Below are 225,714 nucleotides of genomic sequence, written 5' to 3' on the forward strand. Positions count from 1 at the left end.
GGCCAGCCGCGGTCGCCGACGAGCGTCATCCAGGCTTGCGGGCCCAGGTGGAACCAGAGCAGATCGATGGCCTCCGCGCGAGGGACGTCGGCACGAAGTGCGCCGAGCACCTCGAGGCGGTCGGTCGCACGGGTCAGGGCCTGGAGGTAAATGTCGGCTCCCCTGTCCAACACCTCTTTGACGGCGGGTTCCCCTGGCGGCTTGCGGTACAGGAGCCCGTACAGGAGGTCCCAATGGCGTTCATGGACAAGGCGGGTGCCCTCGGCGATCAGGTCGATCACGGTGTGAGGGTCGTCGCTGGCCTCGGGGGCGACGACGGCGTCGGCGATGCTCGGCCCGGCGAGTATCGGCTCCAGCAGGGCCGTCAGGATGCTCGGCTTGTTCCCCACGCTGCTGTACACCGTCGGTACGGCGTCCGTCGCCGCCTCGGCGATCTCCCCGATGGTGACCCCGGTGTACCCACGGGTGAGGAAGAGCTTTTGCGCGCTGCCGAGGATGGTCTCACGGGTGGCGGCAGCCGAGTGGGTGCGGCGAGGGGAGTCGTACTTGCGAGTAGTCACCGGCTCACGATACCTCGTGATCCATGTCACTATATTGACTATATGGGCATTGAATGAATATGGTTCTTTCCATGTCCAGAGATGCCCTCGAGCACGTCCCGGCGGTCCTAGAGACTCGGCTTGCTCATGAGGTCCACCGTGTCGCCACCACCCTTCTGGCCGAGGCCGCCCAGCGCCCCTCGGTACCGCTGAACGCGCTGGCACAGCTGCGCGACTTCCTCGTCGCGAACCTGCGTCATCACCACGAGACCGAGGACAACGACCTGTGGCCGCGGATCGTTGCCACGGCACCGGACACGGCTCATGCCCTCGGCGCGCTGAGCGAGGAGCACGACCGCCTGGAGGAGGCGCTCGACCAGCTGGCCGCAGTGGACCTGCACGACAACGATGTCCCCGCCGAGACAGGCCCGGTCGGGCATGTAGGCCCCGGTGGCGGCGTCGCGGCGGGCCAGGCCCGCGACGCACTGCGAAAGGCGGCCGCCGAAGTGCGCGACACGGTGCACGACCACCTGGCCCATGAAGAACCCCTCTTGCTTCCGGCGCTGCGCGACCACATCAGCGCCGCCGAATGGCAGGACTTCGCACAGCGAGTGATCGCGACCACACCGCCCGTAGAAGGGCATTTGATGGTCGGCTTCCTCGATGAGGTGGGGACGGCCGAGGAGGTGGAACTGGTACTCGCCGGCCTGCCGGAGCCGGTGCGTCCGCTGCTTCCCGTCATGCGTCTGCGGGCGACGGAAGACCTGCGAATCCTGCGCGGCGCAAGCGGCTGACGTCCGCACGCCCCGTACTCAGCGCAGAAATCGGCGGCCCCGCTGAAGCGGCCGCCATACCGCCCTGTCGATGAACGCCTGACCTCACCGGCGCCTCGCTGCCCATGAGTGACGGGCTTCACCGACTCGGCGCCCGATGCGGGAGAGCGCGCTCCGCGCCAGCGGCGGCACGACGCCAACACCGACTCCGTCAGCCGGCGCCCATCGGGCCGTTTTAGACTCATGTACCTGGAGAGGACCTCAATGATGGCCACCGTGCTTGACCAGTATTTCGAGATCTTGGACTGGGCCGAACACGGCCCCTCTGCTCTTGAGGGCCTTCGGGACATCTTCGCCGAGGACGTGCTGCTGATGCACGCCGGGGAAATGGTCCAGGGCCGGGAGCACGCCATCGACTTCCACCGCGATCAGGCGGCCAGGTGGAAGGAGTCCCATCACCATTGGACGAGCTCCATCCAGGCCGACGGTTCCCTCACCGGCAAGTGGAGCCAGGCCGGGCTGGACCTGAAGAGCAATGGATGCTCCGGCACCGGCCTTGTCACCGCGACCCTGAACTCCGACGGGCGGATCTCCCGACTGCACCTGACGCTGACCGGCGGGTCGGACCGCGCCCGGCTGCTCATCGCCAAGCACCTCGAGGTCTGGATGACCCCGGACGCGACCGCCCGGGCCAAGGCGATGGAGGACATCTACACCGAGGACATCACGATCATGGAGCCGGAGGACGTCTTCGTGGGCCGAGAGGTGATCAGCGACTACATCGACGTCGTCCAGCGCAAGGCTCCGCCCCTGAGCGCGCTGCTCGTCAGCCACGCTCAGAACAAGGAATTCATCCACTGGAGCTGGAGCTTCGGCTTCCCCGGCAACAAGACCGCACTGGGATCTGAAGTCCTCCACCTCAGGGGCGATCTGATCGAAAAGGTCGTCATCTTCAGCGATGACACAGACGTTTTCACCGAGGGCACACGGTAGGTACCGCAGTGGACGGTGTCGAGTCGGCCTGTCCGACCTGACACCGTTCCCTGGTAAAGACGTCCTGGCGTCGACGCCTCGTGACGGTCCACCGGTTCTTCTGGGTGGGCCGTTTCGGTCTTCGCATGCAAGCAGACAGCAGGCAGGTCCGGCATCGCGCAGCGCCCGGGCGGCGGCGAGGACGCCTCCGTGTGCGCTTGTGTGCCGGTGATGTGCCGCAGCGGCAGGCCCGGCCGCCATCGGCCCGAGCAGCTGTGCGGTACGCACCGTGGAAGGCGTCGTCACCAGGGAGACGAGGCAGTCCCGCCGAACGCGACGGCTCAGGCAGAGGGAAGTTTCTCCGGGTTGAGCACCCGGCGGTACGCCGTGATCAGGCCGTCCGCGATGTGCGCCGTATCGATGGAGTGGACGCGACCCGACTGGCGGAACACCAGCGCGAGTTCGCCGCCCACCTCGACGACGTCGATGCGTTCCGGGCGCCGCTGACGCACCAGGCGCACCATCACCCCCGCGATCCGCTCACCGCCGTGAATGGGCTTGCGTGCAGCGGGGACCTCGCCCCCGCCGTCGGTGATGAAGACGGCGTCCGGGTGCAGGAGCCTGACCAGACCGGCGAGATCTCCGGCCTCGTAGGCCGCGCGGAACGCGGTCAGCACGCGCTCGCGCTCCGCCTTCGACGCCTGCGGCGCGGACTCCTTCGCCTGGGTGACTCGCCGCCGCGCCCGCGAGGCCAGTTGGCGGGCGCCCGGCGTGGAGGCGTCCAGCACCTCGGCGATCCGGGCGAAGTCCAGGCCGAAGACGTCGTGCAGGACGAAGGCCACGCGCTCCCGAGGGCTCAGCTTCTCCATGATCAGCAGCATCGCCGAGCCGACGGACTCGTCGACGAGGACCGGCTCGGCCGCGTCCGGCCCCGTCAACAGCGGCTCGGGCAGCCAGGGCCCGACATACAGCTCCCGCCGCCGTCGCGCGCTCCCGAGGATGTCGTACGACCGCCGCGCGGCGACGGTCACCAGCCAAGCTCGCAGGTTGTCGACTTCGCGAAGATCCGCTCCGGCCGCCCGCAGCCAGACGTCCTGGGTGACGTCCTCGGCATCGGCCACGCTGCCCAGCAGCCGGTAGGCGACGCCGAAGACCGCGGGGCGATGCGTCTCCCACTCGATGCCGAGCGAATCCTCTCGCTGGAGCCGTTCCGGCGCCCGCCCGTCACCCATCCGAATCGCACATCCTTCTCGGCCGACGGTTCCAGCCTAGCCCTCGGGGTGGACGACGGAGACCCGGTCGCAGCCGACGACGGTCAGCGCCCGCGGCGTGTTGGCGGGCACGGCGTACCCGGCACCGGGGCGTACGGCGGTGACCGCACGTGGCCGGCCATGCCGCGTGGGGACCGCTTGAGTCTGCGAAGCGCGGCGACCCATAGCACCGTGGAAGGAGGCGAAAGCGGCCGGGAACCGGTGGCCGGAAAATGTGCCCGCATACCGACCAGGGGAGTCATGATGGCGTACGACAACCTGGTCATCGTGCTCGTGGTGGCTGCCGGTGTCCCGTTCCTCCTTGCCCTTGTACCTCGAGTCCCGCTCCCGGGTCCGGTCCTGGAGATCCTGGCCGGCATCGTCCTCGGCCCCGCGCTGCTCAACCTCGTGCGGCCGGACGCCACCGTTCAGGCACTGTCCGTCATCGGACTGAGCTTCCTGCTGTTCCTCGCCGGCCTGGAGATCGACTTCCAGCAGTTGCGCGGACCACTGGCCAACCTCGTCGCCGTCGGCCTGCTGGCCTCGATAGCGCTGGCCGCGATCGTCGGCTGGGGACTGGGCACCGCCGGGCTGGTCGAGAACCCCCTGCTGATCGGCACTGCACTCGTGGCCACATCCCTGGGCCTGCTGGTCCCGATCCTCAAGGACGCCGGCGCCGTCGCCCGACCGGTCGGCCAACTGACCATCTGTGGGGCCTCCGCAGGTGATATCAGCGCCGTCGTGCTGCTGTCGCTGTTCTTCTCCGAGCATGCTTCGAGCCCGGGCTCCAGAGTCGTCCTGCTGATCGGACTCGCCTGCCTGACGGCGCTCATCGTGGTCACGTCGATACGCGCCGGGCACTCCATGTGGCTGTCCCGGACCCTGGTGAATCTCGCTGACACCAGCGCCCAAATCCGCATCCGCCTCACGATGGTTCTGATCGTCGGGCTGTCGGCCGTCGCCATGCATCTGGGATTCGAGGCCGTTCTGGGCGCGTTCATCGCCGGAGCTGTACTGCGGCTGGTCGCACCCGACGCCGACCGCAAGCACCCTCAATTCCACGTCAAACTCCAGGGCATCGGCTACGGATTCCTCGTCCCGGTCTTCTTCGTCACCAGCGGCATCCAGTTCGACCTCGGAGCGCTGCTCGCGGACACCGGCACCATCCTGCGCGTGCCGATGTTCCTCGCCGCGCTCCTCCTCGTACGCGGCCTGCCCGCTCTGGTCTACCGCAGGGCAGGCTTGTCTCCCACGGAAGTGATCGCCAGCGGCCTCCTGCAGGCCACCTCTTTGCCCTTCATCGTGGTGACAACCACGATCGGTCTGAAGCTCGACGCCATCCAGCCCGCCAACGCGGCAGCGCTGGTGGCCGCGGGGCTTCTGTCCGTGATCGTGTTTCCCCTGACAGCACTTCCCCTGCTGAACCGTTCACGGGAACACATGAAGCCGGGATCCCAGGAGAGACCCTCATGACGTCGAGGTGTACCCCGTCTCAACGGCCAGGAGCCCGCATGGTGACCTCCTGGATCACCCAGCCGTTCCCGTCCGGATCGCTGAAGGTGGCGTAGGAGCCGTAGGAGGCACGGTCCGGGTGTGGGCCGGCCTCGCGTGCCTGGCCCTCATCGTCATGGACTACGCCGCCGTTGTCGTGGCCGTGGAAGAAGATGCCACCGGCGTCATGGAAGACCTCACTGACGTCGACTCCACGGGCCGCGAACTCCGCGCGGGCCGCCTCGACGTCGGGAACGATGAGGTAAAGGCCCTGGATCGCGCCCGGCGGGGTCGAGGTCAGTCCCTCACCGAAGATGATGGAGCACTCCGAGCCGGGCGGCGTGAGGTGTACGGCGCGCCACTTGGCGCTGACGGTGGCGTCGAGGTCCAGCCGGAATCCGGCAGCCTCGTAGAAGGCCTTGGCCCTGTCGACATCGGAGACGGGCAGGACTATGAGCTCCAGCTTCACATCCATGTCAGTGTCCTTCTCTCGGCGGCCGCCGGTGGTCCGGAGGCCGCGGAAGCGCCGGACGTCGTCGAGCGGATCATGCACAGCCGGAAGCGCCGACGTACCGCGCAGCCGTAGCTGCTCCGACCCACCCCGGACGTGGACGTCTCGTAGCCCGGCCGCACTCCGGCCTCAGCTTGGAGAGGGGCGTGGGGCACGCAAATGCGCCCGTTCGTTCAGCTCATCCTGGTCGACCACTGTGAGCATGGGTTGACCGGGTGCACACACCATGGTCACGACGAAGCTGGTCGGTTCGTCCGCCTTGGCGTTTCCGTCCTGGTAGTGGATCACGTCACCGCCCGGTTCCCAGAACGTCTCACCGGCCTCGATCACGCGCTCCGGCTCACCCTCGAGTTCGAAACGGAGCGCGCCCTCCATCACGTAGCCGAACGCCGGCCCAGAGTGGCGATGAGGCGGGAGGCCAGGATGCCCTGGAGGCCATGCGACAAGGATCGTCATGGCCGATCCGCTGTCGGGGAAAAAGGGCGGAGTGACCTGCTGCAGTAGTTGGACCTCAGAAGGCAGCGAGATCTCCAGCGCCTCATTCTTCTCGGCCATGGACCACACCTCCGTCAGCAGGCCCTGGAGCGGGTGATCGGCATCAGCATGGATCTTCGACTCGTCGGATCCCGATACCACCCTCCCTCACCTCGAGGACGCCCACAATCCGGAGCAACTACCGCGAGCGGAATCGCGGCGCCGAGGCAGGCGCACGTTGAGTCGCTACCGTGACGCCGCTGATTGCTCGGACCTGCGAGCCGGAGCAGCAGCCAACCGGGCGTGCACAAAAAGAGGGAAGGGGACTCCTGCCGCCGAGTGTCGGAGCTTTGTCAGGTGCGCGAAACGATTGATCGTGCGTGAGGCACCCGGCGCCTCGAAGCGACATCCCTGGACGCCATACCGAGAATGCCTTGTCGCACGAACGAGATGGGCACCTTAAAGGTTTTGGTGGCAACTCACCCTGTACGCCCGAGAGCAGCCGCTGAGGGCTGAGGTAGTGCTGGGTTTCGTCAATACGCACCCCCGCGGGACCTCATCGTTCGCCATTACGCTTCGAAGCGCGCAGGACCTGTACGCGTGGCTGCTGGAGCGTTCCATGGGCTCGGAGTCGACGCACGTCACAGGGGCGGACGCGGCCGGCGCCCGCGAGTTGCGAGGCACCCCGATCGCCGTGCTTCCTGTCCCACTCCGACCAGGGCGGCACGCCCGATGGGCGCGGAGGCCTTCTGCACCACTCGGCGTCCCGATGACCGCTGGTGACGGTCGTCACCGAGCCGGCGAAGCCACCGACCTTCTTCGCTCGGACGCGGAACAAGAATGCCGTCCACTGCGGCCCGCGGTGCGGCTTCCGCGTGCTGCCCGGACTCCTCATGATCCCGCGGGGCGATCGCGGGCGGGAGGGAATGAGGTGTGACGTTCCCCTCCCTGGTACAACTTGGTCGTTAGAGTCTAATTGGTTACGGTCATAACCAACGCAAGGAGTTGCGCCAAGCCGCCCGGACGGTGGCGGTTTCCCGCCAAGGCTCCACCACAGTCATCAGTCGACAGGCGCCGCGCCATGGGCCCACCGCCTTTGACCACGGAAGAAGTAGGAAACCCCTGAGATGTACATGAAGCTGGAACTCACCGTGCTGCCCGTCTCCGACGTCGACCGGGCCAAGGCCTTCTACGAAGCGCTGGGATTCCGTCTGGACGTCGACAAGCCGGCCAGCGACGAATGGCGCGCCGTGCACCTGACCCCGCCGGGATCCGAGTGCTCGATCATGTTCGGCACCGGGCTCACATCCGCCGAGCCGGGCTCGGCCCAGGGTCTGTACCTCGCCGTCCCTGACATCGAGGAGGCTCGTGCGGAACTCATCGGCCGCGGCGTCGAGGTGAGCGAGATCTTCCACGACAATGGCGGCATCATCTACCACGGCCACGAGGGCGGCGACATCACCCACCGTCTCCCGGGCCAGGAGCGGAAGCCGGGTCTGCACCCCGAGCGTGCTTCCTACGGTTCCTTCGCCACCTTCAGCGACCCCGACGGAAACGGCTGGGTGCTTCAGGAGATCAAGCAGCGCTTCCCGGGCCGCTGACAGCGGTGACCCGAGCGTGCGCCTGACCCGCCCGACGCCTGACGGTAGGCCCGCAACCGCTCGGGCTCGTCAGGCGCCCCGCTCGCCCGCCGCGCACCGCCGGCGTTTCGGCCACCCCTGAAGAAAGCAACGAAAGAAGCCCATGAACCCGTTCTCCGCACAGCCTGAGCACCAGGACGGCTCCGGCCGAGAGTTGGTGTCGCACCGAGCCCGGCGCGGGCTGACGCGACGCCTCTTCGTCGGTGGTGCGGCAGCTTCCGCGGCCGCTGGCATCTCGGTGGCCGCCGGACTGACCTCGCCGGCCACGGCCACCTCCGCAGACGCGTCCTCAGCCCGCAGGCCGAAGGGCTTCGGCTCGGTCGCCACAGCACCGCGGTTGTCGGCAGAGTTCAAGCGGATGTTCTCCAGCCGGTTCATCCACGCAGGTGGAGTGCGTCAGCACGTGGTCATCGGAGGTGAAGGGCCGCCCGTCCTGCTGGTGCACGGCTGGCCGGAGAACTGGTACGCGTGGCGCATGGTGATGCCCGCGCTGGCCCGGGACTTCACGGTCATCGCGGTGGACCAGCGCGGTATGGGGCTGACCGAGAAGGCCAAGAGCGGCTACGACACAGCCACCCTAGCCAACGACCTGGTCGCGTTGATGGACGCGCTCGGCCACGAGCGGTTCGCCGTGGTCGGCCACGACACCGGAATGATCATCGGCTACGCGCTCGCCGCGGACCACCCGGACCGGGTCGAGTACCTGGCCGTCGCCGACGTGCCTGGGCCGCCCAGCACACAGGCCTCGCCGAAGCTGTTCGAGAAGGAGCCACTCAACAACAGGCTCTGGCACATCCCCTTCAACCGGGTCAACCACGAACTGATCGAGAAGCTCGTCAGGGGCCGGGAGGAGGCCTTCTTCACCTACGAGTTCGACATCCAGGGCGGGCAGCGGCTACCGGAGTACGCCCGGGAGTACTACATCCGGCTCTTCTCGGACCCGGAGTCGCTGCGCGGCAGCTTCGGCTTCTACCGCGCGTGGGACGCCACGGTCGCGCAGAACGACGATCGCGCCAAGACGAAACTGGCGATGCCCGTCCTCGCGATCGGCGGAGAAAAGAGCTGGGGCCCCTATGTCGAGGGTGGCATGAAGCCGCTCGCCGAGAACGTGCGTGGCCTGGTCATCCCGGGCGCCGGTCACTGGGTGGCGGAGCAGGCACCCCAGCAGGTGCTGACCTCGCTGAGCGAGTTCCTCGCTCCATACCGCTCCAGGGCGTCCCACACGGCTCGCCAGCGAAAAGCGCCCGCCGTGGAGACTTCCCCTGACCCGCGTTCCACGGCTGGGTAGGTCCTGTTCGTAGAGGAGGGTCTGGGCGTGGCAGGTACCACCGGACGGGGTGCCGCCAACGTCCCGTGTTGTCTCGTGTCACGTCGACGCCGATCTCCACGACCACCCCCGGTCCTTTATGCGTGACGCGTGGGGTTTCGTGGGTGCCCCATCCCGCGAAGAACGTCAAGCCCATCCAGGAATGCTTGTCTCCCGCCGGGGTGAGCAGCCCGCCGACAGCGCGTCCTGCAGTTTCGGGGAGTGTGGCGCTGTACTGCACGTCCGTCAGCGTCGTATCGCCCCACGAGCAGCGTGCGCGGAGCTGAGGGAGACGCTCGGCGGACACGCCCGGCCGGTAGGCAGAGCCACCTCTCTCTTCACCCACGACGCTGAGGCCTTCACCGGCCAAGGGACGGGCGACTGCGGAACATGCCGATTGCCATGCCAGTCCGGAGCCTCCCGTCCCCGCTCAACCACCGGAATCAGGCGGCCGGCACCGAACACTGGCGCGGCCCCGGCGTCAGCGGACACACCCGCTCCGGGTCACCAGTCCAACGCACCGTCGGTGCCTCAGGGCTGCCGCCTCGGTCGGTTACGAGCCGGTCATTTCCCGACGCCGTGGGCGAGGAGGCTCTCGGCGGTCTCCGCGATGGTGTCCTCGATGGGACGGGCCCGCCAGCCGAGAAGCCGCTCCGCCCTGGCGCTTGTGGCGTCGAGATCCCGGCCGAGCTGGTGCCTGAGCAGTCGCAGTTCCGGGTTCACGGTGCCCAGCGCTCGTGCGAGCCACACGGGCAGTTCGCGGTCCGTGACCTTGGCGGCGCGTTCTCCCAGGCGGTCGCGGAGAATGCGCGCGATCTCTACAACCCGCAGGCTGCTCCCGGCGGTTGCGAGGAAGCGCTCGCCGGCGGCCGCCGGATCGGCCATCGCACGCAGGTGCAGATCCGCGACGTCGCGCACGTCGACGAAGCCCATCCCGAACGGAGGGCAGACAGGAACCCGTCCCTCGATCATTCTGCGCACCACGCGCAGGGAGGGCGGGTCGTCGGGGCCGAGCAGTGGTCCGAGGACCCCCACGGGATGCACCACTGCCAGTTCCAGCCCACCGCCTTCGTCCGCCACGAACTGCCAGGCGGCGCGCTCGGCGAGCGTCTTGGAGCGCTGGTAGGGCGGGATATCGCTGTCGACGTCGGTCCAGTCCTCCTCGGTGAACGGAGTCGAGCGCGGTGGATGCCCGATCCCGATGGCGCCGAAAGCGCTCGTCAGGACGACCCGACGCACGCCGGCGTCGCGGGCGGCGCGCAGCACCCGCAGGACGCCTTCTCGTGCCGGGACCACCAGTTCGTCGTCGGTCGCCGGGGTGCGGCGTAGGGTCGGCGAGGCGACGTGGAGGACGAAGTCGCAGCCGGCGACGGCGTCGTCCCAGCACTCGGCGTGTTCGAGTTCGGCGCGTACGACCGTCAGACGGTCGTCGTCGAACGGTGTGGCCGCGTGGAGCCACGAGCGCAGAGCCGGTGCGCGGCGCAGGTTGCGGACGGTGGTGCGGACGGTGTGCCCGGCGTCGAGCAGGGTCAGGACGCACCAGCTCCCGATGAATCCTGTCCCTCCGGTGACCAGTACCTGTGCCCTCTGTGGGCCCTCAGCTCGGGATCCGAATAGCAAGGGATGCCTCTCGGTATGGCGGTTCATATGAGCGCCATGCCGGGAACGCGCTTGCGGATGGCCTCCATCTCGGCCTCGTCGGATACGCCCTGCCAGTCATGGCGAGGGGTGTACGGGGCCTCCAGGGCGCGCACGTCCTCGTCGGTCAGCGCGATGTCGAGAGAGGCCACGGCCTCGTCGATCTGCCCGATCGAGCCGATGCCGACCAGGGGTGCGGTGACGACCCGCTGGCGGCGCAGCCAGGCGAGCGCGACCTGTGCGCGGCTGACGCCGTGCGCGTCCGCGACCTGTCCGACCGCGTCGATGATGGCGTGATTGGACGCCTCCTGCTCGGGCGAGTAGAGGGTGTCCGCGTACGCGCCGTCCGTCTCGGAGCGCGCCGTCGAGCGGGCATCGTCCCACGCGCGGGCGAGACGGCCGCGGGCCAGCGGCGACCAGATGATCGTGCCGACGCCCTCGTCCAGGCACAGCGGGATCATCTCCCGCTCCTCCTCGCGGGCGAGCAGGTTGTAGTGGTCCTGCATCGACACGAACCGTGCCCAGCCGTGCTGCCTCTGCAGGTGCAGCGCCTTCGCGAACTCCCAGGCGTGCATGGACGAGGCGCCGAGGTAGCGGACCTTGCCGGCCTTCACGAGGTCGCTGAGTGCCGCCAGCGTCTCTTCCCACGGGGTGGCGCGGTCGTTTCGGTGGATCTGGTAGAGGTCGATGTAGTCCGTGCCGAGGCGGCGCAGCGAGTGGTCGACCTCGGTCATGATCGCCTTGCGCGACAGGCCGCGTCCGTTCGGTCCCAGCCGCATCGGGTGGCGCAGCTTCGTGGCGATCACCACGGCATCGCGGTCGGCGAAGTCCTTGAGCGCGCGGCCGAGGATCTCCTCGCTGGAGCCGTTGGAGTAAATGTTCGCGGTGTCGAAGAAGTTGATCCCCGCCTCCAGTGCGTGCCTGATGAGGGGGCGCGCGTCCGCCTCGCTCTTCGACCAGACGGGATGCCCGCGGTTGGGTTCGCCGTAGGTCATCGCACCGATCGCGATCGGGGACACGTCGAGGCCGGTCATGCCGAGCTTGATATAACGCATGACGCTCCTTAAAGTATGTGGAGAGCTCTCCACTTAGCAACGTGAGGTCCCGTGGTCCGTTCAGACGCCCGTGAGAACAGGGCACGCATCCTCGCCGCCGCCCGCGAGGCGCTCACCGCGGACGGCAGCACGTCGATGAACCAGATCGCCCAGCGCGCCGGAGTCGGCGCGGGCACCCTTTACCGCGACTTCCCCACACGCGAGGCACTCGTCCTGGCCGTCAACCAGGACGAGGTGGCACGCATCACCGGCACCGTGCCCGACCTACTGGCCCAGATGCCGCCGCTGGAAGCCCTCCGACACTGGACGATGGACCTCGTCGACGCCATGCGGCGAAAACATGGCCTCGGCGACGCACTCACCCCGGGCATGCACCAGGCGATCAGCGAGCAGAGCTACGGGCCGGTCATCGCCGCGATCACAGAACTTCTGGACGCCGGCAAGGAGGACGGAAGCATCCGTGTGGACGCCGCACCTGAGGACTTCCTCCAGCTGACCGGCGCGTTGTGGCGCGCCGCGTCCAGCTCCGTGGACCGGGCCCCCCACATGCTCGCGCTTATCCTCGACGGACTCCGCACGCACCGGTAGCGGAGGGCCTCGCGGCTGCGGGAGTGCGCTGCCGTACTGGCCGGCGATACCGCGGAGGTCGGGACGCCGCGGTCCACAGCGGTGCTGCGGCGGGCTTGTTCGGCATCCAATTGGGCGAGCTTGTCCTGGGCCCGCAGGGCTGACTTCGAGTCCTTCAGCTTGGCCAGGGTCTCGGCACGTATCGTCAAGTGACGACTTCCACGGAAGCGGGTCGGGGGAACGGCATCATGTCCCATCCCAAGGGCCAGTCCGGATCTCGTTGCTCTGCGGCCTCGATCTCAAGGCGCCGGGGAACACGCCATGCCCACCAGCGAGCACCCTCCTCGGGGCGATCGGGCCATGGAATCGTCGCGCGGCGATAGCGAACGCCGATGCCATCGAGTTCTGATTGCCTGATCGCGCGAACACGTGAGGGCAGCAGCGGCCAGACTCCCGCGAGCGCGTCCCGGCACCAGAGGTCGTGGCTGAGATCAGGCCCGCACCACGAGTAGCCCTCTTCCACCTCATCCACCAAAGCGCTCCACTGCGCGAGGAGGAAGTTGAGGGAATGTGCTCCAGCACCGGTCCTGGTGACACCGGCGGAGGCTGCGCTGAAGGCGACGTACTCTTCAGCGCTCAATACGATTTCGTCCGTGCAGCCGCGCCTCTTGTCGCCACCGTTGTAGCCGCTGCGCCCCCGGGGACACCAACCCCGAGAGCCGCTTTACACTCTGCTTCGCCCTGGCCGGCACCGCGTTTGGCCTCGTAGCGCTCTTCGCCCGCTTCGGCGTGACCACGCCCGGCAGCGCCGTCATCACGCGCCACGCCACACAGACGACGAGCGGGGCCAGACCCTCCCTTCCCCCACCGAACGGCACCGCCGGTGCACCTGGGCCGAAGGGTGAACGACGTGGCCACCCCGTACATCAGCGTCTCTGGCGGACCCGGACCCGCTCTCGCTGTGCACCTCGCCGGACAGGTGGCACACACCCTGCTGGTGCACGTCTCACTGGAACACCAGCGGCCCGCCCCTAACCGAGTTCCTCGTGCACTACGAGGACCAGTGCGCCCGCAGCGAGGAGATCGCCACCGTGCGCCGCGAACTCCGCCGTTCCCAGGCCGGCATCCCTGGGGCCGCGGCGGCAGCGGATCGCCCGCCGGGAACACAAACACTTGGCACACGGTTATAAAAGTCAGGACACGTCGCACCTTGCCGAGGCGATGGTTATGCCAGCAGAAAACCACCTTCTGACATCGAACGCAGACATCGCCTTCTGGGACGAGGGCGACGGCGAAGCCGTGCTGCTGGTCCACGCCTCCTTCGGCGCCGACTGGTTCGCGCCGCTGGCTCGGCTCCTGCCTGGCTTCCGGGTCGTACGCACTCACCGCGCCGGCTACGGGCGCAGCCGGGACCTCAGCGGTCGGCTGAGCGTCGCCGACCACGCAGTGCATCTCGCGGAAGTCCTGCAGGCCCTGGAGATCGAACAGGCCCACGTCGTCGGCCACTCCAGCGGTGCGGTCCTCGCTCTGCAGTTGGCCGCTGCCCGTCCCAGGCTCGTAAATTCAATGGTGCTGCTGGAATCCGCGAGGCCGTACGCTCCCGGCGAGCAGATGAGCGATGCCATGCGCCAAGCGGTGACCGCTGCAGAGGTCGGCGATCTCGAACGGGCTTTCGATTTCTTCCCGGGAAGTGTCTGCACACCCGGTTACCAGGACGTCATGATGCGCACTCTCGGTGCGGAGGGCTTCCAGGCGTCGGTGCGCAGCGGCCGGTACTTCTTCGAGCACGAAAGAGCCGCGTTCGCCGCGTGGGACGCCGACGCCGTCGGGCTTGAGGCGCTGCGACAGCCGACGCTGCTGGTGGCGGGCGGCGAAGGGGAGCGCCTCAACAGCCCCTTCCAGGCACGGAACCGCGCATTGGCCGGGCGGCTCGCCCGTGCCGAGCGCGTGACTTTGCCAGGTGTCAGCCACGCGATGCCGTTGGAGAACCCCGCCCTCGTCGCCCGGACCGTCCTCGACTTCGTCCGACGGCATCCGGTCGACTTCGCGCACATGTGACGCGACTTGACCACCGATTGTGCGAGTCGCATGGGCTAGGTCGTGATGGCGGGGCTTCATCAGCACATGGGTACCGCATGCATCACTCTGAGACCTGCACCGGGAGGGTGAGGGGATCCAATTCTTGCCGACGCGGGGCTTCAGTCGGCAGCAAGTTCTCGTGCAAGGCGGCCGGAACATCGCGCACGCCCATTCGCAGGGCTGCAGACCTGGTCTCCAGCCGTTCCAAGGTCGACCAGGACCGCCGCCGACCAAGACGCTCGCCCAGTGATTGGCCCCGCACGAGGCGCACCACTCGCAGTACCTCACCGACTGGGCCGCCACCGAGGTGCTGAGAAGCCACCAAGATGACCGCTGAGCCGAATACGTGAAGCTGCGCACCGCGATCGTGATGCGTGGCCAGCTCGAACTCCCGGGTCCGCGGCCTGGCCGAGGAGCGCTCCGCCGTCGGGCAAAGACGCTCGCTGTGCCACCCGACTGCTCGCTGGTTTGCTTCTTGAAGCTCAAGGACATGAGCGGCTCCCATCCTCCGAAGTGGTCGGGGGTCGGTACCTCTTGCGGCGTCCGCGGCCCACTTGCCGCTACCCATCGGACAGTTCGTCTCAAGGGCCGCGCCTCTGTCCATGAAGGCGCGCATGCACACATCCACGCGGATCCCCGCTGGCACGCGCGGCGAGCACGGAGTCGTGCAGCCTGTCTTCTCACCGTCTACCGCACTTTGCCGGTCCAGGCTCGCTTGGCCATCGGGTTCCACCACGCGTCCGCGCCTCGGCTGCCTACCGGCGGCAGGTGCGTGCTGCACTCGCCGCGTCTGGGGACCTTCCTGGCGGGGCTGGCGTCGTCGTGCCTGCCTTGGGTTGAGGGCTGGAGCTGCTCGGAGCTGCCTCTCAATTCACCGCCCGTCGCCGTAAACGCCTGGGAGCCGGGCACTCCAGGAGAGGTGCTGGATTGACCGGTCCGACACGCCGGATCCGTCAGCTGGATGAGCGTGCCGGGCCGGTGCCGTTAGGGGATGTTGGTGCCGCACAAGACCTGTCTGGGCAGCTTGCTACGTTTCGAGGGACTTCATGACAGCAGAAGCAGAAGTGTCGACGCTGGTGCCGGTAGAAGGGCGACGGCCGAAAGGCCGGGTGATCGTGGACTGGCTGACGACGACGGATCATAAGAAGATCGGGCATCTGTACCTGATCACCTCCTTCGCCTTCTTCCTCATCGCGGGTGCGCTCGCGCTGGCGCTGCGGGCGGAGTTGGCGCGGCCTGGTATTCAGATCCTCTCGAATGAGCAGTACAACCAGACGTTCACGCTGCACGGCACGATCATGTTGCTGCTGTTCGCGACCCCGACGTTCGCCGGGTTCGCCAACGCGATCATGCCGTTGCAGATCGGTTCCCCGGACGTCGCCTTCCCGCGGCTGAACATGTTCTCGTACTGGCTGTTCCTGTTCGGCGGTCTGATCGTTCTCGCCAGCTTCCTCACTCCCGAAGGTGCCGCGGACTTCGGCTGGACCGCCTACACCCCCCTCAGCGGGGGCGAGCGCACCGCGCAGCTCGGCGGCGATCTGTGGGTCATGGGTTTGGCGCTGTCCGGGTTCGGGACGATCCTCGGCGCGGTCAACTTCATGACGACGATCATCTGCATGCGGGGTCCCGGCATGACCATGTTCCGCATGCCGATCTTCACCTGGAACGTGCTGCTCACGTCGGTGCTCGTCCTGCTCGCCTTCCCGGTTCTGGCCGCGGCGCTGCTCGTGCTGGAGGCCGACCGTAAATTCGGCGCACAGGTCTTCGATCCGGAAAACGGTGGAGCAATTCTGTGGCAGCACCTGTTCTGGTTCTTCGGTCATCCCGAGGTGTACATCATCGCGCTGCCGTTCTTCGGGATTGTTACGGAGATCATTCCGGTGTTCAGCCGGAAACCGGTCTTCGGCTATTCCGGACTGGTCGCCGCCACCATCTCCATCACCGGTTTGTCCCTGACCGTGTGGGCTCACCACATGTTCGCCACCGGCGCGGTGCTGCTGCCGTTCTTCTCCTTCCTGAGCTTCCTGATCGCAGTGCCCACGGGGGTGAAGTTCTTCAACTGGATCGGCACCATGTGGAATGGCTCGCTGTCTTTCGAAACGCCGATGCTGTGGTCGGCCGGCTTCCTGGTGACCTTCCTGTTCGGGGGATTGTCCGGGGTGATCCTCGCCTCGCCGCCCATGGACTTCCACGTCACCGACTCGTACTTCGTGGTCGCGCACTTCCACTACGTCGTGTTCGGCACCGTGGTCTTCGCGACGTTCGCCGGCTTCTATTTCTGGTGGCCGAAGATGACCGGCACGATGCTCGATGAACGACTCGGGAAGATCCATTTCTGGACGCTGTTCGTCGGCTTCCACACCACCTTCCTCGTGCAGCACTGGCTGGGCGCCGAGGGCATGCCTCGTCGTTACGCCGACTACCTCGCCGCCGACGGCTTCACGGCACTCAACATGGTCTCCTCGATCGGAGCGTTCCTGCTGGGCCTGTCGACGCTGCCGTTCCTGTACAACATCTGGAAGACCGCCAAGTACGGCAGGAAGGTCGAGGTCGACGACCCGTGGGGATTTGGACGGTCCCTGGAGTGGGCGACCTCCTGCCCCCCGCCCCGCCACAACTTCAACGCCCTCCCGCGCATCCGCTCCGAATCCCCGGCCTTCGACCTGCACCACCCCGACATCGCGCAGTTGGAGCAGCAGCAGTACACCGGCAAACGCGACGCCGTCGAGCCCGGGCCGGGACAGGGCTGAAGCGGTGAAACCGGCACCAGAGGAGCCCTCACTTCCCGAAGCGGCCGCGGCGCTGGCCAACGAGGCCGAGGGCTATCTCCTGGCCTGCGCGGAACGGGACGGCGCACGACGCGAGGCAGCGGAACTCTGCGCGCGCCTGCCCTGGCTGACCACCGGACAGGCCGAGGACCTGACACGCCACTACGTCGACCAGCGCCTTGAAGTGACGCGCGGTCTGCTGCGACGTTCGGCACGCCGGGCCGAACAGATGCGTGAGGCCTACGAGGCGCGCTACGCACAGCTGCGACTTGCCTTGCTGAAGGGGCATGCCGCGGCGGCGTGCGCCCTGCTCGCCGGTGCCAGCGGCATCGCAACAGTGCTGCGAGCCGTGGGGAGGTGAGACACCACTATGGGGACCGACGGGGCTTGCACTCGGGAGCAGGATGCAAGCGCGCGACGCGGCACTCATCCGGATGCGTCATAAGCCAAGGGTGTTGTCACATGGGATGGCCCAGCAGGGGGAATCATGCCCCGCACAGGCGGAAGCAGTGGCTGAAAACCGTCCATAACGGACAGACTGCGAGGGTAGGGCGTGCCCACCATCCGTGCCCGGATACTCGCGCCGACGCCATCTCCACCTCTCCGAGAGGCCCCCTTCCCATGACCTTCAATCCGCTCGAGCAGCGGGGTATCCCGCTGGACCGGCAGTTGCGCAACTGGCGTGAGCTGAACGTGCAGCCGATCGACCCGGACCGCTGCGACCCCTACACCCGCTGCCGGATCATCACGATGAACGGCATCGAGGTGGAGGCCATCCTCTTCAGTCACCAGCTCGCCCGCAACACCATCGACCCGGAGGTCAAGCGGCAGCTCGCCGCCACCCGCTACATCGAGGCCCAGCAGCAGAAGGTCGTCAACTGGCTGCTCCCGGGGGTCTCCTCGGTTCTGGAGACGACGATCGCCTACGAGCAGGTCGCGGTGGACCTGACGGCGTGGGTCGCGCGCATGGAGCCGGATCCGTACCTGAAGCAGGCCTACCAGTTCGGTGTCCTGGAGGACTTCGACCACCTGTACCGGTACGCGAACCTGTACGAGATGATCGAGCACCGTAAGGCCGAGTCGATCGTCGACAACCTCACCGAGGTCATGCCCGGGCGGCCCACGAAGTACCACCACCGCAACCCGGTCGACAACGTCCGCGACCCCTACGACAAGAACACGGTCGACCCCTTGTCGAGGCTGCACGCGCTGACGATCATGTCCGCCGAGCAGCAGACGATGAACTTCTACATGAACACAGGCCCCACCTACATGGAGCCCATCGCCCGTCAGCTCTACCAGGAGATCGGGCTGATCGAGGAGGAGCACGTCACGCACTACGAGTCGCTGGTCGACCCGGGTGAGACGTGGTGGGAGCAGCTCGTCAACCACGAGTACAACGAGTGCTACCTCTACTACTCCTTCATGGAGCAGGAGAGCGACCCGAAGGTCAAGGCGATCTGGGAACTCCACCTGAACATGGAGCTCGAGCACCTGCACACCGCCTGCGACCTGATGCGCCGCATCGACGGCCGCGACCCGCAGGAGATTTTGGCGCCGGAACTGCCCGACGTGCTGACCTTCGAACCGAACAAGCAGTACCTGCGTGAGCTGCTCGACACCCAGATGGACCTCACCACCCTGGGGGCCGGCTACGTCCGCGAGGCACACGAGCGGTTCGAGAAGCTGCAGGAGCAGATCCATGGCGGCGAGGAGCCGCCGAGTGAGCGGGTCATGGCCCAGCACGACGACATGTTCGGCCGGGAGTACCGCGTGCAGACCGAGGGCGAACACCCCGACCCCGCCATGCGCGAGAAGTGAGGCGAGCGCAGATGTCCGAGCTGCACACCCCCCAGGCCGGCGACGACCAGGCCCAGGACGACGACGTCGTCGCGCTGCTGATCCGTCAGCACGGCGACATCCGCAATCTCTTCGACGAGGTCGAATCCACCACCGGCGAGAATCGCCGTGACGCCTTCCACCGCCTGGTGCGGTTGCTGGCCGTCCACGAGACCGCCGAGGAAGAGATCGTCCACCCCTTCGCCCGACGCTCCGTCTCCGGTGGCGAGCAGGTCGTCGAAGACCGACTCGCCGAGGAACGCGCCGCCAAGGAGCTCCTGGCCAAACTCGACGACATGGACACCGACGACCCCAAGTTCATGCCCCAGCTGATGAAGCTGCGCAAGGAGGTCCAGGAGCACGCCCGGGCCGAAGAGCGCTACGAGTTCACCCACATCCGCCGCAGCACCGACGTATCCGGCCTCGCCGCGATGGCCAAAGCCGTCAAAGCCGCGGAAGCGATGGCCCCTACCCGGCCCCACCCCGGGGTCGAATCCGCGACCGCGAACATCGCCCTCGGCCCGGTGGCCGCCGTGATGGACCGCGCCCGCGACGCGATCCGCAAAAGCATGGGCAAAGACGGCTGACGGGTGGCGCCGTCCGGAACTCCCTCAGCCACCTCGCTCTTCCAGCGATGCTGAGGGAGCGCCAGGCCGGTCGACCCCCGGGGTGGCGCACCGCCGTTCTCCCTTGCTGCGAACGTCAGGCCTTGCCACTCCGATCAGGCCCACCTCGCGTTCGGCGTCCAAGGCGGAAGCCGCCCCTGACCGTGACCGGCACCAGCGGGTGGTGCCTCCTCAGGTGTCGTCCTGCTCCGCCTCCTCTTCGGTGCGGTCTCCTTCAGCCTGCGACGGTGTCGTACGGGGCACGTCACGATGATTGCGGTCTGTCGCGGTCTCCTCCTGCCGCTCGCCCTCTGCCTGGGACGGGGTCGGCTCACTCATCGGTGTCTCCTCACTGTGAGCGCCTTGCAACGCGGGAGGCAGGCTTGCGCGGGCGCACAGAAGTCGGCTCGTAGCCCTTAACGGCCTGCTCGCTCGTTCGTTCGTTCAGGGTCATGACCGGGCTTGCGACGGCACCGGCAACGAGTCCCTGCCACACCGCGCTCGTGATCATGTCTGGCGAGTAGCCGCCCACGGCGCCATCACCCGCCTGCCGCGACCGGCCCCGCGGGAGCCGATACCGCTGGTGGCGACTGAGAGCGGAAGACCGCATGGGCCAGTTCAAGCAGACGGCGGGGCTGCTCCTGCCAGCCGCAAAACCGGACCGCCATTCCTCTGGCACGGGCCGCCGCGAAGAGCCTGCTGGTCAGCCGCAGCCCGGCCACGTCCATGAACAGGACCTTCCGAACGTCGACCACCAGGAGCCTGGTGGCATCAGGCAGCCCGGCTACTGCCCCTTCCAACAACGTTCCGACCTGAGCATCCAGATCGCCGTACAAGAACAACCGGCAGCTTTGACCAGTACGGACGGATGTGAAAGAAAACGCACTCATACTGCTGTGCCTCCCAGCGACGGGGAGTGACGGAACGGTCGCCCAGGCCGGGAGGCCGAGCCCGCGAAACCTTGTGCGGGGCAACTGCCGTTCCGTGTCGCACCGTACTGAACCACCGACTACCCGATGCCGCGCTCTCTCACGCGTCTCCAGTTGCGCCGCTCGACGGCCGTCGGCCGGCTCACGCGTAGGACTCGGTGGGTTGCAGACCGCGCAGCCCTGATGTAGCCCTTCGGTCGCACGGCGAGGACCGGAACTGCGGGTTCTCCTCCTACACGGAGAAGTTGATCGCGGTCTGCGCCACAGCGCCAAGCTGAAATATGGCGATGTTTGTCGTGTCAACGGGCAGAAGTGTCCCAGACCAGGGAGGCTGATGTGTTGCGTGACCGGATGGGACTGGCGGACGTACTGGTGGCGGCAGAGCACGCGGCCCCAGTGGACTCGCTCGATGTGGTGGCGCGCAATCTGCGCGACCGCTTCGGCGCGCGGTACGTGTCGTTCCTGTTCGTGGACATCGTCGGCCGGCGCATGCTGCGGGTCAACGAGAAGGGGGATGTCCAGGAGCACCGTGCCGAGCATGTGCCCCTCGCCGACAGCAGCATCTACGACGAGGTGCTGCGCACTCAGAAGCTGGTGCGGGCGCCGGAAGGCGGCCAAGGACTGCGGGTGCTGGCCCCGGTCACCAACAGGGGCGACGCCATCGGTGTGCTGGAGCTGTTCCTTACGCAGGTCACGCAGGACGTGCTGGAGCAGGTTGAGGAGGCCGCACATGCGCTGGCGTACATCATCGTCACCGACCGCCGGTTCACGGACCTCTACCACTGGGGGAATCGCACCACCTCGGTGAGCCTGGCCGCGGAAATCCAGCGCCAGCTGTTGCCCTCGGCCGCGTCCTGCGAGGCAGCCGAATTCGATCTGGCCGGCGCGCTGGTCCCGGCCTCCGACATTGCCGGTGACACCTACGACTACTCCCTCGACCAGAACACTCTGCATCTGTCCGTCACCGACGCCATGGGCCACGACGTGGACGCCTCGCTCATGGCGACGCTCCTGGTCAACGCCTCGCGCGGGGCCCGCCGCGCGGGGGCGGACCTGGCCGAGCAGGCGCGGCAGACTCACCTGGCGCTCGTCGACCACGGGCGGCGGACCTTCGCCACAGGGCAGCTGGTGCGCATCGCGCTGGACGGGAGCAGCGCCCAGCTCGTCAACGCCGGACACCCCTGGCCGCTGCGGCTGCGCGACGGCGAGGTCGAGGAGTTGCGACTTGCGGTGAACCTGCCCTTCGGCGTCGCCTGGCAAGGCGCCTACCGGGTGCAGGACCTGGATCTCCGCGCCGGCGACCGCCTTGTGCTGCACACCGACGGCATGCAGGAGCGGCAAGCGCAGACCGTTGACCTGCCCGCACTGCTGCGTGCTACCGCCGACGAGCACCCCCGTGAAGTCGTGCGCGCGCTGGTCGGCGCGGTCGCCGACGCCTACCGCGGCCGCCAGCCGAGAGACGACGCCACCGTCCTGTGCCTGGACTGGCACGGACCCCTTGGGAAATCCTCGTTCGCACGCCGATGACCCATGCCTGACGCAACCGATTGCGCAGTGTGTCGGCCCCGTCGGCCACGTCGGACTTCGTGGGGCGCAGGCGGGCTATGCCGCGTAGCGCCCCGATCTCGGGTCGGTCAGGTGCGGGGGTCGTATCCCTCAGAGGACGTGCGACTTCCATACCCGGACGACGGCCCCCGCATCTCACGGTCGGACCGCGTCCCGGCGCTGGCAGCGGCGCCCAGGGCCAACAGAAGGGCGATCACGCCGACGATGACATTGTTGGTGATCGTCCTTGTCGTGTCGACGTTGCCGGCTACGACCCACGGTGCGATGACGGTCCACGCACCGAGGGCGGCGGCGGCCCAGGCCATGCTGTGGGTGCGCTCGTAGGCATGGCCGAAGCCACCCATGAGCAGCGCGTACGCCACACCCGTGATCAAGTTGTTGACGGTCAGGGTGGAGAAGCCGTTGAAGCCCGCTATCCAGGGCGAGGCGGCCAGGTAGAGACCGGTGATCACACCGATGGCTTCGATCGCCTGTGCACGTGGTGTGGTGGCGGCCCGTTCATGGCGGGCACGCATCTCCAGGATGTCGGGGTGCGACTCTATGGTGGGGCGGGTGTGAGCCATGATGGCCTCCTGCGTCAGGCAGTCTGTCGCGTACCCGGTACCCATGAGTCGACGCTAAAACCGAAATACCGCTCAAATCGGTCATAGCGTCTCTCCGTCCCAACCGAACCAAGTGGCAGTCGCGGCGCTCAAGCGTTGTCCGTGCGAAGCCGCAGTCGCACGCCAGGAAGCGGCTGTGAGCGCCAGCGTTTCCCCAGCAGCGTGTAGCTCAGGTACCACTTCGCCCGCCCCCACCCTTGCGCCGAGCGGTGATCGGCGTTACTCCGCCACTTCGCGAGAGCGTCGGCATCACGGAAGTACCCGACGGTGATACCCGGTCCGCAGGGACTCTGCGCATAGTCCCAGGCTTTCCCTGCGTGCGTTGGTCTCCGCGTAACCGCTCTGGCCCTCGGTGTGCACCGTGGTGAAGACAGCCACGCAGTACGGCGGTTCATGGGCCTGGACAGGCGCGACAAGTGCTTCCGGATGATCGCTCGTGGCAGCCACTTGAATCATGCGCCAAAGGATCCAGCGTCATTCATGACCGGGATGGATGGCGGATCGGCTCACCATCGAGCGGTTCACCGGCCACTTCGGTCTCGGCTACGAGAGCATCCGCTTGGCGGCTCCCGGAACTACCAGGGGCTCCCACCCGCGCGGAACGTGCTCTGCCCAAGGGAGCCGGGGCCTATGCCCCAGCAGGCAACGCGGGGGAGCCGGTAGCGGTCCCGGCGAAACCGCCGTTCAGCTCCCGACCCCCGCGCGCTCCGGTCACGCGGCGCACATCGACGCCGCGAACTCTTTTCGTGCTGGTCGGCTTCCGGGGATCAGACCTCGCCGCGCCACGCACCGGTCTCGGTGCCCCCGCGGGACTCGATGAACCCCTTGAACCGCTTCAGGTCACCGGTGGCCTGCCGCTTGACGAAGCCGAGCTTGTCCCCGACGGTCTCGGCAAGGCCTTCCGGCTCGTAATCGAGCTGCAGCATGACTTTGGTCGTCTGGTCGTCGATGTAGTGGAAGGTGACGACACCGGCCTGGTGGGCCTCCCCGCCGACCGAGCTCCAGGCCACCCGCTCGTCCGGGATCTGCTCGGTGATCTCCGCGTCGAACTCCCGCTCCACCCCGCCGATCTTCGTCTTCCAGTGCGTGAGTGTGTCCGTGCGCTGCTCGATCCGCTCGACACCGTCCATGAACTGCGGGAAGTCCTCGAACTGCGTCCACTGGTTGTACGCCGCGCTGACGGGGACGTGGACCTCGATGGATTCCTCAATCTGGGACATGACTGACCCTTTCTACGAACCATGACGGCTCTCGCCAAGGGCCGGGTTTCCAGCTTCGCTGACAGTCATGCGTGCGATCATCCGGGTCGGTCTCCATGCCGCCCAGTCGAGCCCGAGCGCGGCGAGTGCGGTGGGTCTGCCGGAGGTGAATTCGACCTACGGTTCCCAAGAGCCGCTCCGGCGTGAGGATCCACCTGGTCGGCCGGTGGCGGTTCCGGCCGGCCCAGGGTGCCGCCTTCGCCCGGACGTCCACGGAGTAGTAGCGGGACGCCGTCGCCAGCTCAGCCGAAACCACCACGGATGCCCGGAAGGCTGCCGCAGCGGTTGCCGGAACGGTTCATCCGGGAGTGCGCGCCGGAGCCCGGGGGGCCGGAGCTTGGCGAGGGCTGTTACGGGACGGGTGTGTCTCACCGGGAGCACTCGTAGAGCCGTCTGAGCGCGGGTGACGAGCTGGCGTGCCGGGCTACCGGGCGGTCCCGACCCCCTGTGCTGGGGATGACCCGATCAGCTTGAACCGATTCATTGATCTCTCGCAATCAATCCATCAACTCTGTCAAAACCGTTGCCACGATGAGCACCCGCCTCCAGAGTGTGTGATTGAAGCGATTCATTACGCCGATCCATTACGCCTCCTGAGGAGCGCTCGTGCCCGTGCGTCAGCAGATCGCCGCCGCGGTCGCTGCATCAGTCCTCGTCGTGGTGGCAACCGCGACGCAGACCGCAGCGAGTCCACCCGCCGGCCCCACCGCCCCAGCCGCCGTCGCAACGAGCGTCGGCGGCCTGACGGTCAACGCCCTTGACGACCCGCTCGGTATTCCCTTGACGGCGCCCACCCTGGGCTGGCAACTCGACTCAGAGCGCCGTGGCGTCGCGCAGCGGGCATACGAGATACACGTCGCCTCTTCGGCGGACCGCCTCGACGACCCCGACGTCTGGGACAGCGGCAAGGTCTCCTCCTCTCGGTCTGTCGGCGTCCGCTACGGCGGCCCCGCGCTGAAGCCGCAGACCGACTACGTCTGGGCGGTCCGGGTGTGGGACGACCGGGGCATCGCCTCCCGGTGGAGCGCGCCTGCCGAGTTCGGCACCGCACGGGGCGATCGGCCGTGGACCGCCGAGTGGATCGGGGCGCGGACACCGACGCTGGGCGCCAAGTGGACCGACTACACGATCAAGTTCACCGCCTCCGACATCAGCGGGGCCCTCGGCGTCTACTTCCGCGGTCAGAACACCGAGAACGCCTACATGTGGCAGATCAGCGACACCGACGACGCACTGCGCCCGCACGTGAAACGCAACAGTGGCTACTCGGTCCTCAAGGCGACACCGTTCCCCGCCGGGTTCGACTTCGCGGCCGAGCACGACTACGCGATCGCCGTCGACGGCGACACGATCACCACCACCGTCGACGGCAAGCAGCTGGATCAGCGCACGGATGCGACCTTCGGCGCCCCCGGCACCATGGGCTTCCGCACCAGCGGCGCCGAGCGCGGCATCGTCCGCGACGTCACGGTCACCGGCGCCGACGGCACCGTCCTCGTCGACACCGCCTTCCCAGCCGGCGACCGCACCTTCACGTCCGGCACTGTGACCGCCGCCGGCCTGCGCGTCGACAGCGACGGCGGCGAGGCCTGGCTGCGCCGCGACGAGCCGGTCCCGCTGCTGCGCAAGGAGTTCGACCTCGGCGGCAAGGAGGTCGCCCGGGCGCGCGTCCACGCCTCGGCGCGCGGCGTGTACGAACTGCGGCTCAACGGCGCGCGGGTGGGCGACGCCGAACTCGCGCCCGGCTGGACGGCGTACGACAAACGCATCGACTACCAGACCTACGACGTGACCCGGCAGGTACGCGACGGCGCGAACGTGATCGGCGCCGAGGTCGCTCCGGGCTGGTACAGCGGCAAGGTCGCCATGTTCGGCACCGACGTCTACGGGCAGGACAACTCGGTGATCGCCGAGATGCTGGTCGAGTTCACCGACGGCACCAGCACCACCGTCCGCACCGACGGCACCTGGACCACCACCGGCGGCCCGACCCGCGAGGCCGACCTGCTCGACGGCGAGTCCTATGACGCACGGGTGGCGCAGCAGGTCGACGGCTGGGACGAGCCCGGCTTCGACGACACGAAGTGGGCCCCGGCCGACGTCCGCGACGAGCCGACGAACGTACTCGAACCGCAGACCGCGGTCGACGTGCGGGTCACCCAGGAGCTGCGGACCGCGCAGCGGATCGACTCGCCGACAGAGGGCACGTACCTCTACGACCTCGGGCAGAACATGGTCGGCCACGTGCGCGTCACCCTCAAGGGCGAGCCGGGCCGGACGGTGAAGATCCGGCACGGCGAAGTACTCAACCCGGACGGCACGCTCTACACCGCGAACCTGCGCAGTGCGAAGGCGAACGACCACTACACCTTCGCCACCGACCAACCGGAGACGTTCGAGCCGTCGTTCACCTTCCACGGCTTCCGATACGTCGAGATATCCGGCGTCGATCAGGCCCCCGCGGCGAACGACCTGATCGGCGTCGTCGTCGGCACCGACGGCGACCTCACCAGCACACTCGACACCAACTCCGACCTGGTCGACCAACTGCACAGCAACATCGTCTGGGGCATGCGCGGCAACTTCCTGTCCATCCCCACGGACACCCCGGCGCGCGACGAGCGGATGGGCTGGACAGGCGACATCAACGTCTTCGCCCGCACCGCCGTCTACAACATGGACGCGCAGTCCTTCCTCACCAAGTGGCTGCAGGACCTGCGGGACACCCAGCGGCCCAACGGTTCGCTGCCCGGCGTCGCCCCCGTGGTCCCCGGACGCTTCGACGGCGGCTACGAGTCGGCCGGCTGGATGGACGCCGGAGTGCATGTGCCGTGGACGCTGTGGCAGGCCTACGGCGACACCGACGTCATCCGCGACAACTACGACATGATGAAGCGCTATGTCGACTTCCTCGACGCCGACTCCACCGGCCACATCCGCTCCGCCGGCGGCTACCTCGACTGGCTCAACCTCGACGACGCGACCCCGGCCGACGTGCTCGACACCGCGTTCGTCGCCAAGAGCACACGTGAGTTCGCGCAGATGGCGGCCGCCATCGGCCGGGACGGCGACGCGGCGGCGTACCAGCAGCGCTACGAGGCGATCAGGTCGGCGTACCAGGCGGCGTTCATCGGCGCCGACGGCACCGTCAAGGGCGACAGCCAGACCTCGTACATCCTGACGCTGACCAACGACCTCGCCCCGGCCGACCGGCGCGACGCGGTCGTCGCCAAGTTCGTGGGGACCCTCGAGCGCCGCGACTACCACCTGTCGACCGGCTTCCTCGGCGTCGACGGACTGCTGCCGGCACTCACCCAGGCGGGCCGCTCCGACATCGCCTACCGGCTGTTGCAGCACGAGGACTACCCGTCCTGGGGCTACGAGATCGGGAAGGGCGCGACCACGGTCTGGGAGCGGTGGAACTCCATCAACCCCGACGGCACCTTCAACGACGTGGGGATGAACTCGTTCAACCACTACGCCTACGGCGCGGTCGGCGAGTGGATGTACCGCACCATGGCGGGCGTCTCGGCGGCCGAACCGGGCTACCGCAAGGTGCTCATCGCCCCGGAGCCCGGTGAGGGCATCGACCACGTCGACTTCCGCCACGAGACGCCGTACGGCACGGTGCGCAGCGCGTGGGACATGACCGACGGGGCGATGAGTCTCGACGTCGACGTGCCGGCGAACACCACCGCCCAGGTGCGCATCCCGGCCCCGAACCGCTGGGCGGTCACCGAGGGCGGCAAGCCGATCGGCGAGGTCGACGACGTGACGTACGTCGAGCAGGCCGACGGGGACGTGGTGCTGGAGGTCGGCTCGGGGCACTACGCGTTCGCAGTCGACCCGGTCCTCGGGGATGTGGGGGCGGCCCGGGCGCAGGCAGCGTCGTTCGCCGATGACCTCGACGCGCTTCAGGTACGCGGCCCCGGCAAGATTGCCAAGGGTCACCTCCAGGTGCGCACCGCCCTGGTGCGGACCGAACTCGCCGCTGCGTGGCGGTTGCAGGGCCATGGCGCGGACGAGCGGATGACCGCCGCCGCGGTGCACCGCGCGCTCGCCGGCGTCGCCGACCTCGACCGATGGACGCAGACGTACGCCGAGCAGGGCACGATCGGCAAGACGGCGGCCACGGCGCTGCGTGACTCGTTGACCGGCATCGAGCGGCCCCTGTCCCGGGCGTCCTCGCGCCTGGTCGGTGCGGTAGCCACGCTGAACGTGCCGCCCGGCGAGATCCTCCCTGGCGACGTCGTCCGCGTGACGGTGGAGTTGAAGAACACCGGCAAGCGGCCGCTGACCGGCGTCGACTCGTCACTACGGGCACCCAGCGGCTGGACGGTGAAGCCGGTGGGCCGGCACGTGTCCATCACGGGTGCGGGCAGCACGCTCCAGCACGCCTACGACGTCAAGGTCGCGAACGACGCGCGGGCGTCCGCGGCCGACCTCACCGGCTCGGTGGCGTACCGGTACGCGGGAGGAACGGCGACGCTACCGGTGTCGGCGGGTCTGGTGGTCGCCCCCGGCGTCGCCGTCGCCAGGGTGTCCAGCACGCCGAATCCGGCCGCCCCGGGCGATTCGGCCACCGTCGCCGCCGTGCTGACCAACCGCACCGAGGTGGAGCAGTCCGGCAAGCTCACGTTCGACCTCCCCGACGGCTGGCCGACACCGAACCCCGTCGGCTACCACCTGGATCCGGGTGCGGAGACAACGGTCGAAGCCGTCGTGACGGTGCCGCTCACCGTCGTCGAGCGGGCGGCCACGGTCACGGTGGCGACCGGATCGACGACGGCGGAACAGGCGACCGGCACGATCACGGTCTCGCTGCCCACGCCTCCCGCGAATGCGAGCGACCACATCGACCTCGGTGACGGGCCGTCGGAGTCCGCCCACCGACTGACGGCGTCGGAGCACTCGGGGACGAACACCGAGGCCGGGCTGACACGGCGCTACACGCATTCCTCCTACCCGGGCGGCTGGTTCGAGATCGACGCCGCCGTACCTTCCGGCCGTCGCTTCGCGGTCCGCGTCGTCGAGACCTTCGACGGTGCCCGGCGCAAGACCTACGACGTCCAGGTCGACGGCGAGGTGGTGCACAGCGTCGACTTGAGGCGGGGCGAGGGCGGCCAAGGCACCGTCACACACCAGTTCGTGGTCGAACCCTCCGGCACGCCGGACGGCACCGTGCGACTCCGCTTCCAGGACACCGGCACCGACTACGACCCCTCGATCGCCGACGTGTGGGTGATGCCGATCGACTGACCTCGCCGACGACCTTCGTGGGCCTGAACACCCCGAGTTGAGGGTGCTCAGGCCCACCCACACGACCTGTGGCAACAGTGACCTCTGCGCCGGGTCGCAACGACTGCCGAGGAGTGGGCAGGCCTGCGGCAAACCGCCGTCGAGGACCGCCGCACCGATCCGACCAGAGCCGAGGGAACCGGACGAGACCGCCGGGGCGCCGCACTCGGTCAGCGTCCCCGACGCCGACCTCCTCGATTAGGGGATCGATCGATTTGGGGACCGTCAACGAGATCACGGTTGCCCTGGAAGACGGGTCCCCTGGACCTCACGGCAAGGGGACACGCTCGCCGTTGTGCCATGAAACCTCAGCCACCGCTGCCTCGATGCACCGCGCGTCGCCGAGTCCCGTGAGCCGCACCGGGTAGCAGGAGCGGGACTCGGCCGACGCGCGTGGTGCCCATCGCCTGCGGCACCATAGGTGTGCTTCAGAGGCTCGTCAGGGCCTTCACCAGGTCGGCGGCAATCTGCCGGTCGATGGGCTCGGGGACGGGCTGCGTGCCGTTGCGGAGTGACATGCCGCCGTCGGTGGCGATCGCGCAGAGGCTGCGGGCTTGGAGGGTCAAGCCCAGATCCATGGCCTGGATGGGGTTTCCCTTGGCGGCTGTCAGGTTGATCATCTTGGTGTCGGCGAGGATGGTGATCTCCCGGCCGTCACGCAGCCGGTGGATCGCGCGTTCCTGGCCGCTGGGGCCGGAGCGGTGCAAGGCTGTGGTCTGCTCACGGAGCGCCTGGGCGTCCAGTTCCCACGGCATGTGGCCCACGCCCGTGACGAGGGTGCCGTCACGGAGGTTCTCGATCTCCGCCGGGCCGATGACGTTCGGGTGTCCGGTGGCGAGGAAGAGGAACTGGGTCTGGGGGAGGAGGTCAAGCAGGTCGCCCACGCGGTGGCCCGCCATCACTGCTTCCAGCGCACGGTAGGGGTCGGTGTCGGCGACGCTGACGCGCGCACCGAGACCTGCCAGGGTGTCCGCGACGCCGCGGCCGCAGGGGCCGTAGCCCACGACGGTGGCGTGTGCGCCCGGGAGCATGAGGTTGGTGGCGTTCATGAAGCCTTGGACGACGCTTTGCCCGACGCCGAACTCGTTCTCGACCAGCAGCTTGAGCCGACTGTCGTTGATGACGATGACCGGAAAGGGCGGAGGGGTGTCCCAGGAACGGATGCGCAGACCTCCGGTCGTGGTCTCCTCCGTAGCTCCTATGAGTGAGGGCAGACCGCCGCGCGCGATGACCGCCTCGATCAGGTCGGCACCGTTGTCGAGGATGAGGTCCGGCTGGGACTCGATGACCTGCTGGATGTTCGCGCGGTGCTGGTCGAGTGTGTCGGAGCGGTGACCCACGACCGTGACGCCTGCATCGCGCAGAGCGTCGGCTGTGTCCTCCTGCGTGGTGCCGGGGGATCCGGTGAGCACCACGTCGGCGCCCGCATGGGCCAGATAGGACACCAGGACGGCGGTCTTGGGCTCGATGTGGAGGCAGATCCCGATGCGGCGGCCGGCGAACACCGATGCCTGCTTCTGCATGGTTGCCTTGAGGAGCGGCATGTGTCGAGCCGCCCACAGGGTGCCGTCGTGGGCAATGGTGGGGAGAGCAGGGGTGGGCTGTGACATGGCGAGATTCCTTGGCTGGGGGAGTGGGGAGCGCAGTCGGCAGGGCAGACGTGTGCCCTGGTGGCCGGGACGAGGGCACACGTGTGCCCTCGTGTCGGGTGACTGGTCAGCCGTAGAACTCGCTGCGGTAGGAATGGTCGCCGAAGAGGTGACGGCTTCCTTGGCGGGTTTTCATGCCGGAAGCCTCCTCACCGATGACAGGGATCGCGCATCACACCGCTCTGCTGAGGTTATACGCATAACCTCTGGGGTCACAAGATACCGGACCTGGGGACCGCATCTCTGCAGCACACCGATGGCGGAGGCCCACTAGGAGCAGGGTTCGTGAGTCCGGCAGAGAGAGACCGCCGACTTCATCATTCGTACTAGCCGACGGCCCCACCGCTTCGGCAGCGGCTCAATGCCCTTCGTCCGGGTTCGCTGCACCACCTCGACGTCGCTGCCTTGTCCGGCGCCATGATGGAAGATGCTGTTCTGGCAGCCGCCGTCGGCCCAGACCTTGGTGACACGGGAATCGTGCGCCGCCAGGTCGTCGAGCAGACGCTCTCCGCCGACGGTGTCATGTACGTTCGCTGCGGTCAGGAAGGCCAGGAGCAGGCCGAGGGTGTGGGTGATCAGATGCCGTTTGCCGACCTTGATCTTCTTGCCGGCGTCGATGCCCTGACTGCTCTCGGCCACGTTTGCCGAGGTCTTCACGCTCTGCGCGTCGATCAGGGCCGCCGTGGGCTCCGTGCTGCGGCCCTGCGCGCGACGGGCGTTGTCGCGTAACAGGTCGTGGATCTGCTGGGTCGTGCCGTCGGCTTCCCACTTCGCCCAGTAGTCATAGACGGTCTTGTAGGGCGGGTAGTCGTGCGGCAGGTACTCCCAAGGAATCCCGGTCCGGTTGACATGCAGGATCGCGTTGACGATCTCCCGCAGATCATGCACCCGGGCCGCCGTGCCCGGCCCGGTCCGTCTCGCCGCCCAAGCGGTGAAGAGCGGCTCGACCGGAGCCCACCGGGCATCAGACACATCACCTCGGCAAGAACGACCCGCACTCACGCCCGTGCTGACGACCGCTCACACCAGCCGTCACAAATCATCCCTTGATACCAACTGCCGAGATCAGATGTTCTCCAAGGGCGTTCCAGCGCAGCTCGATTCCCTTGACAAAACCTGAAGAGCTGATGCTGCCTGCGACTCCAGCACGACCGCCCCACGACTGCCTGGATCGCACTCATCCGTCTTCCGGTTGGGCAGCCCTCTCACCGATGCTGGAAGGAACAGAGATGTCGAGCCGAGCAGGAGAACGGATCTTGTGGGTCAAAGTGTACGACAGCGAGGCTCTGGCGGTTCGGGACCGGGTGGAAGCCTGGCAGGCCGTCACGATGGACTCCTTCACACCGAACCTAATCAGTGTTGACCGCGCGAAGGACTTCCGCGCCTCGCTACAGGCAACGGAACTTGGTGCCTCCCAACTGACCGTGATCACCTACTCCTCGCTGCGATGCCAGCGCACACCCCGGCTCATACGACGCTCTGACCCCGAGTTGTACTCGGTAGGCCTCATCCAGCGCGGAGGGCATCGCATTTCCCAAGCCCGACAAGAGGCAATCGTCGGCGTGGGTGACCTGGTGTTCTACTCGACGTTCAGGCCGTTCGACGCACACGTGCACGCCGATGAAGAAGTCGCTGAGTCAGTCATCGTCCAGTTTCCACGGGCGCTGCTGCCACTGCCCGTGCGTGCAGTTGACGGTCTGCTCGCGAGCCGTTTCCCCGGGCGAGAGGGGATCGGCGCCCTGCTCGCCCAGTTCCTCACCCAGTTGACCATAGACAAGGGCGCTTACACGCCCGCTGACGGCGCCCGGCTGGGCACGGTCTTACTCGACCTTGTTACCGCCCTGTTGGCCCAGCACGTCGAAAGAGCCGGTGAAGCGCCCTCGGAGTCCAGCCGGCGCGCCTTGATCCTGCGCGTTCGCACCTTCGTCGAGCAGCATCTCGGTGACGGCGACCTCACCCCTACCGCCATCGCCGCCGCCCACCACATCTCCACGCGCAGTCTCCACCGCCTCTTCCAGCATCACGGAGAGACGGTCGCCGCATACATCCGCCACCGGCGCCTGGAGCGTGCCCGTCACGACCTGACCGACCCCGCTCTGGCGACGCGGCCCGTCAATGCCATCGCCGCGCAGCGAGGGTTCCCTCACCCCGAAACCTTCAGCCGCGCTTTCCACTCCGCCTACGGCCTCACTCCGCGTGACTACCGCCAGGCCCAACTCGGCTCCAGCACGCCTTCCCGCGCCCCTGGCTCCCAGCATCAAGGACCACCCGATGGACTCACACCCGGCTCCTCCCGTCAGTGAGAAGCCGCGGCCGGCCCACCCGGTGGCTCTCCCGGCGAGTCTGTCGATCGAGTTGGCTATCTGGGGTGGTGGGGGTTACTGACGGGTGCGTGGAGCCGGCCGTTGACGATGTCGAAGGCGTAGACAGCGGTCTTCCGGCGCAGGTCCCAACGGGGTTGTCTCTTGCCGGTGGGGTCGCACGGTCGCGGTCGCGGGGCACGCCGTTCTCGACGGCCCGAACGTCGGGCAGCACGGTCTTCCCGCGCATGCCGTTGCGGGAGTTGCCGCCGTCCTTCCCGGCAGGGTCGTATTTGTCATAGCCGAGGCGGTCGTTGATCTCACCCTCCCAAGCGGACTCCAGCAGCCGCTTCGTCAAGTGCTGGACTACCGCCCTCGCCGGTCACCTGCAGTCCCCCGCCCTTAGCCCGGGATACCACGCGTCGATCAGCCAGTCGTCCACCGCCTTCGCCGTCTGCGGATCCAAGAGCTCGACGTTCTCGGTCTCCGTCACGTTCTCACTGTTCGTCGGCGCACCGTCCATGATCGGAAAGTGCACCGAACGAACAGTCCAGACCGGTCGGACTGGTGCTCCGCCGACGGCACCTCCCCCAGCGGCCCCCAGCGAGCGGGCTGGGCTCAGTCACCCGAAGGCGGATCAGTAGCCGTAGTAGTCGGCGTAATATTCGCCGTAGCGCGCGAAGGCGGCCCGGGTACCAGGCCCGGCGTCACCGTCGATACTGCCGGTGTAGCCCCACTGCGACTTCAGGGCCCGCTGCAACGCCTTGATCGTGTCGGTCCCTACGATCCCGTCGATACTGTCCGTGTATCCCCAGAAGTCCCGCAGTCCCCTCTGGATGGCTTTCCAGCTGTTCGTGCCCAGCTGGCCGTCAATGCCCCTGGGGTCGTAGCCCAGATCCTGGTGTCGGCGCTGAACTCCCTTGGCCTGCCGAACGCTCAGCCCGAGGTTCTGAATCGCCAGCGGGGCGAACTCAGTAGTGATAGCCGGTGTGGTGTCCGCCGGGGCTGCGACGGCAGCGGTGCCCGTGCCGGCGAGGGTACCTGCGGCAATTGCTGTGGCGGCGATAGCTGTGACGAGTGTGCGCTTCCAGCCAGCGAGTCTCATGATGTGTCTTTCTACTCGGATGGGAAGTAGCTAGTACCAGGACCCTGCGAAGCTGATTCACAGGCCGCTGTCCGGACGGCCATCTATCTGTTCGCAGGTGACTTGAGGGTGGAGCTCCTTAGCCGCGGACGTGTGTGACTGTCAGGCCCCGGAGTAGGCAACGCCAGGAAGTTGAAGACGTGGTCCAACGAACCTCTGCCCGCGACCAAGTCTGAGTCGGTTGGGCAGGGTCGTCATTGACGCCCAGAGCCAAGCCCTTGACGATGCACGTCAGCCCGGGAATAGGTACGGGGATAGTCACGAAGAGTAGGACTTAAAGAACATTTGATCTGCGTTCTCGTGATGCGAGTGGGATGTCTGGTTCGATTCGCCAGGGTGGTGCGGATTCTCCCGTCAGTTCGCGGGACGTTAGCCATCGCCACGTGGATCATCGTGCGGGATCGCTGGGGCAGGACTTCGTAGTCCCGCGCGAGCCGGCAGTGCTGCATCAGCCAGCCGAGGGTCCGTTCGATCACCCACCGCTTCGGCAGCGGCTCGATGCCCTTCGTCCGGGTTCGCTGCACCACCTCGACGTCGCTGCCTTGTCCGGCGCCATGATGGAAGATGCTGTTCTGGCAGCCGCCGTCGGCCCAGACCTTGGTGACACGGGGATGGTGCGCCGCCAGGTCGTCGAGCAGACGCTCTCCGCCGGGCGCGTCATGGAAGTTCGCGGCGGTCACCGACGGCGGGACGATCGCACCCGACAGCCACGAGGGACACAACTACTGGTTCGACAACGACGACCTGAGCTCTTCTCTGTACTCGGTTCCGCTGGAACCGGGATCGAGTGCTGGACCAGGGGCCCGCGACGCCTACGGTGATCTCATGGTCGGAAAGGTCGCGAGTTCGGAGCTGGCGGAACGGATCTACGCCGGGCTGACCGTGTCGGACTAACTGATCGTTTCAGAATGAGGATGACGAGGAGTCTGCTGTCGTGATCGGCTCGTCCGTAAGATCACTCCATGCCTGCTGACGAACCTGTAACTCGGTCCATGGGTCGCGTCCAGCCGATATCAGATCCTCGGTCGATGCCGGAGCTGCCTCAGCGGATCTGGTCAGATGAGGACTGGGAGCGGATACAGCGTGGCTACGCGTCACGGGACATGGATGAGAAGTGGGACGTCTTCACAGAGGGTGAAGTTGTCTTCCTGCATCGAAGCTGGACCGGTTACGGAGTATTCACGGCGACCTTTGCGCCGGTTGATGGCGATGGATGGCGGATCGTCAGTGCAGTGGTAGAGCGTGATGGCGAGCGCTTCGGAGGCACGGACGATGCCTACAACTGCGTCATGCTTGAGTTGGTCATCACCGCCATCGTGCTTGGTGAACCAGCGCCTGAGCTCCACTCGAAGCTGGTGGAGCTGACCCGTCGAAGGTCACGTTCCGCTGATGCCCCGGCCAGCGTGATCCAGCACAGCGCCCTGGGACTGCGCTCAGACTCCTAATCGATCACTTGGAGCCACCAGACAGACGCCGGATGCAGGTCAGGCTGCGGGTCAGTTCGAGCAGGCCCTGGTGGAGATCGGCGCGTCGTTCGTAGCGGGTGCGGAGCCGTTTGAGCTGGTGGAGCCAGGCAAAGGTTCGCTCGACCACCCAGCGCACTTTTTCTAGTCCGGAGCCGTGGGCGACGCCGCGTCGCGCGATCAACGGCTTGATGCCCCGTTTCCAGAGCAGGCGGCGGTACTTGTCGAAGTCGTAGCCCCGGTCGGCATATAGAGGCCTGGGCTTGCGGCGGGGACGCCCCCGTAGTCCCCGGATTGACGGGACAGCGTCGAGTAGCGGCAAGAGCTGCGTGACGTCGTGCCGGTTGCCGCCGGTGAGGCTGACAGCGAGCGGGGTTCCGTGGCGGTCGACGATCAGGTGGTGCTTGGAGCCGGGGCGGCCACGGTCGACGGGCGAGGGGCCAATGTGGGGCTCGGACGTGTGACCCGTCCATGGAGCAGTCATCCAGGTCAAGCAGATCGGCACGGCGCAACTCGGTCAGCAGGGTCGCGTGCAGGCGTGACCAGATACCGGCCTCGGTCCAGTCCCGCAGCCGGCGCCAGGCCGTCACCCCAGAGCAGCCAACGGTTTCCGCGGGGACGTCACGCCATGCGGCACCGGTCCGGAGCACGTACATGATGCCGGCGAGCGCCACTCGGTCGGGAACTCGCAGCCGCCCGGGGTGGTGATGGCGCCGCTCGGGGGGGGTAGGGGGGCCACCCTCTCCCATAGGTCATCAGGAACAAGATCAGCACGCACTCGGACACCTTGCCGATCAAGATCGTCGGACATAAGCGCAGCTCAACTCATTCTGGAACGATCAGCAACTCGTGGTGTGTTCGCGCACAACGGCATGCCGATCGCTGGCAACTTCCACGCAGAAACCGTCACGTGTGCTCGGTGCCCGCCTCAGCGCCGGCGAGGACCGCAGCGCTGGTGGCAGCGAACATTCCCACAGGCAGCGGCCCGGCCCATCGAGGGAGGTTGGCCGAAGCGCGAGAGTACCGCCTGACGGATCGTACGAACCTCGCCCAGGGACCGTGGTCTGCTGGTGCTGCCGCGCCTGTCTGCTGCGCCGTGGCCTGGCCCAGCAGCGCTGTTTTCCTGGGCCTCGGCTGCTTTCGGTAGCAGACCATGCCACGGTCGATGTTGTCGCTCCGGCGGTGGAGCACAGCGGCGCGGACGCGTGAGACACGCGCTGGGCGCGGCCAAAACTGATCGTGTTCGATGATGCCTTCTTCGCCGAGGGCGGGGTCTCAGAGCGTGGCAGGTGCGGCTACCAGGCCTCTCACCATGTGTAATGCCGCAGGTCCCCAGCCAACCGATTGCCGAGCCGGGCAGTGAAGCGTGGCTTGTTCAGGCTGGGTTCATGCTGCTGGTGATCTTCGGGAGTGTGGAGGGCACGGTCGGGACACGAGTGATCCCTATGTTGTGGGGGTTGCGACTCTTGGAGGTTTGATGATCACCCGTGCCCGCCTGGGCGTCGTACTTGCCGCTGTGTTGACGGCGGTCTTCACGAGCGTTGTCGCGCCGAGTGCTGTTTCGGCGCAGCAGCCGGATTCGGCCGTCGCGAGCGCTGCAGCGCATTCCGGCATCCGGATGAACGAGATTCAGTTCATGGGCGCCCACAATGCTTTCCACCGGGAGATGCAGGGCGTTGAGCTGGCCGAGTCGGTCAAGATCGATCCTGGCTACCCGTCCTGGGGTTATTACTCGCATGCGTCCGTGTCCGACCTGCTGGGTCGGCAGAACGTGCGTGCGCTCGAGTTCGATCTGCTGCCCGACCCCGAGGGCGGCCTGTATCAGCATCCGCTGGCCCGCGAGCGTGCCGGTCTCGGCCCGATCGACGACCCGGCCATGGCTGCACCCGGCATGAAGGTCATCCATGTCGCCGACCAGGACTACAACTCGACTTGCCGCACCCTCGTGGTGTGCATGCAGCAGGTGAAGACCTGGTCGAAGGCCAACCCGCAGCACGTGCCGATCATTCTGCAGCTGGAGCTGAAGCAGACCGATGACCGCTGGGAGAAGTTGGGTGGCGCTGTCAGCCCGGCGTGGAGCGGTGCGCTGCTCGACGACGTCGACAAGGAGATCCGTTCGGTCTTCTCCGAGTCGCAGCTGATCACCGCTGACGACCTGCGCCGCCCTGGCCTGACGCTGGAGCAGTCGATCCTGAAGAACGGCTGGCCGAGTCTGGACTGGGCGCGCGGCAAGGTGATGTTCTTCTTCGACAACGGCGGTCCGGGCGCCATCCGTGACATGTATCTGGACGGGCACCCCAGCCTGCAAGGCCGTGCGGTGTTCACCCGTGGCAATCCCGGCGACGCGGATGCGGCGATCACGATGGTGAACGACCCGCGTGGCGCCAACGAAGCCACTATCCGTGACCTTGTGCAGAGGGGATACATCGTCCGCACGCGTTCGGACGAGCCGCTGAAGACGGTCATCAACAACGAGTTCAGCCGTGTCCAGACCGCTTTGGCCAGTGGCGCGCAGATGGTCACGACGGACTTTCCGAGCGTCGGCATGGCCGCCCGCTACAACAGCGACTTCGTCGCAGAACTGCCCGGCAACGAGCCGGTCCGCTGCAACCCGGTGACCGCGCCGCACAACTGCCGTGACGGCAGGCTGGAGCCCTCGTCCACCCGGTGAGCGCGTCCTGACAGGCGGCCGGCCGTACCTCGGACGGCCGCCTCGTTCTTTCCGAATCGACGGGGCGCCGTGCCGACGGCCGTGATGCCGCGAGATGCACGTTGCTGGTCCACGGATGTCGGCATGCCCGGTGCGACGGGAGCGAGGTTGCGGGTCCGGGTGAGCCGGTAGGGGGCGAGCTTGCTGCGGGCACCCTCGCGATTGACGTTCAGCCTTTGCACTTCGCCGAGCCGGCGTCGAGGCGAGTCGTCCGGCCGGTCGCCGGCGGCATCGCGCGCACCGACGCCGCGTGTAAGAGTCCCGGCCGGCCTCTTCGACGTGGTCGAGCTTGCGGATGACTTCTTTTCCAGATGCCGGCGCTGCTGCGGGTAACGCGCAGCATGGGCGTGGATGCAGGCTGTTCTGAGCTTGCGCTGGTGAGTTGTTGGAGTCAGCAGCACCCGTGTTGGCGGCCGCGTTCGTGGTAGTCGCGGAAGTCGAAGAAGCCCAATCCGTCGATCACCGCTCCAGACAGGATTTCCGGCAGGGTCCAGGGGTGCGTGGTGTAGTCGTCCGTTGCCACGCCCCCGTGCTCAAGGAGCAGAGCGATGATGTGGTGAACCTCCGCGGTGCCGTCGATCCGCTCGGAGATGTCGATCTGCACCGCCAACATGGGGTGATGTCCGCTGGTTGCTTCGAGGGTCGCCACGTCCTCAGGATCCCAGTCGCAGAAGAGGTGACCGGTCTGCTCATCGTCGATGTCGATGCAGAGGTTGCCGTCCACAGTCCACGGATCGCGTTGCCCGGGCGGATGCCGATCGAGCGAGGCGACGGTCTCACCTCGCTCACCTGCGGGAAACACGAAGACAGTGCGCATGGGTGGGAGCGTAAGCAGTTCAGGTTCGTGGCGGCCATGGATTTAAGGGACAGTGCCAGCTGGTCGACGTCGTGAGGGTGTGGATGGCGATGTCGGCAAGCCCGGCATGCCGGTGATGTTCCCAGCGCGGAACTCGAGCACGTTGTCCGCAGTGAGCTCGGCGAGTTCTGTGCCGGTGTGCAGCTCGATCCGGAGCATATCGGTCAGTACTTCCGCGACCTGCATCCGGTCTCTCCGGACCTCCAGGGCGAGGCGAGAGTCGAAAGAGTCGAGAACCGCGAGCCGGGTGTACGCCGCTGCCCGGGCCAACCGCGCGATCGGCTGTGCCCGCAGCTACGCCGTTCCCGCCGCGGGCGGTGACCGGCTACGGCGCGAGGCCCTGCCGGGCGGCGACCGTCCCGCGTGACAGTACGGCGCCGCTCAGGAGCACAGTGCGCAGCCTACGGCCTGGTCGAACGCGCAAGTGCTTGTAGTCCCCGAGTGTTGGAGGGCGGAGCGCGGTGGACGGGCAGGTACTGGCGCCGGGGCGACGCTGTGCTTCCGAGATCCGGAGTCGAGTTACTCTCCTGGCCTTTCGTTCCGGGCCGCTCCCCGTGTGCCGCTGTGGTGGTCTTGGTGAGGGCGGGGCCGCATCGGCAAGGCCTGGGCGGCGTCGACCACGAGGACCAGGTGCCCGCCGTCCGCGGTCGCCTACCTATCTGCCCCCCGTATCTGGGATCCCTACGACGCCACGGACGGCGACGGAGCAGGAACGGTGGCCTCCACGGACGGGCTGCAATGTGTCCCGCATGTGGGCCCGGCCCGCCATCAGGGGACGCAGGCTACGCCAGTCCGCGGACCGTGATCGATGTCGACCGTCGCGAGCGAATCCCGCACCGCGTTCCGGACCACTCCCTCCCGGTCCTGCGGTCGCGTGAATGCGGTGTCCAGAACCGGGCTCGTGGGCCGCGCCTTTGCCCGTGTCCGCCATCCGGCCGGCCTGAAGTCGGCTGCCCCGTTTCCCCACGCGTCACCCTTCGAACGATCGTCCGGACCTCAGTTTGATGTTCTCGTCATAGATGGTGCAGCTGGTCGACAGGCGTACGCAAAGGCATAACGGCGCTCTACCCAGACCCTCATCGGAGACGGTGCACGACGGACAAAGAAGCCTGCACGTATGACCAAGGCCGGGTCCCACGCGGCCGCTAGTGTCCATGGCCGAGCCCCGGGACAGCACCGCGAGCCGTCCTCGGGCAGTCACGGGCACGACGGTGCTTCTCGTACGGAGAGGAACGACGGGCATGCGCAGGATGGGCAGGAGCAGAGCACTTCTGGCGACCGGGACTTTGCTGGGGGCCTTGATGGGAGTGGCATCCGCTGCCGTCCCGGCCCACGCGGCGGACGGGGTGTGCACGGGAGCGTCGTCGGTGCAGAACGGATCGACGGGCCGGCACTTTGTGTACCCGATCAACGTCGCGAACAACACCCTTTACTGCTACCTGCAGTCCAGGCACACCGGTCGGGGAGTCAGGGCCCTGCAGAAGAACATGAACAGCTGTTACGGCAAGAAGCTTGAACTCGATGGCATCTTCGGGTCGGACACCAGGACTGCTCTGCGTGACGTGCAGGGCAGGATCGGTGCGGTGGTCGACGGCGTCTACGGCCGGGAGACCCTGGCCAAGATGAAGTGGGCCCGCTACAGCAACGAAACCGGCGCCAAGTACGACTGCGTCTGAGCCGGACGTAAAACCCTGCAGGTCACCGACCTGCTGATCTCATAGCGTGATCAAGAATCTCACGCCTGCCGGATGCCTTCCTTTAGGAGCATGATGTCTTTCCATACGTCCCGCAGCAAGCCGCGCGCCCTTGCTGCTTTGGGTGCCCTGGCGGCCGTACTCGCCTGTGGTGTCGCTGTCTCCCCCTCCGTGAGTGCGGCCGGCGTGTACCCGACCTGCAACACCACCAAAGTTGTCTCCATCACCTCGGGTCACTCCGTCACGGTTCCTGCCTACGGCAGCTCCAAGGCGTTGACCTGCAAGTTGGTGCTCGACCGGGACACGGAGAACCCGGCCGTGAAGGCGCTGCAGCGGAGCCTGAAGAATTGCGAGGGTTACTCCTACCTTGCCATCGACGGCTTCTACGGCCCGCAGACGTTCCTCGCCGTTGAGGCCCTCCAGAAGAGCTATGGGCTGTCCCAGGACGGCATCTACGGCCCGGACACCCGAGACAGCATGAAGCACTACAGCTCTACGCTCGGCTGCGCCCGCCTCTGACGGCCAGCACCGTCAGGCGGTGCATCGCGGTCCCTCGCCGACGTGGGACCTGGGCAGCGCGAAGGTTCACGGCCTCCGCCACCAGGACGGACGTGGTCCTGGCGAACCAACCGGCGGCAACGCGGAAAGGCGGCGGCAGACCGCCGGCTTCGACCGCGAGGCAGACAAGCAGCGCAACACCGTCGAGCGGTGCATCAACCCCTGAAGCGGTGGCGCGGCATCGCCATCCGTTACGAGCAGACCGCCACCGTCTACCTCGCCGGACTTCACATCTCAGGCACCGTCCTCCGGTCCGCCCGGTGATCCGCGACTGCCTGGCACTCAAGCGTGCTTGCCGGGTCAGCGACGCTTTTCCGCGTCGATCAGAGCTGCAACAAGGGTCTCGAAAGCCGCAACGTTCTTCGGGAGCTTGATGCCGAGCCGCTGCGCGGCGAGCTGCGCGGTCAGTGCACGATCTTGCGGCTGTGTTCCACCTTCCAGCACTTCCGGCTGCCCTGAGTAGATCCTTCTGCGGTACGTCCAAGGCATCCGCCAAGGGCTTGAGCGGATCGGCAGGTATCTCGTAGTCCCCTATAAGGATCTTGGCCATGCCGGCCTCGGACATGCCGGCCCTCTTGGCGAGCCTGGCTGCGCCGTCGGCTGACGTGGAGTTGACGGCGTACCCGGCTCGGGTGGCTGCATATCTCACAAAACGGGCAAACTTCTTCGCTGCAGGATCCGGGCGCGTTGCCACTCACTGCCCCTTCCGTCGCACGAGGAAGCAGGATGCCGTCCTTCATGCCGTTTTCGGTAGGGTGCGTGCATTCGAGAGTGCCCAGGTCAACATCCAACGCATGCGCGGCAGGACCTCGGTGCACCAACTGCTGACTGAGCTGGAAGCCAAGGCCGTGATCGTGCGTGAACCGGGACGGTGGAGGGGGTCCGCCTCGTGTGAACAGCCGTGGCTGCTAACCACGTACTGGTCACCGCTGGTGGTCGGCCGGCGCAGCACGGCTGGTGGGGGAGCGAGGAGACGGGGCGCGACCAGTTCCGGCGGTGGGTTGGCAAGTACGGCAGCAGGCCTGGCCCCCGCCTACGTGGGATCGACGTCGGCGTACACCAGATGGTGGTCCGAGTAGCGGGTGGGGCGTACCCCGTGGTCGAGCGAGACGATGCCCCGTAGGAAGATGTAGTCGAACCTGCTCTGCCAGTCCGTAGTCGGCTCGCACTGGTCGTTCAGGCCGGGGTGGCACCGAGTGTCTGCGCCCGCGGCGAGGTCCCACATCCTGGCGAGTTCGGGTGCGTCCGGCACCGAGTTGAAGTCTCCCAGGATGATGGCGCGGTCGTGCCGGGCGACCTCCGCGGCAAGCACACGGATCTGGGCCGCCCGGACGGGCTCCTGCCGCCGTTCGGCAAGGTGGGTGTTGAAGACCCGCACGGACCGGCCGCCCAGGGTGGTGGTGACCGCCATGTAACCGCGGTCCTCGGAGCCGCCGTTCGGGTACTCCAGGTTGACGGCGTCGGTCATCGGGGCCATGGACAGCACCGCCTGCCCGTAGGCCCCCGGGCTCCAGGGCAGCCCTCCGCACCTGCTCCAGTTGCGCAGCACGGGACCGTACTCGACCTGGTACACGAGCCCGTGACGACTGGCCAGATAGCTCCGGATCCTCTCGACGTCCCGTACGCATGCCTCCTGCACACCTATGACCTGCGGGGCGTACGCGGCGATCTCCGCCGCCCGGTCGACGTTGTCCTCCTCGCACGGGTTGCACATGTTCCACGTCATGACACGGTTCGGTACGACGTCCGCGGCGGCCTTGCCGGACGGGAGACCGGCGAAGGGGACGCCGCTGGGCGCGCTGGGGCCGGCGAGTGCGAGGAGGGAGGCGACCGACGCGGCCGCGAGTAGACGCGTGGGCCTGGGGAACATCATTGCCTCCTCACAGCGGACACCCGCGGTGTCCGACGTCCTCTGCATGAGGCTAACTGGCCCTGCTATGCCAACGGTGAACCGGCGCCGTGCGGGAGGAGACCCCCCACTTCTCGACAGCGCCTTGGCCCCACGCCAGGGGAGGCGTGGTGCTCAACGATCAGCGGGGGAGAAGGTCGCCGCGGTGGAGCAGGCACAACAATTACGTGCGGCTGGCACCTCGTGGGCACCGTACCGATGCCTATCGCCAACCTGACGATGGGTGGTTGTCCACCGGCACGGTCTGGCGCCCGCACACCCCGGGCGAGGGGTTGGCAGGCGGCACTCACGCGGCTGTGGTCAGCTCAGCTCGAAGGAACTGGCCCTGTCATTGCAGCCGAAGGGCACCTGGGTGAGGTCCCAGTGCTTGTCGATCCACTGATTTCCGCACTCACCCTCCCAGAAGACATCACTGGAGAACCACACGTCGCAGTGTGAGCCGTTACCCAGCTGCGTGCTCACCGAGCTGACTGAGTTGTCCCAACCGTTGGGGAAGTGCGACCGGCCGTAGTCCTTGTCACCAAGTGTGGAGGTGCAGTCTCTGGAAACGGAAAAGGTGAAGGTGGGGCCGTTGGAGTTGTAGTTGACCCAGTCGTAGAACACGGCTACCGAGACGCCGGCTGCGTCCCCGGCTCGGATCGCCGCCTGCAAGCTGGTGAAGGTGCCGTAGCTGCCGTCCGGATACTCCAACAGGTGGCCGCCAGACGTGGCTTGTGTCGGGGTCGTCCTCGGCTCTTGCGCTGTGGAGGGGTTACCGGACAGAAGGGCTACGCTCAGGGCCAGCGCCAATGCCGCGAGGGCCTTGAAGGCAGGGCTGAGACTTCTCATCACGCACTCCGTCCGCTGACGCCCGCCCTATTCCGGCAGTACGCAGCAAGTTGACAAGCTGTAGCGCGACAATGACAGCTGGTATGGTTCATGACAACACCACATAACGTAACTGGCTTGAACCCCCCGCCTGTCCTGCCCTGACAAGCGTGGCATGTCTGCCGGTTGAAACGCCGTGAAATGCACTCCTGTCTGATCGCTTACTCATCGTAGCGCTGTGCCACTGCCTCTTCGTAGGAGCGGATGGGCTGTTCTGCCGACTGCGGAGACGCAAGCCAGTAGCCTGATGCGACGGAGTCCGTGAGGCATGGGGGTGGGAGTGCAGGCGCCTGCGACCGTCGTGCAGCTCGCTCTGCTCTTCCTTCTGGTGCTGCCTGGGGTCACCTATCAGTTCGTCCGGGAACGCCGTCGTGGGCCGGTGCCCGGTGAGCGTGATCTGGGTGAGCGGGTGTTGCGGGCGATCGTCGCGTCGATCGCGTTGGACGCTTTGTACGCTGTGGTGGCGGGGCCGGCGCTGGTTCGCCTGGCTCGGGGCACCGGCGGCGGCTGGGACGGCTTCGTGGAACGGCCGCGAGTGGTCGGCTTCGTCGCCGTGGTGCTGTTCCTCGTCGTGCCGGCCGTGGCGGCGGTTGCCGTGTCCCTGGTGGATCGGCGGCGGCGCAAGGCTCGGTTCCTGCGCACGCCCACCGCCTGGGACCACGCGTTCCGCGACCGCGAACCGTGCTTCGTGCGTGTGCGGCTCAAGGACGGCAACTGGGCGGGAGGTTGGTACGGCGACCGGTCGTACGCCTCCTCGTACCCCCACCCGGCCGAGCTGTACCTTGAATCGGCGCGCATGATGGGTGCCGACGGGGCGTTCGGCGGGCGGGTGCGCGGGACGGCGGGCCTGCGGCTGCGGGCGGAAGACTTCGACGTGCTGGAGTTTGTCGAGGCCGGAGAACCGGCGACCGTGCCGGGGGAGGAGCGATAGTGGCGCAGGAACCCGAACTCACACCCGATCCCCAGCTGTCGCCCGAAGAGGCGGCGCTGCTGGAGGAGGCCGTGGAACGCGGCTACACCCCGAAACGTAAGGTCGCCGAGCCGGACGAGGCGCCCGGCGGCCCGGCCGGCACCTCGAACGGCAACGAGGACTGACGCATGGGCGGCGGGCCCGAGAACGGCCTGGCCGAACGGTTCTGGGATGCGTTCCACGTGGCCCGGCACAGCGCGGATGCCGCGTCCGTCGAGAAGGCGATCGACCTCGGCCGTGCCGTCCTGGCCGCCGAGGACGTGGCCGAGCGCCGCACGATCCTCTCCAATCTCGGGGGCCTGCTGCAGACCCGGTTCCACCAGAGCGGCGACTTCGAGTTCCTGCAGGAAGCCGTCCGCACAGTCACGGAGGCTTACCTCCTGGCGTACGAAAGCCCGGAGGACTCGGCCAGTTACGCCAACAACATCGGCATGCTGCTGCACACCGCGTTTCAGCAGAACCAGGACCGCGGCACCCTGGCGGACGCGCTGGACTGGAGCCGGACGGCCGTCGACGAGGAACCGTCCACGAAGAAGGCGTTCTACCTGGGTAACCTCGTTGTCGCGCTGCGGACGGCGTTCACTGTGACGGAGGACCTTGACCTCCTGGCCGAAGCCGTCGAGCACGCGCGGGCCGCCGTCGAATGCTCCCCCGACGACGTGCTCGCCGCGAGGAGCCTGCACTTCCTCGCCGTCGTCCTGCGTGACTGGTCCCGTGGCACCGGGGAGACAGGTGTCACGGAGGAAGCGGTGGACGCCGCGCGGCGGGCGGTGGAGCTCACGCCGGCCGGGTCGTCCGACGTGCTCGACCGGTTGAAGATCCTCGCGTACCTTCTCGACGACCGCTACCGGGCTCGCGGAGCGCGGGATGATCTGGCCGAACTGCTGTGGGTCCGGCAGACGCTGGCGGCCCACACCCCGGTCACCGATCCGCGCCACTCGCAGAACCTCGGCGAGTTGACGGCCACGGAACGAGACTGGGCCGCGCTCACCGGCGAGCGCCCGGAATCGACCGGCGGCTGGGAACGCGCCGACACCGAAGCCGAAGTGTGCGGCCGATACGCTGCCGAGTTCGAGCAGACCCGGGACTCAGCCCTGCTTGAGCGGGCGATCGAGCTCGGGCGCTCGGTGGCGGCGGTGACTCCCGCCGGGCACCCCCGCCGCGGCATTCGGTTGGACCACTTCGCCGCGGCGCTGGCCACCCGCGGTGAAGCGTTCGGGGACCAAGCCGCGCTCGTGGAGGCGGTGACCATCGAGCGGGAGGCGGTCGCGTGCACGTCGGCGGACCCTCTGCTGCGGGTCCGGTTCATGGGCAACCTTGCCGTCAACCTGAACGCGTTGTTCTACGCGACCGGAGACCTGGCCCACGTCAGAGAAGCGATCGACGTCGCTCGCCGTGCCGCCGAGGCCACCGCCGGGCGCGGCGAGCACCCGCGTTCGCTCGGGATCCTCGCCGTCGTGCTGCACAACCGGTTCCGGGTGACCGGTGAGCTGCAGGTGTTGTCGGAGGCGGTCGAACGCGCGCGGGAGTCCGTCCGGCTTGGCGCGAGCCTGGTCGCCGGGCAGGCACAGCGGCTCTCCAATCTTGGCGCCATGCTGTCCGACTGGTTCACCAGGACAGGCGAGGCGAGCGTGCTCGACGAGGCGGTCGACGCGCACCGCGCGGCCGCGGATGTGACGGCGGACGACGACCCGGACCGGGCAGTGCGGCTGGCCAATCTCGGCGGTGTGCTGGGGATGGCGTACGAGAAGTTCGGCGACCTCAACGCGTTGCGGGACGCGATCGTGGCGCGTCGCGCGTCCGTGGCCGCGACTCCGGAGGACAGCCCGCACTGGCCCGGGTATACCGCGAGTCTGGCCGCCGCGCTCGGCGACTGGAGCACGAAGCCGGTCGCATCAGCCGTCGCGCGACGGGAGCCGCCGGATCCGCAGGTCCTCGCCGAGGCGGTCGGCCTGGCCCGGAGTGCGGCGCGCAGACCCGAGCAGGACGCATATTCCCGGGCGGGTTTGCTGACCACCGTCGCAGGCGTGCTGGCGCTCGGCTTCCGGCACCTCGGCGACGCCGACGCGCTGACCGAGGCACTCGCCTGCTACCGAGAGGCCGCAGCCTCTGCCGGATCGCCGGCGGAAAGCCGGGCGGAAGCGGCGGACCGGTGGGGTGGCCTGGCCGCCGAAGCCGGGCAGTTCGACGTGGCCGCCGAGGGGTACGCCGCCGCGGTCCGGCTGCTGCCCCGGCTCGCCGGGCGCCGCCTGGGCCGACAGGACGCCCAGTACTGGCTTGGCCGGTTCGCCGGGGTCGCCGCCGACGCCGCCGCGTGCGCGCTGGCCGCCGGCGACGAGGTGAGCGCGGTGACCCTGCTCGAATCCGGGCGCTGCGTGCTCGCCGCCCAGGCACTCGACAGCCGTGGCGATCTTTCCGACCTGCGCGAGCGGGCACCCGAGCTGGCCGAGCGCTTCCGGACGCTTACCGCGGAGTTCGAAACCGACACCACGAACGACCGCGTGGCCCTCGCCGACGAACTCGACGCGGTGACCGACCGGATCCGCGCGCTGCCCGGGATGATGCGGTTCCTACGGCCCCCGCTGCTCACTGACCTCACCGCGCAGGCACACGAGGGGCCGATCGTGTACGTCAACGTCAGCCGGCACCGGTGCGACGCGCTGATCATCACTCCCGACGGGATCCGGTCACGCGCGCTGGACGGGCTGAGCGAAGAGACGGTGAGTCACCGCGTACGAGCGCTGCACACCGCGTTCACGAAGGGGCGGCTGGCCGCCGAACAGACGATCCATGACACGCTCGAGTGGCTGTGGGACACCGTCGCGGGCCCTGTGCTCGGCGAACTGGGGCTGACGGCGGAACCGGCTGCGGATGGTCCGTGGCCAAGGATCTGGTGGGCCCCGGTAGGGTCGCTCAGCCTGCTCCCGTTGCACGCAGCGGGCCACCATCGCGACGGCGGACCTGTGCTCATCGACCGCGTCGTCTCCTCAACAACTCCGACGATCCGCGCTCTGGGCCACGCCCGGGCGGGCCGCCGCGACGACCGGAACGAGCCGCGGCTGCTGGTGGTCGCCATGCCGCACACTCCGGACGCCCCGGACCTGCCCGGCGCACAGGCAGAGGCCGACCATCTTGCCGCTCTCATTCCCGGCGCCACGGTTCTGGTCGGCGCGGACGCGACTCGTGACGCCGTTCTCGACGCCTTGCCGGCCAGTAGCTGGGCACACTTCGCCTGCCACGGGTACAGCGACCCGGACAACCCCTCGGACAGTCACCTCGCGCTGCACGACCACGACCGTGCGTCGTTTCGGGTGCTGGACCTTTCCCGGCTGCGCCTGCAAAGCGCGGAGTTCGCGTTCCTCTCGGCCTGCGACACGGCCCGCACCACCGCCCGCCTGTCCGACGAGGCGATCCACCCGATGGCGGCTTTTCAGATCGCCGGGTTCTCTCAGGTGGTCGGCACGCTCTGGCGCGTCGACGACGCCGTGGCACCAGCCTTCAGCCAGCAGATCTACGGCGAGTTGACCGCGGATCGATCCGGTGCGTTGTGCGCGTCGGCGGCGGTCCATCGCACGGTCAGGGAGCTCAGGACGAAGTATCCGAATCTGCCGTCGGTGTGGGCCGCACACGTCCACGCGGGCGCTTGATCACGCGCACTCCGTCGCGTCGGAGTTTGATCCGCGGCCGATTGCGGCCACCACGTACGAGGCCGGTGCTTCGCATCTGACGGAGTCGCAGGCCAACCGGACCACTACCCACAGATCCACCGACGTGTACGCCGAGTCCGCCCCAGCCTCGCGCCGCTCCGCGTCGACGCAGTCGCGCTGGTCGACGTGGTGGTCAGCGGCGTCGAGAAGACCTTCACCTGGGAGACGTCCCGTTGGGTGGCATCACGCCACAGGGGCCAAGATCGCGAAACGGAATGCCGGTGAGCGGGGGGTGGTACCGCTCGGCACAAGCGGGCGGGCCGGTGCGCTGCGCCGTCCTGGGATCGTCGGGCGCGTGGTGCGACCGCAGAGCACAGACGCGCAGCTCGCTGTCTTCGACGCGGCCCGGCCACGCTTGCGAGGTGGACCTCCCCTCCTCGCCGGGGTGCGGATTCCTGACCACAAGGCCAGTCACCCACTCCGTAGGCGCTGCCGGCATGCGCCTCCTCGAGCTCCAGGCAGCTGTGCGTAACGACGTAGCCGACGACCTGCAGCAAAAGGCCGGCTCCGAGAGGCGATACCGCATGACGGCGGGACTTCTGAGGGGACGGAAGTAGCTGAACGCGGCCCGCGACGGTTTGCCGAGCAGGTGCCGGTTCGGCTGGAGATCCACGGGACGGGCAAGCAGTTGGAACGAGAGACGACAGTCGCTTCTTCCCGGCAGGCAGCGCCTCGACGAACTCCCGGGCCTCGACGCCGTGTCAGTTCGCGCCGGACGGTGTGACCGGTCGTCGCGGCGCTCGTGCTGGTCACGGGCGACTGTCTGAGTAGGAGATCGTCCGTAAGCGCGGTCGGCGCCTGAGCCGAAAGGCGGTCAACGGGGCCATCTCGTGCAGGGGATCATGCGTAGGTGTCGCCGATCGAACTCGCAACCGATGACTCGCAAAGACCTCGCTGTCCTCTGGAGTATCGGTGAGGCCCATGCTCACGATGTCGTCGAGGCTGCCTGCGCGGCGCTCGCTGCCGGACTCGACAGTCCGGCACTGCGCATTCTGGCCGGATACACGCGTGCGGACGCGGGGTGCGACGTTCCCGACCTGCTTCCCGTCGTACTCGATGAGCTGGAGCTTGTGTTCTACGCGCGCGACAGCGAGGCCGGGCAGGACGCTGCAGTGCGGGCGCTCGCGCACCGGATGCTGGCGGGCCGGCTGACGCCGCGAGAGCTTGTTATGCGCATCCACCAACGGTTCGGCCACCGGCTCCCCCTGGCCGAGCGCCTTGCTGAGCTTGATGACGAGTACGACATCGTCGAGTATGAAAACAGGGCGTTGGCCCAGCTCGATGCCGAGGTCACGGCCGAAGCTCAGCGTCTGGCGTATGGTCGGCCCGACCTGAACCGACGTTCGTAGCGATCGAGCCCTGAGCAAGTGGTCGTCAGCAGAAGCAGGTAACTGAACTGTCCGGTTCTTGCTCGCCGTAGTCCGGCGTCGGCTGCCGAGCCTGCAGGTCGATCCACACAGCATCCTCAATGACGCCCACTGCATCGACGCCCAGCCCCTCGGCATCGGGCCACACCATGTCCCAGAAACGTTCGTCCCCCACGCACACCATGCTGGGGAACGGACATCGAGGACTACACGGGATGTTGAGAACTGGCCGTCACGAAATATCCGCCACAGCCGTTCTCGAAGATCCCATCACAGTGCGTCTGTCACCGGCGGAGCGGGCGCAGGCCGGTGCGAACTTCGTCGACAAGGTAGTCGGGCTGCTCCCATGCGGCGAAGTGGCCGCCTTTGGGGGAGTTTGTTGTAGTGGATGAGGTTGGGGTAAGCCCGCTCGACCCAACTTCTTGGAGGCCTGTACATCTCGGTGGGGAAGACGCTGACGGCGACGGGAAGCTTGACTCCCTTGGCACCGAAGAATGAGATCCCGGCATTGGCGTTCTCCCAGTACAGACGTGCCGCGGAGACCGCCGATTTCGTCAGCCAGAACAGCGTGATGTTGTCGAGCACGTCGTCAGGTGTCAAGCCTTCGGCCTCACCGGCAACCGACCGGGAGATCATCTCCAGACTCTGCCAGTCGTGGTCGAGCATGAAGGCGGCGAGGCCGACGGGCGAGTCGACCAGACCGGCCAGTGATTGGGGAGCGGTGCCCATCTCATAGGCGTAGGGGACGTCCGCGTAGGCAGATCGCAGCTGCTGGACAGCCTCGCTCTCCTCTGGGCTGAGAGACACATCGTCGGGCAGCGGGGCTCCGCCCTCGATTGCGCCCATGATGTCCGGGGGTACCGCGTTGGCCATGTTGGTGTGGAAGCCGATCAGGCCCTCGGGCTTCTGGAGCCCCATTTGTTCTGTGACGATTGCGCCCCAGTCGCCACCCTGCGCCGCGTACCTCGTGTATCCGAGGCGTGTCATGAGCTCTGCCCACGCTGTTGCCATCCGCTTGGGATTCCAGCCGGGTGCTGTCGGTTTGGCAGAGAAGCCGTAGCCAGGCATTGACGGCACCACGAGGTGGAATGCGTCGGAGGCGTCCCCGCCATGGGATGTGGGATCGACGAGCGGATCGATGATCTTCAGCTGCTCGATGATCGATCCGGGCCAGCCATGTGTCACGAGAAGAGGCAGGGCGTCCTCATGCTGGGAGCGGACGTGGATGAAGTGGATGTCCAGTCCGTCGATCTCGGTGATGAAGTGCGGAAAGGCCTTCAGCCTCGCCTCGATCTTGCGCCAGTCGTACTCCTCGGCCCAGTAGCGGGCGAGTTCCTTCAGCGTGGCGAGGGGCGTGCCCTGTGACTGGTCGGCGACGGTCTCCTTCTCAGGCCAGCGCGTCTCCCTGATACGCCGACGCAGCTCCTCGAGTTCCACGTCGGAAAAGTCGAACGTGAAAGGGCGGACTGCCCCAGGGCCGGATGCTTCAGACATCTGACTCTCCTCTTGCGGAGTAGTCCACGCGTGCGCCATCACACACCGCGCGGAACACGGAGTTGGGTCCAGCGCCTCCGGAGGCCGATTCGCCCACCTTGGTGTGAAAAGTATCATTTTTGATAAATCGCCTCAAATGAGACACGGTGGAGTTGTGTGCCGGCAAAGAGGCGCCACGTGCGTCCTGGGCCGCTGAGGGGATGAGGCGGGCACGGACCACCATGTGCGCGATGCATGCTTCAAGCCCGGGGCGTACCTCCAGTGGTCGGCGAGCCCGAAGCTTCCAATTCCGGCCCTGTCGTGAGTACCTGCGGCGTCGGGTCTCCGGCACACCATCCCGGAGAAGACCGACAGCCAGGCCGCCCGCCTGCGCAAAGGCTCACGCGGCGGACGACCACCCGGCTTCGACGAAGACGGGTACAAGAAACGCAACACCGTGGAACGGGCCATCAACCGACTGAAGCAGCATTGGGCTGTGGCGACTCGCTACGACAAGCGCGGCTACGCCTTCCTCGGACCGAGTCGACGCTGGCCACCGCCCTGCGGGGGGAGCCCAGGCTGGTGCCAGTGGTCAAGGTGTGCACGCTGGTGGTGCTGGGCATCGGCAACATAGCGCACGCCGCAGACTCCGTACCGGAGGTCCTGCCGTACGAGCCGGATTCCGGTGTGCAGTACGTACAGGATCCCGCAGAGCAGCTCCCGGTCCGGCAGCGGCTTGCGGCCGGGATACCGGAAGCGCCGTTCGCGCTGCGGCAGCAACGGCTCCAAGCGGACACACAGCTCATCCGACACGATCCACGGGACGTCCACACACGGGGCGCAACGCTCAACCCCTGCCCTGGGCAGGGCAGGCACCGCCTACCCACCCCATGTGTCAGCTGCTGTGAGTGTCGTCATGTGACCAGTTGCTGACTACGGCGAGACAGCCGGAGTCGGCACCAGCGAGCGCTGCGTACGGCTGCATGGAGTGAGGAACTCTGTGAGGTCTTTCAGATCGCCGGTGCTGGCGGCGGTGTGGAACGCCGTGACGAGTCGCCGGTGTGACTCGTTGTGGATCGGCCAGTCGCGGTCACCTTCGATGCGGGCCTGCGCGCGGCGGACCAATTGCCGGGTGTTCGCCACGCTGGTTCCGAGGAATTTGGCAAGATCGGCGTACGCGTAGTCGAAGCACTTGCGTAGTACGTAGGCTGCCAGCCCGTCTGGCGTGAGCCTTGCCATGAGTAGGGCCAAGGCCTCACCGGCCCGGTCGAGTTGCTCAGCATGCATCACGGGATCAGGGGCGATCCCTTCGACGAGGTCGACCAAGTCCGTCTCGGTTGGTATTTCCTGGCGGTGCCGCGCGGACTTGATGACGTTGATCGCAAGGCGAGTAGTGGCTGTGCTCAGGAATGCCGCAGGGTTCTTGACCTTCGCGCGGTCGGTGTGCTGCCAGCGCAGCCACATCTCCTGGACCACGTCTTCGGCCCCAGAGACGTCGCCGAGAATCTTGTAAGCGATGCCGATCAGCCGTTTTCGCTGGATCAGGAAGACGTCGAGCGCGAGGTCGAGATCATCCTTGGCTGTGTCGACGGCCATGGTCTCGGTCGGGTTCGTCTCCAGGCATGGCGCGGCCATCAGGGTCTCCTTTGACGGTGAAACCGCCCATGAAGGGCGATGGATCCACACTCGCTCCGCGGCACCGCTTACCGCGCCCTGGAAGTCCGGGGGGAACCCCGTAGGCCCACGGCGGACCCCGTGGTATCCCACGCCATGCGCCCCCGCGAGCATCGGGGTCGTTTGAAAGATCATCGCGATGGTTGGATCATGGCTGGGTAATACGCCGTCACAGAATCGGCGATCGCGAGTGGCAGTTACTCGGCTTCATTGAGATCGCTGGCCGCTACGGGCGGCCGCGGGTGGACCCAGCAGGTGATAACGGGGGATGGTCTCCAAGATCCGGACCGAAATCCTCTGGCGTGACCTGCTGGAACCTCATGGGCCATGGAAACCGGTCTACACCCGCTTTCGCCGTTGCGCGCTGTGCGGCGTTTTCACCCGAGCTCTCCGGATCGTCCGGGTTCGTTCGGGAGAGGTCGGCGACATCGACTGGCTCGTCCAGATCGACTCAGCTTTCGCCTGCGCCCACCAGCTCGCCGCTACCACCGTCAGACACGGAGGGATCTACCGGCCGTAGCAACCGGATAATCACTCCTTGGACCGATCCCGGGAAGTGCTGTCCACCGAATTCCATCTTGCATGCGACGCCAAGGGGCGCCCGCCCGGGATCTGACATCCGGCCAATGGCGACAGCGTCTGCGCCTGCCCACTTTTGGACGCATCTGCGTTCAGCGCACCGGCCCAGGCCGGCGCCGGTGTAAACCTGACCAGGGCGTCGCCGACAAGGGATATGGCCTTCGCGGTTCCGTGCCTACCTGCGCAAATAGGTCATCGCGCGCGTCAGTCCGGAGAGAGCCGACCAACGGCAGCACCGCTACCACCGTGTTACCCCAGTGGGTGCTCGACCGCCAGGTCCGCAGCCGACGCAACGTCGTTGAGCGCTGCTTCAAGCGACTACGCCCGCGGTATCACTTCTGGATTTGACGAGGCCGCAACCTCGTGCCACGTGGCGGTCAGACTCGTGTGCAAGATCAGTTTGGGGACGGGCTTCAGCCGGATTGCTCAGGGCTTGCCCTCTTGGTGTCCGAGGCCGGAGCGATCGAGAGAGCACCCGGCAGCGAGCGACGTGAGCTGATCCCGAGTTTCGTGAACACTTTCCGTAGATGCCACTCCACGGTGTGAGCGCTGATAAACAGTTCCGCACCGATCTTCGCGTTTGTCATGCCGTCGGCGGCCAGAGTCGCGATCTGTGATTCTTGTGGGGTCAGGGCGCTCGTCGGGTTGGCTTTACGAACCCTGACGTGCTCGCCGGTGGCGAGCAACTCGCGGCGAGCGCGCTCGGCGAACGCGTTGGCCCCCATTCCGTCGAACATCTCGTGTGCCGTGCGAAGGTGCTCGCGGGCGCGCGCACGGCGACGGGACCGACGTAGCCGCTCTCCGTAGAGGAGATGGGTACGTGCTGCTTCCACGACAACGCCGCCGCGAGTGAATTCCTCGATAGCGGTCTGGTAGAGGTGGTCGGCGTCGTCATCCTCGACGGTGAGGAGGGCTTGGCTGCGGGCGCTGGCGCCACAAGCCCATCCGGACTTGGCCGCCCGGGCGAGTTCGACCAGATGTGCAAGCGAGGCGCGAGCTTCTTCGATCTTGCCGCATCGGGTGGCGGCTTCGATGTGTTCGACTCGCGACAGTCCGGCGAAGTTGAAACCGTCGTGTTCGATTCCGGAGCGAGCGGCTTCCAGGGCCCGGTCATAGCGTGCCATGCCGTTGAAAAGGACGCTTTGGATGTAGCCCGTGACGCCCAGGAGGGATACCTCGCCCCGTTGTGCGGCGCTTGCCTTGGCGTTTTCGATGATGCCGGCGGCAGCGTCTTCGTCGCCTCGCCATGCGGCCAGGACGAGCCCCGCGTACTGATGCGGGGCGTGCCCGGTCGCAGCGGCGATGGCGTCGGCTTCGTCGATCATTCGGGTTGCTTCGGTGAAATTGCCGGAGTGGATGTGGACCCCGCTGAGGTAGACCAGCGCCGGCGGCAGTGCGCCGAGTGCTCCGATGTCGCGAGCCAGGCGCACAGCACGAGTTGCCAGCGTGTCCCAGGCGTGTAGGTCCCAAGCGTGGTGAATAAACGCTTCCAGCGCGACCGGGGCCAAGAGGAGCCAACGCATCGTCGCCTCCCGGGTGCCGACTTCCTCGTGTGCCAGAGGGTCCAGCGCTCGTCGCAGAGCAGGGACGCCGGTCTCGTAGCCCTCTGCGAGGAGCGTGGAGACACCGTCCAGGAGCAGGTCGGCGGCAATGGAACCGGAAGGGGGCGCCCCGGATGCGCGGGCCGCGGTCGCTGCGGCGCGGGCACCTGTCGGACCGTGGACCGTGCTGGCGAAGATGGTCGCGCTGATCGCCTCGAGGTAGGTTTCTCGTGCCAGTGACGACTCGGCGGCGGCAAACTGCGCGGCGGCATCGAGGAGCAGAGGTGCTGCCTCGTCGCTGCGGCTACGGGCGAAGAGGATCCTGGCACGCAAGCGTGTCACGCGTGCGCGGTCCATAGGACTGAGGGGGCAGAGTTCGGCCCGCGTCGCCAATTCCGTGGCGCTGTCGTGGGAAGCGGCCGAGAGGTGCGCCTCGGCGGCCGCGAGGGCCCGGCGCCCCCGCGCCCAGGAATCCGGTGTCACATCGGCTGCGCGCTCCAGCAGAACCGCCTCAGCGGCCATGCCGCCCCGCTGCCGGGCACGGCCGGCGGCCTGCTCCAGGCCTGCGGCCGCTTCCTCGTCCGGCCCTTCGGCGGCCTGCGCGGCATGCCAGGCGCGCCGGTCGGGGTCCAATACCGGGTCCGTTGCCGCGGCCAGAGCCCGGTGCACCGCCCGGCGCTCTTCCGGGTCGGCCTGTTGGTAGACCGCGGAACGCACCAGCGGGTGCCGAAACCGAACAGATTCACCGAACTCGATCAGGCCGGCCGCCTTGGCCGGTGCGCCATTGTGAGGGATCTTCATGTGGGTGGCCGCGCGTACCAGCAGATGCCCGTCACCGACCGGCTCCGCTGCGGCGATCAGTAGCAGCGTTCGAGTTTGCTCCGGCAGCGCAGCAAGCCGACTGGCGAAGTCCTGCTGGACGCGGCTCGACACGGTCCCTCGGAGAGCAGTGGAACTGGAGGCCATACCGTATGCCAGCTGGGCCGCGCTACGCCCCCGGGAAAACTCGAGTAGCGCAAGTGGATTGCCGTCCATCTCAGCCACGAACCGGTCCCGGACCCGCTTCTCCAGCCGCCCGCCGACGGCAGTCTCGAGGAGCTCTCCGCCCGCGGCAGTATCGAGACCGCCGATGCGCAACTCCGGCAGACCGACGAGTGCAGCCTGACCCTCAGGGTCCCGTACCGCAAAGACCATGGCGACGGCCTCGGCGAACAGTCGCCGAGCCACGAACTCCAGTGTCTGCAAAGAAACCTGATCAAACCACTGGGCGTCGTCCACCAAGACGAGTACCGGTCGGCTCTCTGAAGCTCGGGTGAGGAGGGTCAGCACGGCGAGGCCGACCAGAAAGCGGTCAGGCGGATCGCCCGCCGCCATCCCGAACGCCACCCAAAGAGCATCGCGCTGGGGCTCCGGCAACGCTTCGACGCCGGCCACAAATGGCGCACACAGCTGGTGCAGGCTCGCGTAGGGCAGCTCCATGTCGGCCTCAATGCCATGCGCCCGGGTCACCGTCACCCGGGACGCCTGGGCAGCTGCGTACTCCAGAAGCACCGACTTCCCGATACCTGCTTCGCCGCGGATCACCAACACACGGGACCCACCCTCACGCAAGGTAACCAGCATGTCATCGAGCGCTGTGCACTCGGAATGCCGGCCCACCAGGGCGGGAAGCGGGCTTGTGGCCATGCGACTCGACTCCTAGAGGATGCCCGGGACGGCGCCCAGGATCATTGTCCGCTTTGCAAGAACAATACCTGGGACGCCTCGCATCACATGGCGGCATGACGTCGAGCTACTGTGACAGTCTCCACACCTTGTGATCGCGCGATTGTCACAGACGTCGCCGCCATCCGGTCGACAGATACGGTCCGTCCGCCGTCACAGGAGGCCTCATGTCATCGCTCGGCCACCATCTCGCCACGTCCGTCCTTGTGGTGGGAACCGGAGAAGCAGGTCTTCGAGCAGCTATCGAGGTCGCAGAAGCGGGTGTGTCCGTCATAGCAGTCGGCAGGCGCGTGGCCGAAGACGCGTACGGTGTCATGGCGGATGGTGGGATCGGCGCGGCGTCGGCCGTCGTCGGCACTGGAGATACGTGGGGGCAGCATGCGGCTGACACGTTGCAGGAGGGTGGCTTGCTCGCCGACCCACGCACCGTGCTGGTCCTGGCCCGCAATGCCGCGCTGCGACTTCACGACCTGGAACGCTACGGCATGCGTTTCGATCATCAAGGCGACAGGCGGAACGCCCAGCGTCGAAGCGGCGCTCAGTCATACTCCAGCACCGCGTTCGGGGGCGAGTTCACAGCCCCGCAGGTACAGCGAGTGCTATGGCAACGCGCGAATCAGCTCGCCGTTCCCATCCTGACGAGCCTGTTCATCACCCGGCTGCTGGTCGACAACGGCACGGTGTTCGGCGCCTATGGTTTCGACCTCGTTGACGGCTCGCGCTACCTCGTGCACGCCGACGCCGTAGTCCTGGCGACAGGGGGACACACCCGGATCTGGCGGCATACGTCCTCGCGCCGCAACGAGAACACCGGCGACTCCTTCCGCCTCGCCACCGCGGCCGGTGCCCGGTTGCGCGACCCCGAACTGGTTCAGTTCCACCCCTCCGGGCTGATCAAGCCGGACAACGCGGCCGGCACGCTGGTCAGCGAGGCCGCACGTGACCAGGGCGGAATCCTCCTCAACAACCTCGGCGAGCGGTTCATGACGCGCTACGATCCCCAATGCATGGAGCTGTCCAGCCGGGACAAGGTCGCGGCGGCTTCCTACACGGAGATCAAAGAAGGCCGCGGAACTCAGGCCGGCGGCGTGTGGCTCGATTTGTCCCATCTGCCGAGAGAGACGGTCCTGACCCGACTCCCGGCGGTGCATCAGAGCCTCCTGGAGCTGCAAACGCTCGATGTCACCCACGACCCGATCGAGGTCACACCGACCGCCCACCACTCCCTGGGCGGTATCTGGGTCAGACCTGAGGATCACAGCACCGATGTCAACGGGCTCTTCGCGGTCGGGGAGGCCGCCAGCGGTCTGCACGGCGCAAACCAGTTGGAGGGCAACTCACTGATCGAACTACTCGTCTACGGTCCGATCGTCGGCCGGGCCGCAGCGGAGTACTCGGCCAAGCTCACCGGCCAACAACGGTCACTCGGAGCAGTTCGCGACGCCGAGTCGGACGTGAACCGCCTCCTTGCCGCTGACGGCGCCCAGAACGTTCGCGCGCTGCAGCGGTCAGTACGCCACCTGATGACGGAACACGCCGGCGTAGTGCGAAACGAAGCTGGCCTCGCTGCCGGCCTCAGTGGCCTTGCGGAGATCGAAAACCGGATGCTGGACGTGGGCGTCCACGTCGATATCAGCGGCTTTGAGGATCTTGCACACGCCTTCGACCTCAGATCCGCCGTCCTGGCCGCACGAGCGACACTCGAGTGCGCAGTGGAGCGGCGCGAGACCCGAGGCTGTCACCACCGCTCCGACTTCTTCGATCTCAACCCGGACCTGAGAGTCAACCTGGCGTGGTCACCGCAGACAGGGGTGAGGCACGAACCCCTCCCTCCCATCCCGACCGACATCGCTGGATTGATGCACGACGTCCCGTAGCCGCCTGGCCCACTCGCGCCTAGGACCGCCCAGCCGTTGGCTGCGAGCAGATCTCCACTGCTTCGGTGCAGAGATCACCCAACGGTTGTAACGGCTGGGGGGCGCGGCGCCCGGGCGGGGCACTCCCTCCTGGATGCCGTCCCGAGAAGCGATCAGCCCACCCGTCTCAAAAGGGCGATCAGACAGCCCTCTGACTGTCCCGGTCCCTCGGATAGCGCGACTTCAGATACCGGAGACGCTATAACCGGCTCCCTCAGTGGCTGAGCGAGTCGTTTCGCGCTTTCTCCTTTGTGGCGCGGACAGCCTCAGCCTGCCGCCCGACCGGAGTGCTGTCCGGCGACACGTGTCACGTTCCGCCCTCCGACTTGGTCAGAAGTACGTGTCGGTGGCACCCCTAGCCGCACGACTGTGACAGGAAGGCTGCCATGAGTGACCCGGTTTCCGCCGTAGAGGTAACTGCGACGAGCCAGCTCGACCAGCTGCCGGACCGTGACGCCGAGGAGACCGCGGAATGGCGGGCCTCGCTGGACGCGGTGATGAGGAACGCGGGCCCGGAACGGGCCGGCTACCTGCTGCGGCGCGTCCACGAGCACGCGGCCCGGTCCGGCGTCGCCCTGCCCGGACTCCTCTCCTCGGACTACATCAACACGATCCCGGCCTCGGCACAGCCGGCGTTTCCGGGAGACCTCGCCATGGAGTCCCGGATCACCGCGTGGAACAGATGGAACGCGGCGGTGATGGTGTCCCGCGGATCCCACTTGGGCCTGGGCGGCCACATCGCCACCTACGCCTCGGCGGCATGGCTCTACGAGATCGGGTTCAACCACTTCTTCCGGGGCAAGGACGACGACGGCTCCGGAGACCAGCTGTTCGTGCAGGGGCACGCGTCGCCCGGCATCTACGCCCGTGTCTTTCTGGAAGGACGGCTGAGCGAGGACCAGCTCGACGGTTTCCGGCGCGAGAGCGGTGGCAACGGACTGCCGTCCTACCCACACCCGCGGCGCCTGCCGTGGCTGTGGGAGTTCCCGACGGTCTCCATGGGCCTCGGCCCCCTGGGGGCGATCTACCAGGCCCGGTTCAACCGCTACCTGCACGACCGGGGCATCAAGGACACCTCGCGTTCACGGGTCTGGGCGTTCCTCGGTGACGGGGAGACGGACGAGCCCGAGGCGACGGCCGCACTGACGCTCGCCGCCCGCGAGGGCCTCGACAACCTGACCTTCGTCATCAACTGCAACCTGCAGCGCCTGGACGGCCCTGTGCGTTCCAACTCCAAGATCGTCCAGGAACTCGAGGCGCGCTTCCGCGGGGCCGGCTGGAACGTGGTCAAGTCTCTCTGGGGCGAGGCCTGGGACTCCGTGCTGCGCCAGGACACCGACGGCGCGCTCGTGCGCCGTCTCGGCACGGTGCCCGACGCCCAGATGCAGACCTACGCCACGCGGGACGCCGCCTATGTGCGCGAGCACTTCTTCGCCGGCGACGCGCTCGGCGGTCTCGCTTCGGGGCTGAGCGACGCCCGGCTCATCGAGATGTTCCGGCACTCGCGCGGTGGCCACGAGCCGCTCAAGGTGTACTCCGCGTATCGGGCCGCGGTCGAGCACCGGGGGGCGCCGACCGTCGTCCTCGTCCAGACGGTCAAGGGGCACACGCTCGGGCCGGACTTCGAGTCGCGCAACGCCAACCACCAGATGAAGAAGCTCACGACACGCCAGTTCGTTGAGCTGCGGGACGCGCTGGAGCTCCCCATCCCCGACAGCGCGCTCAGCGGGGACGTCGTGCCCTTCGGCCACCCGGGGGCGCAGTCCCCGGAAGTGCGGTACTTGCGGGAGCGCCGCGCAGCCCTGGGCGGCCCCGCGCCGGTGCGCAGGGTCGTGGCCAGGCCGCTTCCGCAGCCGCCGTCCCAGCCCTTCGAGGCGCTCCGCAAGGGCTTCGGTAAGCAGGAGGTGGCCACGACGATGGCACTGGTCCGCCTCGTCAAGGACCTTATGCGCGACCCGGAGACCGGGCGCCGCTGGGTGCCGATCATCCCTGATGAGGCCCGTACGTTCGGGATGGAGTCGCTGTTCCCGACGGCCGGGATCTACTCACCGGACGGCCAGACCTACGATCCGGTCGACGCGGACCAACTCCTGCACTACCGGGAGGCCAGGAACGGGCAGCTCATCGACGAGGGCATAACCGAGGCCGGTTCGACGGCCGAGTTCACCGCCGCGGCGACGTCGTACGCGACCCACGGCGAACCCATGATCCCGTTCTACATCTTCTACGCGATGTTCGGGTTCCAGCGCACCGGCGACCAGTTCTGGGCACTCGCGGACCAGTTGGGGCGCGGGTTCGTCATCGGCGCGACCGCCGGCCGCACGACCATGACCGGGGAGGGGCTTCAGCACGCCGACGGCCACTCCCACCTGCTGTCGTCCACCAACCCTGCCGCGGTGAGCTACGACCCGGCTTTCGCATACGAGATCGCCGTGATCGTCAAGGAAGGGCTGCGGCGAATGTACGGCGAACGGCCGGAGGACGTCTTCTACTACCTGACGGTGTACAACGAGTCCAAGCCGCAGCCGCCCATGCCGGCCGAACCGTCGATCGAGGAGGGGATCCTGCGCGGCGTCTACCGCTACCGGCGGGCAGACTCCTCCGGCACCGGGCCGCGGATCCAGCTGCTGGCCTCCGGAACAGCCATCCACTGGGCCCTGGAGGCCCAGGAACTCCTGGGGTCCCAGTGGGGCGTCCGGGCCGACGTCTGGTCGGTGACCTCGTGGACGGAGCTTCGCCGCGACGCGCTGGCCGCCGACAGGGCACGACTGCGCGGAGAGCGGCGCGAGCCATACGTGACCCGCGCGCTCGCGGGGGCACAGGGTCCGGTCCTGGCCGTCAGCGACTGGATGCGGCAGGTGCCGGACCAGATCAGTCAGTGGGTGGAGCAGGACTACTCGTCACTCGGTACGGACGGGTTCGGGCTTTCGGACACCAGGGAGGCAGTGCGCCGCCACTTCCACGTGGACCCCGAATCCATCGTCGTGGCCGCTCTGGACCGCCTGGCCGCAGCCGGCGCCGTCGACCCTGAGACGGTCACGAAGGCTCGCGACCGCTACGGCTGGCAGGGCTGACCGCCGTCCGGAGAACCAGCACCCGGCGTTGATGCAGGGCACCTCCGTGGAGGAGGCCCTGGGCAGGCGTCCGACGGAGGTGTGGTCCGGCTTCGGGGTGCAGTCGGTGGAGCGGGTCATGGTGGAGGTGCTCGCCACCGGTGAGCCGGCGGTCGGCGTCGAGAAGCGGGTGTACCCCCCGGGCGATCCCGAGCACGAGCACGTCTACTCCGCCTCCGTCTTCCGGATGGAGGACGCCGACGGCAGGGTCCTCGGCATCGCGGACGCCACCGTGGACGTCACCGACCGCCACCTCGCCCACCAGCGGCTGACGGTGCTGGCGCAGGCCAGCACCCGGATCGGTGCCACGCTCGACGCGCTGGACACGGCCCGGGGCCTGGCGGAGGTGTCGGTGCCGGTCGCGGCCGACAGCGTCACCGTCGAGTTGCTGGAGAGGGTCCTCGCCGGCGAGGACCTGGAGGCGGGGCCCCTGCGGCCGGGCACCGTACTGCGCCGGGCGGCCGCCCGCTCCCGCGACGACGACCCCTCCGGGGCGGCCGGTGTGGGTGGACCAGAGCACCGACGGACCGAGCGGACGAGGGGCCAGGGCGAGGCCGGTGCCAGCGGACCTAGGGCCGGCCCGGCGGGGCCCAGGCGGTGCGGTGCTGTCGGCTGGGCGTCGAACGGGTGGGCGGTCACGTCGCGCGGACGGCCGGCAGGTAGTCGCTTCCCGGTCTGCCAGGCTGGTCCGAAGGTGAGGGCTGGTGCCGTAGGCCGCGTCGGCCATACGACCGGCAGTCTCAGGCCCCCAGTCGGCCAGCGGTCGAGTATGTCCAGCGCGGGGCGCCGCTTCTCGCCGTGCTCGGCCTGGGGTGGAATGCGGGTAACGGTCCCGCGGTCGGTGGCGCCCACTCCGTAGGAACAGCCGCGGCGGGATGCGGTGTCACTGGCGGCGTGGACACTGACCACGACACCTGGCAGTTGGCGCGTTTTGGCGGCAACGGTGCGGTCGCGGGTGGGCACCAGCATGGGCGTCCCCCCGGCGGCTGCCAAACGTCGCGGCCACAGTCCTGGCGCTGACCGACAAGAACCTGACTCGCCTCCACACCCGCCGCTGAGCGCCGGGGTCTGCGGAACTCCGCGCACCCGCTCACCGAAACACACTGTTGGTAAGAGTAATGTTTGGTAGTGTGATGTCGGCGTTCGGGTTCGACCGTACGCGCACCCGCGAACTAGAGCCCGCGGGTGACGGTTGCCGGGCGCCGTGCTCTTCCCCCGAGTGCGGCGCCCGGAGCTGCCGTTTATCTGGGCCGCTGCGGTCCCCGTAACCTGCCTGTTCCTGCATGCGGCGCTCGCCCAAAGCTCGCACCCTGCTCGGGCTCCGCCGACAAGAAGTTGTGCGCGTCGTGTTTCGTGTCCTCCGCCAGCTCGTCGGAGGGATCGGGACAGCTGCCGACTCGTCGGATCCGAGGTTGCTGCCGCGCAGGGATGCCGGAGCCCAGCGGCTCCGGCATGCCTGCCGAACGGCACGGACGAACACTACGACCTGCGCTGAACCCACCAGAAGCAGAATGCGGTGACGGCGCCCGTCATGGCCAGCAGCACCGCGGCCATGACCCACTGCAGCGGCCAGAAGTGGGTGGCCGGGTGGTACTGAATCCAGACACCGGCCACGTCGTGGGCCCTGACACAGGCTGCGGATGCTTCGGTGAGACCACCGCATGCGGTGGAGGTGAACTTCTCTCCCGACGTGGTCAGGTACCCCCAGTCGATGTTCCAGGAGGAGTACGGCTTGCTGGGCAGGTCCATCGGCCACGCATGGGGTTGCAGAAGCCCCAGGGGAGTCGGTGAGCCGTACAGGTCCGCGGTGAACTGTCGTGCCGTCGCCTCCTTCGTTGGCCACAGCAGGGGGCGCAGGAGACTCAAGCCGGCCCAGCCGGCGATGCAGGCGGCACAGGTGACGGCCATGGCCGCCACTGTGCGGCGCATGACGACGCCGATCGCCGCGCCGGTGACCAGTGCGAACAGGGACATGGCGATCGGTACCACGCCGATGTTGGTGAACGGCGGGGAGTCGTACCAGTGCATCCCCTTCAGCAGTTCGTCCGCGGGCTTCCACCACCAGGTGTAGAGAGCCGACAGGACGCCGGTGCCGACGAGTGTGACGACGGCGGGCAGACCGAGTTTGTACGCGAACCACCGGGTACCGCTGACGGACTGCGACCGTGAAAGCAGATACGTGCCGTTCTCCATCTCACGGGAGAACAGGGGCCCGCCCAGGAAGACGCCGATGATCAATGGAGCGAAAGAGATCACGAGGCCGGTGTAGTGCAGGAGGTCGTAGAACTGCCCCCGAAAGGCGTTCACCCCCTCACAGCGCGGCTCAGGGGAGTCGTACACGCAGCCGAGCAGGTTGTGGGCGTCGATGTACGCGACCATTTCGGCGCGCTGGAAGACGACGAACACGGCGAACGCGGCGAGCAGGCCGGCGCCGGTCCAGAACGCGGCACGGTGCTGGCGCCAGATCAGCCAGACGGGGCCGGACAGGTGCGGGAAGCGCAGAGGAAACAGGGGGACCTTGGTGGCGTGGCTGCCGTTCATGCGGCGTCGTCCTTACCGGCGCCGGTGCGCGCGCTGGGAGTGATCAGGGGAGGGACGTCGGAGACACCGAGATAGGCGATCAGAAGCTCCTCCAGGTGCGGCTGGTGGCGCATCCATGTGCCGGTCACCGGTCCCTCGGGTCGGATCAATGCGGTGACCTGCCCGCCGGAGCGCTCCGTCGAGACGACGGTGTGAGGGGCGAGTTCGGGGGGCGAGACGTGCCCGTTGTCGCGGCCGACCAGCATGGTGTGCGCGGCGAGCAGGTCGTCGATCTCCCCGGCCAGCTGTACGCGGCCCCCTGTGATCGTGAGGAGGTAGTCGCACACGGCGTCCATCTCGGAGACCAAGTGCGTGGACATCAGAACGGTGGTCCCGTGTTCGGCCACCTCGCTCATCAGAGCCGCCGTCATCTCGTGGCGCACACGTGGGTCCAGGTCGGACATGGGTTCGTCCAGGAGCAGCAGCCGAGGTCGTTTGCCGAGCGCAAGGGCTAGGGCGACACGGGTGCGCTGGCCGCCGGAGAGGTGTCCGACCTTCGCGTGCAGCGATATCTCGCCCTGCGCCACCAGGCGCTCCGCGACTCCCTGATCCCAGCCAGGGTTCATCTCTCGGCCGGCACGAAGCATCTCGGCGACGGTGAACCCCGGGTAGAGCGGCTTACTCTGCCCGACGAACGCCACACGCCCGCGACTCGCCGGCGTCCTCGGATCGTCACCGAACACACTCAGTGTGCCTTGAGTGGGCTTCAGCACATCGGCGGCCATGGACAGCAGCGTCGTTTTGCCCGCGCCGTTGGGGCCCACGAGGGCGCAGATCCGGCCGGCGGGCAGGCGGAAGCTGCAGTCCCGTAGTGCCCAGGAGCGACCGAACCGCCGTCCCAATCCCTGGGCTTCCAAAGCGGTTCGGTCCAGAGCCGGCACCGCATGGTGAGTGCTTGGTCCGCCGGAGTGGTCAGTGGGCAGGGACTTGTTCATCACACTTCCTCAATGTCTGTCTCACAAGGTGTGGGCCCTTCGCGGTCGGTGGCATGGCCTTCTGCGGGCAGAGCGTCGTAATCCGCGATGAGGTCGGTGAACAGGGCGGTCACGTCGTCTCTCCCGACCCCCGCCGCGTGGGCCCGCCGCAGCCACTGCAACAGGCCTGTACGCAGAGCCGAGTCGCCGGAAGTCTCGGGTCGCGACAGTGACCGGGTCACGAACGTCCCGGCGCCCCGTCGAGATTCGACCAATCCTTCGTGCTCGAGTTCCCGGTAAGCCTTGTGCACGGTGTTGGGGTTGATGGCCGTCATCCCCACCACTTCGCGAGCCGTCGGCAGCCGATCGCCCGGCGCCAGCAGGCCCAGCCGCATCGCCTGTTTGGTTTGCTGGACGATCTGCATGTAGGCGGCCACGCCACTGCGTCGATCGATGCGGTATCGCACCAGAATCAACCTTCTACTAGTGAACTAGTAGAAGAAGGTTGCGGGTGAACCCGTCAGGTGTCAAATCGAAGGCCGGAGGGACGGCCGCGGCAGAGGGAACGGTGCACTGCACCCGTGTCCCGCTGTCACATGTACGGCTTCCTTCTTGTCCTAGTGAGCACACAGATGCAGTCACCCGGTGCCGTCGTCATCAGGTGGGCCTGTGACCCCGGGGCGAAGCGGTTCCACGCCTGGGACGAACTGATCAGAATATGAGATAAGGACCCATAACCCATGAGCAAGCTGAAGCCGACCGTCGTCCTGGTGCATGGCGCGTTCGCGGACTCCTCCAGCTGGAACGACGTGGTGGGGAAGCTGCAGGCGGACGGCTACGACGTGGTCGCCGCAAGCAACCCGCTGCGCGGACTCCACGGTGACGCTCTCCATGTCCGCCAGCTTGTGGCGGGCATCGACGGCCCCGTGGTCCTGGTGGGCCACTCCTACGGCGGCGCGGTCATCACCAATGCCGCCGGTGGTCTCGACAATGTCCAGGCCCTCGTGTACGTGGCCGCGTTCATGCCCGACGACGGGGAGAGCGCCCTCGAACTGGCGGGCAAATTCCCCGGCAGCACGCTGGGCGAAGTGCTGCGTCCGGTGCCGGTGACCTTGGCCGACGGCCGCGCGGCGGCCGACCTCTACATCGAACAGGGCAAGTTTCACCACCAGTTCGCGGCCGACGTCCCTGAAGGGAAGGCCGTGATCATGGCCGCGACACAGCGTCCTGTCAGCAATGTGGCCCTTGAGGACGCTTCCTCGACACCCGCGTGGAGAGGCATCCCGTCCTGGGTCCTCATCGCCGCACAGGACCGGAACATCCCGCCGCGGACGCAGGCATGGATGGCCGAGCGCGCCGGAGCAACGACTGTCGAGATCGATGCCTCGCACGCCGTCAGCGTCTCCTGCCCCGCCGAGGTGACGCGCCTGATCGACGAGGCCGCTCGGGCCACCGCCTGACTGGCCCGGCCCTCGGTCTTGCACGAGCTCTGCCGATCTCGCTGCCGTCTGGGTAGGCAAACCCCTGGGAGAACGGCCGCTCCAAGTCGAAGCCGCCGTGGCTGGAGATGTATCAGCGGCTGTTGAACGGTTGGGCGGCGAAATACCAGGCCCTCAGCGCCCAGGCGCCTGTTCCGGCTGGCGCGCCGCAGCCGACGGCGGCCACGGCAGCGGAGAAGGTTGCTGGCCCGCCTGCCGAACAGACAAGGGCATCGCCGCGCCGCCGGAAGCCCCCGTCCCGCGGCTGTTCTTGGGCGTCCCCCCAGCCGCCGGGACCTCGCGCCGCACAGCAGCGATAACGCCCGCGAAGCCCGTGGCTGACGCACGCTTCCCGTACGGCCCGCGCGTGGTGCTGGATGGCGACGGTTCAGCGTTCGGCGTGGACAGCATCGTGCTGGACTCGATTCCCGAGGCGGTGAAGTGGACGCTGCGCGAGTCCGGGCTCGGCGCGAACACACTTCATCGTCACGGGAAGGATGCAGAAAGCGCCATGGCCCCACCGGCACCGCGCCAGAACCTCACCTGGGACGTCGAAGGCGTACTCACTCCTCATCGGTCGCGGCTCTGTCAAGACCGTCCTCTACCTGGCCGGTCAGGAACTCCACTTCGACACGGCCGCCCAGAAGTTCACCGCCCAGCGCTACCACCCCGCCGGTGCGCGGGTTGATCCACTGGCCCGGGAACCCGTAAGCCAGCAGGTCGCCGGGCGCCGCCAGCGCCGGCCGCTGGGCGGAACCGCCCCGATGGCAGTGTTCGGCGCCGTCGCGGCCGCCGCCCTGGTCGATCTGGGCCTCATCGCCTGGCGTGAACTCGTCGCGCAGGACGGTGACCTGCGCTACCACGTTCCCCCTGACCCGCTGGTCGACGGCCACCGTCGGCCCGGACACGCTTTTTGAAATCGGCACTCATCGCGTAAGAACTAGCCAGCGCCTCTCGCGGTTCGCGTACCGAAGTCGGTCATCCCGAACTTTCCGATGCCTCGGTCGCCGCAAGCCTGTGCGAGCCTGGTACTGCAGGCACACAGAGGCGCGAAGGGGGTGGAGGTGTGATGCGGGAGGCTTATCACGAGGAGCTGGAGGCGCTGCGTGATGGGCTGGTGGAGATGGCGAACGGGGTGGGTTCGGCCATGGGTCTGGCCACGAACGCGCTTCTGGATGCCGATGTGGAGCTCGCCGAGAGCGTGATCTGCGGGGCTGGGCGGGTCGATGACCTGCAGCGGGATCTGGAGGGCCGGGCGATTGCCGTGTTGGCCCGGCAGCAGCCGGTCGCTACCGATCTGCGGATCGTGGTGAGCTCGCTGCGGATGACCGCGGACCTGGAACGCTGCGGTGCCCTGGCGGTGCATGTGGCCAAGCTGGCCAGGATGCGCTACCCGGACCGTGCGGTGCCGCGGGATCTGCGCCGCACGATTTTGGAGATGGGCCAGCTCGCGCAGCGTCTGATGGCGCAGGCCGCCGAAGTGATCATCACCCGTGACGTGGATGCGGCCCTGCAGATGGAGAGCGACGACGACCGCATGGACGAGCTGCACCGCGTGGTCTTTCAGCGGCTGATGGACGCCAGGTGGGAGCACGGGGTCGAGACGGCGGTGGACGTCACGCTGGTCGGGCGCTACTATGAGCGGTTCGCCGATCACGCCGTGTCGGTGGCGCAGCGTGTCGTCTACTTGGTCACCGGCGAGCACGTGGAGGACCTGCCGATGAACCGGCCGGCGTAACGATCCAGCGGCTCGCCGAAGGTACGACTGGCAGGCTGGCTACCTTCGTGCCGTTCTGTTGTGGATGGTGGCGATCGGCCATTTCCACCAAAACCGGCTTCCCTGGAGCCCACGGTTCTTCAAGCCGACGTTGGGCCTCCGGGGAGTGAACTGGGCTGTGTCCCGCGGCGGCTGGCCGCCCAGTCGCGCAACTCCGTCATCGCGACCGCCTCGATCTCATCCTGCAGGCGTCCGCGCGTCGCGTCGTCCCGCTCCGGCTCCGGGACAAGGGTGTAGCGCTGAATGGCCAGGCGAAGACGCGACCACGCTTCCGCCGCCAGGACATAGCGCTCCAGGTGGTTGAATACCTGACGAAATCCTCCGATGAAGACGGTGGTGCCGGCCATGACGGCGGTGATGGCGGCGGGGGCCTGCAAACCTGCAGCCACCACTGTGCCGGCGCCGGTGAGTAGAGCAGACAGTTCTACTGTCCGGTGCCACCGGCGCGCGCGATCACGGGTCCGCGCGTACCAGGCTAGATCCGTGAGCGCGTGCGCGAGTAGCGGATCGTCGGACGGCGGGAAAGTTGCGGGTGGTGTCCGTCTTGGTATCAGCACGCGACCATGCTGCATGACCGGGAGGTCGCAGGAGTCCCGTTGCGGCAATCGGCGCTTGTCGCAGCCGGAAGGCGCCGCCGTGGGCCGTGCCGGCGATACGGGCAGGCCCCCGGTGGACCGTCAGCCGAACCTGTCGTGACCTGTGGCGGGAGGCTGCCGACCGAGGTGTCCGGCCGTTTCCGCGCCCGGCCGGGTGAATGCGGGGGAGAACGCGAACTGCGGTTGCAGGGGGGGCGTCGTGCCGGATATGGAAGCGATCAATGATGTGCACTTGTCCGAGCCGGGTCTGGTTGTGGTGGAGGTGGTAGCGGCGGATGACGAGACCGCGTTCGCCTTCCACGCAGCGCTGGCCGCCCGGTGGGCGACGACGTCCGTGGAGCGGACCACCCGGGGGGCCGGCCAGGCGGGCGTCCGGCTGCGCTGTTACCTCGACCTGCGGCAGCCCCTCGGTCCGCCCGGTGATGTCCCAGGCCCTTGGTAGCGGGCTGTGCCGGCACCGAGTCCGTGCCGTGCAGGAGCCTGCCACCAGTGCGAGCGGTCGATCTCCCATACGTAGCCGACTTCAGGCGTGCCCAGAGGTCGCGGACGACGACGAAGTCAGCTCGTCCAGGTCTTGATCTGAGCGGCGACCTCCCGCATCGGGAGCCCATCCCGGGCAGCGCGGGCCAGTGGGAGAACGGTGGTGAGGCCGGGGCTCACCGGCAGGCCACATGCCGAAAGGTACGCGGCGGTCACCGTGGCAGCGAACAAAAGGTTCCACACCTGAAGACTCGGATTTCGCGCCAGTAGTCGGAACCGGACCACCGGTATCCATCGAGCATGGCCCGTGCCGTGGGTGGTACCTGCCGCACTGCCGGTGCCGGCAGGGTCGGGGCGGACAGCGGCAGGGGCTTGCCGCCAGCAGACGACTGCCAGCACCTGTTCGCCCGCGACATCGTGGGCTTCCCCTGCTTGAAGCCGGGCCGTAGGAGCAGGACGAGGCAGCCGGGGCGCCTATCGTTGCGGACTGTGCGCGAGTCGGTTGCCCGGGCGTTGCCGGCGCACGCGCTCCTGGGCGCCATGGTGCCGGCAGAGGGGCAGACCGCACTGGTATCCAGGCGCGGCGAGTTCGGGGTGCCGTCATATCGATCCGGTCGCTTGCTTGATCAGTGTTTCAGCTAGTTCTCGGACGTCTTGATAGGGCTGTCCGTCGTTGAGTGAGGTGGACAGCGCGCGGGCGCCCTCAAACAGCACCGCGAGCTGCCGTCCCAGGGTCTCGGGATCGCGCGCACCGGCCTCGACGGCCGTTTTGACCAGGCGGGCAGTGAACTCCCTTTTGTGGCGCTCGACCAGGGCCGCGGCCTCGGGCATCGTCCCGGCCGTCTCGACGGCGGTGTTGTGCAGTGGGCAGCCGCGTACCACCTCCACGGGCGGCGGGGAGTCTGCGAACAGTCTCAGGAGACGCTCGCGGGCACTGAGGTCGCTGCGCTCGAGGACGGCCTCGACGCCGATGGGCCCGTCCGAGTCGGACTCGACGCGCTGCACGTAGGCGCTGACCAGGGCTTCTTTGCTCGGGAAGTGCTGGTAGAACGTGCGCGTCGACACATGTGCCACTTCTGTCAGCTTCGCGATACCCGTTGCGTGGATGCCCTCGCGCGCGAACAGCTGGACCGCGGCGCGCAGGATCCGCTCACGCGCTCCCCGCCCGCCCTTGGTCGCATGGGCCGTGGCCGCACTCGTTCCCATGCCGCAAGTATAGCGATCGATTTACTTTGCGGAAAGGTCGTGCTAGGTTCAGGTACAGCGATCGCTTTACTTCGGGTGCAGTGCGTGGGCTGCATCGCATGGCGCGACGCGCGGCGGCCAGGACCCGTGCCGCCGTTGGCCGGTCAGGTGCCGCTCGAGGGTCACATGAGGGCGCGCGACGCAGGAACAGGCCCACTCGGCGATTCGGTGGTCGGGTTCTGCACTCGGGGTCTGAGATCCAAATTTTCAGATGCTGCACACGGTACGTCGGAAAGGAATGAACATGCTCACTAGGAACTTCGTCCCAGTTCCCCATGAGGTCCCTTCGCGGATTTCCGAGCCCGGTACGAAGCTGCTGTACCCGTACTGGACATCGATCGGATGACGCAGCTCCGCACTGAGCGAGCGAGTAGGGACACCGTGGTCGCCGCCGCCGCGGAGAATGCTCCGCACGGTTTCATGCGATTCTGGAGCGCAGATGTCGGGGCGACCATGCGGCTGGCCGGCAACCCGGGACTCTGCGCCACCTACCTGATGGGAAATCACACCATCGCCGAGCGCATGTACAGGCACGACCCGGCGGTGATGCTCTACGCCCCGCTACGTACGACGGTCCACCAGGATCGGAAGCGCGCCACACGCTGTTCTCCATCGACCAGCCCAGCACTCGCTTCTCCAGGTTCGACACTCCTGACATCGCCGCCGTCGGCCAGGAACCGGACCTCAAGCTCGGCAACCTCCTGAAGGTCCTAAACATGACCGTCCCGCCCGCCCTTTCCTCGGACGCAGCGAATGTGCGCTGAGTAGAGTCGGCACACGGAGCCCGAAAAGAGCGAGGACCCCGCAATTGCTCGGGCGGTTCACCATTTCCACGGATTGCGGATATCCCGCAGTTCTTATCGCGATCGACATGCAGGGCCGACTTTCGTAAAGCGGAAGCGCTGATCGCTTGTCGACAGTTACGTAAAATCGAGGAGACACCATGCAGGACAAGGACACGACCGTCGGTGCAGCGCCAGGTGACGCCGAGCTGGTCCAACTCGGCGTAGCGGCCGCCGCTGCGGCGATCCGTAACGGCGACATCACCTCCGAGGCGTACGCTTCCGCACTTTTGCGGCGCGCACGCAAGCATGCCGACCTGAACTCTTTCATCAGCGTCGACGAGTCCGCAGTGCTGGCTGCGGCGGGGGAGGCGGACAAGGCCCGTGCCGCAGGTTCCAAGGCTCCTCTCCTTGGCGTCCCGATCGGGATCAAGGACAGCTACGCCACGGCTGATGTGCGCACCACGCTCGGCGTGAGCAACCTGAGAAACTTCGTCCCCCATCATGACGCCGAAGTTGTTGTCGCACTCAAGGAGGCCGGGGGCATCGTCTTCGGGAAGAACAACCTCGTGGAGATGTCCTTCGGGCTGACCGGGCACAACAGCCCGTATGGCCAGGTAAAGAACCCCTACAGCCACGACCATGTCCCCGGCGGGTCCTCCAGCGGCTCCGGCGCGGCCGTCGCCGCCCGCATCGTGCCCGCATCGACCGGGGGCGACACGGTGGGCTCCATCAGAGTCCCCGCGTCCCTGTGCGGCGTGGTCGGCTACAAGCCCACCAACGGCCGCTGGCCGGGAGCCGGCGTCGCCCCGGTATCCCACACCCTCGACACCACCGGCATCCTCGCCCGCAGCGTCGAGGACTGCGCACTGCTGGACCAGATCGTCACCCGGGACACCTCGGCCCCCGTCCCGCAGCGCTCCAACCTGCGCGGAGTCCGGTTCGCCCACGCTCCCCGGCAGTACATGAAGGTGATCGACCCCGAGACCGCAGCCCACTTCACCGCCGCGCTCGAACGCCTTCGCGAGGCCGGCGCCGACATCGCCGAGATCGATCTCGGTGACGATTTCATGGACACGACCAACCTGCTCACGTGGAACTTCTTCTTCCGCGAGATGCGGGAAGCGGTCAAGCATTTCATCGCCGACAACGACTTCCCCGTCACGTTCGATGAGATCTACAACGACGTCAAGCCCCAACTGAAGGCGGTCTGGAGCCAGGTCGTTGTCCCGGACGGGCCGGGCTACCTCTCCGAGGAAAGCTACCAGTCGGCACTGTCCGTCGAGCGCCCGCAACTCCAGCGCCGACTCGGCCAGGTGTTCACACACAACGCGGCGGACGCGCTGCTCTTCCCGACCACACCCTGCCCCGCTCCCCTGATCGAGCAAGGATCGGACTTCACCATCGCCGGCCACCGGGTCGACGACCGGTTCCTCGCCTACAACACCATCCCCACCAGCGGAGCTGGCCTGCCCGGCATCAGTATCCCTATCGGCCTCAGCGCCAACGGCCTTCCCATCGGACTCGAAATCGACGCCGCCCACGGCGAGGACAGCCATCTCTTCGACCTTGCCCGCCGAGTGGAGTCCCTCTTCGACACCCTGCCCACACCCGCCTGAACATCCCAACGCCCACCGGGTCAATCGATGACACGCCGACGACTCAGGCAGTCCCGCCGACACCGAGTACGAGGGAAGGACCTCACCTCGGTGGTCGACGGGCCCTCGGCGGTCGACGGGCACAGCGTCACCGGCGCCCACAGCTCCTGGCAGGCGAACACCTCTCCCGGAGCCGCGCGGCGCCGCAGTACTGCCAGCCGTTTCGTCCCACGTCATGGATGCCGGGCAAAGCGCGATGCCGAAACGGCAGCCCTGGGCGCACCAACTCGGCTGTAGGCGCACGTGATTGCCCGCGGGGACGCCGCAGTGCCAACAGCGTTGGGGGAGCTTCGAAGGGCGGAACCGACGTTTGTGACGCGAGCGTGGCGGGCCCGAGCCAAATCTCCTCACGGCTGCCCTCCGTCCTTGCCCCGGTATCGGCGAGGGCCTGGTCGCCGTCGAGGCCGGCGACGACCGTGGACGGTGAGCGCGTTGACCGCCGCGGACGTCCGGTGGACTCGCGAACTCCCCTGTAGCTGGTAATTGGTGCTCTGGCGAAACGGGCCGGCCGCCGAGATCGTCCGGCTAGCCGAGACCGAGTTCGATATGCTGCGCCACTGTTCGGCGTGGCGCAGGCCCCAGATGGGATGGGGCCTCGGACGGTTCGCGAGGCACAGCTGAGCTAGCTGTCCTTGAGCAGTGCCTGGCAGGCGGATCGGGCGGCCCAGGTCTGGGCGCCGTCGAACGTCCAGCCGCGGTCGCCGACGAGCGTCATCCAGGCTTGCGGGCCGAGATAGAACCAGAGCAGATCGATGGCTTCCGCGCGTGGGACGTCGGCGCGAATCGCGCCGAGTGCCTCGAGGCGGTCGGTCACAACGGCCAGGGCCTGGAGGTAGACATCGGCCCCCTTGTCCAGAACCTCCTTGACGGCGGGTTCCCCCGGCGGCTTGCGGTACAGGAGCCCGTACAAAAGGTCCCAATGGCGTTCGTGCATGAGCCGGGTGCCCTCGGCGATGAGGTCGATCACGGTGCGGGGATCGTCGCTGGCCTCCATGGCTACGACGGCGTCGGCGCAGTAAGGCCCGGTGAGTATGGGCTCCAGCAGGGCCGTCAGGATGCTCGGTTTGTTCCCCACGCTGCTGTACACCGTGGGCACGGCGACCGTCGCAGCCTCGGCGATCTCCCCGATGGTGACCCCGGTGTACCCACGGGCCAGGAAGAGCTTCTGCGCGTTGTCGAGGATGGTCTCACGCGTCGCGGCCGCCGAGTGGGCGCGGCGAGGCGAATCGTACTTGCGAGTAGTCACCGGCACACCATACCTTCTGAGATAATTGACTATATTGACTATATGGATATCGAATGAATATGGTGACCGCCATGACCAAAGATGCTCTCGCGCAGATGCCAGCGGTCAGAGAGACACGGCTGGCTCATGAGGTCCACCGCGTCGCCACCACCCTGCTGGCCGAGGCGGCCCTGCGCCCCTCAGTGCCGCTGAGCGCCCTGGACCAGCTGCGAGACTTCCTCGTCGCGCAACTGCGCCACCACCATGAGACCGAGGGCAAGGACCTGTGGCCGCGGATCGTGGCGGCGGCACCGGCCGCGGCTCACGCGCTCGGCACGCTCAGCGAGGAGCACGCGCACCTGGAGGACGCGCTCGACCACCTGGCCGCAATACTCCTCGACAACGATGTCCGGGCAGGAATAGCCCCGGCTGGGCGCATAAGCCCTGGCGGGGGTCTAGCAACCGACGAAGTCCGCACGGCCCTGCGAGAGGCGGCCACCGCGGTACGCGACACGGTGTACGGCCACCTCGCCAACGAAGAAACCCCTTCTGCTCCCCGCACTTCGCGACCACATCAGCCCCGTTGAATGGCAGGACTTCGCCCAACGGGTGATCGCGACCGCACCGCCCGTGGAAGGCCACCTGATGATCGGCTTCCTCGACGAAGTAGGGACCGCTGAGGAAGTGGAACTGGTGCTCGCCGACCTGCCAGAGCCGCTGCGCCCTGCGCATCCTGCGCGGCGCAAGCAGCTGACGCCTGTCCAACACCCGGCGCAGAATCCGCGATCCGGCGAATGCGGCCGCCACGCCACCGCGTCCGATGAACGCCGTACCTCAGCTCGTCATAGCCAACTGTGGGCGACCGACTTCACCACCGGATTCAGTGCCCGAGGCGGGAGCGCCCCTATGGGGCGGCAGGGCGCCAAACGATCCTCGTCAGCTCCCACTCAGGCCAAACTCAACCCATATCTCGCCGGGTCGCTCAGGCCGCGGTGGCGAGGGGGCGTCCGCCACCAGCGGATGCCCTTCTCGCTGCGGAAGCGGGCGCGTTCCTTGCGCTCGGTGGCCAGGACGTCGCGGTGGCGGGCGTTGGCGTTGCGCCAGCGCAGGTAGGCCTGCAGGGCCCGGGTCTGCACGGGGTGGTTGGAGTTGGCGATGGTGAACTGCTGCCTCAGCGGTCCGAAGTGTGCCTCGATGGGGTTGGCCCACGAAGCGTAGCTCGGGGCCAGCGAGATGCGAGTCACAGAAGAAGGTCGTCATCAAGAACGCTGTGGCGGCGGCTCTGACGTGCCGCAGGCCGGCGCTCTTTGTGGCCCTTCGAGCGCGTCGGATTCCGCGTAGGCAAAGCGTGAAAAGTTGACAGGTCAACTACTTGAAGGTTGACTGATCAAATAAGCTACGGCGGGGCGACATCCGGAATCCCGGATCAGGGGCGGTGCCGTTCGGAGCGTGACTCCGAAACTGGCTGAGCGTCGCAGTGTCGCGCGCACAGTGCCGAAGGTGGCGGCGATCCCGACCACAGTGCCGGCACCCGGCAACCCACCTGCTCCTGACGGTCCGCCAGTGCACCGGCCGAGGCGGACATCTCTTCACCGTTGAGGCACCTGAACCGTCGACTTCGCGAGCGCCTGCGCCACTGCGCGCCGGGTGCCGATTGGGGATGTACGCATGTCTTCGCCAGAGCAACAAGCACCTCGTTCGTGGAAGGCCGTGCGGGCGCTGCTCCTGCGCCTGCACTTCTACGCGGGTCTGCTGGTCGCGCCGCTCCTGCTGGTGGCGGCGCTGACAGGACTGGCTTACGCCTTCACGCCCCAACTCGACCAGATGGTCTACGGCGACCAGCTCAAGGTGGCCGAGGTGGGCAGCGAGCCGTGGCCGCTGGCGGATCAGATAGCGGCGGCCCGAGAGGCCCACCCGGAAGGCACGCTGGCATCGGTCGTCACCCCTTCCGGCGCGGAGGACACCACCCGGGTCGTGTTGTCCGTGCCGGAATTGGGCGACAAGCAGCGCACGGTCTTCGTGGACCCCTACACCGCTCAGGTGCGGGGCGAGCTGACCACGTGGTTCGGGTCGACACCTCTTACGACATGGCTGGACGACCTGCATCGCAACCTGCATCTGGGCGAAACCGGCCGGCTCTATTCGGAGACCGCGGCGAGCTGGCTTGGGGTGGTCGTGGCGGGCGGGTTGGTCCTGTGGCTGGGACGCGCCCGCGGACAGCGGGCCAGGTCCGTGCGGGGTGTCGTGCTTCCGGAACCTTCAGCTCGTGGCGTGCGGCGCACCCGCGGTCTGCACGCCGTCACTGGACTATGGCTTGCCACCGGGCTCTTCTTCCTCAGCGCCACCGGCCTGACCTGGTCGCACCACGCGGGCGAGCGATTCGGGCAGCTGCTCGACGCGGCCAAGGGCCATGCCCCCGAGTTGGTCACTTCGCTGCCGGGCGAGACCGGGGAGAAGGACGGCGAGCACGCGGGGCACGCCGGGCACGATACCGGCCGGACCCCGGCGACCGCGGACCCCGCCCGCTTCGACACGGCACTCGCCGTGGCACGCGAGGCCGGGCTGGGCGGCAAGGTCGAAGTCACACCGCCCACCGACGCGACGAGCGCCTGGACGGTCGCCCAGGACGACCCCCGCTGGCCCGTGCACTACGACCAGGTCGCGGTGGACCCGGTCTCGGGTGCGGTCACCTCAGAGGTTCGCTGGGACGATCACCCCGTCCTGGCCAAGCTCAGCAAACTCGGCGTGCAGGGCCACATGGGGCTGCTGTTCGGGATCGCGAATCAAATCCTTCTCGCCCTGATCGCACTCGGCCTGGTCTTCGTCATCCTGACCGGCTACCGCATGTGGTGGCAGCGCCGCCCCACGCGTGACGGCCGGACCGTGCCGCTCGGCAAGGCACCGGCGCGAGGGGCATGGCGGCGGCTGCCGCTGCCGGTGCTCTTTGCGGGTGTCCCGGCGGTGGTCGCGTTGGGCTGGGCATTGCCTTTGCTGGGGATCTCACTGCTCGGCTTTCTCGCCGTCGACGCAGCCGTCGGACGCATGCGGCGTGTCCGGATCCACACGGCGTAACGCCTCCTCGCCCTGTCGCTAGCTTTCCCGACGTGCACTCGCCCCACATAAGTTGGTCCCGGATCGACACAGAAGTTGCACAGTCAACCACTGGATGATCTACTTATTCTCGGCTCGGGCATCAATTGCGCTGCCCGAGCCGACCGTGACGAATTCAGGCCCTACGCGACCGTCGCGCTTGCGCGGGCGCTACCTGGCGGAGCCGCTCGTCCGGAAACCAATTGATTCCCACAGAACCCGAGCCACCACCACGGCCGGTTCTGCCTTTCCGGCCCACAAGGCCGACTCAGCCACACATGGCTCATCACCCCCTTTTTTCAGACAAGAAGCCTTCGCACCCGCGGGCCGTCACGGCCACGCCGGGCGTCTCTCGCGCCCCGAAGCACCAGAACCAGGACGCACTTCTCATGACAGCTACTTCCAGACGCTCACTCCTGGGCATGGCCGGCGTCACCACCGCCGCCATCGCCGTGGCCGGTACCGGCTTCATCAACGGCAACCGGGCGTCGGCCCAGAAGACCGTGCCGGCCGACACCTTGAACGGAGTCGACAAGCCGACGTTCACGAACCTGACGCCGTTCAAGGACCGGCTGCGGATCCCCCCGACGCTGCGCCCGCGCAAGAACGAGATCACGGAGATCGACCTTGTCGACGCACGGCTGCGCCTGCATTCACAGATGCCGGCCACGCGACTGTGGACTTACGAGGGACACTTCCCCGGGCCCACCATCGAGGTCCGCAGCGGGCACAAGACACGCGTCTCCTGGAACAACAAACTGACCGGCACCACCCCGCTCAAAGCGGTGTGGGTGCACCCCGAGGGCCCCGGGCCCGGCCTCCTGCCCTACAACCGACCCGGCTCCGAGAGCGGCTTCCCCCGGCCGGAGATCGACAACCTGACCGCGTGGACGTCGGTCCACGTGCACGGCGGCCACCAGAACGCCCTCAACGACGGCGCGGCCGAATTCGGAGTGACGCCCGGCAACGCTCAATTGGGGGAGCTCGCCAACGACCAGTCAGCGGCGCACCTCTTCTACCACGACCACGCTATGTCCGTGACAGCGCTGAACGTGGCCGCCGGCCTCATAGGAAACTATGTGGTGCGCGACGAGGAGGAGGACCGGCTCCGACTGCCCGCGGGCGAGTACGAGGTCCCCCTGATGCTTCAGGACGTCAACTTCGAGACCGACAGCGGCGGACGTCTCACCGGCCAGATACTCGCCAAACGCATCATCGGCGGCCACGAGACACCGCAGCCCGACACGATGCCCCCGGCGCTCGCCGGCCTCGGTCCATACACCCTGGTCAACGGCGTGGTGTGGCCCTACCTCGACGTGCAGGCCCGCGCGTACCGCCTGCGTCTCGTGAACGCCTCCGGAGCGCGCGCCTACCGCCTTGTCCTCGTCGACGAAGAGACCGGCAAGGCTGTACGCGGCGCCATGAAACTCGTCGGCACGGACCTGGGGCTGCTCGGCACGCCGCAGACCATCGACGAGGCCCTGTCCTTGTCACCCGCGGAACGGGCCGACGTCGTCATCGACTTCAGGGCCTTCCCCGGCAAGCGGCTGAAGCTCGTCAACACGATCCCAGGTCAGCGCGCCGGCGATCCCCTCCCCGACTTCCTGATCCCGTTCCCGGAAGTGATGCAGTTCCGGGTAGAGCGCAAGCGGCACGCCCCGTACTCGCTCCCGGCCACCTTGTCGCCCTCGTTCCGGAAGATCACCGACGGTGACGTCCCAGACGACGCCACCGAGCGTTTCGTCGTGCTCGCCTTCGACAAGACGGGCGCGATGCCGCAGTTGTGGGAGATGCGAGAGGACGGCGCCGGCACGGCGACCGAGGAGGGGACCGTCCAAATCGACATGGCGGGCAGAACCCGGACCCTGCGACGCACGGGCGTCATGTTCGAGGACACCACGACCTTCTTCGCCACAGCCGGCACGTGGGAACGATGGCACTTCATCAGCGTCGCCCCCGCGGGCGTGCCCATCTACCACCCCATGCACATCCATCTCATGGACTTCCAGGTCACCGACCGGCGCGCGGTGGACAGCTCCGGCATGGACTTCGTCGGCGGCCACACCACGAAGCCCCTCACCCTGGGTGCCGCTGTCCCCGTCGCACCGGAGGAGTCCGGCTGGAAGGACACCATCACCGTCCACGCCAATACGCTCGTCACCGTCTCCGGGCGGCTCGCGAAGCAGACGGGCAAGGTGATGTACCACTGCCACATCTTCGACCACGAGGACGAGGGCATGATGCGCCCCCTCGTGATCATGCCGTCGTCGGTGCACAAGGTCCACCACATGCTCATGGAAATGAACAGCGCCATGATGACAGGCCACGCGGCGCACCAGCACTCCGGCAAACAGCGGTAGTTCATGCCCGCATCACGGTTACGGTCCCTTCCCCCTCCCAGCGAGAGGAGGGGACCCCCGACCATGATCGCTGAGACCTTCCGCGGCCCACCTAAACTGTGCTCATGCCGAAGGTGACGACGATCGAGCCCCTCAACCCCGACGAGGAGGCATTCCTCCGGGCGCTCGGAAGGGTCATGGCCTTCCTGCCTCGCGTCGTCGACGCCGACATGCTGGAAGAGCAGGAGATCACCGGGACCGAATACATGGTCATGGTCCATCTGTCGGATGCCCCGCACAACCAGCTCTCTACCAGCGAACTGGCCAATGCCTGCGGGCTGTCCGTCAGCGGCATGTCCAGGCTGGTGAACCGCCTGGAGAAGCAGGCAATCGTACGACGCGTGCAGTCTCCCGAGGACGGGCGATCCCTGCTCGTGCTGCTCACTCCCTCAGGGCGGACCCGGCTCGAACAGGCATGGCCCACGAATCTCGCCAGCGTCCGGCGGCACGTCTTTTCCCGACTGCAGGGGTGTGACGTCGCCGCCGCCGCGGAGGTGCTGGAACGCATCGCCTCGAACCAGTAGCGAGTAGGACTCCGTTCCAGCCGTGGGCCTGACCGAGGTCGTGCATGAACGCAGGGAGAGCAGGCACCGCTGTGGTTCCGCACGGCCGACACCAACACCTCCACCGCCGTCAGGACGGTGAAGACGAGTTTTGCCAACGATGCGCACCCTGGTCACGGCCTCCGCCGACGATCTTCAGCGGCTGCGAGACAACGTCGACCACCTCGCCGGCGAAGTCCAGGGCCAGCAGCATCCGGCTCTCCTCCAGACTCTCCGCCCCGTGGTGACGGCTGGTGCTGGTCAGAAACTGCAGGCCAGGACGGTGCCGTTGGTCCCGGCGGCTGCACGGGGCCGGTTGCGCGGCCGCCGGCGCTGGTGGTGCGGCTCCTGGACGGCAGCATGGCACTATCTCAACGGCCGGGGGCCCGTCTGTCCGCCGCGGACGCCGCGTACCTCGCGCGCGAACGCATTCCCCTGCTCGGGCGTGGCCGCACCGTGGTGCCGGAACCGGTGCGGCCGTTGAACTCGGTGACGTTCCGTCGGTCGGCGTGGACCACGCGGTGAGGCTTTGGTGACACCCGGCCAGGCCAGCAGGACCCGTTTGCATGGGCGTTCGGACCTTGTGCGACCGAACAGCGTCTCCCAGACCGGCGAGGCAGCGTGACGTGCGGTCGACTCCGGCGGTTCCTGCCGGTACCGCGTGCTTCTCGGCCCACCGCCCGTCCCGGCGACTGGGCACCGGGACGGACGGGACTGTCGCGGCGCGGGATCCGGTCAGCCTGGGGCGATACGGCTGAGGTGCTCCCAGGACCGGTACAGATCCGCTTGGGCCTGGTCCATCTCCAAGACATGATCGAAGGACTGGCTGCCGACGATCAGCCGTCGGGGCGGGTCCGGCAGTGCGACCAGCTCCATGATGACCGGGGCAGCGGTGCCCGGCTCCGGGGCGACGGCGTCGCCCCACATCGCCTCCATCTCCGTGCGCAGCGGCTGATACTGCGCCAGGGGTTCGGTGGTCGTGGTGCCGGTGGTGAACAGGCCGGTGTTGTAGCCGCCCATCTGCACGATGGTGACCTTGATGCCGAACCCCTCGACCTCCATCGCCAGTGCCTCGCTGACCGAGTCCAGCGCGGCCTTGCCTGCGCCGTAGAAACCGACGGTGGCCATGCCGCCGCCGCTGCCCATCGAGGTGACCTGGAGGAGCCGTCCTCCGCCTTGGGCGCGCAAGTGAGGAAGGACCGCCTGAGCCACCCACACAGCGCCGAAGAAGTTCACATCCATATGCGCCCGGATCTGCTCCTCCGTGGCTTCCTCCACCATGCCGTAGAGCAGTCCGCCGGCGTTGTTGACGACGACGTCCAGCCTGCCGAACGCCGCTGCCGCGCGCTCTACTCCGTCGAACACGGCCCGGCGGTCGGTGACATCCAAGGCAAGTGGGACCAGGTGGCCGGGGTACTTCTCGGTCAGTTCCTCCAGGGGTGCGACGTCGCGGGCGGCAGCCACTACGCGGTCGCCGCCCGCCAGGGCGGCCTCGGCGAAAGCCCTGCCCAGGCCGCGGGATGCGCCGGTGATGAGCCAGACTCTTGCATTCGCCACAATGCCTCACTCTCAGTAAACGAAACGGTGCGTATCGATTCGGTTAGCCTAGGGCATTGCTTGTGGTTCTATCAATACGGATCGTCTCGTTTCGTATCGGGGATAGGCTGGACGCATGTCCAACGAGAAGGGGCCGGACCACTCCCGGCGCAAGGAACGATCCCGCCAGGCAATCCTCGCGGCCACCCGCGCCCTGGTCGCAGAGGAGGCCTACGAGAAGGTCACGGTCGAGGCCATCGCCGCCCGTGCTGGCGTCGGCAAACAGACGATCTATCGGCGGTGGCCGTCGAAGAGCGCGGTCGTCTTCGCCGCCCTTCTGGCTCTGAGCGAGGATGCGGACGGGCAGTCGGTCGCGCTGCCCGACACGGGCGACCTGCAGGCCGACCTCAAGCTCGTCATGCGCGCCACGGCACAGGAGTTCGCCGAGCCGTCCTTCGACAGGCTGATCCGGGCCCTCAACACCGAGATCGCCAACGATGCCGCGTTGGCGGCCGAGTACCGCGAGAAGCTGTCCCAGCCGCTGGAAGAAGCGAAGAAGGCACGCTTGCGCAGCGCCCAGGAAGTCGGCCAGCTCGATGCCGACGCCGACCTCGACCTGGTCCTCGAAGTGCTCTACGCCCCCCTCTTCCAGCGGTGGCTGCACCGCAGCGGTCCGCTGACCGCCGCCTATGCCGACTCACTTGTCGACGCGACCCTCAGAGCTTTCGGCCCCTGAACAGGAGTGAGTCCACACCCGCAGGGCTAGGCCCGGTCGGCTCCCGACCCCTGAACGCCCGTCATCAAGCGTCCCAGTCCGGAGATGGAGGACTCCGGGACCGGACCGATCGATGGGTCTGTCAGTAAACGGCTGGTAGGTCCAGCCGATGTGCGCGCACGTGTCCGCCACGGGATCCGCAGCGTTCAGGGCGCGGTCGCCGCCGGTGTCGACATGGCTGGCGCAGTCGCGAGCAGGGCGGGTCGGGCGGGCGTGGCTGGGACCGCTGGCCGTGAGCGACGACGGAGGCCCGCTGACCGCGCGGACGGGCAGCGCCATCCGCACCCGCCGCGGCACCGACCGGTCCGACCCGCGCGGCCCATCGGACTGGCCGGACCACGCCGCCGACAACCTTGACTCGATCGGATCCGGCGGGACAGTCGGCAAAAGTCATTCGCCTGCAGGCAGGTACGTGGGCTTGCGCAGCAGCCACTGACCGAACGTCCGACGCGGGGGCCGTACTACGACGCGACCGTGGGTCGTCGTGCCGACCAGCTCCACACGCAGCGTGATCGGCGTCCCGTGGTCCGGAGCGTGACGAATCTTGATCTTGCTGTGTACGAGACTCAGGGCACCGGCATCGACCACGATGCCCGGCTTGGTGATCAGCGTCAGCTTCTTGCCTGCCGTGTTCACGTCGATCTGCAAGGTGTCCTGTGTGATCACCGCCTGCGTGAAGTCGAGCGTCACCTCACACCACGCAGTGGCCAGCTCCAGCCTCCGCGGCACCACCCAGCGCCCCACGCGTTTGACCGCACCACTGTGAATCCCCTCGATCCGGAGTACGTCCTTGACCTCCGCTACGGCGGTGCCGGTCGAAGCGGACACGGCCGGCAGGTCAGCGGTCAGCGTGGTCAGCTCGCTGACGGTACGCGCCGACAGGGCAGCTTCCAGGCGCTCGTCCAACTCGTCCGCTGTCAGCAGGCCGTCCCCCGCCGCGATGCGCAGCACGTCCACCACCCGGTCCCGATCGGCGTGAGAGGCCCTCAGCTCGGGTGACGAGCCGGGGCCTGAGCGCCTACCGGTGGGCGAAACCTCTCCCGACATACTTCCGTCCTGGTCCTGTCGAATGTCTCCGCGCGACAGCGGCACGAAGAGAAGACTAGCGCTATATCGCGACATGATCTCGGCAAGGGCTCATCATGGCGTGATCTTGCCGACGGCGTCTTTCGCGCCGGACAGCTCCCGCGCCTTGCAGTTGTTGCGGTTGCCGGAGACTGGTCGGCCGACCGCAACGACGAGCCGGGTGTCGGCGTCGATGACGACCTGGTGGTTGGTCGAGTACCGGTGATTCTTGGACTGTTCGGCGATGGTGTGGTCGCGGGTGGGGACCAGGGTGGCGTCCACGATCAGCACGGTGTCGTTGCGGAACCGCTTGCGCTGCTGGAGCGCAAGCAAGGGCCCGAGATGGTCGATGATGCGGTCGGCGGCGGACTTGGACACCCCAAACAGCCAGGCCAGTTGGCGCAGGGTCAGGTTCGGCCGCCAGTACGCGGCGACCAGGAGTGCGCGGTCCTCCAGCGGCAGGCTCCAGGGCCGGCCCTTGCGCACCGGGTCCGCACCCTCGCGTTGGAGCGCGGTGATCAACTTGCCGAACTGGCGCGGGCTCAGCCCGGTGAACGGGGCAATCCAGGAGGGCTCCGACGCCCTAGTCACACCAGCCACACCAAGATCATGTCATCGGCCGGTTTCATGCCTCGGTTATCAACTGCTCCTCACGACAGGGTGCGGAGGTGGGGGGTGGGGACACGGCAAGATACCTCCAGTCCCGAGCTGGGTGCCGGGGCCTGTACGACCCACCCCCCATGGCCGCGAGTCCCTCACGATCTCCGTCCGGCCCATCACCTCGCACCGTATCCCGAGCCACTGACAACACGGCCGGTCCGCAGCCGAACGATGCGGGGCGCCTGCATGGCAACCAGCCGAGGTGCCAGCCCCACCACTCGACGAGCAAATACGGGACGGCCCTCACTGATCGTTTCAGAATGAGTCGAGCTGCGGGTCTTGTGCTCGACGATCTTGGTCGGCAGTGTGTCCGTTGGTGCGTGCTGATCTTGTTTCTGACGACCTGTGGGAGCGGGTGGCCCTCCCGCCAGGCGACGCCGGTCCGCAGTACGAACAGGACGCCGGCGAGCGCCGTTCGGTCAGGAACACGCAGCAGCCCGGGATGCCGGTGGCGCCGCTCGGGAGCGGGCGGCAGCAACGGGGGCGCCGGCTGAGGGACTTGACCGAAGCCCGCGTCTGGCCCCGCCTGCACGCCGCCCTGCTGACCGAGCTGCGCCGCGCCGAACTGCTGGACCTGGACGACTGTGCCGTGGACGGATCGCACGTCCGGGCCCTCAAAGGGGTGACCACGTCGGCCCTTCACCCGTCGACCGCGCCCGCCCCGGCTCCAAGCACCACCTGATCGTCGACCGGCACGGACCCCGCTCGCCGTCTCACTCACCGGCGGCAACCGGCACGACGTCACCCAGCTCCTGCCCCTGCTCGACGCGGTCCCGCCGATTCGGGGAGCCCGGGGACGCCCCCGCCGCGAGCCCCGCCGTCTGTATGCGGACCGGGGCTAGGACTTCGACAAGTACCGCCGCCTGCTGTGGAAGCGGGGCCTCAAGCCGTTGATCGCCCGACGCGGCGTCGCCCACGGTTCCGGACTGGGCAAGGTGCGCTGGGTCGTCGAGCGCGCCTTCGCCTGGCTGCACCAGTTCAAACGGCTCCGCAACCGCTACGAGCGACGCGCCGATGTCCATAAGGGCCTGACGCTACCTGCGCACCCTGGACGTGGTGACCGAGACCGAAGCGTGCCACTACGCCCTGACGCCGGTCGGCGACGTCCTCACTCTCGAATTCATCGCCGACCGGCTCCACTCCGCCGGAGTGGTCGGTCGCGAGATGCTCGGGATCCACGGCCTCACGGAGTCGGTCCGCACCGGCCGGCCCGCCTACGCGTCGGTCACCGCCGAGCCGCCCGGTGCCCCGCCGTTCGAGTCCGGGCCGGGCACCACCCCGGGCCGGTTCCTGCTGCGTGTGATCTTCTCTCTGAAGCGGGTCAGCGTTCCCGCGATGCTGCTGGCGGTCGCGTGGCAGGTGGGCGAGTCCGCGGTCCCGGTGGTGATGGGAGTCGCGATCGACCGGGCCGTCGCGACGGGGGACGAAGGACAACTGGCCTTGTGGCTCGGCGTGCTGGTGGCCCTCTACATCGCGCTGACGTCGGCGGCGCGGGTGTCGCTGCGGCTGACCGCCCATGCGGTGCAGGTACTGCAGCAGCGACTCCGCGGCACCCTGTCCATGGGCGTGCTGCACCCGGTCGGCGGCACTGGCCGTGCGCCGGGCGGCACCGTGGTCTCGGTGATGACCAGCGACGTCGCGCGCCTGTCCAACGCGGTGATCCTGACGATCATCCCGGTCTCAAGGGTCACGGCCATCGCATCATCGCGGTATCCCTGCTGGCGACGCACTGGCTGCTCGGACTCGTCGTGCTGTTCGGGGCACCGGTCGCGGTCTGGTCGATGGGCATGCTCAGCGAGCGGCTCTCCCGGGACACCCGCGAATACCAGGAGCTGCTGGCCTCCACGGTCGCACAGGCCACGGACCTGGTCGCCGGCTACCGGGTGGTCAAGGGAATGCATGCCGAGGCCGAGGCGACCAGCCGCTACCGGCGGGCGAGCCAGCAGACCCTTGCCGGCGCCAGGCGCAACGCGGGCCTGCTGGGGCGGTTCCTCGTGGGCTCGGGCGTGGTCAGCGGCACGTTCGTCGCCGCGGTGGTGGGGCTGGCAGGATCCTTCGCCGTCGACGGACAGCTCAGCATCGGCGGCCTGATCACCGCCGTCGGCCTCGCCCAGGCGCTGCTGCCGCAAATCCAGGCGATCGCGAACACGTCCGTCCCCAACCTCGCCGGCGCCCGTGCCTCGTCCGTGCGGATCCTCGACGTGCTGCGGGACAACGCCACGTCGACGGCTGGGCCCGATGACGCGCCCCGGCGGGAGGTTGCCGTGCTGCCGGAGCTGGACGTGGTCGTGCCGGGCGTCTCGGGGCCCGGCGTGACGATCCGGGTCGAGCCCGGAGAGCTCGTGGGCGTGCGCGCCGACGACCGGACCGCCGCCCGTGTCGTCGATGCGCTGCTGGACCCGTGGACCGAGGGAGGGGTCCAGGCGCGGCTCGACGGGATCGCCGCGCGGGAGCTCTCTCCGGTCAGGTACCGATCCCGGGTCACCGTCGCGCCGCACCGCGCCACGCTGTTCAGCGGCACCCTCCGCGACAACGTCGCCGTGACCGCGGGGCGCCCGAGCGGGTCGAGGCCGCGGTGCGGGCCGCCGCTTGCGACGACTTCGCGGCCGACCTCGATGTCCCGGTCGGCGAGGGCGGCAACCGGCTCTCGGGCGGCCAGCGCCAGCGGGTCGCGCTCGCCCGCGCGCTGGCGAGCGACGCACCGGTGCTCGTGCTGCACGACCCGACCACCGCGGTCGACTCGGTCACCGAGCACACGATCGCCGGCCGGCTGCGCGGTGTCCGGGCAGGCCGCTCGACGCTGCTGATCGCCTCGGCCCCGGCGCTGCTCGCTGCCTGCGACCGCGTCGTCGAGCTGCCGGCAGACGTACCCGCACTCTCCAGGACGGCGCTGTGAACGATCCCTCCGCCGTGGGCGGGACTGCGGCTTCCGATGTCGAGCTGCCCGGCCTGCCGGTCGCGAGCGGCCGCGAGACGGTCAGGGAGGTGTGGCGGCTCAGCCACGGGTACCGGCTCCGGCTCGCCGCCACCGGGGTGCTGGGGATCGTCAGCACCGGCGTCGAGCTGATCGTTTCCGTGGCGATCGGATTCCTCGTCGACCGCGTGCAGGCCGGCACCGCGGACCCCGCCACCGTGCTGACGGTCACGGTCGTCATGGTGCTCGCGGCAGTCCTCGGTGCCGTGGGCACCGCGCTGACGATCGTGCTCACCACCCGCGTCTACCACTCCATGCTCGCCGCGCTGCGCGAGCAGCTCGTGGGCCGCGCGATGACGCTCCCACAGCACCTCGTCGAGCGCGTCGGCACCGGAGACCTGATCTCGCGGTCCAGCGACGACGTCACCGCGGTCGCCGACGCCGCCCCCGCCGTGATCCCCGTGCTCACCGTCACCACCTTCACCATCGTCGTGTCGCTCGGCGGGCTCGTGGCACTGGAATGGCCCTACGCGGTCGCGTTCGCCATCGTGCTGCCGCTCTACGTGCTGGCCGTGCGGTGGTACCTGCGCATCGGACTGGGGGTCTACCGCGCCGAGCGCACGGCGATGAGCGCGCGTGCCCAACAGATCCTCGAATCTCAGCGCGGCTACGCCACCGTGCTCGGCTTCGGGCTCGCCGAGCGACGACACCGGGCGGTGATGACGGACTCCTGGCGCGTCGCGCGGCAGTCGCTGCGCGCACGCACCGTGCTGAGCATGCTCAACGCCCGGCTCAACCTCGGGGAGTGCCTGACCCTTGGCGCCGTACTCGTCGTCGGTTTCGTCCTCGTCGACCACGGCGCAACGACCGTCGGCGGCGCCACCACCGCCATGCTGCTCGTACTACGCCTGCTCGGACCGGTCAACCAGCTGCTGCTGGTCATCGACACCCTCCAGTCCGCCGTCGCCTCGCTGAGCCGCATGATCGGGGTCGTCACGATTCCGTGCGGCTCGTCGGATGTCCCGGCGCAGGCCGCGAGCACCGCCGTACGGCTCGACAGTGTGTCCTTCCGCTACGGCGAGGGGCCACGGGTGCTCGACGCCATCACCCTCGACATCCCGTCCGGTCAGCGCGTGGCAGTCGTCGGCGTGTCCGGGGCAGGCAAGACCACGCTCGCCGGCGTCGTCGCCGGCACCCACCTGCCCGAGGCCGGGAGGGTCACCCGCCCCAGCCGTGCCGCGATGATCACCCAGGAGGTCCACGTCTTCGCGGGCACCCTGCGCGACAACCTCACCCTCGCCGCGCCCGAGGCCGCCGACCGCGAACTCCATGCAGCGCTGGAAGCCACCGGGGCTGCGTCTCTTCTCGACGTACTCCCCGACAGGTTGGACACCCTGCTAGGTGTCGGCGGACACCCGCTCACTGACGCACAGGCGCAGCAACTCGCCCTCGCCCGCCTGCTGCTCAGCGACGCTGACCTGGTGATCCTTGACGAAGCGACCGCCGAGGCCGGCTCCACCTACGCCGGACAGCTCGACCGCGCCGCTGATGCCGTCCTCACCGGGCGCACCGCGGTCGTCGTCGCGCACCGTCTCTCCCAAGCAGCAACCTGCGACCGGATCATGGTGATGGAGCGCGGCCGGATCATCGAGACCGGCACCCACGGAGAACTGATCGATGCCGGTGGTGTGTACGCCGGGTTGTGGACGGCCTGGGAGGCCGCTCGCTGACAACAGCATGGCCTTCGGTCGGGGTGACTGGTCAGCCAGGCGCCGACCTGACGGACGGTCGGTCGAGGCGCTCGGTGGGGCCGGGGCGGAGCTGCTGCCCGTAATCGCGGACGGGGTCTGACAGGCCCCTGCCGTCACTTCCGGTGGCCACCCAAGGTATGGGCGCGTGAGTGCTGCGTCCACGGCCTCGCGGTCTCGTTCCAGGCCACGGACACAGGCATGCGGGTGAGGCACGTCGGCGTCGCAGCCCCGGGCTGCCCGCGCGTGAGAGCGTCGACGTGGTCCGGGTGAGGGGAGAGGAGCGGGGCGACGTTCCAGACGGCTGTCGCGAGTCGGGTCATCTCGGTGCCGGCTGTGGTGAGTCTGGTCAGGAGTTCGTGGTGTTCGTCCTCGAGGTTGTCGGGCCGGGGTCAGCAGCATCCGGGCGAGCGCGAGTGGCGAGATGTGGCTTCGGTCGTCGTCTGCGCGGTTGATGTATGCAGGCGCTGCTGCTCGATCCGGGAGGGGTCTGCGCGGCCCCGTTGGAGTTGCGCGCCGCCTTCCAGGAGCCAATCGCGCAGCGTCTCTGAGCCGCTCTCACACAAAGGACGATGACGGGCGGGTCCAACCGATCCGGCCAGGCAAGTGATCCATTACTCGGACGCCGGGTCGCAGGGCGGATTCAACGGATCGTCGCGCCACCTCGTACTCGGACTACGGCCCTTCGGGTGGCGGTCAGGCAGCCGCCCTGCGCGTATGTCGCAGGTGTCCCCACAGCCGGCCAGGACGTCGACGTGGGCAAGAAGATCGTGAAGAGCCGCTGTCACGTCGATACTCCTTCGGGTGCCGGGCAACCGAATCCGCCGCAACGGTGGTCTGGAGGGCAAGGAGGGTGCCAGATGCAGGCCGAACAAGAGGATCGGTTCCAGGAATTCGTCAGGGCCCGGTGGTCACAGCTGGTGCGGACCGCGTATCTGCTGACGGGGGACGTCCATCACGCGGAGGACCTCACGCAGACCGTGCTGGCCAAGGCGTACCGGTCCTGGCGGCGGATTTCAAGGACCGACAACCCGGAAGCGTATGTCCGGCGAATGCTGGTCAGTTGCAACAGCGACCGCTTCCGCAAGCGACGCGTCACCGAGTCGCTGACCGCGGCACCGCCCGAGACTGCGGGGCGGGACGAGAGCGCGGGTCGGGTCGAGGAGCGCGGCTCCCTTCTCGCGGGACTGGCCGAACTGCCCGCTCGGCAGCGGGCGGTCGTGGTGTTGCGGTATTGGGAGGACCTGTCGGAGGCAGAGGTGGCCGAGGTGCTCGGCTGCTCGACCGGCACGATCAAGAGCCAGGCCTCCAAGGGTTTGGCGAAGTTGCGTACGTATCCGGGGCTGGCCGCCGGTCGAACGGTGTCCGGCGGACAGGGAGGTAACAGGTGAACGGGCCCGGTGACGAGCAGGAAGCCTTTCGCGCAGCCCGGTCGAAGGGTGAACGGGAGAGCGGATTCGAGAATTACATGCGCGACTTGCTCGCCGAGGACGCGTACACCATCCAGCCCTCGCCGGCGCCCTACACGGCGATCCGGCGGCGCGGTCTGGCAGAGCGAAGGCGGCGTGCGGTGACAGGAGCCGTGCTGGTGTCGCTGGTCGCGGTGCCGGCGGGGGCGTACGCCGTGTTCGGGGGCAGTGCGGAGCGAAGCGAGCAGACGGCGGCGCAAAAGCCGCAGGACGGCGCTCCGCGGGCCTCGGCGCCGCCTTCCACTACGGTGTCCGGCCCCGAGCGGCCGGCCACCGGCGGCCAACTGCTCGACGGGATCACTTTCGCCCAGGCGTCGGACGGACTGGAAAAGTGTCTGACCGCCGAGGGCGGAGGGCCGCCGTCGCAAGGCGACCTGCTGGGCGAGGCCGCGGACTACCGGATCATCCTGGCGGTGAAGGACCCGGGCGGTTCCGGATCCGCCGACAGCTTCCACGTCGTCGGCGTCCGGGAGCGACCGGCCGGCATGCGGGTGGTCTGCGACATCGACAACGGCAAGGCCTCCGGCATCACCACCGGTACGGGCGACGCTGATCCGCCCGACGCGGGCCCGGTCGTGCCCGAAGTCAACGCCGACCATCTGTTCCAGCCGCCTGCCACCGACAAGGGCGGCTGGAAACTTCCCTTCCGGTGGGGGGTTGTGGGAACAGTCGAGCCCTCGGTGGCCGAGGTCACGGTCTCCTACGGCGGCGCCACCCGCCGGGCGGTCCTGGACCACGGCTGGTTCGTCGCCTCCGGCCACGTGACCCGGCAGGTCACGGCGGCACCACACATCAAGGGATACGACAGCCATGGCAAGCTCCTCTACGACTCGGACCAGGACAAGTACTGGGACCGCTCACTGCCGTAGGGAACTCAAGGGCGGCCGACGCGCCGTACAGGGGTCGGCGCCTCGGCTGCCGCGAAGCACCACGTGACCATCTGGGTTGAGAGATGGGGACGCGAGCGCGCGACAGAAGGACGCGTCCGCGCGTCCGGCATCCCGCACAACTCGCACGGGAGGGCGGCCCTGCCCGACAACCGGCTGCACCCGCGGCAGCCGGTCGGTCCACTCCGGGATCCGGCGCAAGCGCCGCGCCGGACGACACCGCGGCCAGGGCCGGCCCGGCAGGCGGTTCTCTGGCCTGACGGGTTACGTGGTCTGCGTCAATCTCGCTCCGATGAGTTGTTGGGGTGTGGTTCCCTGGAAGGGAAGGGCTGAGTAGGCCGCTGTGGGGCGGGCCAGGGTCATCAGCTTTTGATCATCGAGCTGCCCTCTCCCGTTGCTCGAGCCACTCGAGGTACTGCGGTGCCGCGTCGGGCTGCAGAAGAGCGTCCGACCGTCGTCGTCCGTGACGACCATGGTCTTGACGGCGGTCTGCTTGCTCTTGCCGGAGATGGACTTGTGCCGGTCTTTGTGTCCGGCAGCCGGGCGCCTGACTCGGAGCTCGGCGGCATCGATGATGCCGGTCTTCCCGCTGGCGGCGATGTGGTCGATGACCTCGGCGAGGGTTCGCAACCGCACTCCGGCGCTGATGATGCAGCCTCGCTCGGCGAGCAGGGGTCGCACCTCGCCGATGGCCCGGGTGACGGTGGAGCGGTCGAGGCCGAACCAGCAGGCCAGTACGTCATGCGGGGCGGCGTGACGGAGATGGATGAGCGTGCCAGGAGCCGGTCGACGAACACCAGCTGGTGCTTCGCGCCGGCGCCCACCGCCCGCTTCCGTGGCCGGGACGCAAGCCTGGCCTGGTGCCGCTCGTGCCACAACGGGTCTACCTCAGCAACGAGTTCAGCGATCACAGCAACCGACATGCCCGTGATCCTCCGGTTGCTGATGATCGCTGCACGAGCCGCGTTCTTCACCGCATGACCATGCTCGACGATCAGGAGCTCGACTTCTCACCGCTTACCGGGCACGAGCCCGCAGCCCGAGAAAGGCAACTACCTGGCCATCGCGGCTGCGAGGCCGGGAACGCCAGGTAGTTGCGCCGGGGGGTTTGTTCGCCGTCCTGCAAGGGTTCCGGGACGGCGGACCGGCGGCCGGATGGAACTGCAGGCGACGCACCCTTGCACGGTAGGGACGAAGGCCGATCTGGTCACTCGAGGAATGCGGTGCCGATACCCGTACCTGCCGGAAGTCCGAACTCCTTGGGGCCGAAGAAGCTGACCGCGCTGGTGCTGAGCCCGCTCCCTGTCCCGCGCAACTGCCAGACGGCGCCGCTGCCCTCATCCTCGTAGGGGGCCGATACGGCGAGGTCGGCTTTGCCGTCGCCGTTGTAGTCGGTGAGGCGGACCTGGGAACCGAAGACGTCGGCACCCTCGACGGTGCCGGGGATCCCGGGGGTGTCCTGGGTGTAGTGCGCGGCATTCGTGGTGGTCAGCCCGTTTGTCGTGCCACGGAGGACCAGCACGTCACCGGCCTGGTTGCCTCCGCCGAGTGCTTCCCAGGGGATCCCGACGGCAAGTTCGGCGTGGTGGTCTCCGGTGATGTCGCCGATCGCCAGTGCCGCCCCGAAGTTGTCCTGGCGTTCGTTGCCGCCGGGAATGCCGGCAGTGTTCTGGTGATAGATGTGCCGTGCGGCTTCGATTCCCCCTGCCCCGTCTGCAGTGCCGTAGTAGACAGTCACGTAACCGGCGCCGCCGCTGGGGTCTGGGCGGCCATTGGGCCAGAGGCGAGGGTCGGACGTACCGACCGCGAGATCGTCGCGGCCGTCGCCGTCGAGGTCACCGGCCGCGACTGCGTTGCCACCGTCTCGCCTGGCCTGGGGCGTGAAGGAAGCGATGTCGGTGGTGTCGGGCTGCTGCGCGTAGATGACAGTGGCGCGCTGCACGACGACGGCCAGTTCGTCCTTCCCGTCACCGGTGAAGTTGCCGGCTGCGATGTTCCAGCCACCCGGCTCCTCCGCGGGAATCTCGTGGCCGGATGGCGCTTTGGCGCGGGTGAAGGGCCCGGGGTACAGCCGCACCCCGGTCGCGCCGCCCACCACGACGTCTGCAGCCGAGTCACCCACGAAGTCACCGATGGCGATGTCGACACCGAACATGCGAGAGGGGAATGAAGGTCCCGAGGGAAGGAGGAGACCACTGCGGAACGGGGAGGCGCCACCCCACAGCACCGTCACCGCACCACTGACGGAGGCGCCCGGGACGGATTCCCCCTCGCTGCCGATCAGCAGGTCCGCATAGCCGTCACCGTCTAGATCCCTGCTCGCCAGGCTGCCGCCGAAATTGTCGTCCGTCTCCGAGGTGCCGGGCACACCGGCGGAACTCTGGGAGACGAAGACTCGCTTCGCAGTCAGCCCCCGAGCAGATCCAAAGGCCACGATGACTGCGCCGGCACGGCTCTTGCCGTTGATCGTCCTGTCCGGCATGCCGATGGCGAGGTCACTGTATCCGTCGCCATTGAAGTCGTCGGCGAGCCTTGATGGTGCAGCAATCGCGGAGTCGGCCGACACCGTCACCACTCCGCCGACAAGTGACGCAACGACGGCCACAGCCACCGAGATTCGGACTCCGCGAACCATGACAACCCCTGTGAATAGGGACACCTGACGGCATCCACGATAAGAATCAAAATTTGGCGCTGTAACTTGAGTCACTGACGTGATCAAGAAACGAGCAGTGCAGGAAGGACTCCCCACCGACCCCAATGGTTGTACGGCCGCGAACAGCGGTCTGTCGGGTCCCGTAGCGGCCTCGTCAGCTTCGCCCGGATCACGGGGTGCGAGAGGCGACCCAGCGCCGCACCGAGCCGACATGAGGTCTGTTCGCTGCGCACGGGTAATCCGCTGGCCCCGCGCGGGAACAGGCGCGTCATAGGGTGTTGCGGTCTCTTGGAGACGAGCAGCACTTGGGTGCTGACCAGGGTGTTGCTCAGTTTTGGAGAGCGGAGTCCGGTAGACGTTACTGGCGGGTAGTTCTTGCGTTGGGTAGAGTGTTTGTCTCAGCGACTTTTTTGACCTGCGGTTATGTGGAATGTCGTCGTGATCTGCTCAACAGGAACGTTGACTGCTCAAGGTTGAGGAGCCGCCGGCAGTACTGGTCGAGGGGACGCCGGTATTGAAGGCTGGCAGTGTCCGCGGCGTGCCGGGGCATCGGCTGGCGGAGCATGGACAGCGGCATGGTCCTGGGCTTCGTGGCCATCGGCGACGCCGAAGCCGCCGGTATCGTGGACACGCTGCGACACGAGGCAGGTATCCAAAAGTCCGCGGCAGAGGTGCATTTCCAGAAGATGTTCACCGTGGGGGAGCCAGCCAGCGCCGCCAGCTCCTGGGTGAACTGCTGACACCCGGTGGGCCCTTGGACGACCGTGCCTCGGTGTAGGTGATCGACAAGCACTACTTCGTCGCGGCGGGCACGGATTCTTCTGCGGTCGGTACCTCCCACGCTCTGGTGTACTGATCCGCAGCGTCGTCGGCACGGCTGATGGATGGCTGGCCGCCGAGTGCGGTGTGGCAGCGGTGGCCGTTGCAGGTGTGCAGGAAGTCTGCCAGGGCGACGGTGCGTTCGGCGTTGCTGGTGTAGGGCCGCACGTAGGCCCATTCGTCGAGCAGAGCGAGCGGCGGGAGTTTGGTCGGGACCGCGTTGCACGACGACGCGGACTTCCTCGAGTTCTGGTGCCTGCAGGTCGGGACGCGGGCTGAGGCGGAGCCGACGGACGTGGACGGCCGCGCGGCCGACGACATCTGTGGGAATGACCGCGCGCGATGTCCGTGGCCCAAACATGCCGGTGTGACTGTGATCATGTAGCGGCGGTGGCACGGTGCAGTGTAAACCAGAACGTCGGGACGGGGTTCGTGCCAGGCGTCACGTCGGCCAGCTGCCACCCGGCGAACCTGGCGCGGAGTTCGTCCGCACTGACGCCGGACCACGAGTCGTCAAACGGCCCAGGCCCGTAGCCGAGCATGAGCAATCGTGCACTGGGGGCGGCACGCTTGGTGATGCCGGCGGCGTAGGCGTCGCGGCGGTGCGGCGGAATCCCGCAGTAGCAGCTCAGGTCGAAGAACAGATCGTACGGGCCGTGCACGCCCATCTCGTCGAGCTGGGAAGCGTCACCGCACAGCACCGTGAGGTCCACTCCGGCCGCGTCGGCCTTCTCCCGAGCCTGCCGAACCGCGCGGTCGATCAGGTCGATGGCCGCCACTCGCCAGCCGTGCCGGGCCAGGTACACCGCCTTGGTCCCGGTGCCGCAGCCGAGTTCGAGCACCTGGCCTGGCATCAGCTCGCCGGCCCCGCTATCAGGGCCCACCAGCTCGGGCGGCGTGACGCCGCTGTCCCACGGAGGCTTGCCGTCCGGTAGGAGTCGTCCAGCACGCTGCGTAAAGCCGCCTCATGGTCGAGCTCCGCTGCCGTTCGAGTCTCAGTCATCACTACCCTCCAAGGATTTGGAGTTCAACTCCAGTGACTGATCGTTCCTCAAAGACCACATCGGACAACTCCGCCTGACCTCGCACGGCGGCAGTCCCCCTACCATCTCCACCTCGACCACGACGACAACGCCCCCTGGGACCAGTGGCTCCTTACCTCCTCTTGCATGGCCCTGACCGTCCTCGTCTGGGACCGCCAGCGCCCGCCCGGCAGGATCTGTGCCTCAACCAGCTGCCAGACCGTTTTCTCGCTCACGGCAGCGGCCCAGAACGCCGCTACTGCTCCCGTCGATGCGCCACTCACGCTCCATCGGACAATCGAACCAAACCAAGTAGGGCATGCAGAGCAGAGGCCACGCCGCATTCAACGAGCTGCTCGTCGCCGCTGCGTTGAGGCGAAAATCACCTACTCAGGCCGCCTGCAGGGCGGTTCGCTTCTCTCCGCCGTCCGGGCGTTCAGATCCGGCTGCGGGCCTTTCACGGCCGTCCCGCAGACGCTGTTGGGCGCCGACGTCAGGCTGCGGCGGTCCGCGTGAAACGGAGCGTAGTGGTGATCGTCGTGAGGCCGCGGATCATGCCGAGTTGGTTCCAGCTCATGCCGAAGTGTTTGCGGTCCACGGTGAATTCGGCGTCCAGGGTGAGCGACCGGTCGTCGGCGGCGACGAGGCGGCCCGTGAAGGAACTGGGTCGGCTGATGCCGCGGACGGTGAGCTGACCGACGACGTGCACGCCGTCGCCGTCGCGGAGCTCGGCGCTGTCGACCGCGAACGTGATCTCGGGGTGGCCGGCGGCATCGAGGAAGTCGGCGGAGCGCAGGTGCTCGTCGCGCTTGTTATTGCGGGTGTCGAGGGAGGCAGCGTCTAGGGTGATCGTGCCGACGGCGGAGCCGTCGGGCCGCACCTCGCCGTTACCGGCGACGGCGGTGAAGGCGCCCTTCACGGTGACCAGGCCCCACAACGTCTTGTGCCGGACGGCAACGGTGGAGGCCGCGTTGTCGAGCTGCCAGGTTCCGGTTTCGACGGCGACGGTCATGATCTCTCACTCCTGATCATCGGTGCTCTGCGGTTCGGGCTCCGCGCCTTAACGCTCTGCGACGAAACCCCATAGTCCAAATTTGGATGACATCACGCTAGCCGATACTCCAAAATTGAACAACAGCTACACTCGAATTTATGGCCGACATCCCCGACTGCCCCTCCGCCTCCGGCGACGGACTCCTGCCCGCAGAGCTGCACGCCTGGATGCTGATGCTGGCCGCGACGGGGGCCGTCGAGCAGGAGCTGCGTTTGGTCGTCAAAGAGCGGCTGGACGTCTCGCACGATGAGTTCCTGGTCCTGTGCCTGCTTGCCGCGGACCCCGGACAGGCCCTGCGGATGACGCGGATCGCCGAACTCCTGGGTCGCCCCAAAACTCGGCTCACCTATCAGATCGCCTGCCTCCAGCACGCCGGCCTCGTCACGCGCAAGTCGGTGTGCGGCGACAAGCGGGGCGTCGAGGTCGCCCTGACTGACAAGGCGCGGGGCCTGTTCAAGGAGGCCTCCGAGGCCCTCGCCGAGACGGTCAAGGAGGCGCTGGCGCGGTTCATGGGTCCCACCCAGCGCGAGGCGATGTGCGCGCTGATGCCCGACTTCGCCGTGGAGGCGAGGCCGGAGCAGCCCCGGGGCGGTCGCTGAGTCGCCGCCGGTGCGGTTGCGGGTACCCGGGGCTCTCCGCTGCCGCCTCGAGGAGGGGTTCAGACCTGCCCGCATCCGTCGCACGACGCGCAACCAACCCCCCCCGGCCGCCCGGGAGGCCGTGCTGCGTGACCACGTCGACGGGGAGGTCCGTGTCGATGCCGGGAGCCGGGCCGCGTACTCCACCGACGCCTCGAACTGCCGCCGGATGGCGACCGGCGTAGCGGCATGTTGATTCTCTGCGAGCCCTTATGAGCTCGTGCATGATCGGCGGCGAGACGTTGAGCTCTTGATCGTCGATCATGGTCGGGTGGTGGGGAGCGCGACTCGTGCACTCGCCATCAGCAACCGGCGGATCACGGTGCCTGACGGCCGATGTGATCTCTGAACTCGTCGCTGAGGTCAACCCGTTGTGGCACGAGCGCCACCAGGCCAGGCTCGCATCCCGGTATCGGAAGCGGGCAGTGGGTGCCGGTGCGAAGCACCGTCTGGTCTTCGTCGACCGACTGCTGGCCACTCTGGTCCATCTCCGTCACGGGACCACGCATGACGTGCCGGCCTGTTGGTTGGCGTGGACCGCTCGACCATCACCCGGGCCATCGGCGAGGTACCGCCTCTGCTCGCCGAGCGGGGATGCACCATCGGCCCCGACGTGCGGCTGCGAACCCTGGCTGAGGTCGTGGATCATCTCGGCGCGACCGGAAGGACCGGCCTTATCGACGGCACCGAGGTCCGGGTCCGCCGCCCGGTCGCGGGACGCAGGGACCGGGGACAAGTTCATCTCTGGCAAGAGCAAGCAGTACGCCGTCAAAACCATGGTGGTCACGGACGAGGACGGCCGGGTGCTGTTCTGCAGCCCAACCAAGCCCAGGAGCCGTGCGGACATCACCCACGCCAGTTAGGGCTGGTCAAGCTGCTGGCTGACGGGCCTGTGGTAGAGATCCTTGCTGATGTCGGCTACCAGGGTCTGGGTGCTCCAATCGGCGGACGCGTGGTGAGACCACCACACCGCAAGTTCAAGAAGATGACTGATACGAGGAGATGTATGAGCGACAGCGCAAGACGCATTCCTCGCGACGTATCCGAGTCGAGCACGGCATCGGGCACCTGAAGAACTGGCGGGCCCTGGCCCGCCACCTCGGCCGCCGCGAGTACATGAGCGACACCGTTCAAGCCGTCGCCAGTCTGCTGCCCCACCAACAGATCTCTGACCTCACGCTGGCACGGCGGATGTGAACCCCGATGCCCACCGAAGTCCTCGACGTCTCACCGCCGACCATGCACGGGCTCGTTAGTGGCAGTAGTGGTCCAGGATGTACAGCAGGTGCCGCGACCACCTGCTGTGTGTCATCTCGTCGGGCGCGATCAAGGTGAAGTCCCACGGGACGCCTTCGACGGTCCGGATGTACAGCGTGCACTGCAAGGAGTCGTCGTCGAGGGCGTGGCCGATGCTTGCGATCTCGTCCCACGCGAAGTCCATGCTGACGTCCGTACGGCCGACGCGGCGGACATCGACGCCGAAATCTCCGATGAACAGGGCACGTTCGGTGTCCTGAGCTTGGAAGTACTCGGCCTCCTCGCCGGTGAACTCCTCGGCAGGGTCGGGGTCGGCCGTCGGCATCACGAGAGTGGCGGGGGGCACTACGAGGGTGGGCGGGTGCGAGGCGTCCATCACCCCGGTGAAGGCGTCGAGCAGTTGCTCGGTCGTTGGCCGACGGGCCGGGTCCTTTTCCAGGCACGCTCCGACGACCCCGCGTATGCTCTCCGGGACAGGGGAGAGGTCCGCCTCCGTGTGCACCGAGCGATACATCAGCATCATCGGTGTGCCCTCGCCGAAAGCGCTGCCGCCCGCCGCCGCCACGAGGACAGCGCCGAGGGCGAACACATCGGCGGCGCCCGTTACGTCCCGGCCCTCGGCCTGTTCGGGAGCGAGATAGCCGGGGGTGCCAAAGGCTTGGCCCGTCGTGGTCAGCCGAGTGGACTCGACGGCCCGGGCGATGCCGAAGTCCAGGACCCGTGGACCGTCCGGCGCCATGATGATGTTGCCCGGCTTCAGGTCGCGGTGCACGAGCCCGCACCCGTGCACCGCCTGCAGTGCCTCCGCAAGCGCCGCACCGAGCTGGCGCAACTCCTTCTCGGCCATGGGTCCTTCGGCGGTGATCAGGTGGGCGAGCGTCGGGCCCGGCACATACACCGTGGCCAGCCAGGGTGGCTCTCCCTCCGGATCGGCGTCCACCACCTGCGCCGTGTGGAAGCCGCCGACCCTGAGCGCAGCGTCCACCTCGGTGCGGAACCGGACCCGGAAGGCCGCGTCCGAGGCCAGCTCCGGTCTGGCCACCTTCACCGCCAGCAGACGCCCGCCACGCGACCGTGCCAGATACACCGTGCCCATCCCGCCCGCGCCGAGTTCACGCACCACGGCGTACGACCCGATCCGTTCCAACTGATCCTCCCCTGCTCGGCTTTCACATCTTCCTGCCTGCCCCATCGCTACCACCCCTCAGGATTCTCTCCCCGCGGTACCAGCCGCGCACATCTGCCTGGGCCACCGCATCGAATTGTCGACCGCGGCCGCACCAAGGCTTGAGAGCAGGCAATTGCAACCCCTGTAGTCACTGAGCGTTCTTAGTGTGGCCACTGAACGGGTGACACGGGTGAGGCATGTGGGGGCGCAACGCACAGGGCTCCCGTGCCGTTGGGTGAGGTGTTCGAAGTATCAACCCATTGCCACAGGAACCCTGTTGGTTCCGTATCCTGCCGCACTCGACCTGCCCCACGCCTTGGTCGAGTGGGTCACGATGCTTATCGTCACCTTGGCGTCGCTGGCGTCGCTGGCGTCGCTGGCGTCGCTGGTGTCGTGGCGCAGCCGGCGCTGTCGAAACGGACGTCGCCCTCTTGGGCATGCCGGTGCCGGGTTGAGGGTCCTGGCCCTCTCGAAGATGTCGCGGTCCTCGACCTGCGAACCGAGAGGTCGACGGACACACCGGATGGCAAGGAGAAGGTTCACGGCATGGGTTTGCAGGCAGAACCTTGGGCATCGCTCGCCTCTGTTCGCGGCCCCCGCGATCTTGGATGATCAGACCATGCCCGAAGCCCCCGACATGGCCACGGCCCGGCGCCGCCTGCTGGAGCGCACTCCAGGGACCCGCCAAGGCGACCCGCTGGTCATCGAAGCCGCGCACGCGCAGCCACAACTGCGAGCCCTCTACCCCTTCCCGACCCACGGCACATTGCATTTCTTGCGGAGCGCTCCTCCGTTGCGCGAGCCGGACGACCTGCCTTTCATCGCCTGCAGTGGGCCGCCCTACAAGGTTTATGCCTCCTGCTACGCCGCCCTCCTGGGCGAAGGAACGACACCTGAAGAAGCTGCCGCTCTCGTGGTCGCTCATCTGCCGACCCGCACCTGCACGGGATGAGGCGACCCAGCCCCTGGGGAATTTCGTGAACTCAGCCCTGGGGAACTCCCGGCTCTGTCGGGGATCTTGTGATGTCGCAGACTGCGGAATGAATGATCAGCCACCCTTGAACCGGCCCGGCATGTCCTCCCCTGCAGTGGCGACCTTTTACCTTGGAGCCATGGGAGAGACGAGCGCGAGGCGGCGGGTCGAGTTGATGCACGAAGACGTCCACGCTGGCGTGCACTGTACCCGCGTGCGGTGCCTGCCCGAGTCGTGGATGTGCGATGTCTTCCATCTCGACGGCAGCCTGAGGGACATTCGGGTCCTCGACACGACACGTGTCGAGTGGATCGCGGTCCTCGAACGCCTCCGCGCTGTAGCCGACGAGACCGAGGTGGAGCATCCCTACCCTCGCCTCGATCCCGTGCGTCCCGCCTTCGCCGACCTCTTCCGCGTCTGGGCAGACGAGCCGGAAGGCCGGGGGACGAGTTTCTCCTTCCGGGCCCGCTTCGGCTCCGTGTGGTTCTTCGCCCTGCCGTGCGACGAGGAGGAGATCGAGTTTTCGGTCTGGCCCGAGGACGTCCTCGACGGGGCGGGGGTGGCCGCCGTGCTGCGGTTCCTGGTCGGGGTGGCGAGGGCCAGTCAACGACGGGCCCTGCTGACCGGCGAGACCGTCCGGTATGAGCCGGGGATGCCGACGCTGATCTCCCACGACCCTGTCACCGGCCTCACTTCCCACATCTGAAGGGTGTCGTGGAGGTTCGCTCGATTCGGCTCTGTCAGGGATCTTGCGATGCCGCACGGTCATGGGGCGAGGAGTACGCGTTGGCGTAGGAGGTCGAGGTTGGCTCGTCCATAGGCCATGCGTTTGAGGAGTTTGACGCGGGTGATGTGGCCCTCGACCTGGCCGGAGCTCCATGGTGTGGAGAGTCCGGCAGTGACGGCGTGGAAATCCCGTCGTAGACCGTTGACCAGGGAGTGCAGGGCTGGGAGGTCGTCGGCAAGAACGCGGTCCATCCAGCCCGGGAGTTGGTCTCCGCGGAGCTGGTGGAGCATCTCGGCGAAGTTGTGGACGTGCCGTTGTCGGCGTACACCTGAACGTGTCCAGTGAGGTACAGCGACACGCTCCCACCTGAAGGTGGCCTTGCGCATGTCGGCAGCCAGGGTCGCCCGACTTCACAGGCCCGCGGGGGTCCCAACCACCGTTCGGCGCGGACCTGCTTGTCGGAGTCTCCACAGCGGCGGGCGTGCGTCAGCAGGCGGACGCGGAGCGGTTCGGGTAGGCGGGCGACGTCGCGTTTGTGGCGTGGCCTGAAGCAGTGGCGAGGTATCGCCACCCGCTACGAGAAGACAGCAACCATCTGCCTAGCCGGACTACATATCGCTGGCATCTTCCTCTGGTCAGGATGATGATCAGTACCTTGCTGCCAGTCCGAGGGGGAAATCATGCACGACAGCCACCCGAGCCTCCCAGGGTTCGAGAACGTCAGCCTGGCGGACAGCTACGTACTGGACATCGCGGTCCACCCTGGTCTCCTGACCCTCAAACTCGATCTGTTGCTTCTGCCACGACACCCCAGATACCGGTCCCCTCTACCAAGGGAACGTGCCTGCTTTCGGCCGGCCACAGTGGTCTTCTCATCCGTACGGGCTCTGCACTGGACGGGGCAGAGTGTCGTCAAGGCTGCGATGGACGCGAGTGGCAGTGCCGACTACGGATCAGTCGATGCCCTGATCGCGCTTGAGGACAGCTACAAGATCCTGGGCGACTGGGGCGAGATCATCGTCCAGTCGGAGGCGCCTTCCATGTCCATCGATCCGCCCCTCGCCGGTTGATCCAAACGAACCTGTATGGGTCTGACCGCGTCTCAGACCGCTCGTGCTCGCGCTGGGGGAGACGGGCGACAACTGGCTGAGGGCGTAGCGCCGCGCTCACCAGACAGGCAGCGTCTGCGGTTCCGGTACGGCCAGCTCGGTCAGCAGATGCGCGTACTTCTCGGGCTGTGTCTCGAAGTCGACCCGGGCGGCGATCCCGGTCGGGTCCGCGTCGGGGCCGCGCAGCAGGTCGATCGACGTCTGAGTGAACTGATCGATGGAGCCGCGCTGTTCGACCGTGACGAGCAGTCGACTCAGCCTGTCCACCGCGTACTTGGCCGCTGCGCGTTCATCCGCATCCGCTCGTAGCATCTGTCGTCTGTCGGCCGCGGGCTCGGCCATTTCCAGCAGGGGTCCGAGCAGGGCGGCCAACTCAGTCGCGCTCTCCGCGGCGGCCCGCCCCTCGGGACCGACCCGGACCAGCACGCTCAGAGCGTTGAGCAGGTCGGCGACGCGCGGGTCGGGCCGCTCCAGGAGTTCCCGGCCCGCGCCGGTCCGCACCGCGTCGTCGGCCAGCATCTGTACAGCGGCGGTCAGCCGCTCGGCCGCGCCCGGCTCCACACCGGGCAGCCGGGACAGCACCGGCGTCCCTGCATCGAGTACGTCCCGCGCGGTCCGCGTGCCACATCGCCGCAGTTCCGCGGCGTCGAATCCACCGTCCGTCGCATGCCACAACTTCTCGACGGACACCTGGCCAAGGGCGTCGTCCACCAAGGACTGCCGCAACGGCTCCCATGCCACTCGCACCGCGTCCACAGCCTGCGCGTGGTCCTGCGCGAGCCGACTCGCGACCTGCTCAAGGCGGCGTGCCGTGCGGACGGTCGAGGGACTTGCACCGCTGAGCCGGTACAGGGAGCGGATGTTGCCGCCGACGACGCCGACGATGAGTACCACGAGCGACAGCCCGACCAGGTTGTCCGAGAGGTCCATCGCCTTGTCGCGCGCGGCGTTGTCCTGGCCGAGGACGAAGAGATCGCCCTTGCGGGACCCTTCGGTCACCATCCATCCAGTGTCCCAGCCGTGGCCGGTGTCGGGATCGTATGCCGGGCCCTTGAGCAGAGGGTCCCGGTGGGGGTCGCACTGGTAGTGCCCTTTGCGCCGCTCCCCGGCGTAGGGGTCGGCCCAGGAGACGGTGCAGCTCCCGTCAGACGTCTCGCTCAGCACGGTCAGGTCGACTTGCTTCGTCTCGGGATCTTCCGGAACCTTCGCATAGACCGCGAAGGAGACCCCGAAGATGACCAGACCTAGCGCGACCACCCACCGGAAGAACGGCACGTGCTTCACTCAACCCCACCCCTGACCTGCACGTTGATGCATGCACAACTGTTTCAGGGCCCAGAAGACAGGACAAGTGGAGAAGTCGGCAACGCGATCCGGTCCTTACGTTCCGGCGTCCGGCAACTACCGCACCTTCGAGGGAAGTCCGTGGGCCTCATGCACCGCGTGACTGGAGGTTGAGCCACTCGGGCCCTGTCCTGGAGACCTACCAGCCTAACGGCTCCTACGACATGGACGAATACTGCCGCACCACGCTCGAGGACGATCTACGGGACGTCCCGATGAGTCCGTTCGTTGGCGAGCAGGTTCTCTCCGTCCGAGAGATCCGGTATCGGGACGGGAACCGCGACTTCGCCGTCGGCCTCACCGTTCAGTTCCCTAGCGGGAGCATCCGCATCCTCAACCTCGCCGACGAGCTCGTCCTCGCCCACGACCAGCACCTGGGCCCGGTTGAGGCGTATCTCCACGAGACGACGACCCACGCGGCCCCAGCTCCCACGCCGTGAGTTCGGAGCGAACCCGCGGGTCCTTCTCTGCACAGCACGGCATCGGACCCGCGGGTTCCCGTTGAAGGTCCTTCTTCGTCCGACCCTACGGGACTCACGGCCCTAAACTTCCGAAGCTGCCGCGAAGTGACACGTAGCTGCACGTAGTCGGGGCAACGTCGCCACCTGCTTGTTGACGGGGTCGACTGATCCAGCACAGGATTTCACGCAGAGGTCGATCATGGACTGACTGCTGCGTTATCGCAGCGGGCGTCAGCTACGTCGGAGGCTGGTCCAGTTGGTCCGTGCATCGAGCGCGGACTGTCGCGCGCAGTTGCTCCACGGTGGCGCCCCATCCGCCCTGCCACTCGTCGTCGAGGCCGTACAGCAGGCCGAGCGAAAGGTCGATGATCTCGGCCGCGTAGTCGTGGCTGATGACGATCTTCTCGACCTGCTGTACGACTGCGCGCTCATCGAGACGACCGGTCAGGCAGTCTGCGGCGATGTTGCGGAAGACCATCGTTACGGCTTCGAGGGCGCCCGGAAGGGGGGGGGGCGACGCCCATCTCGGCCAGAACAGTGGGCAGCAGGTCAGCCAGGGCCCGGGTATCACAGCCGTTGAGTCCGGCCATCTCGCGGAGGGCCTCGCTGTCGCGGCCGTCGGTCAGCCACTGCGCCGCCCACCACGGTGTCCGCGCGGACACCTGGCCGAGCACGAACCGGGCAGCAACATCGTGTGGTGACGGCACGGAGGTGCTGGAGAACGGCTCCTCAGCGATCATCATCGTGCTGCTGCGCGTCATCGAGTTCGCGGAGGGTGTCGGTGTAGTACCGGCGGCGTTCGGCGATGGGTGCGGTGGCGTCGTCGTCCGTCGCCTGTGCAAGTTCCTGGAGGTGCCCCAGCAGATTGTCCCCTTTCGTGGCCGGAGCCGACGACGTAAGCAACCGTGCGGGTCGTTCCTCCCCCCGCCAGCAGCAGCTGGTGGGGCAAGCCGCACCAGGTGTCGAAGCTGGTGGTGATGGCTTGCCACAGGTGCCAGATGTCATCAGGCCGGCGGTGCTCGGCGAGCAGGAGCGCGGCGGTCTCGATCGTGTGGCTGAAGCCCGAGCAGTGGCGGTGGAACCGTGTCTCCTGCTCCAGTAGGAAGCAGGTGAAGTCGTGGTCGACCGGTCCCGGGGTTAGGGTGAGCGCGTCCAGGACGTCCCTGCGGTCCTTCCACCACTGGTCAAGTGGCAGGCCAGCAGCATCGTGGGCTGCTTCGAACCGCAGGAGGTCCCAGCGCTCAGAGTCCTCTGTCCACCAGGCGGGCCTGAGGGCGTCGTCCGTGGACGTATGGGCAACCGTTTCGTCAGGAATGGCGATCTCCCTCTTCGCGGGGTGTTCTGGCCTGCGTCTGCGACAAGGCGATGCGACGCCGGGCGAGATCGACATCAATGATCTTCACGGTAAGGGCGTCGCCGACCGCGACGACAACTGGGGTCGATTCATCTAGCTCGCTGGTGTGCACGAGCCCTTCGAAGCCGTCCTCTCGGTCTTCGATGCGGACGAAGACGCCGAACGGGAGGATCTTGGTGACCGGTCCGGTGACCACCTGCCCGATCCGCTGCGCTAGCTGCGGCCACGGGTCCTCCTGCACCGCTCGCAGCGACAGCGGTACCCGTTCCCGGACCATGTCGACGTCGAGGACTTCGGCGGTGATCTCCTGGCCGACGCTGACGACATCGGATGGGTGACTGAAGGGACGCCAGGACAGCTCCGGAATGTTGATCATCGCCGTGAAGCCACCGATGTCCACGAAGGTGACACCGAAGCTGGCGATGGACGTCACTGTGCCGGTGACGACCTGGCCGCGGCGCAGGGTTTTCAGGAATGCCCAGTCCCGGTCGCTGGGCGTCGGCTCGGTCTGCCAGCGAGCGCGGAGAACACCGTCGCTGTCCGGCAGTACAGCGGTGAACAGAGGGAGATCTTCACCGGCATACATGGAAACGACGCCGGCAGCACGCGCGCCGGCGAGCCGGGAGGTCACTGCCTCGAACTTGGTCTCGTCTACGACCATGCTCGTGATCTGTCCGTCATCGTCCTCCCAGACGACCTCCACCAGACCTTCGTCGGGCAGAGCGGCCACGGCCGTCTCGAAGTCGGTGAGCAGGTCCGGCCAGACCGCCAGCTGGGAGCGCGGGGCCAGCCGGGAGCGCACGGTCTCGATGTTGTCGCGGGTCAGGCAGTGCCACTGGGAGGCGTTGGTGGCGAAGACCTCCTCCAGGAACACGGCGCGGTGGGCACTGACGGTCCAGTGCAGGCGGGCCCAGAAGTCGGCGTCGGCTGGGCGCTGCATGTACGCGGGGTCGTCGGGGGTGAAGTCGTACGGCGATGCGTCGAGGCGTTCTGGGAACAGGACGAGCGCTCGGGTGCGGGTCAGTGCGGCTTCGCAGAGCTGGCTGCTGCCGATGTAGAGGTGCTGGTCCCAGCCGACGTGCACCGTGAACGCGCCCTCCGCCTCCAGTCGGCACCAGGCGCCGTTGTCGCGGAGCATGGCCCGGACCAGTTCCAGGCCGCCACCGACCGGCACTGGTGCGCCGTCGTGGAACTCGGCGGGGCCGGCGGGGAAGAGGTCGGCCAGGCCGTATCCGTCGACCGGTGGTTCCAGGCCGAAGTGGGCGAAGCCACCGAGCTGCGGCTCGCGGATGGCCAGCTGGTCGACGCCGGTGTCCTTGGCGAAGGCGGCGACGGCCTGTAGGTAGGCGGCTTCGACCGGTCCGTGGTCACTGGTCGCGGGCTCAGTGCCGGTGTAGTGGCCGTGCTGGTCGCGGTCGGCGGGGTCGTACTTGGTGATCCGGTAGACGTAGGGCAGCACGTCACTGCCCGCCGGTCGTCGAAGGCGCGGGTGCGTCCTGGTGGCGTTCGAGGACGCGGTAGACGGTGGCGCGGCTGACGGAGAAGAGCTCGGCCGGGTCCGCGATGGTGTGCTCGCCGGACTGGTGCTGCTGGACCATGTGGGCCTGCTGGCGCGCGGTGAGCTTGGGCTGCTTCCCTTTGAGCTTGCCCATGGCCCGCGCCACTGCCATGCCTTCGCGGGTGCGCATGCGCAGGAGGTCGACCTCGAACTCGGTGAAGGTGGCGAGGATGTTGAAGAACATCTTGCCCATCGGGTCGGCGGGGTCGTAGAGGGTGCCGCCGAGCGAGAATTTGACGCCGCGGGCGGTGAGGGAGTCGCCGATATCGCGGGCATCGGGTACCGAGCGCGCGAGGCGGTCGAGCTTGGGGACGACGAGGGTATCGCCGGCGCGCACCGCCGCGAGAGCCTGAGCCAGGCCGGGGCGGTCGCGATTGGTGCCGGTCAGTCCGTGGTCCAGGTAGATCCGGTCCTCCTGGACATCCAGGCTGAGGAGGATCTCGTGCTGGGCGGTGAGGTCCTGCTTGTCCAGACTGCATCTTGCGTAGCCGACGCGTGCACTCATGCCCGGAGCGTACGGTCAGCCGCTCAGCGCACAGATCACCGGACACCCTAAATGAGACGCCGTCAGCGCAGGTCGATCCCTCCCGCCGGGCAAGATCATGATTGTTCGTTGGGGGTTCCCTATCGGACACAAAAGAGTGCCGCGGTCAGTACCCTGACGCGGTGACGACCGACACCGCCTTGTCGAGGGCCATGAGCCGCATCGTCGAACCACCGCTGTGCCCGCTACCCGACCGCGTCGCAGAGCTCCTGATCGAGCTGGGAAGTCCGCCGCGGCTGGCAGCCCACCTGCGAGCCGTCCACGATGTCGCGCACCAGCTGGTCGACTGGATGGGGAGGCGCTACCCGACCGTCCCCTTCGACCGCGAGGCGGTGCTCTTCGGCGCCGCGACGCATGACATCGGGAAGACGGTGCACGTCTCTGAGCTCTCTGGGCCCGGTGCGGCGCATGAGGAGGCTGGCATCATTCCGCAGTAAGATCCCCCCGACTCGCATGGTTGACAAGCGAGTTGAGCGGTGGCTCAGATGCTGGCGGGACGGCCAGGCAGACATACAGGGGGAGGACCGCAGTGATCAGGTGGTACGGGTGGGGCGTCCTTGCGCTCCCCGTAATGATCCTCTGCATACTCGGCTGTGCCTTCGGGGGGACCGTCCTCCTGTGGGACATCGCCGCGCAAGGAGACGATGGCATCGACCACGGCGGAGTACCGCTCGGCAGTATGGCCGTGGGCGTTCTTGTCGGAGGCCTGCTCAACCTTATGCTCGGGCTGGCACTCAACAGTCGCCGTATGCCGGATGGCACCCGGGTACGCACCAACCAGCACGGTCTCGGCCACGACATCGCCCTGGAGCGCTTCGGCCGGGGCCAGGCTGTCCTGGGAATCCTGGCGCTGCCGTTGAGCGCCGTCCAGTTCGTTTCCGCGCCGATCGTCTGGACGCTGATCATCGTCTGGGCCGCTATCGTCGTTACCGTCCTGGTGGTGGTGTCGCGCCGCAGAAGCGACAGCGGGGCGATGCAACGTCCGTGAGCCTTTTCAACCTCGCACTTCAGCGGGAGGTTGAACGAGGGCTGCCTGGTACATCGCGGTGATGCGGCAGCAGGATGCTGTGCCCCGGTCACTGACGGAGTGGCCGCAGGCCCTGCGAAGGGGGGAATTGTGGACTCTTCCCTACTGACCGTCGTGATCGTCACCGCCGCCTTGATCCTCAAGATAGCCGTGGTGGAGATCTGCCGCCCCGGCAGCGCCCGCCGCGAATGGCCTTCACCAGCGACAGCACCGCCGTGCCCGGTGGAGCGGGCACCGGCACGGTCATCCTCTCCATCCGCTGGGCGCAATCCCGGCACGGAGCAGTGGCGTGGGCGCTGCTGATCGCCGTTCTCACGGCCTGCCTGCTACACCACCGTAACCCCCGGTTCGGGTTCGCCGCGGCAGCGTGGGGGTGCGGTCAGAGCTGGACGACGATGAGGGCGATGTCGTCGTCCGGGCCGTTGTGAAGGGGTGGGAGGGCGGTGAGGAGGGCGTCGGCCAGGGGTTCGGGGCTGAGGTGGCCGTGGCGGGCGAGGCTGTGGGTGAGGTAGGTCAGTCCGGTGTCGATGTCCTGGTCGCGGCGTTCGATGAGGCCGTCGGTGTAGAGGACCAGGGTGGCGCCGGGCCGGTACGTCAGAGTGGCCTGGGTTCTGGGTGCTTCGGGCTCCAATGCTCCCAGTGGCGGGTCGGCTGCTTGGTCCAGGAGGTGAACGGTGCGTCTGTCTGCGTCAAGGAGGAGGGGCGGGGGGTGTCCGGCGCGGCTGTAGGTGATGGTGTGGATGGTTTCGTCGATGAGGGTCTGGACGGCCGTGGTCGCCAGCGCGCCTTCGACGCTGACGGCGTAGTGGGCGAGTGCTTTGAGGGCGCGCGCTGGTTGTGCCGTGGCGTGCATGGCGGTGCTCAAGGCGCTACGGAGCTGGCCCATGATGCCGGCGGCGGCCAAGCCGTGGCCGACGACGTCTCCGACCGCGACCGCGAGCCAGCCCGGGCCGAGCTCGCAGAAGTCGTACCAGTCCCCGCACACGTGCATGGTGCTCGCGGCCGGTTGATAGCGCACCGCGACGTTACTCCGCTCGCGCGTCGTGTCGGGCAGCATGGCTTGCTGCAACGTGACGGCGATCTCCCTCTCCCGGGCGTGAGCGCGCTGCAGCTCCTCGTTGAGCTTGCGGAGTTCCTGGGACCGGGACAGCAGGGAAGCGGCCATGGCTTCCTCGTCGCTCAGCGTCTCGCCGTTGCGCAGCGCGGCACGGGCATGGACCAAAGTGGTGACGTCTTTGATGTGCGCGAGGATCAGAAGGACCTGACCGTCCGGACCGAGGACCGGGGCGGTGACCAGGCTCCAGTACCGTTCCTCACGGCGCCCTGGATGACCGGGCACCGGAGAGTCGTACCGCTGCAGCGCCATGGTGTCGGGCTCCCGTGTGGTGAGCACTCGCTGCACGGAAGCGCGGAGCTGGTTACCCGGGGCCCGGGGGTCTCGTGGATCCTGCGGGAACACGTTGAACACCGAATAGCCCACCAGCTCCTGGCGGGAATGCCCGGATCTGTCGAGGAAGGCCTCGGTGGCGTCCACCATCACCAGATCCGGGGTGAGGAGCAGTCCTGGCCCAGGAAACGCGCGGAAGACCGCCCTGTAGTCCACAGCGAACGACGGGATCTGACCACTGCTGGGTGTGCTCATTCCCCGACGTCTACCTTCCACCAGGCGAGCCTTGGCTGAACGACACCCGCCTCTCGAGACAGCAGCACCACATGCCCCTCTGCCCGCGAGACTTTCACCCGCCCCATCCGGACCGAGGCCAGCTTGCGCCCGAACCCTGTCGACGGGCAGTTGCAACTGGCGGCTACTCAAGCTAGTGCTGTGACCGCGTTGGTTCGCCGGGTTGTGGGTCGTGGCGGTTGGATGTGCGGTGAGTCCGATCCGACCGCTGGAGGTGCGGTGGCTGAGCCTGTCCGTGTGCGCAGACTGACCGGCCAGGAGGGGCAGCGGCTGCAGCAGATCGTACGTCGGGGCAGCGGTCGTAGTCGACGCCGTCGACCGGCCGCACATGGTCCGGGGCGCGCACCCACACGCGGTACTCCGCCGCCTCCACCAGGCCGCCCTTGCGGTCCCGGTACGACGGCAGCCCCACCAAGTACAGCCAGCCCTCCTCAGTCTGCCGCCGCCTCCACAGCCGCGCGAGGACCTCCTGCTCCGGATGACCGAGCACCGGATCTGCGGGCAGCACGACCTGTACCAGCACCGGCTGGGCTGCGTCATCGGATGGCTTGGTCACGGCCCCACGGTAAGCGCCCGCTGCCCCTCGAAGGCTCGGCCACGCGTCCGGTCAGTCGGGGTCGTGGGTGGACGGAACTCAATGTCTGTGCGGAGGCGGTGGGCCCGGACGGGGTGGCGCCACCGTCCTGCGGTGTCGCGGGCGACGTCGACGGCGGCTTCCACTCTGGCGCGTACGTATGATCACGCCACAGGAAAAGAGGGGTGGGGCACGTGGCGGAGAGCGCTGGTAGACGATGGGTGCACACGTTGGTGGGGGCCGTGACCGCAGGCATGCTTCTCGCCGGGTGCGGTTCAGGGGATGGAGCCACAGCGCAACGGGCGTCGGCAGCGGCGGACGGTCCCCACAGCGGCGAACCGACTACGGTACCTACCGGCGATGCCGTGCATGTGCTGCGTCTACGCCACGTCAAGGAGGCGCTGCCGGACGCGGCCGCTCTGCCAGGGTGGAAGAACCTCACCGAGCCCACGGCCACCACAGAACGTTTCCTCTGCCAAGGTGTGTTCTCCAACGACTGCCGCGGCACCGTGGCCCTGGGGTGGGCAGATTTCTCCCGCGGACGCAGGACACCGCAGGAGTGGGTCAGAATCAGTTTTAACCTCTACTCCTGCAGCAGCGAGCGTGCCGCCCAAGGCCTTTACAAGGCACTGGACTTGAGCGGCACCAAGCTCACGCTCTCCGCCCCCCTGGGCGATGAGCGGGTTGCCACACGAGCCAAAGTCGGCCCGGAAACCGTGCTGTCCACCAAGGTCCGTGAGGGCACCACGATGATGTGGGTCTACATCACGGGATCGGAGCAGACCGTCACCAGCGAGCGGGCCGAGAAAGCGCTGCGACTGCTGTACGACCGCACCCGACAGGCCAAGAGCGGCGCCAAACCCCTTGCTAGCGGCTCTATCGCATAGACGCTGGATAGCACGGACATCTGCCCGCTGCGGTCAGACGGCGGCCTGGGTTACGGCTGTCTCTCCGCAGAGAACGGCTGTGCCCTTCGGCCGGTCGGTTGGGTGTTCGTTGTGCTTCCGCTGCACCCGCCCGTTGTCGAAACAGCCCGACATTTCGTGTAGGCGTCGAAGTCTCCCTGAGAGCACAGCGCAAGTTGTCGTGGCAGGCCCGCCCACCCATGGAGCGCCTGACACCTTCCTGCTGCCGTGTGCAGGCGATCGGGACGTGGTCACTATAGTGGTCAGGCTCGACCACGAGCCTGACCACGGCAGGTCAGGGGCCGGTCGAACAGGGGTACCTGTGCCGGGTCGACGTCGGTGCGGAGGCGGTGGGCCCGGACTGGGTGGCGCCACCGTCCTGCGGCGTCGCGGGCGACGTCGACGGCGACTTCCATCACGACGTCGGGCTGCACCATCTGCACGTTGAGAGTCTCCCGCGTCCCCCATCCCGCGCTGACGTCCAGCCCGCCCAGGGATGGACGCACGCCGGCGTGGTCAGTACACCGGCCAGGGCGCGGCCGGCGGGCTGGGTCAGGGTGGTGCTGCGTCCGGTGTACTGCAGGCGGTCGTGGGTGTTGTAGCGGCCCAGCAGCAGCAGCGTGCGCGGCGCGGTCAGGGTGCCGGTGACGGCGCCGATGATGGCTTCGGTGGTGACCCTCACTTACTGGCGAAGAGACAGTATTCGATTCATGCACTATTCGCGCAGCGGTCCGCAGCAGATGGTGCGCTTACTGGCCCTGACAAAGCCTCTGGACGTGCCGGTGGGTGATCAGGCAGACGGCGAGGCCGAGGAACGCTTCGTGGATGTCGTCGCGTCGTTCCCAGCGGATACGCAGGCGGCGGAAGCCGTGCAGCCAGGAGATCGTGCGCTCGACGACCCAGCGGAAGGTGCCCAGGCCGGTGCCGTGAGGCTGGCCCCGTTCGGCGATCACCGGCCGGATGCCGCGCTGCCGCAGGAGCCGGCGGTACTTGTCGTGGTCGTAGCCGCGGTCGGCGAAGAGCATGTCGGGCCGCCTGCGCGGCCTGCCGACCACTCCGGCCACGGCCGGAATCTTGTCCAACAGCGGGAGCAGTTGGGTGACGTCGTTGCGGTTGCCGCCGGTCAGCGACACCGCGAGCGGGATGCCCTGGCCGTCGGTGATGACGTGGTGCTTGCTGCCCGGGCGTGCGCGGTCGACCGGGCTGGGTCCGCTTTTGGGCCCCGGCGTGCGGCCCGGACGTGGGAAGAGTCGATCACCGCCCTCGACCAGTCCAGCTGGTTCTTCGAGCGCAGCTTGTTCAGCAGCAGCTGGTGGAGCTTGTCCCAGACGCCCGCCTCGTTCCACGCGGCCAGCCGGCGCCAGCAGGTCATGCCGGAGCCGAACCCGAGCTCCTGCGGCAGGTACTCCCACTGGATTCCGGTGTGCAGGACGAACAGGATCCCGCACAAGGCCTGCCGGTCGGGCACCCGCGGCCGCCCCTCGACCTGCTTGGGCGGTGGTTCTGGCAGCAACGGCTCGATCAGCGACCACAGTTCGTCCGACACGATCCACGGCCGCGACTGATGCTTCCCCATGCTTTCACCAACGAGCGATCAAGCCGACAGTGACATGATCAAACCGCTTTTGTTAGAGCCAGTTAGGCTCGGGGTAACGCCGTCCTCGAGTCAGGACTAACTGGCCCTAACAAGGTCTTTGGACGTGCCGGTGGGTGATCAGGCAGACGGCGAGGCCGAGGAACGCTTCGTGGATGTCGTCGCGTCGTTCCCAGCGGATACGCAGGCGGCGGAAGCCGTGCAGCCAGGAGATCGTCCGCTCAACGACACCGGTACTTCCGGCTGACTCACGGCTCGGCAGAGGCATCGCCCCGGACGGCGATGCGGGCCGAGATGCCCTGCACGGCCGCCGCGGCGGGGAGCAGCTGGGTGAGGGCACCGTTCAGCCCGGTCCCGCCGAGTGGGATGGACACATGTGGGGGCTGCACAGCGCCAGGGCCCGGCTTTGGGCGCAACTGACCCGGCATGGTTCCGGCAGCACGGCCCCGCGTTAGACCTGCTCAAACAGAGCGATCAAGGAAGGCGTCGGCTCTGGTGGTCCGGACTGGGGGGCGTTTACGATCACCTTCTTCATCTGGCCAACCGGGAGGGAACATGCCAGCTCGCCTACTCCTGTCCGCACGAGTCGGGCTGACACTGATCGGTGTGGGTGTGGCGGCTGTGACCGGCTGCTCGACACACGACAGCACGTCCAGGGCCTCCGAACCCGGGCAGCCGTCGAAGGCCGCACCGCTCGAGAAGCCGTTGACCGAGGAGACGCTTCAGACGCTGGTTCTCCGCAGTGCGGACCTGCCCGAGGCCCGTCCCGGTGCTATCTCTCTCCAGCCCCGGCGTGACCCGGCCGATGTCCCCTCCTTCAAGCCCGCCTCCGACCCCGACTGCCAGACGGTGCAGGACATCCGCAACGCGACCAGGGCGCCCGCGGTTGTCGACCAGGTCATCAACTGGAGTGACAGCATCTCGAGCGGCTCTGTGACGCTCGCCTCCTACCAAGACGGTGCCGCCGCACGCATGTTCACGGCCCTCAAGAGGGCTATGGGCTCGTGCGGTGCGTACCGGGGCGATGGGTGGGGTGGAGCCTACGGCAGCACCATGAAGGCCGAGACGGCTCCCGTGGCAGGCGACGAGGCGGTGCAGTTCAGGGAACACATCACCATGGACATCGTCGCCGAAGACGGGCAGGGCACTGAGGTGATGGAGACCGAGGCGCTGTACATCGTCGTCAGGACCGGCAGCGTCATCGCGACGTACCGCTCCTCGGATATCGGTCCCGCCGCGACCGCGGCTTTCCCAACCGAGCCGATCATCAAGCATGCTGGCCGGCTGCGCGCCGCCCAGAGCAGATGAGGAGAACACCCTCGCCCGCCAACGTACCCATCGTGCCGGTCGAGCCTCGTAGCCCGGCCCCAGCCGACAAGGCATTCCGCTCGCGATGTCACTGACCGGCGGAAACCGCAACGACGTCACCCGCCTGCTGCCCCTGCTGGACAAGATCCCGGCAGTAGCCGGAGTCGTCGGCCGGCCACGACACTGTCCCGACATGCTCTTCGCCGACCGCGGCTACGACCACGACAAGTACCGCCGGCTCCTGCGGCAGCGCGGCATCCGGCCCGTGATCGCCGAGCATGGACAGCCGCACGGCACCGGTCTGGGCACCTTCCGTTGGGTCGTCGAGCGGACGATCTCCTGGCTGCACGGCTTCCGCCGCCTGCGCATTCGCTGGGAACGTCGCGACGACATCCATGAAGCCTTCCTCAGCCTCGCCGTCTGCCTGATCACCCACCGCCACGTCCAGAGGCTTTGTTAGCGCCAGTAAGCCCGCTACGTCCGTGGGCGAGAGGTCTGGGCGGGGACGGTGCCACCGGGCGGGGTGCCGCCAGCGACCTGTGTTGTCTCGTGCCACGTCGACGCCGAGCTCCACGACCAACTCCGGTCGCACGAGCGTGACGCTTAGGGTTTCGCGGGTGCTCCATCCGGTAGAGAACGTCCAGCCCGTCCAGGGATGCTCGTCTCCTGCCGGGGTGAGCAGCCCGCCGACAGCGCGACCTGCAGCGTCGGGGAGGGTGGTGCTGCGGCCGGTGTACTGCAGTCGTCCGTCAGCGTCGTATCGCCCCACGAGCAGCGTGCGCGGAGCCGAGGGGGGACCCGTGAAAGCTCCGACGATGGCTTCTTCAGTCTCGCGGACCTTGTACTTAAGCCACCCGCGCACCGACCCCAAGTAGGGCCCGTCGAGGCGCTTGTAGACCACGCCTTCGAGGCCGACCGCGGTCCAGTTGGTCAGCCACTCGCGCACAGTGGCCGGGTCGGTGGTCGACGGGCACAGCGCCCACGGTGCGGTGAGCCGGAACTCGGCGAAGAGGCCTTCCAGCGCCATCCTGCGGCGCCGGGAGGACCACTTGGTGGTGTCGGTGCCCGCCAGACGCAGTAGGTCGAAAGCCACGAAGTATGCAGGCCACTCATCGGCCAGCTGAGCCGCGTGGGTACCGCGCCGCTGCAGCCGCCCCTGGAGCCGCTCGAAGGCCAGCCGACCGGCCTCCCACACCACCAGTTCCCCATCCAGCGCGGTCGCATCGGGCAGTTGGGCAGTGCCGGACCGGACCTCCGGGAACGAAGGTTCGAGATTCGTTCCTCGGCGTGAGCGCAGCACCACGCGCCCAGCGTCCACGGAGAGCAACGCACGCCAGCCGTCCCACTTGACCTCGGCGGCCCAGCCCGGGGGCAGGGCGGGGTCGGATACGGGTGCGGCCAGCATCGGTTCCGGGAGCGTCCACGTCACTGTCGATGCCTTCCACGGCCACCTGCCGCGGTGCGACTTTCCACGCCCACGGGTGAACACCGCGGCGATGCCCCGTCATCAGGCCCGCGCTCCCGCTACGAAGATCACGACCCGTTCGGATCTTTGAAGGGACCACCTGTGCACATCCTCGCCACCATTGCGGCCGCCACCGCCGCCGTCGCGGCCCTTGTCACACCCGCCCACGCCGCCGGACCGCTCGGCGAGAAGGAGGGCACACTGGCCATGCCGCTTTACGACGCCGTCAAAGTCCTCCCCGTAGCCGGGGAACAGCACGCCGGATACCAGCGCACCGCGTTCAAGCACTGGACCGACGCCGACCGGGACGGCTGCTCAACCGGCAACGAGGTACTGAAGGCTGAGGCGTTCATCGCGCCGGAGGAGGCCGCGGGTTGCAAGCTCAGTGGCGGCGAGTGGTACTCCCCCTACGACAACCAGTACATCAGCTTCCCGGGCGGTTTGGACATCGACCACCTGGTCCCGCTGGCCGAAGCCTGGGACTCCAAGTAGGCGGTGTTGTGCCGAGTGCATCATTCCGCTCTCTGGTGGGGCAGGGTCTGGCCTGGCAGAACATCCCCGGCGGGTCACTCTTACGGGTGACGTGACGGCCTTTGGGCTGGGATGACGTCGATCTGGCGCCACGATGTTGCATCGGATGCAACGGCGGGAGTGGGCGTGGATGGGGTCGATACGCCGGGTGCGATGCGCTTGGTGCTTCCGGGCAATGTGCGGGCGCTGGACCCGGCGCCGACCATGTTCGACGCGATGCTGGCGGGCTGGGCACGGCAGCAGCAGAGCCGTTTGCTGGGGAAGAAGACGGTCGCGGACCGCGTGAGCCTAGTGCGCCGGTTCGCCGTGTTCAACGGGACGTATCCGTGGCAGTGGACTGCGGAGGACGTCGAGGCGTACTTCTCCGCTCAGATGTCGGGCCAGTCGCCGCTCGCGCACTCGACGGTGCGGGGGCAACAGAGCGATCTGCGGATGTTCTGCTCGTTCGTGACCGACACCCGCTACGGGTGGGTGGCCGCGTGTCTGGAGGAGTTTGGCCAGGCGCCGGTGCAGGTGTGCCACGACTGGAACACCGCCGACCACGTCGCTGAGTACGAGGGCCGCCCCGGCCGACGGGCCCTGACATATGACGAGCTCCAGGCGCTGTTCGACGCGGCGGACGAGCGGGTCGAGGACATCCGGCGCCGCGGCCGCAAGGGGGTGCTGTCGGCATGGCGGGACGCGGTCATGCTCAAGTCCGTGTACGCGTACGGCACGCGGCGCCGGGAGGCGGTGATGCTGGACCTGCACGACCTGCGGCACAACCCGCGGGCGAAAGACTACGGCCGCTTCGGCGCCGTGGAGGTCCGGTTCGGGAAGGCGTCGCGGGGCAGCCCGCCGAAGCGGCGGACCGTTCTCACGGTCCCGGAGATGGACTGGATCGTGCCGCTGCTGGAGGAGTGGACCTGCGAGGTACGGGCCGGGTTCGGGGCGGGCGCGCATCCAGCGCTGTGGGTGACCGAGCGGTGCGGCAGGATCAGCCCCCGGCGCCTCGACGAGGTCTTCGCTCTTGTCCGTGAACTGGCCGGGCTGGAAGACGGCCTGGAACTGCACTGTCTGCGGCACACCTACATCACGCACCTGATCGAGTTCGGCTACCCGGAACGGTTCGTCCAGGACCAGGTCGGCCACCGGTACGCGGCCACGACGGCGCTGTACACGTGGGTGTCGGACGAGTACCGAAACCGGCTGCTGGAGGACTCGTTGCACCGGCGGTCACAGCGCGCGCAGACGCGCGAGGGGAAGAGGACGCGGTGAGGAAGCAGATGGGGTTCCGGTGGAACCTGCGCTGGCTGATGGCGGACCGAAACATGTTCCAGACCACCGACCTGGTGCCAAAGTTGGCCGAGCAGGTCGTGACGGAGATGACGCCGTCCGCCCGCGGGCGTACCCGAGCCCATCTGCGCGAGCACCCGGACGCTCTCGTCAGCGGCTCTTCCCTCGCCCCGGCATCGGTACAGCGCCTCATCACCACCCTGCGCGAAAGGGGGCTGAACGAGGTCAGAGCTCCGGCCTGTGTCCGCTGCGGACGCGTACGGCGCCTTCGCCGCCTGGTGGAGGAAGGACGGGTATGCCTCGGATGCGAAGGAACCCTAGCCGCCCACGCCAACGTCGGCCCCTGCCCGGAGTGCGGACGCATCCGCCCCCGGCCCATGGCAGACCTCTGCACCCCCTGCCGCAACCGGCAGCGCACCGGAACCCACATGTGCACCGGTTGCGGCCGGCCCAGCCACCAGCGGGTGTGCTCCACCTGCCGGCGGCATCCACCCGCCCCTTGCGCCCTGTGCACGACCAGCTCACCGGTTTGCGCCCGCTGGCCGATCGGACCGGTCTGCAAACGCTGCTACCGCCACGCCCGCAGTCACCCGGCCCCCTGCCCTGCTTGCTCGACACTGAAAGTGCTGCTCGCACGCGCCGACGGACAGCGGACCTGCGGCCCCTGCGCCGGGTACCCGGACCCCTATGCCTGCCCCATCTGCGCTGCCGCCAGCAGTCCTCACATTGGTGACTTCTGCGACCGCTGCGCGGTCGCAAACCACCTCACCACCTTCATCAGCAACCTGCCGCCCGAGCCTGCAGCCCAACTCGGCGCCCTGCACCAGGCCCTGCTAACCGCCGAGTCCCCGCGGACCGTCCTCACCTGGCTGCGGAACTCGCAATCAGCCCGCCTTCTGCGCGACATCGCAGCCTCCGGCCAGCCACTAACCCACGCCGACCTCGACACCCTCGCCGTCTCCACAGGACGAGGCGGTGCACAGAGCACGGACTACCTCCGCAGCCTCCTCGTCGCCTACGGCATCCTCCCCGACCGTGATGAGCACCTGGCCGGCATCGAACGCCACCTCGCCCGGACACTGCAGCGCCACCCGCAGTACGCACCAGTGCTTCGCCCCTACGTCCGCTGGTCCGTCCTGCCCCGTGCCCGGCGCCGGGCTGCCCGCAGCCCCAGCACCCGCGGCCGCACCAACTGGGCGGCCACCCGCATGAACGCCGCCGTCGACTTCCTGCAGCACCTCACAACCCTCGGCGTGAGTCTGGACAAAGCCACACAGCACCATGTCGACCAGTGGCTCGCCAGCGGGCCCACCACCCGCTACGAGATGCGCGACTTCCTCGTCTGGGCCACCCGCCGAGGACACGGCACCGCACTGGCAGTGCCCCACCGGAGCAAGGTCGAGCCCGAACTGCTGGACGAGGACACCCATTGGGACCTCCTCCAGCAGTGCCTTCACGACGAAGAACTGCCCCTAGACGTCCGGGTGGCCGGCTCACTGCTCCTACTATTCGGACAGCACCTCACCCGCATCGTCACCCTCACCACCGCACACCTGGGCACCACCGACGGCAGTACCACCCTGCGCCTCGATGACACCCCCATCCGCCTCCCAGACCCTCTGGACCGTCTGCTGTACCGCCTTGCTGAGCAGCCGCTCCAGCACGGCTGGGCCGCAACTTCCAGCAGCTGGCTCTTTCCTGGAGCCCGGCCGGGTAGCCATCGCTCCACCGGCCCTCTCTCGCGCGCACTGGCCGCCCACGGCATCCCGGTGCGGCCTTCGCGCGCGACCGCATTGATCCAGCTCGCCCAGGACATGCCGCCTGCCGTCCTCGCTCCTCTCCTGGGCATGCACGTGATCACCGCGCAGGCGTGGCGCAGGCGGACAGGAACCGACTGGACCGCCTACCTCACGGCCCGCCGTCGAGCCCTCGACCCAGAACGCACGCCCTCCGTACAGTGACCGTTTCTCCGGTGAATCCCGGCCCCCACTCGGGTGATCCGGCCCGCGAGCGCCTTCCGCACAGGCTGCGACGGGGGATAGAACGCGGCGGGTGACCACCAAGCTGATGCGCCGCGGTCTGCCCGCGCTGCTCCTCGCCGCCCTTCCCGTCTTTCCCGCCTCCCCGGCGGCGGCCCACAGTCCCTCCTTGCCGAAAGTGGCCACCTACACTTCCGTGGCCCCTTCCGGCGCTGAGGCGCCGGGGCAGGTGATGGCGGCGCTGTACGACGCGATCGACCGCCTCCCCATCGCCGCCGAACACCGCGAGGGGTACGACCGGCGCCTGCACAAGCACTGGAACAAGGGCCTCGACGCGACCGACGGGTGCAACACCCGCAAGGAGGTCATCCTCACCGAAGCCGTCGAAGTACCCGAGGTCGCGGACCGTTGCGCACTGACGGGCGGGTCGTGGCTCAGCAAGTACGACAACATCGTGGTCACCGACGCCGCCCGCCTCGACGTCGACCACTTCGTGCCGCTTGCCGAGGTCTACGACTCCGAGCAGACGCCGTGGAGTGCAACGCGGCGTGAGGCATACGCGAACGACCAGGACAGCCCCGACACCCTGATCGCGGTCACCGCGGCGTCGAACCGCTCGAAGGCGGACAAGGACCCGGCCGAGTGGCTGCCGTCGGACGCCTCTTACCACTGCGCCTACGCCGCGACCTGGGTCGGTACGAAGCTGCGCTGGGACCTCGCCGCCGACGAGGCCGAGCGGGAGGCGCTGTTGGGCCTTGCTGAGGACTGTCCGGCGACGGTCGTCTCCTACGAGCCGACGCCGTAGTCCCGGCAGCCGCTGTGTTCTCGTCTCGTGCTGCGCTACCGGCCCGCTCGCGGGCCGGCAGGGCGGGTGAGGTCAGGCGCCGGTGACAACCCTCAACGGCAACGTCGGCACGGTCGGCTCCGGCGTCACTGAGCGGGCCTGGTCACGCGGATCAGGGTCTGCTGCCCGTTGGCGACAAGCTTGCGCGCCCCGTCGCTCTGGACGCCGTAGACCTCCAGCTGGCAGACGGTCAGAGTGCGCCCGGGCTTGAGGACGGTGCCGATCGCCTCCAGGTGCTCGCCGGCGGCGGGCGCGAGGAGGTTGATCTTGTACTCCACGGTGAGGACCTCTGAGTCCTCGTCGAACAGTGTCAGCGCCGCGTAGCCGCCGGCGCTGTCCGCGATCGCGCTGGTGGCGCCGGCGTGGACATAGCCGTGCTGCTGACGCACCTCGGGCCGGGCCGGCAGCACGATGTGGACACGGCCCGGACCTACGTGGGTGAGACGCGCTCCGAGATGGGTCATCAGGCCCTGCAGGTCGAAGCTGTCCCGGACACGCTTCTGCACCGCCGGGCTCGCCTGCTCCTGGATCTGCTCTGCCACGTCTGTGCTCCCCTTCGTTTCCGTGCCGGACTGGAGCGGGGCGAGAACGGCCCCGCTCAGGCGGCAACGCGTTCCACCAGCAGGAAGGCGCCGATGACGATCATCATGGCACCGCTGATGCGAGTGACGGCCCGCGCGGCTGAGGGGCGGGTGCTCAGCACCGTGCGGGCCAGGACGCCGACACCGAGGTAGACGACGGCGCACGCAGCCAGGTGCACCGTGCTGAGCAGCCCGGTCTGCGCAGCAACCGGCCAGCCCGTGGCAGGGTCGATGAACTGCGGGAACAGCGAGAAGTACAGCAGCAGCGCCTTCGGGTTGAGACCGCTGATCCCGAACCCCTTGAGCGCGACCTGCAGCCGGGAGGCGTCTACGCTGCCTTCCCCGGGCGTCGGAACGGACGGCTGCCGCAGCACGCCCCAGCCCAGCCACAGCAGGTAGCCGGCACCCGCCACCGTCAGAGCGGTGAGCGCGGCTGGTGAGCTCGCCACGATCACCGCCAGGCCCGCGATGGCCACAAGGGCGTATGCCATGTGCCCGGCGATGAGACCGGTGACCGCTGGGACAACCGAGCGTCCCCGCAGCCCGGCAGAGATCGCATACGCCCAGTCCGCGCCCGGCGTGAAAACCAGCAGCAGGTCCACGGCCAGGAAGGCCACCAGTGTCGTCGTGTCCATCGAACGTTCCCTCTCGCACTTCTTGCTATGGAGGGAAAACTAGGCGAGATCGACCCGAAAGTGTTTGCTTATCTACTCCATGATCGCGCAATCCGAGGGAGAATCTTCTTTATGGATGCCCTTGACCGGAAGATTCTTACCGAGCTGCAGCTCGACGGCCGCCTGACTGTCACCGAACTGGCCGCCCGCGTACAGCTCAGCGTCTCGCCCTGCCACCGCCGCCTTCGCGACCTCGAACGCGCAGGCGCGATCCGCGGCTACCGCGCCGTCGTCGACCCCGCCACAGTCGGCCTGAACTTCGAGGCAGTCGTCTTCGCCACCCTGCGCTGGGAGGACCCCGACACCGTCAGCAACTTCGAAGAAGCCGTAGCAGCCGTTCCCCATGTGCTGCAGGCGCAACGCCTCTTCGGTGAACCCGACTACCTTCTGCGCGTCGCGACCACCGACCTGGCCGCGTTCCAGCAGCTCTACGACCACAAGCTCGCCCGCCTGCCCGGCGTGCAACGTCTGACCTCCACCATCGTCATGAAGAACGTAGTCCAGGACAGGCCTCTGCCCGAGTAGCTACTCACGGAATACCGCTCTGCGTGAATGACGCTCCCTGCCAGCTGGCGCCGGCGCCTGGACGGCGAAGGAACGCGAGGACTACGCCAACGATCTCGGTGACGACCGGTCCCTGATCGCGGTCAGCGCCCGCAGTAACCGCTCCAAGGCCGACCAGGACCCCGCCCAGTGGCTGCCCCCGCACGAGGCGTACCACTGCCAGTACCTCACCGACTGGATCGCGACCAAGATGCGCTGGCAGCTCGCCGTCGACGACACCGAACGCGACACCCTCGCCGAGGCCACCACGGGCTGCCCGAACGTGCCAGTGAAGGTCACCTTCGCCCGGTAATCGCACCTGCTCACACGACCAGAACGCGTGCCCGTACCGAAGTCCCACAACCGGAGTGCAGGGCACGCACGGAGCCCGGCCCGCGGCCCAGCTGGTCAACGGCCGGGCTCCGACCGGACCACAAGCCGCATGCAGGACCTGCAGCACGCAACGCGGACATCGGGAGTTCTGTTATCTCCCCTCGTGGAACGGCAGGCGGCGCGTCCGGACGGATAGGAGTTCACGGATACGGATTCTCGGTTGGCAGTATCAGTACGGCACGACGGAACCGCTACCCTGAATGCTGAGATGCCATTTCACTCGGAGGCCGGGATGAGCGAGCAGCCATGGACCATTGAGTCCATCCGTGACGCCCTCGGCCATCCGGCCCTTGCGCAGCGCTTCCTCGGTGAGATCAACCGGTCGCCGGCCCATGAGTTGCTTGCGGTCTTCGCGCGCTGGGAGCGCATCGCGAAAGACACCGTCGCCGCCGTCGAACGTGGCCGGGAGATCGCCGCAGCTGAAGATCTTGGTGAGGATCCGACGGCCGGTTGGGCCGATGCCACGGACCGCGTCTTCGCTGACGCAGCGCGCATCCGCAGCCGTGGCGCCGCCTGACCCGATCCGCGGAAACGTACCGCGTTTACCTTGCTACTCTGTGCATGCCGCTGCCTACCTCACCTGATGGGGGACCGCGTGTTGTTCCAGGGAGGTAGCGGATGTTCCGCCTGAAGTATGACCCTGCAGCCGAAGCTGTCCACGAGGCAATGCCGCCGGCAGCGAGCGAAGCCCTCACGCTGGCATTCGCAGACGCCTGCAACGACCCTGCCGCGGCGACCGACCCCTACGGCGAAGACGACGGTGTTATGAGGATGATCGTCACCGATCAGGCTTTCGCGGTGCTCCTCGTCGGGCAGGCACTGAAGACGATCACCGTGCTGCAGATCAACTACCTCGGGTGAGCGACGATGGCCCGGAAGGGCGGAGTGGCCATGGAAACGATCATGCAGGACGACGTTCTGCGCCATGGCGAGCTCAACATCCTCGGGACGACCAGGTCCCCGAAATAGCAAGGGAACACTGACTTCGGAATGAAGGACATAGGGGTCCCTTTGCTGACCGCGGTCATCACCGCGGTCCTCACTTTGGCGGGGGCGTACGCCCAGGCCCGAGGGGCGCGTGCGCAAGCGACCGCCATGCAAACGGTCTCAGGCCACGAGCATCTGCAGTGGATGCGCGAGAGCGCAGAGAACGCCTACGCCGCCCTGCTGGCCAGCAGCCTTGAGCTGGAAATGCTGCTCAGCGTCGGCAAGCTCCCGAGGAGAAGACTCGCTTGGCCATCGGGGACGTCCCGACTGCGGGTCGCTATCTGGGTGGCCAAGGCGATCGCTTGGGGCCTGTCCTTCGGACGTAGCGAGGAGCGAGCGTACCGGAGCTGGCGCACAGCAGTCGAAGAGCAAATGATCAGGATGCGGCACTCATGTGTAGTGATCGAGCTTCGTTGCCCTGCAGACATCGTTTCGGCCGCGACGTCAACGTTGAGAGCAACCCAAGGGGCAGTCGAGGACACCACACTTCTTGTAGGCCTCCCTATGTCTTACCCCACAACCTCCCACCGCCCGGAAGCGGAACGCATCAGGGAAGCGCGGAGCAGCTTCATATCGGTCATGCGCCAGCAGGCTTCCGGGCTCGACTGACCCAGCCACGCCGCCGCTGGCAGCCCAATACCGCTGCTGGGGGTGCATGCTGTTCCGTGTGCACGCCTCAACCGGTGTGGTTGTCTCACACCACCGACGCCCTTTGGGTTAGCCTCGATCTTTCTTGACGGGCTGCCGACGGAGTCGGTGGCCCGTTTCGTTGTCGATGGCTGATGCTGGGCAGACCGAGGGCCCGAGTGTCGTCTCGGGTGGACGCCGGGTTCCACTGCTCCGGACTGGAACGTTCTTTCGTAGGTTCAGGAGAAGTGCTGGTCAGCCGGGGTTTGGCAGGAGTGCGAGCCGTTCGAGAGCGGTGGTGATTTCGAACGTCCAGGGCCATTGGCGGGCAGGATCCGGCGCCGGCCGGTGGTGACGAGCTGTCCGGCAGCGGAGAACAGCCGAAACCGCAGGCGACGTGGTTCCCAGAGCCTAGCCTGGCCGGTCAGGGCGAGCATGGGCATCCAGGCCAGCAGATCGAGTGCGATCTGGACGATCTCAACCAGATCTTGTTCTGCGCGGTGTCGTGCAGGGGCAGGTTCCGTAGCCCGCTCGCCCGGGCGGCCCGGATCCGGTCCTCCGCGCGGGCCCGCAGCCGGTGACGGAGCTCGAGTTCGGCGATCGGACGGTCGGCGGTGTTGGTGGCGAAGCAGGTGATCCGCATGCCGTCCGCGTCAGTGATCCTCAACTGGGCCCCGGGATGGGGACCGCTCCTTGCGGACGATCGGCGGCTATCTCGGCGCCCGCCTCCAGACGCCTGCCCCAACGCCCCCTACGCTTCCTCCTCGGCACCCTCGCCACCCTGTACGAGCCCAGACCCTCGCCTGAGCCCCGGCCGCGCACCATGAACGACGAGGACCGCCCGAGGGGAGTTCGTCATGGACACCGGACAGCGGAGAACCCTGTCCATGACGCCGCGCCTTGACTGGGTAGCGGTTCTGCTCAAGGGTTGCTGCCGGGGCGATGGGAGGGCAGTCATCCTGTCCATGACGCCGCGCCTTGACTGGGTAGCGGTTCTGCTCAAGGGTTGCTGCCGGGGCGATGGGAGGGCAGTCATGGTGACGCTGACGGAGTTCACAACCGACGATGTCGAGCGGAGCCAGCGGTTTGGCAGTTGGTGCGACCTGACGTCCGGCACGCTCGTTCCGAACGCTCTGCGCACCGACCACGAGGAGGACTTTCGAGCCAGTCTGCGCGTGATGGACCTTGGTGCTGTGCAGGTGTCGGCCGTGACGTACCCGTCGCTTGTCACGTCCAGGACCGCCAAGTTGATCCGAAGGTCCGACCCTGAAGGCTTACAGCTGATGCTGAACCTGCAGGGAAGCCACCGGATGATTCATGGAGGCCAAGACGCAACCAGCACTGCAGGCGAAATGATGCTGTACGACACCTCGCGGCCGTGGCAAGGGTGGGCTGGTACGGACCGTGGCCAGGTCGAGGGCGTCCTTTTGCAACTGCCCCGCACTTTGCTGCCGCTGAAGGCTGACCGGCTCCGTTCACTCCTGGCCAGGCCTCTTCCAGGCGCGTGGGGCGTGGGCGCGCTTTTGGCTGGCTACCTCAGACAACTAGCGACTGGGCCGCACTCCTACGCCGCAGCCGATGGCCCTCGGCTCGCCACGGTCGCCGTGGATCTGCTCATCACGGTGTGCGCACATCATCTGGATGCCGAAGCCGCCGTGCCGCCCGAGGTTCACCACCGGGTCCTCCTCAAGCGAGTGCACGACTTCATCGACCATCATCTCCCCGACCCAGACCTCACTCCTGCCGCAGTTGCCGCCGGATGCCAAGTGTCGTTGCGTCATCTGCACCGGCTCTTCGAGGACGAGGACCTCACCGTGGCCTCGACAATCCGTCGGCGCCGGCTAGAGCAGTGCCGCCGTGACCTGACCGACCCTCACTATGTACGGCCGATAAGCGTGGTAGCGGCACGCTGGGGATTCACCGATGCCGCCCACTTCAGCCGCATATTTCGCAGCGCCTACGGTATGTCCCCCACCGACTACCGCAGTGGCCGGCACGCGCCACCGGCCGACTGAGGCGTGCGGAAGCAGCCGCAGCCGGCTCTCCGTACGTCAGGGGATGAGAAGGCACCGGCACTTGGCTGGCGCCAGGCGGCCTCATTATTTGACGAACCTGCCTCGGCAGGAGTCCTCGCCGCGATCGTCCTTACGCTCCTGGAAGACGATCACTCTGTTGGTCAAGGTGCGGCGCGCGATGGGCGGACGAAACCGGCGCGGGCCGTGGGTGGCGGGAGCGCCGTGGCCGCCCGCGCTGGCGGCCACGGCGTAGTCACTGCTTCCGTACACCCTCACGCGACCGCAGCGTTGATCGGCAAAGCTACGGCCAGCATGAGGGTGACTGGGCCCACTGGGGCGCGTCGCCTGTGCAACCACCGCAGCTGACGCTGCGCGCTGACCCATCAGAGGCCACGGACGGCTCTCAGGACGTTGCCCTGCGGAGCGCCTGCACTGGCTCAGTCCTCGCTCGAAATGAAGACCTACGACCCAATACCGTGCGTCCTGATAGACCGGCAGGTGGTAATGGGGTCTGCAATCCGGTACGGACTGTCAGGGAATCGACCTGGTCCGACAGGTGGGCGCAATCAGACCCTTCTCGCAGATTTCGATTTTGTAGGTGTGCGAATTCCTACTTCCGGTGCCGCATCCGGCGCTGCTTCCGTTGCCATCGTGCACAGTGCCGTTTCCTGTGCCGGTGAAGAAGTACGCATAGACCCCGTTGCCGTCAGCCTCGTTGTCACAGACCTCGAACGTGCTGTATCCGTTGGAGAGATTACTGACACATGCTCGGTCCGAGCCCTCATAGATGCAGAAAGTCCCGGTAGCCGCTGCGGCAGAGCTGCCGGCGGAGGCTGCTCCTGCCATCGGCACCACGGACAGCGCGGCACCAGCCAGGACAGCAGCAATTCTTTTGAGCATCTTCGCCCTTCATTCTTTGGTTGTGCTTCTTTGCTAATTCGGCGCAAGCGTAGGTGGTAAAGGTCACTCGTTGTTGTTCGTGAGTGCCGTGGTGTTGATGATCTGTGCCAGTTCGGATGACCCATGGGAGAGGACCCTGCATCTCGGGTACCCAAGGCGCATCCAGCGCTTGAACTGGTGGCGGAGGGCGAAGGTCTGCTCGACGACGTAGCGGAGTTTGTCCAGTCCCTTGATGTTCGGGGCGCCCTTGCGGGAGATCACGGGCATGATTCGGCGGTGCCGCAGCTCGCGCCGTACGGCCTTAGAGTCGTACGCCTTGTCCCCCAGGACGGAGGCGGGGCCGCGGCGCGGCCGACCCGGGCGCCCGGCCACCGGCGGGATGCCGACGACCAGGGCGAGGGTCTGGGTGATGTCGTTGACCTTGGCCGCGGTGGTGATGACCTTGAGCGAGGTGCCGCGGGCGTCGCAGATCAGATGGTGTTTGCTGCCCGCCCTCGCCGAGTCCCGTATCGTTCGCGACTGCTTCGAGCGCGAGGAGATACCTGCTGTGCGGAGGGCGCTACTTGTAGGCCTATACGAGTCCGGACATCTGACGAGCGACTACCTCAGCAAGGTCAAGGACGCCTACGCGCACCTTCGATGGACCTGCACATTCCTGACCACCGAACCCGACATAGCCCTTCATCTCTCGATCAGGGTTTCGCCACGCCTCCTGGCTCGGCTGGCCCCCCTACGCCGCCCACACCACTGGTCAGTTTGAGAACTGCGTCAAGGAGGTCCAGGCCGCCGGGCTCTAGTCGAGGATGCCGAGGGCGGTGTCGGGCCGGCAGTGGATGCACGGCGGGACCTGCTGGCGCAGGGCGTCGAGTGCCTGCTGTCGGGTCGCCGGGCGGCAGCGCCCGCTCTGGGCCGCGGCCCAGCAGTCGCCCACGTGCACGGCGTCGACGTTCGTGTGGTTGATGCCGTACTGGACCAGCCACTCCGGCGGGGCTGGCCGCCGCTCCTCACCCCGGCGGCGTTCCGCCTCGCGTCGTTCCTCCGCGGCGATCCAGCCGTCGATGAGCCGCAGCTGCCGGGCGGCCTGCTGCTCCACGACGCGCCGCACGAAGCGCAGCGCTTCCAGACGCGAGAGCGGCTCCTGCCCACTCACCTGCTGCTCCCGGCTTGTCGTGTCGCCTCGCTTGCCCACCTATTCGAACAAGCGCTCTAATAGAAGTATGCACCGCGTCGACCACCTCACGGACACCCAGGTACGCGTCCTGGCCTGCATCCGCCGGCACTTCGCCGACCACCTCCACGCACCGACGGTCCGGCAGATCGGGGCGGCGGTCGGCATGCGCAGCAGGGCTTCGGTGCACTACCAGCTGACCGGGCTGGAAGCGAAGGCGGCGATCGTGCGCGAGCCCAGCCGGTGGAGAGGCATCCGCCTCGCATGAACAGCCCCCGCGGCTTCCATCTGCTGCTTGTCGCTCAGGGCCGGCCGGTGCAGCACGGCTGGTGGGGGAGTGAGGAGATTGCGCGCGGCGAGTTCCGGCGGTGGGTCGGCAAGTACGGCAGCATGCCCGACGCCCGCGTCACTCTCGCCGACAACGACAGCGGCCGAGTGCTGGTCACCTGGCCATTACCGGTCTTCACCTGCTCCGGGTGAAGCTCCAAAGAGCTGGATGACGCCATGGTGGCGACTGTCGGGACAGGTGAAGGCGGCGTACTCGGGCGCGGTGGGAACGGGCGAGCGATGCGATTCGAGATGCGTATCGACGGTGAAATGTCGCAGGCTCTCGCGAAGGCTTTCCCCGAGCTGGATCATGTGGTGATGGGCGGGCAGACCGTGCTGTACGGATCCGCGGGGGAGCCGTCCGAGCTGTACAGGCTCCTGCTGCGCTGTCAGTCGCTCGGGCTGCACGTGATCGAGATGCGCCAGCTGCCGGAAGAGTGATCCCGGCGCACGCATCTTGGGTATTTGCGGGGTCCCTCAAGCGTGGGTTGGCGTCGAAGTCGAAACTGCGGAGCGACTTGTCGCGGGGGAAACCCGGCGGCCTTGATCCTGCGCCCGGAGCGCCGCGGGCGTTCAGTCGCCTTCGGACTGTTCTTGCGCGTCCGTGTTGGGGGTGATGGCGTCGGCGGCCTCTCCGTGGTGCCGGCGTTCCTCGGACGACTTGTCGGTGCGGTGTCCGGCGTGCCGGATCTCGCGCAGCACCTCCTCACCGGCCGTTTCGGCGTGCTGCTCGGATTCCTCGTCCTTTTCGCCGTGTTTCATCAAGAATCCCTTCTCGGTGGTACGGCCGTTTGCGGCGGTGGTCAGGTTGTGGCGGCCGTGAGCTGGAGGGGTACTGTGCCGGGCTGTGGTGCGGTCGCGTCGCTGAGGCGGCACAGGTCCGCCCACCAGGATGCGCCGTCCTCGGTGTAGCGCAGCAGGATGCCCTCGCGGGTGGTCCATGGGCAGACGGTGGCCGTCTTCAGCCCGGTGAGTTTCATGGTGGTGTGCGCGATGAGCGCGCCCGCCAGGCTCTGCGCGGCCCGTGGCGCGGAGATCCCCGGCAGCAGGGCCCGATCCGCTGCGGGCAGCGCAGCCAGCCGGCTCGCGGCCGCCTTGAGGTCGGCGCGCCGTACCTGGCGCTCGGTGAACGGTCCCTGCCGGCCTGGTGCGGCGCCGCACAGCCGGCCCAGCTGCTGGAAGGTGCGCGAGGTGACGACCCCGGTCCGCGGCCCCTCCCAGCGGATGCGCGCCCCAGCGTCCCGCAACTGGTGGCGGACTCTGCGGCGCAGCGCGCGCAGCTGCTCCGGCGAGGGCGGCTCCTCGTCCGGAAGGAAGTCGTAGGTCAGCTGTCGTGCACCGAGCGGCAGCGACGCCACGAAGTCGGGCAGCCGGCCGCGGCCGAAGGCCACGTCGAGTGTGCCGCCCCCGATGTCCAGCAGCGCCAGCGGCCCCGACCGCCATCCCATCCAGCGCCGCGCGGCGAGGAAGGTCAGTTCCGCCTCCGTCTCGCCGGGCAGTGTGCACAGCTCCACCCCCGTGCGGGCACGGACGGTGCGCAGTACCTCGAGCCGGTTGGGGGCGTCGCGCACTACCGCTGTCGCGAAGGCCAGCGGAATGGCCGCACCCCACCGCATCGACGTCTCCGCCGCCTCGGCGACCGCGTCGGCCAGCCGGTCGACGGCTTCCTCCGGGACGGAGGCGCCAGGGGTGACGTGGTCGCACAGCCGCAACCGCCACTTGGCGGTATGGACCGGCAGCGGGACACCGCCCTCCGTGTCCGCGACTACGAGCCGGACCGGCCGATGTCGCCTACACCCTCTGCGTGTCGACGGGTACGAAGAACGTGCAGCAGGCGTTGTCCGCTGCGCGCTTGCAGCTGAACGGCCCGGCAGCGGCTGTAAGTGTCGGTGATCCTTCCGTCGGAGGAGGACGCCCGGTTGTCGCCTGAGGCCTCGCGCCGTCGATCCAGGCGCGCATCCCGAGCGTCCGCGGGTCCCTCGAGCGCGAGACGCGGGGCGGCGGTGTGGGCGCGCGTGCGGGAGGGCCAGGGCGTTGAGGTGTTCGCCGGCACCGTCGTCCGCCCTGGCCGGCATCAGCGTCCCACGTGTTGCCTGGGGCCGCTCGTCCTGTGAGGCCTTGCGGCGTCCTGTACCCAGCCCATCCGCCGTCCTTGGCACCGCTGTGTCGCACCACCGCCGGGGGCGGCGCTATTGACGCCGTCGCGGCTCAGCTCCCTACCCTGCCGCCCATTTGAACGGCGATGAGCAGCTGCTACGCGGCCGGGTCTACGGTACGGATCACGACGCGCCGCCCCCCCGGTTCGCTCCCGCATCGGACCTACGCCGAACTGGTCGACGGTCCTTTGGACGGCCTGCTCCTGGACATCCACGGCTGGCTGGCCGAAGACGTCGAGGACGGCGCGGCCCTGCGAGCTCGGTCGGTGGCCCGGCGGCCGCGCCCTGTACCACCCTCGCCGCAGTGAGGCCCGTGTACCCGGCTCTGGTGTGAGCTGCCGCTTCTACCACTACGGCGACACACCCTGACCCCAGGCTCGACCATGACACCGGTCGCCACGCCATGGGGCCAACCATGGCGGGCCGGGGGGCCGGTGATGTGGTCGAACTCGCTCACCAACGCTGCTGGCGGCACCGTTTCCGGCGGGCCGATGCACTACCTGCCCAAGGGCCTGGCCGACCGTTTCGGCAAGAACGGCAAGACCTTCGGCCAGGTCCTCGCGGTCCTCGCCTCCTTCATGATCCTGTTCTTCGGTCTGTTCGGCGGCAACCTCTTCCAGGTCAACCAGAGCTACGCGCAGCTGGTCTCCGTCGCGGGCGGTGAGGACGGCGCGGTCGGCTCTTCGACCGGCGCGCTGTTCTTCGGCATCTTGATCGCCGCTCTCGTCGGCATTGTCCTGCTCGGCGGCATCCGCTCCATCGCCAACGTCACCAGCAAGCTGGTCCCGGCCATGGCCGGCATCTACATCGCCGCTTGCCTGGTCGTCATCCTGGTGAACGTCACGGCCGTTCCGGACGCCCTCGTCTCCATCGTCGAGGGCGCCTTCAACCCGGAGGGCGTCGCCGGTGGTGTCCTGGGCGCCCTGATCATCGGCTTCAAGCGGGCCGCGTTCTCCAACGAGGCGGGTCTCGGCTCCGCGCCGATCGCGCACTCCGCGGTCAAGACCAAGCACCCCGCCAGCGAGGGCCTGGTCGCGCTGCTGGAGCCGTTCATCGACACCGTGATCATCTGCACCATGACCGCGCTGACGATCGTGATCGCCAACCCGGCCAGCTGGGCCGCGGCGCGGGAGGACCAGTCCATCGGGGGCGTCACCATCACCTCCGACGCCTTCGAGACGGTGCTGCCCTGGTTCCCGTACATCCTCACCGTCGCGGTGATGCTGTTCGCCATCTCCACTGTTCTGACCTGGGGCTACTACTGCCTCAAGGCCTGGACCCACCTGTTCGGCCGCAGCAGGGCCAGCGAGCTGACCTTCAAGGTCCTCTACACGCTGTTCGCCGTCGCCGGATCCCTGCTCACCCTTCAGACCCTGATCGACATGGCCGACGCCGTGCTGTTCATGCTCGCCGTCATCAACATCATCGGCCTCTACCTCCTCGCCCCGGTCGTCAAGCGCGAACTGAACTCCTTCCTGGAGTTCGTCCGCGCCCGCAAGGCCGGCGAGACGGACGAGGCCGGCGAAGGACAGGAGCCGGTCAAGACCACCGCCTGACCGCCTCCCACGGCCGGGCGCCCGACTCCTGGGCGGGCCTGTTCGCACCTCGCGCCTTGGTGTGGACAGGCCCGCTCGTCGTACCCGCTTTCGCGCCTTCCCGTCGTATCTGTGCTGGTGAAAGAGGCCCTGGCGGCCCGTGTCCGAAGCCGGTTAGGGTGTAAAGAACGCGTCAAAGACCCGCCTGGCCTGGGCGGAGCACGGCGCGCGGTGTGCCGGGAAGTCTGGTCGGCGTCCTAGGGCTCGTATGCCCGCAACCGACGCCCTGGAGGTCCCCTGTCATGGCCGCGAAGCCGCGCGAGCGTTACCCGTTCCTCGGACTGCTGCCACTGCCGGAACGCAACGCGGTCGCCCAGGCACTGCGCACGGAGACGGTCGGCGGGCTGGTGCTCCTCGCGGCTGCCGTCGTTGCGCTGGTGTGGGCGAACACCCCGTGGAGCGGGGCCTACGAGCAGATACGCGACTTCCACTTCGGCATACCGGCACTCGGCCTGGACCTGTCGGTGGGGCACTGGACGGCCGACGGGCTGCTCGCGGTCTTCTTCCTGGTCGCCGGCATCGAGCTAAAACGCGAACTGGTCGTCGGTGAGCTGCGCACCCCCGCCACGGCGGCCCTGCCGGTCATCGCGGCAGTGTGCGGCATGATCGTGCCCGCTGCCGTGTACGTCGCCACCGCCTCGGCGGGCGGCGGCAGCATGGACGGCTGGGCAGTGCCCATGGCCACCGATATCGCCTTCGCCCTGGCCGTGCTGGCGGTCCTGAGCACGCACCTGCCGGCCGCCTTGCGCGCTTTCCTGCTCACGCTCGCTGTCGTCGATGACCTCGGCGCCATCCTGATCATCGCGGTCTTCTTCACCAGCGACCTGAACTTCGTCGCGCTCGGGGCAGCCTTTGCCTGTCTCGCCGTCTTCTACTTGTTGCAGCGCTTCCGCGTACGGGGCTGGTGGTGGTACGTGCCCCTCGGCGTCGTCACATGGGCGCTGATGTACAACAGCGGCGTCCACGCCACCGTCGCCGGCGTCGCGATGGGCCTCATCCTGCGCACCACCCGCGACAAGAACGAGACCGCGTCCCCCGCCGAGCGCACCTCCCACCTGCTGCACCCGGTCTCCGCCGGAGTGGTGGTGCCCCTGTTCGCGCTCTTCGCCGCCGGGGTGTCAGTCACGGCCGCGTCCCTGGGGGAGGTCTTCACCCGGCCCGAACCCCTCGGTGTCGTCCTGGGCCTGGTCGTGGGCAAGACCCTGGGCATCTTCGCAGGCACCTATCTGGCCGCCCGCTTCACCCGGGCCCGCCTCAACCCGGACCTGGCCTGGGCCGACGTCTTCGCACTCGCGGTCCTCGCCGGCATCGGCTTCACTGTCGCCCTGCTCATCGGCGAGCTCGCCTTCCCCGACCCCGCCGCGGCCGAGCACGTCAAAGCTGCGGTGCTGATCGGCTCCCTCATCGCCGCAACGCTGGCAGCCCTGCTCCTCAAGCGGCGCAACGGCATCTACCGCCGCCTGTACGAGGAAGAGAACCTCGACGAAGACCACGACGGCATCCCCGACATCTACCAGCGAACAGGAGCCACCGAGCACTGACGCCACCTTGGGGGAATTCGTGGACCCGTCCGTACTCACCGTGGTGATCGTCACCGCTGCCTTGATCATCAAGACAGCCGTGGTGGAGAACCGCCGCCCGGGCAGCGCCCGCCGCGAATGGGCGTTCGCCGACGACGGCACCGCCCTGGCCGGGGGAGTGGTCGCCGGCGCAGTCGTCCTCTGCATCGGCTGCGCACAAGCCCACCACGGCGCACTGGCCTGAGCGCTACTGATCGCAGTCCTCACCGCCAACCTGCTCCACCACCGCAAGTCCCGCCCCTGACCTTCCAACGGCCGGGGCTCAAAGGGCCCGCCGGGCTCTTTGTCTCAAGCAAAGGAGCAGACGCATGTCAGCACAGCGCACGGGCCGCGCACTGACGATCACGGGAGCGCTCTTGTCCCTGGCTGGGACCGCTCTCTACATCCTGCCCGGGCCAGGCCTGCCCGTTCTCGCCCGCGGGCCTGGTGACGCTCACCTGTGGCCTAGCCACACTTGCAACCCGCCGTACCAGACCCGGACGGCCCTTCCGACAGAAACCGTGACGACAATGATCTGGCAGTGGACCGGCCTCACCGTCTTCTCTCTCACCCTGCTGCCCGCCGGGATCGCCCTGCTCACCGGGCGTGTACCGCAGAGGCTGCACGCCCGCCTGACACCCATGCGTCCGCGCGGGGTCGCCTGCCTGGCCTTCTACGCGACCGCGCCGCTCAACGCCGTGCCTCGGCTCAGTGACGCTCCCTCGTCGGTCATCGCGGCCAGCACGGCGCTGGGGATGGCGGCGGCCCTGGCCGGGTGCGCCGCGCTGATCGCCGCCGCCCAGCGGCCCGGGGCCGGTCTTCGGTGACCAGCGGCGCCGCCCGTCTCCGGCGGCATGCCTGGTCGCTTGCACTGTGGTGGTGGGTGCTGGCCGTGACGCTGTGGCTCGTTGGGCACGCACTGGGTGAGCCTGCTTCCTTCACACGATGCCTGGCTTCGGCCGCCCTTCTGGCAGGTGCCGGGGAGATCGGTGACCGGCTGCGCCGGCGCCGGGCTGTGCGCCGTCGGCGCGGCGCCACGGATAGGTGAGGGGCGTGGTTGCGGCAGATGCATCAGGTGCGGCAGGGGCCGCACGTCTCAGCCGTAAGGCAGTGCGGCTCTAGAGGCTGCGGATCACGGGCATCCGCTTGTGCCCGGCCGCGGCCGTCTCGGGCAAGTACGTCCGAGGAGAGTGAAGCAATAGGGCGTCTACAGCGGCCCAAGTGCCGATCAGCGGGACACCTGGTGGTGCACGGACCGGCTCGCACGATGGTCGGAACCCGCACCCCACGCTGACGCTTCTGCGCCGGAAAGACACCCGCCCTTGCTCGGCAGGACAGAGCAGCGGAAGCCTCGACCCTCCTCATGTTAGTGGCTAACATTAGGAGGTGGGCAGATATGACCGCACGCATGAAACCCTCCGCGCCGTCGCACTTGAGCTGTTCGCAGAACAGGGTTATGACGCCACCACGACCGCGGCCGTCGCGCAGCGCGCCGGGGTGAGCGAGATGACGCTCTTCCGGCACTTCGCCACCAAGGAGGCGCTGCTGCTGGAGGACGCCTTCGACCCGGCGGTCGCTGTCGCCGTCCGAGCCCGGCCGCCGCAGGAGCACCCGATGCGCGCGGCTGCCGAAGGTATCCGCGCGGTATGGCGCCAGCTGCCCGAGGAAGCGGTGGAGTCGGTTCGTATGCGCGTCCGGATCATCGCCGGCGCCAAGGGACTGCACGGTGCGATCGAGCGGAACAGTCAGGCCACCGTCGACCCCTCGCCGGTGCGCTGCGCGCACGCGGCACCGCGCGGACCGAGGCGAGGGTAGCGGCGAACGCCGTCGTCGCCGGACTGAGCGTTGCCCTCCTCGACTGGGCAGGCGACGGCGGTACGGCGGAAGCGAAGGCTTCCGGTGCGGCCGGACTGCGGAACGTGCTCGACCGTGTACTGGACACCCTGGGCGGCCGATGATGGCCCTCACCTTCGACGGCGTCGACGTTCGCTACCCGGGCGGCGCCGGCGTCCACGGCCTCGATCTCACCGTCGCACCGGGCGAGATCGTGGCTCTCATCGGCCTCAACGGCGCCGGGAAGACGACCCTGATGCGCCTGGCTCTCGGCATGCTGCGGCCTGCCTCGGGCGTCGTCAGGATCCTGGGCCACCTGCTGAAGGACCTCCCGCGCGCCGAGTGGGCCCACGTCGGCCAGCTCGTCTAGGTCCCGTCCGCCTACCCCGAACTCACCACACGCGAGAACCTCCGGATCGCCGCCCGATTGCGCGGAGCCGCACCCGCGACGGCGCAGGCGGCCCTCGGCGAGTGGCACCTCGACGCACTCGCCGACCGCCGCTTCGGCCGGCTCTCGCTCGGCAACCGCCAGCGCGTCGGCCTCGCCGCGGCACTTCAGCACCACCCGCGCCTCATCGTCCTCGACGAGCCGAGCAACGCCCTCGATCCCGCCGCGGTCCTCCTGCTCCGCGATGCCCTGACCTGCAGGGCGCGGGCAGGGGCCGCCGTACTCGTCAGCAGCCACCACCTCGACGAGGTCGCCCGGATCGCCCACCGCATCGTGATCATGAACGCCGGACGGCTCATCGGAAACCTCGACCCGGTAGGCACCGAACTGGAACGCGCGTTCTTCGCCCGCGTCCTGGCCGACGACGAACGGCGAACCCGCACGCACGGGGAGGTCCTGTGACCGCCACACCCGAAGTGAGGCCCATGACCGCACGGACCGCTCTGGCCGCCGCGTTCCACTGCGAGCTGCGCAAACTCACCCGCTCCCGAGTCGGCGTGCTCGGCACCGCGGTCATCGCCGGCGGCATCCTCACGATCACCGCGGCCATCAGTGGAGCCCTCGCGGGAGGCACCCCCGAACTCACCGCGAAACTCGGCCCGACCGCCACCCCGGACTGGCCGGGGCTGCTCACGATGGTCGCGCAGATCACCGGAGCCGGCGGCCTCCTCGGCTTCGGCACCGTCCTGGCCTGGATGTTCGCCCGCGAGTTCGCGGACGGCACCGTCGTCGGCCTCTTCGCCCTCCCGGTGAGCCGCGCACAGAGCGCAGCCGCGAAGCTCGCCGTGTACGGGGTGTGGCTCATCGCCCTGAACACCCTGCTCGTCGCGGGTCTCCTCGTCCTGGCACTCCTGCTCGGTTACGGTCTCCCAGACGCCGCCGCCCGGTCCGCAATCGGCCGCCAACTCCTCCTCGGCCTGCTCACCGGGCTTGTCGCGCTGCCCGTCGCTTGGGTCGCGACCCTCTCCCGCTCGCTCCTGGGCGGCGTCTCGACAGCGATCGGCCTCGTCGTCGTCGCCCAGGTCGGCGTCCTCGCCGGTGCGGTTGGCTGGCTGCCCCTTGCCGCGCCCGCCCTCTGGGCGATCGGGCACGCCGCGCCCGACGGCCCGGTCGCACCGGCGACGACGGCCCAGCTCGTCATCAGCGTCGCCTTCTCGCTCGCCTTCGCGGCGCTGACCGTGCTGGCCTGGTCACGTCTCCAACTGCGGCGCTAGAAGCGAACCGAAGCCGAAGACGCTCCGAGACAGGACACGCCCGTCACTTCGTGACCGAGGGAAGGAACACCGTGCCGAGCCGTCGGATACCCAGCGTATTTAGGGTGTCTTCCATGTGGGGGGACATGTTGCGGTAGATGAGGCGGACGCCCGACTGATGGGCCACCGCGGCGGCGCTCATCAACGGCGTACAGGCTTCGGCGCTGAGGTAGCTGACGTCCGCGAAGTCGACATCGACGATCACCGGGTCGTCGTCGAAAGCTTCGCGGAGCTTCTTGCGGATGGCGTCGACCTTGTCACGGGTCAGCTCACCGCGGAGCCGGACGATGCGGTGCCGCACCTGCGGAGAGTTGCGAGAGAAGGGCATAGGGGGCTTTCCAGACGCGCGGAATCCGTTGCCGACCAGACTTCCCGGCACACCACACGCCCTTGCAGCCCACCCAGCGTGGTGCAGCAACCCTACTGCCCCCGATTACCGCAGGCCTGGAGTGAGGGCGTGTCGGCCGGTGGCGGGGTGATCATGCTTTCCGTCCACGGGACGGTCTCGCAGCACTCGGGACGGTCTCGCAGCACACGAACATCAAGCTGCGCGAGGTTGGAGCAGATCGTGGCTTGGCCCTCGATTAGGGAGCTGCCGGACGACATACGGCAAGCCCTGGAGGTTGCTCCAAGAGAAGCAGTCCCCCGCCCACCAGGAGCCTGAACCCTAATGCGGGCCCGGGCAGGTTCACGAGGCGCGCCCGGGCCCCATTCACGCATAACAAGGAGATGCGCAATGTCTTCAACGACGATGCGCCTGGAACGTCACCAGCCTCGCGAGAATCGGCGTCGGGTGACTCCGGCACTGTTCGCTGCACCCCGGTACGGCTGCTCACACCCTTGACCTGCCCTTGCCGCGCATCGCGGACGGCCCTCTTGTTCTTTTACCGCCTGGCACACGCGCTTCTGACGGCGGGCGGGGCCGCGTAGGAAGTGGTCAGAGTTGGACGATGAGGAGGGCGGTGTCGTCGTCGGGGCCGTTCTTGCGAGGCTGTAGGGCGGTGAGGAGGGCGTCGGCGAGGGGTTCGGGGCTGAGGTGTCCGTACCTGGCGAGGTGGTGGGTGAGGCAGGCCAGTCCGGTGTCGATGTCCTGGTCGCGGCGTTCGATGAGTCCGTCGGTGTAGAGCACGAGGGTGGCTCCGGGGCGGTAGTTGAGGGTGGCTTGGGTTCTGATCGCTTCGGGTTCCAGTACTCCCAGGGGTGGGTCGGCTACCTGGTCCAGGACGTGGACGGTGCGTTTGTCGCTGTCGAGGAGGAGGGGTGGGGGGTGGCCGGCGCGGCTGTAGGTGAGGGTGTGGGTGGTTTCGTCGATGAGGGTCTGGACGGCGGTGGTGGCCAGCGCGCCTTCGACGGTGACCGCGTAGTGGGCGAGGGCCTTGAGGGCGCGGGCCGGGTGGCCTGTGGCGTGCATGGCGGTGCTCAGGGCGCTGCGGAGCTGGCCCATGATGCCGGCCGCGGTCAGCCCGTGACCGACGACGTCCCCGACCGCGACCGCGAGCCAGCCAGGTCCGAGCTCGAGGAAGTCGTACCAGTCTCCGCAGACGTGCAGCGCGCTGGTGGCGGGCCGGTAGCGCACCGCGACGTTGCTGCGTTCGCGCGTGGTGTCGGGCAGCATGGCCCGCTGCAGGCTCACCGCGATCTCCCTGTCCCGCGCGTGAGCACGCCGGAGGCGTTCGTTGAGCTCCTTGAGCTCCTGGGACCGGGCCAGCAGCGAGGCCGCCATGGTGTCCTCATCCCTCAGCGTCTCACCGTTGTGCAGAGCAGCACCGGCACGCACCAGCGCGGTGACATCCTTCAAATGCGCGATGATCAGAACGACCTGACCGTCCGGGTCCAGGACCGGCGCAGTCACGGAACTCCAGTACCGCTCCTCGGAGTGCCCGGGCCGGCCCGGGACCGGAGGGTCGTATCGCTGCGGCACCATCGCGTCCGGCTCCCGTGTCACGAGCACCCGCTGAACGGAGGCACGCAGCCGGTTACCCGGGGCCTCAGGGTGCTGCGGATCCTGCGGGAACACCTCGAACACCGAATAATCCACCAGCTCCTGGCGGGCATGGCCGGACGTGTCCAGGAAGGCCTGGGTGGCGTCCACCATCACCAGCTCCGGAGTCAGGAGCAGCGCGGGGCCTGGGAACGCACGGAAGACCGCCGTGTAATCCACAGCGAACGACGGAACCTGACCACTGCCGGGTGCGCTCATTCTCCGACGTCTACCGCCAGCCAGACCCGTTCCGCGAACCGACACTCCACACCTCGCAGCAACGACAGAAGAAGACCGGGTGGCCGTCCAGCGCGCAGGGACAGCGTCGGCGGATCAGCGGTTGGCTTTCGCCGACGACCCGGGCAGGGACGTGACCGGCCGCCAGCCGCTGTGAACAGACAAACACTGCGGTCGGTGGCCGTGTCCTCCTGCACGGGCGGAGTGGTCGTACCCAACGGAAAGACTCGAAGCCGTACGCGCAGTCGCGGTGGTGCTGGCCGCCTTCCGCGAGGCCGCGCACCCCTTGGCATTCGGCGCCCAGGACGTCGTAAGCGGTGGTGTGAGCGGCGAATGCCTGGGTCAGGGCTCCGGTCGTGCGGCGGCGGCGTGGCGGGCAAGGGCCGTATGCAACTCTCCGAGGAGTGCATCGGGTAGCGGGGCGCCCTGGGCGTGCTTGAGGATCTCTTCGGCCACCTGGGTGAGTTTGATGTTGGTGTGCTGGGAGACCTCTCGCAGCACGGTGAAGCCGTCCTGCGGTGCTATGTGTCCCAGGGCCGTCAGGACGCCGATCGCCCGGTCGACCACGGCATGGGAGCTGAGGGCCTGACGCAGCTGCTGGTTCTCCTGGCGCAGCTGTTCCACCTCAGATTGCGGGCCGCGGCCGGGTGCCGGCTTGGATGCCGCTGAGGAGGTCATGAGTTCTTCCGTGGTGTATCGAGACGAAGTCATTCTTCTCGCCTGCCCGGCATCCCCTTCCAGGATCCATCCGGCCTGTGCCCGGCACAACGCCACACCCTGCCGACCTTCTCGCGGACTCACCAATCCTCTACGCCGCCCACTCCAACCCGAGCGCAGCGAGCGCGGCGAGCGCGGCGAGCTTGTCGCTGGTGAGCTTGGCCCGGCGGGTCTTGGCGTTGGATAGGAACACCCCGAGCTTGACCTCCGTCCCGTCCGGCAGCCTCTCGACATGGCCTCGGGGACCGTCAGGGAGCCTGTGCGGGTCTTGTACTGCGGCCAGGGCTGCAACGCCCCGCTCGAAGGCGCCCACGGCCGCCGTGGACGGCTTCACGGGCGCTTCCGGCTCTGGAGCCTCCGGCCTGACGCCCACGGCCTCTAGGCGTTCGCGTTGCCCGTCCATCAGGGCTTCCCAGACATCCGGCTTTCGCTGTCGGGCGAGCCATTTCCCGATGTCCATGCCGTGCACGGTGACGCCGGGCAGGACCTCGGTCCGGTCTTCTTCGTCGCGTACGAGCTCGCGTAGTGCGGTGTAGTGGCGTTGCCAGTCCGCCGGCCACGACGGGTTCCAGTCCTCATCGACCGCCAGGAGACCAGACCCACACCGTCGCCTACGCCCAGGAACTCGGCCACAACGTATCCCCGATCGAGGCCTGGCTGCGCCGTGAGACCGGCGCCTACCTGGACCCGTGGCACAACCGGCTCAAGAACGCCTACGTCGACACCCTCGCCGACCTCGGCGTCACCAAAGACCTGGACGACCGCGCCCTTCTCGCCGCGATGGAGAGGCACCAGGCTTCGCCGCACTACACGGCATGAAAGTGGGCCTGAGGTGCGCCCCGGCCGTGTGGAACCAGGCGCTCGAGGCCGCACGTCCCCCCGTACATGCTGATCGTCCTAGGGATACTCTTCGCCGTCGCGCCAGCCGTCGTCTGGACGACGATCGCCCGCACCCGCCCTGTCGGCTTCGCGATCGGCGGCACGCTGCTTGCCGGAGCCAGTCTGCTGATCAGTGTCCAGCAGGGCTGGATCGACGCCCCTAGGCCCGACGCCCATCTCGTGTTCACGGCCCTGGCGCCTGTGCTCATCGCCTGCGGCGCGGGACTGGAGGGCCGGCACGAGAACTCCCCTCCCCCGGAATGGATTCCCCGCCGCAACGGAGCGATCGGCTTCCTGGGGATGCAGTTCGCCCTCACCCTTGTGGCCGGCCTCCTGTACGCGCTGATCATCAGCGAAGGCTCGGAAGCCCCGCCGTCCAAGGCCCTCCCCTCATTGCCGCCAGGCATCAGCCTGGTCAACGAAGGCACCAGCTGCGGCTCCGGCGGCTGCTGGCGCGTCGCGACGGTCACCAGCCGGGACGGTCTGTCCCGCCCGGAGATCATCCGCGAACTGGGTCTCCAGCAGGAGAGCTGCCGCTCCAACGGCTGGCTGCTCGACCGGCGTGACCTGTGCGTCGGAGCCAGGGACAACGGCAAGAACGTCACCATCTACGCCGGCTTGGGATACTGAGAGGCCGTTTCCGGTCGGGTCACGGTGGTCCTCAACGAGGACCTGTGACAAGCAGCGTGCCTCACTGGTGACAACCAGGCTGCTTCGACCGGTCTCCTATACCAGCTCAACCAGCTCTGCCTGTGACAACTGTCGTGCTTCGGCACAACCCAGCAAGGACGGCTACGGAGCGCCGGACGTCGTCCATCGCCTCGCGCAGCTGGTCGGTGACGTGCCGGGCCTGCTCCGTGGTGAGCACTGGCTGTAATGGTTCGGCGGCGTCGCCCTGGTCCTCGCGGTGCTCGCGTAGGAAGTGGTCAGAGTTGGACGATGAGGAGGGCGGTGTCGTCGTCGGGGCCGTTCTTGCGTGGCTGTAGGGCGGTGAGGAGGGCGTCGGCGAGGGGTTCGGGGCTGAGGTGGCCGTGCATGGCGAGGTGGTGGGTGAGGCAGTCCAGTCCGGTGTCGATGTCCTGGTCGCGGCGTTCGATGAGTCTGGCTTTGTTCACGAGTCGTGGCTCTGGTCCACTTCTTGTGGTGCGGTAACACGCTGTTCTCTCTCGGGTCGCCTGCTGCGATGATCACCTCATGTTTCAAGCTGGGGGGACTGGGCCTGTCATGAGCGAGTGGTCGCCGGAGGTGCTTGAGGTCCTGGAGGCTTCGGGATGGACGGCGGGCAGGCGGGTCGACACGACCGGCTGGCGGTCCATGTTCGAGGCGGCCGACATCGTCATGCACGACGCTGCGGAGAGGTTTCTCCAGGAGTTTGGAGGGCTGAGCGTGAGCATCGGCGGCCCGGGAGTCAACCGTGCCCGGGAACCATTCGAGCTGGACCCGGAGCTGGCATGGGGAGAGGATGACCGGTTCTCCGAGTGGAGCGATTCCTTGGGGAGACGTCTCTTCCCGCTCGGCGAGCTCGATCACGGCCGATTCTTTCTCGGTATCGATGAGGACAGTGAGATCTACCTGGTTGCAACCTGGGTCGCCAGCTTCGGTCCGATGCCGCACGCCCTCGAAAATCTGATCCTCGGCGTGATGCCCCGCAGGATCGACGACGATCACCGGCAGTCGAATCAGGCCCGCTGACATGGTCATTGGGCGAGCAGGACGCGCTTGCGGAGGAGCGCGACCGAACATCTGGCGCTTGAGCATCCTGATCCGGTTGACATGGCCCTCGACGAGACCGGAGTTCCACGGTTGGGAGAGTCCGGCGACGACGGCGTCAAGGTCGCGTTCGAGGTGGTGAGCGAACCGGCTGAGACTGGGCAGGTTGGTAGCTGCCCTGGCTGATGTGATCCACTCCGGCAGTTGGTCGCCTTGCAGGTCGGTGACCATGTGGGCGAAGGTCCGCACGTGCTTGGCGAGGACGTCCAGCTCGGGGCAGTTGGCCAGCACGGCCTTGAGCTGAATCCGGTCCCTCTCGACCAGGGCGTCCGGGTGGGTCAGGAGCCAGCGGGTCACGGCGCGGGCCGATGGCGGCCGGGGTCCGACCGGCTGGGGTTTGCCGCGCAGAGTCCTGCTCACGTAGTTGCGGACGTTGCCGTAGCCGTCCGGGTAGCCCTGCTCTCTGATCTCCTCCCACAACTTCCACGCGTTGGTGCAGCCTTCCTGCCAGCGCAGGTCGAGGTGGGGCTTGTAGGCGTCGAGCTTGGTCGCGCGGCTTTGCCACTGGCCGGTGAACAGCTCCTCCGGTGTGGCGGCCCGGGAGAAGCGCAGGATCGTGTTGAGCGTCATGCCGAACTGCCGGGCGACGGACCGCTTGCTGTGGCCGGCCTTCAACAGCGCGTGGATGGTGGCGTGCTTGGCGCGGGTACGTTCGGCGAACCGGTGGCCCGTCGGCCAGGGCGATGACGCGGCCGGATCCGCCTCCTCCGGTGGTTCATCAGACGGTGCTGGTGCCGGGCGCAGGCAACCGCGGTGTCGGTAGACGCACTTCTCGGCGGCTTCGCCCAGGTTGTGCCAGAGGTGCCACCGGTCCGCGATCTGTATGGCCTGTGGGGCGCCACGGGTCGCGCCCTCGGCGAAGAAGGGGGCTCGGTCGCGGCAGACGATCTCAATGCCGGGCCGCTCGGCGAGCCAGGCCGCCAGCGTGTCCGCCTCCCGATCCGGCAGAAGATCGATCGGGCGACGCGTCTCGATGTCGACGAGGACAGTTCCGTAGATGCGGCCCTTGCGCTGGGCGTACTCGTCCACGCCGACCACGCGAGGCGCCGTGACCGGAGGATCGGGCAGCGAGGCGATCAGTCTCAGCAGGGTATTCCGGCTGACCGGCGCCCCGAAGACGTCCGCCATGCGAGCCCCGGCTCGGCCCGCGAGCGCGAGGCCGATCGAGATGAGCGTCGATCGCAGCCGTTCCGTCCGTCGGCCGAACCGGCGAGTGAGCCCCGGCACCTGCTCGACGAAAGTCTTGCGCAGACAGGAGCCCTCCGCGCAGACGAACCGGCGCACCCTCAATGCCACCACGACGGACCTGCCCGCCGTCGGCAGATCATGAGGAAACCGCAGATAGGAGCCGTGTATTCGCCCCGACAAGTACCCGCAGCCAGGGCAGGTCGCCTGCCGAGCAGTGCTCAGGGCCTCGATCCGGACGACCATGTCGGTTGCCTCGACCGACTCCACCAACACGTCCTCCAGCGAGGAGAACAGCAACTCATCAAGTTCCGGCCGTACTTGCTTCACGGCGCAGCACTGTCGGCCACAACGCACACCGACCGGGCGATTTTCGGGCTATCTCAGCCAGCCTCACGAGGAGATCGACAGTCACGCTGCGTACGCGACCACACGAAGTGGACCAGAGCCTGGAAACGGACACCACTTGTCGGTGAGTTTCGACAGCAGTAGCTGCCTTGGGCTGTGTGAAATGTCGGTGAGATTTGACACCACCTGGCCTGGGTGAGGTCCGGTGTCTGGCCGAGCCGTAAACGATGGACCTCAGCGCCTGTGTGATCGATGATCGGACCGTGGAGAGAGTCATCGATCTTGATCAAGCGGTCGTCGAAATTGCAGAGCGTCGACGCCGGTGGGAGGCCGCAGGATTGGCTGTCGGGCCTGTCAGTTGGCGTGACGAAGCAGCTTCTTGGCCTCAGCAGCTTGAGACGGACCGCTTGCGAGTGGAGGACCCCGATTCAATCGGCGTCCGTATCACGGGGCTGGCAGAGACCGAGCTTTGTGTGGTGCTGTTCCGCGGTGGCTGGGCCGATGTCGACTTCATCGCGAGCATCGATGATGCCGGTGTGCTCCCTGCCCTGGACGTGGGTTCACCGCAAGCCTTCGGGAACCTCCTTGACCGTTGCGTGTCCAGGGTGTTCGGTCCTTCCCAGTAGCGCCTTCCTCGGTGTCGTGATGGTGGCCGTCGGCCGGCCCGCGGCACCTGTCGAGGAAGGGCCGGCTGTCGTCAGTCTGCGGCCTCGGCCTGGATTACTGACTAGGAGCGAAAGCGTGACCACCGAATTTCCGCTGTGACCGAGCGCTTCACATGCCGAGTGAACGCAGTACCTGGCGAGCTGAGCGTTCAGTCATTCGCCATCAGCCAGGTGAGGTGCTCGCCAAAGCCTTCCTGGTCAGCGACCCGGGGACTGCGCCTGTACGAGCAGACGACGCACTGCCCGAAGCCGACCCGCCCCCGCATGTCCAGGCCCTGGACACAGAAGGTCTCGTACCCACACACCGGGCACTCCTCGAAGTCGTGACCGTCCGGATTGTGCCTGGGGTCGTACTCGTTGGGGTTCTCGGCCGACTCCGCACGGCGCTTGGCCTCTTCATCACCGATGAGTTCCAGTAGAGCGCGTGCCTGATCGGCAGACCGCGCATCCTCGCCCTGGGCCCGTTCGTCATCGCGGTCAGACTGGGCCGCAAGGAGCGTTCTTAGGGCCGGGTGGTGGTCGAGAGCAAGCAGGGCGTGGACGTGACGGTGCTGCAGGCGCCCCGTTCCGCTTCCATGGCGGGCCAGACCGCTGACGTTGAGCGCATCGGTCAGGAGGGCTACGTCGATCCGGGTGTCCCAGAAGCCTTCGGGCGCACCATTTTCCTTCTCCCACCGGGAGCGGACCTCGGCTTCGCGATCAGGTATGACGCACAGGCCCGTCGCGGGGTCAGGCGGAATCTTCTCGGCGATCAGCTTCAACAGGTGCCTCGCAAAGTGCACACGGCCCTCGCCGTTCGCTTCCTCTCCTCGCCACTCCGCTGCGACGATCGCGGCCAGGGCGTTGGACAGCGCTTGGTCGTAGATTCCTTCGTGCCCGGCCTCGGTTTCCGCGGACAGGTCGACGCTGGTGAACTCGGAAAAAGGGTCCGCGTCACTCTCCTGTCGGAGCGCGTTGAGCATCATCACCGCGCACTGGCCGAAGTACTCGGCCCGGCGATCGTTCGGAAGGTCGTTGTCCGACTGCATGCGCACATCATCCTCCGGAGCGAGGCCATCGCTGCGGCGAGCCTCGACCACCCCGGCTTCGTCACCGCAGAGGCGGACTCGCCGCGCGAAGACACCATCACTATCCAGTCCCACAACCAGGTGCGCCATCCCTTGGTCCTGGACGTCGACCGCGGCAACGCCCTCGCCCCGGAAGACCTGTCCACCCCGGCCGTCGACGTCGCTCTCGCCGCCGACAAGCTGCTCGCCGGCGACCCGAGCGACTCGGAGCGCGCCTCAGCCGAACTCCTCAACTACATCGTGGCCACCTGGGACAAGCAGGACCCTCCGCTGCGCAAGCACGCCCAGGCCGTCGCCCGCACCCTGCGGACCCAGTAGGAGGGGATCCGCCCATGCCCGCATCCACGGCCACCCGGCGCGCGTACCGTGAGGGGAGGACCCGCCGGGAGGACCAGATGAGCGCGCAGCCCGACCACGCACCCGTCACGCCGTACGCCCCCGCGCCCGGGGCGCCGGCCGAACTCCTCGCCCAGCTGCGTGCCGACCGGCGCGCAGCGCAGTGGGTGCCGGCCTTCGAGAGGGAGTGGGCGGCCGCTCTCGAGGAATCGCAGCGCACGTTCTCCCTGGCCGGGCTGTACGAGGTCATCCAGGACTGGCAGGGCCGACTCGCCCACGCCCCGGCGGTCGACGCGTTCGTCGCCTCCGGCTACGACGACAGCGAGGCCATCGACATGGCGGAGCTGCGGGGAAGGCGAAGGCGCCGGTGAGCGGACAGCCGTACGCGGTCCGTTTCTCCGCTCCGGCCGCCAAGGTCCTCGAAACCCTGCCCGAGCACGTTGAAGACACCGTGTGGGACATCCTGGGCGCGGCCGCCGGCGCCCCGTGGGCTTCGGCCAGTAGAACGCGGACGACCTTGAGGGCGAGGACGTGCGCTACGCAGCCGTCGGCCAGCTCTCCCGTACCTACTGGGTGAACCGGCCGCTACGCCGCTTGACGGTCCTGAACATCGTCTGGCTCGGGTAGCCACCCTTGTGACAACGGCCCGACCCCGGCATTGCAGCTGCCGGGGTCGGGCCGTTTCCGATCGTAGCCACGGCCGTATCCATCCGGGCGGCAACGCGTAGCCGCCCGGAGAGTCACCGGTGGCCGCGGGACCGTTCCGCACCGAGCTGGACCTCACGTCGGCACTCACGGCAGTCCGGCAAGCCACTCACGCGCCGGCCCTCCCCCTCCGCCCACCTGAAGCCGCACAGCGACAGGAACGCATCCTCTGCGGGCTCGGTGGCGTGAGAGCCGTGGCCCGGCACGTTCCACGTAACCGTCGTGCCGCCCTCGTAGGGAGCGCCCTCCGGCCACTCGTACACCGCCTCGCTGGTCGTGCAGCGCATCCGGAGGTCGGGCCCCTCCCACCGGGCGCCACACCGGGCCTCGGTCGCGGCGTCGACGGCGTCGGCCAGGCGCTCGAAGGACAAGTCGTAGTCCTCCATGTGGCGCCAGCTACCCGGCTCCTGCTTCCGCATCAGCTCACGGAACTCCAGCAGCAGCCGCTCCAGGTCGTGCCGCCCGACCCGCAGGGTGTCGGTCGCGTCGTCGTACGCGTCGTCCGGGGTGATCTTCACGGGCATCGCACTGCTCCTTGTCCACGCACGCTGGTGGGCCCGAGTGTGCCGGGAACTCGCGGAACGCGGGGCCGTGTTCACCCGTTGCCACCCGGGCGGCAACGCGTATCCACGCGCAGTAGTCACCCGTTGCCGCCGTGCCGGGTAGCGTGCCCGGAACTGATCGGGTCCTGGGGTGGGGAGTGGCGATGCGGTTCGCACGGTTCGATGAGCACGGCCCGCTGACGACGATCGAGCTGGGGGCGCTGCGGTCGTTGAACGCGGCGGTCTTGACCACGCGGTACGAGTTGCAGTCGGCGAGCGCGCTCTGGGACCGGCTCCAGAGCGGCGGTGACGTGGCCGACATGCACGAGGCGAACACGACGTTCCCGTTCTACGGGCAGGCCGTCCAGGAGATCGCGAGCGGAGCGGCCGCGTACGAGCGGCACGTGGCGTTGACCGCCTGGCGGTACACGGCTGCGGCGGTCGTCCTGGGCGTCACCGTTCTGGAGCGCGTCGCGGAGGCGAAGCCGCCCCTGACGGCCAAGACGGTGGAGGAGCTGTGCCAGGAGCCGACTTTGGGCCGCCTGCGCGAGGCGCTGTCGGTGCCGGTGGCCGACCTCCTGCCCGAGCGTCCGCACTACAGCGTCATCCCGAACGAACGCGAGGACACTGCGCGGCGCTGGGCCAAGGTGCGTGACGGCGTGGACGACGCGATGGACCTGGTCCTGGAGATCGCCGCAGACGAGGAAGCGGCCCGCCCCCGGACCAAGGAGGAAGCCGCCGGCTGTCTGCTGACCGAGCGCTGCCCGCCCCACACCGACCCGGTGTACCACGGCGTCCTGGAGCCGCTGTTCCGGCTGGCGGAGGAAGTCCCGTTCGACATCGACCGGATCATCAGGAGCAATTGATCCCCGGCGCCACGGCTCAGGCCGGCGGCGCCGCTCCGGGCAGCTCCCGGCGAAGTCCCACCATTGCTGGATGGTCCACACGGCGACGCTGGATCGGTCAGGAAGCCCAGGGACACGCAAGCGGAGGGACGCTGGCCCGTGGCTCCGGCAAGCAGCACGACAGCATCTTGCCGGGGCACGGCAATGACTCGGAGCAAGGTTCATGTCAGGCTCGGGGACATGGGGCTCAGCTTCAAACTTCATGGGGGCATCGCAGTCGGCCTGGGAGCACTGTTTCTCGTGCTCGCCGGACTTACGTGGCTGCCGGGGACCTTGTCAGTAGCAGGCTCAGGGCGGCTATCAGTGGCGATCATGGTGTCACTTTTCCCCATCGTCGTTGCTGCACTGGCACGCGCTCTTCTGAGGCGACCGGACCGACACTCCATGTGGCTGGCCGTCCGGTGTTTGCCGACCACGGTGCAGGCTGTGCTCGTGACGCTGTTCATTTCAGGCATCCTGCTGACCCTCAGCGGACACGGAGCGGGAAACCTGCAAGCAGCCGAAAAGAAGGACGGCCGGTACTTCGCCTTCAATACGACTCCCAACGAACGCGGAAAGATCGAGATCTCCCGGAGTCAATACCTGGACATCCTGGAGAATGATCAGCGCAGCATGTTCGCCATCTCAGGCGTGCTCTTCATCGGGGCCGCCTACAGCGTCCTCGCTGCCGGCGAGCTACGTCGCGCAGAACTCAGGCCCTCCTCGTGACCGGGTCCAGGCGGAGCGGCCAGCGGCCCATCCATTACAGACGACTGCCTGCAGGGCTGAGACACGCGATCCAACAGCCTCTAGGAAAGGGTGCGCGAGCAAAGGCAGTTCGTAGGCTGTCTTTTACCTGGCTTCCTATCACATCCGGGCTCGTGTTCTACGTGATAGCGGTGGCTGTCGCCATCTTCGACCAGGAAGCCGGATACACCCCTTCTTTGGCCATCGGCAGCATTGTCATCTTCCTCTGGCTGCTGGGGTGGAACTCCGCTATATACTTCACAGAATCTCATGTCTCTGTAACTAACTTTCTCGTTGATGGGCGTCGTGGCTTTTTCATTGGGTGGGCGTCATCTGTTTTCACTGGCCGAGGGCCGGGCTGTGATGGGTAGTTGGTGTTGATGGTGTCGTCTGGTCGGTGAAGGGCGTTGTCGTTTGGGCGGCTGGGATGGATGACGCGTGTGTGGGGCGGGAGTTGGAGGGTTTTCGGGCTGGGGGAGTGAGGGTTTGGCTACGCTCGGCTGGTGCCTTCGTTTGCGGCTGATCCGCGTCATAAGCGTCTTGTTGCTGTTCTTGTGCCGTTGCTGCGCCGGTCGTGTCCTCCTGGTGGGGGTGGCTTTGGTGGGTCGTACGAGCTGCGCCTGACTGTTGATGAGGCCGAGGTGCTGGGTGGTACCGATCTGATCCGCTCCGCGATGCGCAAGGCGGCCCGGTCGTTGGGCTGGTCGCGGCTCCAGACGTTCGGCGGTTCGTACCCGCAAGTTGCTGTCGCGGGCGTCGTGGATCAGCGGGAGGTCCCGGAGGAGTTCGCCGGGGTGGTTGAGGACTACCGGATGGGGCGCATGAGGGCCTCGGCCGAGGTGGTCTCCCAGACCATTCAGGATGGTAGGCGCCGGGCGGTACCGGGCTCCGTGTACGTGACGACACAGGAGTTCCGTGCGGCCTTCGCTGCGGCGGAGGGCGTGCCAGAGTGAAGCGTGAGCGGGCCACTGGGCTGCTCCAGGAGATGATCAGGCGCCTGGAGCAGGGCGGCTGGCCGCTGGGCCTCGTGGACGAGGTGTACGTCTTCGGGTCGTACATCCGTGGGGCGCTTCATCCGAACGACGTTGACGTTGTGGTGGAGCACGGTACGGACGAGCAGTGGCTTGGAGAGTCGCTGTACGCGTCGATCAACGGACGTGATCCGTACGTGAGCATGCGGCAGGCGCTACGCGGCTGCACTCGCGGAATCTCCTTCCAGTTCCGTGGACGTGACGCTCTGCGCGACGAAGGTTTCGAACTGCTCCTGGTGTGGCGCAAGGGCGAGCCCTTTTCACTGGCTCGTGAGCGGCTGTCCTCTTTGAAGGAGGACCCTTCAGCGGGCACGGCCCCGCGGGATCACATGCTGGCAGCGTTCGAAGGTCTGGAAAGCCCTGTACCGAGGCTGGCGAGGATCGAGCTGTTCAACCGCCATGCGGCCGGCCGCGTCAGCGTCATGTCGTTGACGCTGCGCGAGGGCGAACCGACAGACGAGGAGGCCGCCAGGCATGTGAGGTGCCGCTGGGTGGAGACGAGCCCTCTGCGGCGGGCCGCGCAATGCGCGCTGGTGACGCTCGAGCATGAAGGCGTCGACCTGGACGGTGTGGTGCTGCACGGGAAGCCGCTGTTCGGCCGCGGTCAGCCCAAGCGCTGCTTCGTCGACCTCGGCTGGAACAGCTTCCGGCGTATGGGACACCTGCTGGACCGAGGTCTGAGCTGGTTGGAGGTCATGCGTCCTCACGTCACCAAGCCCATGGATGCACTCTTCATCCAGCCGCGCCGCGGGTGACACCGAACACCATCCGATCATGATCGCCGGGCTGTCGACAACACCGATGCGGCACGTTTTTCTCGATTGTGTGTGGGCGCACGGTGTGTCGGCCTGAGTACGGCTTGGCGTGGACACCACCCGCAGAACGAACCTCGATGCATCGGGGGTGAGGGGTGGTGCCCAACGGGACTTGCGCCGACGTTGAACAGCCATCCGAGCGGCCGCCGCGTCCAGGCCGGGAGGACGCGGTGGCACGCCTGCTGGCACTGGACCACAGAGGGGAACTGACCACCACGTATGCACAGTTGGTCGCCACGACGCTGGGCGTGTCCCTGCGGACGGTGTGGAACTGGGTCGCTGCCGCTCGACAGGAGGGACGCCTGACGCCGCACCGCCCATCACGTGCTGCAGTCACTGCCGATCTGCGCACCCGGCTGGTGGTATGGGGCGGGAACGTGGCTGCCCTCCACCGAAAACTCGTCGCTGAAGCAACCGCCGCTGCCAAAGACGGGCGTGCCGTGCCTTCCCTGCGCACCTTGCAGCGCGCTGTCCGCCAGGATCTCTCCGCGGGGGAAAGGGCGGGGTTGCGCTCTGGTGAGGCAGGCCGTCGGCGTCATGACGTGTTCGGGAAGCGGCCGCCGACGCATCGCAACTCCTGCTGGGAGGGTGATCACAAGCGGGTCCCGGTGCGGGTGGACGTCGAGGGGCAGGCGGTGTGTCCGTGGGTGACGTGGTTCATCGATGTCGCGACGAAGGTGATCGTGGGGGTGGCGGTCACTCCGCACGAGCCGGCCCGTGACGCAGTGCTGGCTGCGCTGCGGAGGGGTATCAGCCGCACCGATCCATACGGGCCCTTTGATGGGCCGCCCGGCAGGGTACGGGTGGACTGAGGCAAGGAGTTCCTGTGCCGGACGGTGTCGCGGGCGTTGGGCGGCTTCGCGGTGCCGGTGGAGGACCTTCCGGCGTACACGCCCTACCGCAAGGGCACCGTCGAGGCGCTGAACGACGCGGTGGAGGCAATGTCCCTGGTCTCGCTTCCCGGTTACACCCGCCGTGCCCGGCCCGTGGGTGCTCATCGCCCCGACGAGGTGGGTGACCTGCTGTCCTTCGCGGACTTCGTCGAGGCGCTGCTGGGCTGGGTGCGCTGGTGGAACACCGGGCACCGGCCCTCGGGGCCGACGCCGACGGCGGCGTGGGAGGCGGATCCGACCCCCGTGGAGGACGTACCTGAGGAGCAACTGGCGTTCTTGCCTTGGAGGATGACGGCAGGGTGCGGAAGATCTCGACGAGCGGGGTCAGGTGGCGGTCCCGGTTCTACATTGCGCCGTGGATGGTAGGGCACGTCGGCACACGGGTTCGGCTGCGGAATCTGCCGCTACATCGCCACCACTACACCGGATGTTCCTCGTCCCCGGCGGACGATCAGCGGACACCAGGCCCAGGCGGAGATCGCCCGCGCCAAGGGGACCGATCTGGCGGCCCGGGCGCTGCCGGACCTGATCCCGCCCCGGGACCCTCCCGCAGGCTGGACCCGCCCTCGCTCCCGCCCTGCCTCCACCGCCCGGCTGCGCCCGGATACCGCGCTGTACCCCACGGCGCCGGATGACACAGAGGGCACCGCACCCGCTTCACAGACCGAGGAGTGACACCGGATGGCTACCGCTGAACGCAAAGATCGTCTGCCGGGGGAGCGGGATGACCACTTCATGCGTCTGCCCGGCGCCCAGATCGTCTCCACGCGGGCCCTGCTCACGGCGAGGGAGAACATCCGGGCCGCGATCAAAGCGAAAGCGATGATCTGCATCTACGGGCAGGCCGGCAACGGCAAGTCCTTCGCGGTGAACGCCTCGCTGCGCGACCTCGCACCGTCACTGGCGCGCCGGATCCAGTTCCGGGCCCGCCCCTCCAGCCGGGACCTGCGCCACGAACTACCGGAAGTCCGCCCGGGCGCCTGGGCAGACTTGGAAGCCAAGTGGCAGTACCTCGCTGGCGAGCCGCTACCCCGGAAGGCCCTCGCAGCACAGCGGGGCGCTCCATGATGCGGACGACCTTCTTGTTCCCGGTGCCACGCAGCGCGATCCCGATGAGCGCGCGGCAGCCGGCCGGGAGGAATCTGCCATCTCCTATGAGGAGTTCCGCGCGTGGGCCGAGGACCCGGACGCGGTGCAGGCGGTGCAGCGAAGGATCGCCCAGGTGCAGGAGGCCACGCGCCTGCGCCTTGAGCGGGCGGCCGACGCCCTCGCCACGCTCTTGCCCGATCGTCCTGACACCTCCCCGCGCCGACCGGCCGAGCGGGAACAACGCTGCGCAGCGCGCCGCCCGCGACGCCCACACTCCCGCGGCGCCCCCTTCGCCGGGCCGCACGTAAGGTCAGGTCGTGTGGCGGCCCGCACAAAGCGACCAGCGTGGGGGAGGACCGAGCCGGAACAGGCCGGGACCGCAGTGACAGTGCCGCGCCGTAGGGTGCCGGGCAAGGCCACCACGGTCGTCGCCCGCCACCCCCTACGCGACCGCCCCGACAGAGAGAGCAGATCCCGCAGTGTTCCAGGAGACGCCCATCTTCAGCCGCCTCATCGCCGAGCGCGGCGATGTCCCCGCCCAGGTACGCGGTGAAGCCGAACGCATACGCCGCGACCTGGCCCGGGTACTTCCCCAGGCGCCCGCGCCCCACCTGAGCACAGCGCCCAACGCTGGCGGACTGACGGCTCCTCCCGCCTTCCCGTAAGACAGGGAACCGGGTGAGCGACCCGAGCGGCTGCTCGTTTCGCCGGCAGGCGCCTGATGCGCCAGGAGCGGAGTGTGTCCGCGAACGGCAGGTGCGCGCGCGAGGCCCGAGGTGGTCCTGGACGCCCTGTAGTGAGTGCCGCGGCGGTAACCCGGTCGTGCCCGGCGAGGCGCAGCCGTCGTCGGCAACCGCGCTCCGGGATCAGGTGCCGGCTCGGTGCGCCGGAGCCGCTGTACCGCCTGCCGTGCTCACCGGCTCCCCTTGACGGTGTCACGGCGCGGCCGGTTCGGTTCCCTGCCGAGCTGTGCGGCGACCTGCCTGATCTCCGTCTCGCTGTAGGCGGTGCGTACACCGGAGATGCTGTACCCGGCGCGGCGGGCGAGTTCCTCCAACCCGTAGGGGCGGCTGCCGTGGAACTCTCGCCCGTAGGCCAGCAGTCGGCGGATCTCGGCGTCGACGGCCTCCTTCTGCGCCTTGAGGTCGTCGAGCGCCAGCAGCAGCGGGTCCTCCTTCAGGCCGTCGCTCGCGGCCTCCAGGTGAAGGGCGTCCTTCTTGCGCTGCTCTTCGACCTGTTCGCAGGCGTCGGTGTAGCAGTCCTCAGGGATGACGGTGCCCGGCTCGGGCAACGGATTGCGCAGCGCGGCCAGTTCTTCAATCGGATGCATGATTGCGATAATCGCAAAAGATTGCGGCAGTCGCAATAGAGGGGTGCGGGACAGGCCTGCAGACCGGGGCGCTGGGTCCGTCTCCCAGGACCTCTCGTCACGGCTCACCACGGGCGTCGTCCGCAAGACGGCCCACCTCCTGCCCGCCGTTCGTCTTCTCGCGCAACGTGCGGCTTCACCTCTCCCCGAAGCCGACAGCCCCAGTCTTGTCGCGCCGAAGGATGAAGATGTCCGGGTCCTCCGCGAGCTGCTTATCAGCGCCTGCCGGGCCGTGCCGCTGCCAGGGAGGGCCAGGTCCGCCGACGATGCGGGTGGGTTGAGGGAGCTTTCAGTCGCCAGTGATTACTGGCCGGGGTGAACAGCCTGGACGCCGGTGCCCGCGTACGCCTTCGGCGTCAGAGTGAGCAGGAACCGGCCGCTCGGATGGGCGGCTGACGGCCTGGAGGCATGGATGGCGTGGACGGCGGCCCAGGAGTGCCCGAAGCGCAGCAGTTCGGTGGCGGTGACAGCGGCGTCCGTATCGAACGCCTCGATCCGGATGAACCGGAGCCCTTTGATGTAGCTGAGCAGCCCAGGCCGCTCCGCGTCGCCGGCCGTCAGTGACAGCACCGGCGCATACAGATCACCGAGCCCGCCGGACGCCTGGACGTAGAACGCGGCAACCGCCTCGTTGAACGGATCCTTCGGATCATAAAGAGCAACGGCAGTGGTGTGATCAAGGACAACCGCGATCGCCGCCACTACGCAGCCGCCCGTGTACCGGGCGAGGCGGTGCCCAGGCGCTCCAGCAGAGCCCGGGCCTTTGCTTCCGCCTCCGGACTTGGCGCGCTGCCGAGGGCGGAGGCGAGCTCGGCGCGGGCCAACTCGGCACGCTCGGCGTATTCGGCCTGCGTCGGGGTGCTTTGCGCCAGCTCCTCGACCAGGCTGCGGATGGTCGTGCCGTGCTCGGCCGCCAACCTTGCCAGCCGGTCCCGCGCGGCCGCGCTCACCTTGATGCTTGTCTCGTCTGCTGCCATGTACCGACTCTACCGCGTTCCTCTACTCCTGGTAGAGGAACGCGTAAGCAGTGCGGCAGCAACCGGCTCACTGCCTGGCCGGGGATGTGCTGCTCCTACTGGTACAACTAGGACTTGTCCGGCCGATCATGTTGCTGGTTAGGGTGCAAGCGTGTCCAAGACGAGCGTGAGCAACGAGACCAGCAGCATGCTCTGCCTGTGGGTCGAACCGTGGGGAACCGATCACTGGATGCGTCCGGGGGAGTTCACCGTGGTGACCGAGACGGAGCCGGAGCACTCGCCGTTCAACGTAGTCGTGCATGGTCAGGGCGTCACGGTGTGGGTGAACTCGGGTAATGACGCCGAGGTCTTCGACAAGAACGGTGGCCCGGTGCCGTGTGGGCACCAGCGGCCGGCCGGGGGTGGTCCCTGAGCTGCGTCCGATCGTCAGGTTCGGAGCCAGATGATCAGGGCTGCCGCCATCGCGGTGCCGAGGAAGACGTAGCCGCGTTTGTCGTAGCGAGTGGCCACCGCCCGGGACTGCTTCAAGCGGTTGATTGCCCGTTCGACGGTGTTGCGCTCCTTGTACCGCTCCTCGTCGAAGCCCGGTGGCCGTCCCCCGCGTGCCCCTTTGCGTAGACGGGCCGCCTGGCTGTCGGTCTTCTCAGGAATCGTGTGTCGGATGCTCCGGCGCCGCAGGTACTCGCGGCACGGGCCGTTGCTGTATGCCTTGTCGGCCGCGAGGCTGTCCGGTTTCGTGCGCGGCCTGCCTGGGCCGAGTCTGGGGACGCGGATCTTTTCCAGAACCAGTTTGAACTGGGTGCAGTCCGCCCGCTGACCTGGGGTGACGATCAGGGACAGCGGGCGGCAGCGGCCTTCCGCACTCAGGTGGAGCTTGCTGGTGAAGCCACCGCGCGAACGGCCCAGGCCCTCACCTCCAGCACCACCTCCACCAGGCGGGCGACGAGGCTCTGCCATGGCGTCTCGTCCTGGTGTTCCACCTCTTCCGCCCCCTTTGAAGCGGGTTCCGGCGGCGGCTCGGTGCGGGCACCCGCCGCATGCTGATGCGCGCGGACGATGGTGGAGTCCACCGAGATGTCCCAGTCGATTTCACCCGCCGCGTCGGCCGCGGCCTGGACCTGTTGGAGCAGACGTTCCCAGGTTCCGTCGCCCGACCACTGCCGGTGGCGTTCGTAGACCGTCTTCCACGGGCCGAACCGTTCGGGCAGGTCACGCCACTGCACTCCGGTCCGCACTCTGTGCAAGATTCCGTTGATCACCTGCCGGTGATCCCGCCACCGGCCACAACGACCGTTGCTGACCGGCAGGAACGGCTGCAGCCGTTCCCACTCGGCATCTCTCAGGTCACCCCGCCCCGTGGCCACATCAACGACTCGAACACGGAGAAGTCACATGATCGGCCAGACAAGTCCTAGACGACCCGGCGGGCCAGGGCGTGGACGCCGTGCGACCCATCCGGGACCAGATCGAGCAGCGCGTGCGCGGCCTGCTTGCCGAACTCGGCATTCCGGCAGCGGCGTGACCTCTGCGGCAGACAGCCCCCCGTCAGCCGCTCCTGAACAGCACGAGCCTCCGGGCCCGCCGCCGGTGTTCCTTGCGCGGCGGCCGGGGCCGCCGCGGCTCGCTGCCCTCAGCCTGGCGGCGGGCCAGGACGGAAGTCGCCAACGTCCGGTGCTGTGTCGCTGATTGTCATGCGTATTGCAACACTCTGTTACTCGGTGGTGTACTTGGCCGCCTTGGATGATCTAGGGGGTGTGGGTGCGAACCACAGGGTCGTCAGTCAGTTCTGTATCGCCTTACGGGCGCCTGACGTATCGGGGCGCCGATGTCTGCAGCGCCGGCTGACGGCGGACGCCGAAGTCGGCGCGGTTTCGCCTACCAAGACGCGGTGACGCTTCTGGACTGCCTCGACATGCATGAGGGCATGTGGACTCAGGTCTCTTGGGAGGACCTGGAAGACATCGTCTGCAAGAACGGTGACGCGCCCGCATACCGCCAGGTGAAGACCATCGAGGAAGCCGGCAAGCGGCACAGTGTCGCCAACGTGTGTGCACCGGAGGTTCCGAAGAAGCCAGAGACGAGCTACTTGGGAAAACTGTTCCTCGGGAAACCTCTTCCAGCCGAGACTCGGTTCACCTTCATCGTCAACGAGAGTCCGCACGTCGACTTCCACGCTTTCGTCGTCGATCGCGGACAGCAGCGTGGTCCTGTCCCGTTGAAGATTCGCGATGACATCATTGTTCGGCTCAACGGCGTGGATCTTCCCGAAGGCCGCGACATCGGCTGGTGCGTCGACCGTCTTGAGGTCCTTGTTGAGGGCCGCACGATCGAGCAGGTTGAGGACAGGGCTCTACGTCGGCTCGGGCCGATCGTGACGAAGATTCTGGGGCAGCCGCCCATGACTACTGACATCGAAGACGTCCTGGTCTGGCTCGGAGTTCGCATCGCACGCGATGCGTTTGCTCCAGTGCCACGCCAGGTGGGCATCCGTGACTTCCAGGACATGCTTCATGATGCGATTACACGGGCGACCGGGCGAAGGCCAGACGGAAGCACTGCGCCTCTCACGAAACTCACTGAGAAGCTCGCGGTCGCCGGGGTCCCGGCAGACGAGGCGGTAGGGCATCTGGACAACGCGCTGAAGTACCGTCGTGCCTGGCGTGCCAGCCTCGGTCCAGCCCGCGAGGCGATGGACGCCTTCGCCGACGAAGTCCACGCCATCTGCTCACGCGTCATGGCTGAACGACGCGCCGGACGCATCCCCGCCGGCTCAGAGGCATACTTCGAGACCCTGACCCGCGTGGAAGGCCTTCCCGCGGTGAGTAGTGGCACCGTGTCCCTCGCTCGAGCTCATGCCGTACTTGCGGACATCACCGCTCGCTGTCAGAACCGGTACGCCGATGCTTCATAGCATCGGCGCGAGCGCCGTCCCGCCGCCCCACCGGCCATGGGACCCCGACGACTCGCCGGACTTTCACGCCTCTCGGTTACTGCTCCTGGTTGCCGAGTGCGGCAGTGCCCCCGGTCCTCATATCGCTGGCCGCACCAAGCTCGCGAAGCTCGACTTCTTCCTGCGCTACCCGGCTTTCCTCGAGCGCGCGCACAGGGAGCTCGCCGACACCCTGAGTGGACAGGGCGCTTTTCGTGCATCGATGCCCGAGGAAGTAGAGGCCCCGATGATCCGGTACCGGTTTGGTCCCTGGGATCCCCGCTACCGCCAGTTCCTGGCCTTCCTCATGGCCCGCGGTCTCATCACCATCACCACCAGCCATAGACCAGAGCGCGTCCGATTGACCTCGGCCGGAAAGCGAGCGGCCGCAGCGCTGGCGGACATGGACGAGTTCCACCCCATCGTCACTCGATGCCGCGCCATGAGGGACAACCTGGCGCAGTGGTCCGGGACCGATCTCAAGAACCTCGTCTACCAACTCTTCCCCGAGGAAGTGGCGGACCTCGCCTACAACCAGGAGATCAGGCCATGACGACGCCCCCGACACCCATCCGCAAAGGGCTACGAGTCGAGTCGGTCACGCTGGTGCACACGTCGGGCGAGATGGATACGTACGCGTTCAACACCGCCGGCCTCAGTATTCTGTCTGGCGTCAGGAACAGCTCGAAGACCACCACGCTCAAGGCCATCGACTACTGTCTCGGCAACCGGGACAGCCCGACCGAGGCCCTGAAGGCGGCCGTCGCCGACGAGTACGTAGAGGTCAGCATCGAACTGACCCTGGACGGCACTCCAACGGAAATCCGGCGCAGCCTCCAGTACGGGCGCCAGAACAAGGTCGTCCTGGACGGCTACGAATTCCCTGTCGGCGAGTTCTCCGACCGCATCCTGCACAAGCTTGGCTGGCCGATCCTTGGTATTCCCAAAGGTATCCAGGCCACCACCGCCACCGAGCTCACACCTCTGACGTTCCGCAGCGTGCTGCGCCACATCTACCGCAACGAGGACTCGTGGACTCAGTTCGCTGACAAGGAACAAGAGTTCCTGAGGCGAGCCGTCATCAGCTACCTCTTGGGTTTCGCCCCGACCAGGTACAGCAACCACGACTTCGAGCTTGCGGCAGCACAACGCCGACTCGCACAGGCGCAGGCGGCCGAACGAGAGGTGCATGACAGCACAGACCGAGCCGTCGCAGCCGTCTGCGAGAACCTGCAGCTGCCAACACCCAGGAGCGAGCAGCAGGTCAACTCCATCAGAACCGACTTGCGGGCCGAGCTCGACGCGGTTGTCAGGCAACGTTCCCAGCTGACCCGCGAAGTGGAGCAGCTTGTTGCTGGACGACGCCAAGAAGGCGACGCCGGGGCAGTGAGCCATGGCTACGACGCCACCTTGTCGCAGCAGTACGAGCAGGCGACCCAGAACCTCACGAGCACCGCCGAGACCGTCGCCGGCCTAGAGCAGGTCCTGACTGCCCACATGCAGTCTCACAACACGGTCCGGGCAGAGATCGCCCGCATGGAACGCCTTCTCGCCTCCGTCGACATCTTCGACAGCCTGCCGGTGCGCCTGTGTCCTGCCTGCGAGCAGAAAATCGACATCCATCGCGATCACCCAGAGGGCACTTGCTACGTCTGCACCCAGCCAGTGACCGAGGACCAGCGCAGACGACGCGGAGAACTAGAGAAGCGGTCCCTGGCCGCAGAGGCCGACGACCTCCAGGAAGTCATCGCCCGAACCAGCCACGACCTCGACCAAGCAAAAACCGACCACCGGCACGCCCAGAGCACCCATCAAGACATCGCCAGGCAGCTGAACGTCGACCGGGCGGCCCGCCTCGCACCGTTCATGGCCAGACTCGAAGAGATGGCCGCCCAGACCGCCGCCCTGGAACAAAAACTCATGGCGCTGCCCGCCATCGAGCAGATGCTCACCCGCAAGACTGCCGCCACGCAGACGAGCCAGGCGGCCGAAGACAGACTGAACCGACTGAAGCAGCAACTCGATGAAACCCCCACCACAGGGATAACGCCCATCGACCGCTGCGCCCTGTTCGCTGATCGGATGAACGAATTCCTCAACCGCCACCGCGACGATGTCTGGGTGGCAGGGAATGTGGCGATCAGCGCGGACGACCTGACCTTCTACGTCGGGACCCGCCCCTGGAGCCAAGTTCTCGGAGCCGAAGCGCGAGTGCTGTTCTTCCTCGCCTACAGCAGGGCCCTACTGTTCCTGGCCAGGGACCTGGGGGACGACTGCCCTTACCCGGGATTCCTCATGCTCGACAACCCCTTCCAGCAGGGAATCGCAAGCGACGTCGTTCACGAAGTCCTCCGTGACATTGCCGATGCCGCCCAAGCCACCGGCGCACAGGTGATTTCCACGCAGGCCGTACCAGTACCACGTCTCTCCCCTGGCATCGAACAGATCATTATGCCGAACACCTACATCGGCGAACCCGAGGGCTGACGGCCGCATCTGGACAAGGAGGGGCAGGCCGCCTGGCGCTCCACGACCGGCTTCCTTCTGTCCTGACTTACGCCCATTCGACACCCAACTTTCGGAGCGCGACAAGCTGTTCTTCGGTGAGCTTGTCCCGCCTGGCCTTGGTATTGCTGTACCAGATGCCGAGCTTGGTTTCGGTCCCGTCGGGCAAGGTCTCCACCGCCTTCCGGGGTACAGGCCGATGGCCTTCCCGTTCAACCCACTGCGCGAGGGCCGCCAGGCCCCGCTGGAACGCCTGCTGGGCCTTGCCCTGGCCCTACCGCACCCTTGGCGGCCGGGGCGGGAGACGGCGCCTCAGCGGGCGTGATGCCGAGCTGGGACAGCCGCTCCTGCTGCTCGGGCAGGAGCCGCGCCCAGATGGCCGGCTGCTTCTGCTGCTGGAGCCACTTGCCGATGTCGTCGCCGCCATGAGCACGCCGGGTGCGATGTCGGACAGCTGGCCGTCGGCGTCGACGAGGTCGGCGAGGACGCAGTAGTGGCGTTGCCAGTCCAGCGGCCATGGGCAGTTCCAGTCCGGGTCGATCTCCGTCAGCTGCGCTGCGCGCACTGCGGCCCGCTCCGGGTCCTTGCCCAGGCCGGTCTTCGAGCCTTTGCGTCGGAGGTTGGCCATGTGGTGCCCGATGGGCACCATCGCTTCGCCCTCGCCCCACACCGCGTCCTGACGCGGCGCGAGGTGCCCGGTCGGCCGCCGGTAGGACCGCAGCGCGGCGAGCTTGGCCTCCCACGCCTCCTCGCCAGGCTCCCAGACCATCCCAGCCTCCGGCGCGTCCAGGAGGACCTTGCGCCGGTCCTCCAGCTCACCCGCCCGCAGGGCCTTGCGCTGCTGGTGCACCCACCGCCCCAGCGGAAACGCCTTCGTCGCCCCGACCTCGACCTCTACGTCGTAGGGCACGGCGTAGACGCCGGTGATCTCGTTCTCCGCCCGCCACCGCAGCAGGGCCTGGTAGCCCTCCAGCCACACCAGCGACTCCGGCCGGTAGACCCGGGTGCGCAGGAACGCGGCGATCGTCGCCGCGTCGCGGGGAGAGGAGAAGTGCAGCAGGGCGGACTCTGCAGCGGCGTCGGTGTCGTCCTGCTCCTGGTCCTCGAGGTCGCCCTCGCCGCCGGTCCCGACGATCTGCCCGTCCTCATCGCGCTGGAGGTGGACCTTGCGCTTGCCGCTGGTGAGGGCGCGGGAGGCGAGCTGCTCGACGAGTCGTTCATCATGACTGCGCAGGCCTTGCAAAACGGCTACAAGGGGGCGGAACGAGGAGCTGGCGACCATGTCGGTCGGGTCCTCGCCGGGCTCCAGGAATACCTGCACGATGATCCTGGCGACCTTGGTGGAGCCGTCCTTGTTGAGGCGGAGCGCGCGGCCGATGTTCTGGACGATCTCCACCTGGGAGCCGCGGGTGTCCGCGAAGCAGATCGCTTCCACGCCACGCTCGCCGGTGATGTCGATTATCTGGAGCTGAGTGTGCGGTCGGTGTGTTCGGTCTGTTTGCTGTGCCTGGAGTGTTGCGGTGCCGGTGCCGAGCTCACGGGATCTGGGCGGCGGCTTGGCGGACTCGTGCGCTGTTGTCTGTGCGGAGTTGTTCGGTGACGTCCTGGTACCTGAGGCGCTCGTCTGTGGGGAGTTCGGTGAGGGTGTGGGCCAGGTTGTGGCGTACGCCTGTGTCGGAGTCCTTGGCGAAGACGCGTGCCAGGTCCGGGTCCCGGTGTGCGGCGCGGCCCCAACAGATCACGGCGGTCTGCCGCAAGAGCGGTGAGGGGTGGGTGGCTATCAGGGACGTCTGTGCGGGGGCGAGGAGGTCGAGTGCGAGCACTGTCTGTGCCTGCAGCCAGCTGTGGCCTCGGTTCTGCTCGTGGCGGGTCAGCTGGGGGAGTAGGCGCTGTTCGACGCGGATGGCTTGCTCGGTGGTGGTGGCGAAGACGGCGGCTGCGTGCAGGATCTCTGCAGGCAGCCGCCAATCACCTCCCGTGTTGATCTTGAAGCGGCTCAGGGGGTGCTGGGTGCGTCGTTCGAAGGCGTCGGACGGGTGCTCTCCAGGATCTTGGTACAGGCCTATGAGTCGTTCGAACATGTCGTCTCGCATAGGTGTCGGCAGGGCTTCAGCGAGGATGGACAGGGCGCGAGCGGCCTCGGAGCGTCGGTCGGCCATGTCGCTGCGGTCTTCGGCCCACAGCAGCAGGTGTGCTGCGACGCGTTCACGCATGAGTCTGGTCGGCTCGGTGTCCAGGTTGCTCTGATCGTCGGAGCACGCCATGAGGAATGCTGCGCACTGCCGCGCGGTGGTTCCCATGGAATAGAAGGGGTGGACGGTCCCTACTGGTTCGGCCAGCACGGTGTCGGCCAGTTCCCGCGCAGTTTCGGTGACAGACGAGTCGTCCACCTGCCAGCTGGCCAGGAGAACCGCGGCGCCGCGGTGCCCGTTCTGCGCCTGTTCGCGTACCACTGGCACGGCGGCCGACAGATGTGCCCCAAGGCCGGCGAGCAGGCTCTCGGCGCCATGTACGTCGAGTCTCCAGGCTTGCAGCAGAGCTTGGATGGCTTGGTCTGCTACCGGCAGTTCGGCCTTGATGCAGGAACCGAGGAAGGACAGCATCTGCTCGTCGGTGAACCGGTAGGTGTTCGGTTCCCTGGGGATCCATTCGACCAGCAAGGGCAGGACCTGCTGCGCTGCCTCCACTGGCAGCCGTTCTTCGAGTGCTCCGAGTGCTCCGAGTGCTTCCTTAACTGGATCGCTGCCCGTCAGCCCCGACTGCGGGCCTGTGGTGACGATGTCCGCCAGGCGTGCGGTGATGCCCGGGACGGCGTTGTCCGGGATCAGGTCCGCCTGCTGGCCGGTCACCGCCGCGGCTGCGCCGCATACCCACCGTGCCTGCACCTGTAGCAAGCCGCGCACATCGATGAACTCGGGTACCGACTCGGCGGCGGACCGCGCGTCCTTCCTACGGCCGGCGAGGATGAAGTGATGCACGGCACGCTTCGCTTCTCCGGCACGGTTGAAAACCTCGCCGTAGCGCTGGTAAGCGAGGAGTTCATCGGTCAAGGCACCGGATATCCGGTCCTGCCACAGCCACTGGTGTGAGGCGCGTGAAGCGTCCGGCAGCTTGCCGTCGGCCAGAGCTTCCAACGCGCTGACGGCCGGGTCGAAGGAGAGGTCGATGAGCCGCGCGCCCTTGGCGCCGACCGTGCGGGCCGGATGCATGGCCCGCGACGATTCCCCGAAACCGAGGCTGTACTGGTCGGACAGGTAGGAGATGGCCCGCAGGGCGTGCCGGACATCGCCTCCCAGGCCCTCGCGCGTCGCAGCCAGTACGGCGCGCCGGTACGCCTCGATGGCTTAGTCTCCCAGGTCAGCCAGGGCCAAGGCGCGTCCGCGGCGCATGTGCACCAATACCGCGAACCGTTCCGGTATGCGGCCGCCCAGCGCACGCCGGTCAAGGTCGGCATAGGCCTCATCCGGGCTCTGGCCGGAGCGGACGGCCAGGTCTGCCAGACAGCATTCCAGCCGAACACGCAAAAGACCTGTCTGGGAAGCGACGAGTCCGGCAGCCAGATCGGACAGCCCCGCCGGATCATCGTCAGGATCTTCGTCGACCACGATCTGCTCGATGACCGCCAGTACCAAGCGGGCCGCCAAGGGCTCACCGGCCTGGACCACAGTCTCAAGGGCGGCGGTCACCGGTGCGAGGTCATAGCCGTATTCGAACCAGTCCGCCAGCGCCTTCAAAACCACATAGGTGTCGGGTGCCGTGCCCCCAGCGTCGGAAGCCAGCCGCTCCAGTTGGTTCTCTAGGAAGACGCGGTCCCCGGCCTCGTACCGGTCCAACAGCAGCTCCGCCGCAACAGCGAATGCCGCACCGTTCTGACCGGCAGACGCCAGCAGGTCGCGCTGCCGAGTGCGCAGCTGGCCAGCATGCCCCGTAAATGACACTCGTTCCAGCTCCTGGGCCAGTTCACCGAAGAGTTCGGCAGCTGGCGCAGGTTCCGTATCCGCGAGGTGCTGGGCACGCTGCAGAGCATCGGACAGCCCCATGTGCTCAAGCGGATCGTTGAGAAGCGCATACCCGTGCGGCAGGGACGGAACCGGGGGGCTCTCCACCCCACAGAATGCCTTGGCCCACTCCGGACCGAACACGCCCGCGACAAGATGCGGGCGCTCCCGCAGGAACCGAGACAGGGCGCCTGCGTCGTACAGATCGATTTCTATGTCGCCCTGGTACTCCTCCTTCAGGGCAACGAGCTCGTCCTCCACCTTCGTGTCGTCGACGACGCACCCTGCTGCCAGAACGAAGCGCACCGCGTCGAACCGTCGCTCGGACCATCCCTCCTCAGGAGTGGTCGCGCGGGGTGGGCCAGTGAAGTCGGTGACGGCGGCACGGAGTGCGGGCGCGGAGAGGGAGACGATCCTGCGCACCTGGTAGACGTGCGTCTTCCCTTTCTTCCTGCCGATGAGGTCGAGTCCGCCTTGGTCCTGTCCGGATCGGCCGTAACCGCGGATGTCGTTCATGCCGTCGACAAGCCACATGACCTCGCCGACCACACGCTCGAACACGGGTGGTGAGAGCTGTCCGAAGGGCAGCACGTCGGGAGCTGAAAACGGCGGCGTGAGAGCGATCTCATTACGTCGGCTGACAAGTGTGCTCAGACGGACTTCCTCTGAGGGCAGTTCAAAACCCATCCAGCACCCCCTACTTACCGCCTACCTGCAGGCGCTTGTGCAACTCAGGCACAGGGATTATCCATAGTGCGCAGGCCTGTGCGACGTGTTTGGCGTGGATGTCACCTGGCCGTATGACCGTCTGACGGTCCGCGCCTCGGTGGCCGACGGGGCTTGGTTGTGTTTGGTGGGTGGAGCAGAGCTATGTGGCGGAGTGCTCGGTCTCTCCGGTGACTGGTGTGGAGCGGTGGGTGGTGGCCGACGAACGCACCTACGACCTGCATGCCGAGGCGTGTGCGTTTCTGGCCGGGTTGCGCAGCAAGGACCGCTCGCCGAACACGGAACGGGTCTACGCGGGCCGTGTCGCCCTCTATCTGAACTACGGGACTGTAAGAAAAACGGCTCTGTCTCACATTCGGTGGTGACAGAGAGTCATACCGCAGAAACGGCCCTGAAGTGCTCTCTTGCAGACCGAGGGAGACACTCCCGGGGTCCTGGGCGACGTCCCATGAAGCTACTCCGCGCGGGCTCAGGGTGCGTCATCTATGGATCGACCTGCGGTTATCACTTTACGTATTCGAGATCACCAGGAGTTACCACCGAATGTGAGACAGAGCCGTCTACTGGACAGACGCTGCTGCCGCGCACCGTTGGGTGCGCGGCAGCAGTGAGGTGGCGTCCCGCTTTGGCGGCAGACTTTTGCTGCTGTTTCGTCTAGCTGAGTGCTTGGAAGCCGAGCCAGCCGTTGGTGCCTACGGCGGTGGGTGTGCCGTGGCCGGTGGTGGTGATGGTCGGGTAGAAGTAGAGGCCTTTTCCGGTGTCGGGGCTGGTGACCCACAGGTCGGGTGTGCCGTTGTTGTCGGCGTCTGCGGGTGAGGTGATCAGCGGCCGGTTCGTCGGGCCCCAGTTGGAGCCGATCTGGAGGCGGGTGGGGCCTTGGCCGAGGCCTTCGCCGGCGGGGCCGGTGCCGGGGTAGAGGTAGAGGTCTCCGGTGGTTCTGTTGCGGGCGAGGATGTCGACGTGGCCGTTGTCGTCGACATCGCCGGGGGCGATGAGGTCGTAGCCGGACCAGCTGCGGGCCCCGACGAGGACGGGTTCCTGTGTTTCGTCGAGGTGGTAGCTGCCGGCTCCGAAGTAGAGCCAGAGGAGTTCGCCGTCCTTGACGAGGAGGTCGGGGAAGCCGGGTACGTCCGTGGTTCCGTCGCCGTCGACGTCCAGAGGGCCGTCGACGTCGCCGAGGGCGATGACCTGGTCGGCGTTTTGCCAGTGGTTGTTCGCCGGGTCGTAGACGGCGAGTTCCTGCTTGTCTGTGGCGCAGGCGGCGCTGCCGGCGGGGTCTTGTTCGCCGCTGGTGGTGCAGGCGTAGCCGTAGCCGTTGTTGGGGTAGAGCTGGAGCGTTTTGCCACCGGTGGTGCCTTGGAGGGCGATGAGGTCTTCGTATCCATCGTCGGTCCAGTCGCCGCGGTGGGTGATGGAGGCGCCGTCGAAGGTGGTGGAGCTGGCGACGGAGTAGACGCTGACGGTGCCGTCGCCGGTGCCGGAGTACCGCCACAGCGGGCCGTCGGTGCGCACCGCGTACATGTCGCTGTTGCCGTCGCCGTTGAGGTCGCCGGGCTGGTCGGCGATGTTGGGGCTGTTGACGTAGAAGAGGTATGCGGTGCGGTCGGAGGGGTTGCCGCCGGCGTCGATACTGCGGGCGTACAGGATGTGGGAGCCGGCCGAAGTCGGCGTCACTTTGACGTCCTTCGGTCCGCCCGGTGCGGCGGGGGTGGCGGTGCGTACGGTGAGGTCCCAGTCGGTCCAGTACTCGTACTTCCTGACGTCGGTGACGCCTGCGCTGCTGAGGGTGAAGGTTCCCTCGGTGCGGACGGTTCCTGTGCCGGTGGGCCAGCCGTCGCTTCCGTCGGGGAACTGCGTGGAGGTCACGCCGGGCGGGCTGGAGGGGCGGGTGGAGTCGAAGCCGAAGTTGCAGGTGGTGGCCGGGGTCCAGGCGGAATAGTTGTCGCCGTCGTAGGCACGCACCTTCCAGGCGAAGACGCCGCCCGCCACTGCTTCCCTCGCGGCGAGGGTGGCTTTGGGGACGCGCGCCTTGGCGACGGTGCCCGACGTCGCGGCGACGGAGGCGTTGTAGATCTCGGCGCCGCCGGAGCGGTCGTTGTACCCCCACAGCCGGAACTCGGCCCGCACGGTCCCGCCGTCACCGTCGCCGACCTTGGCCGTGAGGTAGATGTCGGTGTTGCCGATCACCGTGTACGGGGCGGCGGTGTCACAGCCGCCGGAACTGGGGGAGGTGTCCAGTCCCGTCGGCACGTTCGGCACGGTGTTGTACGTCGTGGACAGCACGGCCGATTTGGCGTCGAACTTCTTCCACCCGTAGACGTCGGACTCGTCCGCTGCCTCCAGGAGCAGGGCGATGGTGTGCCAGTGGTTGGCGGCCGCGCTCTTGGCCGCCGCCGTGGTGTCGAAGGCCAGGTTGCCGGCCGGGCAGTTCGATCCCCAGCCCTTTGTGTCGTCCGTGCTGTCCAGCATGGACGCCTTGCTGGGCTGGCTGTTCCATGTGGTGGCGGAGTCGAACACGCCGGTGCGCCAGAGCTCCACCACCCGCTTGGTGCAGGACCAGGACCAGGTGTTCTTGATCCGGAACGTGGAGTCGGTGATGACCTTGTTGGTGTTCCAGAGGTTCTTGGTGTTCATGCGGAAGTAGGAGCGGGTGATGCCGTTGGTCTCGTTCTCGTAGCCGACGCGGGCTGTGGTGGTGCCCTTGGTGCCGTCGGAGTTGATCCAGCCTGCTCCGTTGTAGAAGGAGCTGTTCGGGTTCCGCTTGTCGACGATGGTCCAGGAGTATCTTGAGCCGCTGATCGACGGGTCGATGTAGACCGGGTACTGCGTGTTGTCGCCGGTCAGCAGGTCCTGATCAGGGGTGAGCGTCAGGGTTTTGCCGTCCGTGTCGACCGGGACGGGTGCCTGCTGGCTGCCTGGGGGCGGGGTGAAGTCACCGTCATCCGCGGGGCCGGCGGCCGTGCTGCCCGCGAGTGAGGCGAGGGTCTGCCCTGCCACCGTTGCCGGTGTGGCGGGGTCGGTGGTGCTGTCCCACATACGGGGTGCCGGGCCGGTGAAGACTTCCTGTCCGGCAGGATTGAGGGCGCGCAGGTTGTCCGCCCCGTCCTCCTCGAGTTCGACGCCGTCGCCGTCGACCCCGTACTCAAGCTGCTGCAGCGCAGGGTTGGCGGCGGCTTCGGCTGTCTTGACGACCAGGACCTGGCCGAAGCCCGTGGGGGTGGCGTGCAGCTTGAGGTCGACGCCGGGCAGGACCTCGCGGTAGGTGGCGGTCTCGCCCGCGATATCGGGAACGGGCAGGGTCCCGGGCCAGGAGAAGGCGAGGCTGCGGCCATCGCGGCTGACCGTGGCCATGGGGGTGGTGCCGCCGTCGGAGAAGGTGACCCCGACTTCGGTGGCCCTGGTCTGGAAGCCGTCGGCGGTGGCCTGCAGAGTGGGGTCGATGTCGACGAGTTCCTGCCCCTTGCGCACCCATTGGGGCAGTGCGTAGCGCTCTTCGGTGAAGGAACCGCTGGGGTTGGCGAAGACCTGCGAGGTCTCCGTGCGCTGCCCCAGGATTTCGACCGGCTCGCCCGTCTCCTTCGCCTCGGCGAGTGCCGTGCTGCTCTGGGCATCGATGGATGCGACGGGCTGTTGGGCGGTGGGCGCCGGCGATGCGGCACGTGCGGTGTGGGGCAGCAGCTGGATCGGAGTGAGCACCATCGCGGCGAGTGCGATGGCAGCGGTACCTGTCCGGCTTAGCCGTCTCTTGCTGCGGTGAGCCAGTCTCACAGTGCGGTTTCCCCTCCCTGGTGGCGATGCAACTACGCACCGTAGAGAGCGGAGTGATCGCGGAACAAGCCTTTTCCACCGCGTGCCGTCATTCCGGTTTCGCATTCATCACCGAATTGCAAGAATGAGCGGTTTCATGTCTTTTACACCCATTTTTATGGACGAATAGAAAAGATGGAGTGGCGAATTTGTGTTCGCCCTCTGCCGCTGATCGGCAACTCGGTGTTACGTTCCCGTTGATCTACGTTCAGATCGAGTTCCTGACGACTTCCCAGGGGGGGAATTTTGTCCGGTCTGCCGGGTAGGGCTGCCCATCAAGCTCGTTCTTTGCGGCGCCGCAGACGTCTGGTGCGCAGTGTTGCCGTCACCGTGGCCGGCTACCTGGCCATCGGCCTGCTTACCGAACCGGTAGCCGCGGCAGCGGAACTGACGCTGCGTGAGCTGCGTAAGCCCGAACCCGTGCCGACCATGGAAATCCAGCCACATAAAATTAGCCGTCCTGACCAGACGCGCCCTTCACAGGCCGCGCCGAGGGCGATATGGCCGAGTGCCGGCAGTACGACGGTTGCCCTTCCGGCGGCTGGGCGAACAGCGGCTGCTACCCCCTCCATACGCATCGGTAAAAGCACCCGGAAATCTGAAAAAGCCTCCAGCCCCAGTAACGCCCAGGTGCAGGTTCTGAGCCGTGCGACGGCGGAATCCCTTGGGGTGGACGGTGTGGTTCTGGCCGTCCGTTCGGCGGACGGATCTGCCGGCCCTGTCAACGTTGAGGTGGACTACTCGGGTTTCCGTCACGCTTACGGTGGGGACTGGGCATCCCGGCTGACGCTCAAGCAGCTGCCGTCCTGCGTGCTGACCGCACCGGCCGGCACTGCCTGCAGCAAGGCCACGGACTTGCCCGCCCGCAACGACAACGAATACGCCACCGTCGGCGCCGTGGTGAACCTGCCGAGTTCGACCCCTGCGGCTACGGCCTCCGCGCCGGTCGCGTCGGCTCCTTCCGCCCGGTCGGCCAGCGGTATGGCTGCTGCTCCCGGCACGGTGCTGCTGGCAGTGACAGCCGCGGCGTCAGGCGCGGGCGGCGACTTCAAAGCCAGCCCCCTTGCGCCCTCGGCTGCCTGGTCCGCGGGCGGCTCCAGCGGTGCCTTCACCTGGAGCTACGACCTCGATACTCCGGGAGTAGCCGCCGGCCCTGGCCCGGACCTTAGCCTGTCCTACAGCTCCCAGGCCGTCGACGGGCGCACCGCTGCGACCAACAACCAGGCCAACTGGGTCGGTGACGGCTGGTCACTGGGCGTCGGATCCATCGAACGGCGCTACATCGCCTGCTCGGAAGACACCACCGGCAGCAACGGAACAGCCAAGAGCGCCGACCAGTGCTGGAAGACCGACAACGCTGTCCTCACCCTGAACGGACAGTCCAGTGTCCTGGTCAAGGACAAGGACTCCGGCGAGTGGCACCTGGAGGACGACGACGGCACCAAGGTCGAGAAGCTCGCCGAAACCGCCCGCGAAAACGGCGACAACAACGGCGAGTACTGGCTGGTTACCACCCCCGACGGAACCCAGTACCACTTCGGCTACAACCGGCTGCCCGGCTACTCGACCGGCAAGACGGAGACCAACTCCACCTGGACCGTCCCCGTGTTCGGCAACCAGAACGATGAGCCGTGCCACGCCACCGCCTACAAGGACTCCTGGTGCCAGCAGGCCTGGCGGTGGAACCTGGACTACGTCGTCACCCCGCACGGCGACGCCACGGCCTACTACTGGAAGAAGGAAGCCAACTACTACGGCCGCAACGTCAACCCCGACACCGGCGCCTCCACCGCCACCGTCTACGACCGCGGCGGCTACCTCGACCACATCGACTACGGCCTGCGCTCCAACACCGTCTACACCCAGAAAGCAGCAGGTCAGGTCTCCTTCACCGTCGACGAGCGCTGCCTCGCCGACTGCGGCACCTTCGACTCCGCACACGCCAAGAACTGGCCCGACGTCCCCTTCGACCGGCACTGCGCCTCCGGCCAGGAATGCACCAACCGGTTCTCGCCGTCCTTCTGGACCCGCAAGCGCCTGACCCAGGTCGACACCAGCATCCTGACCGGCGGCACCTACAAGCCGGTCGACACCTGGAAACTCACCCACGAGTTCCCGCCCACCGGTGACGGCACCGACCCCGCCCTGTGGCTGTCGTCCATCACCCGCACCGGCCACACCGGCACCGGCGACCTCACCATGCCCGCAGTGACCTTCAGCGGCCAGCAGCTGCCCAACCGCGTCGAAGGCGCCACCACCGGCGGATCCCCCGACCCGGTACCTCCGCTGACGCGCTACCGCGTCTACGGCATCAACACCGAGACCGGCTCCACCATCGGCGTCACCTACTCCCAGACCGACTGCAAGGCCGGCGACGTCCCCACACCCGCGTCGAACACCCGCCGCTGCTACCCCGTCATCTGGTCACCCCCGGACGCCCCGGCCTCCGACTACGAGCCCTACCTGGACTGGTTCCACACCTACGTCGCCACCCAGGTCCTGGAGAGCGACAACACCGGCGGCGCACCGATCAAGCAGACCGACTACAGCTACCTGGGCGGCATGGCCTGGGGCAAAGACGAGGACGAGTTCACCAAGCCGGCCGAACTCACCTACGGCGACCGTGAGGGCTTCGGCCGCGTCCAGGTCCGCACCGGATCCCCCATCGAGGGCACACGTTCCCTCGAGGAGCACCGCTACTTCCGCGGCATCACCGGCGCCAAGGTCACCGACCACGAAGGCAACGAAGTCACCGACCACCCCGCCTTCGCCGGCATGCCCCGCGAGCACGCCATCTACAGCGAGCACGGCGGCACCGTGCAAAAGACCGTCAGCTACACACCCTGGCGCTCCGCCGCCACCGCCACCCAGACCCGCACGGGCCTGAGCGCACTGGAGGCATACGCCACCGGCACCGCACAGGAAAAAACCCGCACCGCCGTCGGCACCGGCTGGCGCGCGGCCCAGGTCATCCGGACTTTCGACGGCCACGGCAAGGTCCTCACCGAGTCCGACCTCGGCGACCTCGCCAAGAGTGGCGACGAGGAATGCACCACCACCTCCTACGCCGCATCCTCCACCGGCATCCTCGACCTGCCCAAGGAGGTCAGGAACGTCGCGGTCGCCTGCGACAAGACACCCTCACTTCCCGCCGACCTGATATCCGTCGCCCGCTACTACTACGACGGCGCCACCAGCCTCGACGCCCCGGCCACCAAGGGTGACGTCACCCGGCTCGACGAACAGGACGCCAAGGGCACCGGCTACCTCACCACCGCACGCCACACCTACGACCAGCACGGCCGCGAACTGACCGACACCAACGCCGCCAACATCACTAGCACCACCGCCTACAACCCGACCACCATCGAAGCACCCCTGTCCAAGTCAGAGACCAACACCCTCAACCACACGGTCACCACCCACTACGACCCCACACGCGGGGCGACGACCGCCGCCGTGGACGCCAACGGCAAGCGCACCGACGCGGTCCTTGACGGCCTCGGCCGCACCCTCAAGGTGTGGAAGGCGGGCTGGTCCAAGACCGACCACCCCGACCAGCCCAGCACCGAATTCACGTACACGATCTCCAAGACCGCACCCAACGCGGTGGCGACGAAGGCGCTGCAGCACGACGGCACCTACGTCACCAGCTTCCAGATCTACGACGGTCTGCTGCGTGAACGCGCGACCCAGGCACGTGCGTACGGCACCACCAACCGGGTCGTGACCGAGACCCGCTACGACAGCCGCGGCCTGCCGCACAAGGCATACAGCGCCTACTACGCGGAGGGCGCACCGGCCGCCGACCTCACCGGAGCCGCCGACAACACGGTGCCCGCCATGGTGGAGAACCTCTACGACGGCCAGGGCCGCGTCACCGACGCCATCGCCCGCCACTACGGCGACGAGGAATACCGCACCAAGACCGTCCACGCCGGTGACCGGACGACCGTCATTCCGCCCACCGGCGGTACCGCCACCACGACCGTCACCGATGTCCGCGGCCGCACCACCGAACGGCTGCAATACATAAACGCCGCACGCACCGAGTATCAAACGACGCGCTACACCTACGGCAAGTACGACGAACCGGACACCGTCACAGACCCGGCCGGCAACACCTGGGACTACACCTTCGACGCCCGCGGTCAGAAAACCGACGCCGACGACCCCGACAAGGGCAAGTCCCACACCGACTACGACAACCTCGGCAACCCCACCGCCGTCACCGACGCCCGCGGCATCACCCTCACCACCAGCTACGACGACCTCGGCCGCCAGCGCACCCTGAAAAAGGGCAGCACGCTACTCGCCGAGTGGACCTACGACACCGTCGCCAAGGGGCAGCCCTCCGCCAGCACCCGCTACATCGACGGCCAGGCCTACACCACAGCTACCACCGCCTACACCGACGACTACCAGCCCGCCACCAGCACCGTCACCATTCCCGCAGGTGCGGGCTCCCTGGCCGGCACGTACACCTGGACCTTCGGCTACAACACCTACACCGGCGCCCAGGAATGGATCCGCCACCCCGCCGTCGGCAACCTCCCCAGCGAACGCCAGACCACCATCTACGGCCACCTCAGCCTCCCGCAGAAGACCACCGCCGGAGCCGTCAACCTCGTCAACGCCACCCAGTACGACGTCTTCTCCCGCGCCAACCGCCTCGAATTCGGCACCCTCGGTAAAAAGGTCTACCTCACCCGCGACTACGACGAATTCACCGGCCGCCTCACCCGCCAGACCTCCGACCGCGACCTGGCACCCCAGCGCATCGACGACACCACTTACACCTACGACGACGCAGGCAACGTCACCAGCCTCACCACCGCCAGCGGCCAAGACACCCAGCGCACCGTCGACACCCAATGCTTCACCAACGACGCCCTCCAGCGCCTGACCCAAGCCTGGACCACCACCACCGACTGCAACACCGCAGCCACCAGCAGCACCAACGGCGGACCCGACCCCTACTGGCAAAGCTACGCCTACGACGCGATCGGCAACCGCACCCAGCTGACCGACCACCGCACCAGCGCCACCACCACCTACACCCACAACCCCGCAGGCGGCACCGCCCCCCACGCCCCACAGACCGCAACCATCAGCGGCGGACCCAACAACGGACAGACCAGCACCTACGCCTACGACGCGGCCGGCAACACCAAGACCCGCACCATCGCAGCGCGCACCCAGAACCTCACCTGGGACGACGAAGGCCACCTCGCCACCCTCACCGAAGCAGGCAAGACCACCAGCTACCTCTACGACGCCGACGGCAACCGCATGATCGCCCGCGACGCCGACGGCACCCAGACCCTCACCCTGCCCGGCGACAACGAACTCAAGGTCACCCCCACAGGAGTCAAGGAAGGCATCCGCTACTACACCCACGCTGGCGAAACCATCGCCGTAAGGACCAGCAAGGGCTTCTCCTTCCTCCTCAACGACCACCAAGGCACCGCCAGCGCGGCGGTCGCCATGACCACCCTCGCCGTCACCCGCCGCCGCCAGCTCCCGTTCGGCCAGCTCCGCTCCGAACAGAGCGAGACCATGCCCGGCACTCGCACCTTCGTCGGCGGCACCAGCGACCCCACCGGCCTCACCCACCTCGGCGCCCGCGAATACGACCCCACCCTCGGCACCTTCATCTCCGTCGACCCACTCATCGACATCAACGACCCCCTGCAGATGAACGCCTACGCCTACGCCAACAGCCGACCCGTCACCGCATCCGACCCCGACGGACGGATGATCTACGACGACTTCACCGGCCAGGGCTACGGCAACTCCAAAGTCATGAAGAACGCCTACAAGAGTTACGGCTACCTCGACCGCAACGGGCGCACAACCAAGAAGTACAAGCAAAAACTTGCCAGCTACAACAATTCTTGGAATTCCTACTACCAGTCAAGCTATTACAAGAAGCAGCAAAAGGCAGCGAATTCAAAGCCTCAGGCTAACGTCCAGAAGAAAGCCGAAGAGGCGCAGCGTCGCAAAGATGGCATCTGGGGCAGTATCAAGAAGGGTAACTGGGGTAACGCTTGGCAGAATACGAAGGAATCGAAACTTGGGAATGCTGTACGTGGTGCCGCAGATTGGGTTTGGGATAACCGGGGGAATATCGTGAAAGTCGCTGCGGGTGCCGCATTTGTTGCATGCACCGTCGGCACGGCGGGAGCTTGCGCTCCCGTAGCTGCAACGGCGTTCGCTCTTTCCGTCGGGAACCGCAGCATCAACCTTGCCCAGAGCGAAAGAGGAACTAAGGACTGGCTGGCCTTTGGTAGTGGCGTAGCTTTCGATACTGTGGGTTGGCGTGTCAATGCAGTGAGAGAGCCGGCGCTATTCGTTAAGGGTGGTCTACCCTTCCTTTACAACGTGTCCACCCGAGCTGGCCAAAGCCGCCTATACCAGCAGACCAGCGCCCTCGTATGGGGAACGCTAGGCTGGTAGCGCACGCACACATCCAACTTGTGGGTCCTGGGGTGTCGAGCTTGCACCCCAGGCCGCAGTGCCTGATTGGAGTCTCGATGAAAGCGGTCTATTTTGGGGCAAATATCACTTCTGGTGGAATTCCCCTTGTTGGGGTGATTGTTATGCTCGGGCTTCTGTCGCTATTTGTGTGGGACTCTCTTCGGTTGCCGCCGGGCATGTGGTTTCGCTGGCTGATGCCGCTCGGCTTTCTACCGTTGATGGGCGGAATTTTGCTGGACAACTACTGGTTTATCGGAGTTGGTGTGATACTCATGGGAATCGGTCTCGCTTGGGGTAAAGGACAACGACAAAAAGGCAATGCTAAGTGGTTTTAATGTGTCAGCTGTAGATCGTGATCACGCTGGTCGCGACTGAGTCCTTTCAGTGGCCGCCGATCGGGTGAGGGCCTGAGGGTGGAAACAGGCAGGGCCCCGGTGCTGTTGGGGGAAGTATTCGAAGTCTCGACTCGCCGGCCCTGGAAACCTGATGGTTCCTTATCCTGTCGGTACTCGACCTGCCCCAGCACTCGTCGAGTGGCTCGTGATGCTCATCGTCACCCCGCGAGAGTGACCGCCGCTGCAAGATCCGTGCGTCCCGGCACGATAGTTAGGTAGGAGCGTAAGGACTGGCGTGTCGCTCGGGAAGCTCCAGCATACGGTCGAGAATGGTTTCGCCTCGATACTTGCCGTTTTCCTTGTGTACTCGTATCTTCCCGCACTACTTGACACCAAAATTCCGCGGCCTATGCTATATGTCTGGGAATTTCTCTTAGTCGTCTTAGTCGTCGCAGTCGGCGTTAATGGCTTAGTAGTGCGTCTCGATGTGGCCGTTCTGTATTCACGCGTGATGAATGCAGAACGGCTTTCTCTTGATGGGACTTGGTTGCAGGTATCTGCGAGTTTTGATGACTTAGCGGGCGGTCGGTTTTCTATTTGAGGACACTACCTGCAATAAATCCACGGGTTCGGCCTCGACGCCGCTCTAAATAATGCACACTATACGTTAGGGAAGGGTAGTGATGAATGTAAAAGGTGACGTTGTACTGAGGCGCCCGGGCATGCTGATATTCGCCTGGGTGCTCCTCGTTGGTCTGGGGAGTATCCTTCCCTTTTGCAATATCTTCGGTGACAATGGCACATGGATTTCGGCAAGGATGGCAAGGGATACCGGTATATCTAGGGCTCGCGGGAGCGCTCGGGCGAGGTGCCAGCATTAAAGTAATCCTGCATGAAGAAACGCTGACCGTCGTGAACTACTTTCGAACCTACAACATCCCGGCAAATGCAATCCGTGACGTCGAAGTCGACAACAACGGTAGTCTTAGAATCTACCTGCACAAAGAGCTGAGATTGCGCACCCTGGGCAGAATGTCGAACGTCTTCGTGGCCGCATTCGCCGGATCTCTTATGGACCACTTCAGGGGTACTAGCAGCAAAACAAAGCGGACTATCAGCGACTGGCTCTCGTTCGCCCGCACTCCAGGGGGTGAACACGCGGCCGCACAGGTGTCCTGGACGTGGTGCAGGTACGCGGACGCAGCTCTAATTCTCTTCTCGATCACAATAGGTTCGGGTGCACTCTGGATGGCGCTCACCGCACGCTGACATGTCCTCGGTACCGGAATTTGTCATAAGTGCTTGCCTGGTGTGCTGACCTGGCAGGGAAGAGCAGGTGAATATGGGGCTTCTCGGGCTGGTTACCCTCGCTGTGCCGTTCGTTCTAATCGGGTTGAGTCTGGTGACGAATTTTCGAGGGACAGCAGACTTCTTTAATAGTGGAGGTAGACGTGATGTCGCTCGAATAGCGAAGATCGTCGGGTGGATGTTCGTGATCCTGCCCTCCGCTGCCGTAATCCGCTACCTCGTAGCTGTAATCGCACGTTGACCTAATCGTCAAAATCTGGGCACAGCAACGCGTCAACTTTCTTTGAGGCCGCCTCGGACGCGCCGCCAAGGTTGCGGCGCAGAAGAACGGCGCCAGCCGCACGGCGCAGCCAAAGCCACGCACGACCCGGGTGACCCGGCACAATGGGCGCGAGTCGATGGGGCTCGGTGCCGCGATCGGCGCGCTGGTCACCGAGCAGGCCTGGAAGCTCCCGGCCGCCAGCGCGACGCTGCGGGATCGGTAGGCGGTCATCGCCCCCGAGCTCGCCGGGCACGCCGCCGCCGTGTCGTACGACGCCGGCTCCGGTCGGCTGACCGTGTGCCCGGAGTCATCAGCCTGGGCAACGAAGGCCCCCTGGAGCAGACCCGGATCATCGCGGCCGCCAACGAGCCAGCGGGCCGCACGGTCGTCCGCGCCCCGCGATCCTCGCGCCGGCCCGGTCCAGGTGTCCGAGTCGGCCGACGCCGGCCTGCAGCCCGTCGGGGTGTCTGCAGGTCGGTGCGGACCCGAAAGACCGCCTCGGACGGCTACCGCCGCACGCTCGCCGCGCACCAGGAGGTGGCCCGGCCGTCCCGCGTGGACCCGGGCATCGCGGAGGCGGTGGAGCGGCAGGCCGCAGCGATGCGGGAGCTGAGTCGCCGGGCCGTCCCCGAGCCAGATGTGGACGATGTGACGGCCCCGATCGAGCAGGTGCGCCTGGAGCGCCGCCGCCAGGGTGCGGCCACCGAGGCGGCCGCACTGCGTCGGGCCCGGGCCGAGCGCGCTGCCCGGAAGGGGCAGGCCGGATACGGCGTGATCGGCAGCGCGGCGAGGGCATCACAGCTGGGGCGTACGGCCTGAGTCGAGCCGAGAGGCGATCTGGTTGGTGTACTCGGCTGGTGACAGGATGTGTTGGCGGGTGGGGATGGGGGAGTTTGTGCGCACGGACAGGCGACGGATCCAGACGGCGGTGCTCGGCGGGGCGGACTCGGATGAGCCGTTGATGTTGCCGATGGAAGCGATCGAGTTGGATGCATTCCGGCGTGCTTACGAGGACGACTCCTTCTGGTGTGGGACTCTGCTCGGCGGTTGCGGCGGCCAGTTGACCACGAAGCTGTACACGGACCGCGCCTGTCATTTCGCACACCACCCGGACCCGGACGGACTGCCGCACGTGTGCGGGCGCCGCTCCCACGGCGTGGACAGTGCGGACCACCTCTATGTGCGTTCGGCGGCCTCGGCCTGGCTCGCGGGCCGCGGGGAACAGGCGACCTTCGAGTACACCCGCACCGAAGGCGCACCGATCGGGTCCATCGTGGATGTGCGCTGGCGGCATGGCACTATGCGAGTGCATCTGGACCAGGCGGTGACGCCGGTGTGGGACGACGGTGTCGAGCCGGTCCTCGGGACGATGGTGCCGGTCGACCGCGACACACTGATCCGCCGCTGGTACGTGCACCGAATCCGCCTGGACAGCGTGGGCACCGCGCGCCACGTACAGATCGGGACCGAGGCGTTTGCCCGGCCAATCGAATGGTTCGCCCTGGACGAATGCGAGATGACGGAGCGCGGATTGTCGACGCCGGCCGTTGAGAAGATCGTTCAGGCCCGCACAGCGCCGCGCCCATCGCTGTGGTCGCCCGGCAAGGCGCGGAAGGTGCCGGAGCCGGAGGCACGCGCCCAGGCCCTGCTGCGCCGGCTGGTGTATGCGCGTCGGATCGAGTCTGTGCCCGTGGTGAGGCAGGTGTGCGCGGACATCGAGGATCTGACCGGTGTGGACGAGGAGCTCCAGGGGCAGCTCGGGGCTGCCGTTCGCCACGCGAGGGTCTGGCTGGTCGAGCAGGACGAGGAGCGCCGCAAGCTCTTCGACAACCTGAAGCAGGCGGTCACGTATCAGAAGCCTGGGCGGGTGCGCAGGCTTCTGGTACGCGTCAATGCGACGGCATCTGAGGACCGCACAGACGCCGAATCCGCCCTCTACGAGCGGGCGACCACGTACTTCGAGAGCCTGGACGACCTCGCGCGGGACGCGGTCGAAGCGGAAGCTGACACGGAGAAGGAAGCACAAAGGGCTGCGGCTCGGGTTCGCAGCGCCCTCCAACGCCTTCGCAGGTACGACGAGTACACGCCCTACCTGCGCCTTCAGGTTGAGGAGTTCCTGCGGTCCGCGGCCTTGGCCGGGGAACTTCTGACCCGTGGTGAAGCGCGGCGCGTGGAGGTCTGGAAGAAGCGGGTGGCACTGGGGCCGCGGGAGCAGCTGTGCGTGGCGCGGCGGTACTGGATCCAGCGGAGCTGTCCGCGCTGCAACGCGCAGCAGGGCAAGGACTGTGTGCTGATCGAGGGGCCCAGCAGCGGGAAGCCGCGCATGGACGGCCACAACGAGCGGCTACAGCTGATCCTGGATGATCGGAAAGCCGAAAGGATGGCCCGGCAACAGAAGAAGGCTCGGCAAGAGGTTGAGGACCCTGCCGAGCCGATACGGCCAGTCTCGGAGACGCGCGAGGGTGAAGCCAACCCTGATCGTCCGCTCCAGCAGCGGCCGCCTAAGGTCGACCGGGAGGGCCAGAAGAAGGAGGCGGGCAAGAAGACCACGGCCCGGCTGCACCATCAGGTGCCACGCGGCGACTGGTACCGAATGACGTGCCCGCGATGCCACGCCGGACCGGGCCAGCTGTGCGACAACGACGATCGCGTCGGCCTCAGCGAGAGGCGACAGCTTCCCCACGACGAGCGCCTGCGCCGCGTCCTGCAGAGCGACGACCGCATTGGCCCCGGCGAGAAGCAGAAGGTCGCCCGCAACGAACGCCAGGAGCAAGCCGTCGACGTCGTGCCCCCGCCGCTTGCCCGGGCCGAACCCCGGCCTCCCCGGCCGCGCAGGAGAGAGCGGGAATCGCAGGAAACCGCGACCTCGGCGGCGCGGACCTGGCATGCCAGAGAGGTCACTTGCCCAAAGTGCCAGGCCGGCCCGAACTCCCCGTGCGTGCCCCACGGTCCGCACCAGGAGCGGGTGGAATGGGCGAAGGAGTTCACCCGCAAACTGTGGGACTGAGGCAAGCCGGATGCCGAGTGCGCGCTGACCGCCGGTTCCCACAAGGCGCTGCGGGACATCCTCGAGGGCCGCGGCCGCCGACTCAGGCAGACGGTTCGCTATCAGGCCGCGGGCGGCTGGCTGGAGGGCGTTGCCTGGTCGGCGGGCTGGTCCAGTTGTTGCTGGCGGCGCCGCTGTTCGTTGCGGTGGTCTTCGACGCGCTGGGTGAACTTCTTCAGCGCCTCGTCCTCCTGGCCGGGCCCGTATTCGCTGTACGGGCCGATGCCGAGCCGGACGGCGTTGGCCTCCTCCTCGATGGCGTCGGCGGTCTGCTGGAGGAAGTAGCTGCGCTCGCGGAACTTGTAGTAGCCGGTGAACATTGCGGCCACCGTGATGGCGAAGCTGATGGCGGTCAGGGTGACGCTCTGCCAGGTCAGCTCCTTGCCGGTGTCCAGGGCCGCGATCGTGGTCGTGGACGCGGAGCCGATCATGATGAGGGTCTGCAGGCTGTTGTGGATCCGCCGGTACTTGCGGCTGTCGGCCTGGTACTGCGTGCAGGCACCTCCGACCGACGAGCAGAGCACCCTCGTCCTCGCGCTGACCAGTCAGATCACCCGCCTGAAGAAGCAGCACCGAGAAGAAGTACAGGCCCTGCGAGACGCGCTCGAACAAGCTCACGGCGAGAACCTCGACCTCCGCCGTGAACTCGACCGTCGCGGTCGCGACACGACCAGACCTCAGGAGCAGGAACCCTGCTGATAGATCAGTCCGCGCGTTCCAACCTGAGGGAGCTACCCACCGGGATCGCCCGCCACATCGCGCTGACCTGCGGAAGCGACTCGATGAACGTGGCGATTTGGACCAGCGCTGCGGCCCGTTCAGGACCGATGGGATCGAAGTCAAAGCCCATGCTGTCGGTCCAGGCCATACCGCCCAGGTCGGCCCAGGCTGGAGCGTCAGCGAAGAACAGCTCGAGTTCTACGTTCCAGCGCTGCGGCTGCCAGAACTCGTCATCCCGGTCACCCTCGTCGCTCGCCGCGAACTGCCTGGTGAAGACCAGTGCGGGGCAGTCATCGTTCCAACTCCACCGACCCCACTGCACGATGAACCCGTCGCCGTCATCCTCTGCAGGCTCAATCCCATCGATCTGCTCCTGGACGAACTCCTGGAACGCGGACCAGGCCCGCGCAACGTCGCCGACCGCATCCGGGTCAAGTCCGTGACGACGAAGGATCAGCGCGAACCGCTCAGGACTGTTCTTCCAGTGCGTGGCCATGCCGGATGCTAACCGATCACCGCCACGCCAGGACGGCACCAAACAACAGACCACCAGAAGGCCGCGACAACGCGCCGCCTCGGGCTCGTTACAGCCATCGCAACAGCATCCCGAACTGGGAAGCAGCCATCAAAGGATCTTCGAACTCCGGATAACGGGCGGGGTCGGCAAGACGCACATCGCCGTCGCCCTGGCCGTCGCGGCCTGCCGGGCCGGCTACTCGATCTACTGCACCAGCCTCGACGACATGGTCCGCAACCTCAAAACCGCCGAGGCGGCCGGCCGGCTGACGAGCAAGCTCGGCACCTACCTGCGGCCCGGCGTTCTCGTGGTCGACGAGGTCGGCTACCAGCCCTTCGAACGGGCCGAGGCGAACCTGGTCTTCCAGGTCATCTCCAAGCGCTACGAGAAGGGCTCCATCATCCTGACCTCGAAAAAGACCTTCAGCAAATGGGGCCAGGTCTTCGGCGACGAGGTCCTCGCCACCGTCATCCTCGACCGCCTCCTCCGCCACTGCGAAGTGATCTCCATCAACGGCCCCAGCTACCGGCTGAAGAACCGCCTCAAGGCCATCGAGCGAGAGACGGAAGTGGCATAGAGGTCTCACGAGGCGCTTGGCGCGGTCTGCCTCTTCCCTCGACGGCCGGATCTCAACGCGAGATAGGACGTCACCGCAGTCGCAACGAGAGGCAGGAGCGGATACAGAACTGCCGTCCCCCACGATGTGAAGCTCTTGTCCACCACCTCAAAGGTTCCCCACGGCGTTCGGGCCGCGGGCACTACGCCCCCTTGCTTGCCGTCATAACGCACTGTCACGGTGTTCATGCTCACGTCGCCCACAAGCCGGCCAGAGCACTCGACGTGGCTTCCACTTCGACTGCTTTCGAGCCGGCACTGCGAAAGACGAACCCGGACTTCGTTCCCAGCCAGTCCCAGCCGCACGAGCCCGAGAGCCCCGGCTGACACCGTTATCCCCAGAAACAGCACAGCAAGCACGCTCCAGGCCACGGCCGCTATGCCCCACCCCTTAGTTGTCATGGAGCCAGCATGGCGCACCAGGATCAGAAACAACTGGGGACGTTCGTCCGTACGCAGCTGGGGAGAGAAGTCCGTACGCCGACACACGGCGTCTCCCGCAAGAAGTCCGACCCTGGCGACGCTCTGGTGCTGGCCAACATCCTGCGCACCGATATGCCCATGCACCGGCCGCTGCAGGCCGATACCAACCTTGCACGCGCCGTTGCCGTCCTCGCCCGCGCCCAGCAGGACGCAACCTGGAACCGGCAGCAGATCGCCAACCAGCTTCGCTCGCTGCTGCGCGAGTACTATCCCGCCGCCCTGGACGCCGTCGCCGGATGGACCAACGGGCTGTGTCGTCCCGAAGCACGCGAACTGCTCAAGCTCGCCCCCACCCCGGGCCGGGCCGCCCGGCTCACACGGGCCCAGCTCCGGTCCGCCCTCAAACGCGCTGGCCGTAGCCGCGGCATCGAAGCCGAGGCCGACCGGCTCCGCGAGATTTTACGCGGTGACTACGCGAGCCAGCCGCAGCTGGTCGAAGATGCGCTCGGCAAGCAGGCCTTCGCCCTCCTGCGACAGTTGGAAGCCGCCTGCCTCGCTGCTGACGAGCTTGCCGAGGCGGTCGAGGAGTCTTTTGTCCAACACCCGGACGCTGAAGTCATTTTGAGCTTCCCCGGACTCGGGGTCCAGCTCGGCGCCCGGGTGTTGGCCGAGATCGGCGATGACCGCCAGCGGTTCGCCGACGCACGTGGCATGAAGGCCTATGCAGGCTCCGCCCCCGTCACCCGCGCGTCCGGCAAGAAGCGCCACGTCGGGCGCCGCATGGTCAACTCTTTCAGCGGCGGCACGAGGTGGATGCGGGCGTTGTCCCAGACCAGCACGATGGGCCCGCCGAGCCAAATGCAGGCGCGGACGATGAGATCCCGGAAGTCCCGCCAGGTGAAGCCCTTCGGCTCGCCCTTGCGGCCCCGGTACTCGCGGATCGCGTAGATCAACCGAGACCGCTCACCGGGCCTGTAGCAGGCCATGCCCGCCATCGAGACACGGCCAGAGCCCCGGCCGCGCACGCGGACGACGGGCGTGCGCCCCACGCGGCCCCAGATCCTGGCACGCGGCGGCGTCATCGACTGCCCGGCCTCGTCCGCGAAGACGATCCAGCCGTTGCATGCCGCCGCGGTGCTCTTACCCGCGGCCAGACCTCTTTCTTCCATAGCTCCACCGCATCGTCGTCGCGCTCGATCGCCCGACGGGCCGGCTGCTGCCACGACCAGCCGTGCCGCCTCAGCAGCCGCCACGTCCCCTCCACCGTGTAGGAGACGTGGAACAGCCGGCCGATCAGCGTCTTCACCCGCGCCAGCGTCCATTGCTGATCCGCCCAGCCATGGACCAGCGGCCCGCGTTCCAACTCCTGCTCCAGCCTGGCGATCTGCTTTCCGCCGAGCCTCGGGCGCCCAGGCGATCCCTTGGAGAGAACCGCGGCCCTGCCGCTCTCGCGCCACTGACGGCGCCATCGCTCCACCGACCGCTCGGACACCCGCAGCGCGGCCGCGATCTCCCGACTCTCCCCCCCCCGCTCTCGAAGCGTTCCACGGCTTCCAGCCGAATCCGCTCCCGCGCGGCCCTCCCGGCGTCGGTCAACCCGCCGCCCTGCGTGTATCTCACACTCCAGGGCTACTGGAGTATCGTCGCCTGGCCGTCGAGCAGGGAGCTGCCGGACGACATACGGCAAGCCCTGGGGGCCGCGCTCGGTGAAGCCGTCCACCGCCCACCAGGAGCCTGAAGCGCAATGCGGGCCAGGGCAGTATCACGCCGGTGCGCCCGGGCCCCAATCACGCATAACGGGGAGATGCGCGATGTCCCCAACGATCCTGCGCGTGAAAGGTCACCCCGTCACCGAACGCTGCGTGCCGGCAGGCACAGCTGCTCACGTCACGAACGAGTTCGGTCGCTGAGCGCCGTGATGAGATTTAGATCGTCGCTGTGCTCTGGGAACGTGCTGAACTGGGTGGCGTCCCGTACGCCACACTCCCAGGGAGAGAGCATGGGCGAGGCCGCCATCGCCGTGTCCGGCGAGGCGTTCGAGGCGCTTTCGGAGAACGTGGGCCACATCCTTGCCACCCGAGCATTGCTGTGTGTCATCGCTCCGGAAGACGTCCCGGCTGTGGCCGTCGTGGAGGCTGCTCTCACCCGCCATGGGGGCGCCGACCCGGTCGTGGTCACGACCGCGGCGCCGGGCAACATGGCGGCGCTCCTGAACGCGTTGCACGGCGCTCTGCACCTCGGTGTCCGGCCGCGGCGGCTGGCCGTCGCGCAGCAGGCCGTGGAAACCGAACTCGCGCGGCTCCCCGAGCCGGTGGTGGTCGTACGCGACGCGCATCTGCTGCGGACCGAGGCTCTGCAGTACGTCTACGGGTTGTGGAGCCTGTTCCAGAAGCATGAACGCCGGATGCCCGTCGTCCTGGTGGGACCCGAGCAGATCCGGTCGGTACTGCACCGGCCGGCACTCGCCAGCCTGGAGAGCTGCGTCTTCATCTGGCACCGCCTCACCCCGTGAACGCAGCAGAGCACGGGACTCACGCGGTCCCCTGCCGGTTGCGGAGAATCTCCCCACCGATCAGCAGCGACCTGCTGACGCGTGCGTGTCCGCGCTGCCGGTAGATGCTGTCGGCGGTGGAGTCCAGCACCTCCAACGCCCGGCCCACGCCCCCGTCCCAGCCCTCCCCATATACGTCCCCTTGAGTGTCGGGGCGCAGCCGGCCAGTTCCCCGACCCAGCAGTGCGCCCCGGCCACCGCGCCGGCCTCCAGCACGCAGACCAACTCGTCCGCCTCATCCGGCTCCAGCCCGGCGGCGGCGAGGACCGCATGCACCTTCATCAGGGCATTGACCGCCCTCGTCTGGTAGTCACTCATCCGCGCCCGCGGGGCAGCACTGACCTCCCGCTCGTCCGCGCCCTGTTCGCGCCCGGCCGTCACGCGGCTCCTTCCGCTACCGCACACTCCAGCCAAAGCCCGGCCAACGCCGCGAGCTGTCGACGGCGAACTTGGCCCGGCAGCTCTGGCTTGGGGTTGTGTCAATTGTTTGACACAAGCGTGTGGCTGGTCTCATCTTGTACTGACTACCTGATACAAGCTGGAGAAACTGGGGGAGTTCATGAGTGGAGTCGACACGGTGCCTTCCGCGTCGTCGGCGGACCGCTTCGCCCGTTGGGCGGGATTGCTGGCCGGGGCCGTGGCGGCTCGGTTCGTGGGGAGTACGTGGGGGACGGATGGGGACATCGGCGTCCTGTACGCGATTCTCGTCTTCGGTCTGTGCGCGGTTGCCGGTGTCCTGGCGGGTGATCTGTTGACGGCCCGTCCCCGCGGCACGGTCCGCACGGCGGGGTTGACCCCGCGCCGCGTTCGCGATTATGTGCCACCGCGGATGACGCTGCTCCTGCTCGCCCAGGCCGGCGTAGTTGTCGTCCTCCTGATGACGGCGGCCGTTTTTGCCCGGACCGATGAGACGTCTCGCGGGAGTCGTTCCCTGGCCTTCACCTGCCAGGACGGGGACATCGTCAGCATGGGCTCGGGGCCCGGTGGTTTCTACGGCGCGCCCGTCCTCGCCTGTGTCATCGTCGCTACAGTTGCCTGCCTGTGGTCGCTGACCTGGATCGCCCGCCGTCCCGGGGACGACCAGAACCGCCGTGACCGCGCGCTGGCCGTCGTCGCAGCGTGGGGCCTGCTGGTGTCCGCGCTCCTGCTCGGTATCGCCTCGACCATGTCCGGCGCCCTGATGGGCACGGGCTGTGACGGGACCCTGGGCCGTATCGGAGCAGGCATCGTGTGGCTGGTGGCCCTGATCGCCCTCGTCACGGTGGCATGGTGCCTGTTCACGGTGATCGCACCCAAGGCCCGGGTGCGCCGGTGACCCGTCTCTTCATTCACGTCGACACCGCCAGCCACGTTCCGCCGTACGAACAGATCCGGGCCGAGTTGGCCGCTCTGATCGCCATCGGCCGTCTCCCGGAAGGCGAACGCCTTCCGACGGTACGTCAGCTGGCAGCCGATCTGGGCCTGGCGGCAGGAACGGTGGCAAGGGCCTACCGCGAACTGGAATCGGCGTCGTTGGTCCGGACACGCAGAGGAGCGGGGACACGCGTGGCTCCGCTTGCGGCCCCTGGCACCGGCCCGGATCCGGCGCGGCTGGCGGAATTGGCGCGGCTGTTCGTGACGCAGGCTCAAGGGCTTGGCGCGGACCCGCGGGCAGTGATCGGGGCCGTACAGAAGGCGTTGGACAATACGCCCTGACACACCACTCAACACCATCTTGCTTCTGCCATGGCGTCGTAGCAGTAGAGGGGTCCTGTCCGATCGTTGGACCGGACAGGACCCCTCGTGCTCGATGCGAGCGGCTCGGCAGTCCCTGATCGACGCCGAGGCGTCGGAGGGGCTTTGCTTTACAGCGTCAGACCGGACCGCTTCCTTCTGCGTCGCTCGTTGAACGCGATGAGTGTGAAGAGGGCGGCGAAGGCCGAGAAGATGAGCGCGATGTCGCTGACTTCTGGGGACAGGAAGACCCAGAAGACGAGCGCCCAGAATGCACCCACCACTAGTCCTGCTGGGACTGGGTGTCGGGCGCACTGCCGACGGACGGCATCGCGGTAGTCACGTTCGGCCATCGTTTACCTCGATCGATTCCAGCGGAAGTATCGGCTCCACGTTCCCTTGCAGCCGTGTATGCGACGCGACCTGACCATCACGTCGCCCACTCCAGCCCCGAGCGTGGCCAGGGCGGCAAGCCTGTCAGCGGTGAGCGTGGCGCGCCTGGTCGTGGGGTTGCTGAGGAACCCCCGCATGCCGCTGATGCCACGTGCAGCCAGACGTCGCGACAAACACGATCGCGGCCAGCACTTCCCGGTCTCCGTGCCGGCGCCTGCCACCGCCTTGCGGACGGGTTGGCGCCTCGGGCGCGACCCGCTGGAACAACTCCCGCAGCTCATCCGGCACCAGCCGCTCAACGATCCCCACTGCCACAGGCTATCCAACACGCCAAATGAGATGGCCTGTAAGGGCTCGCAGAGAATCAACATGCTGATTTGATCTTTGTGGACCTGCTGTTCGCGAGGAACGCGGTGACATCGGCGGGCGTGCGGAACCTGGCTGTCGACGGTGGGATGGTGTAGCCGTGCACGGCCAGGAGGGGCTGGACTTGGTGAACGGCCCTGGTAAGGGTGCTGCCGTTGACTCCGAAGAGCTGGGCGAGGAGGTCTCGGGTGCGGGCTGTTCACACGGTCAGTCCCGGCTGGAAAGAGGGGTCCGCAGTTCCACGCGAAGCCGGATCGAAGTGTCGATGGGCAGTCCCAGGCTGGCGAGCCGAAGGTCCTTCGAGTAGTTCGCGATGAGGTCGAGATCCCGCAGCTGCCGCTGGAGCTCTGCAACGGTTGCCTCGTCGAGGTCGGGTACTTCCCTTTCCTGCTCGGCAAGGTGCTCAAGGTGCTCGTCCACAGCGTCCACGGCCCTTCGGCTCGCCCAGACCGAGAAGTCACAGCACTCGAACAGGTAGGCGTGCGCGGCATACAGCGTCGTGGCCGCCGCGTTCTCGTCCGCATCGCCGGGACCGTCCTGGCCATCGTTGTGGCAGTACTCGCTGAGCATGTATTCGGCCACACCCCGCTTCACCGCCGTGAAAGCCGTCGAATCCCCGAGGGAACCCTCCCATACGGCGTTCAGCAGGGAGCGAAGGCTCATCGTGAACGGCGCCCGATCCTCCTCGGGCAGTGCTTCATGCCAACTCATGAGCCGCTCAGCGGCGCCAGCCGCAAACACGGCGCGCTCACTCGACGACATGGCCGCCAGGCGAGCCTCCACCGCCGCCGACAACTCCTGCCACGTATCCAAAACCGAGCCACCCCCGAGTCGAGATTTCGGCGAGCGCACACCCGCCTCGGGGATCATCGCACCAACCCCTGACACGCTTGAAAGCCGACCACCAACCGGCTCTCGCAGCAAAGAGGCGGGCCCGTCCGCACCGCGCCTGTCAGGGACACGGACCGGCAGGGCCCAGACCACCAACCTCCTGGCCCACGTCCATCCGCTACGGCAGACACTCCCAACCCGATGTCACTCGATCTGGGTGGCTCTCATTCTCGCCGCCGATCATGGACCTACACCGTTGTCCATGTCCCGCACGGATGGCCCAAAGCTGCTCTCGAAACCACCGCCCACGTGGCCCTCGTTCACCCCGCCGAAAACACCACCTTCGTCCATGGACCAGATCGGCCGGCATCAGCGGCTCAGTCCGGTCCCCCCCGGTTCGGGCGTCCACTGCCATGCTGCTGTTGATGACCTTCCGCGAGGCTTTTCCCGCGCGTGACGTGCAGGCTTGTGGGCACGTTGCTCTGGCATGGACGACTACGATGCCTTCGATCTGGACGCGGCGGACTTCTCGGCGACGGAGCACACAGCGCACCGGCTTGCCTTGCTAACGCTTGAGGAAGCACACGATTTGTTGGGTTTGCTGCTGACCGTGGCGCAGGAGGACGGGCCGGTCTCACAGGAGGCGGACCGGCTGGCGCGGGAGATCGCCGCTCGTATCCCTTCGGAGAACTGAGCGCGTATCGGTGCGATCCGAGAGCCACGCTGAAATGAACTCAGCGGATGGCCAGACATATGGCTATCGGTGCTGTCGGCGTGATGGTGCGGGCTGATCGGGTGCTGCCGTCGCGTCTCGGGGCGCGAACGCGTGCCGGGCAGCGGCCGTTGCCTGCGCGGCGGGGGAATCCACTCGTTGTGGTGGCGGTATGTACCTCACACGTGTGGTGGAGGCCGGGCCGGTGCATGACCCCGCCGGGAGGCTGGACATTCACCCGGGGTGAAGAATGCAACCCGCCTGCTCGTGGCAGGCTTTCTGGCGGCCGGATGTCTTGCTGCCACGACCCCGGCGCACGCCGAGGAGACCCTTCCCCTGCACACGGCGGTGGCTGCGCTGCCGGTGGCCGACGAAGACCGCACAGGATACGACCGGGACCTGTTCCGGCACTGGATCGATGCGGATCACGATGGCTGTTCCACGCGTGCGGAGGTCCTGATCGAGGAAGCGTCCACCGCGCCCGAGGTGAGTGGCCGATGCACGCTGGCCGGGGGGCAGTGGTACTCCTGGTATGACGATCAGTACGTCGACGGTGCGCGCGGCCTGGATATCGATCATCTCGTGCCGCTGGCGGAGGCGTGGGACTCGGGGGCTTCTGGCTGGAGCAGCGAGCGGAGGGAGCAGTTCGCCAATGACCTCGGTGACGAGCGAGCCCTCGTCGCGGTGACGGCGCGGTCCAACCGTCAGAAGGCCGATCAGGATCCGGCGCAGTGGCTGCCGCAGGCGGCGGTGGTGTGCCGGTACGTCGCCGACTGGACAGCTGTGAAGCACCGCTGGGCACTTGCCGCGGACCCGGTCGAGCAGGAGACACTCGCCGCTCTCGCGGCCGACTGCCCGAACGTCCCGGTCTCCTTCACGCCCGTGTACTGACACGCCGATGGTCGGCACACCGGGTGAAACACGGGTGACTGTGTCTTGTTCCGGACGGGCCACGTCCTGGACGGCCACGGCCCTTTCTTGACCGATGGAGTGTTCGACGCCCCAACTGTGGCGGAGCACGGTAGTTGTCAGCATCGGCATCCGCTGACCTGCGGCTCCAGTAGGGCAATGCATGGTGGTCGTCACCGATGCGATGCGCTGGCTGTCACCAGCGGCAAGCAAAGCAGGGGGTGCTGTTACCGCGTTCGGCCTCTGGTGAACAGGGTGTCGAACGGTGGCCCCGTGGCGATCACGGACCATATTTCACGCGCCCTACGCAAACCCCGCCCCTACGATCACCTGGTACGACTGCAGGAGGGGCGGGAATGCTTGAGGACATCGACGACGGGATGGCGGCTGCGACGCGGCTCGCGGGAGGTAGGCCGCTTCACAGCGCACTGGATGTCGCCGACCCCGCTGACTGGCTCGCGCTGGACGCAGGAGTACGTGAGGTGGCCTGGCACCGCCCGGAGTTCCTGCCCGGGTGGGAGCAGTCCGCCCCACTTCCTGCCGACCTGACTCAGCTCAGCGAGTCTCGGCTCGCACTCGCCCTCTGCCACCGCGACGGGCGGATCCGGCAGGAGGCGCTGAGCCAGTCGGTCCGATACCCCGGCCTGCTGCCGTTGGTCGTTATCCGCTGCGCCGATTGGGTCGCCCCCGTGCGCGAGCATGCCCGCAAACTGCTGCGCGAGACCTTGGACGTGGACTCTGCCCTTGACCTCGCGCCGCTCATCCTCCGCCTCGGCCGCCGTGACAGAGGCGCCTTCGGCGTCGATGAGCTCAGTCATATCCTGCGCCAGGCATCTCACGGGCAGCTCGCTGTTCTCTTCGCCGACCCCGACCGCATTGTCCGGCGGTTCGCGTACCGGCTTGCCATCGAGGGCCGACTGCTCCGTCCCGCTGAACTGGCCCACGCGGCCGCCGAAGACCAGGACACCGTGGTCCAGGACCTGTGCGCCACAGCGGCCCTCACTGCTCTGGGAGATGAGGATGCCTACGAGGCGGTGCTGCCTCCGCTGCTGTCCGCACGCAACCCGCGTACCCGATCGGCCGGCGTCACCGCGCTGAGACGCGCGGGGCGGGCAGAGCAGGCGGAACCGTTTCTCAGCGACCGCTCCGCGCTCGTGCGCGCTTGTGCCCGGTATGTCGTACGACAGCGGGGAGGTGACCCGGAGGTCTGGTACCGGGAGCGGTGCACGACGACGGACAACCCCGGGTTGCCGCCCGGTGCGGTGATCGGGCTGGCCGAGTGCGGGAACCGCGCAGACGCCGGGCTCCTGCGAGTGCTGCTCGTGCACCCGGCGGCCGGGGTGCGGGCGCGAGCGGTGGCAGGGCTGCGGATACTGGACTGCGCGGATGAGGAGCAGTTGCTGCGGCCGCTCCTCGACGACCCTGCCGCCGGTGTCGTCCGTGAGACCGTCGCCGCCCTGCTGCCCTCGGCCAAGGAACTGCCCGCCGACTGGCTATTGACGCGCATCAGTACCGACCGGCTGCGGCACGTCCGCGTCGGCGCGTTCCGGCTGCTCGACGCGCGTGGCGGCACCGTGGCGCTACGGGCTGCGGTCGGTCTGCTCCGGGACCCGGATATGAAGCTGCGGACCTTGGCCGCGCAATCAGTGCAGCGCTGGCATCCGTCGCCGGACGGGCGGCGCGGTGACGCGGAGGTGGGTGAACTGCTCGACCGGAGCCGACACCTTTTCAGCGACCACGTACTGCGCCGGCGCAAGTGGGAAGCCGGGGTAGACAACTGAGACTGCACCGCAGTCCAGAACTTTGATCAGCACTCGTCCCCTCGATGACAGCACGCCTGCCTCGGTGACGACTGACGTGCCTTGCTGACCAATTGCCTGTCGTGGTCGCTCGCCTTGGTGCGGGCTTGGAGGCTTGGTGCATGAGGGGGTGGTGATCGTGGCTCGTACCTGGCTGTCCGTCCGGGTGGAGTTGGTTTCTGGGCGCGGCGGGGATTTTTGGCCGCGTCCGGGCCGGGTTTTCGCAGCGGCGCGATCGCATTCTTTCGCCGAGTTCGCCACGGCCATCGATCTTGCCTTCGGCCGGTGGGACCTTGCGCACCTGCACCTGTTCACGTTGTCCGACGGCACCCGGGTCAGCCCTTTGGACTGGTGGGACGGCGAGGCGCCGGACGGCACCGTGGATGGGCATGCCACCAAGCTGAGCAGGCTGCAGGCCGGCTAGCAGTTCGCCTATGTCTTCGACATGGGTGATGACTAGGCTCACTTGTGCACGGTGGGGGATAAGGGCATCGATCCTCTCGACGCAGTCGGTGAGGAACCTGACGGGCCGGTTCCCTACTGGGGATGGGGCAGCCTTCCGGACCAGTATGCGCGCCGCTGGGATGGGGACGACGGGGAGTCGCCGGTGCCGAGGCGCCCTGCCCGCGGGCTCAGCGACCTGCCTCCGATCCTTCCGTGGTGGGGTGAGCGCCGGGGGTAGCTCTTTGGTTGCGTACCCGAAGGGGCCGCCAGCGAGGAGTTGACTGGCCTCGGGTGGCAGTTGATGTAGCCGTAGGCGGGGGAAGCCAGCCGGCCGCTGACGTCGCGTATCCGGTGACGAGAGGGTGCGCCTGTCACCGATGCTCCGTCGTGGCCACTGGTCGGCTCCCGGTTGTGGTTTTTCACTGCCTGGTGTGGGTGTGTGGGTGGTGGAGTGCTTGCCAGCGGCGTTCGAAGTCGTGGGCTTGTTTGGTGAGGTGTTGGGTGGTGATGGGTTTGTTGTATTGGCCTGTGATGCCGTGGTGGGCGCATTCGCGGGCTATGGCGTCGAGTGGGGGGTTTGCGCTGTGGGTGCGGTGTTGTGCCCATAGGTTATAGAGGCGGTAGGCCAGGAGGTAGCGGCGCAGGGTGGCGGGGCTGACGGGTTGCTGGTGGCGGCCGTGTATGCCTTGGTGGGCGAGGTAGGTGGACAGTTCTTTGCCGGTGGGTTCGTTGCCGTGTTGGTCCTGGTATTGCATCCATGCCAGGTAGTAGCGGTCCACTGTGCTCAGCGCGGCCGGTTTCATTGCTGGGTTCTGCCGGCCCGGAGGGGGGCCGGGGGCGCGGCTGCGGGGGTGGTGCTGTGTCGCGGCTGCCGGTGTGGTCGTGCTGTCGGGCGATGGCTGTGGCTTCTTCTGCGGTGATGTCTGTGTGAGGGCAGGCAGCTCGCTGTCGGGGGCTGGGGTGGGGGATGGCGCGTGCGGTTTGTGAGCCGCTTGGTGTCTGGTGTTGTGGGCCGGTTCGTGGTGGGTGCTCGTTCTGGTCGGGGAGCCGGAGGTGCTGGGCGGCGGCATGGTGTGTGGTTGCGTGTGTGCGTGCTGGTGGGTGGGTGCGTGGGGTGTGGTCTGTCGCGGGCGGGTGAGGCCGGGTCCGGCTTGCGGCATGGCTGCCGGTTGGATGCCCGCCGCCGCCAGGCCCGCCGGGGCGGTGTCGGCGAGGGGGATGCCGTAGCGGGCCAGGCGCAGCGGCGTCAGGGCCTCGGCGGGGGCTTTGCGGCGCCAGGCGCGGCCGTAGCGGGAGCGCAGGCGGGCCTGGTAGACGAGGCGTTGCTGTTCCAGCTTGATTACTTGGTCGTAGGAGCGGAGTTCCCACAGTTTCATGCGGCGCCAGAGCAGGAAGGTCGGCGCCGGGGAGAGCAGCCAGCGGGTGAGGCGGACGTTCTCCATGTGTGTGCCGGCGGTGATGTCCGCGATCCGGCCGGTGGCGTGCCGGGCGGCTTCGACGGTGACGACGAACAGGATCGGGATGATGCCGTGCATGCCGACGGCCAGCGGGTCGGGCCAGGCCGCTGCGCCGTTGAAGGCGATCGTCGCCGCGGTCAGGAGCCAGGCCGTCTGGCGCAGCAGCGGGAAGGGGATGCGGGTCCGGGTGAGGAGCAGGTCCAGGGCCAGCAGTACGCAGATACCTGCGTCGATGCCGATGGGGAAGACGTAACTGAAGTCTCCGAAGCCCTTCTTCAGGGCGAGGGTGCGTACGGCTGCGTACGACCCCGCGAAACCGATGCCCGCGATGATCACGGCACCGAAGACGACCACGCCGATGAGGAGGCGCTGCGTCCGTGTCAGCTGCTGCGGCGCAGCCGCCTGAACTCCCTTCTCGCGCGCCGTGCGCCGGGTGCTGCTGCGCGGGCATGGGGCGGGAGGGCTGAGCGCCTTCGATTCGTTTGTCACCCGCATGTGCGTCAGCGGGTGGTGAGCAGGGTGTGGACGAGTTCTTCGGTCTCGGCTTGCATCGGGCAGTCGAGTTGCCGGTTGACTTCCTGGAGGCGTGCGAGGGCGGTGTGCAGTCCGGAGCGGTTGTGGGCGGCGGCTTCGATCCTCATCCAGTCGCGGTAGAGGACTTCGGCGGTGTCGTCGATGTCGAGTCCTGTTGCTACGGCCTGGCGGGCGGCGCTGAGGTCGTGGTGGGGGCCGGCTGGGATGCGGTGGGTGGCGATGGTGTGGATGGTGTCGATGATCCGGGTGGTCATTTCCTGCTGGTGGGGTTCGGCCCAGGGCAGGGGCCGGGTGCCGAAGGGGCGGCCGCGGACGAGGGCGAGCGCGTGTTCGAGGTCGGGCAGGCCCGCGGGACCCAGCGGGAGGGCTTTGTCGGTGAGGTGGCGGAAGTCGGTCCAGTCGCAGCGGATGGCGGGGGCCAGGGTGTAGGGGTCGTCGCGGAGGCGCCGGCGGGGGACGTATGGGTTGCCGTCGGGGTCGTTGCCCAGGGCGCGGCGTAGTTCTTGCAGGCGGGTGTTGAGGGTGCTGGTGTTCCAGGGGGTGTGGGGGTCCATGTCGGTTTGGAGTTGGTCGGCGGGGCGGGCGGGGCGGAAGTAGAGCAGGGCGGCGAGCTGGGCGAGGCGGGGGCCGTGGCCGGTGGCGGGTACGCCGTCGACGTCCAGCGGGCCGAGGACTCTGATCTGCGGAGCGGGCCGGTGCTGGGCTGCCGCGGAGGTGGACGCCCGGCCGGCACGTGGTCCGCGGGGCTCGTCGGTGGGGGCGGGCTCCGACTTTCCGTGCGGGTTGTCCGTTTCTGGGGTGCCGGTGGGCCTGGCGTCATCCGGGCCGTCGGTGTGGGCGGCGGGGATGAGGGCGGGAAAGGGGATGTCGTCGTGTGCCGCGCCGGCAGACGGGAGTGGTTGGTGTCCGCTGGGGGTGTGGGGGCCGGGTTCGTGAACGGGCGCCTGAGGCGGGGGAGCGGGCTGTCCGGCGGGGGCTGCGGGGCTCAGGGATGCCGTGATGCGGGTGTAGTCGGTGTGTGTCAGGCGGGCGAGCGTGACGTGGCTGTGGGCGTAGTCGAGGGGCTGGGGCGCGGTCGCTGCGGCGTTGAGGGTGAGGGGAGCGGTCGGGCTGGCGGTGCCTGTGGTTGCGGGTGCGATGACGGTGACGGCTGTGGTGGCTTTGCTGATGGCGTCGGTGAGCTGGCGGGTGATGTCCGGGTCCAGGGACAGGGCGCTGAGCAGGATGTAGGGCGGGTGTGGCAGGTGGGGGTGTTGGTGGGCGTGGAGGAGGTGTTCGGTGAGGTGGCGCAGGGCGTGGTCGGGGCGGGACAGGTGGGTGATGTTGGCGGCCGGCAGGAGCAGGGGCAGCTCGTGGCTGAAGCCGAGGGCGACGAGGTGTGCGTGGCCGGCCCAGGGGCTGGTGGCGAGTTCGAGCAGGAGGTGGGCGCATACCTCGCGGACGGCGGTGGGACTGCCGTCCAGGTGCAGGGCGGGCAGCTGGGCCAGGTTGAGCAGCACAAGCGCGCTGTCGGGGGTGTGACCGAGGGCGGCCAGGGCGGGATAGGGGACGGTCGGCGGATGCGCGGTGGCGGGCGGGTCGGGCAGGGGGGTGTGGTGGGCCAGGCTCCACCAGCCGTCGGCTGCGGTGGTGAAGGGGGCTGGGGGCGTGAGGGCGGGGTCGTCGGGCAGCAGGTGCAGGCCGGCGGTGCCAAGACGGGCGGCTCGTAGCGGTGGCGGTGTGCCGGTGGTGGTGGAGGCCAGCACGAGTAGCGCGGCGTTGAGGCGGTCCAGTCCGTCGGTGCCGGGCGCGGCGGGACCTGGTGGGGTAGCAGGGTGGGCGGTGGCGGGCCGGTGGAGGGCTGCGCGGCGCCGGCGGTGCAGGCGGCGGGCCGCGACGGCGGCCGTTACGGCAGCGGTCAGCAGCAGGCCTGCGCCGAGGAGGGAAGCGGTCGGTACGGTGCGGCGCGCTGGGGCGGGGGCGGGTGTCGCCTCGGGCGCGGTGGCGGCCGGGTTGGACGTGTCGGGTGCGGGAACAGCCGCTGACGGGCTGTAAGCCGCTGACGGGGCCGGGGAGGTCATCCGGGACGGGGAGCGGGCCGGAGGGCCCGGGGCGGCGGTGCGGGAGGTGTCGCGTGTGGGGGTGGGGCCGAGGTCTTGGGTGACTTCGTGGATGTCGGAGAGTGTGGGTGTGAGGTCGAGGACCTTCGGTGTGGCCAGTGTCGTGCCCTCGGGCAGGGCGAGGTCGGGATCGTCGGCGTCGACGGGGCCGGCTGTGGTGGCGGCGTGTGCCGTGCCGGTTGCTGCGCGCGCGGGTTCGGGTGAGGGGGCAGCGGCCGCTTGCGGGGCCATGACGGCTGCAGCAAGCCCTGCGGCAGTGCAGGCGATGAGCAGACGGCGCCTCGCCGGCCGTTGCGCGGGATCAGGACGGTGGGGACCGGCGTGGTGGGGGGCGGGGCTGGTCACGGGCTGATCCTGAGGGTGGTGGTGTCGAACTGGGGCAGGTGGAAGCCGACTTCGCGCACATGGGCGGGCGGCGCGGGGAACTGCATGAACACCCGGACCCGCTCGCCGGCGGCGAGGTATTGCAGGCCGGTCGTGGTCAGGGGGCGTCCCTCGGCGTCGCGCAGCACGTAGTAGCGCTTCTTCCCCTGGTAGTCGGTGAGGGTGGCGCCGCCGAGGGACTGTCCGTTGCGCAGGACGGAGCGTTCGGTGCCGCGCAGTTCGGCCGGGACACCTGTGGTGTCCGGGCCGTTGTTGGCCAGTTCGCCGCGGACGGTGAGGAAGCCGCCGGTGTCACGTTGGACCGCTGTGATCGTCAGGTTCAGGTGGTGCTGGCCCGCCAGGCGTGCCAGGGGCCGCGAGGGCCGCTTCTGCTGGGCACTGGCCGAGCCCGCGCTTTCCGGGCCGGCGGGGGAGGTGGCGGAGGGGCGGGGTCCGGAGCCCGGGCTGGGCGATCCGCAGCCGGTGGTGGTCAGGATCAGGATGGCCGTGATCGCGAGGAGGGTGAGGGCTGTACGAGGGCTTGGGTGCCGTCGCCGTGCGGGTGTGCCGTGCTGCCGGGACCGGCAGCACGGGCTGGGCGGGCCGCCCGCAGGGGCGGGCTGGCGCTCCGGGTTGTGTCCGGCTGTGCCTGCAAGGTGGGGGGATGCGGGCGTGGCCGGTTCGCGGGCGGGTCCGGTCCGTGTCCGGGGCGGGTGGGAGGTCACCGGCTCCTCCGCCGGCGGGGCCAGACGGTGATGGTGTCGCCGTCGAGGGTGACGTGCCGGCCGGGGAAGCGCAGGCGGACGTGGTTGAAGTCTTCGATGCCGAAGTCGCCGTGCGCGGTCAGGACCCAGGCGCCGCCGACGCGGGCCGCGCTCTGGGTGCAGGGCGGCCACCAACCGAACTCAAGTCCTTCCTGATCGCGAATTGCGACTGCCATACCCCTCACATCCTCTCCAAATTGTCCTCGGTGCTGACGTGGAATTGCGCGTCTGGCCGGATGGTTCAAGGTCACGCTAGTTGTTCGCTTGAGCAAAGTGCAAGGGGTTGGGGGGAGTTGTGGTGCCGCTGAGGCGCGCACGGGGGAGGGGCGCGAAGCGAGACGGCGCCGGCCCCGGCCGGCCGCAGGTGCAGGCGGGCTCCGGCTGTGACGGGCACATGATGTCCCCACCCCCGGGAGGGTTTGCTTGTGGTGCCCAGGTGGTCTGCCCGGACGGGCCCGAACCCGGATCAGGCCGTCAAGTGGCGCCGGTGGTGGCCATCGGGTGCTGCCCCGGCACGGGCCGGGACCTGATGGGGGAGCGGATGGACCGGACACGGGGGGCGAGGTGCCGGGCGCGATGGCGGTCATTGGTATCCCTCCTGCTGGGGGGATGCAGGGGGTGAACTGCTCTTGACGAGCTGGGTGAGGAAGGCGCTCACGTGGCCGAACTGGTCGGTGGCGCGGGTGGTGAGCAGATCCACAGGCTCAGCGCCGGCCATGGCTCTGGCGGAGCGTTCCAGCGCTGCCGCACCGCGCGGCCGGTAGTAGCGGGCGAAGACGTCGTCGAGGTGGGGGCCGGTGAGGCGGACAGGGCCGATCCGGCGGCCGTCGACGGTCAGTGACATGTAGTGCTCGAACCGGTCCAGGGCCGCGATGACATCGGGGCCGGGCTGATCGCCCCACTCCGCGGTGACCGCAGCGACGGCCGAGTGGGAGCCGGTGGTGGTTGCCAGTGTGGAGGCGTTCTGGACCAGGGACAGCCGCACGGGGCCGGGCAGACGGGCCAGGAGCTGGGTCATGCCGTGGACGTGGACTTTGTATTTGCGGAAGTCTTCGAACATGGCGGCGATGGTCTCCGGGGCCGCGCCGGTCAAAGTGATGAGTTCGTCGAAGTAGGAGCGGAACGGCACCCGCTGGGCTTCGGGGATGTCGCGCCGGGAGCGCACCGCGCGCAGGAGGTCGCGGGCGAGGAGCGCGGTGAGGAGCCGGTCGGTGGGCCCGTTGCCGCCCGGGCACACCCACACGATCATTTTCGTGTCCATGGCGGCGCGGATGTTGTAGGTGCCGGCGGGCTGTCCGAGGAAGGCGCGGGTGACGGGGTTGGCAGCGAGGCGGGCGATCGGGTTGAGGACCACGGCGAACGCGTCGACGGGCAGGGTAGGGAACACGTTCTGCCACCAGGAGCGGGTCTCGGCGTCCAGGCGCCCCTGCACGCCGGCGAGAGCGGCGGCCCGAAAGCCGCTCTCGCTCAGCAGCGCCCGGACATGGAAGACGGTGGCCTGGTGTTGGGGGTGCCCGGCCTGGCAGGCGGCTTCGTTGACGGCCACCAGCACCGCCAGCGCGGCGGTGAGGATGGTCAGCGCGCGGGGGGCGCCCGCGTCGTCCCAGCCGAGCGCGGAGGCAAAGGCGTCGGCGGTGGCTTCGACGACCTCGTGCGCCACTTGGCCCTGGTGCATGCCGAGCGGATTCCACGAACTCAGCTGCGAGGCGGACGCGGTGCCGGTGACGTTGAGATCGACCAAGGCGATCCGCTTCGCCAGGGCGGGGTGGGCGAGGAAGGGCAGGGCGCGGGGCCAGGAGTCGCGGTGCGGGTCGAGGAACATCAGCCCGCCTCCGGCGTGGGCCCATCCGATCGCCTGGGCCAGGGCGCGCTCCGTTTTGCCGCCGCCCGCCTTTCCCACCCCCACCTCGAACAGGGTCTCGCGGGCGTAGCTGGCAACGAGGCGCCGACGGCCGTCGGGGGCGCGGTAGATGCCCTGCAGCAGCAGTTCGGGATCGCCGAAGGTGAACGTCGGCAGGTCACCGGCCAGCAACGGCAGGCGGCAGTGCACGGTGGGCGGCTTGAGCAGACCGGTCAGCTCGTCAAGGCGCACCCAGTTCGGCCGGGGCGGCTGGCAGTGCCCCAGTTTCCAGCGCCGCTCGAAGCCGCGCCGGCTGGGCCACCGGTCGGCACCGAACCGCCACGGCCCCACCAGCATCCCGCGCATCGCCCACCGTGAACCCCCGCCGAAAACATCCAACGCCGCCTGGATCTGGGCGAGACGGGCCTCAGCGCGGCCTTCGATGTGGGATGCGCACATCACCAGCAGCTGCACCCGGACCAGGTGGTCGTCGTCGGCGAGTTTGCCCAGCGCCTGCGCAGGGTCCACGCGGCGGGGCAGGGCCGGCATGACCAGACTGCGCCCACCCCCGCCCCCAGCGTGGCCGTGCTTTGCGCTCAGGAGCTGCTGCAGGTGCCAGGCGAACGAGTCGTCCAGACCGGATCCTTGCCGCATCAACCGGCCGGCCGCCTGCGCCTCGCGCTGCTCCCTGCGGCGTGCCTGCGACATCAGCTGCACGCGGCGGGCCCGCAGCGCCCACTTGGGGGCCCGCTGGATGGCGAGCCGGATTTCCGCCAGGTCTCCCAGCTCGGCCCGTAGATCGCAGACGGCGTCGACCAGGGGCTGCAGCGGATCGGGGTCCAGTGGCACCTCACGCAGCGGGGCCGTGGGCTTGCCGCGCAGCAGGAACTCCGCCCGCACCACATGCTGACGCGGCTTGTCGGTGAGGGGCCGGGCCCGCTGGACGGTCACGGCCGGCCCGAACGGGGTGATCGACAGCAGGCGTTCGCCACCCGCAGGTCCTTCGATCCGGTAGCGCAGCGCGCTGGAGCCGTCGGCGCGCAGCCGGATCTGCACGGCCTTCGCGCGGCGCGGCGCCCACCACGGCATGCTCGTCGAGGCACGGGCGAGCTGGACCCCGCGGCGGAAGATCTCCTCCAGTCCCGGGTCGAAATGCCGGGCCGGTACGAGCTCCAGCGCCATCCGCTCCGCCGAGGCCTTCCGTGCCAGGCGACGCACCAGCGCCTCGCCCGCCGCCCAGCAGACGGTGGCGGCCGCAGCGACCGCATACCAGTAGGTGACCAGCCATCCGGCAGTGCCGAGGACGCCGTGGAACACGCCGGTCACCGGGTCCGACGCCCACAGGGCTGCCCGGCCGGTCAGGTACGGGGCTGCGGAATCCACGTCACCAATCCCTTCTCGATTGTGCGGGTGAAATGCCAGTCGGTGATGCGGCCGTCGGTGTAGGTGCCGCCGCGGTCGATGCCGGCCCACACCAGATGGACCACCGCCCGCTCCTGGCTGCCGTCGCGGCGGGCGATCGCGGCCTGGACACGGAAGCGGGCGGTGGCGAACGCCGGCGCCACCGCGCGGCCTGCATCGGGGAAGACCTCCGGCCAAGTCGCCCGGCCGGCTCCGGTGGCGTCCGCGCGCAGCAGAGCGCGGGCGGCGGCCAGTAGCTGCCGCTCATCGCGGGAGGGAAGGTCGGCGGGCCAGGCGGACTCCAGGTTCCGCTGCAATACCGGGTCGGTGGCCACGCCCTCGCCGTGCGGCGGCAGAGCGGACGCGACGGCTTGCGGGGCTGACGCGGCGGGTGCCTTGGGGGGAGCTGTGCGGGCGGCTGGCATGCGGGCGTCAGGCGCAGCCGCCGCCGGTGTGGGTTGCGTGGTTGCGTGCGCCGTCGACGGCGGGACCGGTGGGTCCGACGGCGGGACCGGTGGGTCCTTGCTGTGCGGCAAGCCCAGCAGGACCGCGCCGGCGACGGCGCATACGACGGTGCTGAGCAGCAGCAGGCGCGGTGCGCGGGGGGTGGTGGTCACAGCAGCCGCGCTCCGCCCGCGAAGCCTGACATCGTGTTGACGGCGTCCAGGCGCACCACGGTCCCGGGGCGGGGAGCGTTGACCATCTTCCCGCCGCCCAGATAGATCCCGACGTGGTAGATCGTGGAGTCGCGTCCGGGAGCGGTGGCGTAGAAGACGAGGTCACCGGCCTTGAGCGCGCCGGTGCCGAGGCCGGCTGGGATCCGCGTGCCGGCAGCGGCCTGGGCGGCTGCGACGCGCGGCAGTCTGATGCCGGCTTTCGCGTACGCGTACTGGGTCAGCCCGGAGCAGTCAAAGCCCTCGATGGTTGTACCGCTCTTTCCGCTGGGGGAGCAGCAGATGCCGGTCGACTTGCCGCTCGCGTTGCCGCCGCCCCACGAGTAGGGGACACCACGCTGGGAGAGCGCCGCTTCGATGACGGTGCGGACCTTTCCCTTCACGTTCTTCAGGTCCGGGTCCTTGGCGGCCGCGGTGTACTGGTCGACCCAGCCCAGCACGTTGGCGACGTACTCCCGGGAGCGGTTGTACTGGAAGACCGCGGCCTCGAGCTGAGTGCGCTTCGAGAGGTCCCGGCCGTTGCCGCACAGGTAGATCGCCGCGCCGAGGGCGGCGTCGTCGGCGTTGTGCGGGTCAGCCCTCTTGTCGCCGCCTGCGTCCTTCCCGACGCCTTCCCAGGTGGAGGGAAGGAACTGGAAGGGGCCGACCGCACGCTCCGCGCCGGCGGTGCCGTCCCAGCGGCCGTTGTCGGTGTCGGGAAAGACAGTGGTGTTGCCGCCCTGGCCGGAGCCGTTGAGGAGCACCCCGTAGATTTTCGGGCGGATGTCGCCGCCTGCGGAGATGTTCCTGCCCACGGCGTGGTTGGACTCGGCCTTGGCGATCCCGGCGAGGACCGGCCAGCGCATGCCCTGGCACTTCGGCACATGCTTTCCGACGTGCTGGACGGCGTTGTGGTACGCGGTCAGCATCCTTGGCGGGATGTCCGCGACGCTGCCGCCCCCGGCGATCCCGCCGTCGTCCTGGGCGCCCGCCTGCAGCGCGACGTAGGCGCTGATCGCGTTGCCGACCGGTGCGGCACAGCACACGGCCGCGAACAGCAACAGCACCACCACACACACCCACCGCGCGATGCGGCGCCGGGCCGGCCTCATGCGTCCTCACCGTCCTGCGTCTGCCGCCCGGCCCTCTCCTGGCGCAGCCGCTGCGCGTCGGGCGCGGTCCTGCGCAGCAGTTCCTGGAACCGGGCCCGGGCCTCGTCACGTGTGGCGCGGCGAGCGCCGCGCCCTCCGGGCAGGACCGGCCGTGACCTGTCCGGTGCCCAGCCGGCCGGACGCCGGAGCCCACCGCCTGCCGGCCGCGCCTGGGACGTCGGTGAGGTGCCGGCTGCGGGCGCGGTGCCAGATGCGGGCGCGCCGGCGGCCGGGGAGGCCGGCCGCGTACGGCCCGGCGCACCGGAGGAAGGCGTCGACGACGGTGTTGGGCGAGCTGGCAGACGACGGCTGGCGAAGGGGCCGCTTCCGCCGCTGTCGTCCGTCTCCTCCCGCAGGACACGGGAGACATGACGGCCCGTGTCGGCCCAGGCCCGGCCGTCCTCACGGACGGTGTTGCCCCAGACCCGTACCTGCTGGCGGACGTCCTGCACGTAGCGCGACTCTCCGGCCCGGACCCTGCGCACGCCTGCCGGCAGACCGGCCGTCGCCCCGTACACGGTCCGGCCCCCGCGGTGTGCGATGCGGTAGCCGCGGTAGCGGACCAGCCGGTTGTGGGCGCGGGTGGACAGCAGGGTGCGGTCGGTGTTCTGGTCGTGGAGGATTTCGCCGGAGCGCCGGTCGACGACCAGACCTTCGTCGTTGCGGTACCTGTCGGGCGGGCCCCCGGGCCGACGCGGCCGTGGTGCACCTGCCACGCTGCCGCCGCCGTCGGGCGGGCCGCCGGCATGGGTGCCGCCGGTGTGGGGGGCACCGTCGGCGGTCGCCTTTTGCCACCTGGCGAGCTGGTCCTTGTCCGGGCGGCGGCCGAGCAGCAGCCAGTGACCGCCCTGCGCGCCGAGCCGCACGCCCATGCCGCCGACGGCGGCCGCGGCGGTGAGCGGGGCCAGCCCGCGACCGGCTTCGAGGGTGGCGTCGGTGAGGATCCGTCCGGTGTCGACCGGCATGCCCGCGCTGTCGGCCAGTGACGACAGTGCACCCATCAGCCGGTGGCGGGTACCGAGCAGCCCGAACCGGCCGCCGCCGGTGAAGGCCCGCAAGCCCCCGCCATTGCCGCCGAGTGCGGTCGGGGAGTGCATTGCGAGCGCGGCACCGAGCTCGGACGTGTCGCCGGGCATGTGGGTGCCGCCGACCTTGGCGTAGCGCATCCGCATGGCCATGCGCCGCCCGAAGGAGGTGATGCCGCCCAGGAGCCGTCGGTGTCCGGCCGTGCCGGCGATGGCCAGCACGTCGATCAGCAGAATCCGTTCGACCATCAGGTCCGGTCCGTCGGTGATGACGGCGTCCACAGCGATCCCGAAGAACGGGATGTAGGCGCAGATCCCGATCATGGCGAGCATCGAGATGGCCCACACCGACAGCCATTTCCACACGCTTTGGCGTGCCGGGCCGGGCAGCATGCCCGCGACGAACGCCACGCCTCCCAGAGCCGCTGCCCCGGCGCACACGCCCTGGGTGCCGAGCAGGACGATGGTGGCGGACAGGAGCATGCCGCAGATGAACAGCGCGCCCACCAGCAGCAGGGCGGCTCCACCGACGCGCCACCAGGTCGGCTCCAGGGCATAGGACGCGCACGCTTTGCCGACCGGCCCCGACCTGTTGAGGTCGTTCAGAAAAGCGAAGAATGCGCGGTCCTCTTGGGAGACGGAGGCGTTGAGGAGTTCATCGGCCGGAGTGAGCAGTGTCGAACCGTGGTCGCCCTGGTGGTTGCGCTCGCAGTACGGCTTCGCCGGACCGACGATCCACTTGCAGGGGTCGTCCTCGTCTCCGCCCCCGGTATCGCTCTCACACAGCTCCCGGGTGGCACCCGAGAGCAGACTGCAGTTGTTCTTGCCGTCGCCGGAAGCGTCGCGGTGGTAGCCGCCGGTGACCCATCTCAGGTGCGCTGCATAAGCCTTGACGTCGGAGGGCTTGGCCGGGTCGAGGATGCGCCCGTACTGCAGCAGCATGTACGGCTTGACGATCAGCGCGTTGGTGACCGAGTCCTGCAGAGGCCGGGCCACTTCTGCAGCGGTGGCCGGGCCCTGCTCCTCCCGCTCCAGGCACCTGATCTCCGCCATGCCCGCCAGGCCGTCACAGGGGCCGGCACTGGCGAGTTTGCCGCCCCAGTCGTAGGAGTTGACGCTCTGCTGGGCGACCTCGGCACCTACCTGCTGGGCCTGGCCCAGCGGCCCGTCCGCGGCGAGCAGGTAGTCGGGCCGCACGAACGCGGAAGCAGCGAACGCACCGATGACCAGAGTCAGGACGATTTCCCCCAGACCGCGTCCGACCCGCCCACGCACGATCATGAAACCGGCGAAGAAGAACGCCCAGGCCAGCAGCAGTCCTTTCAGGCCGAGCGTGTCGACGACGAGGGTGTCGTAGACCTCGGCGACCTTCCCGGCCGGCGCGCTGAGGATCTTCAGCAGCGGGAACCGGAACGCGACCTCGATCGCCCAGCCCGCCAGCCCGACCAGGATCCGGATCAGCGTGAACAGACCCGACAGTGCGAGGGTGAGGGCCTGCGCCTCGAACGCGAAGACGGACCCGCCCTGGGTGCTCACCTCGTAGCCGTTGATGGGCACGCCCTCGGAGGAGGTGATGTTCAACGGGGCGAGCAGGTCCCCGGTCTCCGTGCTCCCACCGGCCGCATAGACGACCTGGGCGTTGACCATGACGAACACGCCGGTGAGCAGCAGGACGAACCCAGCGGAGCGACAGGTGCTGCGATCTGGGCGCAAACAGGTCATGTCAGCGCCGCCGCCCTTCGCGGGCAGAACTGCTGCCGGGCCGCCAGAACACGAGCGCGCCCGCCGCGGCCGCCACGGCAATGAGCTGCCACCTTCCAGCGCTGCCGCTGCCGCTGCCGCTGTCGCGGGCGGGGGACGGGCGAGGGGTGGCGCCGTGGCCTCGTTCGCAGTAGGCCTTGGCCGGCCCCACGATCAGTTCGCAACGATCGCCCGGCTGCTCGGCTGTGCCCGCGGCGAAGGCCTGCCCGGTGCGCGACCACCGGGCCTCGGGCCGGTGCGCCCCGAGCCCGAGAACCAGCACACCGGCCGCCACCACGATCACCGTGAGCACGCGCCCCGTGGCGGCAGCACGCCGTGAACGACTGGAATACAGAGTGCGCATCAGGTGTGTTCCTTCGGGTGGCCGTCATCGGCGACGCCGGCACTGTCGTCGGGCGCGAACTGGTGGGCGGTGTGGGTGCGTCCGGGTGTGGTGGTGATGGAGGAAGCGATCCGAGGAATGCGGGGAATGACGACCTTGATCCGGCCGGTGTTCTGCCGCGGGCAGGCCAGCAGGAACTCGCCCTCGCGGCCACGCTGTCCCACCGGTGACAGACCGGTCGTCACCAGCCGCAGCAACGCGTCGTCGTTCGCGTCCAGTCCGAGGAACTCAAGTCCCCGGCGGGCGCGTTCGCGGTCGGTGGTGCGGGCGAGCGCCCGGTAGGCCATCAGGCCGCGGTCGGGTCCGAGTTCTTCCGCGTCGTGGGAACCGGCGACGAGGCCGGCGCCGTGCTTGCGGCCGTCGTGGAGGATCTCGTGGACCAGCGCGGTGCCCTCCGCGGAAGACGTCAGCCAGTACAGCTCGTCCAGGACCACCGCGGTGAACCGTTCCGGGTCCTCGAACGCCCTCTGCCGGGCGATCGCCGCGACCAGGTAGAGCACCGCACGCCCGATCAGTGCTTCCAGGGGCTGCTGGTGCAGGACTTCCGGGTTGTCGAACGCCGCCTTCGGCGGCAGCTTCAGCCCGGCCGTCGTGATCACGATCATGTCGCAGGCGCCGGAAGCCTCCAGCCGCACCGGCGGCAGGTCCGGGTCGAACACCATCGCGGCAAGGGGGTTGGTGGCGACGACGCGGATGAGGCCCGCGAGGGTGGCGGCCGCGTCCTGCCGCTTGCCCGCCTCCTGCGCAGCCATGTCGTCGAGGACCTCGGTCACACGCTGCATGGAGGGCCGCTCGCAGGAGGCGGCCGTCTCCACGGCATGGTGCAGGACTTCGCCGCTGGTACTCATCGGGCCGATCCCGAGCTGGAGCGTGAGGTAGGACAGGGCGTAATGGCGGCCTTCTGGGCCTTCGAACATGCGCAGCGGGTCGATCGACACTTCCGCCTGCGCGGCGTCGATGATCTGGCAGCGGCCCCTCGCCGCGGTGCGGGCGAAGCCGGCCCATTCGCGCACCGGTGTGCGGTCGATACAGATCGCGACCCCGCCGCGCGCCCACACCGCTTCCGCGACCAGCTTCTGCAGGACGCTTTTGCCTGAGCCGAGGTCGCCGACGATGCCCATGGACGCGGAGGCGTCCTGCTTGGGGGCATCAGCCACATTGATGGTGACGGGACGGGTGGTGCCGCAGTCCAGGTCGATCCCGAGAACCATTCCGCCGGGATCGCCAACCTCCGCGGTCGTGAAGGCCCCGCCCAATGCCCAGTCCTCGGACACCTGGTGCTGCGTGAACTCCCGCAGCACGCCGGGCCGCACGGTGCCGGGCACGCCCAGGGTGAACAGGGCCTCCTGCAGGCCTGCCGGGCGCACCGCCCGGTAGTCCGCCCCGCCCAGGAGCGCGGCCAATGCCCGCGCCCTGGCATCACAGACCGCTGCGGTCGGCCCCCACACCGTCAGGACCGTCACCGACTGCACCTCGACCTCGACCGAGGTCCGCGAGAGCCGGGCGTCGAGCTCGCCGAGGTCACGGGCGGCATCCGTCAGGGAGGCGGGCATGCCGGTGGGGCGGGCATCGTACTGGTCGGCCTGGTCGACGAGTTCGTTCTTCTTGCGCCGCACCTGCTCGCGCGCCTTCTCCGCGGGCACGAGCGTCAGGTCGATCGTGTAGTCGACGGGGAAGTCGAGCGTCTCCAGCTGGGCGAACAGATCCGCGGCATCCCCGCTGACCGCCGACGGGCATTCGGCCAGGACAAGGTGTGCCTGGTAGCCGGCACCGGCGTCGGACTCCACCTGCAGCCACCGCCTGCGCAGCGGCGAGCCCGTGGTCATCCGCCACCACGCGGTGCGGCCCGACCGCCTGATTTCGTCCGCAGCCTTCAGTTCAGCGACATCATCGAGAACCGGGTCGATGCCGCCCTCCTGAAGACGCACCTGCCCGAGATCGGCGTAGCTGGGGGAGCGCAGCGCACCGTTGCGGAGCTGCCCGCCGTACAGGTCGCTGGTCTCGGCCTCCGTGAGCAGCGGCTCACCGATCCCGCGGTGCAGGGCGTGCTGGATCATCCACACGATCTCCGCAGGACGCGCCGGCCGGAAGGAGAGGCCGCCCGCAAGCGCGGACTCCACCCGAGAAGCCTCTTCCCGGCACGAGTTCACCTCGCGCCGGGAAACGGGCGCCGGGCGCATGCCCAGCACCGGAGCGACATCCGCCCACATCGCCCCCAGCGAGGCGGCCAACTGCCCGCCCGCGCCACCGTTGTGCAGGGGAACTGCCAGCCACAGCGTGCGGCGGTGCATCTCCTGCTCCTGCAGCAGGTCCAGGGTGGCTTCGACGTTCTCCACCCACGGATGCGCACCGTCACCGGCCGCATGGTCACCCGGTTCGATGCCCTCGATCATGCGCAGGGCGATCTCGCCCGCATCGACCTGCGCACACCACCCGAACAGCCGCGGCGCCCCGGACAGGGAACGCACCAGGTGCGTGATCTTGGCCAGCTGTTCGTCGCGTACCGCGGCCGGCACATAGGTGCCCTGGACGGACTCCTCACCCTGTCCGCCCGCGCCCGCGTCCGGGCTGGGGTGCAGCCGGTACAGCGCCCATACGCTGCCCTGCGTCGACCACACCAGGTGCCCGGCGATGTGACGGACCGGAACCCTCATCGCGCACCCCCGTCCCGCACGGCGAGCGCGAGCAACCGCTCAACCCCCGACACCGGACCCGTCGCCCTCACGACCGGCATCGCCTGCGCGCACGGCGTTGACCGGCCCGCAGACAGTCGGGACCGGTGCCCGCGACGGACCGGAGCCGGCGGCGGCGCCGCGGCCAGATGGTGAGCGGGGGCGTCCTCGATGGTGAACCCGCCCAGCACCGCGCCCGCTACCCGGTCACGGGCGGCGCGGCCGCCGACCCGTCCGCCCGCCGGCTGCCAGGCCAGCAGCGCCCAGCCCATCGCAGCCTGCACCGGGGCACGCCCCTTGATCTTCGGGCGGCGTACCACCCAGACCGCCACGGCCCACGCCGCGACCGGGACCGGGCCCAGCCACGACCACCACGCGACCGTCTTGACCAGAAGGAAACCGCCACCGACCGCGACCACGATCTGCACCGGCGTGTACGGGCCCAGCGGGATGCGCCAGTCGGCGACCCTGCCCAGCACCCACGGATGCCGGCGGGCAGAGGTGTAGAAACGGCCCACCCTCCCGCTCGCGGCCGCGCTCACCGCCAGCCTCCCGCATCCGTGCCGTGCTGCCGTGCAGGCGTCGTGGCACGCTGCACCAGGTGGCCGTGGTGAGCGGGCGCTGACTTGGCCGGGTTGCTGACCTCGTCCTCGAACATGTCGGCGAGGCTGTCGCGGGAGTTGTACAAACCCAACGCGATGATCATCAGCAGGAGGGCGCCGATCGCCGCCTTCGGGCTGACCTTCTGGACCATGATGATGACCACGAGGACAGCCAGACCGGCCTGCAGCCCCTTGGTCGCCCACTCCTGGAACATGCTGATCCAGGAATCGCCCAGGTCGTCCAGCTCCCCCGCCAGCATCAGGTGGTGCACCGTATTCACCGGGCACCCCCGCCCTGGCCGGTGCCGGTCTCCAGCGCGGCGATGTCCCACCGCCCTGCCTGGACCTCGAGCTTGATCTCGTACGCCAGCGGCCAGCGGCCAACGTCGTCGCGGGCCTCGACCCGCGCAAGGATGCGCACCGTGGTGCCGCCGGCCGGGACCTGCTCACCGGCAGCGGCTTCCTCCACGGCCATAACCTGCAGCACGTCGATCGCCGTGTACGGGGCAGGGGAGAGAGGCGCCAACTGCACACCAGGCGTCAGGTAGCGGTCCACCTCACCGGCACCGGTCAGATACGCGGCCAGGAACTGCCCCACCGACGAGGCCAGAACACCGTCAGCCGGCACCGTCACCGCGTACGGCGACTGCGCCCCCTCCACAGGAGCGGGACCGGCCACCACAGCGGGGACGCCCCGCACGGCGAACGAGTCGCCGCTCAGGGCTGCGGTCACGGGGACGGCGAAGTAGCGCACCCGGCCGTCGGCGTACTGCGCAGCCACCGTCACCGACCAACGGCCCCCGCCGCGCTGCACACTGCGCACCGCCGTCACCGACTCCAGCTCCGCCTGCGCACCCGCGACCCGGCCGGGCAGATCGACGTCCGGGGCCAGCGACTGCGCACGCCGCGCCTGCGCACTCTTGGCGTCGTCCGCGCTGCTGCGCAGCCACGCACCGAGGAACAACTGCGCATAGCCCGACGGATCCGCCACCGTGGTGGTGCGCACCGTGGGCGGCTTGCTCGCCGGGGCGGCGGCCACGGGGGTCGGGCCGGACAGCACAGAGACGCCGAGTCCTATGGGGCCGGCCGCGATCGCCGCGAGCAGGGCCAGACGCGACAGACACACACGGCGCCTCATCCGCTCCAGCCGGACGCCCGCGGCCACCGGAGGGGCAGCACCGCTCTCCGAAGCCGTCGTCGCAGGGGACATGGTCAAACCTCCAGGTCAGTGCGCGTGCCTGCTGACCTGAAGAAAACCCGCTGCCCCCGCCCAGACCCCCGACCACGAAGACCCGACCACGGTCACGACGGAGATACGAAACGCACGGTGGGGGCTGTGGTCGGCCCCACCGAAGCACCCACCACGGCCCGCAGGCGTCTCGGCCGGTGCACACCACACCACGTAGTCCAGGGGAGCCGGCACCGGCCGAGCACCGCCGGCCGCACACGCGTGCGCCGGTGCGCACAGCAGCGCCACCTCAATCGCCGCAGCGATGGCCTGCGCATCGAGACAGCTGCTCGCGCCGGGAGACCGCTTGTACCGCATCGCAGTGCGCAGCCGTCTTCACGCGATCCGGCTGCGCACGACTGCCGTTGGGCTGCGCAGCCACGATTGCGCAGTGCCCGGCAACGCTTCGTGTACGAACTACGCGCTCTCTGACGCCCCAGCCGCATACCGGGCTCGGAGCTTTGCGGCCAGACCGAGGGCCACCTCGAGACGGTCCTTGACCGTCACCTCCCATGAGCCGCTGTCTATCGCGGCAAGGACCACGAGGCACTCTCCGAAGTCATCCACAGCAAATTTCTCCGGTGAAAGCCGGCTGCGGTCTTCAGCTGCCACGAGGAGCAGATCGAAGCACTGGCGAACGCCGACAGCGAAGTTCTGCAACTGCCCCCACGACATGGTGTAGCCCTCCGGAGAGGCATGCACTGTGGCCCTGAACTCTTCAAGGTCGAGACCATCGGGAGCGGGCCCGATTCCGTCGAAATCGAGGATGCTCCACACCCAGTCGTTTGCCGGGACGAAGGAAAGCAGCTCAGCAAGACCGACGATCCCCCCACCACCGTCATGCATTCGGAACCGCGCCAGCTCACTCACCAGTCACTCCCACTCTTCCAACAGCCCAGGGACACCACGACTGCGGGGCCACCGGTTGGCTTTTCTGATCGTCCTGCACGACGTAGGGAGGTCCCCAGGGCTCGGGATCTATCGCGTAGCAGCCCCGCGGGACGGTGGACGGTGCCCGGCGTGTCTCCTTGTCCCGGTCGCACTCGTCGTTGCTGACATCGGGGATAACGGCGAGCTCGGCCAGCTCCGGCGTGATCGCGGCGCCGCACTTGGAACAGAGGAAGACGGTCATCCCCTCGTTGTAGCCCTCAGGGCTGCGGCTTCGCATCCTTGTTCAGCTGCGCGGAGTCGATGCGCACGACAAGGGTTGCTACCGGGATCCCCACCGTGCAGGGGGCGTGGTGGGCCCGACCACAAGCCTGACCACGACAGCACACTGCGCATGTTGCGCGATCGTGACCGGTGGTCGGCGGCTGTGGCCGCCGGCTTGGTCGGGGGAGCCGGGTGAGCTGACGGCATGGACCGCTCACACGCCCCTTCACCCAACAGCTGCCGAGGTCACCCCGTCGAGCCTGCATGCTCAGGCTCGGGCGGCGGAAGCGGCTGCGCACACATGCGGGCCGAGGCTGCGCCGTGAGCGGTTTCGCCGGGGGGATCCGGCGGGGCGTGATGGCGGCCGACCGGTTCACGCAGATCGCCAACGGCCTCTTTCGTGATGCGAGGTTGAGTTTCAAAGCGAAGGGGATCTTCGGCTGCATCTCCACGCACCGCGACGGCTGGCAGATCACCGTGGACGCTCTGGCCGCTGTCGGGCCCGACGGGCGAACAGCGGTCCGCCTCGGCCTGCGGGAACTGGAGCAGCACGGCTACCTAGTCCGCGAGCGTCTGCGCCACACGAACGGCCGGCTCGGCGAGGCCGTCTACGCCATCACCGACCACCCCGCCACCCTCGACACCGCACTGCCGGGAGCCGTGTCCGGTGGGACGCTATCCAACCCGGGCGACGAATCCGCCTTCGCCGGGGGGATCCGGCGGGGCGTGATGGCGGGGGACCGGTTCACGCAGATCGCCAACGGCCTCTTCCGCGATTCGCGGCTGACTTTCAAAGCCAAGGGGATCTTCGGCTACATCTCCACCCACCGCGACGGCTGGCGCGTCACCGTCACCGACCTCGTCCGCCGCGGACAGGACGGCAAGAGCGCCATCACCACCGGGCTCAAGGAGCTGGAGCGGCACGGATTTCTGCTACGCAGCCGTGAGCGGAACCCGGGCGGCACGCTCGCGCAAACCCTCTACCTCATCACCGACCTACCCGCCACTCAAAACCCCAGCGCACAACCACAGTACGGTTTTCCAGCGTTGGCTGAGCCAGCGTTGGCTCATCCGCACCCTAAGAACACCAGCCTGAAGAAGACCAACAAGCAGAACACCAACCCCATCCGTCCGTACGACCGCAGCGACAACGCTGCGCGCAGCAGACGCAGACACCCGCCGCACACGCCAGCAGCCGACGACGTACACCCCGGTATCCGGCTGCTCCTCAACCTCGGCGCCGCCCGCCCCGACCTTTTGCTGACCGGGAAGGCCCTGACGGATCAAGGCCGCGTCGTCACCGTGATGCTTCAAGCCGGATGGAGCCACGAGCAACTGCGCCACGTCATCGCCGCCCGGCCCCTGCCCCACCCTGTACACACCTCAGTAGGGGCGATCATCGCCGCCCGGCTACGCGCCGCCCAGGCCTACCCCCCGCCCGCGGCCGTGGCCGGCCACCACCACGCGCCCGCGCCGCCGGCCCTGCCGGTAACAGAGCCGCAGGCACTCCCACGGGCCTCGACCGTGCCCGCAGCGCGCACCCCGGCCCAGGCCCTGGCCTACCGCGCGCTCATCGAATGCGCCAGCTGCGGCCGCCCCGGAACTGCCCCCGGTCAGGACCTGTGCCCCGCCTGCCTCGACTGGCCGCCGTGCCGTACCTGCCCCGGACCCACGCCCCGGCGCGCCCGTCCCGGCAGCGACGGACGCTGCACCACCTGCGCCTCCACCCCACCCACACAGTAGGAGGGAAACCGCCCATGACCGAAACCCGGTCTCACCCCGATCACGCCCCGGACTGCTATCTGCTCTTCGCCCATGAGCCGTACTACCCCGGCCCCTACAGCTGCGAGATCAACACCACCCTCGTTGCCGCCGCCTCACTGCTCCACCCCCGCGTGCGCCAGCCCGACGGCGCCCGCATCCACGACCTCCTCACCCGTGGCCGCCGGCCGGGCCAGGTGGTGCCGCTGGCCACCCTCACCCACGAACTGGACGGCGGGAGCGACTGGCCGGCGGTCGGCGACTGGGAGAGCGTCACCATCGGCCTGCTCCACCTCGTCCGCTACGGCCGCTGCGACGCCCTCTCCCTCACCCTGCCCCCGATCGAGCGCGCCCTGCTGTGCACCGGCCCCCACAGCCACGTGCACGCCATCGATCCGGCGACCGGCCAGTCCCTTGCTTACGGACCGCCCGAGCGCGCCGCCGTCCTCACCGAGGTGGACACCTACCTGGCCGGCCTGGTGTCCAAGCGGCCCTTGTGGCCTGGCAACGGGCTCCTGGACCCACTGAACTATCCCGCGTGAGCACACCAAGACCACGCATCACGCAACCGTTGCCCCGAGGAGGACCACCAGCATGCTGCCCTGGCACGATTCGTACTCGCTGTGGGCCGACCTCCGGCGGCTCTGCCGCCGCCCTGCCTGGCTCAAAGGCCCCACCAGTGGCAACATCCCTAGCCAGGCTGGTATCGCGAAGACACACCTGGGTGCACGCGTGGACGAAGACGTCGCGGAACTTGCGAAGAAGCGCGCCGCCGACCTGGGACTGAGCATCGGCGACTACCTCGCCCGACTGGTCCAGGAGGACGCCAGCGGCCTGCGCACCCATGCAGTCGACGCAGCCGCCCACTTCCTGCCAGAGCACCAGAGCGTCTTCGACGAGGCAGCAGCCGCCCAGCAGCCACCGCGCGGAACGGGCGGAGCCTGAAGAATCCGAACATCGACGCGCTCTGGATCCTCCTGCAGGCTGCCGAAGCGGCCGGAGCCAACGATCCGGCACCCGACGACTACGGCGTCCCCGCCTCGGCGATGGCCCCCACCGGGCCGAGCTGTTCGAGCAGACCGTCCACGACGCCCCTACACCAAGGCCGCCGCCCTGGTGCACACCCTGGCGGTGCCGCTGGCTGGAGCGCTCCAGCCTTGCCGTCGCCGCGGCCACCGGTGTGATGTACCTCAAGGCCACCGGAATCACGGTCGAGCCCACCCCGGTGACGCCCTCACGCGCGCGGACCTGCTCTTGGACCGGGCCTGCACCGCCGGGAGGACCGCCGCTCTGTTGAGGCCTGGCCGACCACCATCTGAACCAGCCCCGATGGCTGGCCTCCCACACTGCGGCGCGCCTCGCTGCGACAGGCACACCAGCCAACTGGCAGCCGAGAAGCGGTGTCTGAGCCCAGCATGACAACGACGGGGGGAGGCACTACGTACAAGCCCCTCAGTTAGGGTCTAGCGGTGGCTGCCTTCGACCCTGACGCTGACCTGTCCGACGACCTCGCCTTCGGCCTGATGGCTAATTCCTTCGTCACCCTGTACTGGCGCCGGAGTCTGCTGGAGGAGGCCGCTGCCTGGTTGCGCGACCACGACTACCAAGTCGTCGTTCTGGAGGCAGGGCAGTGGACCGCGGAAGCGGACATGCACCGCGACGTGGCCTTGGCACTGGACTTCCCGGACTACTACGGACGCAACCTCGACGCACTCAATGACTGCCTCCGGGACGTCGAGTCCTTCGCCTACGGAAGTACAAGGGATGCGACTGGCCTGGTCATCGTCTTCACCGACTACGACCACTTCGCCCGCGCCGAACCGCGCGCGGCCCAAGCGGTTTTGGACATCTTCGCTGGCCGCGCCCGCAGTGCGGCGCTGTTCGGACACCGCATCATGGCCCTGGTCCACAGCAACGACCCAGATATTGAATTCGATTCGGTCGGCGCGATGCCCGTCATGTGGAACGACGCCGAGTGGCTCGACGCCAGTCGTCACCCCGGTTGATCCCCGCCGGGCAGCGATCATACTTCGGCAGTAACCTCGACGCCTTCGCTGACAGCCTCAGCTGGGGATTAGGGCCCGGGCGACGATTCCTACGTTGCGGAGTGGCGCGATCATCGAGTTGCTCGCGGGCATCCGGGCTCTCTGGAGACCGACCGACGGGTGGGGATCAGTTTGTCGCGTTGTCATCCCATGAACCGTCACCCTGTCGGTGATGATCTTGCCGAAGCGTGAGAAGAGCGCGGAATGACCATTGTTGATATGGACAGTCCCGTAGGGATCTTCGGGGCTCGGCGGTGGGCTGCGCCCGTGACTGCTCGGGCCGGGTCGAGGATCCTCAGCCGGCTTCTTCCAGGCGGTCCCGCACGCCATCGCCGTCGGGTAGGCCTTCCCCTGTCGTACGGTTGAGGTCGAAGACGTACACACGTGCCGTGTCACGCACAGGTAGGGGACCTGAATGCGGACGACGCCCGGCGAACCACAGCCCGTTCACGACATCCTGGTAGTGACGTCCAGGGGTTGGGGTCGTCGAGCTGGGAAGAGCCGCCGGTGATGTTGGCCGTAGCAGCTGCCAGGATGGCCGAAGCTCACTTGTTGTCACTGAGGGTTACTGGGATACTCGGCGACCTCGTTTGCACCAATGGCTTTGTCAGGACCGTTGGTGCCTTCCGATGCGGTGGAACGGTCTGGGGAGCGTGGGCGTAGTGACTGGCGGGGGCACGTGGTCAGAGCTGGAGGCCTACTGGCCCGCTGAAGAGATGGTGCGGGACCGGGAACGCGTCAAGGACAAGATTGCTGAGTGCTACAAGGCAGCGCATCCCACCGGACAGGACCCCTCAGCCGGGGACATGGACTCGTGGCGCGAGAGCGTCTACGAAGTCGCCACAGCGCTCAAGGATCTCGGCCTCGGCCAGGTGTGGGTGTTCGTCGAGTATCGCGTCGACCCGAAGATGAACCCCATCGACGTGGTTCTCGCCGGACACCACCCTGAGGGCGGGCTGAGCTTTGCAGCCGTCGAACTAAAGCAGTGGAGCACAGTCGAGCGGCCCAACCGGGCAAACGCCACCAAGGGCCTCTGTGCCGAATGCCGGAAGCCAAACGCCCTGACCCTGTGCCGGCAGTGCGCGATCGAGCGCGTCTACGCGCCGTTCTACTCTGCGCACAAGAAGCACCCGGCGGTACAGGTGCGGGACAACCTGGAGTCCCTCAAGCAACACCACAGCATGTTCGACGACCGGTACGTCCACCTCACGGGGACCGCCTATCTGCACAACCTCAAGGACCCGCAGTCTCAGTGGATCAGCCAGGTCATGCCCTGCTCCGGCATCCGCACGTTCACGGCCCGCCAGCCCGCGAAACTTCGGGAGTTCCTCAAAGCCACCTTCAGCAAAGCTGACGGTGCGGACGCTGCCGAAGCGCTGCTGGAACGGCGCCGGTCGACCGCGCTCCTGACCTCCGAGATCGGCAACATCGTCAACGGCTACACGCACTTCAGCCTGGTGGAAAATCAACTGAAAGCCGTCAACCACGTCATGGACTCGGTTCGTGATCCGTCAGCAGGCCTCAAGCAGGTCTACGTGATACGAGGCCGCGCAGGCACGGGTAAGTCCCTCGTCGCCCTCACGCTGCTGGGAGACGTCATCAGGGAAGGCTACGAGGCACGTTTCGTATCGGGTGGCGTGGCGTCACGCGAGAACTTTCGACGTGGCGCACCGCGCGGCTACGGCAAAGCGTTCACGACGCTCAACAAGCTTGCGGACAATGTCGGACCCGACGGAGTGGACCTCATCGTCTGCGACGAGGCGCACCGGCTCACCGAGCGCCCGATGAAGGGCTCGTTCTACATGCGAGACGGCGAGTCCTCCGTCGAAGTCATCGTGTCCCGGGCAAAGGTTCCGGTCTTCTTCATCGACGGCGACCAGCGCCTGTTCGCTGACGAGGTCTGGTCCGAGGACCTACTCATCGAGGAGATCCAGAAGGTACCCGCGGAGGTCGTCACGATCGACTTCGACCGCGCGCTACGCGCAGTCGGTAGTTCCACATTCGACACCTGGGTGAAGCGGCTACTGCTCGGCGACCCGATGCCATGGAAGGCAGACGACGGGACGGAAGCCGAGCCATTCGAACTCCACTGGACCGACAGCGCCGCACAGATGGAGAAATTCCTGCAAGCCAAGTTGAACGCCGGCGCGAGCGCCCGGATGACGGCTGGCATGTGCTGGGAGTGGACTGACACGTCGGGCACCATCCCGGACGTAGCCCCGGAGCCAGGGTGGGCCCGCCCGTGGAACGCCGAGGACCCGCGCGACGCCCCCGGCGTACCGAAGCGCCACTACTGGGCAACTGACAACGGCGGCTTCAATCAGATCGGCTGCGTACACACCGCCCAAGGACTGGAGTACGAATGGGGCGGCGTCATCATGGGCCCCGACCTCACATGGTCAGGCGACGCCTGGGTCCTGAACCGGGAGCATGTGAAGAGCAAGGCCATCCGGATCGACTCCGACGACGAGTTGACGCGACGGATCCGCAACCACTACGGCGTCCTGATGACTCGCTCCATCCGCGGCACGGTGCTCTACTCCACCCACACGGCCACCAGACAGCTCTTCGCTGACCTCGGCGTTCCAAAACTCTGACACCGCAGGCGCCCCCGCCCCGCTGATCGTCTGGCAGCTCAACAACTGCACCAGGCTGGTGGGCGTCGGACGGGCATCGTGGGGGTGAGGTTTCTGGCGTCGGGCGGCGCTTGTCGGAAGCTGAGAGGGCTGCCTGCGAGCTGGTTGATCGGCGCTGGGAAGTGGCCTGGCTGTGGACGATCCACGTCACTAGAGGTTGTCCCGTAACCGGTGGGGCGGTTGGTGCGTTGGTCGGGCATGGGTGGGGTGATCTCAGCAGATGATCCGAAGTGGATCGAGCCGTTTGCGGGTCTGACCGAGGTGCAGTTTGCGAGGCTGGTGGCACTGGTACGGCGCCGAGGTGGCGACGTTCAGCGTGGCCGGCCGTGGCGGCTGTCGCTCGAGGACCGGGTGTTGCTGGTGGCGACGTACTGGCGCACGAACCTCACGTTGCGGCAGGTGGCGCCGTTGTTCGGAGTCTCAAAGTCCGCGGCAGACCGCATCCTCGATCACCTCGCACCGCTGCTGGCCATCTCGCCGGCCCGCCGGCCGCGCAAGGACACCGTCTACATCGTCGACGGCACACTCGTGCCGACCCGCGACCGCACCATCGCCGCGTCTAGCAAGAACTACCGGTACTCGACCAACCTGCAGGTCGTCATCGACGCCAACAGCCGCCTGGTCGTGGCGATCGGTCTCCCGCTGCCCGGCAGCCGCAACGACTGCCGGGCCTTCACCGAGTCCGGCATCGATCGGGTCTGCCGCAGCGCCCCGCCCCTCGCCGACGGCGGCTACCAAGGCACCGGCCTCCTCATCCCGCACCGCAAACGACGAAGCCAGAGCCACCTGAGCCCCTCGCAGGAGGCAGAGAACACCGTCCATTGCCGGGCACGAGCGCGGGTGGAACACGCCCTGTCGCGGTTGAAGAACTGGAAGATCCTGCGGGACTGCCGACTCAAGGGCGACGGAGTTCACCAGGCCATGCTCGGCGTCGCCCGGCTGCACAACCTGGCCCTCACCGGATAACTCACACCCCATACGGGACAACCTCTAGGCATCAGTTCCGGCTCTGCCGGACCAACGAGAAGGGGGGCGGCCGCGTGACGGACGCGACCATGCCGGTACCGACCATGCCGGGAGCATCCACGGTGGAGGAGGCATGGGCCAAGCTGCCTCGCTACCTCGATGTGATCGGCGGCTACGACCTGTGGCACGTCGAGACTTTGGTCCGCTTCTACGGATCGGAGCGGGCCGGGGCCCGCATCATCGAGCGCATCACAGAGAAGCTGGCCGAGCACCAGATCGGTCACCTTCCCGGCCGGCTCCCGACGGACGGCAACTGCCCGGTGCTGATCTACAACAAGACCAACACCGACATCGGGTATCTCCTCAGTCTGGTCCAGAACTTGGCGACGCAGGACGTGTCCGACAATACGAGCCCGTCGGTCCATCAGCTGAACTCCCTGCTGAAGGGCCACACGGCGCTCCTGCGGGCCCTGCGTACCAAGAAGGACTAGAACGGTGAGCAGCCTGAACGCGGAGGAGTGGAACACCCGTTACCCGGTCGGCACGCGTGTGATGGCCTACCCCGGCGTGCGGCCGGAGGACTCGCTGGCGGTCGCGCATCAGAAGCGCACCGCGGCCGGCCGCCTGATCGGAGACAGCGACATCGACCCGTGCAGGAGGCTGGACACTGTTACTCGGTCCGTCGCCTGGATCCTCGGGCACGGTGCCCCGGTGGTCCTCGTCGAGGGTGAGACCGGCGGCATCGCGCTCGACCACGTCGACCCGATCCCCGCTGGCGCCACCGGTGGTGAGATCCGTGACTAAAGCCAGCAGCACAGGAGCCACCCAGCCCAACCCTCGCCCCGACCTGAACTTCACCCCGGTCCGCAACGGCATGGATTATCTCGCCAGGGCCGTCGACGAACTGACCGAGGGCACTTCGCCTCCGAGTGAGCGTGACCTCAAGTACGCAGTTCTCCATCTCCAGGCCGCGACCGAGGTCCTGCTCAAAGCACGGCTGGTAGGCGAACACTGGAGCCTGGTCTTCAGGAAGATCGGCGACGCCAATCTCGACAACTTCAAGAAGGGGCAATTCGAAAGCACCACTACCGATGAAACTATCCACCGGCTTTCGGCGATTGCGCAGGTGGACTTCCCGACCAAAGCCCGTGTTGCCATAAAAAACCTCGCTGAGGACCGAAATGCGCTGATGCACTACGGGCACACTGGTTCTGCTTACAGAGTCGAAGCAAGAGCGGCTCAGGTGCTCAGCTTCCTGATGGAGTTCATCAACCACGAACTCCGGCCAATGCTCGATCGGGAGTTGCAGAAAAAGTTCCATGCCGACTGGGGCAGTCGTGTTTCCCTGACCCCTGAAAGGGTTTATAAAAGGTACGAAGCCCCCGAAGTTCAGAGCGTAGATCGTGAGCTGCGAGCAGTCACCGAGACCATGGGTGAGCTGCGCTTGAAGCTCGGCCGTATCGAGAAGCTTGTCGACGAGCGCATGAAGGCTCTGTCAGGCGAACTTGAGCAGGTCGAGCACCGCACCATCCACTGTCCTGAGTGCAGGCTAATGGCGCTCGTTGTCAATGACAGTAGGACGCCGGTGCCGCTCTCCTGTCGATTCTGTCTGTATTCCTACGGGGATCCGCAGTCGGTGGCAAGTGATTACGTCTGGCGTGTCATCGGGGAGGACAATGGTGCACTGACCGAGTGTCCGGTTTGTAAGGTCAACTGTCTCGTGCTGGGAGTGACCGTAGCTGCGGACGTGCATGAAGAAATCGGCCTTTGCTTCAATTGCAGCGCTTCGTATGACGTGAGCGACGGCGCGTCGGACTCCGACGAATTGGAGGAACTGTAATTTTTCCGGCAGTGGGAGGGCCGATGAAGGGGACCACGCCGGACGCGGAGATTGTCGTGGCCGAGCTCGTCGAAGAGGGGGAGCTGGTGCGCGGCGCGCCGGCCCCCCCCGCCCGCTCGTCGACAGGCACACGGTGCTGATGCCGGGCGAGGACATCTCAACCAGCGACGATCCACGCACGACGTACACAGAGCGGGACCTATACGTCAGCGACGAGACCGCCGCAGTCCTGCAGGACACGGACCCGACCGACTCGGGCCCGATGCGGGCCTTCAAGGCGTGGTGCCAGGAGCAAGGCCGTGTAGCCGTGCCATGCACGACCGCCACCTTCACCGAGTACGGGCGGCACTTGATGCAGCGAGGCCTCGAGGTCGCCACCATCACGAACTACATGTCGCGGATCCGAACGGCCATGCCGCCCGGAAAGAAGCCGGACAACAGCCTGTACCTGCGGCTCCTGGCCAAGTACCGGAAGACCAACAAGCGCGCCATGCGTACGCGGCAGGCGTTCCCGATCACGCTGCCCTACCTAGTGCCGATGATGGAGAAAGCCGAAGCGGACGGCCGGCCAATCGGCTGGCGCGACGCGGCCTTGTTCGCCTTCGGATACCGGTTCCTCGGACGCAGCGTTGAAGACGCTGACCTGGACATCGAGGACCTGACCGTCATGGATGACCGCATCCTGGTGTGGCTCCCCGAGGACAAGACGCACAAGGGCGAGGAACAGAACCTCGTGCTCCAGGACCGGCCCGACATCCAACTCGTCCCGCGGATGCGGCGCTGGCTGGGCTATCTCGCCGAGCAGGGCATCACTACAGGGCCCGTGTTCCGGCATGTCCTCAAGAACGGCAAGGTGGCCTCATCGGCAACCCGGGCGAAGACGGCCAAGAAGCGCGGGGAGCACCTGCGGGGGCACACCATCAACGAGCGGGTGCAGTACTGGTTCACCAGGGCCGGACTCGTGAGCGACGGGCGGCCGGTCACCTCCCACGGACTGCGCGCGGGTGGCGCCACCGACCTTGCTGAGAACGGCGCCACGGACCAGGAACTCGAGGACGCCAGCCGATGGGCCAAGGGATCGGCCATCCCCCGCAAGGTCTATGTGCGCCCGGCAGAGGCTGGGAAGAAGGACCCGTTCGCCAAGGTGCCTGTTCACAACACCGAGCGCTCGAGGGCTGAGTGACAGGGATCAACGAAAGACCCCCGCTCCGGGGAGCGGGGTCCGTCCGTCCCCCTCGAAGCCGATCGAGGGGTACCGTTCTGGTGTCGAAGCAGAACAGGAGCCAGTATGCACGCTCTGCCCGAAGACCACACCGGCGTGCGCATGGCGCGACTGCGCCGCGAACGCCACCTCACTCAAAAAGCCGTCTCAGACCTGACTGGGATCCCGTACAGCACGTACACGAAAACCGAACAGGGTGTCATCGCCGCCACTCCACACGTCGTCGCAGCATTCGCTCGAGGTCTGCGCATTGAAGTCGCCACAGTGGTCGGCCAGCCCTACGTCGACGAGCTGAGGGCGGACGAACTCGACGTCCTGATAAGGCCCATCAGGGAGGCTCTGGACGTCTACGACCTCGGCGGCGACCCCGACATTCAGCCGCGGCGACTCGAAGATCTCAGTGACGATGCCGAGGCCCTCCTTGTGGCCGTCCGTGCAGGTGAGATCAAGAAGGCCGCGAGCAACGTCGCCGGTCTCATCGAAGAGGGCACCACCGCAGCACACGCACTGAACACCACCGAGGGTTGGCTCACCCTCGCATCGTTCTACCGGACGGCCTACGACGTCGCGGCCAAGCTGGGATTTTCGGACCTGGCCCAGTTGTCGCTGGCCCGTATGGACTGGGCTGCACAACGAGGTTCCGACGCCGTTCTCGGCGGCATGTACCAGTACCTGCGCGCGCTTACCTACCTCCGGGAAGGCAAGTTCGCGATTGGGCAACGTCTCGTCTTCAAGGGCTTGTCCACCCTCCAGCAAGCCGAGGCAACGCGTGAACGCGAAGTCGTTACCGGGCAGCTCCATCTCGGCGGAGCGGTGATGGCCGGCCGAGCTCACGACAGCAGCAAGGCGCTGGCCCACCTCGACGAGGCCGATCGGATCGCCGGAGCGACGGGCGAAGCGGTCAAGGTGCATTACCTGACCTTCGGCCCAACCAACGTGAAGGTGCACCGGGTCTCCGTACTCGCCGAACTCGACGAGTACGGCAAGGCGGTCGAGGCCACTGACGGACTGACCATCCCGCAGGACTGGCCCAAGTCGCGGATGAGCCACCACTTCGCTGAGGTCGCCCGTGCGCAGATGTGGACCGGGAAGCTCGAAGCCTCCTTCCAGAGTCTGATCCAGGCACGGAAGGCAGCCCCGCAGCAAGCCAAGTACCACCCGATGGTCCGGGAGACGTACGCAGGTCTCGAGGCAGCCCACCGACGCCTGCCTGAGAGTTTCCTGTCGTACGGATCCTGGCTGAGCACCGCAACCGGGCAGGTCGCCTAACCGTCACTCACTCCCCGTGAGGCTTTGGCCCCAACTATCATCAACTTGTGATAGTTGGGGCCTAGTTGTGAGCCCACCATGTCGTCACTGGCCATTTCGACATGGAGCCGACCATGACGACGATTCACGCCGCGGCCCAAGAG

193 protein-coding genes and 34 pseudogenes (2 of these 227 cut by a window edge) are annotated in these 225,714 nt (G+C 67.8%); 125 read left to right on the forward strand and 102 right to left on the reverse strand.

Annotation, left to right across the window (positions count from 1 at the left end):
• On the reverse strand, nt 1-560 hold the 5' portion of the coding sequence (locus ACZ7LV_RS04600; protein ID WP_471935619.1) for a TetR/AcrR family transcriptional regulator. Its footprint begins 64 nt before the window's first position; 560 of the gene's 624 nt are visible here — the first part of the coding sequence; it begins with the start codon at nt 558-560; the stop codon falls past the left edge of the window.
• Nucleotides 561-631: 71 nt separating this feature from the next.
• Here ACZ7LV_RS04600 and ACZ7LV_RS04605 point away from each other — a divergent pair, with 71 nt between their 5' ends.
• Both ACZ7LV_RS04605 and ACZ7LV_RS04610 read left to right on the forward strand, forming a co-directional pair.
• Entirely contained in the window at nt 632-1,333 is a 702-nt protein-coding gene (locus ACZ7LV_RS04605) for a hemerythrin domain-containing protein (protein WP_471935621.1), read from the forward strand.
• A 108-nt stretch (nt 1,334-1,441) separates the two neighbouring features.
• Complete coding sequence (locus ACZ7LV_RS04610; protein WP_471935623.1) at nt 1,442-2,305, forward strand: hypothetical protein; 864 nt, start codon at nt 1,442-1,444, stop codon at nt 2,303-2,305.
• A 320-nt stretch (nt 2,306-2,625) separates the two neighbouring features.
• Here ACZ7LV_RS04610 and sigJ read toward each other — a convergent pair whose 3' ends face one another.
• On the reverse strand, nt 2,626-3,516 hold the full coding sequence (sigJ, locus tag ACZ7LV_RS04615; protein ID WP_471935625.1) for an RNA polymerase sigma factor SigJ: 891 nt from the start codon (nt 3,514-3,516) through the stop codon (nt 2,626-2,628).
• Between the two features lie 282 nt (nt 3,517-3,798).
• On the opposite strand from sigJ, the gene ACZ7LV_RS04620 reads away from it, so the two are divergent.
• The gene (locus ACZ7LV_RS04620; protein WP_471935627.1) at nt 3,799-5,007 is read left to right on the forward strand and encodes a cation:proton antiporter; all 1,209 of its coding nucleotides are present in this window, start codon (nt 3,799-3,801) and stop codon (nt 5,005-5,007) included.
• Between the two features lie 19 nt (nt 5,008-5,026).
• Here ACZ7LV_RS04620 and ACZ7LV_RS04625 read toward each other — a convergent pair whose 3' ends face one another.
• Complete coding sequence (locus ACZ7LV_RS04625; protein ID WP_471935629.1) at nt 5,027-5,500, reverse strand: VOC family protein; 474 nt, start codon at nt 5,498-5,500, stop codon at nt 5,027-5,029.
• A 165-nt stretch (nt 5,501-5,665) separates the two neighbouring features.
• On the reverse strand, nt 5,666-6,091 hold the full coding sequence (locus ACZ7LV_RS04630; protein ID WP_471935631.1) for a cupin domain-containing protein: 426 nt from the start codon (nt 6,089-6,091) through the stop codon (nt 5,666-5,668).
• 1,046 nt (nt 6,092-7,137) lie between these two features.
• On the opposite strand from ACZ7LV_RS04630, the gene ACZ7LV_RS04635 reads away from it, so the two are divergent.
• Nucleotides 7,138-7,611 (forward strand): VOC family protein, encoded by a 474-nt coding sequence (locus tag ACZ7LV_RS04635; RefSeq protein WP_471935633.1) that lies wholly within the window; start codon nt 7,138-7,140, stop codon nt 7,609-7,611.
• Between the two features lie 142 nt (nt 7,612-7,753).
• Nucleotides 7,754-8,938: an alpha/beta fold hydrolase gene (locus ACZ7LV_RS04640; RefSeq protein ID WP_471935635.1), complete on the forward strand. Its 1,185-nt coding sequence runs from the start codon at nt 7,754-7,756 to the stop codon at nt 8,936-8,938.
• A 582-nt stretch (nt 8,939-9,520) separates the two neighbouring features.
• Here the strand turns inward: ACZ7LV_RS04640 and ACZ7LV_RS04645 are convergent.
• Entirely contained in the window at nt 9,521-10,576 is a 1,056-nt protein-coding gene (locus ACZ7LV_RS04645) for an SDR family oxidoreductase (protein ID WP_471935636.1), read from the reverse strand.
• Between the two features lie 23 nt (nt 10,577-10,599).
• Nucleotides 10,600-11,649, reverse strand: a complete 1,050-nt coding sequence (locus ACZ7LV_RS04650) for an aldo/keto reductase (RefSeq protein ID WP_471935638.1) — start codon at nt 11,647-11,649, stop codon at nt 10,600-10,602.
• Between the two features lie 51 nt (nt 11,650-11,700).
• Between ACZ7LV_RS04650 and ACZ7LV_RS04655 the strand changes: the two genes are divergently transcribed.
• Complete coding sequence (locus tag ACZ7LV_RS04655; protein WP_471935641.1) at nt 11,701-12,237, forward strand: TetR/AcrR family transcriptional regulator; 537 nt, start codon at nt 11,701-11,703, stop codon at nt 12,235-12,237.
• A 184-nt stretch (nt 12,238-12,421) separates the two neighbouring features.
• On the opposite strand, the gene ACZ7LV_RS04660 is transcribed toward ACZ7LV_RS04655, so the two are convergent.
• A complete protein-coding gene (locus tag ACZ7LV_RS04660; protein WP_471935643.1) occupies nt 12,422-12,856 on the reverse strand; it encodes a hypothetical protein in 435 nt (144 codons plus the stop codon).
• Nucleotides 12,857-13,389: 533 nt separating this feature from the next.
• On the opposite strand from ACZ7LV_RS04660, the gene ACZ7LV_RS04665 reads away from it, so the two are divergent.
• The 5 genes from ACZ7LV_RS04665 to ACZ7LV_RS04685 all read left to right on the forward strand — a co-directional run bounded on the left by ACZ7LV_RS04665 (nt 13,390) and on the right by ACZ7LV_RS04685 (nt 19,489).
• Nucleotides 13,390-14,274, forward strand: coding sequence for an alpha/beta fold hydrolase (locus ACZ7LV_RS04665; protein ID WP_471935647.1), 885 nt, complete (start codon nt 13,390-13,392; stop codon nt 14,272-14,274).
• 1,067 nt (nt 14,275-15,341) lie between these two features.
• Nucleotides 15,342-17,045 carry an aa3-type cytochrome oxidase subunit I gene (gene ctaD / locus ACZ7LV_RS04670; RefSeq protein ID WP_471935650.1) on the forward strand — a complete coding sequence of 568 codons (1,704 nt, stop codon included), beginning with the start codon at nt 15,342-15,344 and terminating at the stop codon, nt 17,043-17,045.
• A gap of 4 nt (nt 17,046-17,049) precedes the next feature.
• Nucleotides 17,050-17,424 carry a hypothetical protein gene (locus ACZ7LV_RS04675; RefSeq protein ID WP_471935652.1) on the forward strand — a complete coding sequence of 125 codons (375 nt, stop codon included), beginning with the start codon at nt 17,050-17,052 and terminating at the stop codon, nt 17,422-17,424.
• Between the two features lie 260 nt (nt 17,425-17,684).
• Nucleotides 17,685-18,884, forward strand: a complete 1,200-nt coding sequence (locus ACZ7LV_RS04680; protein WP_471935655.1) for a hypothetical protein — start codon at nt 17,685-17,687, stop codon at nt 18,882-18,884.
• 11 nt (nt 18,885-18,895) lie between these two features.
• Nucleotides 18,896-19,489 carry a hemerythrin domain-containing protein gene (locus tag ACZ7LV_RS04685; protein WP_471935658.1) on the forward strand — a complete coding sequence of 198 codons (594 nt, stop codon included), beginning with the start codon at nt 18,896-18,898 and terminating at the stop codon, nt 19,487-19,489.
• 210 nt (nt 19,490-19,699) lie between these two features.
• On the opposite strand, the gene ACZ7LV_RS04690 is transcribed toward ACZ7LV_RS04685, so the two are convergent.
• Both ACZ7LV_RS04690 and ACZ7LV_RS04695 read right to left on the reverse strand, forming a co-directional pair.
• Nucleotides 19,700-19,846 carry a hypothetical protein gene (locus ACZ7LV_RS04690; protein ID WP_471935660.1) on the reverse strand — a complete coding sequence of 49 codons (147 nt, stop codon included), beginning with the start codon at nt 19,844-19,846 and terminating at the stop codon, nt 19,700-19,702.
• 200 nt (nt 19,847-20,046) lie between these two features.
• Nucleotides 20,047-20,397: an STAS domain-containing protein gene (locus tag ACZ7LV_RS04695; RefSeq protein ID WP_471935662.1), complete on the reverse strand. Its 351-nt coding sequence runs from the start codon at nt 20,395-20,397 to the stop codon at nt 20,047-20,049.
• A 390-nt stretch (nt 20,398-20,787) separates the two neighbouring features.
• Here ACZ7LV_RS04695 and ACZ7LV_RS04700 point away from each other — a divergent pair, with 390 nt between their 5' ends.
• A complete protein-coding gene (locus tag ACZ7LV_RS04700; RefSeq protein WP_471935664.1) occupies nt 20,788-21,963 on the forward strand; it encodes a PP2C family protein-serine/threonine phosphatase in 1,176 nt (391 codons plus the stop codon).
• Nucleotides 21,964-22,070: 107 nt separating this feature from the next.
• Here the strand turns inward: ACZ7LV_RS04700 and ACZ7LV_RS04705 are convergent, their stop codons facing one another.
• The gene (locus ACZ7LV_RS04705) at nt 22,071-22,565 is read right to left on the reverse strand and encodes an SPW repeat protein (RefSeq protein WP_471935666.1); all 495 of its coding nucleotides are present in this window, start codon (nt 22,563-22,565) and stop codon (nt 22,071-22,073) included.
• Nucleotides 22,566-23,371: 806 nt separating this feature from the next.
• Nucleotides 23,372-23,824, reverse strand: coding sequence for an SRPBCC family protein (locus ACZ7LV_RS04710; RefSeq protein WP_471935669.1), 453 nt, complete (start codon nt 23,822-23,824; stop codon nt 23,372-23,374).
• A gap of 645 nt (nt 23,825-24,469) precedes the next feature.
• Between ACZ7LV_RS04710 and ACZ7LV_RS04715 the strand changes: the two genes are divergently transcribed.
• On the forward strand, nt 24,470-29,122 hold the full coding sequence (locus tag ACZ7LV_RS04715; RefSeq protein ID WP_471935671.1) for a family 78 glycoside hydrolase catalytic domain: 4,653 nt from the start codon (nt 24,470-24,472) through the stop codon (nt 29,120-29,122).
• 467 nt (nt 29,123-29,589) lie between these two features.
• Here ACZ7LV_RS04715 and ACZ7LV_RS04720 read toward each other — a convergent pair whose 3' ends face one another.
• Nucleotides 29,590-30,771: an adenosylhomocysteinase gene (locus tag ACZ7LV_RS04720; RefSeq protein WP_471935673.1), complete on the reverse strand. Its 1,182-nt coding sequence runs from the start codon at nt 30,769-30,771 to the stop codon at nt 29,590-29,592.
• A 309-nt stretch (nt 30,772-31,080) separates the two neighbouring features.
• On the reverse strand, nt 31,081-31,782 hold the full coding sequence (locus ACZ7LV_RS04725) for an IS5 family transposase (RefSeq protein WP_471935675.1): 702 nt from the start codon (nt 31,780-31,782) through the stop codon (nt 31,081-31,083).
• 257 nt (nt 31,783-32,039) lie between these two features.
• On the opposite strand from ACZ7LV_RS04725, the gene ACZ7LV_RS04730 reads away from it, so the two are divergent.
• A complete protein-coding gene (locus ACZ7LV_RS04730; RefSeq protein WP_471935677.1) occupies nt 32,040-33,113 on the forward strand; it encodes an AraC-like ligand-binding domain-containing protein in 1,074 nt (357 codons plus the stop codon).
• A 166-nt stretch (nt 33,114-33,279) separates the two neighbouring features.
• On the opposite strand, the pseudogene ACZ7LV_RS04735 reads toward ACZ7LV_RS04730, so the two are convergent.
• The 3 genes and pseudogenes from ACZ7LV_RS04735 to ACZ7LV_RS04745 all read right to left on the reverse strand — a co-directional run.
• A pseudogene (locus tag ACZ7LV_RS04735) lies at nt 33,280-33,633 on the reverse strand (transposase); the annotation flags it as partial.
• A 114-nt stretch (nt 33,634-33,747) separates the two neighbouring features.
• Complete coding sequence (locus ACZ7LV_RS04740) at nt 33,748-34,215, reverse strand: peptidoglycan-binding domain-containing protein (protein WP_471935679.1); 468 nt, start codon at nt 34,213-34,215, stop codon at nt 33,748-33,750.
• Between the two features lie 233 nt (nt 34,216-34,448).
• Nucleotides 34,449-34,934, reverse strand: coding sequence for a transposase (locus tag ACZ7LV_RS04745; protein ID WP_471935681.1), 486 nt, complete (start codon nt 34,932-34,934; stop codon nt 34,449-34,451).
• A gap of 348 nt (nt 34,935-35,282) precedes the next feature.
• Here ACZ7LV_RS04745 and ACZ7LV_RS04750 point away from each other — a divergent pair, with 348 nt between their 5' ends.
• Entirely contained in the window at nt 35,283-35,699 is a 417-nt protein-coding gene (locus ACZ7LV_RS04750; protein WP_471935683.1) for a hypothetical protein, read from the forward strand.
• A gap of 4 nt (nt 35,700-35,703) precedes the next feature.
• Here ACZ7LV_RS04750 and ACZ7LV_RS04755 read toward each other — a convergent pair.
• Nucleotides 35,704-36,528: pseudogene (locus ACZ7LV_RS04755) on the reverse strand (IS5 family transposase).
• 666 nt (nt 36,529-37,194) lie between these two features.
• Here ACZ7LV_RS04755 and ACZ7LV_RS04760 point away from each other — a divergent pair.
• The gene (locus ACZ7LV_RS04760) at nt 37,195-38,388 is read left to right on the forward strand and encodes a phosphatidylinositol-specific phospholipase C1-like protein (RefSeq protein WP_471935685.1); all 1,194 of its coding nucleotides are present in this window, start codon (nt 37,195-37,197) and stop codon (nt 38,386-38,388) included.
• A 430-nt stretch (nt 38,389-38,818) separates the two neighbouring features.
• On the opposite strand, the gene ACZ7LV_RS04765 is transcribed toward ACZ7LV_RS04760, so the two are convergent.
• A complete protein-coding gene (locus tag ACZ7LV_RS04765; RefSeq protein ID WP_471935687.1) occupies nt 38,819-39,244 on the reverse strand; it encodes a hypothetical protein in 426 nt (141 codons plus the stop codon).
• Nucleotides 39,245-40,650: 1,406 nt separating this feature from the next.
• Between ACZ7LV_RS04765 and ACZ7LV_RS04770 the strand changes: the two genes are divergently transcribed.
• Together ACZ7LV_RS04770 and ACZ7LV_RS04775 are read left to right on the forward strand one after the other, a co-directional pair.
• Complete coding sequence (locus ACZ7LV_RS04770; RefSeq protein WP_471935689.1) at nt 40,651-40,959, forward strand: peptidoglycan-binding domain-containing protein; 309 nt, start codon at nt 40,651-40,653, stop codon at nt 40,957-40,959.
• Nucleotides 40,960-41,049: 90 nt separating this feature from the next.
• The gene (locus tag ACZ7LV_RS04775; protein WP_471935691.1) at nt 41,050-41,496 is read left to right on the forward strand and encodes a peptidoglycan-binding domain-containing protein; all 447 of its coding nucleotides are present in this window, start codon (nt 41,050-41,052) and stop codon (nt 41,494-41,496) included.
• A gap of 339 nt (nt 41,497-41,835) precedes the next feature.
• Here ACZ7LV_RS04775 and ACZ7LV_RS04780 read toward each other — a convergent pair whose 3' ends face one another.
• The 3 genes from ACZ7LV_RS04780 to ACZ7LV_RS04790 form a co-directional block, all read right to left on the reverse strand.
• Nucleotides 41,836-42,024 (reverse strand): hypothetical protein, encoded by a 189-nt coding sequence (locus tag ACZ7LV_RS04780; RefSeq protein WP_471935693.1) that lies wholly within the window; start codon nt 42,022-42,024, stop codon nt 41,836-41,838.
• 544 nt (nt 42,025-42,568) lie between these two features.
• On the reverse strand, nt 42,569-43,408 hold the full coding sequence (locus ACZ7LV_RS04785) for an endonuclease/exonuclease/phosphatase family protein (protein ID WP_471935695.1): 840 nt from the start codon (nt 43,406-43,408) through the stop codon (nt 42,569-42,571).
• 336 nt (nt 43,409-43,744) lie between these two features.
• Nucleotides 43,745-44,272 (reverse strand): hypothetical protein, encoded by a 528-nt coding sequence (locus ACZ7LV_RS04790; protein ID WP_471935697.1) that lies wholly within the window; start codon nt 44,270-44,272, stop codon nt 43,745-43,747.
• A gap of 307 nt (nt 44,273-44,579) precedes the next feature.
• Between ACZ7LV_RS04790 and ACZ7LV_RS04795 the strand changes: the two genes are divergently transcribed.
• The 4 genes from ACZ7LV_RS04795 (at nt 44,580) to ACZ7LV_RS04810 (ending at nt 50,337) form a co-directional block, all read left to right on the forward strand.
• Complete coding sequence (locus ACZ7LV_RS04795) at nt 44,580-45,242, forward strand: DUF6338 family protein (RefSeq protein WP_471935699.1); 663 nt, start codon at nt 44,580-44,582, stop codon at nt 45,240-45,242.
• On the forward strand, nt 45,242-45,406 hold the full coding sequence (locus tag ACZ7LV_RS04800; protein ID WP_471935700.1) for a hypothetical protein: 165 nt from the start codon (nt 45,242-45,244) through the stop codon (nt 45,404-45,406). Before ACZ7LV_RS04795 ends, ACZ7LV_RS04800 begins: the two co-directional genes overlap by 1 nt.
• 3 nt (nt 45,407-45,409) lie before the next feature.
• Nucleotides 45,410-48,928, forward strand: a complete 3,519-nt coding sequence (locus ACZ7LV_RS04805; RefSeq protein ID WP_471935702.1) for a CHAT domain-containing protein — start codon at nt 45,410-45,412, stop codon at nt 48,926-48,928.
• Between the two features lie 935 nt (nt 48,929-49,863).
• Nucleotides 49,864-50,337: a hypothetical protein gene (locus ACZ7LV_RS04810; RefSeq protein WP_471935704.1), complete on the forward strand. Its 474-nt coding sequence runs from the start codon at nt 49,864-49,866 to the stop codon at nt 50,335-50,337.
• A 25-nt stretch (nt 50,338-50,362) separates the two neighbouring features.
• On the opposite strand, the gene ACZ7LV_RS04815 is transcribed toward ACZ7LV_RS04810, so the two are convergent.
• Nucleotides 50,363-50,530 (reverse strand): hypothetical protein, encoded by a 168-nt coding sequence (locus ACZ7LV_RS04815; protein ID WP_471935706.1) that lies wholly within the window; start codon nt 50,528-50,530, stop codon nt 50,363-50,365.
• Nucleotides 50,531-50,625: 95 nt separating this feature from the next.
• Nucleotides 50,626-51,849, reverse strand: a complete 1,224-nt coding sequence (locus tag ACZ7LV_RS04820) for an epoxide hydrolase family protein (protein ID WP_471935709.1) — start codon at nt 51,847-51,849, stop codon at nt 50,626-50,628.
• A 296-nt stretch (nt 51,850-52,145) separates the two neighbouring features.
• On the opposite strand from ACZ7LV_RS04820, the pseudogene ACZ7LV_RS04825 reads away from it, so the two are divergent.
• Nucleotides 52,146-52,462, forward strand: a pseudogene (locus tag ACZ7LV_RS04825) (hypothetical protein); the annotation flags it as partial.
• 44 nt (nt 52,463-52,506) lie between these two features.
• Here ACZ7LV_RS04825 and ACZ7LV_RS04830 read toward each other — a convergent pair.
• Nucleotides 52,507-52,700 (reverse strand): annotated as a pseudogene (locus ACZ7LV_RS04830) (IS5/IS1182 family transposase); the annotation flags it as partial.
• A 61-nt stretch (nt 52,701-52,761) separates the two neighbouring features.
• Entirely contained in the window at nt 52,762-53,463 is a 702-nt protein-coding gene (locus ACZ7LV_RS04835) for a sigma factor (RefSeq protein ID WP_471935712.1), read from the reverse strand.
• Nucleotides 53,464-53,770: 307 nt separating this feature from the next.
• Here ACZ7LV_RS04835 and ACZ7LV_RS04840 point away from each other — a divergent pair, with 307 nt between their 5' ends.
• Nucleotides 53,771-54,022, forward strand: coding sequence for a hypothetical protein (locus ACZ7LV_RS04840; protein WP_471935715.1), 252 nt, complete (start codon nt 53,771-53,773; stop codon nt 54,020-54,022).
• A gap of 472 nt (nt 54,023-54,494) precedes the next feature.
• Here the strand turns inward: ACZ7LV_RS04840 and ACZ7LV_RS04845 are convergent, their stop codons facing one another.
• Entirely contained in the window at nt 54,495-57,308 is a 2,814-nt protein-coding gene (locus ACZ7LV_RS04845) for a helix-turn-helix transcriptional regulator (protein WP_471935717.1), read from the reverse strand.
• Between the two features lie 206 nt (nt 57,309-57,514).
• Here ACZ7LV_RS04845 and ACZ7LV_RS04850 point away from each other — a divergent pair, with 206 nt between their 5' ends.
• The 3 genes from ACZ7LV_RS04850 (at nt 57,515) to ACZ7LV_RS04860 (ending at nt 63,235) form a co-directional block, all read left to right on the forward strand.
• A complete protein-coding gene (locus ACZ7LV_RS04850) occupies nt 57,515-59,224 on the forward strand; it encodes an FAD-binding protein (protein ID WP_471935720.1) in 1,710 nt (569 codons plus the stop codon).
• 425 nt (nt 59,225-59,649) lie between these two features.
• A complete protein-coding gene (gene aceE / locus ACZ7LV_RS04855; RefSeq protein WP_471935724.1) occupies nt 59,650-62,337 on the forward strand; it encodes a pyruvate dehydrogenase (acetyl-transferring), homodimeric type in 2,688 nt (895 codons plus the stop codon).
• 28 nt (nt 62,338-62,365) lie between these two features.
• Complete coding sequence (locus ACZ7LV_RS04860; protein ID WP_471935727.1) at nt 62,366-63,235, forward strand: PAS domain-containing protein; 870 nt, start codon at nt 62,366-62,368, stop codon at nt 63,233-63,235.
• A gap of 620 nt (nt 63,236-63,855) precedes the next feature.
• Here the strand turns inward: ACZ7LV_RS04860 and ACZ7LV_RS04865 are convergent.
• From ACZ7LV_RS04865 to ACZ7LV_RS04875, 3 genes are read right to left on the reverse strand one after another with little or no spacing between them, the layout of a single operon-like run.
• The gene (locus ACZ7LV_RS04865) at nt 63,856-64,917 is read right to left on the reverse strand and encodes a hypothetical protein (protein ID WP_471935729.1); all 1,062 of its coding nucleotides are present in this window, start codon (nt 64,915-64,917) and stop codon (nt 63,856-63,858) included.
• Entirely contained in the window at nt 64,914-65,891 is a 978-nt protein-coding gene (locus ACZ7LV_RS04870; protein ID WP_471935731.1) for an ABC transporter ATP-binding protein, read from the reverse strand. Before ACZ7LV_RS04870 ends, ACZ7LV_RS04865 begins: the two co-directional genes overlap by 4 nt.
• On the reverse strand, nt 65,891-66,340 hold the full coding sequence (locus ACZ7LV_RS04875) for a GntR family transcriptional regulator (RefSeq protein WP_471936123.1): 450 nt from the start codon (nt 66,338-66,340) through the stop codon (nt 65,891-65,893). Before ACZ7LV_RS04875 ends, ACZ7LV_RS04870 begins: the two co-directional genes overlap by 1 nt.
• 270 nt (nt 66,341-66,610) lie before the next feature.
• Here ACZ7LV_RS04875 and ACZ7LV_RS04880 point away from each other — a divergent pair, with 270 nt between their 5' ends.
• Complete coding sequence (locus tag ACZ7LV_RS04880; protein WP_471935734.1) at nt 66,611-67,330, forward strand: alpha/beta fold hydrolase; 720 nt, start codon at nt 66,611-66,613, stop codon at nt 67,328-67,330.
• Nucleotides 67,331-67,911: 581 nt separating this feature from the next.
• Here the strand turns inward: ACZ7LV_RS04880 and ACZ7LV_RS04885 are convergent.
• A complete protein-coding gene (locus tag ACZ7LV_RS04885; protein WP_471935735.1) occupies nt 67,912-68,241 on the reverse strand; it encodes a hypothetical protein in 330 nt (109 codons plus the stop codon).
• Between the two features lie 176 nt (nt 68,242-68,417).
• Between ACZ7LV_RS04885 and phoU the strand changes: the two genes are divergently transcribed.
• Entirely contained in the window at nt 68,418-69,086 is a 669-nt protein-coding gene (gene phoU, locus ACZ7LV_RS04890; protein WP_471935736.1) for a phosphate signaling complex protein PhoU, read from the forward strand.
• 119 nt (nt 69,087-69,205) lie between these two features.
• Here the strand turns inward: phoU and ACZ7LV_RS04895 are convergent, their stop codons facing one another.
• Entirely contained in the window at nt 69,206-69,697 is a 492-nt protein-coding gene (locus tag ACZ7LV_RS04895) for a DUF4231 domain-containing protein (protein WP_471935737.1), read from the reverse strand.
• A 232-nt stretch (nt 69,698-69,929) separates the two neighbouring features.
• Here ACZ7LV_RS04895 and ACZ7LV_RS04900 point away from each other — a divergent pair, with 232 nt between their 5' ends.
• The gene (locus ACZ7LV_RS04900) at nt 69,930-70,163 is read left to right on the forward strand and encodes a DUF6207 family protein (protein ID WP_471936125.1); all 234 of its coding nucleotides are present in this window, start codon (nt 69,930-69,932) and stop codon (nt 70,161-70,163) included.
• A 638-nt stretch (nt 70,164-70,801) separates the two neighbouring features.
• Here ACZ7LV_RS04900 and ACZ7LV_RS04905 read toward each other — a convergent pair.
• A complete protein-coding gene (locus tag ACZ7LV_RS04905; protein WP_471935739.1) occupies nt 70,802-71,407 on the reverse strand; it encodes a TetR/AcrR family transcriptional regulator in 606 nt (201 codons plus the stop codon).
• 982 nt (nt 71,408-72,389) lie between these two features.
• Between ACZ7LV_RS04905 and ACZ7LV_RS04910 the strand changes: the two genes are divergently transcribed.
• Complete coding sequence (locus tag ACZ7LV_RS04910) at nt 72,390-73,847, forward strand: amidase family protein (RefSeq protein WP_471935741.1); 1,458 nt, start codon at nt 72,390-72,392, stop codon at nt 73,845-73,847.
• A 661-nt stretch (nt 73,848-74,508) separates the two neighbouring features.
• Here the strand turns inward: ACZ7LV_RS04910 and ACZ7LV_RS04915 are convergent.
• On the reverse strand, nt 74,509-75,132 hold the full coding sequence (locus ACZ7LV_RS04915) for a TetR/AcrR family transcriptional regulator (protein WP_471935743.1): 624 nt from the start codon (nt 75,130-75,132) through the stop codon (nt 74,509-74,511).
• Nucleotides 75,133-75,203: 71 nt separating this feature from the next.
• On the opposite strand from ACZ7LV_RS04915, the gene ACZ7LV_RS04920 reads away from it, so the two are divergent.
• Nucleotides 75,204-75,698 carry a hemerythrin domain-containing protein gene (locus tag ACZ7LV_RS04920; protein WP_471935745.1) on the forward strand — a complete coding sequence of 165 codons (495 nt, stop codon included), beginning with the start codon at nt 75,204-75,206 and terminating at the stop codon, nt 75,696-75,698.
• A gap of 395 nt (nt 75,699-76,093) precedes the next feature.
• Here the strand turns inward: ACZ7LV_RS04920 and ACZ7LV_RS04925 are convergent.
• Nucleotides 76,094-76,334 (reverse strand): annotated as a pseudogene (locus ACZ7LV_RS04925) (IS630 family transposase); the annotation flags it as partial.
• Nucleotides 76,335-76,779: 445 nt separating this feature from the next.
• Between ACZ7LV_RS04925 and ACZ7LV_RS04930 the strand changes: the two are divergent.
• The 3 genes from ACZ7LV_RS04930 (at nt 76,780) to ACZ7LV_RS04940 (ending at nt 81,124) form a co-directional block, all read left to right on the forward strand.
• On the forward strand, nt 76,780-78,183 hold the full coding sequence (locus ACZ7LV_RS04930) for a PepSY-associated TM helix domain-containing protein (RefSeq protein ID WP_471935747.1): 1,404 nt from the start codon (nt 76,780-76,782) through the stop codon (nt 78,181-78,183).
• 407 nt (nt 78,184-78,590) lie between these two features.
• On the forward strand, nt 78,591-80,561 hold the full coding sequence (locus ACZ7LV_RS04935) for a multicopper oxidase family protein (RefSeq protein ID WP_471935749.1): 1,971 nt from the start codon (nt 78,591-78,593) through the stop codon (nt 80,559-80,561).
• Between the two features lie 104 nt (nt 80,562-80,665).
• On the forward strand, nt 80,666-81,124 hold the full coding sequence (locus ACZ7LV_RS04940) for a MarR family winged helix-turn-helix transcriptional regulator (RefSeq protein WP_471935751.1): 459 nt from the start codon (nt 80,666-80,668) through the stop codon (nt 81,122-81,124).
• A gap of 109 nt (nt 81,125-81,233) precedes the next feature.
• Here the strand turns inward: ACZ7LV_RS04940 and ACZ7LV_RS04945 are convergent, their stop codons facing one another.
• Nucleotides 81,234-81,356 (reverse strand): hypothetical protein, encoded by a 123-nt coding sequence (locus ACZ7LV_RS04945; protein WP_471935752.1) that lies wholly within the window; start codon nt 81,354-81,356, stop codon nt 81,234-81,236.
• Between the two features lie 146 nt (nt 81,357-81,502).
• Here ACZ7LV_RS04945 and ACZ7LV_RS04950 point away from each other — a divergent pair, with 146 nt between their 5' ends.
• Nucleotides 81,503-81,667 (forward strand): hypothetical protein, encoded by a 165-nt coding sequence (locus ACZ7LV_RS04950; RefSeq protein ID WP_471935755.1) that lies wholly within the window; start codon nt 81,503-81,505, stop codon nt 81,665-81,667.
• A gap of 210 nt (nt 81,668-81,877) precedes the next feature.
• Here the strand turns inward: ACZ7LV_RS04950 and ACZ7LV_RS04955 are convergent, their stop codons facing one another.
• Nucleotides 81,878-82,699: an SDR family NAD(P)-dependent oxidoreductase gene (locus ACZ7LV_RS04955; RefSeq protein ID WP_471935757.1), complete on the reverse strand. Its 822-nt coding sequence runs from the start codon at nt 82,697-82,699 to the stop codon at nt 81,878-81,880.
• A gap of 115 nt (nt 82,700-82,814) precedes the next feature.
• On the opposite strand from ACZ7LV_RS04955, the gene ACZ7LV_RS04960 reads away from it, so the two are divergent.
• Nucleotides 82,815-83,414, forward strand: a complete 600-nt coding sequence (locus ACZ7LV_RS04960; protein ID WP_471935759.1) for a TetR/AcrR family transcriptional regulator — start codon at nt 82,815-82,817, stop codon at nt 83,412-83,414.
• A gap of 429 nt (nt 83,415-83,843) precedes the next feature.
• On the opposite strand, the gene ACZ7LV_RS04965 is transcribed toward ACZ7LV_RS04960, so the two are convergent.
• Nucleotides 83,844-84,500 carry a DUF1707 SHOCT-like domain-containing protein gene (locus ACZ7LV_RS04965; protein WP_471936127.1) on the reverse strand — a complete coding sequence of 219 codons (657 nt, stop codon included), beginning with the start codon at nt 84,498-84,500 and terminating at the stop codon, nt 83,844-83,846.
• A 105-nt stretch (nt 84,501-84,605) separates the two neighbouring features.
• A pseudogene (locus ACZ7LV_RS04970) lies at nt 84,606-85,118 on the reverse strand (transposase family protein); the annotation flags it as partial.
• A gap of 541 nt (nt 85,119-85,659) precedes the next feature.
• Between ACZ7LV_RS04970 and ACZ7LV_RS04975 the strand changes: the two are divergent.
• Nucleotides 85,660-86,209 (forward strand): annotated as a pseudogene (locus ACZ7LV_RS04975) (IS5 family transposase); the annotation flags it as partial.
• Between the two features lie 435 nt (nt 86,210-86,644).
• On the opposite strand, the gene ACZ7LV_RS04980 reads toward ACZ7LV_RS04975, so the two are convergent.
• Nucleotides 86,645-86,875, reverse strand: a complete 231-nt coding sequence (locus ACZ7LV_RS04980) for a hypothetical protein (protein ID WP_471936156.1) — start codon at nt 86,873-86,875, stop codon at nt 86,645-86,647.
• 51 nt (nt 86,876-86,926) lie between these two features.
• Here ACZ7LV_RS04980 and ACZ7LV_RS04985 point away from each other — a divergent pair.
• The 5 genes and pseudogenes from ACZ7LV_RS04985 to ACZ7LV_RS05005 form a co-directional block, all read left to right on the forward strand.
• Nucleotides 86,927-87,232, forward strand: a pseudogene (locus ACZ7LV_RS04985) (ABC transporter ATP-binding protein); the annotation flags it as partial.
• A 521-nt stretch (nt 87,233-87,753) separates the two neighbouring features.
• On the forward strand, nt 87,754-88,074 hold the full coding sequence (locus tag ACZ7LV_RS04990) for an ATP-binding cassette domain-containing protein (protein WP_471935762.1): 321 nt from the start codon (nt 87,754-87,756) through the stop codon (nt 88,072-88,074).
• A complete protein-coding gene (locus ACZ7LV_RS04995) occupies nt 88,071-89,822 on the forward strand; it encodes an ABC transporter ATP-binding protein (protein ID WP_471935764.1) in 1,752 nt (583 codons plus the stop codon). Before ACZ7LV_RS04990 ends, ACZ7LV_RS04995 begins: the two co-directional genes overlap by 4 nt.
• A gap of 878 nt (nt 89,823-90,700) precedes the next feature.
• Nucleotides 90,701-91,231 carry a SigE family RNA polymerase sigma factor gene (locus ACZ7LV_RS05000; protein ID WP_471936129.1) on the forward strand — a complete coding sequence of 177 codons (531 nt, stop codon included), beginning with the start codon at nt 90,701-90,703 and terminating at the stop codon, nt 91,229-91,231.
• Nucleotides 91,232-91,308: 77 nt separating this feature from the next.
• On the forward strand, nt 91,309-92,178 hold the full coding sequence (locus tag ACZ7LV_RS05005; RefSeq protein ID WP_471935766.1) for a hypothetical protein: 870 nt from the start codon (nt 91,309-91,311) through the stop codon (nt 92,176-92,178).
• A 282-nt stretch (nt 92,179-92,460) separates the two neighbouring features.
• Here ACZ7LV_RS05005 and ACZ7LV_RS05010 read toward each other — a convergent pair whose 3' ends face one another.
• Together ACZ7LV_RS05010 and ACZ7LV_RS05015 are read right to left on the reverse strand one after the other, a co-directional pair.
• On the reverse strand, nt 92,461-93,072 hold the full coding sequence (locus ACZ7LV_RS05010; RefSeq protein WP_471935768.1) for a helix-turn-helix domain-containing protein: 612 nt from the start codon (nt 93,070-93,072) through the stop codon (nt 92,461-92,463).
• Nucleotides 93,073-93,403: 331 nt separating this feature from the next.
• Nucleotides 93,404-94,807, reverse strand: a complete 1,404-nt coding sequence (locus ACZ7LV_RS05015) for an FG-GAP-like repeat-containing protein (protein ID WP_471935771.1) — start codon at nt 94,805-94,807, stop codon at nt 93,404-93,406.
• A 608-nt stretch (nt 94,808-95,415) separates the two neighbouring features.
• Here ACZ7LV_RS05015 and ACZ7LV_RS05020 point away from each other — a divergent pair.
• Nucleotides 95,416-95,592: a hypothetical protein gene (locus ACZ7LV_RS05020; RefSeq protein ID WP_471935774.1), complete on the forward strand. Its 177-nt coding sequence runs from the start codon at nt 95,416-95,418 to the stop codon at nt 95,590-95,592.
• A 52-nt stretch (nt 95,593-95,644) separates the two neighbouring features.
• Here ACZ7LV_RS05020 and ACZ7LV_RS05025 read toward each other — a convergent pair.
• Nucleotides 95,645-95,860 (reverse strand): annotated as a pseudogene (locus ACZ7LV_RS05025) (hypothetical protein); the annotation flags it as partial.
• A gap of 188 nt (nt 95,861-96,048) precedes the next feature.
• Nucleotides 96,049-96,579: pseudogene (locus ACZ7LV_RS05030) on the reverse strand (class I SAM-dependent methyltransferase); the annotation flags it as partial.
• 157 nt (nt 96,580-96,736) lie between these two features.
• Between ACZ7LV_RS05030 and ACZ7LV_RS05035 the strand changes: the two are divergent.
• A pseudogene (locus tag ACZ7LV_RS05035) lies at nt 96,737-97,067 on the forward strand (CGNR zinc finger domain-containing protein); the annotation flags it as partial.
• Nucleotides 97,068-97,186: 119 nt separating this feature from the next.
• Here the strand turns inward: ACZ7LV_RS05035 and ACZ7LV_RS05040 are convergent.
• On the reverse strand, nt 97,187-97,705 hold the full coding sequence (locus ACZ7LV_RS05040) for a YceI family protein (RefSeq protein ID WP_471935777.1): 519 nt from the start codon (nt 97,703-97,705) through the stop codon (nt 97,187-97,189).
• Nucleotides 97,706-97,845: 140 nt separating this feature from the next.
• Between ACZ7LV_RS05040 and ACZ7LV_RS05045 the strand changes: the two genes are divergently transcribed.
• Entirely contained in the window at nt 97,846-98,346 is a 501-nt protein-coding gene (locus tag ACZ7LV_RS05045) for a MarR family winged helix-turn-helix transcriptional regulator (protein WP_471935779.1), read from the forward strand.
• A gap of 1,041 nt (nt 98,347-99,387) precedes the next feature.
• Nucleotides 99,388-99,582 carry a hypothetical protein gene (locus ACZ7LV_RS05050; protein ID WP_471935781.1) on the forward strand — a complete coding sequence of 65 codons (195 nt, stop codon included), beginning with the start codon at nt 99,388-99,390 and terminating at the stop codon, nt 99,580-99,582.
• 55 nt (nt 99,583-99,637) lie between these two features.
• Here ACZ7LV_RS05050 and ACZ7LV_RS05055 read toward each other — a convergent pair whose 3' ends face one another.
• Nucleotides 99,638-100,834 carry a serine/threonine-protein kinase gene (locus tag ACZ7LV_RS05055; protein ID WP_471935783.1) on the reverse strand — a complete coding sequence of 399 codons (1,197 nt, stop codon included), beginning with the start codon at nt 100,832-100,834 and terminating at the stop codon, nt 99,638-99,640.
• 595 nt (nt 100,835-101,429) lie between these two features.
• Here ACZ7LV_RS05055 and ACZ7LV_RS05060 point away from each other — a divergent pair.
• Nucleotides 101,430-101,762 carry a DUF6193 family natural product biosynthesis protein gene (locus ACZ7LV_RS05060; RefSeq protein WP_471936131.1) on the forward strand — a complete coding sequence of 111 codons (333 nt, stop codon included), beginning with the start codon at nt 101,430-101,432 and terminating at the stop codon, nt 101,760-101,762.
• A 160-nt stretch (nt 101,763-101,922) separates the two neighbouring features.
• A complete protein-coding gene (locus ACZ7LV_RS05065) occupies nt 101,923-102,489 on the forward strand; it encodes a hypothetical protein (RefSeq protein ID WP_471935785.1) in 567 nt (188 codons plus the stop codon).
• Between the two features lie 59 nt (nt 102,490-102,548).
• Here ACZ7LV_RS05065 and ACZ7LV_RS05070 read toward each other — a convergent pair whose 3' ends face one another.
• A complete protein-coding gene (locus ACZ7LV_RS05070) occupies nt 102,549-102,761 on the reverse strand; it encodes a transposase (RefSeq protein WP_471936133.1) in 213 nt (70 codons plus the stop codon).
• 429 nt (nt 102,762-103,190) lie between these two features.
• Between ACZ7LV_RS05070 and ACZ7LV_RS05075 the strand changes: the two genes are divergently transcribed.
• Entirely contained in the window at nt 103,191-103,580 is a 390-nt protein-coding gene (locus tag ACZ7LV_RS05075) for a hypothetical protein (RefSeq protein WP_471935787.1), read from the forward strand.
• Nucleotides 103,581-103,676: 96 nt separating this feature from the next.
• Here ACZ7LV_RS05075 and ACZ7LV_RS05080 read toward each other — a convergent pair whose 3' ends face one another.
• Nucleotides 103,677-104,903 (reverse strand): hypothetical protein, encoded by a 1,227-nt coding sequence (locus tag ACZ7LV_RS05080; RefSeq protein WP_471935789.1) that lies wholly within the window; start codon nt 104,901-104,903, stop codon nt 103,677-103,679.
• 224 nt (nt 104,904-105,127) lie between these two features.
• Between ACZ7LV_RS05080 and ACZ7LV_RS05085 the strand changes: the two genes are divergently transcribed.
• On the forward strand, nt 105,128-105,403 hold the full coding sequence (locus ACZ7LV_RS05085; protein ID WP_471935791.1) for a hypothetical protein: 276 nt from the start codon (nt 105,128-105,130) through the stop codon (nt 105,401-105,403).
• 256 nt (nt 105,404-105,659) lie between these two features.
• Here the strand turns inward: ACZ7LV_RS05085 and ACZ7LV_RS05090 are convergent, their stop codons facing one another.
• The 4 genes from ACZ7LV_RS05090 to ACZ7LV_RS05105 all read right to left on the reverse strand — a co-directional run bounded on the left by ACZ7LV_RS05090 (nt 105,660) and on the right by ACZ7LV_RS05105 (nt 108,841).
• Nucleotides 105,660-105,902, reverse strand: coding sequence for a hypothetical protein (locus tag ACZ7LV_RS05090; RefSeq protein ID WP_471935793.1), 243 nt, complete (start codon nt 105,900-105,902; stop codon nt 105,660-105,662).
• A 251-nt stretch (nt 105,903-106,153) separates the two neighbouring features.
• Nucleotides 106,154-106,327: a hypothetical protein gene (locus ACZ7LV_RS05095; protein WP_471935795.1), complete on the reverse strand. Its 174-nt coding sequence runs from the start codon at nt 106,325-106,327 to the stop codon at nt 106,154-106,156.
• Between the two features lie 404 nt (nt 106,328-106,731).
• The gene (locus ACZ7LV_RS05100) at nt 106,732-108,237 is read right to left on the reverse strand and encodes a S1 RNA-binding domain-containing protein (RefSeq protein ID WP_471935797.1); all 1,506 of its coding nucleotides are present in this window, start codon (nt 108,235-108,237) and stop codon (nt 106,732-106,734) included.
• Between the two features lies 1 nt (nt 108,238).
• Nucleotides 108,239-108,841, reverse strand: coding sequence for a recombinase family protein (locus ACZ7LV_RS05105; RefSeq protein ID WP_471935799.1), 603 nt, complete (start codon nt 108,839-108,841; stop codon nt 108,239-108,241).
• A gap of 191 nt (nt 108,842-109,032) precedes the next feature.
• On the opposite strand from ACZ7LV_RS05105, the pseudogene ACZ7LV_RS05110 reads away from it, so the two are divergent.
• Nucleotides 109,033-109,302 (forward strand): annotated as a pseudogene (locus tag ACZ7LV_RS05110) (phosphohydrolase); the annotation flags it as partial.
• A 149-nt stretch (nt 109,303-109,451) separates the two neighbouring features.
• Nucleotides 109,452-109,868, forward strand: coding sequence for a hypothetical protein (locus ACZ7LV_RS05115; RefSeq protein ID WP_471935801.1), 417 nt, complete (start codon nt 109,452-109,454; stop codon nt 109,866-109,868).
• 418 nt (nt 109,869-110,286) lie between these two features.
• On the opposite strand, the gene ACZ7LV_RS05120 is transcribed toward ACZ7LV_RS05115, so the two are convergent.
• Both ACZ7LV_RS05120 and ACZ7LV_RS05125 read right to left on the reverse strand, forming a co-directional pair.
• Nucleotides 110,287-111,549 carry a PP2C family protein-serine/threonine phosphatase gene (locus tag ACZ7LV_RS05120; protein ID WP_471935802.1) on the reverse strand — a complete coding sequence of 421 codons (1,263 nt, stop codon included), beginning with the start codon at nt 111,547-111,549 and terminating at the stop codon, nt 110,287-110,289.
• A 328-nt stretch (nt 111,550-111,877) separates the two neighbouring features.
• Nucleotides 111,878-112,111: pseudogene (locus tag ACZ7LV_RS05125) on the reverse strand (DUF6233 domain-containing protein); the annotation flags it as partial.
• Nucleotides 112,112-112,527: 416 nt separating this feature from the next.
• Between ACZ7LV_RS05125 and ACZ7LV_RS05130 the strand changes: the two are divergent.
• Nucleotides 112,528-113,049, forward strand: coding sequence for a hypothetical protein (locus tag ACZ7LV_RS05130; protein ID WP_471935804.1), 522 nt, complete (start codon nt 112,528-112,530; stop codon nt 113,047-113,049).
• Nucleotides 113,050-113,482: 433 nt separating this feature from the next.
• Here the strand turns inward: ACZ7LV_RS05130 and ACZ7LV_RS05135 are convergent, their stop codons facing one another.
• The 4 genes and pseudogenes from ACZ7LV_RS05135 to ACZ7LV_RS05150 all read right to left on the reverse strand — a co-directional run bounded on the left by ACZ7LV_RS05135 (nt 113,483) and on the right by ACZ7LV_RS05150 (nt 115,035).
• Nucleotides 113,483-113,749: a hypothetical protein gene (locus ACZ7LV_RS05135; protein ID WP_471935806.1), complete on the reverse strand. Its 267-nt coding sequence runs from the start codon at nt 113,747-113,749 to the stop codon at nt 113,483-113,485.
• Nucleotides 113,750-113,816: 67 nt separating this feature from the next.
• Nucleotides 113,817-114,643: pseudogene (locus ACZ7LV_RS05140) on the reverse strand (IS5 family transposase).
• 106 nt (nt 114,644-114,749) lie between these two features.
• Nucleotides 114,750-114,890 (reverse strand): annotated as a pseudogene (locus tag ACZ7LV_RS05145) (transposase); the annotation flags it as partial.
• A 19-nt stretch (nt 114,891-114,909) separates the two neighbouring features.
• Nucleotides 114,910-115,035 carry a hypothetical protein gene (locus ACZ7LV_RS05150; RefSeq protein WP_471935808.1) on the reverse strand — a complete coding sequence of 42 codons (126 nt, stop codon included), beginning with the start codon at nt 115,033-115,035 and terminating at the stop codon, nt 114,910-114,912.
• A 331-nt stretch (nt 115,036-115,366) separates the two neighbouring features.
• On the opposite strand from ACZ7LV_RS05150, the gene ACZ7LV_RS05155 reads away from it, so the two are divergent.
• Both ACZ7LV_RS05155 and ACZ7LV_RS05160 read left to right on the forward strand, forming a co-directional pair.
• Nucleotides 115,367-115,969 (forward strand): hypothetical protein, encoded by a 603-nt coding sequence (locus ACZ7LV_RS05155; RefSeq protein WP_471935810.1) that lies wholly within the window; start codon nt 115,367-115,369, stop codon nt 115,967-115,969.
• A 70-nt stretch (nt 115,970-116,039) separates the two neighbouring features.
• Nucleotides 116,040-116,429: pseudogene (locus ACZ7LV_RS05160) on the forward strand (transposase); the annotation flags it as partial.
• A 390-nt stretch (nt 116,430-116,819) separates the two neighbouring features.
• Here ACZ7LV_RS05160 and ACZ7LV_RS05165 read toward each other — a convergent pair.
• A pseudogene (locus ACZ7LV_RS05165) lies at nt 116,820-117,374 on the reverse strand (ATP-dependent DNA ligase); the annotation flags it as partial.
• Between the two features lie 162 nt (nt 117,375-117,536).
• Between ACZ7LV_RS05165 and ACZ7LV_RS05170 the strand changes: the two are divergent.
• From ACZ7LV_RS05170 to ACZ7LV_RS05185, 4 genes are all read left to right on the forward strand, one after another.
• The gene (locus ACZ7LV_RS05170) at nt 117,537-117,926 is read left to right on the forward strand and encodes a hypothetical protein (RefSeq protein WP_471935812.1); all 390 of its coding nucleotides are present in this window, start codon (nt 117,537-117,539) and stop codon (nt 117,924-117,926) included.
• 192 nt (nt 117,927-118,118) lie between these two features.
• Nucleotides 118,119-119,222, forward strand: a complete 1,104-nt coding sequence (locus ACZ7LV_RS05175) for a tyrosine-type recombinase/integrase (protein WP_471935814.1) — start codon at nt 118,119-118,121, stop codon at nt 119,220-119,222.
• Nucleotides 119,223-119,863: 641 nt separating this feature from the next.
• Nucleotides 119,864-121,201, forward strand: a complete 1,338-nt coding sequence (locus ACZ7LV_RS05180; protein WP_471935815.1) for a hypothetical protein — start codon at nt 119,864-119,866, stop codon at nt 121,199-121,201.
• A gap of 106 nt (nt 121,202-121,307) precedes the next feature.
• Nucleotides 121,308-122,024 carry an HNH endonuclease family protein gene (locus ACZ7LV_RS05185; RefSeq protein ID WP_471936135.1) on the forward strand — a complete coding sequence of 239 codons (717 nt, stop codon included), beginning with the start codon at nt 121,308-121,310 and terminating at the stop codon, nt 122,022-122,024.
• A 125-nt stretch (nt 122,025-122,149) separates the two neighbouring features.
• Here the strand turns inward: ACZ7LV_RS05185 and ACZ7LV_RS05190 are convergent, their stop codons facing one another.
• Entirely contained in the window at nt 122,150-122,527 is a 378-nt protein-coding gene (locus ACZ7LV_RS05190) for a PaaI family thioesterase (protein ID WP_471936137.1), read from the reverse strand.
• Nucleotides 122,528-122,661: 134 nt separating this feature from the next.
• On the reverse strand, nt 122,662-123,279 hold the full coding sequence (locus ACZ7LV_RS05195; RefSeq protein ID WP_471935817.1) for a LysE family translocator: 618 nt from the start codon (nt 123,277-123,279) through the stop codon (nt 122,662-122,664).
• Between the two features lie 111 nt (nt 123,280-123,390).
• On the opposite strand from ACZ7LV_RS05195, the gene ACZ7LV_RS05200 reads away from it, so the two are divergent.
• The 4 genes from ACZ7LV_RS05200 (at nt 123,391) to ACZ7LV_RS05215 (ending at nt 125,115) form a co-directional block, all read left to right on the forward strand.
• Nucleotides 123,391-123,843, forward strand: a complete 453-nt coding sequence (locus ACZ7LV_RS05200) for an Lrp/AsnC family transcriptional regulator (RefSeq protein WP_471935819.1) — start codon at nt 123,391-123,393, stop codon at nt 123,841-123,843.
• A 37-nt stretch (nt 123,844-123,880) separates the two neighbouring features.
• Complete coding sequence (locus ACZ7LV_RS05205; RefSeq protein WP_471936139.1) at nt 123,881-124,174, forward strand: HNH endonuclease family protein; 294 nt, start codon at nt 123,881-123,883, stop codon at nt 124,172-124,174.
• A gap of 312 nt (nt 124,175-124,486) precedes the next feature.
• On the forward strand, nt 124,487-124,771 hold the full coding sequence (locus ACZ7LV_RS05210; RefSeq protein ID WP_471935821.1) for a hypothetical protein: 285 nt from the start codon (nt 124,487-124,489) through the stop codon (nt 124,769-124,771).
• A gap of 101 nt (nt 124,772-124,872) precedes the next feature.
• Nucleotides 124,873-125,115, forward strand: a complete 243-nt coding sequence (locus ACZ7LV_RS05215) for a hypothetical protein (RefSeq protein ID WP_471935823.1) — start codon at nt 124,873-124,875, stop codon at nt 125,113-125,115.
• A gap of 1,008 nt (nt 125,116-126,123) precedes the next feature.
• On the opposite strand, the pseudogene ACZ7LV_RS05220 reads toward ACZ7LV_RS05215, so the two are convergent.
• A pseudogene (locus ACZ7LV_RS05220) lies at nt 126,124-126,572 on the reverse strand (transposase); the annotation flags it as partial.
• A gap of 330 nt (nt 126,573-126,902) precedes the next feature.
• Here ACZ7LV_RS05220 and ACZ7LV_RS05225 point away from each other — a divergent pair.
• A complete protein-coding gene (locus tag ACZ7LV_RS05225) occupies nt 126,903-127,883 on the forward strand; it encodes an AraC-like ligand-binding domain-containing protein (protein ID WP_471935825.1) in 981 nt (326 codons plus the stop codon).
• 963 nt (nt 127,884-128,846) lie between these two features.
• Here the strand turns inward: ACZ7LV_RS05225 and ACZ7LV_RS05230 are convergent.
• Together ACZ7LV_RS05230 and ACZ7LV_RS05235 are read right to left on the reverse strand one after the other, a co-directional pair.
• The gene (locus ACZ7LV_RS05230) at nt 128,847-129,323 is read right to left on the reverse strand and encodes a transposase (RefSeq protein ID WP_471936141.1); all 477 of its coding nucleotides are present in this window, start codon (nt 129,321-129,323) and stop codon (nt 128,847-128,849) included.
• A 253-nt stretch (nt 129,324-129,576) separates the two neighbouring features.
• The gene (locus ACZ7LV_RS05235; protein WP_471935827.1) at nt 129,577-129,933 is read right to left on the reverse strand and encodes a DUF6233 domain-containing protein; all 357 of its coding nucleotides are present in this window, start codon (nt 129,931-129,933) and stop codon (nt 129,577-129,579) included.
• 67 nt (nt 129,934-130,000) lie between these two features.
• On the opposite strand from ACZ7LV_RS05235, the gene ACZ7LV_RS05240 reads away from it, so the two are divergent.
• From ACZ7LV_RS05240 to ACZ7LV_RS05250, 3 genes are all read left to right on the forward strand, one after another.
• Complete coding sequence (locus ACZ7LV_RS05240) at nt 130,001-130,219, forward strand: LexA family protein (protein ID WP_471935829.1); 219 nt, start codon at nt 130,001-130,003, stop codon at nt 130,217-130,219.
• The gene (locus ACZ7LV_RS05245; RefSeq protein ID WP_471935831.1) at nt 130,216-130,431 is read left to right on the forward strand and encodes a hypothetical protein; all 216 of its coding nucleotides are present in this window, start codon (nt 130,216-130,218) and stop codon (nt 130,429-130,431) included. Before ACZ7LV_RS05240 ends, ACZ7LV_RS05245 begins: the two co-directional genes overlap by 4 nt.
• 87 nt (nt 130,432-130,518) lie before the next feature.
• A complete protein-coding gene (locus ACZ7LV_RS05250) occupies nt 130,519-130,719 on the forward strand; it encodes a hypothetical protein (RefSeq protein ID WP_471935833.1) in 201 nt (66 codons plus the stop codon).
• Between the two features lie 132 nt (nt 130,720-130,851).
• Here ACZ7LV_RS05250 and ACZ7LV_RS05255 read toward each other — a convergent pair whose 3' ends face one another.
• Both ACZ7LV_RS05255 and ACZ7LV_RS05260 read right to left on the reverse strand, forming a co-directional pair.
• Nucleotides 130,852-131,040, reverse strand: a complete 189-nt coding sequence (locus ACZ7LV_RS05255; protein WP_471935835.1) for a hypothetical protein — start codon at nt 131,038-131,040, stop codon at nt 130,852-130,854.
• Nucleotides 131,041-131,081: 41 nt separating this feature from the next.
• Nucleotides 131,082-132,056 (reverse strand): annotated as a pseudogene (locus ACZ7LV_RS05260) (Ppx/GppA family phosphatase); the annotation flags it as partial.
• A gap of 23 nt (nt 132,057-132,079) precedes the next feature.
• On the opposite strand from ACZ7LV_RS05260, the pseudogene ACZ7LV_RS05265 reads away from it, so the two are divergent.
• The 9 genes and pseudogenes from ACZ7LV_RS05265 to ACZ7LV_RS05305 all read left to right on the forward strand — a co-directional run.
• Nucleotides 132,080-132,208 (forward strand): annotated as a pseudogene (locus ACZ7LV_RS05265) (hypothetical protein); the annotation flags it as partial.
• A gap of 302 nt (nt 132,209-132,510) precedes the next feature.
• Nucleotides 132,511-132,803 (forward strand): annotated as a pseudogene (locus tag ACZ7LV_RS05270) (hypothetical protein).
• A gap of 95 nt (nt 132,804-132,898) precedes the next feature.
• A pseudogene (locus ACZ7LV_RS05275) lies at nt 132,899-133,990 on the forward strand (alanine/glycine:cation symporter family protein); the annotation flags it as partial.
• 281 nt (nt 133,991-134,271) lie between these two features.
• Nucleotides 134,272-135,570 (forward strand): Na+/H+ antiporter NhaA, encoded by a 1,299-nt coding sequence (gene nhaA, locus ACZ7LV_RS05280; RefSeq protein ID WP_471935837.1) that lies wholly within the window; start codon nt 134,272-134,274, stop codon nt 135,568-135,570.
• A gap of 7 nt (nt 135,571-135,577) precedes the next feature.
• The gene (locus tag ACZ7LV_RS05285) at nt 135,578-135,793 is read left to right on the forward strand and encodes a hypothetical protein (RefSeq protein WP_471935839.1); all 216 of its coding nucleotides are present in this window, start codon (nt 135,578-135,580) and stop codon (nt 135,791-135,793) included.
• Nucleotides 135,794-136,118: 325 nt separating this feature from the next.
• Nucleotides 136,119-136,415: a hypothetical protein gene (locus ACZ7LV_RS05290; RefSeq protein ID WP_471935841.1), complete on the forward strand. Its 297-nt coding sequence runs from the start codon at nt 136,119-136,121 to the stop codon at nt 136,413-136,415.
• Between the two features lie 559 nt (nt 136,416-136,974).
• The gene (locus ACZ7LV_RS05295; protein ID WP_471935843.1) at nt 136,975-137,403 is read left to right on the forward strand and encodes a TetR/AcrR family transcriptional regulator; all 429 of its coding nucleotides are present in this window, start codon (nt 136,975-136,977) and stop codon (nt 137,401-137,403) included.
• Nucleotides 137,404-137,545: 142 nt separating this feature from the next.
• Nucleotides 137,546-138,271: pseudogene (locus tag ACZ7LV_RS05300) on the forward strand (ABC transporter ATP-binding protein).
• A gap of 23 nt (nt 138,272-138,294) precedes the next feature.
• Nucleotides 138,295-139,083, forward strand: coding sequence for an ABC transporter permease (locus ACZ7LV_RS05305; protein WP_471935845.1), 789 nt, complete (start codon nt 138,295-138,297; stop codon nt 139,081-139,083).
• A 43-nt stretch (nt 139,084-139,126) separates the two neighbouring features.
• Here ACZ7LV_RS05305 and ACZ7LV_RS05310 read toward each other — a convergent pair whose 3' ends face one another.
• From ACZ7LV_RS05310 to ACZ7LV_RS05325, 4 genes are all read right to left on the reverse strand, one after another.
• Complete coding sequence (locus ACZ7LV_RS05310; protein ID WP_471935847.1) at nt 139,127-139,423, reverse strand: STAS domain-containing protein; 297 nt, start codon at nt 139,421-139,423, stop codon at nt 139,127-139,129.
• 636 nt (nt 139,424-140,059) lie between these two features.
• Entirely contained in the window at nt 140,060-141,283 is a 1,224-nt protein-coding gene (locus ACZ7LV_RS05315; RefSeq protein WP_471935849.1) for a PP2C family protein-serine/threonine phosphatase, read from the reverse strand.
• A 399-nt stretch (nt 141,284-141,682) separates the two neighbouring features.
• The gene (locus ACZ7LV_RS05320; protein WP_471935852.1) at nt 141,683-142,018 is read right to left on the reverse strand and encodes an ANTAR domain-containing protein; all 336 of its coding nucleotides are present in this window, start codon (nt 142,016-142,018) and stop codon (nt 141,683-141,685) included.
• Nucleotides 142,019-142,148: 130 nt separating this feature from the next.
• On the reverse strand, nt 142,149-142,697 hold the full coding sequence (locus ACZ7LV_RS05325) for a helicase associated domain-containing protein (protein ID WP_471936143.1): 549 nt from the start codon (nt 142,695-142,697) through the stop codon (nt 142,149-142,151).
• On the opposite strand from ACZ7LV_RS05325, the pseudogene ACZ7LV_RS05330 reads away from it, so the two are divergent.
• From ACZ7LV_RS05330 to ACZ7LV_RS05340, 3 genes and pseudogenes are all read left to right on the forward strand, one after another.
• Nucleotides 142,646-142,852: pseudogene (locus tag ACZ7LV_RS05330) on the forward strand (hypothetical protein); the annotation flags it as partial. The gene ACZ7LV_RS05325 and the pseudogene ACZ7LV_RS05330 sit on opposite strands and share 52 nt — an antisense overlap.
• A 90-nt stretch (nt 142,853-142,942) precedes the next feature.
• Nucleotides 142,943-143,566: a hypothetical protein gene (locus ACZ7LV_RS05335; protein WP_471935854.1), complete on the forward strand. Its 624-nt coding sequence runs from the start codon at nt 142,943-142,945 to the stop codon at nt 143,564-143,566.
• Between the two features lie 594 nt (nt 143,567-144,160).
• Complete coding sequence (locus ACZ7LV_RS05340) at nt 144,161-144,628, forward strand: SUKH-3 domain-containing protein (RefSeq protein WP_471936145.1); 468 nt, start codon at nt 144,161-144,163, stop codon at nt 144,626-144,628.
• 96 nt (nt 144,629-144,724) lie between these two features.
• Here the strand turns inward: ACZ7LV_RS05340 and ACZ7LV_RS05345 are convergent.
• Nucleotides 144,725-146,137 (reverse strand): annotated as a pseudogene (locus ACZ7LV_RS05345) (ISL3 family transposase); the annotation flags it as partial.
• 365 nt (nt 146,138-146,502) lie between these two features.
• Between ACZ7LV_RS05345 and ACZ7LV_RS05350 the strand changes: the two are divergent.
• Nucleotides 146,503-146,865, forward strand: a complete 363-nt coding sequence (locus tag ACZ7LV_RS05350) for a hypothetical protein (RefSeq protein ID WP_471935857.1) — start codon at nt 146,503-146,505, stop codon at nt 146,863-146,865.
• A gap of 188 nt (nt 146,866-147,053) precedes the next feature.
• On the opposite strand, the gene ACZ7LV_RS05355 is transcribed toward ACZ7LV_RS05350, so the two are convergent.
• Nucleotides 147,054-148,061 carry a hypothetical protein gene (locus tag ACZ7LV_RS05355; RefSeq protein WP_471935859.1) on the reverse strand — a complete coding sequence of 336 codons (1,008 nt, stop codon included), beginning with the start codon at nt 148,059-148,061 and terminating at the stop codon, nt 147,054-147,056.
• On the opposite strand from ACZ7LV_RS05355, the gene ACZ7LV_RS05360 reads away from it, so the two are divergent.
• Entirely contained in the window at nt 148,053-148,289 is a 237-nt protein-coding gene (locus ACZ7LV_RS05360) for a hypothetical protein (RefSeq protein ID WP_471935861.1), read from the forward strand. The two genes, ACZ7LV_RS05355 and ACZ7LV_RS05360, sit on opposite strands and share 9 nt — an antisense overlap.
• Before the next feature lie 77 nt (nt 148,290-148,366).
• Entirely contained in the window at nt 148,367-148,678 is a 312-nt protein-coding gene (locus ACZ7LV_RS05365) for a DUF6247 family protein (RefSeq protein ID WP_471936146.1), read from the forward strand.
• A 369-nt stretch (nt 148,679-149,047) separates the two neighbouring features.
• Here ACZ7LV_RS05365 and ACZ7LV_RS05370 read toward each other — a convergent pair whose 3' ends face one another.
• Nucleotides 149,048-149,536, reverse strand: a complete 489-nt coding sequence (locus ACZ7LV_RS05370; RefSeq protein ID WP_471935863.1) for a hypothetical protein — start codon at nt 149,534-149,536, stop codon at nt 149,048-149,050.
• A 182-nt stretch (nt 149,537-149,718) separates the two neighbouring features.
• On the opposite strand from ACZ7LV_RS05370, the gene ACZ7LV_RS05375 reads away from it, so the two are divergent.
• From ACZ7LV_RS05375 to ACZ7LV_RS05410, 8 genes are all read left to right on the forward strand, one after another.
• Nucleotides 149,719-150,420, forward strand: a complete 702-nt coding sequence (locus ACZ7LV_RS05375; RefSeq protein WP_471935865.1) for a hypothetical protein — start codon at nt 149,719-149,721, stop codon at nt 150,418-150,420.
• A 219-nt stretch (nt 150,421-150,639) separates the two neighbouring features.
• Nucleotides 150,640-151,167, forward strand: coding sequence for a hypothetical protein (locus tag ACZ7LV_RS05380; protein WP_471935867.1), 528 nt, complete (start codon nt 150,640-150,642; stop codon nt 151,165-151,167).
• A 521-nt stretch (nt 151,168-151,688) separates the two neighbouring features.
• Entirely contained in the window at nt 151,689-152,138 is a 450-nt protein-coding gene (locus tag ACZ7LV_RS05385) for a hypothetical protein (RefSeq protein ID WP_471935869.1), read from the forward strand.
• A gap of 32 nt (nt 152,139-152,170) precedes the next feature.
• Nucleotides 152,171-152,971, forward strand: a complete 801-nt coding sequence (locus ACZ7LV_RS05390; RefSeq protein ID WP_471935871.1) for a nucleotidyltransferase family protein — start codon at nt 152,171-152,173, stop codon at nt 152,969-152,971.
• Nucleotides 152,972-153,201: 230 nt separating this feature from the next.
• The gene (locus ACZ7LV_RS05395; protein ID WP_471935873.1) at nt 153,202-153,843 is read left to right on the forward strand and encodes a hypothetical protein; all 642 of its coding nucleotides are present in this window, start codon (nt 153,202-153,204) and stop codon (nt 153,841-153,843) included.
• A 24-nt stretch (nt 153,844-153,867) separates the two neighbouring features.
• Nucleotides 153,868-154,290 carry a hypothetical protein gene (locus ACZ7LV_RS05400; RefSeq protein ID WP_471935875.1) on the forward strand — a complete coding sequence of 141 codons (423 nt, stop codon included), beginning with the start codon at nt 153,868-153,870 and terminating at the stop codon, nt 154,288-154,290.
• A gap of 315 nt (nt 154,291-154,605) precedes the next feature.
• Nucleotides 154,606-154,992 carry a hypothetical protein gene (locus ACZ7LV_RS05405; protein ID WP_471935877.1) on the forward strand — a complete coding sequence of 129 codons (387 nt, stop codon included), beginning with the start codon at nt 154,606-154,608 and terminating at the stop codon, nt 154,990-154,992.
• 500 nt (nt 154,993-155,492) lie between these two features.
• On the forward strand, nt 155,493-155,678 hold the full coding sequence (locus tag ACZ7LV_RS05410) for a hypothetical protein (RefSeq protein WP_471935880.1): 186 nt from the start codon (nt 155,493-155,495) through the stop codon (nt 155,676-155,678).
• A gap of 248 nt (nt 155,679-155,926) precedes the next feature.
• On the opposite strand, the gene ACZ7LV_RS05415 is transcribed toward ACZ7LV_RS05410, so the two are convergent.
• The 3 genes from ACZ7LV_RS05415 to ACZ7LV_RS05425 form a co-directional block, all read right to left on the reverse strand.
• Nucleotides 155,927-156,343, reverse strand: coding sequence for a hypothetical protein (locus ACZ7LV_RS05415; RefSeq protein WP_471935882.1), 417 nt, complete (start codon nt 156,341-156,343; stop codon nt 155,927-155,929).
• Nucleotides 156,344-156,685: 342 nt separating this feature from the next.
• Nucleotides 156,686-157,084: a PIN domain-containing protein gene (locus ACZ7LV_RS05420; RefSeq protein WP_471935884.1), complete on the reverse strand. Its 399-nt coding sequence runs from the start codon at nt 157,082-157,084 to the stop codon at nt 156,686-156,688.
• Nucleotides 157,084-157,359 carry a hypothetical protein gene (locus ACZ7LV_RS05425; RefSeq protein ID WP_471935886.1) on the reverse strand — a complete coding sequence of 92 codons (276 nt, stop codon included), beginning with the start codon at nt 157,357-157,359 and terminating at the stop codon, nt 157,084-157,086. The genes ACZ7LV_RS05420 and ACZ7LV_RS05425 overlap by 1 nt, the downstream gene beginning before the upstream one ends.
• Nucleotides 157,360-157,510: 151 nt before the next feature.
• Between ACZ7LV_RS05425 and ACZ7LV_RS05430 the strand changes: the two genes are divergently transcribed.
• On the forward strand, nt 157,511-157,771 hold the full coding sequence (locus ACZ7LV_RS05430) for a hypothetical protein (RefSeq protein WP_471935888.1): 261 nt from the start codon (nt 157,511-157,513) through the stop codon (nt 157,769-157,771).
• A gap of 14 nt (nt 157,772-157,785) precedes the next feature.
• Here ACZ7LV_RS05430 and ACZ7LV_RS05435 read toward each other — a convergent pair.
• Nucleotides 157,786-158,723, reverse strand: a pseudogene (locus tag ACZ7LV_RS05435) (IS5 family transposase).
• Nucleotides 158,724-158,770: 47 nt separating this feature from the next.
• On the opposite strand from ACZ7LV_RS05435, the pseudogene ACZ7LV_RS05440 reads away from it, so the two are divergent.
• The 4 genes and pseudogenes from ACZ7LV_RS05440 to ACZ7LV_RS05455 form a co-directional block, all read left to right on the forward strand.
• Nucleotides 158,771-158,881: pseudogene (locus ACZ7LV_RS05440) on the forward strand (phosphotyrosine protein phosphatase); the annotation flags it as partial.
• A 303-nt stretch (nt 158,882-159,184) separates the two neighbouring features.
• Nucleotides 159,185-160,270 carry a dsDNA nuclease domain-containing protein gene (locus ACZ7LV_RS05445; protein WP_471935890.1) on the forward strand — a complete coding sequence of 362 codons (1,086 nt, stop codon included), beginning with the start codon at nt 159,185-159,187 and terminating at the stop codon, nt 160,268-160,270.
• Nucleotides 160,271-160,511: 241 nt separating this feature from the next.
• A complete protein-coding gene (locus ACZ7LV_RS05450) occupies nt 160,512-160,841 on the forward strand; it encodes a hypothetical protein (RefSeq protein ID WP_471935892.1) in 330 nt (109 codons plus the stop codon).
• Complete coding sequence (locus ACZ7LV_RS05455; RefSeq protein WP_471935894.1) at nt 160,838-162,775, forward strand: hypothetical protein; 1,938 nt, start codon at nt 160,838-160,840, stop codon at nt 162,773-162,775. The genes ACZ7LV_RS05450 and ACZ7LV_RS05455 overlap by 4 nt, the downstream gene beginning before the upstream one ends.
• A gap of 67 nt (nt 162,776-162,842) precedes the next feature.
• Here the strand turns inward: ACZ7LV_RS05455 and ACZ7LV_RS05460 are convergent.
• From ACZ7LV_RS05460 to ACZ7LV_RS05470, 3 genes and pseudogenes are all read right to left on the reverse strand, one after another.
• Nucleotides 162,843-164,252, reverse strand: a pseudogene (locus ACZ7LV_RS05460) (helicase associated domain-containing protein); the annotation flags it as partial.
• A gap of 76 nt (nt 164,253-164,328) precedes the next feature.
• On the reverse strand, nt 164,329-166,002 hold the full coding sequence (locus ACZ7LV_RS05465) for a HEAT repeat domain-containing protein (protein ID WP_471935896.1): 1,674 nt from the start codon (nt 166,000-166,002) through the stop codon (nt 164,329-164,331).
• Nucleotides 166,003-166,137: 135 nt separating this feature from the next.
• Nucleotides 166,138-167,478 carry a hypothetical protein gene (locus tag ACZ7LV_RS05470; protein ID WP_471935898.1) on the reverse strand — a complete coding sequence of 447 codons (1,341 nt, stop codon included), beginning with the start codon at nt 167,476-167,478 and terminating at the stop codon, nt 166,138-166,140.
• Nucleotides 167,479-167,648: 170 nt separating this feature from the next.
• Between ACZ7LV_RS05470 and ACZ7LV_RS05475 the strand changes: the two genes are divergently transcribed.
• On the forward strand, nt 167,649-167,882 hold the full coding sequence (locus tag ACZ7LV_RS05475) for a hypothetical protein (protein ID WP_471935900.1): 234 nt from the start codon (nt 167,649-167,651) through the stop codon (nt 167,880-167,882).
• Between the two features lie 289 nt (nt 167,883-168,171).
• Here ACZ7LV_RS05475 and ACZ7LV_RS05480 read toward each other — a convergent pair whose 3' ends face one another.
• The gene (locus tag ACZ7LV_RS05480) at nt 168,172-171,216 is read right to left on the reverse strand and encodes an FG-GAP-like repeat-containing protein (protein WP_471935902.1); all 3,045 of its coding nucleotides are present in this window, start codon (nt 171,214-171,216) and stop codon (nt 168,172-168,174) included.
• 438 nt (nt 171,217-171,654) lie between these two features.
• Between ACZ7LV_RS05480 and ACZ7LV_RS05485 the strand changes: the two genes are divergently transcribed.
• From ACZ7LV_RS05485 to ACZ7LV_RS05505, 5 genes are all read left to right on the forward strand, one after another.
• Complete coding sequence (locus tag ACZ7LV_RS05485; RefSeq protein ID WP_471935904.1) at nt 171,655-177,783, forward strand: RHS repeat domain-containing protein; 6,129 nt, start codon at nt 171,655-171,657, stop codon at nt 177,781-177,783.
• Between the two features lie 77 nt (nt 177,784-177,860).
• Nucleotides 177,861-178,139, forward strand: a complete 279-nt coding sequence (locus ACZ7LV_RS05490; RefSeq protein WP_471935906.1) for a hypothetical protein — start codon at nt 177,861-177,863, stop codon at nt 178,137-178,139.
• Between the two features lie 912 nt (nt 178,140-179,051).
• Nucleotides 179,052-179,408 carry a hypothetical protein gene (locus tag ACZ7LV_RS05495; RefSeq protein ID WP_471935909.1) on the forward strand — a complete coding sequence of 119 codons (357 nt, stop codon included), beginning with the start codon at nt 179,052-179,054 and terminating at the stop codon, nt 179,406-179,408.
• Between the two features lie 778 nt (nt 179,409-180,186).
• Entirely contained in the window at nt 180,187-180,528 is a 342-nt protein-coding gene (locus ACZ7LV_RS05500; RefSeq protein ID WP_471935912.1) for a hypothetical protein, read from the forward strand.
• A gap of 76 nt (nt 180,529-180,604) precedes the next feature.
• Nucleotides 180,605-182,716 (forward strand): zinc finger domain-containing protein, encoded by a 2,112-nt coding sequence (locus ACZ7LV_RS05505; protein WP_471935915.1) that lies wholly within the window; start codon nt 180,605-180,607, stop codon nt 182,714-182,716.
• A 101-nt stretch (nt 182,717-182,817) separates the two neighbouring features.
• Here ACZ7LV_RS05505 and ACZ7LV_RS05510 read toward each other — a convergent pair whose 3' ends face one another.
• On the reverse strand, nt 182,818-183,279 hold the full coding sequence (locus tag ACZ7LV_RS05510) for a DUF4231 domain-containing protein (protein WP_471935918.1): 462 nt from the start codon (nt 183,277-183,279) through the stop codon (nt 182,818-182,820).
• Between ACZ7LV_RS05510 and ACZ7LV_RS05515 the strand changes: the two genes are divergently transcribed.
• Nucleotides 183,185-183,454 carry a hypothetical protein gene (locus ACZ7LV_RS05515; RefSeq protein ID WP_471936158.1) on the forward strand — a complete coding sequence of 90 codons (270 nt, stop codon included), beginning with the start codon at nt 183,185-183,187 and terminating at the stop codon, nt 183,452-183,454. The two genes, ACZ7LV_RS05510 and ACZ7LV_RS05515, sit on opposite strands and share 95 nt — an antisense overlap.
• 4 nt (nt 183,455-183,458) lie before the next feature.
• On the opposite strand, the gene ACZ7LV_RS05520 is transcribed toward ACZ7LV_RS05515, so the two are convergent.
• A complete protein-coding gene (locus ACZ7LV_RS05520; RefSeq protein WP_471935920.1) occupies nt 183,459-183,971 on the reverse strand; it encodes a hypothetical protein in 513 nt (170 codons plus the stop codon).
• Nucleotides 183,972-184,131: 160 nt separating this feature from the next.
• On the opposite strand from ACZ7LV_RS05520, the pseudogene ACZ7LV_RS05525 reads away from it, so the two are divergent.
• Both ACZ7LV_RS05525 and ACZ7LV_RS05530 read left to right on the forward strand, forming a co-directional pair.
• Nucleotides 184,132-184,569, forward strand: a pseudogene (locus ACZ7LV_RS05525) (ATP-binding protein); the annotation flags it as partial.
• Nucleotides 184,570-185,093: 524 nt separating this feature from the next.
• A pseudogene (locus ACZ7LV_RS05530) lies at nt 185,094-185,867 on the forward strand (IS110 family transposase); the annotation flags it as partial.
• On the opposite strand, the pseudogene ACZ7LV_RS05535 reads toward ACZ7LV_RS05530, so the two are convergent.
• Nucleotides 185,795-186,650 (reverse strand): annotated as a pseudogene (locus tag ACZ7LV_RS05535) (IS630 family transposase); the annotation flags it as partial. The pseudogenes ACZ7LV_RS05530 and ACZ7LV_RS05535 sit on opposite strands and share 73 nt — an antisense overlap.
• A gap of 379 nt (nt 186,651-187,029) precedes the next feature.
• Between ACZ7LV_RS05535 and ACZ7LV_RS05540 the strand changes: the two are divergent.
• Complete coding sequence (locus ACZ7LV_RS05540; protein WP_471935922.1) at nt 187,030-187,542, forward strand: AAA family ATPase; 513 nt, start codon at nt 187,030-187,032, stop codon at nt 187,540-187,542.
• Nucleotides 187,543-187,561: 19 nt separating this feature from the next.
• On the opposite strand, the gene ACZ7LV_RS05545 is transcribed toward ACZ7LV_RS05540, so the two are convergent.
• The gene (locus ACZ7LV_RS05545) at nt 187,562-187,690 is read right to left on the reverse strand and encodes a hypothetical protein (protein WP_471935924.1); all 129 of its coding nucleotides are present in this window, start codon (nt 187,688-187,690) and stop codon (nt 187,562-187,564) included.
• A 720-nt stretch (nt 187,691-188,410) separates the two neighbouring features.
• On the opposite strand from ACZ7LV_RS05545, the gene ACZ7LV_RS05550 reads away from it, so the two are divergent.
• Both ACZ7LV_RS05550 and ACZ7LV_RS05555 read left to right on the forward strand, forming a co-directional pair.
• Nucleotides 188,411-188,896 (forward strand): hypothetical protein, encoded by a 486-nt coding sequence (locus tag ACZ7LV_RS05550; RefSeq protein WP_471935926.1) that lies wholly within the window; start codon nt 188,411-188,413, stop codon nt 188,894-188,896.
• Complete coding sequence (locus ACZ7LV_RS05555) at nt 188,893-189,276, forward strand: GntR family transcriptional regulator (protein ID WP_471935928.1); 384 nt, start codon at nt 188,893-188,895, stop codon at nt 189,274-189,276. Before ACZ7LV_RS05550 ends, ACZ7LV_RS05555 begins: the two co-directional genes overlap by 4 nt.
• A gap of 149 nt (nt 189,277-189,425) precedes the next feature.
• On the opposite strand, the gene ACZ7LV_RS05560 is transcribed toward ACZ7LV_RS05555, so the two are convergent.
• The 4 genes and pseudogenes from ACZ7LV_RS05560 to ACZ7LV_RS05575 form a co-directional block, all read right to left on the reverse strand.
• The gene (locus tag ACZ7LV_RS05560; protein WP_471935930.1) at nt 189,426-189,575 is read right to left on the reverse strand and encodes a hypothetical protein; all 150 of its coding nucleotides are present in this window, start codon (nt 189,573-189,575) and stop codon (nt 189,426-189,428) included.
• A gap of 241 nt (nt 189,576-189,816) precedes the next feature.
• Nucleotides 189,817-190,002: pseudogene (locus ACZ7LV_RS05565) on the reverse strand (transposase); the annotation flags it as partial.
• Nucleotides 190,003-190,051: 49 nt separating this feature from the next.
• A pseudogene (locus ACZ7LV_RS05570) lies at nt 190,052-190,243 on the reverse strand (helix-turn-helix domain-containing protein); the annotation flags it as partial.
• Between the two features lie 17 nt (nt 190,244-190,260).
• Nucleotides 190,261-190,923: a hypothetical protein gene (locus tag ACZ7LV_RS05575; protein WP_471935932.1), complete on the reverse strand. Its 663-nt coding sequence runs from the start codon at nt 190,921-190,923 to the stop codon at nt 190,261-190,263.
• Nucleotides 190,924-191,371: 448 nt separating this feature from the next.
• Between ACZ7LV_RS05575 and ACZ7LV_RS05580 the strand changes: the two genes are divergently transcribed.
• The 4 genes from ACZ7LV_RS05580 (at nt 191,372) to ACZ7LV_RS05595 (ending at nt 194,728) form a co-directional block, all read left to right on the forward strand.
• Nucleotides 191,372-191,578 carry a DUF6417 family protein gene (locus ACZ7LV_RS05580; protein WP_471935934.1) on the forward strand — a complete coding sequence of 69 codons (207 nt, stop codon included), beginning with the start codon at nt 191,372-191,374 and terminating at the stop codon, nt 191,576-191,578.
• A gap of 261 nt (nt 191,579-191,839) precedes the next feature.
• Nucleotides 191,840-192,487, forward strand: a complete 648-nt coding sequence (locus ACZ7LV_RS05585; RefSeq protein WP_471935936.1) for an HNH endonuclease family protein — start codon at nt 191,840-191,842, stop codon at nt 192,485-192,487.
• 374 nt (nt 192,488-192,861) lie between these two features.
• Complete coding sequence (locus tag ACZ7LV_RS05590; RefSeq protein WP_471935938.1) at nt 192,862-194,286, forward strand: hypothetical protein; 1,425 nt, start codon at nt 192,862-192,864, stop codon at nt 194,284-194,286.
• A gap of 136 nt (nt 194,287-194,422) precedes the next feature.
• Nucleotides 194,423-194,728 carry a plasmid pRiA4b ORF-3 family protein gene (locus ACZ7LV_RS05595; RefSeq protein WP_471935940.1) on the forward strand — a complete coding sequence of 102 codons (306 nt, stop codon included), beginning with the start codon at nt 194,423-194,425 and terminating at the stop codon, nt 194,726-194,728.
• A gap of 439 nt (nt 194,729-195,167) precedes the next feature.
• Here ACZ7LV_RS05595 and ACZ7LV_RS05600 read toward each other — a convergent pair whose 3' ends face one another.
• From ACZ7LV_RS05600 to ACZ7LV_RS05665, 14 genes are all read right to left on the reverse strand, one after another.
• A complete protein-coding gene (locus ACZ7LV_RS05600) occupies nt 195,168-196,559 on the reverse strand; it encodes a DUF2637 domain-containing protein (RefSeq protein WP_471936148.1) in 1,392 nt (463 codons plus the stop codon).
• Nucleotides 196,560-196,705: 146 nt separating this feature from the next.
• Nucleotides 196,706-199,069, reverse strand: coding sequence for a bacterial transcriptional activator domain-containing protein (locus tag ACZ7LV_RS05605; protein ID WP_471935942.1), 2,364 nt, complete (start codon nt 199,067-199,069; stop codon nt 196,706-196,708).
• Nucleotides 199,070-199,179: 110 nt separating this feature from the next.
• Entirely contained in the window at nt 199,180-199,926 is a 747-nt protein-coding gene (locus ACZ7LV_RS05610) for a hypothetical protein (protein WP_471935944.1), read from the reverse strand.
• Nucleotides 199,923-200,141 carry a hypothetical protein gene (locus ACZ7LV_RS05615; protein WP_471935946.1) on the reverse strand — a complete coding sequence of 73 codons (219 nt, stop codon included), beginning with the start codon at nt 200,139-200,141 and terminating at the stop codon, nt 199,923-199,925. The genes ACZ7LV_RS05610 and ACZ7LV_RS05615 overlap by 4 nt, the downstream gene beginning before the upstream one ends.
• 407 nt (nt 200,142-200,548) lie before the next feature.
• Entirely contained in the window at nt 200,549-203,188 is a 2,640-nt protein-coding gene (locus ACZ7LV_RS05620) for an ATP/GTP-binding protein (RefSeq protein WP_471935949.1), read from the reverse strand.
• Complete coding sequence (locus ACZ7LV_RS05625) at nt 203,164-203,541, reverse strand: hypothetical protein (RefSeq protein ID WP_471935951.1); 378 nt, start codon at nt 203,539-203,541, stop codon at nt 203,164-203,166. Before ACZ7LV_RS05625 ends, ACZ7LV_RS05620 begins: the two co-directional genes overlap by 25 nt.
• Nucleotides 203,542-203,819: 278 nt before the next feature.
• A complete protein-coding gene (locus ACZ7LV_RS05630; protein ID WP_471935953.1) occupies nt 203,820-204,971 on the reverse strand; it encodes a C40 family peptidase in 1,152 nt (383 codons plus the stop codon).
• Nucleotides 204,968-207,757 (reverse strand): hypothetical protein, encoded by a 2,790-nt coding sequence (locus ACZ7LV_RS05635; protein ID WP_471935955.1) that lies wholly within the window; start codon nt 207,755-207,757, stop codon nt 204,968-204,970. The genes ACZ7LV_RS05630 and ACZ7LV_RS05635 overlap by 4 nt, the downstream gene beginning before the upstream one ends.
• A gap of 1 nt (nt 207,758) precedes the next feature.
• Nucleotides 207,759-208,139 carry a hypothetical protein gene (locus ACZ7LV_RS05640; protein ID WP_471935957.1) on the reverse strand — a complete coding sequence of 127 codons (381 nt, stop codon included), beginning with the start codon at nt 208,137-208,139 and terminating at the stop codon, nt 207,759-207,761.
• The gene (locus tag ACZ7LV_RS05645) at nt 208,139-210,832 is read right to left on the reverse strand and encodes an ATP-binding protein (protein WP_471935959.1); all 2,694 of its coding nucleotides are present in this window, start codon (nt 210,830-210,832) and stop codon (nt 208,139-208,141) included. Before ACZ7LV_RS05645 ends, ACZ7LV_RS05640 begins: the two co-directional genes overlap by 1 nt.
• Nucleotides 210,829-211,392, reverse strand: coding sequence for a hypothetical protein (locus ACZ7LV_RS05650; protein WP_471935961.1), 564 nt, complete (start codon nt 211,390-211,392; stop codon nt 210,829-210,831). The genes ACZ7LV_RS05645 and ACZ7LV_RS05650 overlap by 4 nt, the downstream gene beginning before the upstream one ends.
• Nucleotides 211,389-211,733 carry a hypothetical protein gene (locus tag ACZ7LV_RS05655; protein WP_471935963.1) on the reverse strand — a complete coding sequence of 115 codons (345 nt, stop codon included), beginning with the start codon at nt 211,731-211,733 and terminating at the stop codon, nt 211,389-211,391. The genes ACZ7LV_RS05650 and ACZ7LV_RS05655 overlap by 4 nt, the downstream gene beginning before the upstream one ends.
• Nucleotides 211,730-212,662 (reverse strand): conjugal transfer protein, encoded by a 933-nt coding sequence (locus ACZ7LV_RS05660; protein ID WP_471935965.1) that lies wholly within the window; start codon nt 212,660-212,662, stop codon nt 211,730-211,732. Before ACZ7LV_RS05660 ends, ACZ7LV_RS05655 begins: the two co-directional genes overlap by 4 nt.
• 435 nt (nt 212,663-213,097) lie before the next feature.
• Nucleotides 213,098-213,550: a hypothetical protein gene (locus ACZ7LV_RS05665; RefSeq protein ID WP_471935967.1), complete on the reverse strand. Its 453-nt coding sequence runs from the start codon at nt 213,548-213,550 to the stop codon at nt 213,098-213,100.
• A 603-nt stretch (nt 213,551-214,153) separates the two neighbouring features.
• On the opposite strand from ACZ7LV_RS05665, the gene ACZ7LV_RS05670 reads away from it, so the two are divergent.
• The 13 genes and pseudogenes from ACZ7LV_RS05670 to ACZ7LV_RS05730 all read left to right on the forward strand — a co-directional run.
• Entirely contained in the window at nt 214,154-215,575 is a 1,422-nt protein-coding gene (locus ACZ7LV_RS05670) for a hypothetical protein (protein ID WP_471935969.1), read from the forward strand.
• 14 nt (nt 215,576-215,589) lie between these two features.
• Nucleotides 215,590-216,135: a hypothetical protein gene (locus tag ACZ7LV_RS05675; RefSeq protein ID WP_471935971.1), complete on the forward strand. Its 546-nt coding sequence runs from the start codon at nt 215,590-215,592 to the stop codon at nt 216,133-216,135.
• Nucleotides 216,136-216,325: 190 nt separating this feature from the next.
• On the forward strand, nt 216,326-216,538 hold the full coding sequence (locus ACZ7LV_RS05680; protein WP_471935973.1) for a hypothetical protein: 213 nt from the start codon (nt 216,326-216,328) through the stop codon (nt 216,536-216,538).
• Nucleotides 216,535-216,912 (forward strand): annotated as a pseudogene (locus tag ACZ7LV_RS05685) (fic family toxin-antitoxin system, toxin component). Before ACZ7LV_RS05680 ends, ACZ7LV_RS05685 begins: the two are co-directional and overlap by 4 nt.
• A gap of 150 nt (nt 216,913-217,062) precedes the next feature.
• Complete coding sequence (locus tag ACZ7LV_RS05690) at nt 217,063-217,599, forward strand: barstar family protein (RefSeq protein WP_471935975.1); 537 nt, start codon at nt 217,063-217,065, stop codon at nt 217,597-217,599.
• Nucleotides 217,600-218,291: 692 nt separating this feature from the next.
• The gene (locus ACZ7LV_RS05695) at nt 218,292-220,235 is read left to right on the forward strand and encodes a DNA/RNA helicase domain-containing protein (protein WP_471935977.1); all 1,944 of its coding nucleotides are present in this window, start codon (nt 218,292-218,294) and stop codon (nt 220,233-220,235) included.
• Between the two features lie 237 nt (nt 220,236-220,472).
• Entirely contained in the window at nt 220,473-221,240 is a 768-nt protein-coding gene (locus ACZ7LV_RS05700; RefSeq protein WP_471936150.1) for a transposase, read from the forward strand.
• Nucleotides 221,241-221,314: 74 nt separating this feature from the next.
• Complete coding sequence (locus ACZ7LV_RS05705) at nt 221,315-221,731, forward strand: hypothetical protein (RefSeq protein ID WP_471935979.1); 417 nt, start codon at nt 221,315-221,317, stop codon at nt 221,729-221,731.
• 4 nt (nt 221,732-221,735) lie between these two features.
• Nucleotides 221,736-222,044 carry a hypothetical protein gene (locus tag ACZ7LV_RS05710; RefSeq protein WP_471935981.1) on the forward strand — a complete coding sequence of 103 codons (309 nt, stop codon included), beginning with the start codon at nt 221,736-221,738 and terminating at the stop codon, nt 222,042-222,044.
• Nucleotides 222,037-223,080: a hypothetical protein gene (locus ACZ7LV_RS05715; protein WP_471935982.1), complete on the forward strand. Its 1,044-nt coding sequence runs from the start codon at nt 222,037-222,039 to the stop codon at nt 223,078-223,080. Before ACZ7LV_RS05710 ends, ACZ7LV_RS05715 begins: the two co-directional genes overlap by 8 nt.
• A 139-nt stretch (nt 223,081-223,219) precedes the next feature.
• A complete protein-coding gene (locus ACZ7LV_RS05720) occupies nt 223,220-224,263 on the forward strand; it encodes a tyrosine-type recombinase/integrase (RefSeq protein ID WP_471935984.1) in 1,044 nt (347 codons plus the stop codon).
• Between the two features lie 105 nt (nt 224,264-224,368).
• Nucleotides 224,369-225,571 carry a helix-turn-helix domain-containing protein gene (locus ACZ7LV_RS05725; RefSeq protein WP_471935986.1) on the forward strand — a complete coding sequence of 401 codons (1,203 nt, stop codon included), beginning with the start codon at nt 224,369-224,371 and terminating at the stop codon, nt 225,569-225,571.
• A 113-nt stretch (nt 225,572-225,684) separates the two neighbouring features.
• Nucleotides 225,685-225,714, forward strand: partial view of an ATP-binding protein gene (locus tag ACZ7LV_RS05730; RefSeq protein ID WP_471935987.1) — the start only. 492 nt of this gene lie beyond the right edge of the window; the window shows 30 of its 522 coding nt (coding positions 1-30); its start codon is at nt 225,685-225,687; its stop codon lies off the right edge, out of view.

The organism is Streptomyces sp. NPDC107562, from assembly GCF_055657325.1.

What these genes read in the sequence shown, in the direction of transcription:
- ACZ7LV_RS04605 (WP_471935621.1), top strand. Translation starts at nt 632, where the DNA reads ATGTCCAGAGATGCCCTCGAGCACGTCCCGGCGGTCCTAGAGACTCGG.
- sigJ (WP_471935625.1), bottom strand. Translation starts at nt 3,516, where the DNA reads ATGGGTGACGGGCGGGCGCCGGAACGGCTCCAGCGAGAGGATTCGCTC.
- ACZ7LV_RS04620 (WP_471935627.1), top strand. Translation starts at nt 3,799, where the DNA reads ATGGCGTACGACAACCTGGTCATCGTGCTCGTGGTGGCTGCCGGTGTC.
- ACZ7LV_RS04625 (WP_471935629.1), bottom strand. Translation starts at nt 5,500, where the DNA reads ATGGATGTGAAGCTGGAGCTCATAGTCCTGCCCGTCTCCGATGTCGAC.
- ACZ7LV_RS04630 (WP_471935631.1), bottom strand. Translation starts at nt 6,091, where the DNA reads ATGGCCGAGAAGAATGAGGCGCTGGAGATCTCGCTGCCTTCTGAGGTC.
- ACZ7LV_RS04635 (WP_471935633.1), top strand. Translation starts at nt 7,138, where the DNA reads ATGTACATGAAGCTGGAACTCACCGTGCTGCCCGTCTCCGACGTCGAC.
- ACZ7LV_RS04640 (WP_471935635.1), top strand. Translation starts at nt 7,754, where the DNA reads ATGAACCCGTTCTCCGCACAGCCTGAGCACCAGGACGGCTCCGGCCGA.
- ACZ7LV_RS04650 (WP_471935638.1), bottom strand. Translation starts at nt 11,649, where the DNA reads ATGCGTTATATCAAGCTCGGCATGACCGGCCTCGACGTGTCCCCGATC.
- ctaD (WP_471935650.1), top strand. Translation starts at nt 15,342, where the DNA reads ATGACAGCAGAAGCAGAAGTGTCGACGCTGGTGCCGGTAGAAGGGCGA.
- ACZ7LV_RS04680 (WP_471935655.1), top strand. Translation starts at nt 17,685, where the DNA reads ATGACCTTCAATCCGCTCGAGCAGCGGGGTATCCCGCTGGACCGGCAG.
- ACZ7LV_RS04685 (WP_471935658.1), top strand. Translation starts at nt 18,896, where the DNA reads ATGTCCGAGCTGCACACCCCCCAGGCCGGCGACGACCAGGCCCAGGAC.
- ACZ7LV_RS04690 (WP_471935660.1), bottom strand. Translation starts at nt 19,846, where the DNA reads ATGAGTGAGCCGACCCCGTCCCAGGCAGAGGGCGAGCGGCAGGAGGAG.
- ACZ7LV_RS04695 (WP_471935662.1), bottom strand. Translation starts at nt 20,397, where the DNA reads ATGAGTGCGTTTTCTTTCACATCCGTCCGTACTGGTCAAAGCTGCCGG.
- ACZ7LV_RS04700 (WP_471935664.1), top strand. Translation starts at nt 20,788, where the DNA reads ATGGGACTGGCGGACGTACTGGTGGCGGCAGAGCACGCGGCCCCAGTG.
- ACZ7LV_RS04705 (WP_471935666.1), bottom strand. Translation starts at nt 22,565, where the DNA reads ATGGCTCACACCCGCCCCACCATAGAGTCGCACCCCGACATCCTGGAG.
- ACZ7LV_RS04710 (WP_471935669.1), bottom strand. Translation starts at nt 23,824, where the DNA reads ATGTCCCAGATTGAGGAATCCATCGAGGTCCACGTCCCCGTCAGCGCG.
- ACZ7LV_RS04720 (WP_471935673.1), bottom strand. Translation starts at nt 30,771, where the DNA reads ATGTCACAGCCCACCCCTGCTCTCCCCACCATTGCCCACGACGGCACC.
- ACZ7LV_RS04730 (WP_471935677.1), top strand. Translation starts at nt 32,040, where the DNA reads ATGTCGAGCCGAGCAGGAGAACGGATCTTGTGGGTCAAAGTGTACGAC.
- ACZ7LV_RS04740 (WP_471935679.1), bottom strand. Translation starts at nt 34,215, where the DNA reads ATGAGACTCGCTGGCTGGAAGCGCACACTCGTCACAGCTATCGCCGCC.
- ACZ7LV_RS04750 (WP_471935683.1), top strand. Translation starts at nt 35,283, where the DNA reads ATGCCGGAGCTGCCTCAGCGGATCTGGTCAGATGAGGACTGGGAGCGG.
- ACZ7LV_RS04760 (WP_471935685.1), top strand. Translation starts at nt 37,195, where the DNA reads ATGATCACCCGTGCCCGCCTGGGCGTCGTACTTGCCGCTGTGTTGACG.
- ACZ7LV_RS04765 (WP_471935687.1), bottom strand. Translation starts at nt 39,244, where the DNA reads ATGCGCACTGTCTTCGTGTTTCCCGCAGGTGAGCGAGGTGAGACCGTC.
- ACZ7LV_RS04775 (WP_471935691.1), top strand. Translation starts at nt 41,050, where the DNA reads ATGATGTCTTTCCATACGTCCCGCAGCAAGCCGCGCGCCCTTGCTGCT.
- ACZ7LV_RS04780 (WP_471935693.1), bottom strand. Translation starts at nt 42,024, where the DNA reads ATGCCTTGGACGTACCGCAGAAGGATCTACTCAGGGCAGCCGGAAGTG.
- ACZ7LV_RS04785 (WP_471935695.1), bottom strand. Translation starts at nt 43,408, where the DNA reads ATGATGTTCCCCAGGCCCACGCGTCTACTCGCGGCCGCGTCGGTCGCC.
- ACZ7LV_RS04790 (WP_471935697.1), bottom strand. Translation starts at nt 44,272, where the DNA reads ATGAGAAGTCTCAGCCCTGCCTTCAAGGCCCTCGCGGCATTGGCGCTG.
- ACZ7LV_RS04795 (WP_471935699.1), top strand. Translation starts at nt 44,580, where the DNA reads ATGGGGGTGGGAGTGCAGGCGCCTGCGACCGTCGTGCAGCTCGCTCTG.
- ACZ7LV_RS04805 (WP_471935702.1), top strand. Translation starts at nt 45,410, where the DNA reads ATGGGCGGCGGGCCCGAGAACGGCCTGGCCGAACGGTTCTGGGATGCG.
- ACZ7LV_RS04810 (WP_471935704.1), top strand. Translation starts at nt 49,864, where the DNA reads ATGACTCGCAAAGACCTCGCTGTCCTCTGGAGTATCGGTGAGGCCCAT.
- ACZ7LV_RS04820 (WP_471935709.1), bottom strand. Translation starts at nt 51,849, where the DNA reads ATGTCTGAAGCATCCGGCCCTGGGGCAGTCCGCCCTTTCACGTTCGAC.
- ACZ7LV_RS04835 (WP_471935712.1), bottom strand. Translation starts at nt 53,463, where the DNA reads ATGGCCGCGCCATGCCTGGAGACGAACCCGACCGAGACCATGGCCGTC.
- ACZ7LV_RS04840 (WP_471935715.1), top strand. Translation starts at nt 53,771, where the DNA reads ATGGTCTCCAAGATCCGGACCGAAATCCTCTGGCGTGACCTGCTGGAA.
- ACZ7LV_RS04845 (WP_471935717.1), bottom strand. Translation starts at nt 57,308, where the DNA reads ATGGCCACAAGCCCGCTTCCCGCCCTGGTGGGCCGGCATTCCGAGTGC.
- ACZ7LV_RS04850 (WP_471935720.1), top strand. Translation starts at nt 57,515, where the DNA reads ATGTCATCGCTCGGCCACCATCTCGCCACGTCCGTCCTTGTGGTGGGA.
- aceE (WP_471935724.1), top strand. Translation starts at nt 59,650, where the DNA reads ATGAGTGACCCGGTTTCCGCCGTAGAGGTAACTGCGACGAGCCAGCTC.
- ACZ7LV_RS04865 (WP_471935729.1), bottom strand. Translation starts at nt 64,917, where the DNA reads ATGAACGGCAGCCACGCCACCAAGGTCCCCCTGTTTCCTCTGCGCTTC.
- ACZ7LV_RS04870 (WP_471935731.1), bottom strand. Translation starts at nt 65,891, where the DNA reads ATGAACAAGTCCCTGCCCACTGACCACTCCGGCGGACCAAGCACTCAC.
- ACZ7LV_RS04880 (WP_471935734.1), top strand. Translation starts at nt 66,611, where the DNA reads ATGAGCAAGCTGAAGCCGACCGTCGTCCTGGTGCATGGCGCGTTCGCG.
- phoU (WP_471935736.1), top strand. Translation starts at nt 68,418, where the DNA reads ATGCGGGAGGCTTATCACGAGGAGCTGGAGGCGCTGCGTGATGGGCTG.
- ACZ7LV_RS04895 (WP_471935737.1), bottom strand. Translation starts at nt 69,697, where the DNA reads ATGCAGCATGGTCGCGTGCTGATACCAAGACGGACACCACCCGCAACT.
- ACZ7LV_RS04900 (WP_471936125.1), top strand. Translation starts at nt 69,930, where the DNA reads ATGGAAGCGATCAATGATGTGCACTTGTCCGAGCCGGGTCTGGTTGTG.
- ACZ7LV_RS04905 (WP_471935739.1), bottom strand. Translation starts at nt 71,407, where the DNA reads ATGGGAACGAGTGCGGCCACGGCCCATGCGACCAAGGGCGGGCGGGGA.
- ACZ7LV_RS04910 (WP_471935741.1), top strand. Translation starts at nt 72,390, where the DNA reads ATGCAGGACAAGGACACGACCGTCGGTGCAGCGCCAGGTGACGCCGAG.
- ACZ7LV_RS04920 (WP_471935745.1), top strand. Translation starts at nt 75,204, where the DNA reads ATGACCAAAGATGCTCTCGCGCAGATGCCAGCGGTCAGAGAGACACGG.
- ACZ7LV_RS04930 (WP_471935747.1), top strand. Translation starts at nt 76,780, where the DNA reads ATGTCTTCGCCAGAGCAACAAGCACCTCGTTCGTGGAAGGCCGTGCGG.
- ACZ7LV_RS04935 (WP_471935749.1), top strand. Translation starts at nt 78,591, where the DNA reads ATGACAGCTACTTCCAGACGCTCACTCCTGGGCATGGCCGGCGTCACC.
- ACZ7LV_RS04940 (WP_471935751.1), top strand. Translation starts at nt 80,666, where the DNA reads ATGCCGAAGGTGACGACGATCGAGCCCCTCAACCCCGACGAGGAGGCA.
- ACZ7LV_RS04945 (WP_471935752.1), bottom strand. Translation starts at nt 81,356, where the DNA reads ATGCTGCTGGCCCTGGACTTCGCCGGCGAGGTGGTCGACGTTGTCTCG.
- ACZ7LV_RS04950 (WP_471935755.1), top strand. Translation starts at nt 81,503, where the DNA reads ATGGCACTATCTCAACGGCCGGGGGCCCGTCTGTCCGCCGCGGACGCC.
- ACZ7LV_RS04960 (WP_471935759.1), top strand. Translation starts at nt 82,815, where the DNA reads ATGTCCAACGAGAAGGGGCCGGACCACTCCCGGCGCAAGGAACGATCC.
- ACZ7LV_RS04965 (WP_471936127.1), bottom strand. Translation starts at nt 84,500, where the DNA reads ATGTCGGGAGAGGTTTCGCCCACCGGTAGGCGCTCAGGCCCCGGCTCG.
- ACZ7LV_RS04980 (WP_471936156.1), bottom strand. Translation starts at nt 86,875, where the DNA reads ATGGCCGTGACCCTTGAGACCGGGATGATCGTCAGGATCACCGCGTTG.
- ACZ7LV_RS05000 (WP_471936129.1), top strand. Translation starts at nt 90,701, where the DNA reads ATGCAGGCCGAACAAGAGGATCGGTTCCAGGAATTCGTCAGGGCCCGG.
- ACZ7LV_RS05005 (WP_471935766.1), top strand. Translation starts at nt 91,309, where the DNA reads ATGCGCGACTTGCTCGCCGAGGACGCGTACACCATCCAGCCCTCGCCG.
- ACZ7LV_RS05020 (WP_471935774.1), top strand. Translation starts at nt 95,416, where the DNA reads ATGGACAGCGGCATGGTCCTGGGCTTCGTGGCCATCGGCGACGCCGAA.
- ACZ7LV_RS05040 (WP_471935777.1), bottom strand. Translation starts at nt 97,705, where the DNA reads ATGACCGTCGCCGTCGAAACCGGAACCTGGCAGCTCGACAACGCGGCC.
- ACZ7LV_RS05045 (WP_471935779.1), top strand. Translation starts at nt 97,846, where the DNA reads ATGGCCGACATCCCCGACTGCCCCTCCGCCTCCGGCGACGGACTCCTG.
- ACZ7LV_RS05050 (WP_471935781.1), top strand. Translation starts at nt 99,388, where the DNA reads ATGTATGAGCGACAGCGCAAGACGCATTCCTCGCGACGTATCCGAGTC.
- ACZ7LV_RS05055 (WP_471935783.1), bottom strand. Translation starts at nt 100,834, where the DNA reads ATGGGGCAGGCAGGAAGATGTGAAAGCCGAGCAGGGGAGGATCAGTTG.
- ACZ7LV_RS05060 (WP_471936131.1), top strand. Translation starts at nt 101,430, where the DNA reads ATGCCCGAAGCCCCCGACATGGCCACGGCCCGGCGCCGCCTGCTGGAG.
- ACZ7LV_RS05065 (WP_471935785.1), top strand. Translation starts at nt 101,923, where the DNA reads ATGGGAGAGACGAGCGCGAGGCGGCGGGTCGAGTTGATGCACGAAGAC.
- ACZ7LV_RS05070 (WP_471936133.1), bottom strand. Translation starts at nt 102,761, where the DNA reads ATGGACCGCGTTCTTGCCGACGACCTCCCAGCCCTGCACTCCCTGGTC.
- ACZ7LV_RS05075 (WP_471935787.1), top strand. Translation starts at nt 103,191, where the DNA reads ATGCACGACAGCCACCCGAGCCTCCCAGGGTTCGAGAACGTCAGCCTG.
- ACZ7LV_RS05085 (WP_471935791.1), top strand. Translation starts at nt 105,128, where the DNA reads ATGGACGAATACTGCCGCACCACGCTCGAGGACGATCTACGGGACGTC.
- ACZ7LV_RS05090 (WP_471935793.1), bottom strand. Translation starts at nt 105,902, where the DNA reads ATGGTCTTCCGCAACATCGCCGCAGACTGCCTGACCGGTCGTCTCGAT.
- ACZ7LV_RS05105 (WP_471935799.1), bottom strand. Translation starts at nt 108,841, where the DNA reads ATGAGTGCACGCGTCGGCTACGCAAGATGCAGTCTGGACAAGCAGGAC.
- ACZ7LV_RS05115 (WP_471935801.1), top strand. Translation starts at nt 109,452, where the DNA reads ATGATCCTCTGCATACTCGGCTGTGCCTTCGGGGGGACCGTCCTCCTG.
- ACZ7LV_RS05120 (WP_471935802.1), bottom strand. Translation starts at nt 111,549, where the DNA reads ATGAGCACACCCAGCAGTGGTCAGATCCCGTCGTTCGCTGTGGACTAC.
- ACZ7LV_RS05175 (WP_471935814.1), top strand. Translation starts at nt 118,119, where the DNA reads ATGCGCTTGGTGCTTCCGGGCAATGTGCGGGCGCTGGACCCGGCGCCG.
- ACZ7LV_RS05185 (WP_471936135.1), top strand. Translation starts at nt 121,308, where the DNA reads ATGCGCCGCGGTCTGCCCGCGCTGCTCCTCGCCGCCCTTCCCGTCTTT.
- ACZ7LV_RS05190 (WP_471936137.1), bottom strand. Translation starts at nt 122,527, where the DNA reads ATGACCCATCTCGGAGCGCGTCTCACCCACGTAGGTCCGGGCCGTGTC.
- ACZ7LV_RS05195 (WP_471935817.1), bottom strand. Translation starts at nt 123,279, where the DNA reads ATGGACACGACGACACTGGTGGCCTTCCTGGCCGTGGACCTGCTGCTG.
- ACZ7LV_RS05200 (WP_471935819.1), top strand. Translation starts at nt 123,391, where the DNA reads ATGGATGCCCTTGACCGGAAGATTCTTACCGAGCTGCAGCTCGACGGC.
- ACZ7LV_RS05210 (WP_471935821.1), top strand. Translation starts at nt 124,487, where the DNA reads ATGAGCGAGCAGCCATGGACCATTGAGTCCATCCGTGACGCCCTCGGC.
- ACZ7LV_RS05215 (WP_471935823.1), top strand. Translation starts at nt 124,873, where the DNA reads ATGTTCCGCCTGAAGTATGACCCTGCAGCCGAAGCTGTCCACGAGGCA.
- ACZ7LV_RS05225 (WP_471935825.1), top strand. Translation starts at nt 126,903, where the DNA reads ATGGTGACGCTGACGGAGTTCACAACCGACGATGTCGAGCGGAGCCAG.
- ACZ7LV_RS05240 (WP_471935829.1), top strand. Translation starts at nt 130,001, where the DNA reads ATGCACCGCGTCGACCACCTCACGGACACCCAGGTACGCGTCCTGGCC.
- ACZ7LV_RS05245 (WP_471935831.1), top strand. Translation starts at nt 130,216, where the DNA reads ATGAACAGCCCCCGCGGCTTCCATCTGCTGCTTGTCGCTCAGGGCCGG.
- ACZ7LV_RS05250 (WP_471935833.1), top strand. Translation starts at nt 130,519, where the DNA reads ATGCGATTCGAGATGCGTATCGACGGTGAAATGTCGCAGGCTCTCGCG.
- ACZ7LV_RS05255 (WP_471935835.1), bottom strand. Translation starts at nt 131,040, where the DNA reads ATGAAACACGGCGAAAAGGACGAGGAATCCGAGCAGCACGCCGAAACG.
- nhaA (WP_471935837.1), top strand. Translation starts at nt 134,272, where the DNA reads ATGGCCGCGAAGCCGCGCGAGCGTTACCCGTTCCTCGGACTGCTGCCA.
- ACZ7LV_RS05290 (WP_471935841.1), top strand. Translation starts at nt 136,119, where the DNA reads ATGATCTGGCAGTGGACCGGCCTCACCGTCTTCTCTCTCACCCTGCTG.
- ACZ7LV_RS05305 (WP_471935845.1), top strand. Translation starts at nt 138,295, where the DNA reads ATGACCGCACGGACCGCTCTGGCCGCCGCGTTCCACTGCGAGCTGCGC.
- ACZ7LV_RS05320 (WP_471935852.1), bottom strand. Translation starts at nt 142,018, where the DNA reads ATGACCTCCTCAGCGGCATCCAAGCCGGCACCCGGCCGCGGCCCGCAA.
- ACZ7LV_RS05335 (WP_471935854.1), top strand. Translation starts at nt 142,943, where the DNA reads ATGCTGATCGTCCTAGGGATACTCTTCGCCGTCGCGCCAGCCGTCGTC.
- ACZ7LV_RS05340 (WP_471936145.1), top strand. Translation starts at nt 144,161, where the DNA reads ATGAGCGAGTGGTCGCCGGAGGTGCTTGAGGTCCTGGAGGCTTCGGGA.
- ACZ7LV_RS05355 (WP_471935859.1), bottom strand. Translation starts at nt 148,061, where the DNA reads ATGGCGCACCTGGTTGTGGGACTGGATAGTGATGGTGTCTTCGCGCGG.
- ACZ7LV_RS05365 (WP_471936146.1), top strand. Translation starts at nt 148,367, where the DNA reads ATGAGCGCGCAGCCCGACCACGCACCCGTCACGCCGTACGCCCCCGCG.
- ACZ7LV_RS05370 (WP_471935863.1), bottom strand. Translation starts at nt 149,536, where the DNA reads ATGCCCGTGAAGATCACCCCGGACGACGCGTACGACGACGCGACCGAC.
- ACZ7LV_RS05375 (WP_471935865.1), top strand. Translation starts at nt 149,719, where the DNA reads ATGCGGTTCGCACGGTTCGATGAGCACGGCCCGCTGACGACGATCGAG.
- ACZ7LV_RS05380 (WP_471935867.1), top strand. Translation starts at nt 150,640, where the DNA reads ATGGGGCTCAGCTTCAAACTTCATGGGGGCATCGCAGTCGGCCTGGGA.
- ACZ7LV_RS05390 (WP_471935871.1), top strand. Translation starts at nt 152,171, where the DNA reads ATGATCAGGCGCCTGGAGCAGGGCGGCTGGCCGCTGGGCCTCGTGGAC.
- ACZ7LV_RS05405 (WP_471935877.1), top strand. Translation starts at nt 154,606, where the DNA reads ATGGCTACCGCTGAACGCAAAGATCGTCTGCCGGGGGAGCGGGATGAC.
- ACZ7LV_RS05415 (WP_471935882.1), bottom strand. Translation starts at nt 156,343, where the DNA reads ATGCATCCGATTGAAGAACTGGCCGCGCTGCGCAATCCGTTGCCCGAG.
- ACZ7LV_RS05425 (WP_471935886.1), bottom strand. Translation starts at nt 157,359, where the DNA reads ATGGCAGCAGACGAGACAAGCATCAAGGTGAGCGCGGCCGCGCGGGAC.
- ACZ7LV_RS05445 (WP_471935890.1), top strand. Translation starts at nt 159,185, where the DNA reads ATGTCTGCAGCGCCGGCTGACGGCGGACGCCGAAGTCGGCGCGGTTTC.
- ACZ7LV_RS05450 (WP_471935892.1), top strand. Translation starts at nt 160,512, where the DNA reads ATGCCCGAGGAAGTAGAGGCCCCGATGATCCGGTACCGGTTTGGTCCC.
- ACZ7LV_RS05455 (WP_471935894.1), top strand. Translation starts at nt 160,838, where the DNA reads ATGACGACGCCCCCGACACCCATCCGCAAAGGGCTACGAGTCGAGTCG.
- ACZ7LV_RS05465 (WP_471935896.1), bottom strand. Translation starts at nt 166,002, where the DNA reads ATGCATCCGGCCCGCACGGTCGGCGCCAAGGGCGCGCGGCTCATCGAC.
- ACZ7LV_RS05470 (WP_471935898.1), bottom strand. Translation starts at nt 167,478, where the DNA reads ATGGGTTTTGAACTGCCCTCAGAGGAAGTCCGTCTGAGCACACTTGTC.
- ACZ7LV_RS05480 (WP_471935902.1), bottom strand. Translation starts at nt 171,216, where the DNA reads ATGGTGCTCACTCCGATCCAGCTGCTGCCCCACACCGCACGTGCCGCA.
- ACZ7LV_RS05490 (WP_471935906.1), top strand. Translation starts at nt 177,861, where the DNA reads ATGAAAGCGGTCTATTTTGGGGCAAATATCACTTCTGGTGGAATTCCC.
- ACZ7LV_RS05515 (WP_471936158.1), top strand. Translation starts at nt 183,185, where the DNA reads ATGATGAGGGTCTGCAGGCTGTTGTGGATCCGCCGGTACTTGCGGCTG.
- ACZ7LV_RS05520 (WP_471935920.1), bottom strand. Translation starts at nt 183,971, where the DNA reads ATGGCCACGCACTGGAAGAACAGTCCTGAGCGGTTCGCGCTGATCCTT.
- ACZ7LV_RS05540 (WP_471935922.1), top strand. Translation starts at nt 187,030, where the DNA reads ATGGGCGAGGCCGCCATCGCCGTGTCCGGCGAGGCGTTCGAGGCGCTT.
- ACZ7LV_RS05550 (WP_471935926.1), top strand. Translation starts at nt 188,411, where the DNA reads ATGACGCTGCTCCTGCTCGCCCAGGCCGGCGTAGTTGTCGTCCTCCTG.
- ACZ7LV_RS05575 (WP_471935932.1), bottom strand. Translation starts at nt 190,923, where the DNA reads ATGATCCCCGAGGCGGGTGTGCGCTCGCCGAAATCTCGACTCGGGGGT.
- ACZ7LV_RS05580 (WP_471935934.1), top strand. Translation starts at nt 191,372, where the DNA reads ATGGACGACTACGATGCCTTCGATCTGGACGCGGCGGACTTCTCGGCG.
- ACZ7LV_RS05590 (WP_471935938.1), top strand. Translation starts at nt 192,862, where the DNA reads ATGCTTGAGGACATCGACGACGGGATGGCGGCTGCGACGCGGCTCGCG.
- ACZ7LV_RS05605 (WP_471935942.1), bottom strand. Translation starts at nt 199,069, where the DNA reads ATGGCCCCGCAAGCGGCCGCTGCCCCCTCACCCGAACCCGCGCGCGCA.
- ACZ7LV_RS05615 (WP_471935946.1), bottom strand. Translation starts at nt 200,141, where the DNA reads ATGGCAGTCGCAATTCGCGATCAGGAAGGACTTGAGTTCGGTTGGTGG.
- ACZ7LV_RS05630 (WP_471935953.1), bottom strand. Translation starts at nt 204,971, where the DNA reads ATGAGGCCGGCCCGGCGCCGCATCGCGCGGTGGGTGTGTGTGGTGGTG.
- ACZ7LV_RS05635 (WP_471935955.1), bottom strand. Translation starts at nt 207,757, where the DNA reads ATGACCTGTTTGCGCCCAGATCGCAGCACCTGTCGCTCCGCTGGGTTC.
- ACZ7LV_RS05640 (WP_471935957.1), bottom strand. Translation starts at nt 208,139, where the DNA reads ATGCGCACTCTGTATTCCAGTCGTTCACGGCGTGCTGCCGCCACGGGG.
- ACZ7LV_RS05645 (WP_471935959.1), bottom strand. Translation starts at nt 210,832, where the DNA reads ATGAGGGTTCCGGTCCGTCACATCGCCGGGCACCTGGTGTGGTCGACG.
- ACZ7LV_RS05660 (WP_471935965.1), bottom strand. Translation starts at nt 212,662, where the DNA reads ATGTCCCCTGCGACGACGGCTTCGGAGAGCGGTGCTGCCCCTCCGGTG.
- ACZ7LV_RS05675 (WP_471935971.1), top strand. Translation starts at nt 215,590, where the DNA reads ATGACCGAAACCCGGTCTCACCCCGATCACGCCCCGGACTGCTATCTG.
- ACZ7LV_RS05700 (WP_471936150.1), top strand. Translation starts at nt 220,473, where the DNA reads ATGGGTGGGGTGATCTCAGCAGATGATCCGAAGTGGATCGAGCCGTTT.
- ACZ7LV_RS05720 (WP_471935984.1), top strand. Translation starts at nt 223,220, where the DNA reads ATGCCGGGCGAGGACATCTCAACCAGCGACGATCCACGCACGACGTAC.
- ACZ7LV_RS05725 (WP_471935986.1), top strand. Translation starts at nt 224,369, where the DNA reads ATGCACGCTCTGCCCGAAGACCACACCGGCGTGCGCATGGCGCGACTG.